This is a genomic window from Polynucleobacter sp. MWH-Aus1W21 (genome assembly GCF_018687275.1).
GTDB lineage: Bacteria > Pseudomonadota > Gammaproteobacteria > Burkholderiales > Burkholderiaceae > Polynucleobacter.
This window is the reverse complement of record NZ_CP061287.1, coordinates 1,990,796-2,217,287: the sequence shown is the minus strand read 5'-3', so window position 1 is coordinate 2,217,287 and position 226,492 is coordinate 1,990,796. Positions and strand designations below refer to the sequence as shown.

General features: G+C 45.3%; 240 protein-coding genes, 2 tRNA genes, 1 other RNA gene and 2 riboswitches (2 of these 245 cut by a window edge). Of the genes, 146 read left to right on the top strand and 97 right to left on the bottom strand.

Annotated features, from left to right (window positions below; genetic code table 11):
* From rsmB to ICW03_RS11415, 25 genes are all read left to right on the top strand, one after another.
* On the top strand, positions 1–104 hold the final stretch of the coding sequence (rsmB, locus tag ICW03_RS11535; protein WP_215348142.1) for a 16S rRNA (cytosine(967)-C(5))-methyltransferase RsmB. 1,213 nt of this gene lie to the left of the window's left edge; 104 of the gene's 1,317 nt are visible here — the last part of the coding sequence; the start codon falls outside the window, past its left edge; the stop codon is at positions 102–104.
* Positions 101–682, top strand: a complete 582-nt coding sequence (locus ICW03_RS11530; RefSeq protein WP_251374411.1) for a DUF4390 domain-containing protein — start codon at positions 101–103, stop codon at positions 680–682. Before rsmB ends, ICW03_RS11530 begins: the two co-directional genes overlap by 4 nt.
* The gene (locus ICW03_RS11525; protein ID WP_215348141.1) at positions 679–2,988 is read left to right on the top strand and encodes an ATP-binding protein; all 2,310 of its coding nucleotides are present in this window, start codon (positions 679–681) and stop codon (positions 2,986–2,988) included. The genes ICW03_RS11530 and ICW03_RS11525 overlap by 4 nt, the downstream gene beginning before the upstream one ends.
* Before the next feature lie 2 nt (positions 2,989–2,990).
* A complete protein-coding gene (locus tag ICW03_RS11520; protein WP_215348140.1) occupies positions 2,991–3,674 on the top strand; it encodes a response regulator in 684 nt (227 codons plus the stop codon).
* 119 nt (positions 3,675–3,793) lie between these two features.
* Entirely contained in the window at positions 3,794–4,720 is a 927-nt protein-coding gene (locus ICW03_RS11515) for a tripartite tricarboxylate transporter substrate binding protein (RefSeq protein WP_215348139.1), read from the top strand.
* 162 nt (positions 4,721–4,882) lie between these two features.
* A complete protein-coding gene (locus ICW03_RS11510) occupies positions 4,883–5,497 on the top strand; it encodes a hypothetical protein (protein WP_215348138.1) in 615 nt (204 codons plus the stop codon).
* 150 nt (positions 5,498–5,647) lie between these two features.
* Positions 5,648–5,723, top strand: a tRNA-Phe gene (locus ICW03_RS11505).
* A gap of 101 nt (positions 5,724–5,824) precedes the next feature.
* Complete coding sequence (locus tag ICW03_RS11500) at positions 5,825–6,178, top strand: hypothetical protein (RefSeq protein WP_215348137.1); 354 nt, start codon at positions 5,825–5,827, stop codon at positions 6,176–6,178.
* 83 nt (positions 6,179–6,261) lie between these two features.
* A complete protein-coding gene (gene pal / locus ICW03_RS11495) occupies positions 6,262–6,753 on the top strand; it encodes a peptidoglycan-associated lipoprotein Pal (RefSeq protein ID WP_215348136.1) in 492 nt (163 codons plus the stop codon).
* 15 nt (positions 6,754–6,768) lie between these two features.
* Positions 6,769–7,290, top strand: a complete 522-nt coding sequence (locus tag ICW03_RS11490) for a hypothetical protein (protein ID WP_215348135.1) — start codon at positions 6,769–6,771, stop codon at positions 7,288–7,290.
* Between the two features lie 12 nt (positions 7,291–7,302).
* Positions 7,303–7,608 carry a hypothetical protein gene (locus tag ICW03_RS11485; RefSeq protein WP_215348134.1) on the top strand — a complete coding sequence of 102 codons (306 nt, stop codon included), beginning with the start codon at positions 7,303–7,305 and terminating at the stop codon, positions 7,606–7,608.
* A 192-nt stretch (positions 7,609–7,800) separates the two neighbouring features.
* On the top strand, positions 7,801–8,232 hold the full coding sequence (locus ICW03_RS11480; RefSeq protein WP_215348133.1) for a DUF3106 domain-containing protein: 432 nt from the start codon (positions 7,801–7,803) through the stop codon (positions 8,230–8,232).
* 122 nt (positions 8,233–8,354) lie between these two features.
* Positions 8,355–8,753 (top strand): DUF1398 domain-containing protein, encoded by a 399-nt coding sequence (locus ICW03_RS11475; protein ID WP_215348132.1) that lies wholly within the window; start codon positions 8,355–8,357, stop codon positions 8,751–8,753.
* Between the two features lie 98 nt (positions 8,754–8,851).
* Positions 8,852–10,309 (top strand): alkaline phosphatase, encoded by a 1,458-nt coding sequence (locus tag ICW03_RS11470; protein ID WP_215348131.1) that lies wholly within the window; start codon positions 8,852–8,854, stop codon positions 10,307–10,309.
* Between the two features lie 170 nt (positions 10,310–10,479).
* A complete protein-coding gene (locus ICW03_RS11465; RefSeq protein ID WP_215348130.1) occupies positions 10,480–11,046 on the top strand; it encodes an SRPBCC family protein in 567 nt (188 codons plus the stop codon).
* Positions 11,047–11,199: 153 nt separating this feature from the next.
* The gene (locus ICW03_RS11460) at positions 11,200–12,705 is read left to right on the top strand and encodes an MmgE/PrpD family protein (protein WP_215348129.1); all 1,506 of its coding nucleotides are present in this window, start codon (positions 11,200–11,202) and stop codon (positions 12,703–12,705) included.
* Positions 12,706–12,903: 198 nt separating this feature from the next.
* Positions 12,904–14,583, top strand: a complete 1,680-nt coding sequence (locus ICW03_RS11455; protein WP_215350344.1) for an alkaline phosphatase family protein — start codon at positions 12,904–12,906, stop codon at positions 14,581–14,583.
* Between the two features lie 157 nt (positions 14,584–14,740).
* Positions 14,741–15,130 carry a tautomerase family protein gene (locus ICW03_RS11450; protein ID WP_215348128.1) on the top strand — a complete coding sequence of 130 codons (390 nt, stop codon included), beginning with the start codon at positions 14,741–14,743 and terminating at the stop codon, positions 15,128–15,130.
* Entirely contained in the window at positions 15,099–15,806 is a 708-nt protein-coding gene (locus ICW03_RS11445; protein WP_371819881.1) for a DUF2461 domain-containing protein, read from the top strand. The genes ICW03_RS11450 and ICW03_RS11445 overlap by 32 nt, the downstream gene beginning before the upstream one ends.
* Positions 15,807–15,834: 28 nt before the next feature.
* On the top strand, positions 15,835–16,344 hold the full coding sequence (locus ICW03_RS11440) for a hypothetical protein (RefSeq protein ID WP_251374410.1): 510 nt from the start codon (positions 15,835–15,837) through the stop codon (positions 16,342–16,344).
* 123 nt (positions 16,345–16,467) lie between these two features.
* Positions 16,468–17,022, top strand: a complete 555-nt coding sequence (locus ICW03_RS11435; protein ID WP_215348126.1) for a peroxiredoxin — start codon at positions 16,468–16,470, stop codon at positions 17,020–17,022.
* Positions 17,023–17,168: 146 nt separating this feature from the next.
* Positions 17,169–17,852 (top strand): haloacid dehalogenase type II, encoded by a 684-nt coding sequence (locus tag ICW03_RS11430; protein ID WP_215348125.1) that lies wholly within the window; start codon positions 17,169–17,171, stop codon positions 17,850–17,852.
* A gap of 10 nt (positions 17,853–17,862) precedes the next feature.
* Positions 17,863–18,261, top strand: a complete 399-nt coding sequence (locus tag ICW03_RS11425; protein WP_215348124.1) for an MAPEG family protein — start codon at positions 17,863–17,865, stop codon at positions 18,259–18,261.
* 41 nt (positions 18,262–18,302) lie between these two features.
* Positions 18,303–19,037 (top strand): sulfite exporter TauE/SafE family protein, encoded by a 735-nt coding sequence (locus ICW03_RS11420; RefSeq protein WP_215348123.1) that lies wholly within the window; start codon positions 18,303–18,305, stop codon positions 19,035–19,037.
* 144 nt (positions 19,038–19,181) lie between these two features.
* Positions 19,182–19,285, top strand: a riboswitch (glycine riboswitch).
* Positions 19,286–19,458: 173 nt separating this feature from the next.
* Positions 19,459–19,650, top strand: a complete 192-nt coding sequence (locus ICW03_RS11415) for a hypothetical protein (RefSeq protein ID WP_215348122.1) — start codon at positions 19,459–19,461, stop codon at positions 19,648–19,650.
* A 62-nt stretch (positions 19,651–19,712) separates the two neighbouring features.
* On the opposite strand, the gene ICW03_RS11410 is transcribed toward ICW03_RS11415, so the two are convergent.
* Genes ICW03_RS11410 through ICW03_RS11400 form a run of 3 tightly spaced genes read right to left on the bottom strand, consistent with a single transcriptional unit; the run spans position 19,713 to position 21,272 of the window.
* Positions 19,713–20,357, bottom strand: a complete 645-nt coding sequence (locus ICW03_RS11410; RefSeq protein ID WP_215348121.1) for a histidine phosphatase family protein — start codon at positions 20,355–20,357, stop codon at positions 19,713–19,715.
* A 17-nt stretch (positions 20,358–20,374) separates the two neighbouring features.
* The gene (locus ICW03_RS11405; protein WP_215348120.1) at positions 20,375–20,773 is read right to left on the bottom strand and encodes a GNAT family N-acetyltransferase; all 399 of its coding nucleotides are present in this window, start codon (positions 20,771–20,773) and stop codon (positions 20,375–20,377) included.
* The gene (locus ICW03_RS11400) at positions 20,766–21,272 is read right to left on the bottom strand and encodes an MOSC domain-containing protein (RefSeq protein WP_251374409.1); all 507 of its coding nucleotides are present in this window, start codon (positions 21,270–21,272) and stop codon (positions 20,766–20,768) included. Before ICW03_RS11400 ends, ICW03_RS11405 begins: the two co-directional genes overlap by 8 nt.
* A 74-nt stretch (positions 21,273–21,346) precedes the next feature.
* On the opposite strand from ICW03_RS11400, the gene ICW03_RS11395 reads away from it, so the two are divergent.
* The 3 genes from ICW03_RS11395 (at position 21,347) to ICW03_RS11385 (ending at position 23,097) form a co-directional block, all read left to right on the top strand.
* On the top strand, positions 21,347–22,225 hold the full coding sequence (locus ICW03_RS11395; protein ID WP_251374408.1) for a DMT family transporter: 879 nt from the start codon (positions 21,347–21,349) through the stop codon (positions 22,223–22,225).
* Between the two features lie 368 nt (positions 22,226–22,593).
* Positions 22,594–22,830 carry a DUF2798 domain-containing protein gene (locus ICW03_RS11390; protein ID WP_215348119.1) on the top strand — a complete coding sequence of 79 codons (237 nt, stop codon included), beginning with the start codon at positions 22,594–22,596 and terminating at the stop codon, positions 22,828–22,830.
* A gap of 21 nt (positions 22,831–22,851) precedes the next feature.
* On the top strand, positions 22,852–23,097 hold the full coding sequence (locus tag ICW03_RS11385; protein WP_215348118.1) for a hypothetical protein: 246 nt from the start codon (positions 22,852–22,854) through the stop codon (positions 23,095–23,097).
* A gap of 22 nt (positions 23,098–23,119) precedes the next feature.
* Here ICW03_RS11385 and ICW03_RS11380 read toward each other — a convergent pair whose 3' ends face one another.
* The 6 genes from ICW03_RS11380 to can are packed head-to-tail and all read right to left on the bottom strand — an operon-like array spanning position 23,120 to position 29,369.
* Positions 23,120–24,748 (bottom strand): peptide chain release factor 3, encoded by a 1,629-nt coding sequence (locus tag ICW03_RS11380; protein WP_215350331.1) that lies wholly within the window; start codon positions 24,746–24,748, stop codon positions 23,120–23,122.
* A 58-nt stretch (positions 24,749–24,806) separates the two neighbouring features.
* On the bottom strand, positions 24,807–25,544 hold the full coding sequence (locus ICW03_RS11375; RefSeq protein WP_215348117.1) for a pseudouridine synthase: 738 nt from the start codon (positions 25,542–25,544) through the stop codon (positions 24,807–24,809).
* Positions 25,545–25,594: 50 nt separating this feature from the next.
* A complete protein-coding gene (locus ICW03_RS11370; protein WP_215348116.1) occupies positions 25,595–27,013 on the bottom strand; it encodes a protein kinase in 1,419 nt (472 codons plus the stop codon).
* A gap of 5 nt (positions 27,014–27,018) precedes the next feature.
* Complete coding sequence (locus tag ICW03_RS11365; protein WP_215348115.1) at positions 27,019–27,771, bottom strand: metallophosphoesterase; 753 nt, start codon at positions 27,769–27,771, stop codon at positions 27,019–27,021.
* A gap of 25 nt (positions 27,772–27,796) precedes the next feature.
* Entirely contained in the window at positions 27,797–28,696 is a 900-nt protein-coding gene (locus tag ICW03_RS11360; protein WP_215348114.1) for a lipid A biosynthesis acyltransferase, read from the bottom strand.
* Between the two features lies 1 nt (position 28,697).
* Positions 28,698–29,369: a carbonate dehydratase gene (gene can, locus ICW03_RS11355; RefSeq protein WP_215348113.1), complete on the bottom strand. Its 672-nt coding sequence runs from the start codon at positions 29,367–29,369 to the stop codon at positions 28,698–28,700.
* A gap of 22 nt (positions 29,370–29,391) precedes the next feature.
* Here can and ICW03_RS11350 point away from each other — a divergent pair, with 22 nt between their 5' ends.
* The 3 genes from ICW03_RS11350 to ICW03_RS11340 all read left to right on the top strand — a co-directional run bounded on the left by ICW03_RS11350 (position 29,392) and on the right by ICW03_RS11340 (position 30,845).
* Positions 29,392–29,688 (top strand): DUF167 domain-containing protein, encoded by a 297-nt coding sequence (locus ICW03_RS11350; protein ID WP_215348112.1) that lies wholly within the window; start codon positions 29,392–29,394, stop codon positions 29,686–29,688.
* 392 nt (positions 29,689–30,080) lie between these two features.
* A complete protein-coding gene (locus ICW03_RS11345; RefSeq protein WP_215348111.1) occupies positions 30,081–30,446 on the top strand; it encodes a hypothetical protein in 366 nt (121 codons plus the stop codon).
* A gap of 78 nt (positions 30,447–30,524) precedes the next feature.
* Positions 30,525–30,845, top strand: a complete 321-nt coding sequence (locus tag ICW03_RS11340; RefSeq protein WP_150114176.1) for an HU family DNA-binding protein — start codon at positions 30,525–30,527, stop codon at positions 30,843–30,845.
* An 83-nt stretch (positions 30,846–30,928) separates the two neighbouring features.
* Here the strand turns inward: ICW03_RS11340 and rodA are convergent, their stop codons facing one another.
* From rodA to ICW03_RS11315, 5 genes are read right to left on the bottom strand one after another with little or no spacing between them, the layout of a single operon-like run.
* Complete coding sequence (rodA, locus tag ICW03_RS11335; protein WP_215348110.1) at positions 30,929–32,080, bottom strand: rod shape-determining protein RodA; 1,152 nt, start codon at positions 32,078–32,080, stop codon at positions 30,929–30,931.
* Positions 32,062–33,969: a penicillin-binding protein 2 gene (gene mrdA, locus ICW03_RS11330; protein ID WP_215348109.1), complete on the bottom strand. Its 1,908-nt coding sequence runs from the start codon at positions 33,967–33,969 to the stop codon at positions 32,062–32,064. The genes rodA and mrdA overlap by 19 nt, the downstream gene beginning before the upstream one ends.
* An 8-nt stretch (positions 33,970–33,977) precedes the next feature.
* Positions 33,978–34,502, bottom strand: a complete 525-nt coding sequence (mreD, locus tag ICW03_RS11325) for a rod shape-determining protein MreD (RefSeq protein WP_215348108.1) — start codon at positions 34,500–34,502, stop codon at positions 33,978–33,980.
* Positions 34,499–35,431: a rod shape-determining protein MreC gene (gene mreC, locus ICW03_RS11320; protein ID WP_215348107.1), complete on the bottom strand. Its 933-nt coding sequence runs from the start codon at positions 35,429–35,431 to the stop codon at positions 34,499–34,501. The genes mreD and mreC overlap by 4 nt, the downstream gene beginning before the upstream one ends.
* Before the next feature lie 24 nt (positions 35,432–35,455).
* Complete coding sequence (locus tag ICW03_RS11315) at positions 35,456–36,499, bottom strand: rod shape-determining protein (protein ID WP_215348106.1); 1,044 nt, start codon at positions 36,497–36,499, stop codon at positions 35,456–35,458.
* Positions 36,500–36,560: 61 nt separating this feature from the next.
* Between ICW03_RS11315 and gatC the strand changes: the two genes are divergently transcribed.
* From gatC to ICW03_RS11255, 12 genes are all read left to right on the top strand, one after another.
* Positions 36,561–36,854, top strand: coding sequence for an Asp-tRNA(Asn)/Glu-tRNA(Gln) amidotransferase subunit GatC (gatC, locus tag ICW03_RS11310; protein WP_215348105.1), 294 nt, complete (start codon positions 36,561–36,563; stop codon positions 36,852–36,854).
* Positions 36,851–38,368: an Asp-tRNA(Asn)/Glu-tRNA(Gln) amidotransferase subunit GatA gene (gene gatA / locus ICW03_RS11305; RefSeq protein ID WP_215348104.1), complete on the top strand. Its 1,518-nt coding sequence runs from the start codon at positions 36,851–36,853 to the stop codon at positions 38,366–38,368. Before gatC ends, gatA begins: the two co-directional genes overlap by 4 nt.
* Positions 38,365–39,837, top strand: coding sequence for an Asp-tRNA(Asn)/Glu-tRNA(Gln) amidotransferase subunit GatB (gene gatB / locus ICW03_RS11300; protein WP_215348103.1), 1,473 nt, complete (start codon positions 38,365–38,367; stop codon positions 39,835–39,837). Before gatA ends, gatB begins: the two co-directional genes overlap by 4 nt.
* Positions 39,838–39,885: 48 nt before the next feature.
* On the top strand, positions 39,886–40,560 hold the full coding sequence (locus ICW03_RS11295; RefSeq protein WP_215348102.1) for a DUF484 family protein: 675 nt from the start codon (positions 39,886–39,888) through the stop codon (positions 40,558–40,560).
* Complete coding sequence (locus ICW03_RS11290; protein ID WP_215348101.1) at positions 40,541–41,542, top strand: tyrosine recombinase XerC; 1,002 nt, start codon at positions 40,541–40,543, stop codon at positions 41,540–41,542. The genes ICW03_RS11295 and ICW03_RS11290 overlap by 20 nt, the downstream gene beginning before the upstream one ends.
* A gap of 69 nt (positions 41,543–41,611) precedes the next feature.
* Positions 41,612–42,661, top strand: a complete 1,050-nt coding sequence (locus ICW03_RS11285; RefSeq protein ID WP_215348100.1) for a GTP-binding protein — start codon at positions 41,612–41,614, stop codon at positions 42,659–42,661.
* 120 nt (positions 42,662–42,781) lie between these two features.
* Complete coding sequence (gene dksA / locus ICW03_RS11280) at positions 42,782–43,270, top strand: RNA polymerase-binding protein DksA (RefSeq protein WP_215348099.1); 489 nt, start codon at positions 42,782–42,784, stop codon at positions 43,268–43,270.
* A 13-nt stretch (positions 43,271–43,283) separates the two neighbouring features.
* Positions 43,284–44,186 (top strand): acetylglutamate kinase, encoded by a 903-nt coding sequence (gene argB / locus ICW03_RS11275; protein ID WP_215348098.1) that lies wholly within the window; start codon positions 43,284–43,286, stop codon positions 44,184–44,186.
* 10 nt (positions 44,187–44,196) lie between these two features.
* Positions 44,197–44,847, top strand: a complete 651-nt coding sequence (slmA, locus tag ICW03_RS11270; RefSeq protein ID WP_215348097.1) for a nucleoid occlusion factor SlmA — start codon at positions 44,197–44,199, stop codon at positions 44,845–44,847.
* Positions 44,844–45,983 (top strand): homoserine O-acetyltransferase, encoded by a 1,140-nt coding sequence (locus ICW03_RS11265; RefSeq protein WP_215348096.1) that lies wholly within the window; start codon positions 44,844–44,846, stop codon positions 45,981–45,983. Before slmA ends, ICW03_RS11265 begins: the two co-directional genes overlap by 4 nt.
* Complete coding sequence (gene metW / locus ICW03_RS11260; protein WP_215348095.1) at positions 45,980–46,573, top strand: methionine biosynthesis protein MetW; 594 nt, start codon at positions 45,980–45,982, stop codon at positions 46,571–46,573. The genes ICW03_RS11265 and metW overlap by 4 nt, the downstream gene beginning before the upstream one ends.
* Before the next feature lie 14 nt (positions 46,574–46,587).
* The gene (locus ICW03_RS11255) at positions 46,588–47,907 is read left to right on the top strand and encodes an MFS transporter (RefSeq protein ID WP_215348094.1); all 1,320 of its coding nucleotides are present in this window, start codon (positions 46,588–46,590) and stop codon (positions 47,905–47,907) included.
* A gap of 25 nt (positions 47,908–47,932) precedes the next feature.
* Here ICW03_RS11255 and ICW03_RS11250 read toward each other — a convergent pair whose 3' ends face one another.
* Positions 47,933–48,715 (bottom strand): exodeoxyribonuclease III, encoded by a 783-nt coding sequence (locus ICW03_RS11250; RefSeq protein WP_215348093.1) that lies wholly within the window; start codon positions 48,713–48,715, stop codon positions 47,933–47,935.
* Between the two features lie 8 nt (positions 48,716–48,723).
* On the opposite strand from ICW03_RS11250, the gene pyrE reads away from it, so the two are divergent.
* Positions 48,724–49,392: an orotate phosphoribosyltransferase gene (gene pyrE / locus ICW03_RS11245; RefSeq protein WP_215348092.1), complete on the top strand. Its 669-nt coding sequence runs from the start codon at positions 48,724–48,726 to the stop codon at positions 49,390–49,392.
* A 12-nt stretch (positions 49,393–49,404) separates the two neighbouring features.
* On the opposite strand, the gene dapF is transcribed toward pyrE, so the two are convergent.
* From dapF to ICW03_RS11230, 3 genes are read right to left on the bottom strand one after another with little or no spacing between them, the layout of a single operon-like run.
* Positions 49,405–50,259 (bottom strand): diaminopimelate epimerase, encoded by an 855-nt coding sequence (gene dapF / locus ICW03_RS11240; protein ID WP_215350329.1) that lies wholly within the window; start codon positions 50,257–50,259, stop codon positions 49,405–49,407.
* A 59-nt stretch (positions 50,260–50,318) separates the two neighbouring features.
* Positions 50,319–51,218 (bottom strand): lipid A biosynthesis acyltransferase, encoded by a 900-nt coding sequence (locus tag ICW03_RS11235; RefSeq protein WP_215348091.1) that lies wholly within the window; start codon positions 51,216–51,218, stop codon positions 50,319–50,321.
* Positions 51,219–51,241: 23 nt separating this feature from the next.
* Positions 51,242–52,102 (bottom strand): lysophospholipid acyltransferase family protein, encoded by an 861-nt coding sequence (locus tag ICW03_RS11230; RefSeq protein WP_215348090.1) that lies wholly within the window; start codon positions 52,100–52,102, stop codon positions 51,242–51,244.
* A 203-nt stretch (positions 52,103–52,305) separates the two neighbouring features.
* On the opposite strand from ICW03_RS11230, the gene metK reads away from it, so the two are divergent.
* The 3 genes from metK (at position 52,306) to metF (ending at position 56,021) form a co-directional block, all read left to right on the top strand.
* Positions 52,306–53,472, top strand: a complete 1,167-nt coding sequence (metK, locus tag ICW03_RS11225) for a methionine adenosyltransferase (RefSeq protein WP_215348089.1) — start codon at positions 52,306–52,308, stop codon at positions 53,470–53,472.
* Between the two features lie 67 nt (positions 53,473–53,539).
* Positions 53,540–53,652: riboswitch (S-adenosyl-L-homocysteine riboswitch) on the top strand.
* A 61-nt stretch (positions 53,653–53,713) separates the two neighbouring features.
* Positions 53,714–55,159 carry an adenosylhomocysteinase gene (ahcY, locus tag ICW03_RS11220; protein WP_215348088.1) on the top strand — a complete coding sequence of 482 codons (1,446 nt, stop codon included), beginning with the start codon at positions 53,714–53,716 and terminating at the stop codon, positions 55,157–55,159.
* Positions 55,160–55,190: 31 nt separating this feature from the next.
* Positions 55,191–56,021: a methylenetetrahydrofolate reductase [NAD(P)H] gene (metF, locus tag ICW03_RS11215; RefSeq protein ID WP_215348087.1), complete on the top strand. Its 831-nt coding sequence runs from the start codon at positions 55,191–55,193 to the stop codon at positions 56,019–56,021.
* A 12-nt stretch (positions 56,022–56,033) separates the two neighbouring features.
* On the opposite strand, the gene ICW03_RS11210 is transcribed toward metF, so the two are convergent.
* Positions 56,034–56,651 carry a 5-formyltetrahydrofolate cyclo-ligase gene (locus ICW03_RS11210; protein WP_251374406.1) on the bottom strand — a complete coding sequence of 206 codons (618 nt, stop codon included), beginning with the start codon at positions 56,649–56,651 and terminating at the stop codon, positions 56,034–56,036.
* Positions 56,652–56,743: 92 nt separating this feature from the next.
* Here ICW03_RS11210 and ICW03_RS11205 point away from each other — a divergent pair, with 92 nt between their 5' ends.
* From ICW03_RS11205 to ICW03_RS11195, 3 genes are read left to right on the top strand one after another with little or no spacing between them, the layout of a single operon-like run.
* Entirely contained in the window at positions 56,744–58,702 is a 1,959-nt protein-coding gene (locus tag ICW03_RS11205; RefSeq protein ID WP_215348085.1) for a lytic transglycosylase domain-containing protein, read from the top strand.
* Between the two features lie 36 nt (positions 58,703–58,738).
* Entirely contained in the window at positions 58,739–59,647 is a 909-nt protein-coding gene (locus tag ICW03_RS11200; protein ID WP_215348084.1) for a complex I NDUFA9 subunit family protein, read from the top strand.
* Positions 59,647–60,777, top strand: a complete 1,131-nt coding sequence (locus ICW03_RS11195) for a polynucleotide adenylyltransferase (protein WP_215348083.1) — start codon at positions 59,647–59,649, stop codon at positions 60,775–60,777. The genes ICW03_RS11200 and ICW03_RS11195 overlap by 1 nt, the downstream gene beginning before the upstream one ends.
* 9 nt (positions 60,778–60,786) lie before the next feature.
* Here the strand turns inward: ICW03_RS11195 and ICW03_RS11190 are convergent, their stop codons facing one another.
* Positions 60,787–61,974 carry a class I SAM-dependent methyltransferase gene (locus ICW03_RS11190; RefSeq protein WP_215348082.1) on the bottom strand — a complete coding sequence of 396 codons (1,188 nt, stop codon included), beginning with the start codon at positions 61,972–61,974 and terminating at the stop codon, positions 60,787–60,789.
* A 25-nt stretch (positions 61,975–61,999) separates the two neighbouring features.
* Here ICW03_RS11190 and ICW03_RS11185 point away from each other — a divergent pair, with 25 nt between their 5' ends.
* The 8 genes from ICW03_RS11185 to ICW03_RS11150 all read left to right on the top strand — a co-directional run bounded on the left by ICW03_RS11185 (position 62,000) and on the right by ICW03_RS11150 (position 73,515).
* Entirely contained in the window at positions 62,000–62,809 is an 810-nt protein-coding gene (locus ICW03_RS11185) for an SDR family oxidoreductase (protein ID WP_215348081.1), read from the top strand.
* A gap of 23 nt (positions 62,810–62,832) precedes the next feature.
* Positions 62,833–63,228, top strand: coding sequence for a dihydroneopterin aldolase (locus ICW03_RS11180; protein WP_215348080.1), 396 nt, complete (start codon positions 62,833–62,835; stop codon positions 63,226–63,228).
* A gap of 19 nt (positions 63,229–63,247) precedes the next feature.
* Entirely contained in the window at positions 63,248–64,156 is a 909-nt protein-coding gene (gene ttcA / locus ICW03_RS11175) for a tRNA 2-thiocytidine(32) synthetase TtcA (RefSeq protein ID WP_215348079.1), read from the top strand.
* Entirely contained in the window at positions 64,153–65,661 is a 1,509-nt protein-coding gene (glmU, locus tag ICW03_RS11170) for a bifunctional UDP-N-acetylglucosamine diphosphorylase/glucosamine-1-phosphate N-acetyltransferase GlmU (protein WP_215348078.1), read from the top strand. The genes ttcA and glmU overlap by 4 nt, the downstream gene beginning before the upstream one ends.
* Positions 65,661–67,493, top strand: coding sequence for a glutamine--fructose-6-phosphate transaminase (isomerizing) (gene glmS / locus ICW03_RS11165; RefSeq protein WP_215348077.1), 1,833 nt, complete (start codon positions 65,661–65,663; stop codon positions 67,491–67,493). The genes glmU and glmS overlap by 1 nt, the downstream gene beginning before the upstream one ends.
* A 131-nt stretch (positions 67,494–67,624) precedes the next feature.
* The gene (locus tag ICW03_RS11160) at positions 67,625–69,163 is read left to right on the top strand and encodes an efflux transporter outer membrane subunit (protein ID WP_215350327.1); all 1,539 of its coding nucleotides are present in this window, start codon (positions 67,625–67,627) and stop codon (positions 69,161–69,163) included.
* Between the two features lie 169 nt (positions 69,164–69,332).
* Entirely contained in the window at positions 69,333–70,472 is a 1,140-nt protein-coding gene (locus ICW03_RS11155; protein ID WP_215350325.1) for an efflux RND transporter periplasmic adaptor subunit, read from the top strand.
* Between the two features lie 7 nt (positions 70,473–70,479).
* Entirely contained in the window at positions 70,480–73,515 is a 3,036-nt protein-coding gene (locus tag ICW03_RS11150; RefSeq protein ID WP_215348076.1) for an efflux RND transporter permease subunit, read from the top strand.
* Positions 73,516–73,532: 17 nt separating this feature from the next.
* Here ICW03_RS11150 and ICW03_RS11145 read toward each other — a convergent pair whose 3' ends face one another.
* The 3 genes from ICW03_RS11145 to ICW03_RS11135 are packed head-to-tail and all read right to left on the bottom strand — an operon-like array spanning position 73,533 to position 75,029.
* Entirely contained in the window at positions 73,533–74,195 is a 663-nt protein-coding gene (locus ICW03_RS11145; RefSeq protein ID WP_215348075.1) for a glutathione S-transferase family protein, read from the bottom strand.
* Between the two features lie 27 nt (positions 74,196–74,222).
* A complete protein-coding gene (locus ICW03_RS11140; RefSeq protein ID WP_215348074.1) occupies positions 74,223–74,723 on the bottom strand; it encodes a flavin reductase family protein in 501 nt (166 codons plus the stop codon).
* A 9-nt stretch (positions 74,724–74,732) separates the two neighbouring features.
* Positions 74,733–75,029 (bottom strand): hypothetical protein, encoded by a 297-nt coding sequence (locus ICW03_RS11135; protein WP_215348073.1) that lies wholly within the window; start codon positions 75,027–75,029, stop codon positions 74,733–74,735.
* Between the two features lie 87 nt (positions 75,030–75,116).
* Between ICW03_RS11135 and ICW03_RS11130 the strand changes: the two genes are divergently transcribed.
* Entirely contained in the window at positions 75,117–76,100 is a 984-nt protein-coding gene (locus tag ICW03_RS11130) for an MDR family oxidoreductase (protein ID WP_215348072.1), read from the top strand.
* Positions 76,101–76,117: 17 nt separating this feature from the next.
* Here ICW03_RS11130 and ICW03_RS11125 read toward each other — a convergent pair whose 3' ends face one another.
* Positions 76,118–76,294 carry a DUF1289 domain-containing protein gene (locus tag ICW03_RS11125; protein WP_215348071.1) on the bottom strand — a complete coding sequence of 59 codons (177 nt, stop codon included), beginning with the start codon at positions 76,292–76,294 and terminating at the stop codon, positions 76,118–76,120.
* Between the two features lie 42 nt (positions 76,295–76,336).
* Between ICW03_RS11125 and ICW03_RS11120 the strand changes: the two genes are divergently transcribed.
* Positions 76,337–77,422 (top strand): MBL fold metallo-hydrolase, encoded by a 1,086-nt coding sequence (locus ICW03_RS11120; protein ID WP_215348070.1) that lies wholly within the window; start codon positions 76,337–76,339, stop codon positions 77,420–77,422.
* On the opposite strand, the gene ICW03_RS11115 is transcribed toward ICW03_RS11120, so the two are convergent.
* Positions 77,334–77,783, bottom strand: a complete 450-nt coding sequence (locus ICW03_RS11115; RefSeq protein WP_215348069.1) for a PhaM family polyhydroxyalkanoate granule multifunctional regulatory protein — start codon at positions 77,781–77,783, stop codon at positions 77,334–77,336. The two genes, ICW03_RS11120 and ICW03_RS11115, sit on opposite strands and share 89 nt — an antisense overlap.
* Before the next feature lie 75 nt (positions 77,784–77,858).
* Here ICW03_RS11115 and ICW03_RS11110 point away from each other — a divergent pair, with 75 nt between their 5' ends.
* Both ICW03_RS11110 and metH read left to right on the top strand, forming a co-directional pair.
* Positions 77,859–78,923, top strand: a complete 1,065-nt coding sequence (locus ICW03_RS11110) for a homocysteine S-methyltransferase family protein (protein WP_215348068.1) — start codon at positions 77,859–77,861, stop codon at positions 78,921–78,923.
* The gene (metH, locus tag ICW03_RS11105; RefSeq protein ID WP_215348067.1) at positions 78,920–81,670 is read left to right on the top strand and encodes a methionine synthase; all 2,751 of its coding nucleotides are present in this window, start codon (positions 78,920–78,922) and stop codon (positions 81,668–81,670) included. The genes ICW03_RS11110 and metH overlap by 4 nt, the downstream gene beginning before the upstream one ends.
* On the opposite strand, the gene ICW03_RS11100 is transcribed toward metH, so the two are convergent.
* On the bottom strand, positions 81,667–81,984 hold the full coding sequence (locus ICW03_RS11100; RefSeq protein WP_215348066.1) for a DUF1840 domain-containing protein: 318 nt from the start codon (positions 81,982–81,984) through the stop codon (positions 81,667–81,669). The genes metH and ICW03_RS11100 overlap by 4 nt on opposite strands.
* Before the next feature lie 35 nt (positions 81,985–82,019).
* Between ICW03_RS11100 and argS the strand changes: the two genes are divergently transcribed.
* Genes argS through ICW03_RS11085 form a run of 3 tightly spaced genes read left to right on the top strand, consistent with a single transcriptional unit; the run spans position 82,020 to position 85,047 of the window.
* The gene (gene argS / locus ICW03_RS11095; protein ID WP_215348065.1) at positions 82,020–83,747 is read left to right on the top strand and encodes an arginine--tRNA ligase; all 1,728 of its coding nucleotides are present in this window, start codon (positions 82,020–82,022) and stop codon (positions 83,745–83,747) included.
* A 35-nt stretch (positions 83,748–83,782) separates the two neighbouring features.
* The gene (locus ICW03_RS11090; RefSeq protein ID WP_215348064.1) at positions 83,783–84,403 is read left to right on the top strand and encodes an SPOR domain-containing protein; all 621 of its coding nucleotides are present in this window, start codon (positions 83,783–83,785) and stop codon (positions 84,401–84,403) included.
* Positions 84,400–85,047 carry a thiol:disulfide interchange protein DsbA/DsbL gene (locus tag ICW03_RS11085; protein ID WP_215348063.1) on the top strand — a complete coding sequence of 216 codons (648 nt, stop codon included), beginning with the start codon at positions 84,400–84,402 and terminating at the stop codon, positions 85,045–85,047. Before ICW03_RS11090 ends, ICW03_RS11085 begins: the two co-directional genes overlap by 4 nt.
* A 28-nt stretch (positions 85,048–85,075) precedes the next feature.
* Here ICW03_RS11085 and ICW03_RS11080 read toward each other — a convergent pair whose 3' ends face one another.
* The 5 genes from ICW03_RS11080 to ICW03_RS11060 are packed head-to-tail and all read right to left on the bottom strand — an operon-like array spanning position 85,076 to position 89,853.
* Positions 85,076–85,852, bottom strand: coding sequence for an SDR family oxidoreductase (locus tag ICW03_RS11080; RefSeq protein ID WP_215348062.1), 777 nt, complete (start codon positions 85,850–85,852; stop codon positions 85,076–85,078).
* Positions 85,849–87,144 (bottom strand): cyclopropane-fatty-acyl-phospholipid synthase family protein, encoded by a 1,296-nt coding sequence (locus tag ICW03_RS11075; protein WP_215348061.1) that lies wholly within the window; start codon positions 87,142–87,144, stop codon positions 85,849–85,851. Before ICW03_RS11075 ends, ICW03_RS11080 begins: the two co-directional genes overlap by 4 nt.
* A complete protein-coding gene (locus tag ICW03_RS11070) occupies positions 87,141–87,926 on the bottom strand; it encodes a DUF1365 domain-containing protein (protein WP_215348060.1) in 786 nt (261 codons plus the stop codon). Before ICW03_RS11070 ends, ICW03_RS11075 begins: the two co-directional genes overlap by 4 nt.
* Entirely contained in the window at positions 87,926–89,302 is a 1,377-nt protein-coding gene (locus tag ICW03_RS11065) for an NAD(P)/FAD-dependent oxidoreductase (RefSeq protein ID WP_215348059.1), read from the bottom strand. Before ICW03_RS11065 ends, ICW03_RS11070 begins: the two co-directional genes overlap by 1 nt.
* Positions 89,299–89,853 (bottom strand): glutathione peroxidase, encoded by a 555-nt coding sequence (locus tag ICW03_RS11060; RefSeq protein ID WP_251374512.1) that lies wholly within the window; start codon positions 89,851–89,853, stop codon positions 89,299–89,301. Before ICW03_RS11060 ends, ICW03_RS11065 begins: the two co-directional genes overlap by 4 nt.
* 107 nt (positions 89,854–89,960) lie before the next feature.
* Between ICW03_RS11060 and rfaE2 the strand changes: the two genes are divergently transcribed.
* A complete protein-coding gene (gene rfaE2, locus ICW03_RS11055) occupies positions 89,961–90,449 on the top strand; it encodes a D-glycero-beta-D-manno-heptose 1-phosphate adenylyltransferase (protein WP_215348057.1) in 489 nt (162 codons plus the stop codon).
* Here rfaE2 and ICW03_RS11050 read toward each other — a convergent pair.
* Together ICW03_RS11050 and ICW03_RS11045 are read right to left on the bottom strand one after the other, a co-directional pair.
* Positions 90,446–91,255 (bottom strand): type III pantothenate kinase, encoded by an 810-nt coding sequence (locus ICW03_RS11050; protein ID WP_215348056.1) that lies wholly within the window; start codon positions 91,253–91,255, stop codon positions 90,446–90,448. The two genes, rfaE2 and ICW03_RS11050, sit on opposite strands and share 4 nt — an antisense overlap.
* Positions 91,252–92,037: a biotin--[acetyl-CoA-carboxylase] ligase gene (locus ICW03_RS11045; RefSeq protein WP_215348055.1), complete on the bottom strand. Its 786-nt coding sequence runs from the start codon at positions 92,035–92,037 to the stop codon at positions 91,252–91,254. Before ICW03_RS11045 ends, ICW03_RS11050 begins: the two co-directional genes overlap by 4 nt.
* Before the next feature lie 37 nt (positions 92,038–92,074).
* Here ICW03_RS11045 and ICW03_RS11040 point away from each other — a divergent pair, with 37 nt between their 5' ends.
* Genes ICW03_RS11040 through ICW03_RS11010 form a run of 7 tightly spaced genes read left to right on the top strand, consistent with a single transcriptional unit; the run spans position 92,075 to position 96,769 of the window.
* On the top strand, positions 92,075–93,169 hold the full coding sequence (locus ICW03_RS11040) for a VanZ family protein (protein WP_215348054.1): 1,095 nt from the start codon (positions 92,075–92,077) through the stop codon (positions 93,167–93,169).
* Between the two features lie 16 nt (positions 93,170–93,185).
* A complete protein-coding gene (locus ICW03_RS11035; protein WP_215348053.1) occupies positions 93,186–93,494 on the top strand; it encodes a ferredoxin in 309 nt (102 codons plus the stop codon).
* A 25-nt stretch (positions 93,495–93,519) separates the two neighbouring features.
* Positions 93,520–94,233, top strand: a complete 714-nt coding sequence (locus tag ICW03_RS11030; protein ID WP_215348052.1) for an alpha/beta hydrolase — start codon at positions 93,520–93,522, stop codon at positions 94,231–94,233.
* A gap of 33 nt (positions 94,234–94,266) precedes the next feature.
* Positions 94,267–94,533 carry a YbeD family protein gene (locus ICW03_RS11025; RefSeq protein ID WP_215348051.1) on the top strand — a complete coding sequence of 89 codons (267 nt, stop codon included), beginning with the start codon at positions 94,267–94,269 and terminating at the stop codon, positions 94,531–94,533.
* Positions 94,534–94,540: 7 nt separating this feature from the next.
* Positions 94,541–95,185, top strand: coding sequence for a lipoyl(octanoyl) transferase LipB (gene lipB, locus ICW03_RS11020; protein WP_215348050.1), 645 nt, complete (start codon positions 94,541–94,543; stop codon positions 95,183–95,185).
* Entirely contained in the window at positions 95,182–96,192 is a 1,011-nt protein-coding gene (lipA, locus tag ICW03_RS11015) for a lipoyl synthase (RefSeq protein ID WP_215348049.1), read from the top strand. Before lipB ends, lipA begins: the two co-directional genes overlap by 4 nt.
* Complete coding sequence (locus ICW03_RS11010; protein WP_215348048.1) at positions 96,185–96,769, top strand: hypothetical protein; 585 nt, start codon at positions 96,185–96,187, stop codon at positions 96,767–96,769. Before lipA ends, ICW03_RS11010 begins: the two co-directional genes overlap by 8 nt.
* Positions 96,770–96,810: 41 nt before the next feature.
* Here the strand turns inward: ICW03_RS11010 and ICW03_RS11005 are convergent, their stop codons facing one another.
* Positions 96,811–97,065 carry an accessory factor UbiK family protein gene (locus ICW03_RS11005; RefSeq protein ID WP_215348047.1) on the bottom strand — a complete coding sequence of 85 codons (255 nt, stop codon included), beginning with the start codon at positions 97,063–97,065 and terminating at the stop codon, positions 96,811–96,813.
* Between the two features lie 263 nt (positions 97,066–97,328).
* On the opposite strand from ICW03_RS11005, the gene ICW03_RS11000 reads away from it, so the two are divergent.
* The 8 genes from ICW03_RS11000 to ptsP all read left to right on the top strand — a co-directional run bounded on the left by ICW03_RS11000 (position 97,329) and on the right by ptsP (position 104,867).
* Positions 97,329–98,165, top strand: coding sequence for a TorF family putative porin (locus ICW03_RS11000; protein ID WP_215348046.1), 837 nt, complete (start codon positions 97,329–97,331; stop codon positions 98,163–98,165).
* Between the two features lie 24 nt (positions 98,166–98,189).
* On the top strand, positions 98,190–98,528 hold the full coding sequence (locus tag ICW03_RS10995; RefSeq protein ID WP_011903792.1) for a P-II family nitrogen regulator: 339 nt from the start codon (positions 98,190–98,192) through the stop codon (positions 98,526–98,528).
* Between the two features lie 13 nt (positions 98,529–98,541).
* Entirely contained in the window at positions 98,542–100,026 is a 1,485-nt protein-coding gene (locus tag ICW03_RS10990; protein ID WP_215348045.1) for an ammonium transporter, read from the top strand.
* Positions 100,027–100,130: 104 nt separating this feature from the next.
* Positions 100,131–101,429 carry a glutamate--cysteine ligase gene (gshA, locus tag ICW03_RS10985; RefSeq protein ID WP_215348044.1) on the top strand — a complete coding sequence of 433 codons (1,299 nt, stop codon included), beginning with the start codon at positions 100,131–100,133 and terminating at the stop codon, positions 101,427–101,429.
* A 27-nt stretch (positions 101,430–101,456) separates the two neighbouring features.
* Positions 101,457–102,398 carry a glutathione synthase gene (gene gshB, locus ICW03_RS10980; protein ID WP_215348043.1) on the top strand — a complete coding sequence of 314 codons (942 nt, stop codon included), beginning with the start codon at positions 101,457–101,459 and terminating at the stop codon, positions 102,396–102,398.
* 2 nt (positions 102,399–102,400) lie between these two features.
* Positions 102,401–102,823 carry a PTS sugar transporter subunit IIA gene (locus ICW03_RS10975; protein WP_215348042.1) on the top strand — a complete coding sequence of 141 codons (423 nt, stop codon included), beginning with the start codon at positions 102,401–102,403 and terminating at the stop codon, positions 102,821–102,823.
* A gap of 17 nt (positions 102,824–102,840) precedes the next feature.
* Positions 102,841–103,110 (top strand): HPr family phosphocarrier protein, encoded by a 270-nt coding sequence (locus tag ICW03_RS10970; RefSeq protein WP_215348041.1) that lies wholly within the window; start codon positions 102,841–102,843, stop codon positions 103,108–103,110.
* A gap of 5 nt (positions 103,111–103,115) precedes the next feature.
* On the top strand, positions 103,116–104,867 hold the full coding sequence (ptsP, locus tag ICW03_RS10965) for a phosphoenolpyruvate--protein phosphotransferase (RefSeq protein ID WP_215348040.1): 1,752 nt from the start codon (positions 103,116–103,118) through the stop codon (positions 104,865–104,867).
* 4 nt (positions 104,868–104,871) lie between these two features.
* Here ptsP and ICW03_RS10960 read toward each other — a convergent pair whose 3' ends face one another.
* Genes ICW03_RS10960 through gpmA form a run of 3 tightly spaced genes read right to left on the bottom strand, consistent with a single transcriptional unit; the run spans position 104,872 to position 107,781 of the window.
* A complete protein-coding gene (locus tag ICW03_RS10960; RefSeq protein ID WP_215348039.1) occupies positions 104,872–105,624 on the bottom strand; it encodes a HesA/MoeB/ThiF family protein in 753 nt (250 codons plus the stop codon).
* Between the two features lie 18 nt (positions 105,625–105,642).
* Entirely contained in the window at positions 105,643–107,079 is a 1,437-nt protein-coding gene (locus ICW03_RS10955) for a S41 family peptidase (RefSeq protein ID WP_215348038.1), read from the bottom strand.
* A gap of 12 nt (positions 107,080–107,091) precedes the next feature.
* A complete protein-coding gene (gpmA, locus tag ICW03_RS10950; RefSeq protein WP_215348037.1) occupies positions 107,092–107,781 on the bottom strand; it encodes a 2,3-diphosphoglycerate-dependent phosphoglycerate mutase in 690 nt (229 codons plus the stop codon).
* 22 nt (positions 107,782–107,803) lie between these two features.
* Here gpmA and ICW03_RS10945 point away from each other — a divergent pair, with 22 nt between their 5' ends.
* Genes ICW03_RS10945 through ICW03_RS10930 form a run of 4 tightly spaced genes read left to right on the top strand, consistent with a single transcriptional unit; the run spans position 107,804 to position 110,070 of the window.
* Positions 107,804–108,217, top strand: coding sequence for a rhodanese-like domain-containing protein (locus ICW03_RS10945; protein WP_215348036.1), 414 nt, complete (start codon positions 107,804–107,806; stop codon positions 108,215–108,217).
* A gap of 10 nt (positions 108,218–108,227) precedes the next feature.
* Positions 108,228–108,482, top strand: a complete 255-nt coding sequence (gene grxC / locus ICW03_RS10940) for a glutaredoxin 3 (protein ID WP_215348035.1) — start codon at positions 108,228–108,230, stop codon at positions 108,480–108,482.
* 29 nt (positions 108,483–108,511) lie between these two features.
* On the top strand, positions 108,512–109,024 hold the full coding sequence (gene secB / locus ICW03_RS10935) for a protein-export chaperone SecB (protein ID WP_215348034.1): 513 nt from the start codon (positions 108,512–108,514) through the stop codon (positions 109,022–109,024).
* Positions 109,025–109,047: 23 nt separating this feature from the next.
* Entirely contained in the window at positions 109,048–110,070 is a 1,023-nt protein-coding gene (locus ICW03_RS10930; RefSeq protein ID WP_215348033.1) for an NAD(P)H-dependent glycerol-3-phosphate dehydrogenase, read from the top strand.
* 21 nt (positions 110,071–110,091) lie between these two features.
* Here the strand turns inward: ICW03_RS10930 and trmL are convergent, their stop codons facing one another.
* Together trmL and ICW03_RS10920 are read right to left on the bottom strand one after the other, a co-directional pair.
* Positions 110,092–110,562: a tRNA (uridine(34)/cytosine(34)/5-carboxymethylaminomethyluridine(34)-2'-O)-methyltransferase TrmL gene (gene trmL, locus ICW03_RS10925; RefSeq protein WP_215348032.1), complete on the bottom strand. Its 471-nt coding sequence runs from the start codon at positions 110,560–110,562 to the stop codon at positions 110,092–110,094.
* Positions 110,555–111,340 (bottom strand): ComF family protein, encoded by a 786-nt coding sequence (locus ICW03_RS10920; protein WP_251374405.1) that lies wholly within the window; start codon positions 111,338–111,340, stop codon positions 110,555–110,557. The genes trmL and ICW03_RS10920 overlap by 8 nt, the downstream gene beginning before the upstream one ends.
* Here ICW03_RS10920 and ICW03_RS10915 point away from each other — a divergent pair.
* The 7 genes from ICW03_RS10915 (at position 111,340) to ICW03_RS10885 (ending at position 116,922) form a co-directional block, all read left to right on the top strand.
* On the top strand, positions 111,340–112,125 hold the full coding sequence (locus tag ICW03_RS10915; RefSeq protein ID WP_251374404.1) for a methyltransferase domain-containing protein: 786 nt from the start codon (positions 111,340–111,342) through the stop codon (positions 112,123–112,125). The genes ICW03_RS10920 and ICW03_RS10915 overlap by 1 nt on opposite strands.
* A gap of 191 nt (positions 112,126–112,316) precedes the next feature.
* The gene (coxB, locus tag ICW03_RS10910) at positions 112,317–113,471 is read left to right on the top strand and encodes a cytochrome c oxidase subunit II (RefSeq protein ID WP_215348029.1); all 1,155 of its coding nucleotides are present in this window, start codon (positions 112,317–112,319) and stop codon (positions 113,469–113,471) included.
* Positions 113,472–113,514: 43 nt separating this feature from the next.
* A complete protein-coding gene (ctaD, locus tag ICW03_RS10905) occupies positions 113,515–115,134 on the top strand; it encodes a cytochrome c oxidase subunit I (RefSeq protein ID WP_215348028.1) in 1,620 nt (539 codons plus the stop codon).
* A gap of 40 nt (positions 115,135–115,174) precedes the next feature.
* The gene (locus ICW03_RS11685; protein ID WP_215350323.1) at positions 115,175–115,249 is read left to right on the top strand and encodes a cytochrome oxidase small assembly protein; all 75 of its coding nucleotides are present in this window, start codon (positions 115,175–115,177) and stop codon (positions 115,247–115,249) included.
* A gap of 13 nt (positions 115,250–115,262) precedes the next feature.
* The gene (locus tag ICW03_RS10895; protein WP_215348027.1) at positions 115,263–115,847 is read left to right on the top strand and encodes a cytochrome c oxidase assembly protein; all 585 of its coding nucleotides are present in this window, start codon (positions 115,263–115,265) and stop codon (positions 115,845–115,847) included.
* Positions 115,844–116,038 (top strand): DUF2970 domain-containing protein, encoded by a 195-nt coding sequence (locus ICW03_RS10890; RefSeq protein ID WP_068319664.1) that lies wholly within the window; start codon positions 115,844–115,846, stop codon positions 116,036–116,038. The genes ICW03_RS10895 and ICW03_RS10890 overlap by 4 nt, the downstream gene beginning before the upstream one ends.
* Before the next feature lie 29 nt (positions 116,039–116,067).
* Positions 116,068–116,922 carry a cytochrome c oxidase subunit 3 gene (locus ICW03_RS10885; protein WP_215348026.1) on the top strand — a complete coding sequence of 285 codons (855 nt, stop codon included), beginning with the start codon at positions 116,068–116,070 and terminating at the stop codon, positions 116,920–116,922.
* 61 nt (positions 116,923–116,983) lie between these two features.
* Here the strand turns inward: ICW03_RS10885 and ICW03_RS10880 are convergent, their stop codons facing one another.
* Positions 116,984–117,196: a twin transmembrane helix small protein gene (locus tag ICW03_RS10880; RefSeq protein WP_215348025.1), complete on the bottom strand. Its 213-nt coding sequence runs from the start codon at positions 117,194–117,196 to the stop codon at positions 116,984–116,986.
* Positions 117,197–117,220: 24 nt separating this feature from the next.
* On the opposite strand from ICW03_RS10880, the gene ICW03_RS10875 reads away from it, so the two are divergent.
* Genes ICW03_RS10875 through ICW03_RS10855 form a run of 5 tightly spaced genes read left to right on the top strand, consistent with a single transcriptional unit; the run spans position 117,221 to position 121,273 of the window.
* Positions 117,221–118,009: an SURF1 family protein gene (locus tag ICW03_RS10875; protein WP_251374403.1), complete on the top strand. Its 789-nt coding sequence runs from the start codon at positions 117,221–117,223 to the stop codon at positions 118,007–118,009.
* Positions 118,006–118,662, top strand: a complete 657-nt coding sequence (locus ICW03_RS10870) for a hypothetical protein (protein WP_215348024.1) — start codon at positions 118,006–118,008, stop codon at positions 118,660–118,662. Before ICW03_RS10875 ends, ICW03_RS10870 begins: the two co-directional genes overlap by 4 nt.
* Positions 118,662–119,783 carry a heme A synthase gene (locus ICW03_RS10865; RefSeq protein WP_215348023.1) on the top strand — a complete coding sequence of 374 codons (1,122 nt, stop codon included), beginning with the start codon at positions 118,662–118,664 and terminating at the stop codon, positions 119,781–119,783. The genes ICW03_RS10870 and ICW03_RS10865 overlap by 1 nt, the downstream gene beginning before the upstream one ends.
* Before the next feature lie 4 nt (positions 119,784–119,787).
* The gene (cyoE, locus tag ICW03_RS10860) at positions 119,788–120,681 is read left to right on the top strand and encodes a heme o synthase (RefSeq protein WP_215348022.1); all 894 of its coding nucleotides are present in this window, start codon (positions 119,788–119,790) and stop codon (positions 120,679–120,681) included.
* Positions 120,682–120,688: 7 nt separating this feature from the next.
* Complete coding sequence (locus ICW03_RS10855) at positions 120,689–121,273, top strand: SCO family protein (RefSeq protein WP_215348021.1); 585 nt, start codon at positions 120,689–120,691, stop codon at positions 121,271–121,273.
* A gap of 33 nt (positions 121,274–121,306) precedes the next feature.
* Here ICW03_RS10855 and rpoH read toward each other — a convergent pair whose 3' ends face one another.
* Both rpoH and ftsY read right to left on the bottom strand, forming a co-directional pair.
* Complete coding sequence (gene rpoH, locus ICW03_RS10850; RefSeq protein ID WP_215348020.1) at positions 121,307–122,230, bottom strand: RNA polymerase sigma factor RpoH; 924 nt, start codon at positions 122,228–122,230, stop codon at positions 121,307–121,309.
* Between the two features lie 93 nt (positions 122,231–122,323).
* Positions 122,324–123,214: a signal recognition particle-docking protein FtsY gene (ftsY, locus tag ICW03_RS10845; RefSeq protein WP_215348019.1), complete on the bottom strand. Its 891-nt coding sequence runs from the start codon at positions 123,212–123,214 to the stop codon at positions 122,324–122,326.
* A 63-nt stretch (positions 123,215–123,277) separates the two neighbouring features.
* Between ftsY and ICW03_RS10840 the strand changes: the two genes are divergently transcribed.
* From ICW03_RS10840 to ICW03_RS10820, 5 genes are read left to right on the top strand one after another with little or no spacing between them, the layout of a single operon-like run.
* Positions 123,278–124,642: a pitrilysin family protein gene (locus ICW03_RS10840; protein WP_215348018.1), complete on the top strand. Its 1,365-nt coding sequence runs from the start codon at positions 123,278–123,280 to the stop codon at positions 124,640–124,642.
* Positions 124,642–125,979 (top strand): pitrilysin family protein, encoded by a 1,338-nt coding sequence (locus ICW03_RS10835; protein WP_215348017.1) that lies wholly within the window; start codon positions 124,642–124,644, stop codon positions 125,977–125,979. The genes ICW03_RS10840 and ICW03_RS10835 overlap by 1 nt, the downstream gene beginning before the upstream one ends.
* Positions 125,954–126,598 carry a 16S rRNA (guanine(966)-N(2))-methyltransferase RsmD gene (gene rsmD, locus ICW03_RS10830; RefSeq protein ID WP_256441444.1) on the top strand — a complete coding sequence of 215 codons (645 nt, stop codon included), beginning with the start codon at positions 125,954–125,956 and terminating at the stop codon, positions 126,596–126,598. The genes ICW03_RS10835 and rsmD overlap by 26 nt, the downstream gene beginning before the upstream one ends.
* Positions 126,599–126,634: 36 nt before the next feature.
* Positions 126,635–127,132 (top strand): pantetheine-phosphate adenylyltransferase, encoded by a 498-nt coding sequence (coaD, locus tag ICW03_RS10825; RefSeq protein ID WP_215348016.1) that lies wholly within the window; start codon positions 126,635–126,637, stop codon positions 127,130–127,132.
* A gap of 17 nt (positions 127,133–127,149) precedes the next feature.
* Complete coding sequence (locus ICW03_RS10820) at positions 127,150–127,416, top strand: YfhL family 4Fe-4S dicluster ferredoxin (RefSeq protein WP_215348015.1); 267 nt, start codon at positions 127,150–127,152, stop codon at positions 127,414–127,416.
* 17 nt (positions 127,417–127,433) lie between these two features.
* Here ICW03_RS10820 and pth read toward each other — a convergent pair whose 3' ends face one another.
* The 6 genes from pth to ICW03_RS10790 form a co-directional block, all read right to left on the bottom strand.
* Positions 127,434–128,024, bottom strand: coding sequence for an aminoacyl-tRNA hydrolase (gene pth / locus ICW03_RS10815; protein WP_215348014.1), 591 nt, complete (start codon positions 128,022–128,024; stop codon positions 127,434–127,436).
* 112 nt (positions 128,025–128,136) lie between these two features.
* A complete protein-coding gene (locus ICW03_RS10810; protein ID WP_215348013.1) occupies positions 128,137–128,781 on the bottom strand; it encodes a 50S ribosomal protein L25/general stress protein Ctc in 645 nt (214 codons plus the stop codon).
* Positions 128,782–128,917: 136 nt separating this feature from the next.
* Positions 128,918–129,883, bottom strand: a complete 966-nt coding sequence (locus ICW03_RS10805; RefSeq protein WP_068319641.1) for a ribose-phosphate pyrophosphokinase — start codon at positions 129,881–129,883, stop codon at positions 128,918–128,920.
* Positions 129,884–129,937: 54 nt separating this feature from the next.
* Positions 129,938–130,014: transfer RNA gene (locus ICW03_RS10800), tRNA-Gln, on the bottom strand.
* A 5-nt stretch (positions 130,015–130,019) separates the two neighbouring features.
* Positions 130,020–130,898 (bottom strand): 4-(cytidine 5'-diphospho)-2-C-methyl-D-erythritol kinase, encoded by an 879-nt coding sequence (gene ispE / locus ICW03_RS10795; protein WP_371819879.1) that lies wholly within the window; start codon positions 130,896–130,898, stop codon positions 130,020–130,022.
* An 11-nt stretch (positions 130,899–130,909) separates the two neighbouring features.
* The gene (locus ICW03_RS10790) at positions 130,910–132,397 is read right to left on the bottom strand and encodes a lipoprotein insertase outer membrane protein LolB (protein ID WP_215348012.1); all 1,488 of its coding nucleotides are present in this window, start codon (positions 132,395–132,397) and stop codon (positions 130,910–130,912) included.
* Positions 132,398–132,432: 35 nt separating this feature from the next.
* On the opposite strand from ICW03_RS10790, the gene mutM reads away from it, so the two are divergent.
* Both mutM and mutY read left to right on the top strand, forming a co-directional pair.
* Positions 132,433–133,269 (top strand): bifunctional DNA-formamidopyrimidine glycosylase/DNA-(apurinic or apyrimidinic site) lyase, encoded by an 837-nt coding sequence (gene mutM, locus ICW03_RS10785; RefSeq protein ID WP_215348011.1) that lies wholly within the window; start codon positions 132,433–132,435, stop codon positions 133,267–133,269.
* Complete coding sequence (gene mutY, locus ICW03_RS10780; RefSeq protein WP_215348010.1) at positions 133,254–134,399, top strand: A/G-specific adenine glycosylase; 1,146 nt, start codon at positions 133,254–133,256, stop codon at positions 134,397–134,399. Before mutM ends, mutY begins: the two co-directional genes overlap by 16 nt.
* Here mutY and rapZ read toward each other — a convergent pair.
* The 9 genes from rapZ to ICW03_RS10735 all read right to left on the bottom strand — a co-directional run bounded on the left by rapZ (position 134,344) and on the right by ICW03_RS10735 (position 140,802).
* Positions 134,344–135,234, bottom strand: coding sequence for an RNase adapter RapZ (gene rapZ / locus ICW03_RS10775; RefSeq protein WP_215348009.1), 891 nt, complete (start codon positions 135,232–135,234; stop codon positions 134,344–134,346). The genes mutY and rapZ overlap by 56 nt on opposite strands.
* 3 nt (positions 135,235–135,237) lie before the next feature.
* Positions 135,238–136,224: an HPr(Ser) kinase/phosphatase gene (gene hprK, locus ICW03_RS10770; RefSeq protein WP_215348008.1), complete on the bottom strand. Its 987-nt coding sequence runs from the start codon at positions 136,222–136,224 to the stop codon at positions 135,238–135,240.
* A complete protein-coding gene (locus ICW03_RS10765) occupies positions 136,221–136,682 on the bottom strand; it encodes a PTS sugar transporter subunit IIA (protein WP_215348007.1) in 462 nt (153 codons plus the stop codon). Before ICW03_RS10765 ends, hprK begins: the two co-directional genes overlap by 4 nt.
* A 33-nt stretch (positions 136,683–136,715) precedes the next feature.
* Positions 136,716–137,039 carry a ribosome hibernation-promoting factor, HPF/YfiA family gene (gene hpf / locus ICW03_RS10760; RefSeq protein WP_068319625.1) on the bottom strand — a complete coding sequence of 108 codons (324 nt, stop codon included), beginning with the start codon at positions 137,037–137,039 and terminating at the stop codon, positions 136,716–136,718.
* 193 nt (positions 137,040–137,232) lie between these two features.
* Positions 137,233–138,000 (bottom strand): LPS export ABC transporter ATP-binding protein, encoded by a 768-nt coding sequence (lptB, locus tag ICW03_RS10755; RefSeq protein WP_215348006.1) that lies wholly within the window; start codon positions 137,998–138,000, stop codon positions 137,233–137,235.
* Positions 137,997–138,572, bottom strand: a complete 576-nt coding sequence (locus tag ICW03_RS10750) for an LptA/OstA family protein (RefSeq protein ID WP_215348005.1) — start codon at positions 138,570–138,572, stop codon at positions 137,997–137,999. The genes lptB and ICW03_RS10750 overlap by 4 nt, the downstream gene beginning before the upstream one ends.
* Entirely contained in the window at positions 138,569–139,210 is a 642-nt protein-coding gene (gene lptC / locus ICW03_RS10745; protein ID WP_215348004.1) for an LPS export ABC transporter periplasmic protein LptC, read from the bottom strand. Before lptC ends, ICW03_RS10750 begins: the two co-directional genes overlap by 4 nt.
* 3 nt (positions 139,211–139,213) lie before the next feature.
* Complete coding sequence (locus ICW03_RS10740) at positions 139,214–139,786, bottom strand: HAD family hydrolase (RefSeq protein WP_215348003.1); 573 nt, start codon at positions 139,784–139,786, stop codon at positions 139,214–139,216.
* 23 nt (positions 139,787–139,809) lie between these two features.
* A complete protein-coding gene (locus ICW03_RS10735) occupies positions 139,810–140,802 on the bottom strand; it encodes an SIS domain-containing protein (protein WP_215348002.1) in 993 nt (330 codons plus the stop codon).
* Between the two features lie 11 nt (positions 140,803–140,813).
* On the opposite strand from ICW03_RS10735, the gene ICW03_RS10730 reads away from it, so the two are divergent.
* Positions 140,814–142,796: a monovalent cation:proton antiporter family protein gene (locus ICW03_RS10730; protein ID WP_215348001.1), complete on the top strand. Its 1,983-nt coding sequence runs from the start codon at positions 140,814–140,816 to the stop codon at positions 142,794–142,796.
* A gap of 14 nt (positions 142,797–142,810) precedes the next feature.
* Here the strand turns inward: ICW03_RS10730 and uvrA are convergent, their stop codons facing one another.
* Positions 142,811–145,708 (bottom strand): excinuclease ABC subunit UvrA, encoded by a 2,898-nt coding sequence (uvrA, locus tag ICW03_RS10725; protein ID WP_215348000.1) that lies wholly within the window; start codon positions 145,706–145,708, stop codon positions 142,811–142,813.
* A gap of 37 nt (positions 145,709–145,745) precedes the next feature.
* On the opposite strand from uvrA, the gene ICW03_RS10720 reads away from it, so the two are divergent.
* Together ICW03_RS10720 and ssb are read left to right on the top strand one after the other, a co-directional pair.
* A complete protein-coding gene (locus tag ICW03_RS10720; protein ID WP_215347999.1) occupies positions 145,746–146,930 on the top strand; it encodes an MFS transporter in 1,185 nt (394 codons plus the stop codon).
* Positions 146,931–147,010: 80 nt separating this feature from the next.
* Complete coding sequence (gene ssb, locus ICW03_RS10715) at positions 147,011–147,466, top strand: single-stranded DNA-binding protein (RefSeq protein WP_215347998.1); 456 nt, start codon at positions 147,011–147,013, stop codon at positions 147,464–147,466.
* 113 nt (positions 147,467–147,579) lie between these two features.
* On the opposite strand, the gene queF is transcribed toward ssb, so the two are convergent.
* The 3 genes from queF to ilvA are packed head-to-tail and all read right to left on the bottom strand — an operon-like array spanning position 147,580 to position 150,858.
* Positions 147,580–148,407 (bottom strand): NADPH-dependent 7-cyano-7-deazaguanine reductase QueF, encoded by an 828-nt coding sequence (gene queF / locus ICW03_RS10710; protein WP_215347997.1) that lies wholly within the window; start codon positions 148,405–148,407, stop codon positions 147,580–147,582.
* A gap of 8 nt (positions 148,408–148,415) precedes the next feature.
* Complete coding sequence (locus ICW03_RS10705) at positions 148,416–149,324, bottom strand: 5'-nucleotidase (protein ID WP_215347996.1); 909 nt, start codon at positions 149,322–149,324, stop codon at positions 148,416–148,418.
* A gap of 13 nt (positions 149,325–149,337) precedes the next feature.
* Entirely contained in the window at positions 149,338–150,858 is a 1,521-nt protein-coding gene (ilvA, locus tag ICW03_RS10700) for a threonine ammonia-lyase, biosynthetic (protein ID WP_215347995.1), read from the bottom strand.
* Between the two features lie 134 nt (positions 150,859–150,992).
* Between ilvA and ICW03_RS10695 the strand changes: the two genes are divergently transcribed.
* The 13 genes from ICW03_RS10695 to rnpB all read left to right on the top strand — a co-directional run bounded on the left by ICW03_RS10695 (position 150,993) and on the right by rnpB (position 166,856).
* A complete protein-coding gene (locus ICW03_RS10695; RefSeq protein ID WP_215347994.1) occupies positions 150,993–154,832 on the top strand; it encodes an FAD/FMN-binding oxidoreductase in 3,840 nt (1,279 codons plus the stop codon).
* Positions 154,832–155,230: a gamma-butyrobetaine hydroxylase-like domain-containing protein gene (locus ICW03_RS10690; RefSeq protein WP_215347993.1), complete on the top strand. Its 399-nt coding sequence runs from the start codon at positions 154,832–154,834 to the stop codon at positions 155,228–155,230. Before ICW03_RS10695 ends, ICW03_RS10690 begins: the two co-directional genes overlap by 1 nt.
* Positions 155,230–155,973, top strand: a complete 744-nt coding sequence (gene ubiE, locus ICW03_RS10685) for a bifunctional demethylmenaquinone methyltransferase/2-methoxy-6-polyprenyl-1,4-benzoquinol methylase UbiE (protein WP_215347992.1) — start codon at positions 155,230–155,232, stop codon at positions 155,971–155,973. Before ICW03_RS10690 ends, ubiE begins: the two co-directional genes overlap by 1 nt.
* 68 nt (positions 155,974–156,041) lie before the next feature.
* Entirely contained in the window at positions 156,042–156,953 is a 912-nt protein-coding gene (locus tag ICW03_RS10680; protein WP_215347991.1) for a Tim44 domain-containing protein, read from the top strand.
* Positions 156,954–157,006: 53 nt separating this feature from the next.
* Positions 157,007–157,627, top strand: coding sequence for an SCP2 domain-containing protein (locus tag ICW03_RS10675; RefSeq protein WP_215347990.1), 621 nt, complete (start codon positions 157,007–157,009; stop codon positions 157,625–157,627).
* Positions 157,628–157,629: 2 nt separating this feature from the next.
* A complete protein-coding gene (gene ubiB / locus ICW03_RS10670; RefSeq protein ID WP_215347989.1) occupies positions 157,630–159,216 on the top strand; it encodes a ubiquinone biosynthesis regulatory protein kinase UbiB in 1,587 nt (528 codons plus the stop codon).
* Positions 159,217–159,268: 52 nt separating this feature from the next.
* Positions 159,269–159,922, top strand: coding sequence for a DUF502 domain-containing protein (locus ICW03_RS10665; RefSeq protein WP_215347988.1), 654 nt, complete (start codon positions 159,269–159,271; stop codon positions 159,920–159,922).
* A 16-nt stretch (positions 159,923–159,938) separates the two neighbouring features.
* Positions 159,939–161,738: an aspartate--tRNA ligase gene (gene aspS / locus ICW03_RS10660; RefSeq protein ID WP_215347987.1), complete on the top strand. Its 1,800-nt coding sequence runs from the start codon at positions 159,939–159,941 to the stop codon at positions 161,736–161,738.
* Between the two features lie 30 nt (positions 161,739–161,768).
* Positions 161,769–162,218, top strand: coding sequence for a dihydroneopterin triphosphate diphosphatase (gene nudB, locus ICW03_RS10655; protein ID WP_215347986.1), 450 nt, complete (start codon positions 161,769–161,771; stop codon positions 162,216–162,218).
* A gap of 25 nt (positions 162,219–162,243) precedes the next feature.
* Positions 162,244–164,067 carry an ABC transporter ATP-binding protein/permease gene (locus ICW03_RS10650; RefSeq protein ID WP_215347985.1) on the top strand — a complete coding sequence of 608 codons (1,824 nt, stop codon included), beginning with the start codon at positions 162,244–162,246 and terminating at the stop codon, positions 164,065–164,067.
* 9 nt (positions 164,068–164,076) lie between these two features.
* Positions 164,077–165,429, top strand: coding sequence for a glycerate kinase (locus tag ICW03_RS10645; protein ID WP_215347984.1), 1,353 nt, complete (start codon positions 164,077–164,079; stop codon positions 165,427–165,429).
* A gap of 2 nt (positions 165,430–165,431) precedes the next feature.
* Positions 165,432–166,490, top strand: a complete 1,059-nt coding sequence (pyrC, locus tag ICW03_RS10640) for a dihydroorotase (RefSeq protein WP_215347983.1) — start codon at positions 165,432–165,434, stop codon at positions 166,488–166,490.
* A gap of 59 nt (positions 166,491–166,549) precedes the next feature.
* Positions 166,550–166,856: RNase P RNA component class A (gene rnpB / locus ICW03_RS10635), an RNA gene on the top strand.
* On the opposite strand, the gene ICW03_RS10630 is transcribed toward rnpB, so the two are convergent.
* A complete protein-coding gene (locus tag ICW03_RS10630; protein ID WP_215347982.1) occupies positions 166,857–167,279 on the bottom strand; it encodes an OsmC family protein in 423 nt (140 codons plus the stop codon).
* Positions 167,280–167,689: 410 nt separating this feature from the next.
* Between ICW03_RS10630 and rplM the strand changes: the two genes are divergently transcribed.
* The 4 genes from rplM (at position 167,690) to erpA (ending at position 170,155) form a co-directional block, all read left to right on the top strand.
* On the top strand, positions 167,690–168,118 hold the full coding sequence (gene rplM / locus ICW03_RS10625; protein WP_011903721.1) for a 50S ribosomal protein L13: 429 nt from the start codon (positions 167,690–167,692) through the stop codon (positions 168,116–168,118).
* Between the two features lie 9 nt (positions 168,119–168,127).
* Complete coding sequence (rpsI, locus tag ICW03_RS10620; protein WP_011903720.1) at positions 168,128–168,529, top strand: 30S ribosomal protein S9; 402 nt, start codon at positions 168,128–168,130, stop codon at positions 168,527–168,529.
* Between the two features lie 112 nt (positions 168,530–168,641).
* The gene (gene argC / locus ICW03_RS10615) at positions 168,642–169,700 is read left to right on the top strand and encodes an N-acetyl-gamma-glutamyl-phosphate reductase (protein ID WP_215347981.1); all 1,059 of its coding nucleotides are present in this window, start codon (positions 168,642–168,644) and stop codon (positions 169,698–169,700) included.
* A gap of 80 nt (positions 169,701–169,780) precedes the next feature.
* Entirely contained in the window at positions 169,781–170,155 is a 375-nt protein-coding gene (gene erpA / locus ICW03_RS10610) for an iron-sulfur cluster insertion protein ErpA (RefSeq protein ID WP_068319574.1), read from the top strand.
* A 27-nt stretch (positions 170,156–170,182) separates the two neighbouring features.
* Here the strand turns inward: erpA and ICW03_RS10605 are convergent, their stop codons facing one another.
* Entirely contained in the window at positions 170,183–171,310 is a 1,128-nt protein-coding gene (locus tag ICW03_RS10605) for an anhydro-N-acetylmuramic acid kinase (RefSeq protein WP_215347980.1), read from the bottom strand.
* A gap of 76 nt (positions 171,311–171,386) precedes the next feature.
* Here ICW03_RS10605 and tyrS point away from each other — a divergent pair, with 76 nt between their 5' ends.
* Positions 171,387–172,619, top strand: coding sequence for a tyrosine--tRNA ligase (gene tyrS, locus ICW03_RS10600; RefSeq protein ID WP_215347979.1), 1,233 nt, complete (start codon positions 171,387–171,389; stop codon positions 172,617–172,619).
* On the opposite strand, the gene ruvB is transcribed toward tyrS, so the two are convergent.
* From ruvB to ICW03_RS10550, 10 genes are all read right to left on the bottom strand, one after another.
* Entirely contained in the window at positions 172,616–173,686 is a 1,071-nt protein-coding gene (gene ruvB, locus ICW03_RS10595; RefSeq protein WP_215347978.1) for a Holliday junction branch migration DNA helicase RuvB, read from the bottom strand. The two genes, tyrS and ruvB, sit on opposite strands and share 4 nt — an antisense overlap.
* Positions 173,687–173,728: 42 nt before the next feature.
* Positions 173,729–174,310, bottom strand: coding sequence for a Holliday junction branch migration protein RuvA (gene ruvA, locus ICW03_RS10590; protein WP_215347977.1), 582 nt, complete (start codon positions 174,308–174,310; stop codon positions 173,729–173,731).
* Between the two features lie 29 nt (positions 174,311–174,339).
* The gene (gene ruvC, locus ICW03_RS10585; protein WP_215347976.1) at positions 174,340–174,858 is read right to left on the bottom strand and encodes a crossover junction endodeoxyribonuclease RuvC; all 519 of its coding nucleotides are present in this window, start codon (positions 174,856–174,858) and stop codon (positions 174,340–174,342) included.
* 26 nt (positions 174,859–174,884) lie between these two features.
* Positions 174,885–176,465 (bottom strand): bifunctional phosphoribosylaminoimidazolecarboxamide formyltransferase/IMP cyclohydrolase, encoded by a 1,581-nt coding sequence (gene purH, locus ICW03_RS10580; RefSeq protein WP_215347975.1) that lies wholly within the window; start codon positions 176,463–176,465, stop codon positions 174,885–174,887.
* Positions 176,466–176,511: 46 nt separating this feature from the next.
* Entirely contained in the window at positions 176,512–176,751 is a 240-nt protein-coding gene (locus ICW03_RS10575) for a helix-turn-helix domain-containing protein (RefSeq protein ID WP_068319558.1), read from the bottom strand.
* Positions 176,752–176,827: 76 nt separating this feature from the next.
* Entirely contained in the window at positions 176,828–177,844 is a 1,017-nt protein-coding gene (gene dusB, locus ICW03_RS10570) for a tRNA dihydrouridine synthase DusB (RefSeq protein ID WP_215347974.1), read from the bottom strand.
* A 129-nt stretch (positions 177,845–177,973) separates the two neighbouring features.
* Positions 177,974–179,131: an FAD-dependent monooxygenase gene (locus ICW03_RS10565; protein ID WP_215347973.1), complete on the bottom strand. Its 1,158-nt coding sequence runs from the start codon at positions 179,129–179,131 to the stop codon at positions 177,974–177,976.
* 16 nt (positions 179,132–179,147) lie between these two features.
* Positions 179,148–180,515 carry an aminopeptidase P N-terminal domain-containing protein gene (locus ICW03_RS10560; RefSeq protein WP_251374401.1) on the bottom strand — a complete coding sequence of 456 codons (1,368 nt, stop codon included), beginning with the start codon at positions 180,513–180,515 and terminating at the stop codon, positions 179,148–179,150.
* A complete protein-coding gene (murU, locus tag ICW03_RS10555; RefSeq protein ID WP_215350315.1) occupies positions 180,508–181,224 on the bottom strand; it encodes an N-acetylmuramate alpha-1-phosphate uridylyltransferase MurU in 717 nt (238 codons plus the stop codon). Before murU ends, ICW03_RS10560 begins: the two co-directional genes overlap by 8 nt.
* Before the next feature lie 13 nt (positions 181,225–181,237).
* A complete protein-coding gene (locus tag ICW03_RS10550; protein WP_215347971.1) occupies positions 181,238–182,239 on the bottom strand; it encodes an aminoglycoside phosphotransferase family protein in 1,002 nt (333 codons plus the stop codon).
* Positions 182,240–182,272: 33 nt separating this feature from the next.
* Between ICW03_RS10550 and ICW03_RS10545 the strand changes: the two genes are divergently transcribed.
* From ICW03_RS10545 to rsmA, 4 genes are read left to right on the top strand one after another with little or no spacing between them, the layout of a single operon-like run.
* Entirely contained in the window at positions 182,273–184,795 is a 2,523-nt protein-coding gene (locus tag ICW03_RS10545) for an LPS-assembly protein LptD (protein WP_215347970.1), read from the top strand.
* A gap of 8 nt (positions 184,796–184,803) precedes the next feature.
* Positions 184,804–186,249, top strand: coding sequence for a peptidylprolyl isomerase (locus ICW03_RS10540; protein ID WP_251374400.1), 1,446 nt, complete (start codon positions 184,804–184,806; stop codon positions 186,247–186,249).
* Positions 186,224–187,231: a 4-hydroxythreonine-4-phosphate dehydrogenase PdxA gene (gene pdxA, locus ICW03_RS10535; RefSeq protein ID WP_215350313.1), complete on the top strand. Its 1,008-nt coding sequence runs from the start codon at positions 186,224–186,226 to the stop codon at positions 187,229–187,231. Before ICW03_RS10540 ends, pdxA begins: the two co-directional genes overlap by 26 nt.
* A gap of 3 nt (positions 187,232–187,234) precedes the next feature.
* Complete coding sequence (gene rsmA, locus ICW03_RS10530) at positions 187,235–188,011, top strand: 16S rRNA (adenine(1518)-N(6)/adenine(1519)-N(6))-dimethyltransferase RsmA (RefSeq protein ID WP_215347968.1); 777 nt, start codon at positions 187,235–187,237, stop codon at positions 188,009–188,011.
* A gap of 45 nt (positions 188,012–188,056) precedes the next feature.
* Here rsmA and ICW03_RS10525 read toward each other — a convergent pair whose 3' ends face one another.
* The 9 genes from ICW03_RS10525 to ICW03_RS10485 form a co-directional block, all read right to left on the bottom strand.
* Entirely contained in the window at positions 188,057–188,791 is a 735-nt protein-coding gene (locus ICW03_RS10525) for a 1-acyl-sn-glycerol-3-phosphate acyltransferase (RefSeq protein WP_215347967.1), read from the bottom strand.
* Between the two features lie 7 nt (positions 188,792–188,798).
* Positions 188,799–189,371: a D-glycero-beta-D-manno-heptose 1,7-bisphosphate 7-phosphatase gene (gmhB, locus tag ICW03_RS10520; protein WP_215347966.1), complete on the bottom strand. Its 573-nt coding sequence runs from the start codon at positions 189,369–189,371 to the stop codon at positions 188,799–188,801.
* Positions 189,368–191,506: a glycine--tRNA ligase subunit beta gene (glyS, locus tag ICW03_RS10515; RefSeq protein WP_215347965.1), complete on the bottom strand. Its 2,139-nt coding sequence runs from the start codon at positions 191,504–191,506 to the stop codon at positions 189,368–189,370. The genes gmhB and glyS overlap by 4 nt, the downstream gene beginning before the upstream one ends.
* A 27-nt stretch (positions 191,507–191,533) precedes the next feature.
* The gene (gene glyQ, locus ICW03_RS10510) at positions 191,534–192,424 is read right to left on the bottom strand and encodes a glycine--tRNA ligase subunit alpha (RefSeq protein WP_068319536.1); all 891 of its coding nucleotides are present in this window, start codon (positions 192,422–192,424) and stop codon (positions 191,534–191,536) included.
* 60 nt (positions 192,425–192,484) lie between these two features.
* Positions 192,485–194,017 carry an apolipoprotein N-acyltransferase gene (gene lnt, locus ICW03_RS10505; RefSeq protein ID WP_251374399.1) on the bottom strand — a complete coding sequence of 511 codons (1,533 nt, stop codon included), beginning with the start codon at positions 194,015–194,017 and terminating at the stop codon, positions 192,485–192,487.
* A gap of 8 nt (positions 194,018–194,025) precedes the next feature.
* Positions 194,026–194,865, bottom strand: a complete 840-nt coding sequence (locus ICW03_RS10500) for an HlyC/CorC family transporter (protein ID WP_215347964.1) — start codon at positions 194,863–194,865, stop codon at positions 194,026–194,028.
* Between the two features lie 30 nt (positions 194,866–194,895).
* On the bottom strand, positions 194,896–195,369 hold the full coding sequence (ybeY, locus tag ICW03_RS10495; RefSeq protein ID WP_215347963.1) for an rRNA maturation RNase YbeY: 474 nt from the start codon (positions 195,367–195,369) through the stop codon (positions 194,896–194,898).
* Positions 195,359–196,705: a tRNA (N6-isopentenyl adenosine(37)-C2)-methylthiotransferase MiaB gene (gene miaB / locus ICW03_RS10490; protein WP_215347962.1), complete on the bottom strand. Its 1,347-nt coding sequence runs from the start codon at positions 196,703–196,705 to the stop codon at positions 195,359–195,361. Before miaB ends, ybeY begins: the two co-directional genes overlap by 11 nt.
* A gap of 66 nt (positions 196,706–196,771) precedes the next feature.
* Positions 196,772–198,034 (bottom strand): putative Na+/H+ antiporter, encoded by a 1,263-nt coding sequence (locus tag ICW03_RS10485; protein WP_215347961.1) that lies wholly within the window; start codon positions 198,032–198,034, stop codon positions 196,772–196,774.
* 58 nt (positions 198,035–198,092) lie between these two features.
* On the opposite strand from ICW03_RS10485, the gene ICW03_RS10480 reads away from it, so the two are divergent.
* Both ICW03_RS10480 and ICW03_RS10475 read left to right on the top strand, forming a co-directional pair.
* Positions 198,093–198,503 carry a rhodanese-like domain-containing protein gene (locus ICW03_RS10480; RefSeq protein ID WP_215347960.1) on the top strand — a complete coding sequence of 137 codons (411 nt, stop codon included), beginning with the start codon at positions 198,093–198,095 and terminating at the stop codon, positions 198,501–198,503.
* Positions 198,504–198,551: 48 nt separating this feature from the next.
* Positions 198,552–198,941: an OsmC family protein gene (locus ICW03_RS10475; RefSeq protein WP_215347959.1), complete on the top strand. Its 390-nt coding sequence runs from the start codon at positions 198,552–198,554 to the stop codon at positions 198,939–198,941.
* Positions 198,942–199,006: 65 nt separating this feature from the next.
* Here the strand turns inward: ICW03_RS10475 and ICW03_RS10470 are convergent, their stop codons facing one another.
* Positions 199,007–199,294 (bottom strand): glycine zipper domain-containing protein, encoded by a 288-nt coding sequence (locus tag ICW03_RS10470; RefSeq protein WP_215347958.1) that lies wholly within the window; start codon positions 199,292–199,294, stop codon positions 199,007–199,009.
* A gap of 47 nt (positions 199,295–199,341) precedes the next feature.
* Positions 199,342–199,704, bottom strand: coding sequence for a Rap1a/Tai family immunity protein (locus tag ICW03_RS10465; protein ID WP_215347957.1), 363 nt, complete (start codon positions 199,702–199,704; stop codon positions 199,342–199,344).
* A 136-nt stretch (positions 199,705–199,840) separates the two neighbouring features.
* Between ICW03_RS10465 and ICW03_RS10460 the strand changes: the two genes are divergently transcribed.
* Genes ICW03_RS10460 through ICW03_RS10450 form a run of 3 tightly spaced genes read left to right on the top strand, consistent with a single transcriptional unit; the run spans position 199,841 to position 202,569 of the window.
* Positions 199,841–201,043, top strand: a complete 1,203-nt coding sequence (locus ICW03_RS10460; protein WP_215347956.1) for an ammonium transporter — start codon at positions 199,841–199,843, stop codon at positions 201,041–201,043.
* 56 nt (positions 201,044–201,099) lie between these two features.
* The gene (locus ICW03_RS10455) at positions 201,100–201,624 is read left to right on the top strand and encodes a gamma carbonic anhydrase family protein (RefSeq protein ID WP_215347955.1); all 525 of its coding nucleotides are present in this window, start codon (positions 201,100–201,102) and stop codon (positions 201,622–201,624) included.
* A 15-nt stretch (positions 201,625–201,639) separates the two neighbouring features.
* A complete protein-coding gene (locus ICW03_RS10450; protein WP_215347954.1) occupies positions 201,640–202,569 on the top strand; it encodes an AEC family transporter in 930 nt (309 codons plus the stop codon).
* Here the strand turns inward: ICW03_RS10450 and maiA are convergent.
* Entirely contained in the window at positions 202,540–203,220 is a 681-nt protein-coding gene (gene maiA / locus ICW03_RS10445) for a maleylacetoacetate isomerase (RefSeq protein ID WP_215347953.1), read from the bottom strand. The two genes, ICW03_RS10450 and maiA, sit on opposite strands and share 30 nt — an antisense overlap.
* A 90-nt stretch (positions 203,221–203,310) precedes the next feature.
* Here maiA and ICW03_RS10440 point away from each other — a divergent pair, with 90 nt between their 5' ends.
* A complete protein-coding gene (locus ICW03_RS10440) occupies positions 203,311–203,940 on the top strand; it encodes a trimeric intracellular cation channel family protein (protein WP_215347952.1) in 630 nt (209 codons plus the stop codon).
* Here ICW03_RS10440 and ICW03_RS10435 read toward each other — a convergent pair.
* The 4 genes from ICW03_RS10435 to ICW03_RS10420 are packed head-to-tail and all read right to left on the bottom strand — an operon-like array spanning position 203,927 to position 208,656.
* Positions 203,927–205,525 (bottom strand): gamma-glutamyltransferase family protein, encoded by a 1,599-nt coding sequence (locus ICW03_RS10435; RefSeq protein WP_215347951.1) that lies wholly within the window; start codon positions 205,523–205,525, stop codon positions 203,927–203,929. The genes ICW03_RS10440 and ICW03_RS10435 overlap by 14 nt on opposite strands.
* Positions 205,526–205,565: 40 nt before the next feature.
* Complete coding sequence (locus ICW03_RS10430; protein WP_371819926.1) at positions 205,566–207,008, bottom strand: TRAP transporter large permease subunit; 1,443 nt, start codon at positions 207,006–207,008, stop codon at positions 205,566–205,568.
* Positions 207,008–207,550: a TRAP transporter small permease subunit gene (locus tag ICW03_RS10425; protein WP_215347949.1), complete on the bottom strand. Its 543-nt coding sequence runs from the start codon at positions 207,548–207,550 to the stop codon at positions 207,008–207,010. Before ICW03_RS10425 ends, ICW03_RS10430 begins: the two co-directional genes overlap by 1 nt.
* Before the next feature lie 20 nt (positions 207,551–207,570).
* Positions 207,571–208,656: a TRAP transporter substrate-binding protein gene (locus tag ICW03_RS10420; protein WP_215347948.1), complete on the bottom strand. Its 1,086-nt coding sequence runs from the start codon at positions 208,654–208,656 to the stop codon at positions 207,571–207,573.
* Between the two features lie 338 nt (positions 208,657–208,994).
* On the opposite strand from ICW03_RS10420, the gene ICW03_RS10415 reads away from it, so the two are divergent.
* The gene (locus ICW03_RS10415; RefSeq protein WP_215347947.1) at positions 208,995–210,665 is read left to right on the top strand and encodes an MFS transporter; all 1,671 of its coding nucleotides are present in this window, start codon (positions 208,995–208,997) and stop codon (positions 210,663–210,665) included.
* 53 nt (positions 210,666–210,718) lie between these two features.
* Here the strand turns inward: ICW03_RS10415 and ICW03_RS10410 are convergent, their stop codons facing one another.
* Complete coding sequence (locus ICW03_RS10410) at positions 210,719–211,330, bottom strand: MOSC domain-containing protein (protein ID WP_215347946.1); 612 nt, start codon at positions 211,328–211,330, stop codon at positions 210,719–210,721.
* Positions 211,331–211,348: 18 nt separating this feature from the next.
* Positions 211,349–211,672 (bottom strand): DUF6150 family protein, encoded by a 324-nt coding sequence (locus ICW03_RS10405; protein WP_215347945.1) that lies wholly within the window; start codon positions 211,670–211,672, stop codon positions 211,349–211,351.
* Positions 211,673–211,745: 73 nt separating this feature from the next.
* On the opposite strand from ICW03_RS10405, the gene ICW03_RS10400 reads away from it, so the two are divergent.
* The 6 genes from ICW03_RS10400 (at position 211,746) to ICW03_RS10375 (ending at position 219,314) form a co-directional block, all read left to right on the top strand.
* A complete protein-coding gene (locus tag ICW03_RS10400) occupies positions 211,746–212,162 on the top strand; it encodes a hypothetical protein (RefSeq protein ID WP_251374398.1) in 417 nt (138 codons plus the stop codon).
* Between the two features lie 82 nt (positions 212,163–212,244).
* Positions 212,245–213,057, top strand: coding sequence for a fumarylacetoacetate hydrolase family protein (locus ICW03_RS10395; protein ID WP_215347943.1), 813 nt, complete (start codon positions 212,245–212,247; stop codon positions 213,055–213,057).
* Positions 213,058–213,384: 327 nt separating this feature from the next.
* The gene (locus ICW03_RS10390; RefSeq protein ID WP_215347942.1) at positions 213,385–214,254 is read left to right on the top strand and encodes a hypothetical protein; all 870 of its coding nucleotides are present in this window, start codon (positions 213,385–213,387) and stop codon (positions 214,252–214,254) included.
* 3 nt (positions 214,255–214,257) lie between these two features.
* Positions 214,258–214,752, top strand: a complete 495-nt coding sequence (locus tag ICW03_RS10385; RefSeq protein ID WP_215347941.1) for a hypothetical protein — start codon at positions 214,258–214,260, stop codon at positions 214,750–214,752.
* 624 nt (positions 214,753–215,376) lie between these two features.
* Positions 215,377–216,231, top strand: coding sequence for an efflux RND transporter periplasmic adaptor subunit (locus ICW03_RS10380; RefSeq protein ID WP_215347940.1), 855 nt, complete (start codon positions 215,377–215,379; stop codon positions 216,229–216,231).
* Positions 216,228–219,314, top strand: a complete 3,087-nt coding sequence (locus tag ICW03_RS10375; protein ID WP_215347939.1) for an efflux RND transporter permease subunit — start codon at positions 216,228–216,230, stop codon at positions 219,312–219,314. The genes ICW03_RS10380 and ICW03_RS10375 overlap by 4 nt, the downstream gene beginning before the upstream one ends.
* A gap of 204 nt (positions 219,315–219,518) precedes the next feature.
* Here ICW03_RS10375 and ICW03_RS10370 read toward each other — a convergent pair whose 3' ends face one another.
* The 4 genes from ICW03_RS10370 to ICW03_RS10355 form a co-directional block, all read right to left on the bottom strand.
* The gene (locus ICW03_RS10370; protein WP_215347938.1) at positions 219,519–220,199 is read right to left on the bottom strand and encodes a hypothetical protein; all 681 of its coding nucleotides are present in this window, start codon (positions 220,197–220,199) and stop codon (positions 219,519–219,521) included.
* A gap of 811 nt (positions 220,200–221,010) precedes the next feature.
* The gene (locus tag ICW03_RS10365) at positions 221,011–221,307 is read right to left on the bottom strand and encodes a hypothetical protein (RefSeq protein ID WP_215347937.1); all 297 of its coding nucleotides are present in this window, start codon (positions 221,305–221,307) and stop codon (positions 221,011–221,013) included.
* Between the two features lie 10 nt (positions 221,308–221,317).
* On the bottom strand, positions 221,318–221,989 hold the full coding sequence (locus ICW03_RS10360; protein ID WP_215347936.1) for an AAA family ATPase: 672 nt from the start codon (positions 221,987–221,989) through the stop codon (positions 221,318–221,320).
* Positions 221,990–222,043: 54 nt separating this feature from the next.
* Positions 222,044–222,847, bottom strand: a complete 804-nt coding sequence (locus tag ICW03_RS10355; RefSeq protein ID WP_215347935.1) for a hypothetical protein — start codon at positions 222,845–222,847, stop codon at positions 222,044–222,046.
* A 145-nt stretch (positions 222,848–222,992) separates the two neighbouring features.
* Here ICW03_RS10355 and ICW03_RS10350 point away from each other — a divergent pair, with 145 nt between their 5' ends.
* Complete coding sequence (locus tag ICW03_RS10350) at positions 222,993–223,778, top strand: hypothetical protein (protein WP_215347934.1); 786 nt, start codon at positions 222,993–222,995, stop codon at positions 223,776–223,778.
* Here ICW03_RS10350 and ICW03_RS10345 read toward each other — a convergent pair.
* Both ICW03_RS10345 and ICW03_RS10340 read right to left on the bottom strand, forming a co-directional pair.
* Complete coding sequence (locus tag ICW03_RS10345) at positions 223,770–224,336, bottom strand: site-specific integrase (RefSeq protein WP_215347933.1); 567 nt, start codon at positions 224,334–224,336, stop codon at positions 223,770–223,772. The two genes, ICW03_RS10350 and ICW03_RS10345, sit on opposite strands and share 9 nt — an antisense overlap.
* Positions 224,337–225,041: 705 nt before the next feature.
* Positions 225,042–225,404 carry a hypothetical protein gene (locus ICW03_RS10340; RefSeq protein WP_215347932.1) on the bottom strand — a complete coding sequence of 121 codons (363 nt, stop codon included), beginning with the start codon at positions 225,402–225,404 and terminating at the stop codon, positions 225,042–225,044.
* 145 nt (positions 225,405–225,549) lie between these two features.
* Between ICW03_RS10340 and ICW03_RS10335 the strand changes: the two genes are divergently transcribed.
* The 3 genes in view from ICW03_RS10335 to ICW03_RS10325 are tightly spaced (at most 56 nt apart) and all read left to right on the top strand, a layout consistent with a single transcriptional unit that may run on beyond the window.
* The gene (locus tag ICW03_RS10335) at positions 225,550–225,987 is read left to right on the top strand and encodes a DUF6641 family protein (RefSeq protein ID WP_215347931.1); all 438 of its coding nucleotides are present in this window, start codon (positions 225,550–225,552) and stop codon (positions 225,985–225,987) included.
* A gap of 56 nt (positions 225,988–226,043) precedes the next feature.
* Positions 226,044–226,193, top strand: coding sequence for a hypothetical protein (locus tag ICW03_RS10330; RefSeq protein WP_215347929.1), 150 nt, complete (start codon positions 226,044–226,046; stop codon positions 226,191–226,193).
* 55 nt (positions 226,194–226,248) lie between these two features.
* On the top strand, positions 226,249–226,492 hold the 5' portion of the coding sequence (locus ICW03_RS10325; protein ID WP_215347927.1) for a hypothetical protein. The gene runs 152 nt beyond the window's last position; 244 of the gene's 396 nt are visible here — the first part of the coding sequence; it begins with the start codon at positions 226,249–226,251; the stop codon falls past the right edge of the window.

The following is a 226,492-nucleotide window of genomic DNA, read 5'->3' as shown; positions in this document are numbered from 1 at the left end:
ATCAGCACCCCGATGCGGTACGATTAGACGCTCCGGGCCAGCTTTTGCCTGGCGAACTAAACGACGGTTTTTACTATGCTTTGTTTAAGAAAAATGGGCCATGAGCCGAAGAATTAAACAATTCCTCTTTTTGTTCTTGATGGTTTTGGGAATGCTCTCAACTACTGTTAGTGCAGAAGGCATCAAGATCAAATCCTTTGAGTTGGAGAGGTCTGATAACGACTGGCTTTTGAGTGCTACGTTTCAGATTGAGTTATCCCCAGGTCTAGAGGATGCAGTTCAAAAAGGTGTGGTGCTGTATTTTCAAACTGAGTTTGATTTAACAAGGTCACGCTGGTATTGGTTTGATGAGAAGCCAGCTCTTGTGCAAAGACAGACTCGATTGTCTTACCAGCTTTTAACGCAACAGTACCGCATTGCTTCTGAAGGCTTTACGTTTTCAGCCAAGTCAATGCCAGAGGCGTTACAGGCAGTGGGCAGTATTGGTGGATGGCGTGTGTTGGATAGTTCACAGCTTGATCCAGGCAAGTCCTATACAGCCAGCATGCGCATGACTCTAGACCTTAGTAAGCTACCAAAACCATTTCAGGTCAACGCACTGAATAACCGTGATTGGAACGTTTCAAGTGATTGGTATCGCTTTCCATTCTCCCCAAATGGCCCCAATCTGATCAAGCGATGAGATCAATAGCATCCCTGCTGGACTCAGGCTTTTTTACATCGCAAGTCTTAGGTAAAAAAGTCGTACCATTTACGATTGGGTTAATTGGTGTGTTCGCTTTAATGCTTTTGGTTTTGCTGGCAATAGCCTCATCAAACACCGAGTTCTTTGATAACTATTTCATTTGGCTATACGCCGCAAATGTGGTCATTGGAATTTGTCTGACCTTGGTTATTTTGATCCTAGTTGGCGTAATTGCAGTGCGCTGGTATCGGGGTCATTTTGGTACACGTTTAATTGCCAAGCTGGCAATGATTTTTGCTTTGGTGGGGATTGTCCCCGGATTAATTTTGTACGGCGTTTCTTTGCAGTTCGTATCCCGCAGTATTGAAACTTGGTTTGATGTGAAGGTTGAATCAGCGCTGAACTCTGGGCTTGAGTTAGGGCGAGTAACCCTGCGTGTTGCTCAAGAAGAAATATTGGGCGAGGGTAATTTTATTGCCGAACAGATTGTGCAGACCCCTTCAGGCGCTACCACTGATCAGGTTGGCGCCATGATTGCAAAGATTCGCAATCAATTTGGCATTCAAGAGGTCAGCCTTTTTAATATGCAGAGCAAGTTGATTGTTACGAGTGAGTTAAAGCCAAATAAATATTTCCCTGCGCCTAGCGCGGAAGTGGTTGCTGAGGCTTTTAAAAAGAAGGGGATTACTTTTTTAGATCAAATTGAAATGGATGGTGGGCAGCGCGGCTATCGCATTAGAGCAATTGTTCCAGTTGTTCGTAAAAAAGCTATTCAAGGCAAATTAGACCCAAGCAAAGATGCGGATGATAAATATTTTTTGCAACTCGTGCGATATATTCCAGCCCCATTAGCCAAGAATATTGTTGCGGTTGAGTCTGCCTATAGTGAGTATCAAGAAAAATCATTGGGACGCACGGGTTTGCGGAAGATGTTCGTGGGTACCTTAACCCTTACCCTCTTCTTCGCGGTATTTGTTGCAATTACCTTGGCGCTAATGTTGGGTAGGCAGTTGGCCCGCCCACTCCTAATGCTATTGAGGGGTACGCAAGCGGTTGCCCAGGGCGACTTATCGCCAAAGCCCGAGTTGGACACGGGAGATGAGCTGGGAATGCTTACGCGTCAATTCAATGTCATGACAAGGCAGTTGGCAGATACTCGGACTTCTTTGCAAGAGTCCAAAGCATTTTTGGAGCGTGTGCTTGGAAGCTTGACTGCAGGCGTCTGCATTTTTGATAAAAATTACAACATCGTTTCTAGCAATGCAGGGGCAGATCGAATTTTTGGCCAAGACCTAACTCAACTTGATGGAAAGCCTTTGAGTAGCAGCCCTGCTTTGCAAGAGTTTGAGGGCGCCATTAAAGAAGGCTTTGCCACTATGAAGCTTGCCGTAGTTAGCGAGGGTGAGGCGGAGCAAAACACTAATCAGACTAGCTCACCAGTTTGGCAAAAACAAATTCAATTGCATAACACTAATGAGTTTGAAAATGAATTGGGTGTCACCTTATTTGTGCGGGGCACAGAGCTGACAGGTGATTTGCGCATGGTAGTTTTTGATGACATTACAGACGTGGTGAGCGCACAAAGATCGATTGCATGGAGTGAAGTAGCAAGACGACTTGCCCACGAAATTAAAAACCCTCTCACACCTATTCAGCTATCCGCCGAGAGGTTGCAACATAAGCTTGCCGGTAAGTTGAGTCCAGAGCAAGAGGAAATGATCAATCGCAGCACTGAAACCATTATTGGCCAGGTGCAGGCTATGAAAGAAATGGTGAATGACTTTAGGGATTTTGCCAAGACGCCAACCCCACAATTAAGACCGGTTTCAATGAATACGCTTACTTCAGAAATTTTAGGACTGTATGAAGGCAGCCCATTAAAAACGAAGTTGGATCCTAATTGTTCAAATATTATGGGTGACCCAACCCAATTAAGACAGGTAATTCACAACTTACTACAAAACGCTCAAGACGCCACTCTTGAAGGCCCAAATCCAACTGGCCCAGTAGAGGTGAAAACAGAGTCGGTTCCTTATGGTGAGCACAATGGCGTAGTCCAAAATGCAGTCCGACTAACAATAAGTGATTGCGGAGTTGGATTTCCAGCTAAGATATTGGCAAGAGCCTTTGAGCCGTATGTGACAACAAAGAGTAAGGGCACAGGACTGGGATTGGCAGTAGTGAAAAAAATTGTTGATGATCACGCCGCGAAAATTGAAATTAGAAATCGTATGCAGGGCGATGAAGTGATTGGTGCGCAGGTATCAATATTGTTTATGAATCTAGCAAAAGAGGCAGCCTAAGCATGGCTAGTATTTTGGTTGTTGATGACGAGATGGGAATTCGTGAGCTCCTCAATGAGATCCTCACAGATGAAGGCCATACTGTATACGCTGCAGAAAGCGCGATACAGGCGCGCACTATTCGAGAACAAATGCGACCCGACCTAGTTTTGTTGGATATTTGGATGCCCGATACCGACGGCATTACTTTATTAAAAGAATGGTCTAACACGGGACAGCTCACCATGCCGGTGGTCATGATGTCTGGTCACGCTACGATTGATACTGCCGTTGAAGCAACTCGTATTGGCGCTCTAAACTTTTTAGAAAAGCCGATTGCTTTACAAAAGCTTTTGAAGACTGTTAGCAAGGCTTTAGAGAGCGCACCTAAATATATTGAGCCCGAACAAGATCGTGCACCTCAGGCCAATACAAATGCAGTGGCAATACCAAAGCAAGCAGTTGTTGAATCCGCTCCCGCACTTGCTGAAGGCGAATTTATTAGCGGAATAGCAAAAACATATTATGACCTCCCATTAAGAGAGGCTAGAGATCTTTTTGAAAAAGCATATTTTGAGCATCAAATGCAAATCATGGGCGGTAGCATGACAAAGATTTCTGAGTACACCGGTCTTGAGCGTACGCACTTATATCGCAAGCTTAAGGCGTTAGGAATAGACACCTCACGAAATAAAGGCGAAAGCTAGGAGCACATTCTTTACAATGTGCCATTCCCAAATTTAAACCCAAATAATCGAATTAGCCTGATTAGCAAAAACTGGAAAGGTTTAATGTGTTGAAATATCTTGTAACTTTATTGGCCATAATGGCCTCGCAAATTTCATTAGCGGCCTACCCAGACCGTTCTATTCGTTTGGTGGTCCCATTTGCTACAGGCGGAACTTCGGAAATAGTTGCTAGATCAGTTGCTAATAGCCTTAGTACCAGCCTTGGGCAGTCTGTTTATGTCGATAACAAACCGGGTGGCGCTGGCAATATCGCCATGGAAGAGATGAAGCGCGCCAAGCCAGACGGCTATACCTTAATGCTGGGCCATGTAGGAACGTTGGCGGTGAACCCAGCTTTATTTGGTAAAAAATTACCATATGATCCAAACGCAGACTTTGCGCCAGTTACTTTGGTGGCAAAGGTGCCCAATGTGATTGCTGTTAGCGAAAAGAGCAGCTATAAGACGTTGGCAGATTTGGTTGCGGATGCCAAAAAGAATCCTGGAAAAATTAACTATGGTTCAGCTGGCAATGGAAGCGCTGGTCATTTGGCAATGGAATACTTTTCTGCTGAAGCTGGCATTGATTTAGTTCATGTGCCATATAAGGGATCTGGACCAATGTTGACTGATCTCATCGGTGGCCAGATTCAAGCAACCTTCAATGGCTTGCCTTCGCTGATTGGACAAATTAAAGGGGGCGCATTACGCCCACTGGCGGTGGGCTCTGCAGAAAGATCAAAGGTATTGCCTAATGTTCCCACCATATCGGAGTCGGGTTACAAAGGCTTTGAAACCTCTCAGTGGTATGGAATTATTGTCCCAGCAGGAACGCCGCAACCAATTATTGATAAGCTTCAGAAAGAAATTGCCAAAGGCTTGAAGTCAAAAGAAGATTCAAAGAGAATGCTTGAGGATGGCGCTGTATTAGTCGGAGATACTCCGGCTCAATTTGGAGCCTTTATTAAAGCCGAGCAAAATCGTTGGGCTAAGGTTGTAGAAAAAGCAAAGATTACTGTTGACTGATTTCAGTATTCAAGCAAGGCGATATTAAAACCGCCTTCGGGCGGTTTTGTTTTGCTCGTATTATTCATCGCTAAACTGGATGGAAATCCCGGCCCACACGGCGCTAAAGGAAGCTGTCCACATAAAATATAAATCTCTCTTGCCGCTTATCGGAGCGTTTTGATGTTTAGACAAAAGCGTATTCACCTGTTGCCAATTATTCTTCTGGTCACTATTGGGGTAACGGGCTGCTCTATAGATAAACCCAATTTCTATATGAGGTCACTGATTCATTTGGAGTCTCAGAGCGCTATAGTTAGTCCAGAAAATCAAGTAACAGGAATTACATTTACGATGTCGCCCGCAGTTCAGGCTGAGTGGCCAACTCTTAGTGAGCGTGAGTTTTCAACCGAGGACTTCTCAGATAGCATAAAAAAAGAATTTAGAAGGGTAAATCTCTATAACGATGCCCCAAAGATACCCAATCTCACATTGCATATTGAGTTAACGGAAGTAAGGCTCAGGTCAACACTTCAGGCGCGTGACCTTGGAATGGCTACTGGCGTTGATTACATTAGAGCGAATGTTTCTCTTAAAGATGCCAGCGGCAACACTGTGCTTAAGTCTTATGTAAAAAGCCCAGACTTATATTACTGCCCCTCCAAAACATCGGTTCTAGGTATTCCAGTGGCAGGGTGTGGTTCGAAAGAGAGAGCCGAGTGGCTTTATCGAGATATGGCAGAAGAAATTTATGCCGAAATAACTGGAAAAATTAAGGTGGAAAATATCAGCCAGTAGCTTGTAAAAGTAATCCTCTATCCCACCCTTCAATGCCCCGCAGGATTAAACATCCGCACAAGCCAGGATTTACAAGGTTTTTCCAAGGGTTAGCTACAGTAGGCGCTTTTACTAAGCCCACCTCCAGTTTCATTTATAATTCCAGCTCTTGGCCTGGTAGCTCAGTCGGTAGAGCAGAGGATTGAAAATCCTTGTGTCGGTGGTTCGATTCCGCCCCGGGCCACCAAGAAATACCAAAACCACCTTCGGGTGGTTTTTTATTTGTATAGGCTGGGTGGAGTGTCGTTTAAAACGACAAAAATACTAATCGGGTATAGAATTTCATCCATGTTGCTTCGTAGTAAAACACTCGTTCTATTGATATGCCTCTTCTTGATTGGATTTAAGGCGGCGGCCGGAAATATTTTTATCCAGTCTGCGATTGAGCGGGCAGAGCTCGCTGGTGGTTATAGCAATACCTCAGTCTCACAGCAAGCGCATAGTAGTTCTGAATCGGCTGACGATAAAGAGCAGGTTCATACCATGTACCTCATGAGTCATGTGACTGCAAATATTAGCGACGTTGGAATTGTGATTTTTCTTCCGCCAATGACCAAGCATAAATTTGCTACAGCAAATGAAGTGCTATTTTCTCAAAACTTTCCCGACTCAGCATTTAAGCCACCCAAAGCTACAGCCTAATTTTCTTAGGTGGGGCATACCTTATGGGCATGTCTCTTTGCTATTTGGCTACTAGTGTGTAGCCGCGTTTGGGAAATCTCATCATGTTTAAATTTGTAAAAATATTACCTTTGGCACTATTGGTTTTATTCGTCTCTGCCTGTAGTAGCGTCAAGTTAGATGACGCCAATTGGGTGGCTGAAGTTAATGCGAAGGGCTCTATGACTTACGACCCCATTAGTGATCCAAAGTCTAGTGTGTATGGTAAGCGCTCAATCTATTTTGAGTTTGATAGCTTTACCGTAGATCCAAAATATGTTTCAACAATCTCAGCACATGCCTCGTACTTAAAAGCATTTCAAAAGCAAAAAGCATCGATCATTATTCAAGGCAATACCGATGATCGTGGAACGGCTGAATACAACCTAGCACTGGGCCAAAAGCGATCTGAAGCCGTTAAGAAGGCCCTGCTCGCTCAAGGTGTCAGCGAATCTCAGTTAGAGGCAGTGAGCTTTGGAAAAGAAAAGCCGGCTAACCCAGCCCAGACAGAGGCGGCATTTAAAGAAAATCGCCGCGCTGATTTTGTCTATCAATAATCCATAGGCTACTCAATGAAAAATATATTTAAATTAAGTTTGATAGGTATTGTTTTCCTAGGTGGATGTGCGACAAATGTTGCGCCTAATAATCCAGTACAGCTTGCTAAAACCCCATCACCAATGACAGCTCCAGCTCCCGATCATTCAGGCCCTGTAGCAAAGCGACTAAATGATTGCATCATTCGCGGAAATCAAAGTGCTGATGCTTTATTGGTCGATAGTCAGGTTATTGCTGTAACAAGAAATAATGCTCATGCAAAGGCCTTGTTTAGCTCCGCGGATAAATTGACAGACGAGCAAGCTAAGGCACTAACGAATTATCTGGCTGAAGCAAACTCATGTCGACCCATTGCTTTGGAGGGCTTAAGCCCCGCAAAGAAAGCGGTCTACGAAGATTTCTTTAAAAAGATTGATGGCGTGTATGCGGATCTTATAGCCAGAAAGATCACTATTGGAGTAGCCAATCAAGAAAGGCAATTGCTAATTCAGGATGCTCATATGAAGAAGCTAGCACTTCAACCTAAAAAGAATTAATGGGGTTGATTTATGGCTAGATATAAATTTGTATGTCGTTCCTGCAAGTTTGAATGTATTAGCGGCATCGGCAAAGAAGTGGGGCTTCACTCTTCTAAAGTGGCAATGGTTTGCAAATCTTGCTCAACAATTGATTCTTATGCGGTTGCTCATCCTGGAAGTATTAATACTGAAATTAGTATGCCGCCTGTTTGCACCAGTTGCCACTCTAGTGCTCATCTGTCGGAGTGGGATGGCCTTACATGTCCCCACTGCAATATGAATATGAGGGCCCTAGGCGGAGATGTGGATGCCGAGAGGCCTTTTAAATACTGGTAATCAAGGGTAAGCGCCAATACAGAAGCGCTTAATAGATGTTAGATTAGGGGCTTGTTTTTAATTCTATGTCGAGATTGTTATTGGCTGGAGGAGACTCTAAAACCACCTTCGGGTGGTTTTTTCATTTTGGCCGACGGATGAGGATCCATTGGTCGGGACTAGAATGACGAATAACCAACAAGAGGGGGCGTTATGAGTTCTAAGAAATTTGTAGTGGGACTGCTATTTGGCATATCTGTATTTTCCTTGGCTGGTGCAGCGATACCTGAACCACCTAATCCCTTGGCAAACAGCAACCTGACATTTGATCAACGCCTTGAGCAAATGAAACAAACTGATGCCGCATTACTTAAGGCAACTCCAGAAGAGCGTAAAGAATACTGGCATAAGATGCGCGATCAAATGAAGGCTTTAAGCCCTGAAGATCGCAAGTTGGTTCACGAGAAAATGAAGGCTCAATGGCAATCAATTACTCCTGAGCAAAAAGAAAGAATGAAAGCCGAGAGAAAGGCTTTCTTTGATGGATTAACGCCTGAAGAGCAGGCTGAGATGAAGGCCCGTAAAGCCAAATGGGAAAATATGAGTCCGGAGGAAAAGCAGAAGTGGCACAAGCTAGCTAGCTAGGATAAGAGCTCCTCGGTCCTGGTCGATTCCGCCCCGGGCCACCAAGAAACATTAAAACCATCTTCGGGTGGTTTTTTCATTTGTGAGGCGAGATAATTCAAGCTATCAATTTGAGGTTGCTTATGAATCCGAATACAAAAGAAGTTATTGAAAAATGCGCCCATCAATCTCATGCTGGTCTTCTAACCTTTCCAGAAGCATTGGGTCGCTTAATTGAGGTTGGCGTTGAGTCTTACTTCGCTGACTATCGCAATCAATCAACCACATACTATTTATCAAGCAATGACGCCCTAAGTATTCCCATGGCGATGCCCCCAATTGAAATTCCAAACTCATTTAATAAGGATGGAGTTGTTTCAGCTATTCGTGCTGCTCAAAGTGATGCGGTTAGATATCCTGAGTTCCTCAAGTTGACGATGTCTGCCGGCTGTATCGGATACATTGTTTGGATAACTGGAAGGCATGTGAGTTATTTCGGACGGCAGGGCGAAGTTCATATTGAGCATTTTCCGCAAGGATGAAAGCTCCTAAGCCCCGGTCGTTTTCGCCCTGGCCACCAAGATTTTATAAACCACCTTCGGGTGGTTTTTTCATTTGGGGCTAGGGGTATAGTTGCGCTATGAATAAATTAAAAACGCTCACTTACGCCTGTCTTGTTATTTGTGGAATTGCTATTTCCAATTTCGCACTTGCCCAAAATAACCATGGGCATAAAGCATTAGCTAGCGATATAGCCCCGAAAAATATTATTATTTTGTTTGCGGATGGGACAACCAGCAGTCAATACGAATTCGGTCGTTATTCCAGTGCGCTGCTTCGACAACAATCATTTGCTGTAACTGATGTCGTAATGGCAAAGGGACACTATCAGCTGATGAAAACAGAATCGGCAAATTATTTTGTAACAGATTCGGCTGCCGCTGCATCTGCCATGTCTACTGGCTATAAAGTAAATAATGGTGCCATATCAATTACACCAGATGGCAATACGCCACCCACAATAATGAGGGTGGCTAAAGACAAAGGCAAGAGAATTGGACTGCTCAGCACTGCGCCTATCTATGATGCCAGTCCAGCAGCTTTTAGTGTTCATGCCAAATCTAGGCGAGACAATGAATTAATCGTGAATCAGTATCTAGAGCTAGCCCCAGATGTCTTGATGGGCGGCGGCTCAAATTATTTCCTGCCAAACACAGTTGCTGGCGGAAAACGTCAAGATGGTAAGAACGTGATTGAAGCCTTTCAAGCAAAAGGTTACCAATACATCAATACACCAGAACAGCTTAATCAAATCAAGTCTCCTAAGCTTTTGGGCCTATTTGCCGAGGAAGATTTAGATTATGAAATTGATCGTAACCCACAAGAGACGCCGACTTTATCGCAGATGTTGACGGGGGCACTTCAAGTCCTTAATCAAGACTCTAAAAAGAGTAACAACAAAGGGTTTGTATTGTTTGTCGAGAATGAAAATACAGACTCTGCTGGCCATCAAAATGATGTTGCTGCTTTAATGCGAGATCTTTGGGCTTTTGATGATGCTGTAAAAGTTGCACTAGAGTTTCAAAAGCGTAATCCAGATACCCTGGTGATCGTTACTGGAGATCATGAGACGGGTGGCTTTTCCCCCACTTATGGTCGTAAAAATTCAGGGCCCGCAGGAAGCGCAAACTATCTGAATGTGAAGATCGAGCAGCTCAAGCTCATTGAGCGTTACACGATGTCGCTTAATGAGTTTTCACAAAAGTTTAATGCCAAGGCAAAGCAAACAACCAGCAGCTCTGACTTGAATGCCTATTTGAATGTTTTGTTGCAAGATAATTTTCCTGGCCTTGTTTTAGATGATGACTTGCGGGAAAGAATTCTGAGCCGAGGGCAACTGAATCCTAATTCAAATTATTTGCCATCCAATATCCTTGCTTTAGCAATTGCAAGGCAAACGGGCTTTTATTGGGGAAGCTCTGGCCACACCCCAACACCCATTACCGTTGCAGCCATTGGTCCAGGGGCACAATTCTTCAAGGGGTTTGATGACAACACCGCTTTTGCAGTAAAGCTGAGGCGATTAATGGGGCAATAACGGCCCCCTACCCCACTCTTGGTGCTTGTGGTCACCAAGAGGCACCAAAACCACCTTCGGGTGGTTTTTTCATTGAATGTTTGGCAGGGTCAGTAGCCGTTAATCTCGCATGACCCCATGAAGACATAGCGTTTAAAACGACAAATCTAATAAGCACCTAAAATTTGTATATGAAATGGCTTTTATTCTTAACGCTTGCTACCCCAGCTTTTGGGGGCTACGCACAAGAGAATCTAAATCCTTACGATGTTCAGGTGAACACTAGAGTAATTGATAGCCGTATTCAAATTGATGCCTCGTACACTGTTCCAATAAACATTTGCAGTGCCTTTGCCTTCCTTACTGCCTATGAAAGCGCAAAAACTATCCCTGGAATACTCGAGTCAAAAGTGATTTCTAGGGTTGGTAATAAGGTCCGGGTTTATAGGGTCATCGAAGAGCAAATTCTATTTTTCCCAATCGAGCTCAAATCTACTATTGAATATACTGAAGCTTCAAATCGCTTGGTAACTTTTGAGCAAATTAGTGGCGATACAAAGTTATACAGGGGCAGCTGGAGGCTCACTCCAGATAAGAATTCCACAACATTTAAGTACGACGCCCTGGTGGAGCCTCATTCGCTAATCCCTTCTACCGTCACTGAGTACTTTATGAAAAACGGCCTTAGAGATCGTTTCGAATTGATGGCTCAAAAGGCCAGAGAAACTAGAGCATCTGCAGCAATAGGCTGTAAATAATCAAGATCTTTAGGGTCAGCAGCAGAGGTGGTAAAACATTATTGCTTTAGATTCAGACTTGGCAATTGGCTGAGCGAGTAAAACAGATTAGGATTAAGTATTACCGGGATGTAAGCAGGCAGTCATTAAAAAATATTTTTTTTGGGGCAAGAAATGAAAGTGAATCGACGCAAAGTATTGGGGGCCGGTCTTTTGTTGGGCGCCGGCTATATGGCAAGCCATACAACATTGGCTCACTCAGCTAAATCATTGGAGCAATCTGGCGATTCTGCTGAGCCACAAAAATCTGATAAAGCTGAATCATATGGTGCCGGCAATACGGGGCTAGGAATCACACGTCAAATCTCAAGTTTTATTTCAGACATTCAATATCAACAGCTTCCCCCAGAGACTATTCACGAGGCAAAGCGTGCAGCGTTAGATTGGCTAGGATGCGCGATTGCAGGCAGCCAACACTCAACACCAAAAATTCTAATCCGTTCATTCAAGGAAATGGGCTCACTACCAGCAATAACGGTTCTTGGCCATAAAGACCTTAAATTAAGCATGCTGGATGCCCCCATTGCTAATGGCCAGATGGGCCATGTTTTAGATTTTGATGACACGCATTTGGGAGGCGTGATTTTGCACACTAGTACTGCAACGATACCCGCTTTATTGGCAATTGGCGAGCATGCTAAATCTTCTGGCAAGGAGATCATTACTGCGCTGGTGGCCGCTTTTGAGGCGGGCATTCGGGTAGGGCAGGGCATGCCTGGACATCATCGCGGAGGGTGGCATTTAACAGGCACCTTAGGAACTGTTGCAGCAACAGGGGGCGCTTCTCGACTTCGTAAACTAAATGCAGTCCAAACCCTAAATGCACTAGGAATTGGCTGTACTCAAGCTGCTGGTATGCAGCAAAACCGAGGAAGTGATTGCAAGTCTTTGCACGCTGGTAAGTCTGCCTATCATGGTGTTTTAGCATCGATGTTGGCAAAAAATGGCTTTACTAGTTCGCCAGAAATTTTAGAAGGAAATTTAGGATTTACTCGCATCTATAGCAAAACTCAAGACCTTCCATTAATCACAGCAAATTTCGGGTCTCCATGGATGATCAACGGTAATGGCTATAAACCATATGCATGTGGTGTAGTTTTGCACCCTTTAATTGATGCCTCAATAAAAGTTTCCCAAGAATATAAAGTGCCCGAAGAACAAATTGAAGTGTTAGAAATTTTTGTGCATCCTGATGTGATCCGCATAACTGGAGTTGATGCTCCCGGATCAGGTTTAATGTCTAAATTTAGTGCAAACCACGCTGTGGCTGTTTCTTATATTGATCGGGCTGGTGGTGTGGCGCAATTTTCAAATGAGAAAGCCCAGCAACCCAGGGTGCAGGCGCTGCGCAAAATTGTTAAAGTAACCCCAGTTTCTTCTTACCGCCTTGATCAAGCGACCGCGGTTATTCGAACTAAGGACGGTAAATTCTATGAAGCTAAGATTGAACATGCTACTGGCACTGTAGCAAACCCAATGTCAGACCAAAGTTTAGAAGCTAAATTTTTAGGCAATACCACTGCAGTCATGGGCAAAGACAATGCAAATAAGGCCATAAAAATGCTCTGGAATTTAGAGAATGTAGACAATATAAATTCAGTGATACGTTTATTTGCATAAAAAACACCCAAAGGTGTAATTGTTAAATATGTATTACAGAGTTTAGTTAGAAGAAGCCGATTACAGAACAGGGGATTGAAGAGCTTTGTGTCGGCGGCTCGATTTCGTCTAGGGCTACCAAGAGATACCAAAACCACCTTCGGGTGGTTCTTTGTTTGTAGTTCTGCTATAAGTTGACTACCTATCAATGGAGCACATATGACTCAACAATCACGCCGTAATTTTTTAAAAACTTCTGCAATTGGGGGTGCCTCAGCGGCGCTGGGTGACTCTGCTTTGGCCGCACCACAGTCCACTAAAAAGAACGCGATGGATCATGTGGTTTTGGTGATCTTTGAGAACCGCTCTTTTGATAATATTCTCGGACATCTTTATACGCCAGGTGAAGTTCCAAAGTTTGAGGGCGTGATTGGCAAGAACTTAAGCAATCCAGTTCCATCATGGGCTCAGTATCCTGCACCAAATGGTAGGGTGCCATATGGTCCGGCTACCTACATGGATGGCCCTAATCCCGATTCTGGTGAAGAGCACCCACACACTAATACACAGCTTTACAACATCTTGGATGATCGTAATCGCTTCAAAATGGCCAGCCAGATGTCTGCCCCATACAATGCGCCTGAATCATCTCTCGTTAGGCCCACAATGGATGGGTTTGTGACTGACTACATCAGCTTTTACACGGCAGAGATGGGGCGACAGCCAACATATCAAGAGTATTCACAAATCATGACTGGCTACACGCCAGAACAAATCCCAGTGATTAGCGGCTTGGCTAAAGGCTTCTCTTGTTTTGATCATTGGTACTCAGAAGTTCCATCACAAACATTTACTAATCGCTCATTCTGGACGGCAGCCACTTCATCAGGCTTTGTAGTCAATGACTCGTCAACCAACTTCTTATTTAAGAATACTGCTGAGACGATCTTCAATCGCCTAGAAGCCCACGGAAAAACTTGGAAGATCTATGTATGTGAGCCTGACCCGATTTCATTTACTGGCCTTGTTAATATGCCGAGTTTGAAGAAGTATTTCAAAACGCATATCGTTCCGTTCTCTGAATATGAAAAAGATTGCGCTAACGGAACATTGCCAGATTTTTGTTTGATTGAGCCCAACTTGCTTGCCGCTCACAATGATTACCATCCAGCATTTGGTAGGGCCTTGATTCAGGGCATGGATCTTCCAATTGATCCACCCTCATCCATATTGGGTGGCGAGGCATTCTTAACTCGTATCTACAACGCATACAAAGGAATGGGCACAACACAAGCCGGATCGAATGTACTCAATACGACTTTGTTTATTGGTTGGGATGAGCCAGGCGGGACCTATGATCATGTTGCACCACCATTGGTGCCAGCTCCAGACCCATCAGTACCAAAAGGTCAGCAAGGGTTTGATTTCCGTAGATCGGGCTATCGCGTTCCTGCAGTGATGATTTCTCCATGGATTCCTGAGAAGACAGTATTTACTAAAGAGTTTCGCCATACCTCCATGATTGCGAGTTTACGTAAGGCGTGGAATTTAGGAAAACCATTTACTGCTCGTGATGCGAACGCGAGAACGTTAGAGTCTTGCTTCACACTTACAACGCCTCGCGATCCAAGTACATGGCCTACTCCAGTCGCACGACCAGTGCCAGAATACAAAGCGCCAGAGTTAAATAATCTACCACCGGCATATTCTGGATTGGCTAAAGCAATGATTCCAGGTGTCGTGAAGTTCTCTCACGCAGAAGGCTATCCAACTCCTTCTATGCCAAAAGATCCCAATGGGCCAATTACGCCAAAACAAGGCATTAAGATTGCTTTAGAGTTGGCAGCGGAGATGTTCCCGCAATTAGCGCAAAAGGGAAGTATCAAGAGTCAGTATTAATCTCTTAAGCGAATAGACATCTTTGGCCTTGGCCTATTCGACGCAAAGAACCAAGCAACACCCAAACCACCTCCGGGTGGTTTTTCATTTGTATGCAGCGAAGTTAAGCCTAAATTACTAGACCCCTTTAAGATGACTAGATCTAAGGAGAATAGTGATGCCATTAGTGAGAATTGATTTAAGCAAAAAATACTCTGAGAGCTTTGCCCAGCAAGTTGGGGACATTGTCTATAACGTGATGCGAGAGCAAATTAATGTTCCTGAAGACGATAAGTTTCAGATTATCACCAGACACGACACCTCAGAATTCAATATTCCAAAAAGCTACTTAGGAATCGACTATTCTGAGGGGATCATTTTTATTCAGGCAACCATAAGCTTTGGTAGATCCGCGGATCTTAAAAAGAATTTATACAAAGCTATTTGTAATGCTTTGGTACAAAATCTTAAAGTCAGACCTCAAGATGTCTTTATCAATTTACTTGAAGTAAATAAAGAAAATTGGTCGTTTGGTAATGGTGAGATGCAATATGCCGAAAAGGATTAACCGTCCCCAGTTCAGCCCAAAAGCTTTTAAATTTCTTGAGGAGCTAACTAATAATCAAAACAGAGCGTGGTTTGCAGAACATCGGCCCGAGTATGAAGAGTTTGTGCGCGAGCCCATGAAATCCTTTACAGAGGTCTTGTCTGAAGAGCTTGCTAATAATGAGGTGCCATTGTGGGGCGACCCCAAGAAATCCCTTTTTAGAATCAATCGAGATGCTCGATTTTCAAAAGCCAAGCATCCCTACAATATGCATGCCAGCGGTTTGTTTACAAGAACTGGTGACAAACATTCTCCTGGTGTTTTGTACTTCCGCTTAGATCCTTTAGGTAGCAGGTGCGCCGCAGGTTATTTGCAGCCTGAGGCCCACATTCTGAAAAGGCTAAGACAAGGAATTTTAGATAACCCTCAGGCTTGGTTATCTATAGAGAAATCCCTTATAAGAAAGGGCTATGAGCTTGATTATTCACACTCATTGGCCCGTATTCCACGGGGCTTTGATAGTGTTCCTAAAGAAGTGGAGCAGGCGCTCAAGCTTAAAGGGTGGATTATTAGGAGGCAGTTGCCTAGACCAATGATTTGTTCGAAAAGTTTACCGAATGAGATCGTGAGTTTTGCAAAAGATATGCTTCCATTGCTTAGCTTTGGTTGGCATGCCTTAGAAAAGTTTTCTGATTAAGATCTTGCAAATACTTTAGGGTCGGTAAATGCGCAAGCAAAAGTTTAATAAACGGTATATAAAAGATAGACTCTTGACCAAAGGCCTTCAAATGAAAAAAATAATCTCAGTAGTTTTGTTGTCTCTATTTATATTTGACCCGTCGTTCGCAGCAGATCTTCCTCCGGCTAAGCAAGACCCTGTTTGGCTAACGGAAGCAAGGGCAAGCATTAAGGCTGAAAAATATGATCAGGCAATACGGCAATTACAGTCTGCCAATGAAACAAGATCGGCTGATTGGAATAATTTGCTTGCTTATAGCCTACGAAAAAAACAGCCACCTGATTTAGTCGGGGCAGAGAAGTACTATCAAGCTGCGCTGAAAATAGACCCAGACCATCGCGGTGCACTTGAGTATTACGGAGAGCTCAAGTTGATGAATAAGGACTTACCAGGCGCGGAGGCTTTGTTGGTGAGATTAGACAAAGCCTGTTTTTTTGGCTGTGAGGAATATACTGATTTAAAAGAAGCCATACAAAAATATAAGTCTAAAAAGTAGAGTCAGGCATTTCTTGTCCTGGTTCGTTTTTGCTCCGAACCTCGGATAAACACTAAAACCATATTCCAGCAATTTTTCTTTTATTGTCTGGTTACGCGGATCCTTTACGTATAGAATCTTTTTATGACAAATCTCAATCAGCTCCCTACAGACCTTCCCATTCCTCAAGACGATGGCTCAACCAATCATTTGAAGGGCATGGCGCTGCCCAATGTTTCTTTAAATGCCACCAACGGCAAGACTGTTAATTTTGGTGACATCAAGGGTAAATTGGTTATTTACTGCTATCCAATGACGGGGCAGCCCAATGTTGCGCTGCCAGATGGCTGGGATCAAATACCTGGAGCGCGAGGCTGTACGCCTCAGAGCTGTTCATTTAGAGACCACTATCAAGAGCTTCAAGCTTTGGGCGCAGAAGTTGTTGGCTTAAGTGTCCAAACTACGGAATATCAAAAAGAGATGGCAGATAGACTTCATCTCCCATTTCCGGTAGTTAGTGACGCGGGCTATAAGTTTCAAAAGGCATTGAATATGCCAACCTTTGTGGCTGCCGGAATGACTTTATTAAAGCGAGTCACGCTCATTGCAAACAATGGCGTGATTGAGGCGGTTCATTACCCCATCTTCCCAAGCGATAGTGATCCGGCTTGGGTTATTGATTATTTAAATAGTCATTAGGGTTAGCATCATTGGGCTTAGTTGGTTTTGTTCGGGGTCGCTATGAAACACTCAAACCACCTTCGGGTGGTTTTTCTATTTCTTAAGATCTTTAAGAATAACTTTTAAGCGACAATGGAAACTCATAAAAAAGAGCGGGAGATATCATGTACAAGCTCATAGCCTTTGATGCCTATGGAACATTATTTGATGTGTATTCGATGGGGCAGCTAGCGGAAGAATTATTTCCAGGTCATGGCCAGGCTTTTGCGTTAATGTGGCGCGATCGTCAGATTGAATATACCCGCCTAGTCACAATGAGTGACCCCAATCCTGGTGGAAGCAAGCACTATCTCCCATTTTGGGAATTAACAATTCGCTCACTTCGCTATGTTTGTAAGCGCATGGAATTAATTCTCACGGCAGAATATGAGAAGCGACTCATGGATCAGTATGCGAAGCTTGATGGCTTTAATGACAGCTTAAGTGTTCTTAAAGCAATTAAGGCCATGGGAATTTCCACTGCTATTTTGTCTAACGGCAGTAGAGAAATGTTGGCAACGGTAGTTGAAAGCAATGGCCTAGCACCATATTTGGATAAGGTTGTCACCATTGAAGATGTGCGTTTATTTAAAACTGCACCGCAAGCCTATGAACTTTTATTAAAAGCATTTTCAGTAAAGAAAGAAGAGATCTTGTTTGTCTCCAGTAATGCTTGGGATGCGCTAGCAGCCAAATGGTATGGGTTTGATGTATTTTGGGTCAATCGTCTTGGCCATCCTTTTGAAGAGATTGGTGAAAAACCAAACTACGAAGGAAATTCATTAAGTAAAGTTTTAGAAGCAATCTAAGGAGAAATACATGTTGCTAATGACTTCAATTATTGCTGCAATCCTGACTACTATTTTCGTAAAGCTTTCTTTTGCAGTAATTGGGCTTAGAAGAAAAAATAAAGTTGGTCTAGGAAGCGGAGGTTACGACGATCTAGAAAGAGCTATTCGTGCTCAAGGTAACTTTGCTGAGTATGTGCCAATCGGACTCATTTTGATCGCTTGTCTTGAGTTAAATGGCGCCCCTTGGTGGCTTGTTATGCTCCCCGGAGTCACTTTAGTTGTTGGGCGCTTAATTCATGCCAAAGGTATTAATGAGCCGCCGCCCAATTTTAGTAGTCGTGTGTTGGGAATGAAATTTACTTTTGGAACCCTTATTACGTTGGTAATTCTCAATTTAGGCTGGTCTTTGTGCGGCCTGCTTATATAGAGACCGCTTAAGTCGTCCTTAATCAATAGAGGTAAGTAAGCTTGTCTGATCTAATTCTTCAAGCCCTAGTCCTGGGCTCTCTGGGTGTAAGTGCCGGGGTCCTGGGTGGCGTCATTGGTTTTGGCACTACCATCATCCTAATGCCTGCCCTTGTCTATTTTTATGGGCCTATTCAGGCAATTCCTGTTATTGCTTTAGTTGCTACCGTAGCTAATCTCTCTCGCATTTTTTTGTGGTGGAGCGTTATTCAGTGGCGCGTTTGTCTTGTCTATAGTCTTACAGCGATTCCGTTCACGGTGTTGGGCGTAAATACTTTGGTGCAACTTGATGAGCGCTTAATCGAAATAACTTTGGGCGGTTTTCTAATTTTGCTAGTCCCGATACGCCGCTGGATGCGCAGGAAGAATTTTTATTTAAAGCTTTGGCAGATGGGCTTAGTTGGCGCTGTTATTGGTTACTTGACAGGCATTGTTGCGACTACTGGGGCAATAAATACTCCTTTCTTTTTAGCTTATGGCTTAAGTAAGGGTGCCTTCTTGGGTACGGAGGCAGCAAGTACCCTATCGATTTTATTTACCAAGGGCATAGTATTTCATCAGCTAGGATTTTTGAATATGATGGCCATCATGCAGGGACTTTTAATTGGAGTTTGTGTTTTGGCAGGCTCAATTTTTTCTAAAAGAGTTGTATTGTCTTTGTCAGAAGATAAATTTTTATTGCTGATGGAATTGGTAATGCTGATCTCAGGAGTTTCAATTTTGGCAATGTCTTTTTAGTGCGCATTGGTATAAATCATTAGTTTGATAAAAATAGCATTCAGCTATAATTTTCATTAGCAGGAGAGTGAGGGGTTTCCCTCCACCGAAGGCGCAAACTCCCATGAACGCTCAGGTATCCACCAGGAAGGTACTGCTTATCCTAAATAGCCGTCTGGAGAGCCACCATTTTTATGGTGCACCGAAGGAGCAAGCCCTAAGCAACGCTTAGGGTGAATCTCTCAGGTATCAAGGACAGGGGGAGCGGCATCCGTCAGAGCGACCTAGTTCGCTAGCGATGGGCTGCGTTGGGAGAGTCTCTATGTACATACCGATCGAATAGTTCGCCAATCTTTATCGCGCCGCTAATGCGGTTTTTTAATTCATCGATATTCCCCAAAATGAAGATTCGTTTTGGGCGTTAACTTATTAAGGTAAATATATGACAAACAAATTTGTTGAAGAGGCCCCATATCATCCCGGTTATGAAGATGCTGGCTTTAAGGGGGCTGCTTCACCTCTTGCTGCAGAAATTGACCGCTTTAGAAAAAGCAATTCTCGGTACTTAAACTTTGCTGATGTAATCGTTGATTTTTGTGTTTCAGATCAAAATAAATTGCATCCCGCTAAGTAATTGCAAAACTAATAAGCCACCCTAGGGTGGCTTATTGATATAAGGGATCAGACTTTTAGTTTTTAGAGGTCTAAATTATCTAGCGCTAAATTTTCTAGGTGACTAGTATCAGCCCAGCCATCAACTTTCCAGGTATGCCCATCATGGCTAATCCAGTTAAGGGAGGCATTGGGAACTGCAACAGCTTTTTCAGCATCTAAGGGTTGATTGCTCGCAATTCTGTACATCATGTCTAATGCGCCACCATGACTTACCAATAAAACTGTTTTTCCAAGATATTGTTCGCGAAGTTTTTCTAGCGCAATTTTGATGCGATTCGCAAATTGTTGAATGCTTTCTCCGCCACGCAATTCCTCGTAAACATTTCTGCTGAGGTGAGATCTCCAAAGGTCTGGCTCCAGCCGAGGCGCTTCATCAGTAGTGAGGCCTTGTAGAGCACCAAGATGACGCTCTCTAAGTTCTGCATTTGTAATGGCAGATGTACCAAATAATTGTTCAATTGCTTTTGCAGTTTTGGCGGCCCGCTGGAGATCGCTTGTATATAAAACATCAAACGTAAGGTTAATTTTTTTAATGGCGCGTGCCATTTGTTCTGCCTGCGCCAGGCCTCGAGCATTTAGGCCTATATCAGTGTGGCCTTGAAGGCGACGCTCGGCATTCCAGTCGGTCTCACCGTGGCGAACTAAACAAAATCGTGTAATGGTCATGGCGCAATGATAAAGACTTAATTGTTTTTTATAGTCCACGCACGTGGATTATGTTCAAAGCCAATATGCTCGTAGTATTCGTTTGCTTTAGGCGCTGCCAATAAAACAATCATGCATTCGTGACCAAGTCGAGATTTGGTTTCTTCAATCAGTTGCTTGCCAATTCCAGAGCGTTGGTATTGTTGATCCACCGCTAAATCCGCAAGGTATGCCACGTAAGCAAAGTCAGTTAATGATCTAGAAATGCCTACTAAAGTTTCGCCATCCCATGCGGTGATTGTAAGGTTGGCATTTTTGAGCATAGCTTCAAAGGTTTGTACATTGTGAATGGGGCGACGCTCCCCAAGAGTTGAGCGTTTGTAAAGGTCTATCGCTTGCTCGGCAGTAATGGTGGCGTTGTCGCGGTATTCAATCATTTGTTTTCTCTGTAGATAGCTGATCACCAACGGTCAGAACTCCGGAATTTAATATCTCCGCACGAATCCCGCCGCGCCCTTCAAATGCTTCCATGAAGCTTGGTCTACTGAGAAGTTGAGCAGGCCTTTCGCACGGAGCACAAAGTTCAGTGCCTATCAGTTGAATGCTGCCCAGCTGAAATTGTTTGCCCACCAGATTATTGAGCTCGGTTGCCGAGATGCCCTCAAGTGCGATATTTCGACGTGTCTCTGCAGCGTCAAAAGTGGGCTCATCGCCAGCTTTTAGCCAGTCGTTTGCCGTTTCAATGCCTGATAGGCTAATTAAGCTGATGTGACGAACTTTATCGGGCTCTGTTGCAGAATATGCTCCAGTGCCCATGGCATAGCGGTCTCCTTCAATACCTATGCCGGTATTGAGTTTAGCGGAGTGAGTAGATTGCATTTTTGCCCCAGCAGAGGGTGCGATATAAATGGCTTGTATATAGGCGTTGAATTTCATAGGCAGTAGTTGAATATTACAGCCCACCCGTGAACGATTGTTAATACAATTAATTCAATACAAGAAAAAGGGTAATGGTGAATAAAGAAACCAAAGGAATGTTGATTGGCTTTATTGGCATTCTGATTTTTAGCTTAACGCTGCCGGTTAGCAAAATTGCCGTTTTAAGCTTCAACCCTTATTTCATTGCCTTTGGTAGAGCAAGCTTGGCGGGACTTGTCGCGCTTGCTTACCTTGTCTATAAAAAAGAAGGCACGCCTTCCAAAGTCGATTTTGTAAAGTTTGTGGTGATAGCTTTGGGCGTTGTATTTGGATTTCCTATTTTGACTACTGTAGCGATGACCCAGGGCTCCTCATCTCATGGCGCGGTTATTTTAGGAATGATGCCCCTTGCCACAACGGTGATTGGGGTCTTGCGTTTCAAGGAACGACCCTCATTGGGTTTTTGGCTGGTATCTCTCTTGGGCGCTGGGTTGGTTGTTTTGTATGCCTTGCTCAAAAGTTCAGGAAGCTTTACCTATATTGACGGATTGCTCGTCTTAGGCGGTATCAGCGCCTGTATTGGCTATGTAGAGGGCGGTGAGTTATCAAGAAAGATGAATCCGCGCGCTGTAATTTCATGGGCATTGGTAATTTCATTGCCGGTAAATCTCATGATGACTTGGCTAATGTATAGCCCAGAATATATGTCCGCGGGTACAGTCGCATGGACTAGCTTTGTCTATCTCAGTCTATTTCCTATGTTTCTTGGCTTTTTCTTTTGGTATGAGGGCCTTGCAATTGGGGGTATTGCAAGGGTCAGCCAAGTGCAGCTAATTCAACCTTTTTGTACTTTAGTGGCAGCTAGTGTATTGCTTGGCGATCCACTCACGCTAATGAACTTAATCTTCGCAGTTTTGGTGGTGTCGACAGTCATACTTGGAAAAAGAATGCTAGTGAGAAGAGCGCAATGATTTTTGTGTTTAATTTTTACACGATGATGTAATTAAAAGCCCCGATTAACGGGGCTTTAATTATGAGGCAACAACTTTGTGTTTGCTAAGAGCTCGCAAAATTTTGCTTTTCTCTTTTGGTTTTGTGCTTGCTTCTAATAATTTAGTAAGTTGAGCTGAGTTAAGGGGCCCTAAGCGCGCTTTTCCAGTTTTGGTAAGCATAGAGTCGTTTTTTCTGGTTCTTTGATTTTGGCCTACAGCCATAAATTTCCTAGAGTAATGGAATGATGAATCTCAAGGCTTGCTTCAGAGACTCCCCTATCTAGGGCGCACAATAGTGATCACAGTCCAGAATAACAGCTAACACCTTCAGAAGCTATGATGTAACCATGATGAATTTACCCAGTTTAGTTTTTGCCCTTGTAATGGGTCTCTTAATGTCACTCAGCATCACGCTGGCCACCACTTTTGTACGAGTTGGTCCGATAGAAAATTTCTTTTGGATATGGCTTGAGGTTTGGTTAGTAGCCTATCCAGTGGCGATTGTCTGCATTTTGATTTACAGGCCAGCTGCCAGCAAAATTACTGCAAAGCTTTTGCAAATGCTGGCCCTTAATAAATCCTAATTACATCTGAGCGGGCTCTTAATGAACGCATTGCAAAAAAACGGCATGCTTAGCGCATGCTGCATATTAATATTGAGCGCCTGTGCTGCGGTATATACCGACGCCTCTGACTCTAATCACGTTACTTTTTTAAATAGCAGTGGAGAATCGATTGAGCAGTTAACAAATAAAGCCAATGCCTATTGTGCGCAATACGGTAAAGCAGCCTCATTTAGAAGCAGCGATACTCAGTTAGTTGCTGTATTTGATTGCAAAGCGCCTCGTTAAGTTATTGAGGCGATTGATTGGATTAGCCCGCTAAATCCGATTGATATATAAGGCCGGCATGCTCTCTCAGTGCGTGGAATTGAATCGATTCCCAGCGTTGTTGAGCAACATCTAATTCTGACTTATGTGATGCCAAGAAGACTGATGCGCCTACAACATCTTCAGCCATGCGATGGATATTTTCTTGGGTAAATTTCTTTAATGCAACGGGATCGTCTGAGCTAACCCAGCGCGCCAGGCTATAGCGGGCCGGTAGTAGACGTACCTCTGCGCCATATTCGGTTTGGAGTCGGTGACTTACTACTTCAAATTGGAGCTGGCCAAATGCACCTAGCAACATTGTGCCGCCAGCCATTGGTCTGAAGACTTGAATAGCGCCCTCTTCACCCAATTGCATTAGTCCAGTACGCAACTGTTTTGAGCGCAGTGGATCTGCAGACTCCACCATGCGGAAAATTTCAGGTGCAAAAAAAGGCAAACCGGTGAACTGAAGTTGTTCGCCTTCAGTTAAGGTGTCACCAAGACGAAGTAAGCCATGATTGGGCAGGCCAATAATGTCGCCAGGAAAAGCTTCATCCAAAATATCGCGTCTTTGTGACAAGAAGGAAAGCGCATTATTGGTACGCACCTCTTTACCGTTACGACATATCTTTAGCTTCATGCCACGCTGAAAATGACCAGAGCAGATTCTTAAAAATGCCACGCGATCTCGGTGCGCTGGGTCCATGTTGGCCTGAATCTTGAATACGACTGCCGAGAATTTATTTTCTGCGGGGCTCACTTCGCGTTGCAATGCTTTGCGTGAGCCAGGCGAAGGGGCTAACTCAACTAGTGTATTGAGAATCTCACGTACACCGAAGTTATTGATTGCAGATCCAAAGAAAACTGGAGACTGACGCCCTGCTAAAAATGCTTCTAGATTAAATGCAGGCATTGCTTCTTTAATAAGCGCCACTTCAGCCAAAGCGTTTTCTAGGTCTGGGCCTAAGCGCTCCCTGAGGGCGGGATCATTTACATCAACTACTGCATGGGAGTCTTCGGTAACGCGATCCTCACCAGCTTTAAACATGCGCATCCGCATATTGGCAATGTCGATCACACCAGCAAAAGATTTGCCCATCCCAACCGGCCAAGTAAATGGCACTACTTCAATGCCAAGAGCGGTTTCGATTTCATCCATTAGCTCCATTGGAGGCTTTACCTCACGGTCCATCTTATTGATGAAGGTGACAATAGGTGTATTGCGTGCGCGGCACACTTCAAGCAAGCGTAATGTTTGAGATTCAACACCATTAGCAGCATCGATCACCATAAGAGCGGAGTCAACTGCAGTCAATACGCGGTAGGTATCCTCCGAGAAGTCTTGGTGTCCCGGAGTATCTAGCAAATTGATAATGCAATCACGATATTCCATCTGCATCACAGAACTTGCTACAGAAATACCCCGTTGCTTTTCAATCTCCATCCAGTCGGAGGTTGCATGACGACTTGCTTTACGGGCTTTAACGCTGCCAGCAATTTGAATGGCACCTGCATAGAGCAGTAATTTTTCAGTAAGCGTAGTTTTACCCGCATCTGGGTGAGAGATGATGGCAAAGCTGCGGCGTCTAAGTACTTCTGCGCCTGGCGTGCTGGGGGTGGAAGTTTCGATGGTAATTTTTGCGCCAGTTAATCTAAGTTTGGTCGCAATTATAAGCGGGTGTGAGGCTTCAGAATTGCTCTTCAGGCCTTACGTAGCGCCATTGGCCTGGAGGTAAGGGCCCCAACGAGATACGACCCATTCTGACGCGCTTAAGGCCTAGCACCTTAAGACCTACCATTTCACACATCCTGCGAATTTGGCGCTTACGACCTTCACGCAAAACAAAGCGAAGCTGATCTTCGTTCTGCCAACTGACTTGTGCCGGCTTAAGTTCTACGCCGTCTAGCGAGAGGCCATGTCTTAGGCGGTCTAAATCTTCGAAAGAAAGAAGGCCCTCAACACGCACTAAATATTCTTTTTCGATGGGGCTATTTTCACCAATCAATAATTTGGCAATACGCCCATCTTGAGTCAAAACTAGCATGCCAGTAGAGTCAATATCCAATCTTCCGGCGGGCGCTAGCCCCTTTGTATTGAAGCGCGGACTTCTACCCTTGTCTAGCGGACTAGCAAAGTAATTTTCGGGAGTGATTAAAGAGGCTGCGGGTTGATATTCCTGTTCATCGTCGTAATGAGAGATATATCCAACAGGCTTATTCAAAATCACGGTGATGCGAGAAGCTTGTTGTGCCTTCGCGCCAGATTGCAACTCAATTTTTTGATGACGGAAAGCACGAACTCCTAACTCGTTGACCACTTCACCATCTACCGTTACAAGTCCTTGCTCAATATAAGAGTCTGCTTCACGACGTGAGCATAGACCTAACTCAGAGAGTAACTTTGAGACGCGTACTTTTTCTTCCATGCTTGCATTATCCGTCAATTGCTGCCTGTGGGGAGGCAGTAGACATCATCTTAAGTTCTGACAATATGCACGCTGCACGGAGCCTCTTCGACAATCTTGGTCATCGACGTTCTCCAGGGGGCTACCTTATTGGGTAGCTTATGTGATGCGCCAATGAGAATGAGGGATGCGTCATTGTCTTTAGCAAATTCAACGATGCGCGCGGCAGGATCAAGAGCTTCCAGCACGTGATAAGAGATTCTTTCTGGCGGCAGTTTTAGTGGTTTGGCCCAATCCATGAGTTGCACCAAATGCCCGCGCACAATTCCACTGGCGGTTTCATTTTCTTGATTGCCCTCGAACGTTGGAGTGCTGCTGATAGTGCTTAAGCAAACTAATCGACTTTCAGGATAGGCATGTAATAAGTTCTTTGCAGTAATTTGCATGCGCTCTCGTAAGTCTTCATCCGATTGGCGGGTGTCAATTGCGGCAATCATGAGGGGCGCATCAAAGTTGCCCATGCTTGGTCGTGGACTTGGGGATGGTTCATAGCCAGCAGCTTTGAACATGCCTTTGAGGTTTTGCCAAAAACTAGGTGGCTCAACACGATCGGCCCGTTCGGTTAGAGTGACGCCCTCGGGATCACGCAATACTTGTCGCAAGCGTGCGGCACTTTGATAGCGATCTACTGCTCGAGGCTCCAGGCATCTCAACACCACCTCTTGAAGCCAGCGTGGAATTTCTCTACGAATTGCGCGCGGTGGAAATGGCTCAGCCCACATTCGTCTTCGTAGACCACTCATTGTTTGTGGATTGCCAAACGGCAGTTCGCCAGTAAGCAACTCATACATGATTGCGCCGATAGAAAAAATATCGCTGCGCGAATCCGAGCGAATTCCAGCCACTTGCTCGGGAGAGATGTAAGGCGCAGATCCAACGCCTTTACGCATTTCTTCTGCAAGTAAATCAGGATAGCGAGCATGATGTGATAAACCAAAATCAATCAGCGTTAATTTGCCTTTGTCATCAATCAAAATATTTTCAGGCTTGATGTCCAGATGAATTGCATCTTGAGAGTGGAGCGACTGCACTGCTTGTGCAAGATCTACTCCGATGCGAACAACCTCATCAATCGTAAAAACTTTACCTTCTTTGATGAAGTCTTCTAGGGGGCGCCCTTCAACTCTTTCCATTGCGATATAAGGGCGTGTGGCCATATTGCCAGAGCCTAAATATTTAGGAACATAGTGACTCTTAAGAGAGCGTAGGATAGTCAGCTCAGTTTCAAAGCCGATCAAACTTTCTACTGGCTGGTCTCTACCAACTCGCGGAATCTTCAGCAGAATCGGTACATCAATACCTTCTTTCGTTGCTGAAAATAGGCTGGCCATTCCGCCGCGATGAACTTCTTTTCCCAGGGTAAACCCATCAACTACTTTGCCTTCTTGAAATATATCGTCTACTGCTTCAATGTCGGTATTAATGGCCATTAGATTTACTTGCCTGTAAGGAGGCGGTTTGCTAAGTCCTCTGGCAGGCCGGCACGGCGCACTTTATCTGCGGCGGTAAAGTGATCGTAGGGCGTGCGATGAAACGTCAGCATTTCAGCTTGGGGTTCAAAAATAGCAAAACAGGCTTCTGGGTTGCCATCTCTAGGTTGACCAAGCGAGCCTACAACGCCTACCCACTGGCGATGGTGTAGCACTGGAATTTCATCACCTGGATGCGGCGCAAAGCGAATGAGTTTACCAACCGCGCTTTGATAAAACAGAGCTTGCTCGTGCGCATGACCAACAAAGGTGTAATTTTTTCCAGAGTTTTGTACGCAGCGCCATGCACTCATGCTGTCAGTAATGTAATTCCAGTCGGCCGGATTATGTGCAGAGGCGTGGACAAAGCAAATCAGATCCTCTTGAATGATCAGCGGTAGTTTTTTAAGGAACTCTACATGGCCAGAATTAAGCTGAGACTTAGTCCACTCAATAGCAGCATTTGCGCTTGCGTTCATTTGGGTACGACTGTCTTTGAAAATAGCTTCATCATGATTGCCCAGAATGGCAATGGCCTTTTTGCTATCGATAAGATGAGCAATTCGATCAATCAGCGCTACTGGGTCAGCGTTATAACCAACCAGGTCGCCTAAGAAAACCATCCTAGTTACACCAAGCTCTTCCGCGCGAGCCATACAAGCTTCAAAAGCTTCTAAATTGCTGTGGAGATCGGCGAATAGCCCAATACGTTCAGTCATCCCTTAATGATAGGACAAAAGACCTTTAGATAGAAGGGTTATAGGGGCTTGGGCTGTTATCGGGACGGTTTTTGAAGCGCTTGTGAACCCAGTAGTATTCGGCTGGACGCAGTCGAATTTCATCTTCAAAATATTGGTTAAGACGGGCAGTGTCTGATTTTGGATCTTCCCCAGGAAAATTCTCTAATGGTTTTCTAATTTCACACAGATATCCAGATTCATCTGCTTTTAAAGTGGTCGTCATTAGACACACGTCTGCACCTGTAATTTTGGCTAAGCGAGAAATCGTGGTGATCGTATTGGTTTGAATTCCAAAAAATGGTACGAACTCAGAATCTTTGAGGCCCAAATCAATATCTGGCGCAATGATGATGAAGTCGCCATTGCGAATTTCTCGAATGATGGTTTTGACATTGCCTTGTCGATCAATTGAGTTTCCGCCAAAGCGATTTCGCCATTCCACAATCTTTTTATTAAAAAATGGATTTTTCATTCTTTGAAAAAACCCGGAAGTACGTGGCCAATGATTTTCTTTACACAGCGCACTCAAAATAATGCTGCCTTCAATTCCGGTGAAGTGCATGTTCACCAAAATACGAGGTTTTTTGCTAGAAAGATCTACTGCAGATTTCACCTCGATCATGTTGCGCAACTGATTTGAGCTGCCACACCAAATAATGCTTTTCTCCACTAGACTGCGACCGAGTGAGCGCCAATGTTGTTTGCTTAAGACGTCAATTTCGTCTGAGCTTAATTGCGGAAAGCATAGTCGGAGATTAGTTTTGACGACTCGATTTCGATCGCTTGGAATGCGAGCCGCTATAAAGCCCAGTCCATAGCCGATGGCAACCAATAATCTATAAGGTAGTAGCGCAAGAAGCTTGAGTAGCGCAACGACTACTTGATTAGAAAAGGATTTGAGCAAATTAGTTTTGCTCTAGTTCGTAACGCTTTACTGATTTCGCATAGCGTTCAGTCATTTCTTCAATTGAGCTGCTGGACATCCCTAAATCATTCACTAGACCAGTTTCAAGTCGATAAGCCCAGCCATGCACTGTTAGATCTTGTCCACGTGCCCACGCATCTTGCACGATGGTGGTTTCACAAACGTTCACTACTTGCTCAATAACGTTGAGCTCACATAGACGATCTTGGCGTTTTGGGGTTGGGATCATATCGCCTAGATAGCGCTCATATTTTTGATGTACATCTTTAACGTGGCGCAACCAGTTATCAGCAAGCCCAACCCGCTTATCAGTGAGTGCCGCATGCACACCTGAGCATCCATAATGGCCTACGACTAATATGTGCTTCACTTTCAGTAAATCGATCGCAAACTGAATAACAGATAAGCAATTCAAATCAGTATGGACAACTACGTTTGCAACATTTCGATGTACAAATAATTCACCTGGCAATAAGTTGACAATGTCATTTGCCGGCACTCGACTATCAGAGCAGCCTATCCAAAGATATTCCGGAGCTTGTTGAGAAACTAGCCGCTTAAAGAAGTTGGCATCATTAGCCACCATGCTTTCGGCCCAGGTGCGATTGTTTGCAAATAGTTGTTCTAATGCTTGGGAATTCTTCATCGTCATGGTTTCAGTTTAAAGTACTTTGATGACGCCTATTTGGTTAAAACAAACCCCCTCCGGAATCACCCTCAATTTGCACTGTCAGCCAGGGGCAAAGCAAACAAAAGTAGTTGGCTTACATGATGGCTGTTTGAAAATTTCTTTGCAGGCGCCGGCCCTTGAAAATAAGGCAAATGAACTTTTATTGGCATGGCTTTCTAAGCAGCTAAAAGTGCCTCAGAAGCAAATTCAATTTGTTTCCGGCCAAAACAGTCGTAAAAAGAGAGTGGAAATATGGGGCCCCATTAGTCCAGAGCAAATTGTTCAGCTGTTAAGCCCCTGAGGCCAAGAATTGGCTCAATAAAAATAACCCACAAAATTCTCAGAATATGCACTCTCTGAACCATGTAATAAACGGAGTGATCTTTGAACATTAGGTTTAGGCGGCTGGCGCCTTTATTGTTGAAAAGAGCTGCGGCAGGGTATTTACTGATGCCAGAGGTGCATGCTGGTGCGTAAAGAGCGCTTCCCCTGAATTAAGCGAAACTTGCTCAGGCTGCAAAAATAAAATTGATGCTGCTGCAGATGACCGGCTGTTTGAGTTAGTGATGGATGTTTTAATTTGGATACCGATCCCAAATAGAGGGTTTCTCGAAACTGGATGCTCATATACTTCCCATAGAAGATAAAAGTTCCCGCTTAGGGTTTATGTCGTGATTTACCAAGGAAATTCTGATGAATGGCTTTATGAAGTGGCTCTTAAGCCTTGTTTTAATTGGGTTAGTGGGTATTTCAGTCTATACATGGGCTATGCTCAATTGGAGCTACGGAAGTGGCGAACGCGCTGGATATGTGCAGAAATTCTCTAATCGCGGCTATGTATGCAAAACCTGGGAAGGTGAATTAGCCATGGTTTCCATGCCTGGCACGATGTCAGAAAAATTCCTCTTTACGGTGCGTGAAGATGCTGTGGCACAAAAAATAAATGCTAATTTAGGGAAAAAGGTTGCCCTAAAGTATGAGCAACACATCGGCCTGCCGACAACCTGTTTTGGCGATACGGAGTATTTTGTTTCTGATATCGTAGTTTTAGATGAGTAGTTTGTAGTCGTATTAAAAAATTGCTGTAACGCAACTTTATTTTTATAATTTTTTTGTGGTTAAAATCATGTAAGCGTAATGTGCGCTGACATCAACATCTATAAGGAGCTTCACTTGAACAAAGCCGAACTAATCGCAGCAATTGCTGACGACGCGGAGATTTCTAAGGCCAAAGCTGAATTCGCATTGAATTCTGCTATCGAGACAATCATCAAAGCTGTTACTAAAGGTGACTCAGTACAACTGATCGGCTTTGGTACTTTTGCTTCTGGCAAACGTGCTGCACGTATGGGTCGCAACCCAAAAACTGGCGAGCCACTCAAAATCGCTGCTGCAAAAACTGTTAAGTTTTCTGCTGGTAAAGCATTTAAAGATTCTGTTAACAAGCGTAAGAAGTAATTCTTCCTTTGTTGATAAAAAAGCCCGGCATGTCGGGCTTTTTTATTTCCTAAAGATTTGCGGACTTATAAAGTCATTTACATTTAGCTTGGCACTAAACGGCGGTGACGATGAATGCTCATCAATATGCCCGCACCAAATCCTAAGGTCACTAGTGCAGTGCCACCATAGCTAATAAATGGTAGCGGCACCCCAACGACTGGCAATAGGCCGCTCACCATGCCGATATTCACAAAAGCATAGGTAAAGAAAATCAAAGTTACGGCAGCACCTAAAAGTCTTGTAAATAAATTTGGTGCGCTTGCAGAGATGGCGAGCCCTCTTTTAATGAGGGCGAAGAAAAGCGCAAGCAATACTAAGTTGCCCAATAGGCCAAACTCTTCAGAGAAAACAGCAAACACGAAGTCAGTATGTTTTTCTGGAATGAATTCCAAATGCGCCTGAGTTCCTTGAAACCAACCTTTACCAAAGAAACCTCCGGAACCAATCGCAATCATCGATTGAATGGTATGAAAACCTTTTCCAAGTGGATCACTGGTTGGGTCTAGCAAAGTGCAAACGCGATGTTTTTGATAATTGTGTACAAGTGGCCAAACTACATCATGTGCACAGATGGTGCTGCCAAAAATAATAATTAACAAAATGCCAATAACGCCTAGCCCTACAAACGGGAGGATCCACTTCCAGGGAAGCCCTGCAAGAATAATGACGTACATCCCCGCGGCAAAAACAAGCAGCGCAGTACCTAAGTCTGGTTGGCGAGCAATTAAGAAAACAGGAATCGCTAAGATGATTGCAGCAACTCCGTAGTCCCAAGATTTCTGAATGCCTTCACGTTTTTGAAAGTACCAAGCAAGCATCAGCGGCATTGCAATCTTCATGATTTCAGATGGTTGAATCACAATACCAATGTTGAGCCAACGACGCGCGCCCTTTTTAATTAATCCAAATACAGCTACTGCAATTAAAAGTGCAACGCCCAGCCCATAGATCCAAACCGCACCCATTTCCAACCACTTTGGCGGAATGCGAGAGACAAGCCACATCACTACAAATGACAGTGCGAGATTGCGAAATTCATCCGCAATTTGCACAGGTGTATTTTGACTAGCAGATAAAAAAGTAAAAAAGCCAACGGCCGCCAAGCCAAGCAGAATAAGACCTAGCTGGCGGTCTAAGCCAGCAAAGATACCAAAGAAAAATCCTTTAACTTTTATTAAGGGGCTCTTTTCCATTCAGGAATCTCCTTAGGCCACTTGCCCTCTATGTAAAAGTCCAATGCTTTACGTGCAATTGGGGCGGCATATTGCGCACCGAAGCCTGCATTCTCTACGACCATTGCGATCACAATCGTTGGCTTCTCCGCTGGTGCAAAAGCAATGTACAAAGCATGGTCGCGCAAAAATTCTGCAGTGGCACTGTGTTTATATTCTTTGGAATTCAAACTAAAGACTTGAGCAGTTCCAGTCTTTCCGCCAACCTGATAACTGGTTCCTTTAAATGCCGCGGCTGAAGTTCCTGAGATGTTTACTTCTAGCATGGCTTTTTTAATCACTTCAATGTTCTCAGTATTGAGATCAATGCGATAACTTTCTTTTGGTGTTGTCAGAACTCTATTGCGAGTGAACGGATCTTCAATTGCTTTCACTAAGTGCGGCTTCATGACAATGCCGTTATTAGCAACGTTGGCCATAGCGTGAGCCAGTTGCAAAATCGTGAAGGCGTTATAGCCTTGGCCAATGCCCAATGAAATCGTTTCGCCCTCGTACCATTTTTGCTGATCAGGTTTTTTAAAAGTATTTTTCTTCCACTCGGTGGATGGCAGAACACCTCTTGCCTCGCCTTCTAAATCAATGCCGGTAATTTGACCAAAACCTAATGGCTTCATAAAGTCATGCATCATGTTTACGCCCATGTCGCGCGCAAGCATGTAGTAGTAAGTATCGCAGGACTCAACAATAGACTTTTGCATATCAACAATGCCGTGACCACCTTTTTTATCATCGCGGAAGGTGTGATTACCAAAATCAAAGTAACCTGGATCAGAAATGGTTTGTGATGGCGTGCGCTTTTTATTTTCTAAAGCTGCTAAGGCCATAAAAGGTTTGTAAGTGGAGCCTGGTGGGTAGATGCCTTTGAGTGGACGGTTGTAAAGCGGCTTCTGTGGAGAGTCATTAAGCTCTTTCCAGGTAACCGAATCAATGCCTTCAACAAAGTCATTTGGATTGAAGTTCGGCTTAGACACAAATGCTAATACATCGCCCGTCTCTGGTTCGATTGCTACAAATGCACCGCGGAAATTTCCATAAAGCTGCTCAACTAAATATTGCAACTTGATATCAACGGAGAGCACTACGTTTTTGCCGGGAACGGAAGGCGCGCTAGAAAGTGAGCGCACTGGTTTGCCGCCCGCAGTAATTTCTACTTGATCGTATCCAGGTACACCGCGCAAAACAGTTTCATAACTTTGCTCTAAGCCAATCTTGCCGACATATTGAATGCCTGGCAAAAATGAAGTCTGTAAAGCATCGGGATCATCTGCTTTGGCGCCCTCAATTTCTGCCTGCATGCGTTCCTTATCTTTCTGAGAAACGCGGCCAATATAGCCAATTAAGTGGGAGGCCAATTCGTTATATGGGTACTCCCGAAAGCTCCTGGCGCGGATCTCTACCCCTGGGAAACGGTAGCGATTGGCCATAAATCGGGCTGTTTCGGTCTCATTGAGCATGGACCGCAGGGGAAAAGTGCCCATATTTCGGGAATCTTCCAGAGATCGCTTGAAATTGCGACGATCTCGAGGGGAGATAGCAATGATTTCGGAAAGATCATTAATTAACTCGTCAACATTGCCTTTGACTTCTTCAGCATTTACATCCAGAGTGAGGGCGGAATAATTTCGGCCAATGACGATCCCATTGCGATCAATTAAAAGACCTCGATTCGCAGGAGCGGGAACTAGCGCAATACGATTGCTCTCCGCTAACAGGGCATATTTGCCATGACTAACAAGTTGCAACCATACTAGTCGAGTAATGAGCAGTAAAAAGCAAAGGGTGACAAATAGAATCGCAATATGTATGCGCTCTTGGAATGAGTCGAGGTCCGGCTTTTTAAAAGAAACCATCTTGCTTCTTAGAGAGGTCGATTATGATCAACATCTATAGGACGACGCTGTGGTGCAAGCAATATCCGTGTAGCTAAAGGCCAGAGCATCGCTTCAATCAAGGCCTGAATGGCGCTCGTAAGAGCCCACCAATAGAGTTCGCCACTGAGTAGCCAATGGGCCAGCACGGGGAATAGCGATACCAATAGGAAAATGGGAAGCAGATGTATTGCCTGTGAGAGCACCATGAGAGCCACAATCCGTCTATGCCAGGAGATGGCAACGTAAGCAACTAGCGAGTAGCTAAATGCGTGTAAGCCCATTAAATCTGAATTGTGTACATCCATCATCAAGCCAAGAATGAACGCGGTAATCACGCTCACATAGCGATGTTGATGAATGTTCCAAAACACGATGCACAGAATTAACCAGTCGGGTACCCAGCCGTAATTACCAATTGGCAGTAGGTTTAATAGCAGCGCACAAAACAAGCTGAAATAAATGAAGACCGGATTTACCGGGCGCAGGATATAGCCGCTCTGGAAATCGATCATTGCATTCCTCGCGCACGAGTTTGACGTCTGCCAGGCGTATTGGTTAGTGGCGCATCTGTAGCGGATTTAGTATTTATTGGCGCCTTGGCATCGAACTGTGGATCGTATAAAAGAGCAAGTGCTTGGCGATAGCGATTCACTGCTGCTACAGGCACGCAAAATACGTTTGAAGAATTTTTATCGAGATTGCGCTCAATTTTGCTAATGACGGCAACTGCAAATCCTGGTGGGTAAACACCATCAATACCCGAGGTCAGCAAAATATCACCCACCTCAAGGTCGCTAGCAACTGGCAGATAGCGCAGTTCTAAGGGGTTACCACGGCCAGTGCCAAAGACGGCGGCGCGAAGTCCGTTGCGGGCCACCTGAACAGGCACTGCAAAATCACGATCTTCTAGCAGCGAAACTTCTGCTGAGCGCTCATAAAGGCGAACTACTTGGCCTAGGATGCCTGAGTCATTGGTAATAGGATTGCCAAGTTTGAGTCCGTCATTACTGCCGCGATTAATCACAATTCGCTGTGAAATGGGATTGGGAGGGTTAAATAGAATTTCAACTGGCAATGTTTTAAATGGCACTTGCTTTTGCAAAGTCATGAGCTCACGCAAGTTTTGGTTTTCTACCATCAAAAATTCAGATTGATTCGCCAGTAATGAAAGTTCTGCTTGGCGCACTTTCATGACTTGGTTTTCTTGGTCAAGCGTAGATCTTGTTGTGAAATAGTCTGATGTTGCTTCGAGTAGATTGCGCGGCGCCATCATGACATATTCAAGCGGACGCAAAATCCAGTTGACGTTGTTTCGGATTGGATCGAGTACTTTGAAACGAAAATCGATCAGCATCAGAGCGATGCTGATCGACAGACAGACAATCAGTTTAAGTAAGGCCGGAATGCCCTGTCTGAAAAGTGGTGGAGCGCTATGTTGCAATTCCCTGATCGACGTGTATGTCGCTTACTCGTGCGAGAACACTCCGCCTAACTTATCCATGCGCTCAAGTGCGATACCGCAACCACGAGCCACGCAAGTTAAAGGATCTTCTGCAACATGAATTGGCAAGCCAGTTTCTTCCAACAAGAGGCGATCGAGGTCGCGCAATAAGGCGCCGCCGCCCGTGAGCATCATGCCGCGCTCAGCGATGTCGGATGCCAACTCAGGTGGAATCTGCTCGAGAGCTGCTTTGACTGCAGTCACGATTTGATTCAATGGATCAGTCAATGCTTCGAGGATTTCATTGCTGGTAACTGTGAAGCTACGTGGAATGCCTTCAGAAAGATTGCGACCTTTTACTTCCATCTCGCGCACTTCGGCACCAGGGAATGCAGAACCAATTGTTTTCTTAATGAACTCAGCGGTTTGTTCACCAATCAACATGCCGTAGTTGCGGCGAATGTAATTGGTGATGGCTTCATCAAACTTGTCGCCACCAACGCGAACAGAGCCTTTGTAAACCATGCCACCCAATGACATCACGCCAACTTCAGTTGTGCCGCCGCCGATGTCGACAACCATCGAACCAGCAGCTTCAGAAACTGGCAAGCCAGAACCAATTGCAGCCGCCATTGGTTCTTCAATCAAAAATACTTGTGATGCGCCAGCACCTAACGCAGATTCGCGAATCGCACGACGCTCAACTTGAGTAGATCCACAAGGAACGCAAATGATGATGCGAGGGCTAGGCTTTAATAATTTGCTTTCGTGCACAAGCTTGATAAATTGCTTGAGCATTTGTTCGGTAATCGTGAAGTCGGCAATAACGCCGTCTTTCATTGGGCGAATTGCCTCAATATTCCCTGGAACGCGGCCCAACATCGCTTTTGCCTCCTTGCCGACGGCCAAAATGGTCTTTTTGCCGTTTGGACCACCCTCTTGGCGAATTGCCACAACAGAGGGCTCATCGAGGACAATACCCCGCTCACGCATATAAATTAAGGTGTTAGCGGTGCCTAGGTCGATGGCTAGGTCATTGGAAAAGTAGCTGCGGAAAATACCAAACATGATGTAGTGGGAAAATAGAAAGTGTTAATGAAAATAAATAGGAATGATACTCTAGCGCCCCATGAAACTTGATGATGTCCAGCGCATTGCGCACCTTTCTAGGCTTGAGTTAAATCAGGCAGAAGCCGAAGCAGTTTTGCCTCAATTGCAGGCCATTTTTTCCATGGTTGAGGAAATGCAGGCTGTCGATACAACGGGACTTGAGCCTCTGGCTCACCCAATCCTCTTTTTGCGTGATTTGGCCCAACCCATGCGCGTTGACCAAGTGACCGAGACGGACCATCGCGCCGAAAACATGCAATCAGCACCTGCCCAGCATGAAGGCTATTTCTTGGTGCCCAGGGTGATCGAATGAGTTGGCATAACACCCCCATCGCCTTAATGGCAAAAGCACTGGCTGCAAAAGAGGTCTCTAGTACTGAGCTAACGAAGTACTTTTTAGACCGTATTGAGACTGGAAAACAGTGGAATGCCTATCTTGATGTGAATGCTCACTTAAGTTTAGAGCAAGCGTCTAAAGCAGACCAATTAATTTCATCTGGTAAAGCTCGCAAGTTAACCGGTATCCCCGTTGCCCACAAGGATGTCTTCGTTACTCGGGGCTGGAAGTCGACCGCGGCCTCCAAAATCTTGGCTGGATATCAGAGTACTTTTGATGCCACCGTGGTTGCCAATCTGGGAATTCCAGATGAAAACAATCCCCATGGTGCTGGCATGGTTTGTTTGGGTAAAACCAATATGGACGAATTTGCGATGGGCTCTTCCAATGAAAACTCTGCCTATGGCCCTGTACTAAACCCATGGAATTCTGCTCACGTTGCTGGTGGTTCGTCAGGCGGCTCCGCTGCTGCAGTTGCCGCTGGCTTAGCCCCTATTGCTACCGGCACCGATACTGGCGGGTCAATACGTCAGCCAGCTGCATTTTGTGGTTTAACTGGAATTAAGCCTAGTTATGGGCGCGTGTCACGCTACGGCATGATTGCCTATGCCTCTTCACTGGATCAAGCGGGCCCCATGGGCAAGACGGCTGAAGATTGCGCGCTTCTCTTGTCGGCGATGTCCTCACATGATCCACGTGACTCCACTTCTTTGGCTGATTCTGGTGAAGACTATGGTCGTTACCTGAATCAGTCTTGGCAAGAGGGCAACACAAATTCTGCAAAACCATTAGAAGGTTTGCGCGTTGGTTTGCCTAAAGAATTCTTTGCCGAAGGTTTAGCGGCTGATGTTGCTAAATCCGTTAATGAAGCTGCAACGCTTTTAGAAAATTTGGGCGCCACATTGGTTGAGGTAAGTTTGCCAAAAACCAAATTATCTATCCCGGTGTATTACGTTTTAGCCCCAGCAGAAGCATCGAGTAACTTGAGTCGCTTTGATGGCGTACGTTACGGATATCGCGCCAATGAATATCGTGATCTCAATGATATGTATGCCAAATCACGCACCGAAGGTTTTGGTGCAGAAGTGAAGCGCCGCATCATGATTGGAACGTATGTTCTTTGTCATGGTTACTACGACGCTTACTATTTGCAGGCACAAAAAATTCGTCGCATTATTGCGGCTGATTTTCAAGCGGCATTCAATCAGTGTGATGTCATCCTAGGGCCTGTAGCCCCTGATGTGGCCTGGCGCTTAGGCGAAAAGTCAAAAGATCCGGTACAAATGTATTTGGAAGATATTTATACGCTTTCCACTAACTTAGCAGGCTTGCCAGCGATGAGCGTTCCTTGTGGATTTAATACAAACAATCTACCCATTGGCATGCAACTCATAGGCAATTACTTTTCAGAAGCACGCTTGTTGCAGGTGGCCCATCAATATCAGCAGGCCAGTGATTGGCATTTGCGTCCAGCAAGTGAGGTGGCATGATGCAATGGGAAGTCGTTATTGGTCTTGAGACCCACGCGCAGTTAAAAACGCAATCTAAGATTTTTAGTGGTGCAAGTACGCGATTTGGTGCGGAACCAAATACTCAAGCATGTGCAGTGGATTTAGCGCTGCCTGGCGTATTGCCAGTATTGAATCGTCAGGCAGTAGAGCACGCTATTCGTTTTGGTTTGGCAGTAAATGCAAAGATTTCTCCAGCGAGCATCTTTGCTCGCAAGAACTATTTTTACCCCGATCTACCTAAGGGCTATCAAATTAGCCAGATGGATATACCGGTTGTTGTCGGAGGTCATCTTGAAATCCTCGTAGGCGATGAAGTAAAGGTGGTTGAACTCACTCGTGCCCACATGGAAGAGGATGCTGGTAAATCAGTCCATGAAGAAGGGTTTATCGGGCCTCATGGTGAACCTTCTAGCGGCATCGACTTGAACCGTGCCGGCACACCGCTTCTCGAGATTGTGACTGAGCCAGTGATGCGCAGTGCCGCAGAAGCGGTTGCCTATGCCAAGGCACTGCATGGCCTGGTTGTGTGGCTTGGTGTTTGTGACGGCAATATGCAAGAAGGCTCTTTCCGCTGCGATGCCAACGTTTCAGTGCGCCCTAAAGGACAGGCTGAATTTGGTACCCGTTGTGAGATCAAAAACTTGAACTCTTTCCGCTTTTTGGAAGAAGCCATTCAATACGAAGTGCGTCGTCAAATTGAGCTCATTGAAGATGGCGGCACTGTCGTTCAAGAAACCCGCTTGTACGATCCTGATCGTGGTGAAACACGCAGCATGCGTAGCAAGGAAGACGCTAACGACTATCGCTACTTCCCAGATCCCGATTTATTGCCGGTAGTTATTGATGACGCATGGATTGCGGATGTACGTAGCAAGATGCCTGCGCTACCTGCGCAATTGCGTGAGCAGTGGCAAAGCGAGTTTGGATTGAGCGCATACGATGCGCAGTTGCTCACTCAAGATCGTGACACTGCAAAAGTATTTGAAGAGCTGCTAGTAATTGTTGGTAAGCCTTTAGCTAAAGCGGCAGCGAATTTAATTGCGGGCGAGTTCGCCTCGTCCTTAAATCGTGCGGGCATTGCAACAGCAGATGCACCATTAAAGGCGGAGCATTTAGCGCCATTGTTGACCCGTGTAGCTGACGGCACAATTTCTAACAAGATTGCTAAAGACATCTTTGCTATTCTTTGGGAAGAGGCTATAGCAGGTAAAGCCATTGGCACGGTTGATCAGGTGATTGACGCCAAAGGATTGAAGCAGATTAGTGATAGCGGCGCCATTGAAGCCATCATCGATCAAGTATTAGCCGCTAACCAGAAGTCTGTTGAAGAGTTCCGTGCCGGCAAGGAAAAGGCGTTCAATGCACTCGTGGGTCAGATTATGAAAGCCTCCCAAGGCAAGGCTAATCCAGGTCAGGTAAACGAGCTATTACGTAAGAAGCTTGGCTAACTAAGTCTAAAAACAAGTAATTAAAGAAGCAATTAAAGAAAGAAATTCATGAGCGCAATCGATCCAAAGCAAGCCGAGCAAGAAGAATTGGTTGCTGAATGGTTACGAGTAACACCAGGCTTTTTTGAGCGCTACGCTGATCTCTTCAATGAGATTCGGATTAAGCATCCACATGAAGATCGTGCGATCTCATTGCAAGAGCGTCAGATGACGGTATTGCGTACACAGAATCAAGAACTCAATCGTCGCTTAAGTGAGATGTTGCACTTTGGTAGTCGTAACGATAAAACGCAACAAAGTTTGGTAGCTTGGTTGCTGCGCTTAATGAAAGCAAACAATAAAGACGATGTAGAAGCTGCCATTACTTCCGGTCTTGCCGAGGTGTTTGAGGTGGAGTCTGCGCAATTACTTTCGCCGAATTCTGCTTTTGGTCCCTGGGTTGACACTCCTTTGTGCGGTTCTGCAAAAGAGTTGGCTGCTGCCAGCGTAGACCTATTAGCAAGCCAAACAATTATTGATCCTGAATGGCAAAGTATGGTGGCTATTGGTTTGCCGCTGGGCAAGAGCATAGGCGCAAATCAATCGCCAGCAGTGTTATTGCTGGCAAGTAAAGACGAATCACGTTTTACTGCCGATATGGGCGCATTCTATTTGCGCCAGATCGCTGAATTAACCGCTTCAGCTTTGGATCGCATCCAGGCTTATGAAATTAAAGGCGACTGATCTTCATCCCCTCATGCAAGAGTATTTGCATGAGTTGCATGTGTTGCGCCAACTCTCGCCACATACGCTCAAAGCGTATGGCATGGATTTAAGCGATCTACAAAATTTCGCTCAAGAAGATGCTATCGAATTATTAAAGGTTAGCAACGGCCATGTGCGTCGTTGGGCTGGGCGCTTGCATTCCAAAGGAAAATCTTCAAGAAGTATTGCGAGGGCGCTTTCTGCATGGCGCGGTTGGTACGACTGGCTCAGCGAAAAAGATGCCAGGCGTGATGTGCGTGCTGGAAAAGTAACTAGCACTTTGGCTGCTAACCCTGTTGATGATGTGAAGGCGCCAAAGCGCCTGAAGTCGCTGCCCAAGGCGCTATCTGTTGAGCAGGCTCTTGCCCTGGTTAATCAAGCTGTCAAAGAGGCTGAAGAGAAAAAAGATTTGGAATCGATTCGTGACGCAGCGATTATTGATTTGCTCTATTCATCTGGCTTGCGTCTCTCGGAGCTGCTGGGAATTGATGTGATGCAAAGTAAGGATCGTCAGCATGAGTCTGCGGGTTGGTTGGATTGGGATGCTGCCGAAGTGACTGTTTTAGGCAAGGGCGGTAAACGACGCTCAGTCCCTGTTGGCGAGCCGGCCATGAAATCTCTTGCTGCATGGCGTGAGTTGCGCAATGCCGGCAACTACGCCGAAGAATCTATTGGATTGTTTCTGTCGGCGACTGGCAAGCGTCTTTCACCTCGCACTGTGCAGGCGCGCTTACGCACCTTGGCTATGCGCGCCGGCTTACCAACGCATGTGCATCCCCATATGATGCGACATAGCTTTGCAAGCCATGTGCTGCAGTCTTCTCAAGATTTGCGGGCCGTTCAGGAGATGTTGGGGCATGCCAGCATTGCTAGTACCCAGATTTATACCTCGCTGGATTTTCAACACCTTGCTCAGGCATACGATAAAGCGCATCCACGCGCAAAGGCTGGCAAAGGCTGAGGAACTCGGTAAGATAGAAGGTTTCCCGCCTTGGGAAACGATAGTTTTTAGATTTTGATTGGATCATCCATGGCATTAATTCCGGTAACCATTTTGACCGGCTTCTTAGGAAGCGGCAAAACTACTTTGCTCAAACATATTCTGACTGAAGAGCATGGCAAGAAAATTGCCGTGATCGAGAATGAGTTCGGCGAAGAAAATATTGATAACGACATCTTGGTTCAAGACAACCAAGAGAATATTGTGCAGATGAGCAATGGCTGTATTTGCTGCACCATTCGTGGTGATCTCGTTGAAGCACTAAATGAGCTCTGGGAGCAACGCAAGGATAAAAAAATTAGTTTTGATCGTGTTGTGATTGAAACCACGGGCGTTGCTAATCCTGGGCCCGTAGCCCAGACTTTCTTTATGGACGATGACGTTGCCGATCACTATGTTTTAGACGCTGTAGTTACTCTGGTGGATGCAAAGCACGGTCAGCAGCAGCTCAATGAGCATGAAGAAGCTCAGCGCCAAGTGGGCTTTGCAGATCAAATCTTTATTACTAAGACAGATTTAGTTACCCCTGGCGAAGTAGATGCTTTACGTAACCGCCTGATGCATATGAACCCGAGAGCGCCTATTGCGGGCATATCTAAGGGCATAGTGCCACTCAATGCTGTTCTGGATCTTAAGGGCTTCAATCTGAATGCCAAGCTGGATATTGATCCACACTTTCTAGAGCAGGATGACCACGTTCATGAGCATTGCGGTCACGACCACGATCACAGCACCTGTGGTCATGATCATAGTCACGACCATCACCATGGTCATGCAGGCCATACGGACCGCATTCAATCCTTTGTTTTTCGTAGTGATAAACCCTTTGATCATAAAAAGCTGGAAGACTTCCTTGGCGGCATTTTGGAGGTCTTTGGCGAGAAGATGCTGCGCTATAAAGGCGTCCTCTATGTGAAGGGAAGTGCCCGAAAAGTGGTGTTCCAGGGGGTTCATCAGATGATGGGCAGCGATTTAGCAGGTCCTTGGGGTGCGGAACCCAAGCAAACCCGTATGGTGTTTATTGGCATCGACCTGCCTAAAGACACCCTACTGGCTGGGCTTGAAGGATGTTTGGCCTAGGAAGATTCGGGTACAATCCGCCGCCACGGTCAATATTATGGATATTCAAAAATATTGATTCGAGGGCTATAAAAGTTTGGCAGAATGGGGCAATAATGCTTCAAACCAAGGAAGAATGAGATGACGGTAAAAACAGCAACAAAAACAGCAACTGCTGCAAAAGCTAGCAGTAAAGCTGCGAGCACAAAAGCTCCAAAAGGTGCGCCCTTAACGGAAGCTGAATTGCTCAAGATGTCCGAAAAAGACTACATGAGTGCTGCCCAGTTGGATTTTTTCCGTCAAAAATTACTGACTCTTAAGGATGACATTTTGAAAAATGCATCCGAGACAACAGAACATCTGCGTGAAAATATTTTGGTTCCAGATCCAGCTGATCGCGCCACGATTGAAGAAGAGCATGCTTTGGAATTACGTACACGCGATCGTGAGCGTAAGTTGCTCAAAAAAGTAGAGCAAGCATTGGCGCGTATTGAATCTGGTGACTACGGTTGGTGCGAAGAAACTGGTGAGCCAATTGGCTTGAACCGTTTAATTGCAAGGCCTACAGCCAATTTATCTCTTGAGGCTCAAGAGCGTCGCGAACTCCGTCAAAAATTATTTGGCGAATAAATTTTAAGTAGCAATGACTAAGCATTTACCAACTATTAGCGATATCTCTCCTCTATTGAAGGCGGAGATTCTGGCTGAGGCTTTGCCTTACATCCGTTCATATCACGGTAAAACGATCGTGATTAAGTACGGCGGAAATGCCATGGTTGAAGAGCGCCTCAAAGAAAGTTTTGCGCGTGATGTTATTTTGCTAAAACTTGTTGGCATGAATCCAGTAGTGGTGCATGGTGGCGGACCGCAAATTGATGAAGCCCTTAAGAAGATTGGCAAGACCGGCACGTTTATTCAAGGTATGCGGGTAACCGACGAAGAAACCATGGAAGTGGTGGAGTGGGTTTTGGGTGGTGAAGTGCAGCAAGACATCGTGATGTTGATTAACCACTTTGGTGGCCAGGCAGTGGGCTTGACCGGCAAGGACGGGGGGCTGATTCGCGCCAAGAAAATGCTGGTTGCTGATGAAAAGATTGCTGGCGGCACAATTGATTTGGGATTTGTTGGTGAAATTGAAGCCATTAACCCCGCAGTTGTCAAAGCCTTGCAAGACGATGCATTTATTCCGGTGATCTCTCCAATTGGATTTAGTGAAGAAGGACAGGCCTACAACATCAATGCCGATTTAGTGGCAGGCAAGATGGCTGAAATTTTGCATGCAGAGAAATTAGTCATGATGACTAATATCCCTGGCGTGATGGATAAAAACGGCACTCTCTTGACTGATCTGACTGCGCGTGAGATTGATGGTTTATTCGCTGATGGCACTATTTCTGGGGGCATGTTGCCAAAAATTTCTTCTGCATTAGATGCGGCAAAGAGTGGCGTTAACTCAGTACACATTATTGATGGCCGCATTGAGCATTCTTTATTGTTAGAAATTCTGACCGAGCAAGCGTTCGGTACGATGATTCGCTCCAGATAAGTAGATAAGCATGCGTGAACCTCTAGAGCCGGCAGATATTAACGACAGCAGCGCTGATGCGGGTAAGACGCGCAAGCGCCCCAAGCCGGGCGAGCGTCGTCTGCAGATCTTGCAGGTTCTTGCGGAAATGTTGCAAAACCCAAAAGGTGAACGGGTTACTACTGCAGCCTTAGCGGCCAAAATTCAAGTGTCTGAAGCAGCGCTATATCGTCATTTCGCCAGCAAGGCGCAGATGTTCGAGGGATTGATTTCATTTATTGAGCAAACAGTTTTTGGTTTGATCAATCAAATCAATCAAAAAGAAGAATCTGGTCTCGCTCAAGCGCGTGGCATTTTGCAAATGCTTTTATTCTTCGCTGAAAAGAATCCCGGCATGACTCGCGTTTTATTGGGCGATGCTTTGTTACAAGAAGATGATCGATTGCAAGAGCGCATCACTCAGGTGCTGGATCGTGTCGAAGCATCTCTTAAGCAAGCCTTGCGTATTGCTCAAACCCAAGGCGGTAACTGGGCGCAGCTAGGCCAAGAAGAAGTCAGCATCCGTGCTGCCATGTTGATGAGTTTTGTTTTAGGCCGTTGGTATCGCTTTGCCCGTAGCGGATTTAAGAAGCTGCCGACTGAAGCCTCTGATGTTAGTTTGCGCCTTCTCCTGTCAGAATGAGCGAGCTACACCTCTCTAGAAATACTATTCACTTTGCCGAGCCCCTGCCTTTGCAGAGTGGCGCAGTGTTATCGGGCTACGATTTAGTCATTGAAACCTACGGCAAGCTCAACGCAGACAAAAGTAATGCTGTTCTAGTTTGTCATGCACTCAATGCGTCACATCATGTAGCCGGTCCAAGTCCAGAAGATCCTGCCGATATTGGTTGGTGGGATAACATGATTGGTCCAGGCAAGCCTGTTGATACCAATCACTTCTTCGTAATCGGTGTAAATAATTTAGGTTCATGCTTTGGTTCTACTGGGCCTATGAGCATTAATCCTGCAACTGGCAAGCCTTATGGTGCTGATTTTCCAGTGGTTACTGTTGAAGACTGGGTGAACACTCAGGCGCGCTTGGCAGATAAGCTGGGTATTCGTAAATTTGCAGCTGTGATGGGCGGTAGTTTGGGCGGTATGCAGGCAATGGCTTGGGCCATTCAGTTCCCTAGGCGAATAGAGCATTGCGTTGTAGTCGCATCCACCCCAAAGCTCAGCGCACAAAATATTGCATTTAACGAAGTGGCACGTAATGCTATTTTGTCGGATCCTGATTTTCATGGGGGCAACTATTACGAGCATGGCGTGGTGCCTAAGCGTGGGTTGCGTTTAGCTCGCATGGTTGGCCACATCACCTATTTATCTGATGACGATATGGCGGAAAAATTTGGACGCGAATTGCAGCGTCCTAATGGTGAATCCAATGACTATCGCTTTAGCTTTGATGTCGAATTTGAAGTTGAGAGCTACTTACGTCATCAGGGTGATAAGTTTTCAACTTACTTTGATGCCAACACTTACTTGTTGATTACCCGTGCACTCGATTATTTTGATCCTGCACGCCGTTACGATGGCAGCCTTAATCGTGCCTTGGCAGAAGTGCGGGCTAAGTTTTTGGTGGTTAGTTTCTCTACTGATTGGCGCTTCCCGCCCAATCGTAGCCGCGAGATTGTGGAGTCTTTGCTGAGTAATAAAAGCGAAGTGACTTATGCAGAGATTGATGCACCTCATGGGCATGATGCTTTCTTGCTGGATGACGCTCGTTATCATAATTTGGTACGCGCATACTTCAAGAAAATGCGCGAGGCTCAGGCATGAATAATTTCAATCAGCGCGCTGACTTTGCTGCAATAGCCAACTGGATTGCATCCAATACCCAAGTATTGGATCTTGGGTGTGGCGACGGTAGCTTCTTAGAGTTTTTGCAAAAACAAAAGCCAGTTCATACTTATGGCGTCGAGATAGATGATTCACGCGTACTCTCTTGCGTGCAAAAAGGTTTAAACGTTATTCAGCAGGACTTAGAGGGCGGCTTAGCGCTATTTGAAGACAATAGCTTTGATACGGTTGTGTTGTCTCAAACTTTGCAGACCATTCATCAAACCGAGAAAATATTGCGCGAAGTAGTTCGTGTAGGAAAAGAGTCAGTCATTTCTTTTCCAAATTTTGGTCACTGGTCCCATCGTTTGGCCGTAGGCTTAGGCCGTATGCCGGTGTCTAAGAGCTTGCCTTACCAGTGGTACAACACACCAAATGTGCGTGTATTGACTGTTGCTGATTTTGAGAAGTTAGCTTCTAGTCTTGGTCTTAAAGTGTTAGATCAATGCATCTTGCACGAAGGTCGCCAAGTGACTTTGATGCCAAATCTATTTGGCAGTCTTGCATTATTCCGAATTCGTCGCGCCTAGGATAAAAAACAAAGGTGTTAACCGCGGTCCAATCTTGGATAAAAGACTTTCGGGTTTATCTCGAGTGGCCTTGTTTGCGCATGTTGTTCTTGGGTTTTTCTGCAGGCCTTCCTTTGTTGCTTATTCTGGGAACGCTCAGTTTTTGGTTGCGTGAAGCTGGTATTGATCGCAGTACTATTGGCTACTTAACCTGGGTTGGCTTGATTTATGCCTTTAAGTGGGTTTGGGCGCCGCTGGTAGATCGCCTGCAGATTCCGCTACTAACAACATTGTTTGGGCGCCGTCGCAGTTGGCTTCTCTTTGCGCAGGCACTCATCATCTTGGGTCTTGTCGGCATGTCAACTTTGGACCCCAAGCTCGCACTGAACTCCATTGTTTGGTGCGCGCTCTTGGTTGCTTTTGGCTCTGCTACCCAAGATATCGCATTAGATGCTTTTCGTATTGAGTCAGCCAATAGCGACCATCAGGCAGCCTTAGCGGCAACTTATCAAACCGGTTATAGGCTTGCCTTGATTTGGGCTGGCGCTGGAGTTCTCTGGCTGGCTGCTCGTGCCGAAACCGGCAGTGGCTATGATGCGAGTGCATGGCAATTTGCATATCTCTGTATGGCAGCCTCTATAGGTGTCGGTGTGATTACAACCCTCATAAGTAAAGAGCCTGTGAAGTATGAGCTGGCAAAGGTACGAACTGCCAAAGCATGGCTGTATCAAACCTTGGTTGAGCCTTTTGCAGAATTTATTACGCGCTATCGCTGGCATGCAGTTCTGATTTTGTCTTTGATTGCCGTCTACCGTATTAGCGATGTGGTGATGGGCATTATGGCGAATCCATTTTATGTAGACATGGGTTACACCAAAGATGAGGTTGCTACAGTAAGCAAAGTGTTTGGTGTAGTGATGACTTTAGTCGGCGCCTTTGTTGGTGGTGTGCTTACACTGCGCTTTGGTGTCTTGAGAATTTTATTTGTGGGTGCGGTTTTATCTGCAGTAAGTAATTTATTGTTTGCATGGTTGGCTACACAGGGCCATGATTTGCATGGCCTGATTTGGGTAATTTCTGCAGATAACTTAAGCTCAGGCATTGCCAGCGCAGCCTTTATTGCCTTCTTGTCATCGCTCACCAATATTCGTTACTCAGCAACCCAGTACGCATTGTTTAGCTCGATGATGTTGCTTTTACCCAAATGGTTGGCGGGCTTCTCAGGTGTATTTGTTGATAACTTTGGCTATCAAGCATTCTTCTACGGCACCGCTATTATTGGCGCTCCAGTCCTACTCTTAATTTGGGCAACCATTCATTTCAAGATTGTTCAGATCAAAAAAGAAGGGGAGTAATTCCCCTGGCGACCTTTATTGACGCTTAAAGTTTCCAGTCGTAATCCACTGTGAGTGGTGCGTGATCTGAAAACTTTTCATCTTTGTATACGGCGGTTTTCTTTGCCGTTTGCGCAATGCCAGGAGTGGTGATGTGATAGTCAATGCGCCACCCAACATTCTTTGCGTAGGCTTGACCACGATTGCTCCACCAGGTGTAGCAAGTCTCAGTTGCTTCAGGTTCAAGCTGACGATAGACATCCACGTAACCCACTTTATTGAACAGATTGGTTAGCCATGCACGCTCTTCCGGCAGGAATCCAGAATTTTTGAGATTACCTTTCCAGTTCTTCAGGTCGATTTCTTGATGGGCAATATTGACGTCGCCGCAGAGAACGATTTCACGACCTGATTTCTTTAATGAAACGAGATGCGGCAGGAAACTATCGAGATAGCGGTATTTGGCCTCTTGTCGCTCCTCAGAGCTAGAGCCTGAGGGCATGTACACAGAGATGACTGATAAGTCTTTAAAGCGGGCCTCTACATAGCGACCCTCTGCATCGAACTCTTCATTGCCATAGCCATATAGGACTTCATCTGGTGTATGAGGGGTATAAATACCGCAGCCGCTGTAGCCTTTTTTCTCGGCATGGTGGAAGTACGCATGCATTCCATCAGGATTGAGAATGGCATCCTCCAAATCATCGCGCTGGGCCTTGAGCTCTTGCATGCAAATGAAGTCGGCTTTTTGCTTCACAGCCCATGGCAGAAAGCCTTTTTTGACTGCAGAACGGATACCGTTGAGGTTCGCGGAAATGATGCGTAACATGTAGGCCTATGAGCTCAAATAATTCAAATCAAGATAACTTTATACGTTTTGCCTTAGAGGCAAAGGTTTTGTCCTTCGGGGAGTTTAAAACTAAAGCAGGAAGACTCTCACCTTATTTCTTTAATGCCGGTGAATTTAATGATGGTGCCCGTTTAAGTGCGTTGGGGCGCTACTATTCCAAGGCCTTGCAAGAATCTAATCTTCAATTTGACATGCTGTATGGACCTGCATACAAAGGAATTACTTTGGCGGCTGCTACAGCGATTGCTTTGGCGGATGATGGTATCAATGTTCCCTATGCGCACAACCGCAAAGAAGCTAAGGATCATGGCGAAGGCGGTGTCTTAGTTGGCGCACCAGTTAAAGGTCGCGTAGTCATCATTGATGACGTTATTTCAGCCGGAACTTCTGTCAGAGAGTCAGTAGATTTGATTCGTAAAGCAGGAGCAGAGCCAGCGGCGGTATTGATTGCCTTAGATCGTATGGAGCGTTCGGGTAATGCTGTTGAGATTGGCGATAAATCTGCCGTGCAAGCTGTGGAGCAAGAGTTTGGCTTGCCGGTGATTTCGATTGCTAACTTAGCCGGCTTGATGTCATTCTTAACCGCATCAAGCAATGCTCAGTTAACCAATTATTTGCCTGCAGTAAAGGCCTACCGCGATAAATATGGAATTTAATGGCGACTTCTTTTAGATTGTTGTTTCGCCTTCAAAGACTGTGACTGCTGGGCCAGTCATGATGACTGGCTGAGCAACATTGTCAATCATTCCAGCCCAAGCAATTTGCAGGTCCCCGCCACGCGTATGAACTTTGACTGGCGAGTCCAATAGGCCCCGGCGGATGCCAGATACAACTGCTGCACATGCGCCAGTGCCGCAGGCTAAAGTTTCACCAGCACCACGTTCATATACGCGCAATTTGATTTCATTGCGATTAATAACCTGCATGTAGCCTGCATTCACTCTTTTTGGAAAAGCGGCAAACTTTTCAATCTCTGGACCCTCTTCTAAAACGGGTGCGCTATCGATATCGCCAACGACTTGTACAGCATGTGGATTACCCATAGAGAGAACGCCAACTAAGCTGTCATGTAATGCAGGGCTATTCATTGGAAGTGCGTAGAGCGTTTCTTGAAACTCTTGAACGCTAGCCAAACCGTTTGCATTAAATGGAATATGGCTATGTTCAAAAATGGGCGCACCCATATCCACCTCTACTTGACCATCGGGGTGGGATTTCAGGGTGAGGATGGTATGTGCAACTTCTACGCGCAATGGATTTTTGTTTGATAGGCCTTGATCTAAAACAAAGCGCACAAAGCAACGAGAGCCGTTGCCGCATTGCTCCACTTCGCCGCCATCAGAATTAAAAATGCGATACCGAAAATCGGCATCTGGGCGCGTCGCCTTTTCAACCAACAGAATTTGATCGGCGCCAATGCCAAATTGACGATGCGCCAATGCTTGCCACTGCTCACGCGTAATCCCGCTGAGATCTTGAGTGATGCCATTAAGCACAATGAAATCATTGCCAGCACCATGCATTTTGGTGAAGCGTAACTTGCGCACTGGATTGTTTATGTTGGTGCTCAAAATATTCCCGTTTATTCGTAAAGACTCGGCTCGCCAGGCGGCCGATGTTTAAAGCGTTTATGTACCCAATAGTACTCCGCCGGTCTTTCACGAACAAGTTCTTCAATATATTGATTAAGGCGCGCAGTATCTTTCTCAACATCATCACTTGGAAAGTTTGGTAAAGGCGCGCTGATGTGGCAGGTATAGGCTTTACGATCTTTGTTTAAAGTGGTTGTCATAAGACAAACTTCTGCCCCGCTAAGCTTTGCTAGACGGGATACGGAGGTAATAGTGTTCGTTTGGACCCCAAAGAAGGGAACAAAGATCGAATCACGCGGTCCCAAATCAATATCTGGCGCAATAAAAATAAAGTTGCCCGTTTGAATTTCGCGAATGAGATCGCGTAAGCGACTTTGTCTTTCAATAGACTTTCCACCAAAACGATTTCGCCACTCAATCATTTTTTGATTGAAGAAAGGATTTTTCATGTTTTGGTAAAGACCGGCGCCTCGAGGCCAATCGTGTTGATTGGCTAGTACAGAAAGTGCCATGAAGCCACCTTCAAGACCAACAAAGTGTGGATTAATGAGAAGGCGTGGTTTGCGATCCCCTAAGGTGATCGCTGATTCAATGGTGACGATATCGGTAATTTGTTTGCCACTACCAAGCCAGATGCGGCTTCTCTCCAGTACGCTGCGACCAAATAATTTCCAATTCTCAAGAGCGAGATCGCCAATTTCTTTTTCAGTGAGATTGGGAAAACACAACCGCAAGTTGGTTTTAACAATATGGGTACGGCCATTTGGAATATGAGCGGCTAGCCAGCCCAAGCCATAGCCCACATGGACAGTAATCGAATAAGGCAGAAAAGCAAAGAGACGCAGTAGGCTAAGTGCCAAGAAATTAAAAAGGTTTTGTAACCAGGTCATTTCAAAAATGGTGACGAATTAATTTAATTGCTTGGTGGCAATTCTGCACCAGCGGGATGCTTGTAGCGGTTGTAGGACCAAATGAATTGTTCTGGCGCAACAAGGACTGCATTTTCAATGGCAGTGTTCAGTTCTGCAGCGGCAGTATTGGCATCTTCAGATAAGGATGAAAGACGAGTAGCTTGCATTAACCACCCTTGACCCAAACCTTTACGCTTTGCAGTAAACATGACTACTGGCGTGTTATTGCGGTTAGCAAGGCGAGCCGGTAATGGTGTTGTATAGGCGGGCCGCCCAAAGAAAGGAACCCATACACCCTCGCCGCCGCTGGGTACTTGATCTGGAAGAATGCCAATCGCCTCACCTCTGGTGAGCGCCCGAGTCATTTGGCGTACGCCATTAAGGTTGGTCGGCACAAAATGCATGTTGGGATAGGCGCGACCCTCTTCAACGACTTCATTGAGCCATTCTTGGCGCGATGGGCGATAGAGAATAGTCGCGGGGAAGTGTTGCGCCAATACTCTGGGAATAATTTCAAAACCGCCCAAATGGGGGGTAAGCATAACTAGACCATTCCCCTCACCAATCGCCGTCTCAACCACATCCCAGTTTTGCACTTCAACTAATTTCAGTGCTTTTTGCGGGTTGCGCCAAATCCAAAGGCTATCCGAAAACAACATTCCTGAGGCTCTGATTGCCTCCCAAAGTTTCACTGGCAATTTACGCGCTTTGGTTACAGCTTCATATTGAGGGCGAAAGAGTGATCGATACTGTTTAGAGCCTAAATAGGCCAGCATGCCTAAAGAAGCCCCAATTACTTGCACTAGGGCAAGTGGAAGCACGGCAATCGTATTCAGGCAGAGCTTTAATAGAAGTTTTCGCACCCCCTAATGATATTCAATGCCGCTCTGGGTGTGTGGATTTCAGTCTGTCTTGCCCAATGAGTCGCTTTTCGGATAGAATTCCACTATCGCTGAGTTAAGGCAACTTGCAGGGCGATTCATAAATTCTGCTAAAGCGTCGCCGTTGTAGTTCCTGGCACGTCGAGTTGTCCCAATGATCGTGTTAATAACTTAAGGAATGTGCAATGGCAAACGATTACTTCTTTACCTCAGAATCCGTTTCTGAAGGTCACCCCGATAAAGTAGCAGACCAAATTTCTGATTCGATTCTCGATGCCATCTTGGCTCAAGATCCAACTGCACGTGTTGCAGCAGAAACATTGTGTAACACCGGCTTAGTTGTTTTGGCTGGTGAGATCACGACTAACGCTAACGTTGATTACATTCAAGTTGCTCGTAATACATTGCGTGAAATCGGATACGACAACACTGCATACGGCATCGACTACAAAGGTTGTGCAGTATTGGTTGCATATGACAAACAGAGCCCCGATATTGCTCAAGGCGTTGATAAGGCTCATGATGATGGCTTGGATCAAGGTGCTGGCGACCAAGGTTTGATGTTCGGTTACGCTTGTGATGAGACTGCAGAGCTAATGCCCTTGCCAATTCATTTGTCACACCGCTTAGTTGAGCGTCAATCCCAATTGCGCCGCGATGGTCGTTTGAATTGGTTGCGCCCTGATGCAAAGTCACAAGTGACATTGCGTTATGTAGATGGCAAGCCTGACTCTATCGATACTGTTGTGCTCTCTACTCAGCACGATGAAGATATCTCCCTCGAGAAATTGCGCGAAGCAGTGATCGAAGAAATTATTAAACCAGTATTGCCTAAGCATTTGATCAAAGGCGCAATTAACTTTTTGGTGAACCCAACAGGTCGTTTCGTTATCGGCGGCCCACAAGGCGATTGCGGCTTAACTGGTCGCAAAATTATTGTGGATACCTACGGCGGTGCAGCTCCTCATGGTGGCGGCGCTTTCTCTGGTAAAGACCCATCTAAGGTTGACCGATCTGCTGCTTATGCTGGTCGCTATGTTGCAAAGAACGTTGTTGCTGGTGGTTTGGCAAGCAAGTGCTTGATTCAGATCTCTTACGCGATTGGCGTTGCAAAGCCAACTTCAGTGATGGTGAGCACATTTGGCACAGGCAAGATCTCCGATGAGAAGATTGCTCAATTGGTTTCTGAGCATTTTGACTTGCGTCCAAAAGGTATCGTGAAGATGTTGAATCTCTTGCGCCCAATTTATAAGAAGACTGCTGCTTATGGCCACTTTGGTCGTGAAGAGCCAGAATTTACTTGGGAGCAAACAGACAAAGCGGCTGCATTACGTGCCGCAGCAGGTCTGTAAGTAGGAAATACGCAGTTTGTAGGTGTATTGAGGCGAAATATGCCGTAATTGTTTACAATTACGGCATACCTTCAAGGAGCGTTGCAAGGAATGCTGTGACCCAGCACTTCCCCAGGCTTGAAGGGAGTGGACTCTAAGGTAATCCCGGGAGTTTGCTAATTGCAACCGCGCTCGCTAACCCATGATTCGATGGCTAGCGAGTTTCTACTCCAGCATTGGATCGTATTTAGCTGGAGCATTAATGAATACCGTTTCTGATTTAAATAACTTTGTAGCAACTCGTTGCGCGATTGCTGATATCACTTTGGCTGACTTTGGTCGTAAAGAAATCGCGATTGCTGAAACTGAGATGCCTGGTCTGATCGCCATTCGCGATGAATTTGCTGCACAACAGCCATTGCGTGGCGCACGTATTACGGGCTCTTTGCACATGACCATTCAAACTGCAGTATTAATCGAGACGCTTGAAGCGCTCGGCGCTGAAGTTCAGTGGGCATCTTGCAATATTTTCTCCACGCAAGACCATGCTGCTGCTGCAATCGCTGCTAACGGCACACCAGTGTTTGCGATTAAAGGCGAAACCCTCGAGCAGTATTGGGACTTTACGCACCGCATTTTTGAGTGGGCTGACGGTGGTTACACCAATATGATTTTGGATGACGGTGGCGACGCTACTTTGTTGTTGCACCTTGGCGCACGCGCTGAGAAAGATCAAGCTTGTTTGAATCATCCAACCAGCGAAGAAGAAACCATTTTGTTTGCAGCTATCAAGAAAAAATTAGCGCAAGACCCAACTTGGTATTCAACACGCTTGGAGAAAGTTAAGGGCGTTACCGAAGAAACCACTACAGGCGTACATCGCTTGTATCAAATGTTTGCTAAGGGTGATTTGAAGTTCCCGGCAATTAACGTAAATGACTCCGTTACTAAGAGCAAGTTTGACAACTTATATGGTTGCCGCGAGTCTTTAGTGGACGCGATCAAGCGTGCTACTGACGTCATGGTGGCTGGTAAGGTTGCAGTAGTTTGTGGTTATGGCGATGTGGGTAAAGGTTCAGCTCAAGCATTGCGTGCCTTGTCTGCTCAAGTTTGGGTAACTGAAGTAGATCCAATTTGCGCATTGCAAGCTGCAATGGAAGGCTATCGTGTTGTGACTATGGATTACGCTGCTGATAAAGCAGACATCTTTGTTTCTGCAACCGGCAACTACCACGTGATTACACATGACCACATGGCTAAGATGAAGAATCAAGCTATCGTTTGTAACATCGGCCACTTTGACAACGAAATCGACGTTGCTGGTATTGAGAAATATAAGTGGGAAGAAATCAAGCCCCAAGTGGACCATGTGATTTTCCCAGCTGCTAATGGCAAGCCTGAAAAGCGCATCATCATTTTGGCTAAAGGCCGCTTGGTTAACCTCGGCTGCGGTACAGGACATCCTTCATACGTAATGAGCTCTTCATTTGCAAACCAAGTGATTGCTCAAATCGAATTATGGAATGCAGTTGGTACAGATAAATACCCAATCGGTGTTTACACATTGCCTAAGCATTTAGATGAGAAAGTTGCTCGCTTACAGCTCAAGACTCTGAATGCAGAGTTAACGGTGTTGTCTGACCAGCAAGCTTCTTACATTGGCGTAACGAAGGAAGGCCCATACAAGGCTGACCACTATCGTTATTAATCCAGTCATATAGAAACCTAGGCCCAAAATCATGGAATTAAGCGTCGAATTCTTTCCTCCAAAAACACCTGAAGGTGAGAGTAAGTTGCATCTTGTGCGAGAGCGTTTTTCTGAAACGCTTAAGCCTTCGTTTTATTCCGTGACCTTTGGTGCCGGTGGTTCTACTCAGTCTGGGACCTTAAAAGTGGTGAGCGATATTCATGCTGCTGGTGCGTCGGTTGCTCCTCACTTGTCTTGTGTTGGTGGCTCACGTGAAAGCGTGCGTGAGATGCTCAAGCAATATCAAGCTTTAGGCGTGAAGCGCATCGTGGCTTTGCGCGGTGACTTGCCATCTGGCATGGGCCAGTATGGTGAGTTTCATCATGCCAATGAATTGGTGGAATTTATTCGTGCAGAAACAGGTGATTGGTTTCATATCGATGTAGCTGCATATCCAGAGACGCATCCTCAGGCAAAGTCGCCTGCTAGCGATGTCGATTTCTTTGTACAAAAAATGAAGGCAGGTGCTAACTCTGCCGTGACGCAGTATTTTTATAACAGCGATGCTTACTTCCGCTTTGTAGATGAGGCTTATGACTTGGGCGTTACACAGCCAATCATTGCTGGCATTATGCCGATTACAAACAGTAGTCAGTTATTGCGATTCTCGGACGCGTGTGGTGCAGAGATTCCACGCTGGATTCGTTTGCGCCTTCAGTCTTATGGAGATGACATCGCCTCTATCCGCGCATTTGGTGAAGAGGTGGTGACGGACTTGTGTGATCAACTATTAACAGCTGGCGCGCCTGGAATTCATTTCTATTCATTAAATCAGGCTGATGCAGTTTTAGCGATCGCCGATAACTTAGACTTAACCAAGTAAAAAAGTAAATTGCTAACTGAACAAACCTGATTCAGTTAGCAATAAATCTAAGGGCTCATCATGAGTTTGAGCCTCCCACTGGGCATCATCTAATTTTTGCCAATCAAAACCAATCCCAACGCAAACCAGCTTGGGATTTTTCTTTCTGAGATCGGCTAGGGTGCGATCAAAATATCCGCCACCATAGCCCAGTCGCCAGTAATGGGATTTACCATTCACAACCGAGCTGGACCAGCCAACGCAGGGAATTAGAATACAGTCCGGATTGATGGGCGGTCTTGAGGCATTGTTGGGATCGGGCTCTGGTACGCCATGCGCGCTTGGCACTAAAGCATCCCCTTCTTGCCATTCAAAAAAATCTAGGTGTTTATCAGGGCGCGCATAAGGCAGCGCCAATCGACGATAGGCACCTTTCTTTACCCAGCTTGATAGGGTTGGGCGTAAATCTATTTCATTCTGAATTGGCCAATAAAGCGCAATTGAGCGAATAGATTTGCCTTCATGAGCCAAAAAATGATTAAGGCCTGTAATCAAGCCCATCTCTGCGGCAGTATAGTGATTCCCAGTAGCAAATTCTTTGCGTTGTTTTAATAAATCTTGGCGAAGAGTTTTTGGTGAATTACCGTGCATATCGACCATTATCAGGCGAAAATTAAAGGATATAGTAATCAAGTATTACAGGACCTTGGCCCTGTAAATAAAGATAGGGTTAGATCGTAATAATGAAGTCTGCAACAGTAAACAGTAAATACCTTCAATTGGCCAAAATCCTAGTTTTGGGCCTCGCTCTAGGCATGTCCAATAGCTTTGCAGAAAAGCTGAAAAAGCCATCCATTCCCAAGTCATATGAAAGCAAGGCTGCCCCAGCCGAAATTACCGACACCGATCGGATGTTTATCGATTTGCGCGAAGCTGCCAAAAAGAATGATGTCTTTCGTACTCAGCAGCTTTCATCTAATTTAGCTAATTACCCATTTGATGACTATGTAGCTTATTTCCGTATCAAGCCGCAATTATTTGATAGTGCTGGTGGTGCGCGTAACGACTACAGTACAGATACTCAGGTTGTTGCATTTCTAAATCAATATCAAGGTACGGCCTTGGCTGACCGTATGCGTAATGACTGGTTGTTAGTTTTAGGTAAACGTAAAGACTGGGCGCGCTTTGATGCTGAGTATGCCAAGTTTGTGCTCGATGACGATACACAAGTGAAATGCTATTCCTTGTTATCGAAGTTATCTCAAGGCGAGAATCCAACTAAGCTAGCAATCGATTCACGCTCTGTATTGTTAGATCCAAGTTATTTTGGACAGGCATGCCAAGAATTAGTACCCTCATTAGTCGCTGCTGGCGGCATGTCTCCAAGCGAGGCTAAGGCAATTGGCCGTGCTGCTAGCGAAAAAGGTTATGACACCATGGCCCGTCGCCTTGGCGGAGAAGATCCGATGGCAGATATTGTTAGAGCAGCCAAGACTGACCCAGCTAAAGCCTATCGGGACTTTTCTCAAACTGCATCACGCTATAGCAAAGAGAATCAAGCGGTTGCATGGGGTGTGATCGGACAATTCTTGGCTAAGAAATTAGATCCCAATGCAGATGATGCTTATCGTCTGCAACAAGAGCGGGGCTATAACGAGCTGTTATCAGTTGAATCCCAAGAATGGAAGGTGCGCGCAGGCTTGCGTGCTAAAGATTGGATCCTGGTTAAGAATGCAATCGATGGTATGAATCCCGCCGTACGCAGTAAAGATCCTGCCTGGACATATTGGTATGGCCGCGCATTAAAGGCTGAAGGCCAAGATACAAAAGCTAGAGACAGCTTTGAAATGATTGCGGATCAATATAACTTTTATGGCCAGCTAGCACGCGAAGAATTGGGTAAGTCTAATAATGCGCCCACTAAAACTAAAGTGACCGAGCAAGAGATTGATGCGATGGCGAGCCGTAAAGGATTTATTCGTGGTGAGCGTTTATATGCCATGAATCTTCGCTTCGAAGGTAATCGCGAATGGAATTGGGAGCTACGCAATATGACCGACAAGCAATTGTTGGCAGCTGCAGAGTATGCAAAGCGAATTAACTTATATGACCGCGTTGTCAATACGGCTGATCGTACAAAACAAGAACACGACTTCAGTTTGCGTTACCCAACTCCGTACAAAGAGGAGCTGTCTCCCATTGCGCGCCAAATTGATTTAAATCTCGCTTGGGCTTATGGCTTGATTCGTCAGGAGTCACGCTTCATTGTGAATGCCGACTCTTCTGTAGGCGCCTCAGGATTAATGCAAGTGATGCCGAATACGGCAAAGTACGTGGCTAAGAAAATTGGAATGACAAATTACACCAATGACAAATTAAGCGATACCAATACCAATTTAACTTTGGGTAGTAATTATTTAAATATGGTTCTCGTTGACCTCGAAGGCTCTTGGGTTTTGGCTTCCGCAGCGTATAACGCAGGACCTTCTAGATCAAAGGCTTGGCGTGAGAAGTTGTCTGGTCCAACTGAGGGTGCAATTTTTGCTGAAACCATCCCGTTTACAGAGACGCGTGTTTACGTGAAGAATGTGCTCTCTAATGCCAATTATTATTCATCCGTAATGAATGGTCAGACACAGTCTTTGAAACAACGCTTGGGGGTTATTACTCCAAAGGCTGCAACTCAATCCGAGCTTCCATAAAATATCAATTGGTGCGCTAAGCAAAGAAAGCTCCTTATGAAATATGACATTCTTTTGATCGGTGGTAACGGATTTGTGGGCCGAGTCATTGCTGCTCAGCTTCAGTTAGCTGGTTATTCAGTATTAGTTCCAACAGGCCACTTGGCTGCTGCACGGGAATTGCGGATGTTGCCCAAGGTTCACGTAGAAGAGGCTGATATTCATGAGTTTGATGAGCTTCAGAGTCTATGCGGACGCGTTAAACCAAATGGGGCTGTGATCAATTTGGTTGGTGTGCTGCACGATAAACCAGCACAGCCTTATGGAAAAGTGTTTAAAGCTGCGCACGTAGAGTTACCCAAAAACATTGTCACGGCGATGCAGTTGCATGGCTTAAAGCGCTATTTACATATGAGTGCATTAGGAGCCGACTCTCAAGGCCCATCAATGTATCAGCGCAGCAAAGGTTATGGCGAGGCAGCGGTAAAAGCAAGCAATTTAGATTGGACTATCTTTAGGCCATCAGTCATCTTTGGGGCTCAAGATCAGTTTATTAACTTGTTTTCTAAATTGACGAAGTTGTTTCCAGCGATGCCTTTAGCAAATTATCAGACACAGTTTCAGCCGGTGAGTGTTGATGATGTTGCATCTGCTTTTGTGAAATCCTTATCAATGCCACAGACAATTCATCAATCTTATGACTTGGTGGGCCCAACGGTTTATACGATGAAAGAAATCGTTGAGTTTGCCGCTCGTAGAGTAAAAACAAGTTGCGCCATAATTCCAGTCCCAGCTTTTGTAGGCTATTTGCAGGCACTCGCATTTGAGTTTTTGCCTGGACCCACTTTAATGTCTCGCGACAATATTGCTTCTATGCAATTACCTAATACTTTGCCTGCAAACGGTGTCGATGCACTGACATCAGTATTCAAAATGAGTCGTCGGAGCCTAGAGGGCATGCAGTAATGAAAGTCTACGCAGTAGGCGGAGCTATACGGGACAACCTGATGGGTTTGCCTGTGCACGATATTGATTATGTTGTTGTTGGCTCAAGTGTAGAAGAGATGATTGCTAAGGGCTACCGCCCTGTGGGTAAAGATTTCCCGGTCTTTTTGCACCCAGAGACTCAAGCTGAATATGCGCTTGCTCGCACTGAGCGTAAGACTGGCCAAGGCTATAAAGGATTTCATTTTTATGCTGACCCATCTGTTACCTTGGAACAAGATCTAGAGCGTCGTGATTTAACAATTAATGCAATGGCGCAAGAAGTTGGCGCAGACGGAAAACAGTTTGGGCCAATTATTGATCCTTATAACGGTCAAGAAGACTTGGCTGCCAAAATATTTCGACATGTGTCCGACGCATTTGCAGAAGACCCGCTGCGTCTGTTACGTATCGCACGATTCTCTGCACGCTTCCCGGAATTTAGCGTAGCAGATGAAACGCTGGCAGCATTAAAGGCAATTGTTCAGTCAGGCGAGTTAAAAGCCTTATCGGCAGAACGTATTTGGCAGGAACTGGCTAGAGGTCTGGTTGCTGCGAAGCCCATGCATTTGTTTCAGGTTCTTTTGAATGCAGGTGCTGCCAGCGCGATATTGCCGCCAGCATTGACTACCAAGTTGGCAGATGACTCTTTTCGCGAGGCGTTGATTGCGCACTTCTCATTAGCCGGCAATGGCCTGGATGAGCGTTGCGCAACTACCTTAATGGATTTAAGTGCCAGTGCAATTCGTTCTTGGGCTGATTGTGTTCGTATGCCAATCGAAGTGCGTGATTTCAGTGAGATATTTAGTGACCTAAGAGTTTTGGTAAATAAACATCCCCATCATCCATATCAGGCAGCAGATGTTTTGGCTTGGTTTAATCGTGCAGACCTTTGGCGCAAGCCAGATCGCACCCAAGCGATTTTGAATCTTGCAGACAAGCTGGGTATGAACACATTGCCTCTCGCGAATGCAATGCGTAATACCCAAGCAATCAATACGGCAGAAATTATTGCAAGCATTGCGACAGAGGATCGATCGAATGGTGAGCGCATCGGTAGCGCTTTTGAGTCCGCAAGATTGGCTGCAATTTCTGCGGCGCTAAATTCTTAAAGCGAATAACTAGAGTCTATTTCTGCCGCGTAGACCAGGCAAATCTTCAAGGGTAAAGCCCGGAAGAAAACTTTCTAAGTTCTTAGAAAATGCAAAGGCTTTAAAGAGTTCACCCATCTCTGCCTCAGACAATAATTTTTGTAATGAGTTTGAAATTGGTAGAAACGTTTCTGGATTGCTGGGATCGCCAATCTCTAGTGCGATATCGCCAATGCCGGCATCTAGCAGGTATGCAGCCTGATTGGTGAGATACACATCATCCACATTTTCAGTCAATGCGCTGCGAGCAATTTGCGACCACTCAACGTGCGTTGTTAGGTCACATAGACCTGGGAGATAAAAGGGGTCTTGAATCGCATGATGACGATGATGAGCCATCAGCGTACCCCCCAGTCTTTGAGGGTGATAGTACTCACTCTCCGGAAATCCATAATCAAAAGTGAGAAACAGGCCAAGCTCCAAATGCTTTGCTACTTGCTGCATCCAAGCATTTGCCGGCATATGTAGTTCGGTGACATAGCCCTCAGAGAAGTTGCCGCTTATTAAACTTTCAGGAAGTAATTTTTGTTCTACGGGTGCGCCTGCTTTCCAAGTTAGGGTCTCACTCTCGAGGGCTACCCCATACCAGTACCAAAAGCCATCTTTAAAAATGATGGCATCACAAGGAATGGCATCGATCACTTCATTGGCAAGAATGATGCCTTTGAAATTTTTAGGTAATTCGCTAAGCCAATGGAATTGGGTTTTGAGGTTGAGTTTCTGAATAGTGCTGCTAATTCTTTCTTGTTGACGTTGCGCCAAGTCTGGTGAGATTTCAATGATGTCGTAACGATCCAAATGAAATCCAAGGTCATTGAGGCGAGTCAGTATGGATGCGGCCAACTTTCCAGTGCCCGCGCCAAACTCTAAAATTTGTGTGGGCAGCCCTTTTTGTTTGAGCCCCTCAAGTACGGGTAGGAGGGTCGAGCAAATTGCGGCGCCAAAGAGAGGACTCAGTTCAGGGGCGGTGGTGAAATCGCCGCCTGCACCCAATTTGTGGGCTCCAGCACTGTAATAGCCCATGCCTGGCTCATATAAGGCCATCTCCATGTAGCGAGAAAAGGGCAGCCAGCCGCCCTGGGAGGCGATTTGAGAGACTATTTTGGCCTTTAGAAGCGCACTATGCTCCGTTTCAAGGCTGGTCAAGGTAATATCCATAGCTCGCTAGTCTAAGAGAATTTAATTGAACCCGAGTTCAACATCCCCATCCCAGCAACTAAAGGCAGTTTTAGTGACTGGCGCTGCAAAGCGCCTCGGTCGAGAAATTGCCTTGCAGTTTGCCCGTCAGGGCTGGGATGTTGCTGTTCATTATGGGCGATCAGACCAAGAGGCTGCCCAAACAGTTGAAGAAATTAGGGGAATTGGAGTCAGGGCTCAGGCATTTCAGGCTGATTTGTCTGATGAGGCTGCAACCAGACATCTTTTTAAGGCCGTTAGTAATACTTTCCCGCATTTGAGCTGTCTAGTAAATAGCGCCTCTATTTTTGAATATGATCGCGCCAATTCAAATACCCCTTTAAGCGGAAAAAGCCTTCAAGAACATATGCAGGTCAATTTGACGGCGCCAATTTTGCTATCTCAACTGATGTTTGAATTTCAAAAAAACAAGTCAAGTTCATCGGCATTCATTCCATCGGCAATTCAATTACTTGATCAAAAACTGATTAATCCTAATCCGGATTATTTGTCTTACACATTATCAAAGGCTGCGCTACTTTCTTCCGTTGAATTATTGGCGATGGATTTTGCACCACATCTACGAGTTATTGGGTTGGCGCCTGGAATCTCGCTCCCATCTGGCGATCAAACGAAGGATGGTTTTTCAAAGGCGCATCAAATGACGCCACTAGGAAAATCTTCTACGCCTGCAGACATTGCAAGGGCAGCAGTATTTTTGGCGGAGTCTGGAGCTATTACAGGAACCACTTTATATGTTGATGGCGGACAGCATTTATTGCCCTCCACTCGTGACGTGATGTTCAAAACCAATTAAGTCTTTTTAAAAAGTAAATATTCATGCACGCTATTCTTTCTCACCCTGCTCTTGTTGACTGCCGTCGTTTATTTTTGCGGGACTATGAAATCTATATCAACATCGGTGTTCATGACTTTGAGAAAAAAGCAGAGCAGCGCGTTATCTTGAATGTAGACCTCTATATTCCTTTGGCGATGAATACGCCAACTCAGGATCAATTAGATGAGGTGGTGGATTACGACTTTATGCGTGAAACCATTAAGGCTAGGGCCTCTAAGGGCCATATCCATTTGCAGGAAACCTTCTGTGATGACATTGTTGCGGCGATGTTGTTGCACCCAAAGGTATTAGCTGCGCGAGTGAGCACAGCTAAGCCTGATGTTTATCCAGACTGCCAGTCAGTGGGCGTTGAAGTGTTTCGCATTAAGACATCTTAAAAAATAATTAAAAACTCTTATGGGCGATATTCGCAAAGTTGTCTTCGAAGAAAATAAGCTAGAGAAAAAACTCTGCCGCTTAGTTGGTCAGGCCATTGGTGACTTTGGCATGATCGAAGACGGCGACAAGGTCATGGTATGCGTATCTGGTGGCAAGGATAGTTATGCCATGCTCGATATCCTGATGAAGCTACGTGAACGTGCGCCGATTAACTTTGACATCATCGCGGTGAACTTAGATCAGAAGCAACCTAACTTTCCTGCAGAGATATTGCCCAATTATTTAAAGGGTTTAGGCGTTCAATATCACATTGAAGAGCAAGATACTTACAGCATTGTGAAGCGCGTGATTCCCGAAGGGAAAACTACTTGTGGATTATGCTCACGTTTGCGTCGTGGAATTTTGTATCGCGTAGCAGATGAATTAGGTGCAACAAAGATTGCTTTGGGCCATCATCGTGATGACATTTTAGAAACCTTGATGCTCAATATGTTTTATGCGGGCAAGCTCAAAGGTATGCCACCAAAATTGAGATCTGATGATGGCAAGCACATTGTGATTCGCCCATTAGCTTATGTTCCCGAGAAGTTGCTAGAACGCTATGCGGCAGATATGAACTTCCCCATCATTCCATGTGATTTATGTGGCAGCCAGCCCAATCTTCAGCGTCAAGTAATGAAAGAAATGCTGCGCGACTGGGAGAAAAAGCACCCAGGTCGAGTGGAGAACTTATTTCGCTCCATGCACCATATTGTCCCGTCCCATTTAATGGATGGGGAGGCTTTTGATTTCCAAAATCTAGAGATTTCCACCGAGCTCTCTGGGATTGCCGCTAGATCTGCTGGCGACAAGGCGATTGACGAGGCAGAATTAGACGAATTAGCCTGTGGAACCCTGATTCAGGGGACTTATAATCCCCCTTTATGAATATCGTCATATTGGCTGCTGGGCAAGGAAAGCGGATGAAATCCGCTCTGCCCAAGGTCCTGCAAAATCTAGCAGGCAAACCCCTCCTTCAGCATGTTCTCAACACCGCACTTTCGCTACAAGATAAAAAGGCAAAAACAGGTCCCGTTGTCGTAGTTGGGCATGGGGCAGCAGACGTTAAATCATTCTTATTGAATGCCAGCAAAGAAAATCCAAGTTTTAGCAAAGTTGTGACTGCGCTTCAGGCAGAGCAAAAGGGTACAGGCCACGCTTTATTGCAAGCATTACCAAAATTAGATGTTCAAGAGTCCACATTAGTTTTGTATGGCGATGTTCCGCTGACAACAAAAAAGACGCTCACTAAATTGGCAAAGTTAGCGGATGGTGTGCGAGGTCAAGATAGTGCACTTGCGCTTCTGACACAACACTTAAGCAATCCTACTGGTTATGGCCGTATCGTGCGTGATGCTGATGGCTCAGTAAAAGAGATTGTTGAAGAGAAAGACGCAACTCCAGCGCAAAAACAGATTCAAGAAATCAACACCGGCATCATGGTGCTGCCAACAAACTCATTAAAAAAATGGTTAAAGGCTTTGCGTGCTAGTAATGCGCAGGGCGAGTATTACTTAACCGATGTGATCGCCATGGCAGTCAAAGATGGCGTGCCAATTCGGACGACACAGGCCGATGATGAGTTTGAGACTATTGGCGTTAATAGTCGCGATCAACTAGCTGCGCTTGAGCGTGTTCACCAGTTAAATATTGCGAATCAATTAATGGATGCGGGTGTATCCCTTGCTGATCCTGCGCGTATTGACGTGCGCGGCACTTTAGAGTGCGGCACAGATGTAGCAATTGACGTTGGTTGCGTTTTTGAAGGCTGCGTGACTTTAGATGCTGGTACGAAGATTGGCCCTTACTGCGTAATTCGCAATAGCGTTATTGGTAAGGGCGTAGTTATTCATGCATACAGTCATATAGATGGTGCAAAAGTAGGTAGTCAATCTCTCATTGGGCCATATGCTCGCTTGCGCCCAGGCGCAGATTTATCAAACGACGTTCACATTGGTAACTTTGTTGAGGTGAAGAACAGCAAAATTGCTGCCAATAGTAAGGCGAACCATTTGGCTTATGTTGGCGACTCTATCGTTGGGTCCAGAGTCAATATTGGTGCGGGCACCATTACTTGTAACTACGATGGCGTTAACAAGCATCAAACTATCATTGAAGATGATGTTTTTATTGGATCTGACACACAACTTGTTGCGCCAGTACGCGTCGGCCGTGGGGCAACATTAGGCGCAGGTACAACGCTTACCAAAGATGCGCCAGCAAATCAGTTGACTGTATCTAGGGCAAAGCAAATATCATTGCAGTGGCAGCGTCCTGTAAAACAAGAAAATAAGAGCGCCATCAAAAAGCCGGTTCCAAAAAAATCAGCAAAGAAGACTGCGAAGACACCAGCTAAAAAGATGGTTAAGAAAACTGTAAAAGGTAAAAAATAATGTGCGGTATTGTTGGCGCAGCCTCCCATAAAAATATCGTTGATGTTTTGGTTGAAGGCTTACGCCGTTTAGAGTACCGTGGTTATGACTCTTGTGGTTTTGCGGTCATCAATGGCGATGATCCTAAGCATCCAATTGAAAGAGCTCGTACTACTGCACGTGTTTCTGAGTTAGCCGAGCAAGGCAAGGATTTTGTTGGCACTCTCGGTATTGCGCATACACGTTGGGCAACCCACGGGAAGCCAGATACACAAAATGCACATCCACATATTTCAAATGACTTAATTGCAGTTGTTCATAACGGCATTATTGAGAACTACGAATCACTTCGTGCCGAATTAAAGGCTGCTGGGTATGTGTTTTCTTCTGAAACTGATACAGAAGTTATTGCTCATTTAGTTCATCAGCAATATGTCGCTAACGGACAAAAAGACATTGCACAGTCAGTGAGAGCTGTTCTCCCAAAATTACATGGTGCATATGCTATCGGAGTCATTGCGCAAGATAATCCAAGTACTCTGGTAGGCGCACGTGTTGGCTCACCTCTGGTAGTAGCAATTGGAGATCATGAACACTTTTTAGCATCTGATGCGCTAGCTTTGGCCGGGCGCGCTCATTCCATGCTGTATTTGGAGGAGGGTGATGTTGCGGTTCTCCAAGCGGATAGTGTTGAGGTGATTGATCAGGCGGGTAAGCCTGCCCAAAGAGAATTAAAGCCTATGCCAGCACAAGCTGACTCGGTTGATTTGGGCCCATATCAACACTACATGCAAAAAGAAATTTTTGAGCAGCCTCGAGCAATTGGCGATACGCTGGCTAATATTGCTGAATTTGGCCCAGGATTATTCAATGCAAATCCTGAAGATTGGAAAGCTTTTGATCAAATCTTGATTTTGGGTTGCGGCACCAGTTATTACTCTGCCTGCGTTGCTAAATATTGGTTGGAAGATATTGCTGGCATTCCGACACAAGTTGAAATTGCAAGTGAATATCGCTATCGCACTACCGTCCCTAATCCCAAAACTTTGATTGTGGTTGTTTCGCAATCTGGCGAAACGGCTGATACCTTGGCTGCTTTAAGGCACGCCAAGAGCTTGGGACATAAATACACTTTAGCAATTTGCAATGTGGCTAGTAGCGCCATGGTTCGTGAAACTGAGTGGAATTTCTTGACCAAAGCTGGTGCCGAAATTGGCGTTGCATCAACGAAAGCATTTACTACTCAACTTTTGGCTTTATATCTCCTCGCAGTCTCATTGGCAAAGCGTGCCGGCAGAATTTCTGCTGAAAAAGAGAAGGAGTTGTTGCGTGAGTTACGTCACTTACCAAAAGCATTGCATGCAGTTTTGGCGCTTGAGCCACAAATTATTGCGTGGAGCGATGCTTTTTCTAAGTGTGAAAATGCACTCTTCCTAGGTCGTGGCTTGCATTACCCAATTGCATTAGAGGGCGCTTTAAAGCTCAAAGAAATCTCCTATATTCATGCAGAGGCATATCCTGCAGGTGAGTTGAAACATGGACCACTCGCTTTAGTCACGGAAAAGATGCCAGTAGTGACAGTGGCGCCAAATGATGTTTTATTGGAAAAGCTTAAATCCAATATGCAAGAAGTAAAAGCGCGTGGCGGAAAGCTTTATGTATTTGCCGATCAAGATACCCATATCTCCAGTGGTGATGGCATCAATGTAATCAAACTACCAGAGCACTACGGCAACCTTTCGCCTATCCTTCACGTAGTTCCACTGCAATTATTGGCCTATCACACAGCTTGTGCACGCGGCACCGATGTAGATAAGCCCAGAAATCTCGCTAAGAGTGTCACGGTTGAATAATTTTTTCTGTCCGTTTGACATTAACCTAAAGTTGTGAACAAAATTCGGTAGATAAATCAGGACTTTACGGAGTCCTGATTGCATTTTTGTGTTCAAATAACTCTTGTAAAAGAGGATATTTGTTGCAACTCATGTTTTCGTTAATACCCCCAAGCTCAAGTTTGAAGTTCATTCCATTAATTTGTGTGGCGGCCCTCTCTGCGTGCGCGGTTGGGCCAGACTTTAAGCAACCCGAGGCACCTAAGACTTCTTCATATACTGAAACCACGCTACCAAAAAAACTCACACCTGCCCCTGGCGTGCCTGGCGGCAGCGATCAAGAGTTTGTTGAAGGCGCGGATATTGAAGCGCAATGGTGGGAGCTTTATAAGTCTCCGGAACTTGATGCTTTGATTAAAAAAGCGCTTGAACAAAATCCAAATTTAGGCGCAGCAGATGCAGCACTCCGAGCAGCGCAAGAAAATGTTAATGCACAAATTGGAGGGCAGTACTTTCCGGCAATTGGTGTTGGTGCAAATGCTTTGAGACAGAAGCAGCCATCAGCCGTCTATGGGTTGAACTACGGCTCTGATACTTATAACTTGTATAACGCCACAGTCAATGTGACCTATAAGTTAGATGTTTTTGGGGGTGCCCGTAGGGCGGTTGAAGGTGCGCGCGCTCAAGCAGAAGTTGCGCAGTTTCAGTTGGAGGGCGCCTATCTTTCTTTGACTGCCAATGTGGTGACAAGCGCAGTTAAGGAAGCGGCATTGCGTGCGCAGATGCAGGCTACAGAAGAAATTCTGAAAGCACAAACTAATCTTGCCGAAGTAACAGAGAAGCAATTAGTAATTGGCACGGTTTCAAAAGTAGATGTCACATCACAACGTACGTTAGTTTCAAGCTCTCAAGTAGATCTATTTAATTACGAAAGAAATCTAGCTTTTGCACGCAACCAGCTAGCAGTATTGGTGGGTGAGATTCCGAGCAATGCCAACATTGCCAAATTTGATTTATCAAACTTACATTTGCCAGAAAAGTTGCCTCTCTCAGTGCCATCCAGCCTGGTGCGTCAACGCCCCGACGTGCGCGCTGCAGAAGCTCAGTTAAAAGCCCAGAATGCATTTGTAGGAGTTGCAACAGCCAACTTATTGCCGCAATTTAATATCACCGGATCCATTGGTGCTGCCGCATTGACTTCAAACGGATTGTTTGGGCCAAACTCAGCTTTATGGACTCTAGGTGGCGGTATTTTGCAGCCGCTTTTTCAAGGCGGTCAATTATTAGCTCTTCGTCGTGGCGCGATTGCCAACTACGAGCAAGCTGCTTTTCAATACCAGGCAACTGTCTTAAATGCATTTCAAGAGGTGGCTAACGCATTGCGCGCATTAGAAACCGGTGCTCAAGCACTCAAGGCGGCATCAGACGCAGAGCGCTACGCCTATGAAACTCTAGATTTAGTACAGCAACAATATAAGTTAGGCACAGCAAGTTATTTGGCCGTGCTCTATTACCAAAATCAGTATCAACAAGCAAAAGTGAAATCCGTTTCTGCACAAGCAACTCGTTTCTCGGATACGGCAGCATTATTTGCGGCACTGGGTGGTGGCTGGTGGAATCGTGAAGGCCCTGCTTTTAAACCAAAAGACATAGCGAACAAAGATCAAAATGAAACTTCTGGAAATAATTAAGAACAAGCTCATTGTTTTAGTTCTTGCCTTATGGGCATGGACGAAACGTAAAGCAATTGAATGGAAATTGCGAGAGAGGGCCATTACTCTTTGGGAAAAAGCAAAGGCTTTTTGGGCTCGCATGGGGCAAAAATGGCGCGGCACTAAAGCGCATGAAAAATTAATGGCTATGGAGCCGCTACCACGCCGTATGACCATCATGCTTTGTGGCGTGTTTCTGTTGCTGGGCTTGATTTTTGCTTTTAATCAGCTAAAGACTTTTTTGATAAAGAATTTTATTGCTGGTATGGGTTTACCGCCTGCAACGGTATCCACTATGGTGATTGCTTCTTCAGAATGGCAGCCGAAGTTAACTAGTGTTGGTAATGTTCGCGCATTTAGGGGTGTTGAGCTCAGCACTGAATTGGGTGGCTTAGTGCAAACGGTTCCCATTAAGTCTGGTCAGGATGTCAAAGAAGGTGAATTGTTAATTAAATTAAATGACACTTCTGATGTCGCGCAGTTAAATTCATTAAAGGCCATGGCTGATTTAGCTAAAGTGATAAATGAGCGTGATAGACAGCAATTGGCGATTCAGGCAATTAGTAAAAACGTGTTTGATACTAGTGCGGCAGATGCCAAATCAAAGCAAGCTCAGGTAGAGCAACAAACTGCATTAGTAGCTAAGAAAAATCTTAAGGCGCCATTTAGTGGGCGTATCGGCATTGTGGCTATCAATCCAGGTCAGTATGTGAATCCTGGAGATAAGTTGTTAACACTACAAACTTTAGATCCTATTTTTGTAGATTTCAACTTGCCACAAAATAATGCTGAGCAAATTCAGGTCGGTCAAGAGGTGGTGGTGACAACCGATGCATTTAAAGATGCAAGTTTTACTGGGAAAATTACAGCGGTTAGTCCAAAAGTGGATACCAATACCCGCAATATTCAGGTTGAGGCGCAACTGGCTAATCCAGATAAGAAAATTCTGCCGGGCATGTTTGCGAACGTCAATATTAAGCTGGGAGATCAAGTGAAGTACTTAACCCTTCCTCAAACTGCCGTTACTTATAACCCTTATGGATCGACTGTCTTTATCGCTAAGCCGACCGGCAAGAAGGATAAGAAAGGCAATCCTAGTCTTGAGGCGCAACAAGTATTTGTCACTACTGGATTAACTCGCGGTGATCAGGTTGCAATTCTCAAGGGTGTTGATGAGGGGGCAACCGTTATTACTAGTGGCCAGCTGAAGTTAAAAAATGGCACACCACTAATTATTAATAACAAGGTGCAGCCAGCAAACTCACCAGATCCAAAGCCTCAGGAATAAAAAGCAGATGAATTGGACTGACATATTCATCCGCAGGCCAGTGCTTTCCATGGTTGTGAGCGCTCTCGTGTTGATCTTTGGTTTAAAGGCAATCGGCTCTTTGCCAGTAAATCAATATCCGCAAACACAAAACGCGATTGTGACCATAACAACCGCATACTATGGTGCAGATCCAGAGACTATCGCAGGCTTCATTACGCAGCCACTTGAGGCTTCAATAGCTCAGGCACAAGGCATTGATTACCTCTCATCAACGAGTGTAAGTGGCGTTTCCACCATTATTGCTACCTTGAAGTTAAATTACGATTCAAATGCAGCATTAACGCAGATACAAACTCAAATTAGCGCTGTCAAGAATCAGTTGCCGCCCCAAGCACAGCAGCCGATTTTGACGGTGCAGGTTGGTCAATCCACTGCTGCGATGTACATGGGTTTCTATAGCGATGAAATTCCCAACAACGCAATTACCGATTATTTATTACGTGTTGTAAAGCCAAAGTTAGACTCTGTTGAGGGTGTTCAAAACGCAGAAATTACTGGTGGCCGTAAGTTTGCCTTACGCGCTTGGCTTGATCGTGAAAAGATGGCTGGCTTAGGTGTTGGCGCAGATGATGTCTACAGTGCCTTATCAGCAAATAACTACTTATCGGCCGTTGGCAGCACAAAAGGCGATATGGTGGCAGTCGACTTGGTCGCCGGTACTGATTTACATACGCTCGAAGAGTTTCGTAAATTGGTTATCAAAAAGGATGGCGTCAATATTGTTTACTTGGATCAGGTGGCAAATGTAACGCTTGGATCTGAGGACTACAACACTAATGTTGCTTTTAGTGGCAAGCGTTCCGTCTTTATTGCAATTAAGGTGGCACCACAAGCCAACCTGCTAGATGTCGCTCAACGTGTCCGAGATGTAGTTCCTGATATTCAAAAGCAATTGCCAATTGGCATGACCGGCAAGATTGTTTATGACTCAACCAAATTTATCACTAGCTCTATTGATGAAGTGGTATCCACTTTGTTAGAGGCTTTAGTTATTGTGACCGTGGTGATTTACCTCTTCTTAGGCAGTGCTCGTGCCGTAGCGGTTCCAGTCATTGCAATGCCTTTATCGCTTATTGGCACTTTCTTCTTGATGCAGGTTCTAGGTTATTCCATTAATTTACTTACCCTCTTGGCTTTGGTGCTGGCAATTGGTCTGGTGGTCGATGACGCCATCATCGTGGTTGAAAACGTTGATCGTCATATGAAGGAAGGCAAATCTCCTTTAGAGGCCTCATTAATTGCTGCGCGCGAATTAGGTGGCCCTATTTTGGCAATGACAGTCGTGTTGATTGCCGTGTATATCCCTATTGGCTTCCAGGGCGGTTTAACCGGCGCCTTGTTTACTGAATTTGCGTTTACTTTAGCTAGTGCAGTGGCAGTTTCTGGATTGATTGCATTAACACTCTCGCCGATGATGTGTTCGCGCATCTTTACTGAAGAGCAAGAGGCTTCACCATTTGTGCAAAAGATTGATCGCATCTTTGATAAGGTTCACCACAGTTATCAAAGTACATTGCGCGAATTATTAAGTACTTGGCAGGTCATCATTGTGATGGGCGTAATCTTGTTAGGCGGCGTAGCCTATCTTTATGCAACTGCACGTGCTGAATTGGCGCCAACAGAAGACCAAGGCATTGTTCTCATGCAAGCTTCAGGGCCGCCCAATAGCACGGTTAATCAAATGCAGACCTATGCGGATCAAATTTACGCAATCGCTGCTGCAGAACCAGAATATGAGCAGGCGTTTCAGATTACAAGTCCTACTTCTAGCTTTGGTGGTATTTTGCTCAAAGATTGGGGTGAGCGTAATCGTAATGCCACTAAGTTCCAAGAAGATATGCAGCAGAAATGGAACACGATTGCAGGTGCACGTGTAGCAGCCTTCCAGTTCCCAGCATTGCCAGGGGCACAGGGATTGCCAGTTCAGGTGGTGATCAACACAACGGAATCGTATGCACAGCTCAATGAGGTGTCACAAGCAGTGCTAGACAAGGCACGTCGAAGCGGCAACTTCTTCTTCGTTGATTCAGATTTGAAGATTGATAAACCGCAGGATGTCTTGGAGATCGATCGTGAAAAAGTGGCGGCCCTTGGGATGACGCAGCAACAAGTAGGCGCGTCACTATCTGCTGCTTTAGGTGGTGGCTTTGTGAATTATTTCTCGGTAGCTGGACGCTCTTATCGAGTAATTCCACAAGTGAAACAAGTTGATCGTTTAAATCCAGATCAAATCCTGGATTACTATATACGTACTCCAAGTGGCGCTATGGTTCAGGCGCGCACTATTGCAACAATTAAACAAAGAGTAGTGCCTCAATCAATTAATCACTTCCAGCAGTTGAACTCTGCGACGATCTCAGGTGTAAGTACACCATTTATTTCGCAGGCAGATTTGCTAGAGTTCATGCGTCAGACCTTGAAAGAAGTTGCGCCTAACGGTTACAGCATGGACTACGCTGGTCCATCGCGTCAATTTATGGCTGAGTCTGGCGGCTTCTTGGTCACCATGTTCTTTGCGATCTTGATTGTGTTCTTGGTGCTTGCAGCGCAGTTTGAGAGCTTCCGTGATCCAATTGTGATTTTGGTTTCTGTGCCATTGGCTTTATTTGGTGCCTTGATCTTTATTAATCTTGGATTCACCACCTTAAACGTGTATACACAGGTGGGATTAGTCACGCTGATGGGTTTAATTAGTAAGCATGGAATTTTGATCGTGGAATTTGCTAATGAATTACAAGAGGCTGGACGCAGCAAGCTTGATGCCATCGTAGAGGCCAGTAGCGTTCGCTTACGTCCCATTTTAATGACTACTGCTGCGATGGTTTTAGGTGTGCTGCCTTTGGTTATTGCCTCTGGTGCAGGTGCTGCAGGACGTAAATCAATGGGTATTGTGATTTTCACTGGCCTATCAATTGGTACGCTGTTCACACTCTTTGTAGTGCCGGCAATGTACTTATTTATTGGCGCTGATCATCATGCGAAGAAATTTAAGCAGCAGTAAAAAATGGAAGCAGAAAACTATTTAACGATATTGAGCTCTTTGTCAGAAAATTCGCCAAAATAGGTTTCTGCTCTTAATTGCTTTAACCAGCGGTCAACATTTTTTAGATCACTGCGCGGCCCAGTTTTTTCTGGGAATGTGTCGTTCAGTAAAATCCAGCGATGCACCCCCAAAGCCACCACAATATCGCCAATATTAAATTGATTACCTGAGCAGTAGTCTTGCTTAGATAGGATCTGATCGAGCAAGCTGAGCGTTTGGTTGGTTGTTTGATAGCCTTGATAGATAGCTTCGTAATTACGATCTTTTTCAGGTGTTCTAGTAAGACCTAAAAAAGCAGTACGTAATGGCGGCCATAGAGTTGCCAATTGCCAGTCCATCATTTTTTCAGAGCTGTATTGAGCTGTCACGTCTTTTGGAAAGCGCCCATTTTTGTCGTACTGTGAAACCAAATAACGCAAGATAGTGTTGGATTCCCATAGCACTAGGCCACCATCTTCGATGGTGGGTACCAGACCATTGGGATTCATTTTGAGAAACTCTGGTGTGTTATTTAGGCCAAAGTGCAGTCCAGCATCAGTGCGCTCAAAATCTTTCCCTTCTTTGAGACCTAACTCTGTCAGGCACCACAATACTTTTTGAACGTTGATAGAACTTTTGCGACCCCATAAACGCATCATGGCATTTCCTTGCAAAGGTAGTTGGTATTAGCTAGATTTGATTTCTGCGAAATCGAGGCCAACAAATTTACTGCGCGCAAAAATGAGGGGCTCTCGTTCCGGATGATTTTTTAAGTTAATGACTTTGGCAACGATAATGTTGTGATCGCCACCAATGTGAACGCAAACAGTTTCACATTCGTAATAGGCTACGCAATGATCAATTTGAGTAAGTCCGCTAGCCGCAAGCTTATGGTCAATGCCATTAAATTGATCCACTTTCACTGTAGCAAAATGCATTGCCAGATTTTCTTGGGAGCGTTCTAGAACGTGAATAAGATGCCTTTTCCCGAGCTCAACCCAAGGCATAAGGCGTGAATGTTTCTTCAGGCTCCAGAGAATAAGTGGTGGCTCGAGTGAGACTGTGTTGAAGGAGCTGATCGTAATCCCGTGAGCATTAGCCTCTTCATCCAGACAGGTGATGACAGTGACCCCGGTTGCAAATGATGAAAAACCTTTGCGCAGTTCTTGTGAAGTGAATGGGGTCATTAGTCTTGTTTACTTAGATTCAGCTTTTGCAGCGGCAGCAATCGTTGTGCCAGGAATAGGAATTAATATTTCGTTTTCTTCGGCCTTTACGCACTTAAAGCGATATTCTTTGCCTGCCTTTGATAAAAAGCTTGCACCTTCGTAAAAATCATCTTTACAGGTCTTAGTCGCGAAATCCATCACATCCTGTGGTGCTGCGCTTGAGCTAATGAGGCGCATATTGCCCATCGACATGTTTACCTGGGTGGAGTAGCACCCAGATAGCAACATGCCAGAAATCGTAGTTAATAGTAGAATTTTTTTCATGGAAACCTCCATAATTAGCAATGCTCGTTAGGATAAACCTATTAAGCAATTGCTGCGGGAAAAAACCGCGATCTAAAAGGATGAGACATGTTTAAAGCAATATTGGTGAATAAGGACGATCAAGGATATCGCGCAGAATTAGTCCAAGTTGATGAGGCTAGCCTCCCAGAAGGCGATGTACGCGTAAAGATCCTGTACTCGACCCTCAACTACAAGGATGGCTTAGCTATCACCGGTAAAGGTCCGGTAGTGCGTAGTTTTCCAATGGTACCTGGCATTGATTTTGCTGGTGAGGTGATAGAAAGCACCAGCCCTGACTTTAAGGCTGGCGATATGGTGCTTCTCAATGGTTGGGGTGTGGGCGAGGGGCATTGGGGTGGCTTGGGGCAGCAGGCTCGGGTTAAAGCTGATTGGTTGATTCCGTTACCAAAGGGGTTTACTGCAAAACAAGCATTGGCTATTGGAACTGCGGGCTATACCGCCATGCTCTGCGTGATGGCGCTACAAAAGCATGGTCTTAAGCCGAGCGATGGTGAGGTTTTGGTGACTGGTGCCGCAGGGGGCGTTGGCAGTTTTGCCATTACGCTCCTCAGTAAATTAGGTTTCACTGTTGTAGCTAGTACTGGTCGTATGGCTGAGGCGGACTACCTTAAAAAATTAGGTACGACGGAGGTTATCGATCGTGCTGTTCTATCTGCGCCCGGTAAGCCGTTGGCGAAAGAGCGCTGGGCTGCTGTAGTCGATAGCGTCGGCAGCCATACTTTGGCAAATGCATGCGCACAAACCAAGAGTGATGGTGCAGTAGCAGCTTGTGGATTAGCGCAAGGAATGGACTTTCCTTCCACTGTTGCACCATTTATTTTGCGAGGCATTACTTTGTATGGAATTAATAGTGTGACTGTGCCACGTGCAAAAAGAATTGCTGCCTATGAGCAACTGAGCAAGCTAGTAGATTTAAAAACGTTGGATGAAATCTCTCATGAAATTTCACTCGAAGAATCTATTAAGTACGCACAAGAATTAATGGCAGGCAATGTACGTGGACGCTTGATTGTCGACGTCAACAAATAAAGAACTAAAGAATAGTTTTACAGCGGTGCTTGGGGTTTGCGAATAGATAGTTGTGTCCAAACCTCAAGCTTCTCGGGATTGGTCATATCCGACCATTCAGCAATCTCAGTCAAGGTACGATAGCAGCCACGACAGTAACCATTTTCAGGATTAATGTCACACCAATTAATGCAAGGTGATGGAACTGTTGTCAAAGAAAACCTAGAAATAAAAGATAAAAGAAATTACGTTAAATCATGACTACTAAAAACAAAGCAAGTAATGAAGCTGAGATCTATTATCCATTAGGAGATGCACTTCCGGAAGTGGGCAGCAGTATTGAGGTTGCTCCAGGTGTTCGTTGGATTCGTATGCGTCTACCGTTTGCTTTAGACCACATCAATCTATGGTTGCTGCGTGATGAAATCGAAGGTGTTTCAGGCTGGACGATTGTGGATTGTGGTATTGCTAATGACGAGACAAAAGCTTCTTGGGAGCGAGTCTTTGCTTCTCAGCTTGAAGGCTTGCCAGTTTTGCGCGTCATTGTGACGCATATGCATCCTGATCATGTGGGCTTATCACAGTGGTTGTGCGAAAAATGGAATGTGCCTTTGTGGATTTCCATGACTGATTACTTAACTGCTCAATGGTTAAGTTGCAAAGAGGGTGGTGCTGCAGTGGGCGCCCGTGCCGGAAGCGGAGGTTCGGCAGATCATTTCCAAAGACATGGATTAACGGCACCAGAAGATTTAGAAAAAATCAGAGCGCGCTCAAATTACTACAGCAATATGGTTCCCGGGGTGCCACGTCAATATCGTCGCATTATTGATGGTGAGAGTATTTTAATTGGCGGACATTCTTGGCAGGTCATGATGGGGTATGGGCACGCGCCTGAACATGCTTCTCTTTTTTGCAAAGAGCTTGGTGTGCTCATCTCAGGAGATATGCTCTTACCACGAATCTCTACTAACGTCAGTGTCTACGATGCTGATCCAGATGCAGATCCTCTAGGCTTGTATTTAGACTCTATTGAAAAATATTTAGCATTGCCAGAAGATACTTTGGTATTGCCTTCTCATGGCAAACCATTTACTGGTATCGGACCGCGAATTGCGCAACTAAAGGCGCATCATGATGATCGCTTGGCTGATGCCTTAGGCGCATGTAAAAAACCGGCACATGCTCGAGAGATTGTGCCGGTTTTGTTTAAGCGTGAATTAGATATTCATCAACTTACTTTTGCGATGGGTGAGGCTATTGCTCATCTGAATTACCTACTTCGTCGAGGTAAGTTGCGTCGCCAGCTTTGCGACGACGGCGTGTTGCGGTTTTCCGCGGTTTAGCGCTAGTTGTTTTTGTCTCAGATTCTTCCTTCGGTGCAGTAGCTGCCGCTCCTGCTGCAGAGACTGCATCACCAAAGGATTTGAGCGCCATCATGGTGGCATGTTGCACTTCCAATCCCTGAATTGTGGACTTGAGGATGTTGAGGTTCAAATTGAGCCAGTTTTCAACGCTTTTGAGGTCTTTAATACGCTTTTCTAGCTCATCCACATCCAAGCCAGGGAAAGCAGCCCCAAAGCCGCCAGCAGCCTTAGATGCGTCTGCTGTGAAGGGAAATTGCCCGGCTTGTGCTGCTGTACCTTGTCCCCACATGGTTTTAAGCATATCAAGGCTTTGATTGAATTCTGGAATGGTTCCAAACATAAGGGGCTCCGGGGTAAATGAAAAGTGGCTTTTCCAATAGAATAAGGGATTCTAGAGATTAATCCCGGTTTAACAATGCAATCTAATGGTTTGTCCCAGCCTTACACCCGCGGTCAAAAGCTACCCGAGCTTTTAAAGCAGCGCATCCTTATTTTGGATGGCGCTATGGGCACCATGATTCAGCAATACAAACTCACCGAGTCTGATTACCGTGGCTTGCCAGGAAATAACCGATTTGCCGACCATCCTGGGGACATTAAAGGCAATAACGAGTTGCTCGTACTAACTCAACCCCAAATTATTAGCAAAATTCATGAGCAGTATTTAGATGCTGGCGCTGACATCATTGAGACCAATACTTTTGGTGCAACTTCAGTTGCTCAGGAAGATTACAAGATGGCTGACTTAGCGCGTGAGATGAATGAAGTCTCTGCCAGATTAGCGCGCGCTGCTTGCGAAAAATATAGCACTCCAGATAGGCCGCGTTTTGCTGCAGGCGCGATTGGACCTACACCAAAGACAGCTAGCATTTCACCTGATGTAAACGATCCAGGGGCACGCAATGTAACGTTTGATGCGTTGCGCGCTTCGTACCGTGAACAGATTGAAGGTTTGTTTGTTGGTGGCGTGGATTTATTTTTAGTTGAAACAATTTTCGATACGCTTAATGCTAAAGCCGCACTCTTTGCGCTCGATGAATTTTTTGAGGAGACTGGCGAACGTTTGCCAGTCATGATTTCAGGAACCGTAACCGATGCATCTGGGCGTATTTTGTCTGGCCAGACTGTTGAAGCCTTCTGGAATAGTTTGCGTCACATTAAGCCGCTCACCTTTGGTTTGAACTGTGCACTAGGTGCAGCTTTAATGCGTCCTTATATTGCCGAGCTGGCTAGGATTTGTGATGCTGCGGTGTCTTGCTACCCAAATGCAGGCCTACCTAATCCAATGAGCGATACGGGCTTTGATGAGACGCCAGAAATTACTTCCAGCTTAGTCGATGGTTTTGCTAAAGATGGTTTAGTGAACTTGGTTGGTGGTTGCTGCGGCACTACACCTGATCACATACGCGCAATCGCAAATGCGGTTGCGAAGCGTAAGCCTCGTGCTTTCTATCGCGAGAATGCTGAGGTGCTGGCATGAGCAAGGTAGACAAAACAACAATGCCACCGATGAAGCTCTCAGGGCTTGAGCCTTTTAACGTTACCGCCGATGTTGGTTTTGTGAACATTGGTGAGCGCACCAATGTAACTGGTTCAAAAGCATTTGCGCGCATGATTCTAAATAATCAATTTGATGAGGCGCTCGCAGTAGCACGTCAGCAAGTTGAAAATGGCGCCCAAGTTATCGACATCAATATGGATGAGGCGATGTTAGATTCTGAAGCGGCAATGACACGCTTCTTAAACTTGATTGCATCTGAGCCTGATATTGCTCGCGTTCCAATCATGATCGACTCCTCGAAGTGGAGTGTGATTGAGGCAGGTTTGAAATGTATTCAGGGTAAGCCAATCGTTAATTCGATTTCCTTAAAAGAGGGCGAAGAGCCTTTCAGAAAGCAAGCGCGTTTAATTCGTCGTTATGGCGCCGCTTCTGTAGTGATGGCTTTCGATGAGGTTGGTCAAGCCGATACCTTTAAGCGCAAGACTGAAATCTGTCAGCGTTGCTATCAGATCTTAGTAAACGAAATCGGTTTTCCGGCTGAAGACATTATTTTTGATCCGAATATATTTGCAATCGCTACTGGTATTGAAGAGCACGATAACTATGCGGTAGATTTCATTAATGCCACTCGCTGGATTAAAGAAAATCTTCCTGGCGCCAAGGTAAGTGGCGGCGTATCTAATGTCAGCTTCTCCTTCCGTGGTAATGACCGTGTGCGCGAGGCGATCCATACGGTGTTCCTATATCACGCTATTCAGGCTGGTATGGATATGGGCATTGTGAATGCGGGTCAATTAGGCGTCTATGCTGATCTGGATCCTGAGTTGCGTGAACGCGTTGAAGACGTGGTCCTCAATCGCTTTAAAGAGAAGGATGGCAAAACGCCAACAGAGCGTCTACTCGACATTGCCGATCAATTTAAAGGCGGCGGTGCAAAGCAGGTCGAAAATTTATTGTGGCGCGAAGCCCCAGTTCGCGAACGCCTAACTCATGCTTTAGTTCATGGCATCACTACTTTTATTGAAGAAGATACTGAAGAGTTACGCGCAGAAATTATGGGTGCAGGCGGGAGGCCTATTGAAGTTATTGAGGGCCCGCTCATGGATGGCATGAATGTCGTCGGCGACTTATTCGGTGCAGGTAAGATGTTCTTGCCTCAAGTAGTCAAGAGTGCGCGCGTGATGAAGCAAGCCGTTGCCATTTTGATTCCGTATATCGAAGAAGAAAAGCGTCAACATATTGCTGCTGGTGGCGAGGCTAAAGCCAAGGGCAAGATTGTGATGGCAACTGTAAAGGGTGACGTGCACGATATTGGTAAAAATATTGTGACCGTTGTTCTGCAATGTAATAACTTCGAAGTAGCCAATATGGGCGTGATGGTTCCTTGCGCTGAGATTCTGAAGCGCGCCAAGGAAGAAAATGCGGATATCGTTGGCTTATCTGGTTTGATTACTCCTTCGCTTGAAGAGATGACATATGTTGCACAAGAAATGCAGCGTGATGATTATTTCCGCGAGCGTCAGATACCTCTAATGATTGGTGGCGCCACTACATCCCGCGTACATACTGCGGTGAAAATTGCTCCACACTATGATGGTCCAGTAGTTTACGTACCTGATGCTTCCCGTTCAGTATCTGTGGCTTCTAGCTTGCTGTCTGATGAAAGTGCCAAGAAATTCATCCAAGATTTGCGCGATGATTATGTTCGTATTCGTGAACAACATGCAAATAAGAAAGCAGCACCTACCATTTCTTTAGAGGCGGCACGCAAGAATCGCGAGATGATTGATTGGTCTTCGTACACTCCTGAAAAGCCAAAATTTATCGGTCGCCGCGTATTTAAAAATTTCGCACTGAGTGACATCGCTAAATATATCGATTGGACACCGTTCTTTCAGACTTGGGACTTGGCGGGTAAGTTTCCAGCAATTCTGGATGATGAAGTTGTTGGAGTTGAGGCTCGTAAGGTGTTTGCCGATGCTCAGGCGTTACTCGATAAACTCATTAAAGGGCAATGGTTACAGGCCGATGCCGTGGTTGCTTTCTATCCTGCCAATACCGTTGGCGACGATATTGTTCTTTATAGCGATGAAGCACGCGAGCATCCTTTGTTTGTCTGGCATAACTTGCGTCAACAATCCGAGCGTCCGGTTGTAGAGGGCGTGCGCAGACCCAATCGTTGTTTGGCTGATTACGTTGCACCAAAAGATTCTGGTGTTGCGGACTACCTCGGATGTTTTGCGGTTACAACTGGTCATGGTGTTGAAAAGAAAGTTGCTGAGTTTCAGGCAAAGCATGATGACTACAGTGCCATTATGTTGAAGGCCTTGGCAGATCGATTGGCGGAAGCATTTGCTGAGTTGATGCACCATCGTGTACGTACCGATTTATGGGGCTATGCAAGCGATGAGATTTTGACGAATGATCAAATGATTAATGAAGAGTACCGCGGTATTCGTCCGGCGCCTGGTTATCCAGCTTGCCCTGCGCATGAAGTCAAAGAAGATCTGTTGCGAGTCATTGGGTCGGAAGATATCGGCATGACTTTGACCGAGTCTATGGCGATGAATCCTGCTTCCAGTGTGAGTGGTTTTTATCTGGCTCACCCCGATGCACGTTACTTTAATGTGGGCAAACTTTCAGATGATCAAGTTGAGGATCTGGCAAAACGCCGTGACCAAACTATTGAAGATACCCGTCGCCAGCTAGCAAGCTTGTTGGATTAAACACCCCACAAGACGGGTTCATCTTTGGCCCTTGCTTGCTTCATGAGTTCCAGAAATGGGTAGGCTCGCTGCCCAAGGCGATCGGCCAACTTAGGCTTCTCGGCGCCATTTTCAGATTCTTCATGTACTTTTGCCCGCTCCTCAAGATCTTTGAGAATGGCAGTTTCGAGTGCGGTGATCAGATCGGGAAGCTGTTCAACAGTCAGGATTCCACGGGGATCTAAGGGGCGCCCCAAAATATCAAATATTCGTTTGGTCAGATCTGCCAGCATGATGACATCTGGACCAGCTTTTGAGCGAAATTGATAGATCATTTCGATAGCTTACCACCTGATAAACTCACTTATCTATGTTGTCTACTAATAAAAATCGCTTAATTGAAATGCTGAGTGCTGCCCTGGCGGCCTTGGCTCAGGAACGCGGCCTAGAGACTCCTCTTGCGCCCCGTTTAGAACGCCCTAAGGCCGTTGATCACGGCGACGTCGCATGCAATATTGCCCTTCAGCTTTCCAAGGCTTGGAAGCTCAATCCGCGAGAGCTCGCTCAAGCTTTGGTTGAGCGATTACAGCAACAGAATGGCTTTAGCGAGCTTATTGCTTCCTGCGAAATTGCTGGCCCTGGTTTTATTAATTTCCGTCTGAGTAATGCCGCCAAAACAGCTGTAGTGAAAGAGATACTTTCCTCTGGCGCAAATTTTGGTGAATCCCCTTTGAGTGACGACTCTGCTTCAAGCGCCATGATTGAGTTTGTTTCAGCCAATCCAACGGGCCCATTGCATGTTGGACATGGACGACAGGCAGCACTTGGGGATGCCTTGGCCAATTTATTGGCAACCCAGGGCATTAAAGTTCATCGCGAGTTTTATTACAACGATGCTGGCGTACAGATTGCGAATTTAGCGTTATCAGTTCAGGCTCGTTTACAAGGTTTAAAGCCAGGTGATGCGAAGTGGCCTGAGCAAGCTTATAACGGTGAATATATTGCAGAGATTGCAACAGCTTTTAAAGCTTCACCAGAATATAAGGATGACATTGAGGCGATCCGTCAATTTGCTGTTGCTTATCTACGCAACGAACAAGATATTGACTTGAAAACCTTTGGCGTTAAATTTGATTGCTATTACCTTGAGTCCTCTCTGTATACCGATGGAAGCGTTGCTCAAATCGTTGGTGATTTGCAAAATATAGGCAAGACCTATGAGTCTGAAGGGGCGCTATGGTTGAAGACTACTGATGATGGCGATGATAAAGATCGCGTGATGCGTAAGTCAGATGGCAGCTTTACTTATTTTGTACCAGATGTTGCATATCACACCAGCAAGTGGAACCGTGGCTTTCAGAAGGTGATTAATGTGCAAGGTAGCGATCATCATGGGACGATTGCCCGTGTTCGCTCAGGCTTACAGGGTGTAGCGCAAAAGCGAGGCTGGGATATTCCTAAAACCTATCCTGATTATGTCTTGCATAAGATGGTGACTGTGATGCGTCATGGCGAAGAGGTGAAAATTTCTAAGCGTGCTGGCTCATACGTGACGGTCCGAGATTTAGTTGAGTGGTCCGGTGGCGTTACTTTAGAGATGACCCCAGAAGAGAGAGAGTTGGCATTGCAGCGTGGTCGTGATGCTGTGCGCTTTTTCTTGATCTCGCGTAAAGCAGATACCGAATTTGTTTTTGATATTGATTTAGCCTTGCAGCAAAATGATGAGAATCCAGTGTTCTATGTTCAGTATGCACATGCGCGTATCAGTTCAATCTTGCAGCAATGGGGCGGACAAACAGCGGATTTAGCTGGAGCAGATCTATCGCTATTGCAAAGCAAGGCATCGGATCATTTACTGCGTCGTTTAGCGGAGTATCCAGAAATGCTCACATCTGCTGCGGAAGAGTTAGCTCCTCATACATTAGCTTTTTATCTACGTGATTTGGCAGGCGATTTCCATACTTTCTACAATGCTGATCGCGTATTGGTGGATGATCAGAATTTAAAGTCGGCACGTCTTGCGCTGTTATCTGCAACACGTCAGGTGTTGCAAAATGGCTTAAAAGTACTCGGGGTATCCGCGCCAGCAAAGATGTAATGACGAGGTACGGAGTGTGGATGTAAGATGAGGAAATGATGAAAAGACCAAATCAGCAAACTGGCTTTGTAAACTACCACGTGGATAGCAAAAACACCCAATATGGCGGCACTATCCTTGGCTTTATTTTGGGTTTAGGCGCCGGCCTTGGAATTGCGTTTGTCATTGCCTTTTATCTATCTAAAAATACTCCACAAGAAAGACCGGGCATGCGTGCCCCCAGCCTTCCATTGAGTATTAAGCCCTCTCCCGCCCCCGCTGAAGGTGAGGTTGCTACTCCTGTCGAGCCTGTAGATTTAAATAAGCCGCTTCAAGGTAAATCACCCGCACCTGCATCAGCTGACCCGATTGGTGATTTGGTGAATGGCAAGAAATCTGCCGATAAGCCTGCTGATGTGGCTCCGGCCGCAAAATCAGACTCAATTTATTTTTTGCAAGTGGGCGCATTTAATAAGCGCGCAGATGCGGATGCGCAAAAAGCAAATTTAGCTATTCAGGGAATTCAGGCGCAGCTAAGTGAGGTTACGGCCGATGGTAATACCCTTTGGCGTGTTCGTGTAGGTCCATATAACAGCGTTGAAGACAGCAATCCTGTTCGCGATAAATTGAATGGTATGGGCATTAAACCAACTTTAATTAAATCCAGTAAATCATGATTTCAATTAGCAAAAGAGTAATTACAGTTTTCGCACTTCTTTCTTTGGGCGGCTTTGTTGCTGCTCAAGGGCAAAAAATTGAAGAAGGTTTTGATTACCGCATCTTGCCTATTGCTCAGCCGGTAGATACCAAAGGAAAGGTAGAGGTTATCGAATTCTTTTGGTACGGTTGCCCACATTGTTATGACTTTGAGCCTGAGCTTAGCAGCTGGGTAAAGCGTCAGCCTAAAGATGTTGTTTTCAAAAGAGTGCCCGTAGCTTTCCGCGATGACTTTCTGCCACATAGCCAGTTGTTTTATGCCCTTGAGGCAATGGGCAAAGGTGATGCTCTGAATGAAAAAGTTATGTATGCAATGCACAAAGAAAATAAGCGGCTATTAACTGAGCCTGAGATTGCTGATTGGGTCGCTTCGCAGGGAATAGATCGCAATACATTCTTGGCAACTTATCGCTCTTTTGCGGTGATTTCAAAAGCGCGTGCCGCAAAGCAAATGGCTGAAGCCTATCGAATTGATGGCGTGCCTACTATTGTGATGCAGGGTAAGTATGTGACTTCACCATCTATTGCCGGCACTAAAGCCAAGGCAATCTTAGTCATGGATTATTTAGAAGAAAAAATTCGTAAAAATAAGTACAAGCAATAACTTTGGAAAAGTAGCGCTCTAGCGTTACTTAGATTTTTACGAAGCGGCGCACAACCCAAAAGTAGATTGGGTATGGCAAGATTCTGAGAAACTTTAAAAATCTCGAGAATCGTTTTGGGAAATGAATATCAAACTCCCCTTTTTGAATGCCGGCTAAAATTTCTTTAGCTGCTTCCTCTGCGCTAATTAAGGCTGGCATTTCAAAGTCATTTTGTGCTGTGGCTTCAGTTGCAACGAAGCCTGGCGAGATCATATGCACGCTGACACCGGTTGGTAGTAAGTCGTAATACAAATTCTCGCAAAAATTGATAATTGCTGCTTTGCTGGGGCCATAGGCCAAGGCTTTTGGTAAGCCGCTGTAGCCTGCCACACTACCAACGATAGCAATATGTCCTGAGTGGGCTTTAAGCATCCCAGGAGTCACTAATGCAACAGCCCTCATTGGACCTAAAAGGTTAGCATCAATCGTTTTCTCAGCAATCTTGATATCGAAATTGTCTGCTCTGAGTGGCGTGTATACGCCAGAAACAAAAAGTAAAAGATCAATGCCGCCCCAGGCCGCCAAAATACTTTGATAGCCTTCATAGACTTGTTGATCATTCGTAACATCTAGAGGAATAACGAGGCTTTGATTGGCGTCTCCGCTGAGAGCGATTTGATTTAAACGATCCGCTCTGCGACTAGAGAGTGCTACCTTTGCGCCTTGAGCAAGTAAAGTCTTTGCACAAGCCTCGCCGATGCCGCTAGACGCGCCAATGACCCAGACTCTTTTTCCTGAGAAATGATCTATTCCTGATTGTTTCATGCGCTTAGCGCATCAGAGGATGCTGTTGATGGTTGGTGGCTAAGGGTAAATTGCACTACATCAATATTGCGCTCTGTAAAGCCCGCCGCACAGTACATTAAGTAGAAGTTCCAGAGACGAATAAAGGCCTCGTCAAATCCTAGTTGACGGACTTCCTGGAGTTTTTGATTAAAACTATCCCTCCATAGGCAAAGCGTTTTTGCATAGTCAGAGCCAAAAGCAAATTCTTGCTCGATTCGTAAGCCGGCCTTTGCGGCGCTCGCCTTAAAGCTCTCCCGAGATGGCAACATACCACCTGGAAAGACGTACTGCTGAATAAAGTCAGTATTACGTCGATAGCGCTCAAAAAGATCTTCGGCAATAACAATGGTTTGAATGCAAGCTTTGCCACCAGCTTTTAAGCATTCGGCAATAGTTTCAAAATATTCCGGCCAATGCTTTTCACCGACTGCTTCAAACATTTCTACTGAGGCGATACCATCAAATTTTTCTTGGCAGTCCCGATAGTCTTGCAGTCGCACCTCAAATGAAGGTGAACTTGCAATTTCATTTTGTACTGCTAGAAGACGTTTTTCGGCAAAAGCTTTCTGTTCTGTAGATAAAGTGAGGCCTGTGATTGCTCTATTAGTGCGCAGTGATTCTTCCATTACTCCACCCCAACCACATCCAATTTCTAAGACATGATCTCCAGGTTTTGTTTTAAGGGAGTCTAAAATTCGCCTAATTTTTGCGCGTTGGGCATCAACTAACCCTTGCTTATCACCCTCGGAGAACCAGGCGCTGGAGTAGCTCATAGTGGGGTCGAGCCACAAGGTATAGAAAGCATTACCTAGATCGTAATGAGCATGAATGTTTTTGCGACTACCTGTTTTGCTGTTATCTCTTAACCAGTGTTTCAGGCGGTAAAAAATAGATCCATACCAATTACCGTAGATGGCTTTTTCTAAGATAGTTCGATTGCGAATGGCTAGCTCAAGTAATGCCTTGAGATCGGGCGTGTTCCACTTGCCTTGAATATAGCTCTCTGCAAAACCAATATCTCCATGAGACATGATTTCTTTAAATACCGACCATTCCAGAATATGAATTTCAGCATGTAATTGATCGCTGCGATTACCAAATTCTTTCTTATCTCCATCCGGCAGGATCAATTTCAAGTAGCCGCTGCTAAGCTGGGTCAAGAGCGTTAAAAGTGCCTTGGCGCTAATTTGATGCTTATGTGAAGAGCTAGCTCGCTCTTGGGGGCGAGAAAAATTCAGTCTCGAGAGAAGGGATTGTCCTGGGCGATTCATCTGCTAACTTCAAGTTCTGGTGGTTTGGGCTTTGAATGAAAGGGTACACCTTTTATCCATAATTTCAATGCTTGCCAATGAATACGGAAAATTACACCCAAACTCATCAAAGGGTAGCGGAGCATTGCCGAAATGATATTAGCTCGACTTAGTGGGCGGCTAGTGCCGCTAATGCTCGTGTTGATGAGGGGCAGGCCATCCTCATGGAGTTCAATGCGATAAACACTGTTTTTGCCGCTACTACTGTCTTGTGGAAACAAGAAGCGGAAATGGTATTCGCCTCTTACTTCACAAAATGGAGAGACATGAAACACTTTTTTGCTAGTAAGTGTTTCGCCTGAGTGCAGCTCTTCGCCCGAATCTTTGTGCAGTAAGTAGCAATGACGTTCACCAAAAGTATTATTTACCTCAGCAAGCACTGCCTGTACTTTGCCATTGGCTCGGGTGCAGATCCAGAAGCTGACTGGGTTAAAGACGTATCCCAATACCCTTGGAAAGGTTTGTAACCAGATTTCTCCATCAATATTGAAGACTTGGTTGTCTGCAAGAATTTTTTCAATCCAAGCAAGGCTATTCGTTTCCCCTAGGCCATGGTCCTTATCAAAAAAAGCGCATAACCCCCAGCGGTTATCGCTAAGGCCGTTATCTTCGAGCAAATTTGTATTGGCCTTACGGGCGCGCATGGGGATTAAGACGGTGAACACTCCATAGCCAAACGCATTTCTAGCTGGCCGAATGCGCTGGTGCTTAACTACCCCAAAGTTGATCTTTGCTTGCGCCATTAACTATCTTGTTTGACCTTAATAGGTTGACGAATGCTTTCAATGAGTGCTTCTGCAACTAGTTCACCCGAGCGCAAGCCATCCTCATGAAAACCAAAGCCCGTCCAAGCGCCGCAATACCAAATGGATGATGAACCCTGAATCAAGGGTAGTTCTTTCTGTGCCTGTATTGCGCTCATATCAAAAACAGGGTGCGAATAGTGAATTTCTTGATGCACTAGTTTTGGATCTGGCTCTTCAGAAGGGTTTAGGCTAACAATAATTTGCACGTCTTTAAGTTGCCCTGGAAGCGGTTGCAGGCGATTGATTAAATAGTTCACGCTGACGTGTTGCCTTACATTTGGTTGGTCACCAGATTTAGCAGTGTAGTTCCATGCAGCCCAACAACGTTTTGCCTCGGGCAAGAAGTGGGGATCTGTATGCAAGATAGCGCGATTCTTTTGATAAGGGATGGCCGCCAAAATATTTCTAGCTTGCTGATCAATGCCGTGAACTAGATCTAGTGTTTGATCGCTGTGACAAGCCATAATGACTTCGTCAAAATAGGCCGATCCGGCCTGACTAATAACCTCGACTTGACCGTTATCGTGACCTGCATTAACTCTGAGAACACACTCACGCTTAATGGTTACACCATGTTTTTCTATTGCAGCAACAATTCGCTTTACGTACTCGCGCGAACCGCCTTTGATAGTCAACCATTGTGGGCGATTTTGGATCTGTAAAAGACCATGGTTATGACAAAAGCGCACCATGGTTTGAATTGGGAACTCAAGCATTTGCTCGACTGAGCATGACCAGATTGCGCCAATCATCGGCAAGAAATAATTTTCTTTAAAACTTTGGCTGAAACGGTGACGTTTTAAAAAATCAGCAATTTTTTCATCTGGTTCTTTATATTGATGGCCCGCATCAATTTGCTCTTGTGCTAACTGGGTGGCTAAACGGTTAAAGCGTAGGATGTCATAAGCCATACGCCAAAAAGAGAGGGACAGAAGGTTGGAGCGCTGACCGAAAAAAGAGTTGATGTCGTTGCCTGCCCATTCAATCTTTTTATTCGATCCTGACTTCATAGAGGCATCAATAGAGACAGAAAAAGACATCTCTGAAGGGGCTACGGGAGCTTGAATTTCCTCAAATAGTCTAACTAGGCGAGGATATGTTTTGCGATTGAAAACTAGAAAGCCAGTATCAACACCATGGGTTACTTTGTCCCCGTTGATGTTGTAAGTGAAATCTACTGTATTGCTATGACCGCCTATATGATCACCAGCTTCATATAAGGTAATTTCAAATTCAGAGTGTTGTCTTAGGGCGTATGCGCAACCTAATCCAGAAATACCTGCGCCAATGATGGCAATTCGTTTTTGACTCACTGGGCCTTTTCTCCTAAAAGCTTTTCAATTTGACTGGTGATACTACTACTGGTTGGTTTGGTCATGCTTCCGAAAGAGTCAATCACATTACCATTGCGATCTATCAAGTACTTATAAAAGTTCCATTTAGGTGTTGTGCCAGTTTTAGCAATCAACGTCTTAAATAAAGGGTTAGGGTTGCTGCCCGAGACTACGCTTTTAGCAAACATTGGGAATTTCACGTCATAGGTATTCTTGCAGAAATCGGCAATATCTTTATTGCTACCCGGCTCTTGTTGCCCAAAATCATTAGAAGGAAAACCAAGCACTACAAAACCTTGGTCTTTATATTTGGCGTAAATCTTTTCAAGACCCTCATATTGACTGGTAAAACCGCAGAAGCTAGCTGTATTCACTACCAAAACAACTTTGCCTTGATATTGGCAAAGGTTCTGTGGCGCCTCATCCTGTAAACGGGGGAAGGTATGAGAGAGGAGTGGGCTGCAGCTGCTTGCGGCATTGGCAATTTGCAGTCCGGATAGGAGGGCGCATAAGCCAAAGAGCCAATTCATTAGATTGCGGTACATATTGCGCCTTTAAATTTCACTAGGTAGAGACCAAGTCTAAGACATTCTGGTTAATATCGCTGGCATTACAAAATTGCCATTAATATTGAGTTATGAGCAAGTTACTACCACCCTCTTTTGAAGCCAAAGTTTGTCCACCGGATGAGCTTGCGGTTCGCTTAGCAGGCCTACCAAGGCCACTAGTATTTACTAATGGGGTCTTTGATATCCTGCATCGCGGACATGCCAGTTATTTGGCTCAGGCACGTGCTTTAGGCGCTAGTTTGGTAGTGGGTGTAAATTCTGATGCTTCGGTCAAGATGCTGGGCAAAGGCGATGACAGGCCTATTAATACAGAGGCTGATCGTCAGGCTTTGTTGGCTGCGCTGGAAAGTGTTGATATGGCTGTGTTGTTTACCGAACAAACCCCAGTCAACTTAATTGAAAAAATTCGTCCTGATATTTATGTCAAGGGCGGAGATTATGAAATCGACACCTTAGCAGAGACGCATCTTGTAAAGAGTTGGGGCGGTAGGGCAGTTGCCATACCGTTTTTGTATGAGCGCTCCACCACCAGTCTATTGGGCAAGATTCGCTCTTAAAGATTTTGTAGTAGCCACGCCCAAACGCCGCGAAGTACTAAGCCCTCAGTTTGTTCAATCGGCCAATTCTGCAAATCAGATTTTTTTATTTGAGCAAGAAGAACTTTTGCATTGCCACCATCAAGCCAAATTCTTTCAACAGGATGATTTAATTTTTTTGCCTGCAGTAATGCGTAGTGAATAGCGCCAATCTGTGCTGCATCACATCCGCCAATAATGGCTTCATTAGTTGTAGTTCCAAATTCTTGTTGAGAGTCTTCGCGAACTGCTAAAGGGAGTTGTGCAGTTTTGCTCTGCAGACTTTCTTGCATCAGCCCAAGGCCAGGCAAGATCCACCCGCCGTAATGCACGCCATTAGATCCGAGCAAGTCAATCGTAGTGGCGGTGCCGGCATTCACAACTAGGGTGTTATTGGTGGATAAGGCACGTGCACCAATGAGGGCGGCCCAGCGATCAGCACCGAGCTTGCTAGCATCTTGATAAAGGCTGCGCATCCCCGAGAATGTGCTGTCACCTTTTAATTGCTGCCAATTCAAATCACTCCATTGTGGAAATAATGACTTGAGATTAGAGATGGCCTCTTCCCCGGCTACACAGCTAAAGCCAATAGCATCGGGCTTTGGAAGTGTCTTTGCAATATAGTCGGCTAATTCCTTGCGATGCTCTGCTGACTGCAAAGACTTACTACTAATAGAGCCCGAGTAAGACCACAACTTCTTTTGTTGAGCGCTTGGATTTTGATTCGATTCCACAGCCGCCCATTTGAGGCGTGTATTGCCAACATCAAAGAATAAATAAAGGCTCATGATTGAATCCGTAATGAAACATCACCCGCATGAATGGCGATCGTTTTGTTTTCTTGTTGCAATAGTAATGCTCCGGATTCATCAACACCTTTTGTAATGCCGTATATGGCATCTTTACCGGCGCCTGAAATGCAAACAGCTTGCTCTCGATATGCATCCCACTTAATCCATGACTCCATGCATGGTTTAAATCCATGTAGATCGAATTCTGTGAGATGTTGCTCAAGCGAGGCAATTAATTTCAACCAAAGGTATTCGATATCCGGTAGCGAGTCTGTAATCTGGCTAAGAGAGCTTGCTCTGAATCCATTGTCTAAACTAGCCTCAATTTTTTCTGCATTACGTAAGTTGATACCAATCCCAATAATCATCCAGGTTGAAGCACCGGCTTTTGCTTGACCACCTTCAATCAGAATGCCAGCAAGTTTGGCGTTATTAAGTAACAAATCGTTTGGCCACTTTAAGCGAAGACCTAATTCGTGAAGTTTTGATTCGCTGAGGTCGCATGCTTGTGCAATCCCGGATATGACAGCTAGTCCAACTAGCAAACTTAAACCACTCAGTTCTGCAGGGGTTCTTTGAAACGGAAAGGCTAAGGAGAAGCAAAGAGAATCTTCCGGATTGGCTAGCCATGAACGACCCGCCCTTCCTTTGCCTGCAGTTTGTTTGTGAGCAATACGCGCTACAGGATCGATTAATTCTCCGGCACGCCAGCGCTCCAAAAGATCATCATTGGTTGATCTGGTCTCGTTAACACGCTCAAGTATGCAATTTGCAGTCATTCTGCCATTGTAGAAAGGTCTGACCTAGAATTGTGGGATGGATCAAAAAGATCAACGACCTCGGAAATTGGTATGGCCTTTGCAGGCTATGCCATTGGCTAGGGCTATGAGCCTAAGTTACGCGCTCCTGATTGTCTATGTGACTCTTAATCCCTTTGATTTTGATTTCCACAATGGAATATCTCCCTGGGCCTGGTTGGATGCCCCCTTACCTTGTTTTATTACTTTGTTTGATGTGGCAGTCAATATTCTTGCCTATATCCCTTTTGGGTTCTTAGTGATGTTTGCTACTTACCCTCGTTGGCGTAATTTTGTAGCCCTTGCTATCGCCATAGCTTTAAGTGCTGCGCTTGCCTTGGGCGTAGAAACTTTGCAGTCCTGGCTACCTACGCGTATTCCCAGCCAGATGGATTGGTGGGCCAATGTATTAGGGGGTTTATTGGGCGGGTTATTAGCCATTCCACTAGGCCCGCAGTGGCTCTCTGGTAGCGCTATTCGCCGTCGTTTTGACCAATGGTTTGGCTTAAATTGGGCTGCATGCGCATTGTTTTTATTGTTTCCGTGGTCGCAGATTTATCCACAAAGCTCTTGGTTGGGGACGGGTGTTTGGGGGCACGCCATATTTGGCTCGGTAGATTGGGGCACTTTGGTGATTAATCATGTTGCTCAGGAGATGGTAATTACATCGCTATGTTGGCTCGGCATTGCCTTATTGCTGTCGCTAGGGTTGCGGGCTAAGGCGCCTCAGTGGCGCATCCTCAACGGACTGCTTGGTTTGACAGTGCTCATCAAGATTTTGTTTACTGCACTTCAGTTTGGCGCTGAGTTTAGTTTAAATTGGCTCACTGCAGGAGCCCTCTGGGGCATGGTTCTGGGTAGCATCCTATTGCGATGGGCACTAAAGTTGGAGCCAGAGCTTAAATTTTGGCTAGCGCTGACCTGTTTAGTGGGCACCACAATAGCGGTCAATGTATTGCCTGACAATCCCTATTTCATTCTGACGCTGCGACATTGGCATCAGGGGCGCTTATTGCACTTTAATGAGCTCATGCAGTGGGTTTCAGTAGTATGGTTACCTCTAGCGCTAATTTGGATGCTTCGCGGTGCTAGGGAATTTAAATCGAAACATTGATGAATATAATTTTTCTATGAGTTTTTCACACCACCTATTTTTTTGCTTAAATCAACGCAGTAATGGCGAAGACTGCTGTGATCAGCACAATGCTTTTGCGCTATTTGATTACGCCAAAAAAAGAGTTAAAGAACTTGGACTTGCAGGCCCAGGAAAGATTCGTGTTAACAAGGCAGGATGCTTAGATCGCTGCGCTGATGGTCCTGTCATGGTCGTTTATCCACAAGGTGTTTGGTACACCATGGTTGATGTAGATGATGTTGAAGAAATTATCCAATCACATTTAGTTGCAGGTCGCCCAGTTGAGCGCTTGCAGTTGGCTTAGTGATTTAAATGATTGAAAGTGTTTTATGAATAGCCGTACAAAAGTAATTCATATTGAAGGTATTGTTGGATCAATGGAGATGTCGATTGACCTTCCGGATGAATTAAAAAACGATCCTAATTTTGCAGTCCGCGGCCTAGCGCTCGTTGCTCATCCACATCCTCTAATGGGTGGAACAATGGATAACAAAGTTGCGCAAACTATGGCGCGTGCATTTAACCAATTGGGTTATGTCAGTGTGCGCCCAAACTTTCGTGGCGTGGGCGGAACTGAAGGTGTACATGATGATGGCGTTGGTGAACTAGAAGATTTACTGCATGTAACTGACTGGATGCGTGCCCCATCGAGCTGGGGTGATTTTGAAGCGACTGCAAATCAAGCTTGGGTGGCGAACGCAAATACTTTGCCATTAGTTGTTTCTGGCTTCTCTTTTGGGAGCTTTGTTGGCAGTCATTTAGTGCAAAGGCTTTCGGAGCTAGGGCGCCCGGCCGAACGCCTTGTGATGGTAGGTAGCGCTGCTGGTAAGTGGACGCTGGCTCAGGTTCCTGCGGATACGATATTAATTCACGGCGAATTGGATGAAACGATCCCGTTAATTGATGTTTTGGATTGGGCGCGTCCACAAGAATTAACGGTGCAGGTAGTTCCTGGCGCCGATCATTTTTTCCACCGTCGCTTACATTGCATTCGTAACATCATTACAGGTGCTTGGCTGGGCATGCCAGATCACCGCAAATAATTACAAATCAAATTAGATATAGAGAGTCAAAGTATGACTGAAGAAAAGTCTTTAATTGAGTACCCCTCATTATTTCCAATCAAGGTGATGGGTAAAACAAACCCTGAATATCTCCCGGCGATTATTCACATTGCCAAGCAATTTGATCCTACGTTTGATGGGAGCAAAGTAGAGCAACGCCCATCTAAGGATGGAAATTATCTTGGCATTACTTTGCCAATTACTGCGACTAGTCGTGAGCAGCTGGATGAGCTCTATAGAACCTTATCTACACACCCATTAGTTAGCGTCGTTCTCTAATTTATTGATGGTGGCTTTGGTAAAACAACTTGGATTAGCGGATTACGCATCGACGTATGAGGCAATGCAAGCATTTACAAAGGCGCGTACTGGCGACACGCCTGATGAGATTTGGGTGTTAGAGCATCCCCCTGTATTTACTTTAGGCTTAGCTGGTGATGCGGGAAATTTGCATTCGCCGAGCAATCAAATTCCTCTAGTGCAGGTTGATCGCGGTGGCGAGATTACTTATCACGGTCCAGGCCAAATTGTTGTTTATCTTCTGTTGGATCTCAGGCGTCTTGGAATTTTCGTCAAGGAGCTGGTCTCTCGAATAGAGCAAGCGGTGATTGATACCCTAGCCGATTTCGGTATTCAGGCTGAGAGACATCCAGGCGCCCCAGGAATATACGTCTCCCAGCAGTCAGGGGTGTCTCCAGGATGGATTGGCGCGAAGATTGCAGCCCTAGGCCTTAAAGTGTCTAAAGGCTGCTCCTATCATGGTCTTGCCTTGAATGTAGCAACGGATTTGGAAGCTTTTAAGCGTATCCACCCTTGTGGTTATGAGGGTTTAAGGACAGTTGATATGCAAAGCCTTGGGATCAAGGACAATATAGAAACTATTAGCCAAAGGCTTTTGCAGCACTTACAAAAGCAACTGATGCAATCATGACAACGAATAAGCCCGATACCAACACACCTATTGAGAGTCGCCAAGATCTCAATTACGACGCATCACGTAAGCAAAAATCAAACGAGAAGACTGCGCGCATTCCAATCAAGATTGTTCCGCTTGAGCAGGTTCTCAAAAAGCCAGATTGGATCAGAGTTAAGGCTGCTTCTAATAACTCACGCTTTTCTGAAATCAAAAAGATTTTGCGTGAAAACGAGTTGGTGACTGTTTGTGAAGAAGCAAGCTGCCCTAATATTGGCGAGTGTTTTGGCAAGGGCACTGCAACTTTCATGATCATGGGTGACAAGTGCACACGTCGTTGCCCATTCTGCGATGTAGGTCATGGCAGACCAGATCCTTTGGATGCAAAAGAGCCTGCCAATCTAGCTCGTACAATTGCCGCGCTTAAATTGAACTATGTCGTCATTACTAGCGTGGATCGCGATGATCTGCGTGATGGCGGTGCGATGCATTATGTAGATTGCATTTCTCAGTCGCGCGTCCTTTCGCCAAATACACGTATTGAGGTGTTGGTGCCGGATTTTCGTGGTCGACTTGATAAAGCTTTGGATATTTTTGCCGAGCATGCACCAAGTGGTTTGCCGGATGTGATGAATCACAACCTAGAAACTGTACCCCGTTTGTATAAACAGGCTAGACCTGGCGCTGACTACTTACATTCTTTAAAGCTCTTGAAGGACTTTAAAGAACGCTTTCCACATGTCCCTACTAAAAGCGGTTTGATGGTTGGCCTAGGTGAGACTGACGAAGAAATTTTAGAAGTAATGCGTGATATGCGTGAGCACAATATCGACATGCTCACTATCGGTCAATACCTCGCTCCTTCAGGGCATCATTTACCTGTTACTCGTTACGTTCATCCCGACGTCTTTAAGATGTTTGAGGAAAAGGCTTATGAAATGGGCTTCTCTCATGCGGCTGTCGGCGCTATGGTGCGTTCAAGCTATCACGCAGATCAACAAGCGCATGGAGCGGGGGTTGTTTAGAGCGATTTCAAGAGTCGCCACTTTATTGGCGGCTTTAGTTTTTCTAATTGCATGTAGCCCAAAGTTGGATTGGCGAACAGTGCAGTCGCCACAAGAACGATATACCGCTTTATTCCCTGGCAAGCCGGATAAATTAGACCGACGCATTCCTTATCTTGATCAAGAGTTTTTGCAGGTTCTTGAAGCAGTAAAAATTGATGATGATATTTATTCCGTCAGCACTATTCAGTTGCCGGCGAATCAAAGTGCATCACTAAGTAAGCTTCTTTCTCAATTGCAGGCGAATTTAATTGATAGGGCAAAGGCATCGGGTGGAGATGTTGCTGTTGAAGATACGTTTTATAAAACAGCAGATAAACAGCGTTTACCTACCAAAGATTATTTTATTGATTTGAAATCTAATGGAAAATCACAACAACTCATGCGTGTTCGTTGGATTAATCGAGTTGCACCAAATGGAGATAGTTGGATTTATCAGGTCTCAGTACTGCATACCAGTGCAGCTACAGTAAATGCAAAAACATTATTTTCTAAGGAAGAGTATGAAAACTTCTTTAGTGACTTCGCACCAGAATAATTCGAAGACTTAATTGTTAAATCTATGGCAGTAACTTGCTGTTACTGTTTTTCTAGTGCCACAACTTTAGCTTCAAGCATTTCTAATTTTTCACGTGTCTTAGCCAGCACTTTAGTTTGAAGTTCAAACTCTTCACGTGTTACCAAGTCCATTTTCTGAAATCCTTGGTTCATCATGGCGCGAATATTCTTCTCAATTTCTTGAGCTGGCGAATTGCGGATCGCATCACCAACTTTATTCTGCATATCGTTAGCGATACGTTGGATTTGTTCGAGGATTTCGCCGGGTTTTTGCATGATGGAGATTCGCAGTTCTATTGAGAGTTGCAGAAAAGATACACATTTGTATTTTAAGTTGTATAGGTAAAAATGCCCAAAAAGGGGTTAAAACCCGAAAAAAGCCCTAAATTCACCCAGCAGGTGCAATTTTATGCACTAATAAAGTGCATTTGCCTTATTAGGGGGATTTATGACAAAGCCATGAACGCTGAGCAATTCAATATCACTCCATGCATTAAGCATTCACCCCATTTTTTATTACAACCAGTAAGGAGTAACACATGAAAACTTTTCACAAATCAGCTTTAGCCTTAGCGGCTTCTGGCCTATTTGCTACCGCAGCATTTGCTCAGACAGCACCAGCGGCGGCTTCAGAGGCGCCTGAAGTTAGCCCAATCACCGCTAACGTTACTGTAGTGAGTGATTATCGCTATCGTGGTATCTCACAATCGAACTTCAAGCCAGCGATTCAAGGCGGCTTTGACTATGCACATGAGAGTGGTTTCTACATTGGTAACTGGAACAGCTCAATTAGCTGGATCTCTGATAGTTATTCAAATGGCGGCTCTAAAAATGTTTCAGCGCCAATCGAAATGGACTTCTATGCTGGTATTAAGAAAGAATTGATCGGCGAAGGTTTTGCTTCTGACCTCGGTGTACTGCAGTACTACTACCCAACTTCAGGATTGCCAAGTAGCGCTACCAATCCAAATACAACTGAAATTTATGCAGCACAAAATTTCACATTTGGCCCTGTAACAGGCTTTGCTAAATTTTCATATGCTGTTTCTAATACCTTCGGATTTTCAAACAGTAACGGTTCTTACTATCCAGATCTAACAATGAACTATGACACTGGTATTTGGGGTTTAGCAGTTAATGCACACGTTGGCTACCAATACATTGCCGGTCAAGCTGTTGTTAAAGGTGTTCCAACCGCGAATTACACAGACTGGAAGCTTGGCTTAACTAAAGACTTTGGTGGCGGCTTGTCTTTGGCTGCTGCATACATTGGTACGAACGCAGCTAAGACTGGTAGCACCTATGCTTACCAAAGCCCATCAGGCAAAAACTTAGGCGGATCCACTGGTATCGTTTCACTTACCAAAACTTTCTAATTTCCACTCTGAACGGAGAAACGTATGAAATTAATTACCGCAATCATCAAGCCATTTAAGCTTGACGAAGTGCGCGAAGCTCTCTCGGAAGTGGGAGTTTCGGGCATTACCGTCACTGAAGTGAAAGGCTTTGGTCGTCAAAAAGGTCACACCGAGTTGTATCGTGGTGCTGAGTATGTTGTCGACTTTTTACCTAAAGTAAAAATTGAAGCTGCTGTTGAAGATGGCATCTTGGAGCGTGCGATTGAAGCAATTGAAAAATCTGCACGTACTGGCAAGATTGGCGATGGCAAGATTTTTGTCTCTCCAGTTGAGCACGTCATTCGTATCCGTACCGGTGAAACCGGCGCGTCAGCACTTTAAAGAGAGGTTCAAAATGTTAACTTGGATGAAACGACTCGTTGCTGGTGGTGCAATGGCCTTGGCCATTGGTGCTGCTGGTGTAATAGTTACTTCCCCAGCACATGCTGATGAAGTTAAAAAGCCAGCTGTAACAGCTCCTGCAGCAACCCCTGCTGCGACTGAGCCTGCTCCAGTTCTTTGCTCTGAAAAGTGCAATAAAGCAGATATCGCTTGGATGATGGTTTGTACAGCATTAGTGCTGTTGATGACTCTTCCTGGCTTGGCATTGTTCTACGGCGGCTTAACCCGCAGTAAGAACATCTTGTCTATCTGCATGCAATGTTTCATGGTCTTCTCTTTGATTACAGTGCTATGGGCTGTTTACGGCTATAGCTTTGCATTCACAGAAGGCGGAGCATTTATCGGTGGATTAGATCGTCTGTTCTTGGGTGGCATCAATCCAGACTCAGTAGCGGCAACCTTTAGTAAGGGTGTTGTGATTCCTGAGTATGTATTTATGGCTTTCCAAGCAGTGTTCGCAACTATCACTTGCTGCTTGATCATTGGCTCTTTTGCTGAGCGCGCTAAGTTCTCTGCAATCTTGGTATTCATGGTGATTTGGTTCACTTTGAGCTACTTGCCAATCGCTCACATGGTTTGGTTCTGGCCTGGTCCAGATGACATCAAAGATGCTGCATCACTCGAGGCAATTACTGCTCGTGCTGGTTGGTTGTGGCAAAAAGGTGTTCTCGACTTTGCTGGCGGTACCGTTGTGCATATCAATGCTGCGATCGCTGGTTTGGTTGGATCCTTTGTTGTCGGCAAGCGTTTGGGCTACGGCAAAGAAGCAATGAAGCCACATAACTTAGTTTATGTAATGACTGGTGCTGCTCTCTTGTGGTTCGGCTGGTTTGGTTTCAATGCTGGTTCAGCGCTTGAAGCAAACGGCACTGCTGGCTTGGCATTCGTGAATACTTATTTAGCTACCGCTGCTGCTGTATTGGGCTGGTCAGTTGCTGAGTGGGTTCTCAAAGGTAAGCCATCCATGTTGGGCGCTGCATCTGGTTGCGTAGCAGGTTTAGTTGCTATTACTCCTGCGGCTGGATTTGCTGGCCCAATGGGCGCAATCATTATTGGCTTAATCGCTGGTGTAGTTTGCCTCTGGGGTGTTACTGGTCTCAAGAAGATTTTGGGTTCAGACGACAGCTTGGACGTATTTGGTGTTCACGGCGTAGGCGGTATTACTGGTGCATTGTTGACAGGTGTATTTGCTGATCCAGCATTGGGCGGCTCTGGTATTTGGGATTATGTAGCTAATGCAGTTGCTCCTGACTACTCTATTGCTAGCCAATTGTGGATTCAGGCTCAAGGCGTGATTACTACTGTAATTTGGTCTGGCGTAGTTTCTTTCGTAGCCTTCAAATTGATCGATATCGTGATTGGTTTGCGCGTTAAGGAAGAAGAAGAGCGCGAAGGCTTGGATATCAGCTCACACGGTGAGACTGCTTACGAGTCTTAATCAGTAGATTTATCCCTCACTGGGCGGCTCTGGTTGGCTGCCTAGTTTTAAGCGCGGGATCCTCGGATCCCGCGTCTTTCTTTTAATAATCTTACAATGGTGGAATGGTTCCACATCTCATTACAGCCCTAAGCGGTCCTTTGCTCGAATTAGAGTCAAAGGTTCTAGAAGCGACCCCAACCATTGAGCGTTGGTTCAGATTGGAGTGGCAAGAGCACACCCCACCTTTTTACTGTTCGGTCGATTTACGTAACTCTGGCTTTAAGTTGGCCCCGGTTGATACCAACCTGTTTCCTGGAGGGTTTAATAACCTTTCACCTCAGATGTTGCCGCTTGCTGTTCAAGCAGCGATGGCTGCTATTGAGAAGATTTGCCCCGAAGCTAAAAACTTATTATTAATTCCGGAGCGCCACACCCGCAATACTTTCTATTTGCAAAATATTGCTCGCTTATCTTCCATTTTGCGTCAGGCTGGATTGAATGTTCGCCTCGGAACTTTCTCTGAAGAAATTAAGAAGCCAACCTGGATTGAGTTGCCCGATGGCAATCGTCTGTTGATGGAGCCGCTCTCTCGACTGGGCCTCAAGAAACAACGCTTAGGCTTAAAAGATTTTGATCCTTGCTCGATCTTGTTGAATAACGACTTGTCTGCAGGTATCCCGCCGATTCTAGAAAATATCTATGAGCAGTACTTGTTGCCTGGCTTACACGCTGGTTGGCATGTGCGCCGTAAATCAAATCACTTTGCTGCTTATGAAGAAGTTGCCAAGAAGTTTGCCAAAGTGGTCGATATCGATCCATGGATGATCAATCCTTACTTTACAAGTTGCTCGAATATTAATTTCCATGAGCGTAAAGGTGAGGATGAGCTGCAAACCGCAGTAGAGCAAGTCTTAAAGAAGACTGCGAAAAAATATCGCGAGTACGGCATTAAAGAAAAACCTTATGTTGTTGTAAAGGCCGATGCGGGCACTTACGGCATGGGTGTGATGGTCGTAAATGATCCCGCACAGCTTAAGGGTTTGAATCGTAAAGACCGCAACAAGATGAGTGTGGTCAAGGAGGGCCTTGAGGTCAGTGATGTGCTGATTCAGGAGGGCGTCTATACCTTTGAAAAAGTTAATGAGGCTGTTGCTGAGCCCGTGGTGTACATGATTGATCGTTACGTCATTGGCGGCTTCTATCGCGTTCATACTGATCGCGGTCCAGATGAAAATCTCAATGCACCAGGCATGCACTTTGTGCCTTTGGCTTTTGAGCAGAACTCTATGCCAGATCTGGGTGCCAAGCCAGGCAGTGCAGCACCTAATCGCTTCTATTTATATGGCGTGGTTGCCCGTTTAGCTCTTCTTGCTGCATCGTTGGAGCTTGAGCGCACCGATCCCAATGCTGAAGCTGCATAAATGAACTTCTAATCGCTCAATAGAAAAATGGACTTCCTTTTTATTGCAGACCCCCTTGAATCTTTCAAGATTCAAAAAGATTCTTCGCTTGCGATGATGCGTGCTGCGCAAGAGGCTGGACATCGTTTGTGGTTTTGCCAAAGTAAAAATGTTTTATGGAGAGATGATTTTGTAGTGGCTGATTGTCAGGCCCTATTAATTAAATCTAGCTCTACTAATTGGTATGAGTTGGGTGATATAGAGTCGCGATCACTCAAATCTTTTTCTGCTGTTCTCATGCGTACAGACCCACCATTTGATATTGAGTATCTCAATACAACTTGGTTGTTATCGGCTGCAGTTCGTCAGGGTGCAAAAGTATTTAATGAGCCGAGCGCGGTGCGTGATCACTCAGAAAAGCTGTCTATTACTGAGTTTCCCGAACTTATACCCCCTACCTTGGTCACACGTGAATTGGAGGCTGTGGAGCGTTTTCATCAAACCCACCGAGATATCGTGATTAAGCCTTTAGATGGCATGGGTGGTATGGGCGTATTCAGGGTTGGCGCCGATGGCCTTAATCTCGCTAGTATTGTTGAAACACTTGGCGAAAATGGCGCAAGAACGCTCATGGTGCAGCGCTTTCTTCCAGAGATTGCCCAGGGCGATAAGCGCGTACTCTTAATTGGCGGCGAGGTAGTGCCATTTGCATTAGCGCGCATTCCACAAGGTAATGAAATCCGCGGCAATCTAGCAGCTGGCGGCAAAGGGGTTGCAATGCCTTTAACTGAAGCTGAAAAAAAGATTGCCGAAAAACTGGCGCCAATCTTAAATCAGCGTGGATTATTCTTAGTTGGACTAGATTTAATTGGTGGTTACCTCACTGAAATTAATGTAACTAGCCCTACTTGTTTTGTTGAAATTACCAATCAAACTGACTTTAATGTCGCACAATTTTGGTTGGTAGCACTAGAGAAAGCATTGGCATAAATATGGCTGGAATTGTCATCGTTGCTCATACACCTGTTGCTAGCGCAATGTTGGGATTTGCTGAGCATACCTTCGGTGTTGTGCCTGAGCGTGTGCGTGCGGTTGATATCCCGCCTCATGAAGATACCAAGGCAAGCTTTGATCGTGTCATGAAAGCGGCTTATGGAGTCAATACAGGCAATGGCGTGCTGATTTTGACAGATGTGATGGGTGCAACCCCCGCCAATGTAGCCTCTAAGCTGGAGGCTCTGGGTCCTTTATCGGGATTAAATGCGCCTGTAATTGTTTTGGCGGGATTAAATCTCCCCATGTTGATGCGCTGCATTTCTCATCGAGGTGAGAGTCTTGAGGAGTTGGCGCAGAAAGCGCTTGCCGGCGGACAAAATGGGATCTTACGCTTGGGCAGTAAAGTCAATCAAGAATAAATAAGGGTCCGCAGACAATGCCTATCGCAGAAATTGAAATCATTAATAAGTTAGGTTTGCACGCTCGCGCATCTGCAAAACTTTCTCAATTGGCCGCACAGTTTCCTTGTGAAATACTGTTGTCACGTAACGGGCGTCAAATTAATGCCAAGAGCATTATGGGCGTCATGATGTTGGCAGCTGGAATTGGCAGCACTGTCACCCTTGAGACTGTAGGCGAGAAAGAGGATGAAGCCATGCAGGCTCTGACAGCTTTAATTAATGATCGCTTTGGCGAAGGTGAGTAATTAGCATGACATTTGCGTTGCACGGAATTCCAGTATCGAAAGGCATTGCCATTGGCAAGGCGGTACTGATTTCTCGCGCAGCATTAGAAGTCAGTCACTATTTAATTGAGGCTGGAAAAGAAGAGGCGGAAGCCCAAAAGTTATTAGATGCTTTTGGTCAGGTTCGCTTAGAGCTTGAGCAATTGAGACAAGGACTGCCTAAAGATGCGCCACAAGAAATGGCTGCATTTTTAGATGTTCACGGCATGATATTGGCAGATCCTGCTTTGGCAGAAAAGCCGATTAAATTAATTCGTACGCAGAGATTGAATGCTGCTTGGGCTTTAACAACAGAGCTCAATGATCTTTTGGAGCAATTTGCAGATATTGAAGATGCGTATTTAAAAGAGCGCGCCAATGATATTCGGCAGGTTGCTGAGCGTGTCATTAAGGCTTTAAATGCACAGAAAAAAGATCCCTTAAACGATTCTGATTTTTTACCTACGAGTGATATCGGCGTTGAGTCCATCATCGTTGCTCACGATATTGCACCGCACGACATGTTGCGCTTTAAAGAGCATGCATTTACTGGTTTCGTAACGGATCTGGGTGGTAAGACCTCACATACCGCTATTGTGGCGCGCAGTATGGAGATCCCTGCGGTAGTTGGTGTACGTCATGCCAGCGAAATGATTCGTCATGGTGATTGGTTAGTATTGGATGGTGAGCGAGGGGTTGTAGTGGTAGCCCCTGATGAGCAGCTGCTGGCAGAGTACCGAAAACTACAAACACAGGTTTTAAAAGAAGCCCGCAAGCTCCAGCAATTAAAACACGCTAAAACTGAAACAGCCGATCGGGTTGAGATTGAGTTGTTCGCTAATATTGAGTTGCCAGAAGATGCCATTCAAGCAGTGAAGTTGGGTGCAGTAGGCGTTGGTTTATTCCGCTCCGAATTTTTATTCATGGATCGTAAACAGGCATTACCAGACGAAGAGCAGCAATATCAAGAATATCGTCGCGTAGTTGATTTAATGCATGGCTTGCCTGTCAATATCAGAACAATCGACGTTGGTGCTGATAAGGCTTTAGGAGGTGGTGGTGATATTTCTCAAACGGGTATATCACCTCTGGGCTTGCGCGCAATTCGCTGGTCATTAACGGAGCCTGAAATTTTCTTAACGCAGTTAAGAGCAATCTTGCGTGCATCGGCACATGGTCAAGCTCGCATCATGATTCCAATGTTGGCGCACGCCAAAGAGATTGATGAAACATTTAGATTGATTGAAAAAGCGAAACAGCAGTTGCATCAACGTGGAAAAGCATTTAATCCAAACATACAAGTCGGCGCCATGATTGAGATTCCGGCTGCTGCCTTGGTATTACCTTTATTTATTAATCGCTTTGATTTTCTATCCATTGGCACTAACGATTTAATTCAGTACACCTTGGCGATCGATCGGGCAGATCATGCGGTTGCGCATTTATATGACCCCTTGCATCCAGCCATATTAAATTTGTTGGCAAACATTATTGAGCAAGCTAAGCGCGCAAATGTGCCGGTGGCTGTTTGTGGTGAGATGGCCGGTGATCCTGCGTTAACAAGGTTATTGCTGGCGCTCGGCTTAACCGACTTTTCAATGCACTTTAGTCAACTGTTATTGGTAAAGCGAGAGATTCTGCAAGCTAATGTAGGTTTATTAAAGGCTCGAATTGGTAGAGTCTTAAGGGCGTATGAGCCCGAAGAGCAAGCGAAAGCTTTAGAGCGCTTACTCTCTTAGGCTCTTAGTGCACTGAGCCGCACACTGAGCACTCAGCATTGCGGCTAATACGGATTTCATCGATTTGGGTAGTGCGCCCATTCCAAAGCAACATACGGCCCACTAACGGTTCACCAAAACCAATCAATACTTGCAGTGCTTGAGCTGCTTGCATCGCCCCAATAATCCCCACTAAGGGCGAGAAGACGCCCATAGTGGAGCAGCTGACTTCTTCGAATTTTTCATCTGGAGAAAAGATGCACGCATAGCAAGGAGATCTGGAGTTGCGCGGATCAAAGACGCTAACTTGACCATCAAATTTAAGGGCGGACCCCGAAACTAGTGGAGTTTGGTTATTAACGCAGGCAGCATTAATGAGGTGCCTGGTTGAAAAGTTATCCGTACAATCTAAAACTACATCCACGCTTGGTAATAACTCATCCAGCAGTGAACTAGTTGCTTTAGCTTGAATGGTTTCGATTTGAATCGTGGAATTAAGTCGTTCTAGAAATTCTTTTCCGGAGGCAACTTTGCTTTTGCCAATACTGCTTTCGGCATGCAGGATTTGGCGCTGTAAATTCGTGAGCTCTACTGCATCATGATCCATGAGGGTGATGTGACCTACTCCTGCTGCAGCCAAGTAAGGCGCGGCCGCACTGCCGAGGCCGCCAGCACCAATTACTAATACGTGTGCGTTAAGCAGTTTTTCTTGGCCAGCAACATCAATTTCTTCCAGCAATAAATGCCTGGAGTAGCGAAGTAACTGCTCGTCATTCATCTGTTGGCCAGCTAAAAATTATTCAAGCTTGGAGGATGAGCGCTTTACGGGCTGGCCATTAATAAAGGCCACAGCTTGAGAAAGCATGAAGTCATCTGCACTACCTAGCTCAGGAGGCTTCTTATTCTTCTCTTTCTCTTTTTCTTCAGGAGTCTTTTTAGCATTTTTTTCTTCAATGCGTTGTAACTCCTCGAGACGGCGTTGTTCACGATCTTTAATGAGCTTGTCTTCAGCGGATTGTTTGTTGCGCAGATGCTTCTCGCTATCAATCTCGCGAGTGATCAAAACATCATCTGGATCGCCATCCTTATTTTGGTCGACTGGAATATCTGGTTTAACGCCAAAAGCTTGAATCGATTTACCGCTAGGGGTGTAGTAGTAAGCGGTAGTAATTTTGAGCGCTGAGTCATTAGTCAGGAGGCGAACAGTTTGTACTGAACCCTTACCAAAAGTTGTTTTCCCAATAATGGTTGCACGTTTGTAGTCTTGCAGTGCGCCAGCCACAATTTCAGAAGCGGAAGCAGAATAGGCGTTCACCAACACTACCATTGGTAGTTTCTTAAATATTGCTGGAACCCCTGCCAAAGGATCGCCTGGCTCATTGAGGCGGTACATGGCTGGAGTGGCATTAAATACCTGTTTGGAATCAGGGGATTGACCTTTGGTGGAGACAATAATGGCGTCTGCAGGTAAGAATGCGGCTGCAACCCCTACTGCGCCTTGCAATAAACCACCGCCATTGTTGCGGAGGTCAAGAATGATGCCTTTGAGTTTTGGATCTTGATTGGCGATATCGGTTAACTTTTTAGCAAGATCGGGAACAGTTCGTTCTTGAAAGCTAGTGATGCGTACCCACGCAATATCGTTATCGAGAATTTTAGTTTTGACTGATTGAACTTTAATTTCTGCGCGAGTTATGGTTACAGGAAAGCTACGCTCTTCACTCTTACGAAATACTGTCAAAGTAATTTTGGTTCCCGGTGTACCGCGCATAGTGCGGACTGCTTTATCGAGAGACATGCCGCGCACTGGTTTGTCATCCAAGCGAGTAATTAAATCTCCTGCTTGCAAGCCTGCACGAGCTGCAGGGCTATCTTCAATTGGATTTAATACCTTCACTACGCCATCTTCAGAAGTAATTTCAATACCAAGACCGGCAAATTTGCCGGACGTTTGTTCCTGCATTTCTGAAAAGTCTTTTTTGTCCAAGAAGGTGGAATGTGGATCAAGGCTACTCACCATACCCTTCACAGCATCCGTCAATAATTGCTTATCTTCAATTGGCTCCACATACTCACGCTTAATCTGCGCAAAGACATTCGATAGCGTTCGCAGCTCATCCAGCGGGAGCTGCGCGGCGCCTTGCTGGGCGGTCGCGGAGAGCTGGATCGTAGCCGCTACTCCAGCAATAAGACCAACAGCGATTAGTGCAAAATTCTTTAGAAATTGGCGCATATTTCTTTTGTTTTAATCCAAATAAAAGTGTTGAATGGGTTTGAGGTCATCATCTAATTCGTAAACTAGTGGAACTCCATTTGGAACATTAACTTCCATAATGGCTTCGTCAGACATTTGATCTAAATATTTAATTAAAGAGCGAATACTATTGCCATGCGCCACTAACAAAACACGTTTGCCAGCTTTGAGTGCTGGAGCAATTGATTCATTCCATAATGGCAATACACGTTCAACGTTATCTTTCAGACATTCACCCAATGGGATGTCTGAAGTATTGAGTTTGGAGTAGCGCGGATCATTTTTGGGATTGCGCTCATCTTCGTTTTCTAGCAATGGCGGGCGCACGTCATATGAGCGTCGCCAAATATGCACTTGTTCGTCCCCATATTTTTGAGCAGTTTCTGCTTTATTGAGTCCGGTGAGGGCGCCATAGTGGCGTTCATTAAGTCGCCAGCTATGCACAACGGGTAACCACATAAGGTCCATGGTGTCTTGCACATTCCAGAGGGTGCGTATGGCACGCCTTAAAACAGAGGTATAGGCAATATCAAATTCATAGCCTGCTTTTTTGAGATTTGCACCTGCTGCTAAGGCTTGTTCAGCGCCTTTTGGGGTTAAGTCAACGTCCGCCCAGCCAGTGAAGCGGTTTTCAAGGTTCCAGGCGGATTCGCCATGACGAATAAGGACAAGTTGTTTCATAGAGCCATTCTATAATCCGGTGATGAACTTTCTCACGCAAATTGATAATTTAGCGCTTATCGCCCTCCTTCTGGTTTCGGGCGCAGCGCTTTTCCTACCCACATTATCTACGCTTATTGGCGGAAAAGGCTTGTCGCCTACAGAGGCAACGATTTGGATTAATCGTCGTAAAGCATATGTGCTTGATCTGCGTTCCGAGGAGGATTACAAAGCTGGGCACCTACCTGGCGCCAAATTTGCCAATTCTGCTGCCTTGACTGCCGCCATTGAGAAGCTCAAGTTAGATCGCAAGCTTCCTGTCATCTTAGTTTGCGACACTGGCGTCCAATCCCGCAAGCTCCTTGCTGAAGCCCAAAAATTGGGTTTTGCTGAGGCGGGGGTATTGGAAGGCGGTGTGCAGGCCTGGAAAGCGGCAGCCCTTCCTTTGGTTAAGTAAGGAGAAGTCAATGTCTCCAGTAACGATGTACAGCACTCAAGTTTGCCCATATTGCGTTATGGCGGAAAAGCTATTGATCAAAAAAGGCGTGGCCAACCTAGAAAAGATTTTGATTGATCGCGACCCATCACAGCGCGAAATCATGATGACGCGTACTGGTCGCCGTACTGTCCCGCAGATTTATATTGGTGATACCCACGTTGGTGGCTATGACGACTTAGTGGCATTGGATCGCGCTGGCAAGCTTGATCCTTTGTTGGCTTAATAGATTAAACATACAAAAGAAAGTTAGCAATGGCTGAACAATCCTCCGCACCCCAAGTAAGTAATGAACAATCTAAAGAGCCTGGATTTCAAATTCAGCGTATCTATTTAAAAGATTTGTCGCTTGAGCAGCCTAATGCACCGCAGATTTTGTTGGTTGCTTCTGAGCCGCAAGTGCAAGTAGAGATTGATATCTCTGTCGCTCCTTTGAGTGAGGGTATCTTCGAGGTAGCCTTGAGTTCCACTGTAACTGCCAAGGTAGATGCAAAAGTGTTGTTCTTAGTCGAAGCTAAACAAGCGGGTATTTTTGAGTTCAGCAATATTCCTGTTGAGCAAATTGACCCAATGCTTGGCATTGCTTGCCCAACTATTTTGTACCCATACTTACGTTCAAATATCGCCGATATTATTAGTCGTGCAGGGTTCCAGCCAATTCATTTAAATGAAATTAATTTCCATGGCATGTACGAGCATCGTTTGATGCAGGCGCAACAAGAAGCCGCCGCAAAAGAAGGCGTAGCAACTGAGAGTAAGCCTCACTAAGTTTTTAAGTGAGCCCACAGATCATGAAAGTGACACTGCTTGGTGCTGGCGCTTGGGGAACGGCGATGGCCGCACAGGCCACTCGTCACCTTCGTGAAGGTGATGTTTGTTTGTGGTCACGTAACAAACAACAACTAGATAATATTCAAGAGAGTGGTGAAAACCGCACCTATCTTTTGGGCGTTAAATTACCCAAGGGTATAAAGTTTGAAAGTGACTTTGCTGCAGCGATTAAAAGACTCTCGAGTGATGATCTTTTAGTCATTGCTACGCCAATGTCTGGGCTTTCTGAAACGATTTCTCAAGTACTGAAGGTTGCTGAACATCCTCTCAATATTATTTGGCTATGCAAAGGCCTGGAGCCGGATACTGCTTTGTTGCCGCATCAAGTGGTAGAGCGTGAAAGCAAAATTCACTCACATGGCATTGCACATTCGTATGGCGCCTTATCTGGCCCAAGCTTTGCGCGTGAGGTTGGCGCAGGGATGCCATGTGCCTTAACTGTTGCAAGTAAATCTCCAAAACTTTGCGAAGCTGTTCAAGCCGCTTTCCATCACGGCAATATGCGCGTTTACTCAAGTGATGATTTGATTGGCGTTGAATTGGGTGGCGCCATTAAGAATGTATTAGCTATTGCTGCCGGTATTGGTGATGGATTGGATTTGGGGCTAAATGCACGTGCTGCAGTTTTGACGCGCGGTTTGGCTGAAATGATGCGCTTAGTAAAGGCGGCAGGCGGTAAGTCAGAAACTTGTATGGGTTTAACTGGGGTCGGCGATCTAATTTTGACCGCAACAGGTGATCTTTCTCGCAATCGTCGTGTTGGTCTTGAACTTGCGGCTGGAAAATCATTGCCAGAAATACTTGCTAGTCTTGGTCACGTTGCTGAGGGCGTACTATGCGCCCAAGCTGTTGGAGACTTGGCTAAACGTCTTGGTGTGGAGATGCCTATTACCGCCATGATGGGCGAAGTGTTGTCCGGAAAATTAAATCCACATGACGCTGTTAAAAAGCTCATGGGGCGCGATCCCAAAATCGAATCCTAAGCGCGCTTCCCAGTCTGCTTGTTATTGACCGCCAGCAAGGCCGTTTTGGCGCCACGCTTCATACACCACGATAGCTACAGTGTTTGATAGGTTCAGGCTGCGACTACTATCTTGCATTGCAAGTCGCATACGATTATTTACTGGGATGGAATCTCTTACCTCGTCAGTAATGCCTTTGGTTTCGGAGCCAAATACAAAGTAATCATTGGGTGAATATTTGCCCTCATGAAACTTTCCTGATCCTTTGGTGGTCAATGCATAAAGATGTTCGGGGGCGGGATTTTCATCTTTTAAAAACTGCGCCCAATTTTGATGAACTTTTACTCTTGCAAATTCGTGATAATCCAACCCAGCTCTGCGAAGCTTTGCATCCTCCATGGGAAAACCAAGAGGCTCAATTAAATGTAATTTCGCACCAGTGTTTGCACAGAGACGAATGATGTTCCCAGTGTTGGGAGGAATTTCTGGTTCGAATAAAACGATATTAAACATGTTGTGCTCTTTCGATTGGTCGCGCAGCCCTGAGAAGCACCCAATTGATTACGCGAGATACGCCATTGTCCTTCAGAACGCGGGCAATTTCATTTAGAGTTGCCCCGCTTGTCATGACATCATCAAACACAATGACTGTTTTATGTTGAATTTTTTCGATGTACTTTTCTTGAATATAAAACATTCCTCTAATGGATTGGTGTCGATTTTCAATAGAGCTTCCAGCTTGGTGTTCTGGGTAATGATGGCGCTGAAGAATGTATGGTGATTTTTGAATGTATTTCCTACAGTCAATTCGTTTAGCAATTTCCCAGCTTTGGTTAAAGCCTCGTTGCGATAGTTTTTGAATGCTCAGTGGAACGGGTAATAAATAACTTGCGTCAATGTTTTCTAGTTGCATTGAAAAGAGTGCGTTCCATGTGCTGCTAAGTGCATGTCCAAAAGCAATGCGCTTCTGATATTTAAACTCATGCAATGGTTCTTGAAGAATGCCTGTGTAGCGATCTAAGCAATAGGTTTCATCAAAGTAGGGTTCAGATATTTGACAGGGCGCGCAATGTTGTTGGGAAATTTCTTCTGGCTGAAGTGTGATGCCACATTGATAGCAGCACTGATAATTAAATAACCCATCATCTCGCAACGCGCCTAAACAGTTATTGCAAATGGAGTAATCCTGAAATTGCTGACAAACAATGCAAGCGGTTGGTAAAAACCGCTCACAAATCGCTTGAAGAATGTTCTCTGGAAATCGCATGGGGCGCTGAGTATACTGAGCCAATGACCCAGCCTATCAAATGGTTACAAGATGAAATTGCAGATCGCATGCTGCAAAAGTTAGACATCGTTAAGCTCGATGTAAAGGATGTTTTGATAGTGCCGGATTTTCCCGGGAAGCATTTGAATACATTTGCTAAGCGCTACCCAAGGGCACGCCTTACGAGTCTCGCAGATGAGAGCGTTTCAGGTTTTGCAATGTGGCGTGCTAAAGCAATAAGTCATTGGCGCTCACTGTTTGGAAGCCGCACTAGCTCATTGGCTAACTACCTAACATCTGGCAGATTTGATGTTCCTGACAACTCTGTTGATTTGGTTTTTAGTGATCTTCTATTGCAGGATCTGGCAGACCCAAAGCAATTTTTACAAGAGTGCTGGCGCGTCCTGCGTGAGGGCGGTTTAATCGCATTTAGCTATCTGGGCCCAGATACCGGAAAAGAGTTGCGTCCACTAGCGATCCCAGAGTTAAAGCTGAGGAATTTATCAAGCCCCTGGGATATGCACGATATGGGTGACGCATTGCTTTCTGAGCGATTCTCGGATCCAGTGATGGACATGGAGTACTTAACCCTGGACTATGAAAACAGTTCCCTGTTGCTTGCAGATATTAGTGCTCTCAACCTGAGAGATTCCACCCCCATAAAAGCTTCGGAAATGAATGTTTTGCCGCAAAAACTCACTTTAGAGGTGGTTTATGGTCATGCTTGGGTTATTGGAAAACATCTTGCAAAGGCCAAAGACAGTGTGGCCTATATTGATCTAAATCAAATTGGACGCAAGACTAGGTAATACACTGCTTAAGTGTAAGTGCTTACTATCATTTAAACCTTCGCCAAGATTGGATCAGGCTGGGTTATCCCTGTTTGTTGTTGCGCCTAATTCACCCTATAATCACGGCAGGATGTATTGGCTTGAGACCGTTTTTTGGGCATTCTGTGGCATTTTTGCTGCTTTGCTCACGACAATAAACAGAGAATAAGATGAATTTATTTGGAAAAGTCACTAGGGCTTCGCTCTATTTCGCAGTTGCTTTTGGCACTGCATTTGCACATGCAGCAGAGAATATGCCTGGTGGCCCAGCTGTCAATCAGCTAAATTTCACAGCCCCTGCTACCAAAATCATGCAAGAGATCCATTGGCTGCATTGGATGATGTTGGTAATTTGCGCTTTAATTTTTATTGGTGTTTTTGGAGTGATGTTCTATTCCATTTTGAAGCACCGTAAATCATTGGGCCACAAATCAGCGTCATTCCACGAGAGCACCACTGTTGAAATTATTTGGACAGTCATTCCATTGCTCATCGTGATTGGTATGGCATTGCCTGCAACAAAAACAGTTGTAGCAATGAAAGACACTACTAACTCAGACATCACTATTAAAACTACTGGTTATCAGTGGAAGTGGGGTTACGACTACATCAAAGGTGAGGGTGAAGGCATTAGCTTCCTATCCACTTTGTCTACTTCACGTGAAGCAATCAATAACTTGGCACCGAAATCAAATACATATTTGATGGAAGTGGACAATGAAATGGTTGTGCCAGTTGGCAAAAAGATTCGTTTGATTACTACGGCTAATGACGTGATTCACGCTTGGACTATTCCAGCATTTGGCGTTAAGCAAGATGCGATTCCAGGTTTTGTGCGTGACACCTGGTTCCGAGCTGAAACTATCGGCACTTTCCGTGGTCAGTGTTCTGAGCTTTGTGGTGCAGAACATGCCTTCATGCCTATCGTTGTAAAAGTAGTTTCACAAGATGATTACACCGCTTGGGTTGCTCAGAAGAAAAAAGAAATGGGTGCTGCTGGTGATGATCCATCTAAGGTTTACACCTTGGACGAGCAAAAAGAGCGTGGCGCAAAAGTATATGCAGCAAATTGCGCTGCCTGTCATCAACCAAATGGTAAAGGTGCGGGTGCGTTCCCAGCATTGGACGGCAGCAAAGTTGTTACCGGCCCTAAAGCAGGTCAGTACAACATCCTCATCAATGGTAAGGGCGCAATGCCGAAATGGGCTGGTGTGATTTCTGATGGCGATATCGCTGCAGTGATGACTTATACACGTAACGCATGGGGTAATAAGACGGGTGAAGTAATTCAAACCCAAGACATTATTACTGCGCGCGGCAATTAATTCAGATTAACAAATACAGATAAAAACGAAACCGGAGTAATTCATGAGCACAGTCTCTACTACCCACGATCACGCACACGACCACGCGCACGACGATCACACGCCACATGGTTGGCGTCGTTGGTTGTTCGCAACCAACCACAAAGACATCGGTACGATGTATTTGATCTTCTCATTTGTTAGCTTGCTAGCTGGCGGTGTGATGGCTTTGGGAATTCGTTTGGAGTTGTTCCAACCTGGTTTGCAATTCTTGCGCCCAGAGTTCTTCAACCAATTAACAACTATGCATGGCTTGGTAATGGTGTTCGGCGCGATCATGCCGGCCTTCGTTGGTTTTGCTAACTGGATGGTGCCTTTGCAAATCGGCGCATCAGATATGGCATTTGCTCGTATGAACAACTTTAGCTTCTGGATTCTGCCAGTTGCTGCAACATTGTTGTTGAGTTCATTCTTAGTTCCTGGCGGTGCTCCATCAGGTGGTTGGACTATCTATGCTCCATTGACTTCACAAATGGGCCCTGGCATGGACATGGCGATTTTTGCGCTTCACTTGTTGGGTGCTTCATCCATCATGGGTTCGATCAACATCATCGTGACCATCTTGAATATGCGCGCTCCTGGCATGACATTGATGAAGATGCCAATGTTTTGCTGGACTTGGTTGATTACTGCCTACTTGTTGATTGCCGTGATGCCTGTGTTGGCTGGCGCGATCACGATGGTTCTGACTGATCGTCATTTCGGCACTTCATTCTTCTCCGCAGTTGGCGGTGGCGACCCAATCATGTTCCAGCATATTTTCTGGTTCTTCGGTCACCCAGAGGTTTACATCATGATTCTTCCAGCATTCGGAATCGTGAGTGAAATCGTTCCAGCTTTCTCCAGAAAGACATTGTTTGGTTACAGCTCAATGGTTTATGCAACTGCATCGATCGCGATCTTGTCATTCATCGTTTGGGCACACCACATGTTTGCAACTGGTATGCCAGTAACAGGCCAGTTGTTCTTTATGTACGCAACCATGTTGATCGCTGTTCCAACTGGCGTGAAGATTTTTAACTGGGTTGCAACAATGTGGAAAGGTTCAATGACCTTTGAAACTCCAATGTTGTGGGCTATCGGCTTTATCTTCGTGTTCACCATGGGTGGCTTTACTGGCTTGATCTTGGCGATGGCTCCAATTGATATCGGCGTACAAGATACTTATTACGTTGTTGCTCACTTCCACTATGTATTGGTAGCAGGTTCATTGTTCGCAATGTTCGCTGGCTTCTACTACTGGTGTCCAAAGTGGACTGGCTACATGGCTAGCGAAACTCGCGGCAAGATCCATTTCTGGGCTTCCATGATTTTCTTCAACATCACCTTCTTCCCAATGCACTTCTTGGGCTTAGCAGGTATGCCACGTCGCTATGCTGACTACCCAACACAGTTTGCGGATTTCAACGCGATTGCTTCGATCGGTGCCTTGGGCTTCGGTTTAGCGCAGGTTTATTTCTTGCTCTTTGTTGTAATGCCAGCGTATCGTGGTCAGGGTGAAAAAGCGCCTATGAAGCCATGGGACGGAGCTAAAGGTCTTGAGTGGACGGTGCCTTCACCAGCGCCACATCACACTTTTGAAACTCCGCCTAGCGCAGAGCAAATGCGTGAAGCAGGAATTTAAGTCTTCAGAGAAGCAGGCCCTTGCTGCGAATAATCGCAGGATGGGCTTCATTCTCTTGAGCGTTGTAGTAACTTTTTTTATTGGAATTGTGATTAAGCGGAGTATGTTGGGTTAATCCCTTGATAGACATGGTTACGACTCAGTCACTCAATCGCCAAATTTTATTAAAGCTCTTAATTGCGGCAGTAATGATGTTTGGCTTTGGATATGCGTTGGTTCCAATGTACAAGGCCTTGTGTGAGGTCACTGGAATTAACGTCGTAACGAGTAAAAATGATTATGGTGTCAGAGCCTTCAGCCCTAATAAGGTCGGCAATACACAAGTTAACTATGCTCGTACGGTGACTATTGAGTTTGACTCGAATAGCCGTGGCCCGTTTACTTTTAAACCAGTAAAGAATTTTTTAGAAGTGCACCCTGGTGAAATGACTGAGATTGTTTATGAAGTAACCAACAATCAGAATCGCCCTGTACGTGCACAAGCAATACCGAGTTACGCACCTAAAAGTGCAACAGAGTTTTTTACGAAATTAGAGTGCTTTTGCTTCCAGGAGCAAACGCTAGCAGCAAAAGAAACAAAAAAGATGCCGGTAGTCTTTGTGATCGATGCAGGTTTACCGGATGATGTAAAAACAATTACTTTGTCATATACCTTCTTTGAGTTGGGTTTAGGTGGTACGCCGCCAGCCCCTAAATCAAGGTTGGCTTCATGAAAAAGAAAAGTAGTTTTATGCAGTCCATGAAAGCAGTGATGTGGGGCTTTCTAGGAGTGCGTAAGAAGTCAGGTTTGCAGGAAGATGTTGCTTCATTGAGTTTTGTGCACATTATCATTGCAGGTGTTATTGGCGCCTTGATTTTTATGGGCGTCCTTCTGTTGATAGTGAAAGTAGTTGTGTCCCATTGATTATTTTTTGATTGAATAGAGAGAATAAGATGTCATCCAATTCAACCCCATACTATTACGTCCCTGGACTATCTAGGCATCCAGCAATGGCCGCTCTCGGCTTAGTTGCTTTTGGCTTTGGTATTTCTGGATGGGTAAATCATGCCTCTTGGGGCGGCCCACTTTGCCTTACAGGTGTAGCTTTTGTTCTCTATGTGCTCTATCACTGGTTTGGTGACACGATTGCAGAATCAAATGCTGGCAAGAATGGCGTTAACGTTGACATCTCTTATCGCTGGTCAATGGCTTGGTTCATCTTCTCAGAAATCATGTTCTTCGGCGCATTCTTTGCAGCTTTGTTCTACGCACGCAATATTGCGATGCCTTGGATGGGCGATGTAGAAAGCAAATTGCTTTGGCCTAATTTCCAAGCTGTTTGGCCAAATGATGGCCCTGCTGGTTTAGTTGAGAAATTCACCACCATGGGTCCTTGGCCAATTCCAACAATCAACACATTATTGCTCTTGAGCTCTGGTGTAACGATTACTATCGCTCATCATGCATTAGTAGAAAACCACATGAAGAAAGCCATCATTGGCTTGGCTGCAACGGTTGGTTTGGGTATCGTCTTCTTGGGCTTCCAAGTGTATGAGTACTACCATGCATACCATGAGTTGAACTTGAAGCTGACCTCAGGCATCTATGGTTCTACATTCTTCATGTTGACCGGTTTCCATGGCTTCCACGTTTTCCTTGGCGGCACGATGTTAGCGATTGTCTTGCGTCGTATGATTCGTGGCGACTTTACTTCTCAGCATCATTTCGCATTTGAAGGCGCTGCTTGGTATTGGCACTTCGTTGACGTAGTCTGGCTCGGCCTGTACATCGCTGTTTACTGGATGTAATCCAATAAAAATCGGGGCCTAAAGCCCCGATTTGTTTTTAAGCCCTCAAAGAAAGCACCGTTTAATTGGTGCCTACTTTAATTCCAGTGGCCTCAATGAGTCCAAAGTAGTGGGCCAGTAGAATTCCGGCAAACAGTGCGATAGATAGTCCGATACGCAGCATGAGTGAGTGGACCATGCGTGAGCTATTGCCCCTATCTTTCATCATGTAATACAAAGCCGATCCTAAGCTAAAAACAATCATTAGTAGGACAATTGGAATAATCCACTTCATCTCAAATCCTTGTTATTAATTCTCTTGAATAGTCTTTTTACCGCTCTCGTTATAAAGCGCATAGTTGCTACTGTATCAGCCTTAATCGTTATTGCGATTGGCTGTGGAGCAGGTATTTGGCAGCTGAGTAGAGCAGACACCAAAGTTGCCCTGGCAGCAAATTTGCTAGCGCGCCAACAAATGCCTATCTTAAATGCGAACGCTGAATCCTGGGCTTTAGAGGAGGCTCGTGAGCGACGCATGATTGCAAGGGGGCAATACCTCCCAGAAGCAGCAATTTGGCTGGATAACCGGCCTAGACCCATTCCTCCCGCCGGCAGTACGACTTCGCAATCGGGTTTCTATCTGATGATGCCTTTAAGGCTAGAGGGCAAGGATGAGGTGCTATGGGTTAACCGTGGTTGGGCGCCGCGTAACAACGAGAATCGCGAAACCTTACCGCCAGTGCAGACCCCCAATCGGATAGTGAATGTAGAAGGCATCGTTTTTGCACAGCCTGGTAAGGTCTATGAGTTAGGTGGCGGTAAGAACGCTATTGATCCTAATAAACCTAGGATTGAACAAAACTTTGACTTAGTGTCTGAAGGTAAGTTGCATGGTTGGACGCAAGCTCCATTTATTTTGCGTGAGGTTGAGGTCGGATCGGGCGATGGTTTGCTGCGTGATTGGCCGCCTCTGACAAGTGGAGTCGATCGCCATTATGCTTATGCATTCCAGTGGTTTGCTTTGGCTTTTGCTGGTTTCATATTTTGGTTGGTTACAGGTTTGCGTCAATACAAACGTCAGGGTTTTGCGAATGGGGATCAAGGGTGAGTGATAAAGAGTTATTAATTCCGGCATCACAGGTAGATTCAGCTGCTATTAATGCGCGCACCCGTCGTGGTCGCATTCAGATGCTATTGCTATTGTTAGCTTGCGCCTCTCCAGTAATTGCATCGTATTTTACGTATTACGTGATTAAGCCTACAGGCGGAAAAACGAATTTGGGGACTCTTGTTTACCCTGCTCAAGAATTTAATACAGCATGGCTTGATGTGCCCACAAAAGGTAAATGGAGTCTTTTAATTGCTCGCCCTGCTGGTGAATGCAAGGTTAAGGATGAGAAATGTATTGAAGCCTTATTTTTGATGCGTCAAGTAAAGGTAGCAATGGGGAGAGAGGGCGGTCGCCTACAACTCTTATGGGTTAACACAGATGGTCAGCCTGTTGACCCAGAAGTCGTTAAAGCGTATGACGAAAAAGCTGCAGGCTTCAAAATTGTTTCCCTTCCGTCGGATCCTAAGTTTCGTTCTGACTTTGAGGCATGGCTAAATAAAGAGGGTGCAGGCCAGCAGATTCAGTTGGTAGATCCAAGTCCTGCCAAGATGATGTATTTCCCAGTGACAAACTCTCCTAAAGAGTTTGCTGGTATGAAGAAAGATCTAGAAAAGCTCCTGAAGTTAAATCATAAGGGCGAGAATTTGTAATGCCGAGTTTGATTTTATTTTTAGAGTTAGCAGCCATCGCCATTATTTTTGCTGGCTTGCCACTGCTCTATCTTTGGAGAAAGCCGGGCTATAGTTTTTTCCAAAAACTTAATTGGATATTGGTCTTTATGACTTTTGATCTGATTGTGTTTGGTGCATTTACACGGCTCACTGACTCAGGCTTGGGCTGTCCTGACTGGCCTGGATGCTACGGCACATCCAATCCTTTTCATGCGCTTAGCGATATTCAGCAGGCTGAGAGCGCTATGCCCACCGGGCCTGTGACGGTTATCAAAGCTTGGATCGAAATGATTCATCGCTATTTAGCGATGACTGTAGGCGCACTCATTTTGATACAAGTAGGAATCGCCTTTAGTAAGCTCAAGTCTTTGGGAAAAAATCCTTTACTGGGCAGCCTTGGTTTACTTGTATTGGTTTGCGTGCAAGGCGCCTTTGGTGCTTGGACTGTGACTCTCAAGTTACAACCCATTATTGTCACCATTCATTTGATGTTGGCTTTAGTTTTATTGTCCTGCTTAACTTTGTATGCACAACAATCTTGGGAAGAAAAACTTACTGCAGTTCGCATTCTTCGTATTCGACCGATTTCAGCACAGCTTCTGACTCTTTCTTTTGCGGTTCTCTTAATCCAGGTTTTCTTGGGTGCTTGGGTGAGCACCAATTACGCCGTCTTAGCATGTCCAGATTTTCCAACCTGCATGGGCAGCGCTTGGCCCGAGACAAATTGGAGTGAAGGCTTTACCCTTTGGCGTCAATTGGGTTTAAATGCCCAAGGTGAATTTATCTCCCCTGTAGCCTTGCAAACCATTCATTGGGCGCATCGACTCTTTGCGCTATTGGTATTGGTGGTCCTAGGTGCTTTGGGTCTGAAAGCGTTAAAGCTGGCAACCCCTGTTCTTTCTGATCTAGGTTTGGTGGCCAAGCTGTTGTTGGCGGTGCTGCTCTTGCAGATTGTTACTGGTATTTCAAATGTGATATTTCAGTGGCCTTTATTAGCCGCTCTATTGCATACCGCTGGCTCTGCTGCTTTAGTATTCTGTTTAGTCAGAATGAGTTATTGGGCCTCTTGGAAGCCTTTCATTCAAAAGAAGATGGCATAAATATATGAGTGACTCTAAAACAAGCGCGCCAGTGGCTATGCCGCGTTGGCGTCAATATTGGGTTTTAACTAAGCCTAGAGTGACTCAGCTCGCCGTATTTTGTGCAGTGATTGGGATGTTCTTGGCGACACCTGGCATGGTGCCTTACCCAGTTCTATTTGGTGGCATTGTGGGTATCTGGCTTTTGGCCGGCGCAGCATTTGCGGTGAATTGTTTAATTGAGCAAGCTGTTGATGCCAAAATGAAGCGCACTTCTTGGCGACCATCTGCTACTGGCGAAGTAACGCCATTTCACATCATTATTTTTTCCATCATTTTGGGTTCGCTCGGAATGGTTATTTTGTGGAACTTCTGCAACCCCTTAACAATGTGGCTAACGCTTGCCACCTTTGTAGGCTATGCAGTGATCTATACCTGGCTACTAAAGCCTGCCACACCACAAAACATTGTGATCGGCGGGTTATCTGGCGCCATGCCGCCAGCATTGGGCTGGGCGGCGGTAACCAATACGCTCTCTGCAGAAGCTTGGCTTTTAGTTCTCATCATCTTTGTATGGACGCCCCCACATTTCTGGGCGCTCGCTTTATATCGCCGTGATGATTATGTACAGTCGGGCTTGCCAATGTTGCCGGTGACTCATGGTGAGCGTTTTACGCTATTAAATATCGTCCTCTATACCTTGATTTTGATTGCTGCCACGATGTTGCCTTACATCTATGGAATGAGCGGTATGGTGTATTTAATATCCGCCATTATTCTGGGTTTAATGTTCTTGGCTTATGTAGTTGCACTGTTTGTTTCTTATAGCGATGCTTTAGCTAAGAAAACATTCCGCTTTTCTATTACCTACCTATCGCTACTCTTTGCAGCGCTTTTAATAGATCACTATTTCCTCTGAGAGCCATATGAATTTTTTGCGCATTTGCTTTTTAGCAATCCTTTTTTTTGTACTGACAGCGTGTAGCCCAAAGCCAGAGTTTAAAAATATTGATATCACTGGCAGCACGGCATTTGGTAAAGACTTTAGTTTGTTGGATCCAGATGGGAAGGTGAGAACCTTGTCAGACTTTAAGGGCAAAGTGGTAGTGATGTTCTTTGGCTACACCCAGTGTCCTGATGTATGTCCAACCACTTTAACTGAAATGCAGCAAGCCATGACTCTCTTGGGGGCCCAGTCAGATAAGGTTCAGGTGCTTTTTGTGACGGTGGATCCTGAGCGTGATACTGCGGAAATTTTGAAGCAGTATGTTCCCGCATTTGATCCGCGTTTCTTAGGCTTGCGTCCAGCAGATGAAGCTGGTTTAGAAAAAGTCACCAAAGACTTCAAGATTTATTACAAGAAGGTGCCAGGCGCCAAGACAGGCTCATACACCATGGATCACGCAGCAGGTAGCTATGCATTTGATCCAGAGGGTCGCTTACGTTTGTATATCAAACACGCACAAGGTCCTGAGACCTTGGCGCATGATTTGAAAGAACTACTGAAGTAAAAAATAAAAGGGTTCTTAATCGAACCCTATTATTTAGGCTGCTTGGAGTAATCCACGCATCTTTTTGAGTGCTGCAGTTTCAATTTGACGAACACGTTCTGCTGAGATGCCGTACTCATCAGCAAGATCATGTAATGTCTTTGTGCCATTACCTTCAGCATCCATCGCCAGCCAACGAGATTGCACAATATTGCGACTACGCTCGTCTAAAGCCATCAGTGCTTGATCTAATTTAGGGCCTTGCAAGGCATCAGCTTCAGCGCTGGCAATGCGAGCGGTAGGCTCTTGTGAGTTGTCTGCTAGCCATTGAATAGGCGCATAAGCAGACTCATCATCACTGTCATCGCCTTCAAGCGCAACATCTCCGCCAGCAAGACGCATTTCCATTTCTTTAACGTCAGAGCCTTTGACATCAAGCGCTTTAGCTAAAGCATCTACTTCGCTAGGAGTCAGTGCGCTTAAGGTAGGTTTATTGCTTCGCAAGTTAAAGAACAATTTACGTTGTGCTTTAGTGGTTGCAGTTTTAACCAGGCGCCAGTTCTTGAGAATGTACTCATGAATTTCTGCTTTGATCCAATGAATCGCGTAAGACACTAAGCGAGCACCATTGTTTGGGTCGTAGCGTTTAACGGCCTTCATCAAGCCGATATTGCCTTCTTGAATTAAGTCTGCGTGTGGAATGCCATAGCCAAGATATTGGCGAGCAACAGAAACCACTAAACGCAAATGCGACAGTACTAAACTTTTAGCAGCATCAACATTTTCCGTGCGACGAAATTCCTGCGCAAGATGCAATTCTTCCGCAGCACTGAGCATTGGTACGCGATTAACGTACGCAATGTATGAATCGAGAGTGCCAACCCCAAGAGTTGGCAGCATTGGAAATGCAGACGCCGCCGCAGTCTGCGCGACTGGCAGCGTTTGCAAATTCGGTGTGTCAGATTTCTTTTGAACCATTTTTTCTTATAAATATGAGGTGTTAATAGGGTTCTATTTTAGCACTCTTGTCAAGAGAGTGCTAATCGTTTTTAACCTCTATAAGTTACTGATTTAATTGAATAATTCGGAAGAATATTGCCCTGCTGTGAAGGGGGCTAAATCATCAATTCCCTCACCTTTGCCTAGGGCTAGAACAGCGGGTTTTGGGCCTTCTTGTAGGGTGTGGGCAAGAGCGCAGATCACGCCGCCTTTAGCGGTGCCGTCAAGCTTGGTCACGATGATTCCAGTCAGTCCCAAGGCGGCATGAAATGCCTTTACCTGGCTTAAGCCGTTCTGCCCGGTATTACCGTCTAAAACAAGTAGTGTGTGGTGCGGCGCTCCAGGGAGTGCTTTGCCAATGACACGTTTCACCTTCTTGAGTTCTTCCATCAGATTGTCTTGGGTTGCCAGACGACCTGCGGTATCAATAATGAGAATGTCATTCTTGCGTGAGATAGCAGCATGAATTGCGTCATGCGCAACGGCAGCAGCGTCACCACCTTCCTGGGTGATGACATCCACTTGATTGCGTCCACCCCACTCTTGAAGCTGGTTACGTGCAGCGGCTCTGAAGGTGTCTCCAGCAGCCAGGAGAACGGATTTACCTTGAGACTGAAAGAGTCGGCAGAGTTTGCCAATAGTTGTAGTCTTGCCGGCACCGTTTACCCCTACAACTAACCATACCTCTGGAGTGTTAGGCTTATCACTAGTAAAGAGTGGATTTGGTGAAGGCTCAATAGCAGTGAGTAATGAGCTGACTTCTTGAATAAGTAGCGCTTGTAACTCTTCGGGGCTGGAGGCTTTCTCTGATTTTGCTGCTTTACGTAGTTTGCTGATGAGTTGTTCGGTCGTAGGAAGGCCCACATCACTTTGTATTAGTGATTCTTCCAAAGTATCAAACCAAGATTCATCAATCTTGCTTGATTTGAAAAGAGATCCGAGGGTTTTACGTAAGCCGAACATAATCGATACAATTTAAAACATGCATCTTATCAATTTAATTCTTAAGGTATGGTGATTTAGCAGATGCTTTCCAATTTACTTCGAATTTCCTTTGTATTCATCCTATTTACTCAAATTAGTTGGGCTGCTGGTGCTCAACCTGCTGATACGCATGAATATCAGCTAAGCAATGGCCTGAAATTGATTGTCAGAGAAGATCATCGCGCGCCAACAGTCGCGCATATGGTCTGGTATCGAGCTGGCTCTATGGATGAAGTCAATGGCAAGACTGGTGTTGCCCACGTGCTTGAACACATGATGTTTAAAGGCACTCATAAGGTGAAGTCTGGAGAGTTTTCACGCATGGTAGCGGCTGTAGGCGGGCGCGAAAATGCATTTACATCTCGGGACTACACCGCATACTTTCAGCAAGTTGAAAAATCAAAGCTAGAAAACGTGATCAAGCTTGAAGCCGATCGCATGTCTAATCTCAACTTTGACGATGCGGAGTTTTTAAAAGAAATTCAAGTCGTCATGGAAGAGCGCCGCTTGCGCACAGAAGATAACCCCAGCAGCTTGCTCAATGAATCGCTGATGGCAACTGCTTACATGAGTTCTCCGTATCGTCATCCTGTGATTGGCTGGATGAATGATTTGCAAAATATGAAGCCAACGGATGCACGAGACTGGTATCGCAGTTGGTACGCTCCAAACAATGCAACAGTAGTAGTGGCTGGTGATGTAGATGCTAAACAAGTGTTGGCCTTGGTAGAGAAATATTACGGAGCAGCAGTTGCTCATGAATTGCCGGTTCGCAAGCCTCAAATTGAGCCGCCCCAAAAAGGAATTAAGCAGGTTCAAGTAAAGGCGCCAGCTGATAATGCTCAGCTGGCTATGGCCTGGAAGGCGCCCCGCCTTGAGCCTGGGAAGCTTGATGATGTTGAGCCATATGCATTGGAGCTGCTGACAGCTGTTTTAGATGGCTATGACAATGCCCGTCTAAATCGCACTCTTGTTAAGCAAGAAAAGGTGGTGAATGATGTTGGCGTGGGTTACGACATGATCTCTCGCGGACCAGAGTTATTTTTAATTGGCGCAACGATGGCCAAAGGCAAGACGGTTGAGCAGGCTCAAGCAAGTATTCGGAAAGCACTTGATGAGTTGAAGCAAAAAGGAATCTTGGAGTCTGAGCTTAAAAGAATTAAGGTGCGCATTTTGTCTGATCAAATTTATAAGCGCGACTCTATCTTTGGTCAGGCAATGGAAATTGGTAGCACTGAAATGGCAGGCTTCTCTTGGAAAGACATTAACTATATGTTGGAGAAAATGCAGACTATTACTCCAGAACAAGTCCAAGCAGTGGCAAAAAAATATTTGGTTGACGAGGGTTTGACGATTGCTGTTCTGGATCCACAGACTCGTAAATCTGCTGACAAGGAGGTTAAATAATGAATGCCTTTTTCAGAATATTTTCAGCTTGTCTAATGAGCTTTGGTTTGCTGAGTCATGCTTACGCGATATTGCCAATTGAGAAATTGGATTCCTATAAGGGTGCCCAAGCCTATTTGGTCCAGACCAAAGCATTGCCTATGGTCGATATTGAGGTCAGCATTGATGCAGGTGACCGCTATGACCCTGCTGGTAAAGGTGGCGTAGCTGATATGGTTGCAGGCCTTATGAATTATGGCGCTAGAGGCGATAAGGGCTTATTAACAGAGGCTCAAATAGCCGATGAAATTGCTGATTTAGGTGCCAATATTGGTTTATCGGTCGGTGGTGAAAGAGCAATTTTGCGCATTCGCAGCCTCAGTAGAAAAGACTTGCGCGATAGAGCGGTGCAGTTGGCTGCGGCTATGTTGAGCGCCCCAATCTATGATCCGAAAATAGTTGAGCGTGAAAAGCAAAGAACAATTACGAGTTTGCGTGAAGCTGAAACAAAGCCAGAATTTGTTTTAGAGCGACGTTTTAAAAAATCAGTTTATGGAAATTATCCCTTGGCTGATTCGCCAACGGTGCAATCGGTTGGTGCTGTAAACGTGAACGACCTCAAACAATTTCATAAGCAGTTTTATCGCGGCGATCGTATGATTGTGAGTATTGTGGGAGATGTGGATCGTGCCCAGGCTTCTGAAATCGTACAGATTTTGTTAAAGCAGATTCCTCAGTCAGGTCAACCGATTGCGAAGTTGCCCGATCTGCAGCGTTCCCCAATAGAAGCCTTGACTCAACGGGAAATTCAGATTCCGTTTGACTCTCAGCAAGCCCATATAGCAATGGGTATGACAGCAGTCGCGCGAAACAACCCTGATTACTTCCCATTACTCGTTGGTAATTACATCCTGGGCGGTGGTGGTTTTGTCTCACGTCTGATGTCTGAAGTGCGCGAGAAGCGTGGCTTGGCGTATAGCGTATTTAGTTACTTTGCGCCCGGAAAAGAAAATGGTATTTTTCAGGCTGGCCTACAAACCAAGAATGATCAAGCTACTCTAGCCTTAGATGTGATGAGCACAACGATCGCTCAATTTATTGCGGATGGTCCTACTCCATCAGAACTCGAGGCCGCTAAATCAAATTTAATCAATGGCTATCCACTTCGTATTGATAACAATCGTAAGTTGTTGGATAACGTCTCTTCAATTGCTTGGAATGATTTACCCCTCGATACTATGGATATTTGGACCAAGCAAGTTGAGGCAGTGACATTGGAGCAAGTGAAAGCATCGTTCCAAAAATATTTGGCAATGGATCGCATGAAGATGGTTGTATTGGGAGCAAAAAATAAATAAGCCCAATAGAGCGAACAAATCTCTGAAGACTGAACCACCCAAGAAGGTTCGGATTATTGGAGGCAACTGGAGAAGTCGCTTGCTGACGGTTTTGGATTTGCCGGGTTTGCGTCCCACAACTGACCGAATCCGTGAGACTCTATTTAATTGGTTGGGGCAAGATTTGACAGGCTTGCGTTGTCTGGATCTTTTTGCAGGTACTGGTGCCTTAGGTTTTGAGGCTGCCTCAAGAGGCGCCCAATTAGTGATCTTGCTGGAGAAGGATAAGAAGGCTCACGCAAACTTAAATACAAATTTCGCTTTATTGCAGTCATCTCCTGCTGTTGGGGTGGTTGAAATTTTGCAAAGGGATAGTCTGGAGTTTTTAAAGCAACAAGCAGACCGTTCCTACAATCTCATTTTTATTGATCCCCCATTTCAGGATTCGAGCTTATTGGATCGAGCTGTGATTGAGGCGGGAAGAGTCTGTGACGATGCTTCTGGAGGCGGTATTTATGTCGAATTTCCATCTAATCGTCCACGCGAAGAGATAGAGTCCCTACTGCCGGACTGGCATTGTGGAAAATACTTAGAGGCGGGACAGGCAAAAGCCTGTCTATTTCGGGGTGGAAGAGGCTAAACTCTTGCCTGTAGCCGATAAAGCCTTAGGAACATTATGACTGTTGCTGTTTACCCTGGAACATTTGATCCATTTACTCGTGGTCACGAGGACTTGGTGCGCCGCGCATCTAGCATTTTTACTGAATTGATTGTGGGCGTTGCTGATAGTCGTAGCAAACGGCCATTTTTTACATTGCAAGAGCGGATTGATATTGCCAAGGAAGTGCTTGGCCACTATCCCAATGTCAAAGTGGTTGGCTTTAAAGGTTTGTTGAAAGATTTTGCTCGGGAGCACAATGCGCGCGTGATTGTGCGTGGTTTGCGCGCTGTATCTGATTTTGAGTACGAGTTCCAAATGGCAGGGATGAATCGCTACCTATTGCCAGATGTTGAAACTTTGTTTTTAACTCCATCTGATCAATATCAATTTATTTCCGGTACCTTCGTGCGTGAAATTGCATCGATGGGCGGTGATGTGAGTAAGTTTGTTTTTCCATCAGTAGAAAAATGGCTCGTCCAAAAAATTGCTTCTGGCACTCAGGATAAAGAGTGAGGATTGACGAGTAAGCCATGGCTCTAATGATCACGGACGAATGCATCAACTGCGATGTGTGTGAGCCAGAATGTCCAAATGACGCTATTTATATGGGCCTGGAAATTTATGAAATCGACCCTAATAAATGTACGGAATGCGTGGGGCACTACGATGCACCTCAATGCCGTCAAGTATGCCCGGTAGATTGCATTCCATTTAATCCTGAAGTTGTTGAATCTCAAGAGCAGCTAATGGTCAAGTTCAAGCTATTAACTGCCAATAAGAAAGCCAACCCGACCTAGCTGAGTGGCTTATAGAATCAGCCCTTCGAGTGCAGCTCCATCATGGCGGTTTGCGTATCCCCCTTCAAAAAGAGCGACAAAATTTGTAAGCTGTTTTCGATGCTGGCATCGATGAGTTTTTGCTCGGCTAGTTGCGGCCTACGCAATACATAATCAGCAACATCCATGGGGCGGCCATCGCCTACTACATCTCTGGGGTGACCTATGCCTAAGCGCAAGCGCCAATACTCTGGGGTACTTAAATGCGCCTGAATATCTTTCAGGCCATTGTGGCCGCCAGTACCCCCACCAAGTTTTAAGCGTGCAGTACCAGGCTTGAGATCAAGCTCATCTTGAACTACCAAAATATCTGCAGGGGTAATTTTATGAAAACGACATAGCGCGCCAACAGACTGACCACTCAGATTCATGTAAGTGCTCGGCTTTAGTAGAAAGAGGTCCTCACCTTCCCACTTTGCTTTTGCTACTTTCCCATGAAAGCGTTTCTCTGATTCAAAGCGAGCACCCAATTGTTTCGCTAAGGCGTCGACAAACCAGAAGCCGGCGTTATGCCGATCTTCTTCATGCTCATCTCCAGGATTGCCTAAGCCAACAATTAATTTAGTCATGAGCAGAGTTTAAAGATATAACAGTATTTCGCCAAAAAAAGAATTCAAAACGGGGGCAATAAAAAAGCCCGCTTGCGCAGGCCTTCTTATTACAAGCGATTGATCTAATAAATTAAGCTTTATCCTTTGGTGCTTCAGCTGCAGGAGCAGCAGCTGCTGGCGCAGCCGGTGCATCTGTAGGCTCAGCAGCTTTCACTGCTGGGATACGTGCATTAGCAAGTACTGGATTTTCTTGCTCAACATGCAATACCAAGGTAACGCCCTTTGGCAGCGCGATGTCTTTAGCATGAACGCCATGACCAACTTCAATCTTCGCCAAATCCACTTCAATAAACTCTGGCAGATCTGCTGGTAAGCAAGATACTTCGAGTTCAGTCATGATGTGGCTGATTACAGCGCCTTGCAATTTCACAGCAGCTGAAGTGTCAGCGTTTGTGAAGTGCAATGGAACGCGCATGTGAACTTTCTCAGTTGCGGATACGCGCTGGAAGTCAATGTGCAATACCAATGGCTTAAATGGATGCATTTGGTAATCGCGCAACAACACTTTTTGTGTCTTGCCGCCAATTTCCAAATCCAAAATGGATGAGTGGAATGCTTCCTTGCGGAGAGCATGGAACAACGCGTTATGGTCTAACTCGATGACCAAGGCTGGATCTTTACTACCGTAAACGATTCCCGGAGTTTTTCCGGAATTGCGCAGACGGCGGCTCGCACCCGTTCCCTGTACGCTTCTTTCAAAAGCAACTACTTTCATGATTAATTCCCTAGTTAAGGTTAATTTCCGTTCGCGACCAAACAGAAAAGCCTTCGATTATATCGTGGGAAAGGATGTTTTTGCCTACAAAAGGCTCAAAACTGCCAAAAAGCGGGGTAAACCGGTGATTTTTGGCTTATTCGGCAAACATCGACATCACTGAATCACCTTTGCTAATGCGGGAAAGGGTTTCAGCGAGGATCGGGGCAACGCTTAATTGGCGAATTTTTGCTACTTTCATCGCCTCTGGAGTCAGTGGGATGGTGTCAGTAACAACCAATTCATCTAGTTCGGATGCGGCAATACGAGCCACAGCACCGCCTGAGAGCACGGCGTGAGTACAGTAGGCGGTAACACCCTTAGCGCCACGTTCTTTAAGCGCCTCAGCGGCTTTACAGAGGGTTCCACCAGTATCAATAATGTCGTCCATGATGACGCAGTGACGGCCTTCTACTTCGCCAATAAGGTGCATCACTTCGGATACGTTGGCTTTAGGGCGTCGTTTATCAATAATCGCTAAATCTGTGCCCAGCTGTTTTGCCATTGCGCGGGCGCGAACTACGCCGCCAATATCTGGGGAAACAATGATGAGATCTTTTTTGGTCTTCTGGGCTTCCAGGTCTGCCAATAGGACGGGAGATGCGTAGATGTTATCTACCGGAATATCGAAGAAGCCCTGAATCTGGTCGGCATGGAGGTCCATGGTCAATACACGTTCAATCCCAGCAACAGACTGAAGCATGTTGGCGACGATACGTGCGGAGATCGCAACACGTGCAGAGCGAGGGCGACGGTCTTGACGGGCATAACCGAAGTAAGGAATCACTGCGGTTATGCGGCTTGCGGATGCTCGTTTTAGGGCATCAATCATGATCATGAGTTCCATCAAGCTGTCGTTTGTAGGCGCACAGGTTGATTGGATTACTACGACATTTTTGCCGCGAACGTTTTCTTGAATTTCTACTTGGATCTCGCCATCTGAGAAGCGGCCAACAAAGGCTTTTCCCATTGGAAGATTGAGTTCTTTGGCTACAGCCTCAGCCAAAACGGGATTTGCGTTGCCTGTGAAAAGAGTCAATAAATCTGCGTTTATGGAGGACATAGTTTTAAGGGTTTTGTGGGGTCAAAAGGTTTTCTTTGTCGTTTCTACAGTCTTTGGCAGGGGAAGAAGGATTCGAACCTTCGCATGCTGGAATCAAAATCCAGTGCCTTAACCAGCTTGGCGATTCCCCTACAGGTCAATCTGAAGAAATCAAATTGTAAGCGGGATTTTTATTTAGCCCCCGAACAACCCGACCTACCCACCCTTTAGGAAGATTTTGAAGAAGATTTTCTAGTTTTGCGATGTCAGTCTTAGGGTCTAAGGCTGCAAAAACGCTACTTCCAGATCCAGACATACGGGGCTGAGAGCCCGATACTACCTGGGTAATCCAATCCAAAGCTTGCTTCACTTCTGGGCAAATCCGCATCGCTACAGCCTGACAATCATTTGATTGGTACAACAATGGCGATGCAAGAAAGCCATCAATTGTAATCTGAGCGTGATCTCGGGTCAATTCCGGGTCTTGAAAAATGCTAGCGGTTGCAATTCCCCGATTGGGGAAGATGACCAAAAAATGCGGGGTTTCAAGGGAAATTTCTTGAATTTTCTCCCCAATGCCTTCAACAAAGGCATTTTTACCAAAAATAAAGAATGGAACATCGGCTCCCAACTTTAAGCCTAAGTTACAAAGTGTTTCACTGGAAAGATTGAGATCCCAGAGTGCATTAAGGCCAATTAATGTCGTTGCCGCATCAGATGATCCGCCGCCCATACCGGCGCCCATCGGAATTTCTTTTTGCAGATTAATTTCAACCCCAGCTTCAATCTTGCAAAAATCTTTCAGCAAGTTTGCAGCACGCACTACTAAATCTTGTTCAGGCAAAACTCCAGGAATCGGATTGATGCGACGCACTTCATTTTCTGGAATACGTTTTAAGTTTAGGGTGTCACACCAGTCAATGAGCTGAAAGACGGATTGCAATAGGTGATAACCATCTTTTCTGCGTCCAACAATATGCAAAAAAAGATTGAGTTTAGCTGGTGAGCGCAGAGATAAAGAATTGAGTGTCACCATACTTGTCTTGTTTAATCGTTTGGCCGGTCAAACACAAGGCGAATATCAATTGAACCAATATTCGAGCTACGTGTCATGGCGAGTCTCTCTAGACGACCGGTATTGCTCCACGTATAGAGGAGGTCCCAGCCATCCTGACTAATTTTGTTCACCTGACCCTTAGCATTTCTATCAACGCTCGCTTCACTGCCAGCTCGCACCTCGCCTCTTAACCAGTTAGATAGACCTCTTGCTGGCAGAGGTAGTCCTAAAGTATTTTGTACCAAGGTGTCTGCGTCTACTGCTGTCACTATCTTGCCATCACTCTCTAGAATTGCCTCACCTGGTGTGATGGTAATTTTTGCAACTGATCCACCCATAGGATTGCGTATCTCAAGTACATCTTTTAATGATTCTTGGGTTAAGGTAAATCCGCCTGAGCCACCTTGGTTTTGTGACTCAGTTAAACCAATGACTTTGACTGCAAAGCGACCATCCCAAGAGCCCTTTGCTGTTTGATCATCTCTAGTCCAATCAGGCTTAAAGCGCTTGAGTGTTTCCTTAAGCGTTGGGTTATTGGCATCCAACTTCTGGCCTTGTCGCCAGATATTTTCTGCTTCGCTCTGGCGATTCATGACCCATAAAACTTCTCCAACATGGGCAGCGATATCTGCTTCTGGTTTCATAGCAAATGCTTGTTGCAGTTGTTCTAATGCAAGTGCGTTTTTTCCAAGTCGAAAATTCACCCAGCCCAAGCTATCCAAAATAAAGCTGTCTTTTGGTGAGAGTTGATGTGCCTTGCTGATTAATGCAAACGCCTCAGGCAGCTGCAGATTACGATCAGCTAGAGAGTAGCCGAGAGCATTTAAAGAATTCACATCATTTGGGTTTTTACGCAAAATATCGCGTAAAGTTTTTTCCATGACATCGATGCGGCCGACTTTCTCAGCAGACATTGCATAGGTGTAGAGCAAGCTAGGATCTTTGGGTGCAATTTTGACGGTTGATGCAATTTCGTAAAACGCTCGCAGTGCATCTGACTCATCTTTTGCTTTGGCAAGTAGCGCTTGTAATTGCAAAAGAGTATTTTCTTGTTGTGCGGGTGTTTGTTGTCGTAGTAAGGCAATTGCTGGCTTAATTGCATCAGACCAGCGATTGCTAAGGATCAACAATGTCACTAAGACTTCTTTCGGCTTTGAATCTGAGGCCGGAGACAGCTCATCCCAAGTCTTGGCGGCTTGCATGGCTAAGTCCGGAGATCCCCCTGAAATGGCTATTTCCATCGCTCTTTGGGCTAGCCTAGGATCTTTGTATTGGCGCGCCATTTCTAGATAGGTGTTGTAGGCTAAACCAGCCTCGCCACGTTGGAGGGCGATTTCGGAGGCAAGCACCTCAAAGATTGCTTCACCTGTTTGCAATCCATTTGCTTGTGGCTGCGCTTGAGCGCATGAAATGGCTCCACCAGCCAAGGCTGCCAGGAATAAACCCTGCATCAGAGGTTTTAGTACGAATTTGCTCATAAGCACATTCTAATCCGCGAATCTACAATCCATTTATGCCAGAACTTCCAGAAGTAGAAGTCACACGATTAGGAATTGCGCCCCACCTTGAGGGACGCAAAGTCACCGCCGTCAAAGTCATTGATGGGCGCTTGCGTTGGCCTGTCCCCGTGAGTCTGAGTAAATCCTTGCCCGGGCAAAAGGTCAGCGCGATAGAGCGTCGCGGCAAGTACCTCTTATTGGAGATGGATACGGGTTATTTGCTCATTCATTTGGGGATGACGGGAACCTTGCGGGTATTGCCAAGCTCAGATCCGCTAAAGACGCATGATCGAGTAACGCTTGAATTTGGTAAGTTGAGTTTGCGTTTGCATGACCCCAGAAAATTTGGAGCCGTTTTATGGCATCCCAAATCAAAAGGACCAATTGAAAAATTTACACTATTACAAAAACTAGGGGTAGAGCCGTTTTCTCCAGAATTTTCTGGCGAGTTAGGTGCTGAAGTGTTGTATCAATCTTCGCGCAAGCGTAGTGTTGCAGTGAAACAATTTCTTTTGGCAGGCCAAGCAGTTGTTGGTGTCGGCAATATTTATTGTTCTGAAAGCTTATTTGAGGCAGGCATTCATCCAGCAAAAGCTGCAGGCAAACTAACGCGGCCACAATGTTCTCGTCTTGCAAAGGCTGTCAGGTTAATACTGAAAAAAGCTATTGATGCTGGCGGTAGCTCACTAAAAGATTTTGTGAATAGCAATGGCGACCCAGGGCATTTCATGGTTCAAACCAAGGTCTATGATCGCAAGGGACTGCCATGCAAAATATGCAAAACACCCATTAGCCAAATAGTGCAGGGCCAGCGCTCTACTTACTTTTGTTCTCAATGTCAAAAACGTTAACCAACACCTTTGCATCAAAGTTAATCGCTTGGCATGGGATTAGTGGGCGCTCTGGCTTGCCCTGGCAAGGCAATCGAGATCCATATGCAGTTTGGGTATCTGAAATCATGCTGCAGCAAACGCAGGTTGCCACAGTACTTGAGCGCTACCCACGTTTTATGAAGCGCTTTCCAACGGTTAAAAAATTAGCTGCTGCAGATATTGATGAAGTGTTGGCAGAGTGGGCTGGTTTGGGCTACTACTCGCGCGCTAGAAATTTGCATTCGTGTGCAAAGCAAGTAGTGACAGAATTTTCGGGGAAGTTTCCAAGTGATCCCATTGTTCTAGAGCAGTTAAAAGGTATTGGACGGTCTACTGCGGGTGCTATTGCTGCCTTTGCATTTCATGAGCGCGCACCCATTTTGGATGCTAACGTGAAGCGCATCTTGGCACGTTTATTTGCAGTTGAGGGCAGTATTCAAGACAAGGCAGTGAATAATCAACTTTGGAATCTGGCAACTGAGTTGCTGCCAAAAAAATCGGTTGATATGCCGGTATATACACAAGCATTGATGGACTTTGGTGCAACCTGGTGCACCTCACGCAAACCGGTTTGTTTGGGCTCTGAAAATAAGTGCCCCTTTACAAAATACTGCCAGGCTAATTTGAGTGGTCAAGTACTTTTGCTTCCGCAAAAAACTAAGAAAACGAAATCTCCTGAATTTGACTGCAATATGTTGTTGATTCGTTCGGGCAATTCTGTTCTGCTGCAAAAGCGCCCCAGCAAAGCGATTTGGGGTGGCCTCTGGTCTTTGCCTGAATCGGCCTGGAAGCCTAAGGTGCTGGGCGCTAAAGAGACTGATTTAAGCTCACAGGAATTATTTCAAGCTGCAATTCCTCAAGAAAAGAATATGACCCTGGCAAAGTCGTGTAAATCCTTCCAAAAGGTAAATGAAATTAAGCATGTCTTTACCCATAGGCGCCTATGGATGCATATTTGGCAAGCAAGCTGCCCAAAGGAGTTGCCGCTTGTAAACCCAGATCTAAAGTGGGTTGCCTTAAATCAACTGGGGCGCTACGGACTGCCGCAGCCAATTAAGATTTTGCTGCAGGGATTGAGTCTAGTTCGCGGTGACGATCTAAAAAATTAAGCTGTAAGTTACTGAAATCCTTTTGGCCACGAAAGTGCTCACTTAAGCGATTAACCAAATAAACCGAGCGATGTTGACCACCAGTGCAGCCAATTGCCACCGTTAGATAGCTACGTCCATCGGCAATGTAATGCGGCAGCCAGCGATGAATGAATTGAGTGATGTCTGCTTCCATATTCACTACCTCTGGAATTTTTTCTAAAAACTCTTTGACGGGTTTGTCATTGCCGGTAAGTGGTCTTAAGACTTTGTCGTAGTGAGGGTTGGGCAGACAGCGCACATCAAAAACGAGATCTGCCTCGCTAGGTACGCCTTTCTTAAAGCCAAACGATTCAAAGACCACAGTTAAGCCAACGGGCTTGTCTTTGAGGAGGTCCTGGATCCAGGAGCGCAGTGCATGAGCAGGAATGCTGCTGGTATCAATGCTGTGGGCTTGGGTGCGCAAGGGCTCTAGTAGGTTACGTTCTTTATCAATTGCTTCAATAAGAGTTGCCGATTGAGATTGCTTGGCATTGGTTGACAAGGGGTGACGACGACGTGTTTCAGAAAAGCGTTGCACCAAAGTATTGGTATCAGCGTTTAAGAACACAACTCGGACCTGATGATTTTTGCGTAAGTTTTCAAGAATAGACGGCAGGTCAGCAATAGATTGTCCGCGACGAGCGTCTATGGCAACCGCAACTCGTTCGCACTGCTCTTTTTCTAGAGTAGAGATGAGATTTTCTAAAAGAGAAACGGGAAGGTTATCAACGCAGTCATAGCCCGCGTCTTCAAAAGCCCTTAGGGCTACTGATTTACCTGAGCCTGAGATTCCGGTAATCAGATTAATTTGCATAACTTAAAGTAAGCGACCCTGCGACTTAATGGAGTCTGCCTCTGCATTCATCTGAACGCGTTGACGTTCAATGAATTCCTTAAGCGTATCAATACCGCGCAATTGCAAAATCGTATTGCGCACAGCAGCTTCAACGAGTACAGCCAAGTTACGACCTGCAGCAACCTGAATTTTGACTGTGCGGATCGGAATACCCAATACATCGATATGCTGAGCTTCAAGCGGTAAGCGCTCAAATTCACCATCAGTTCTGCGTACAAGCTGAACAATCAGGCGCAGTTTTAATTTGCGACGAACAGCTGTTTCGCCGAAGATCGTACGAATATCCAATAAACCCAATCCACGAACTTCGAGTAAGTTACGCAAGATAACGGGGCAGCGACCCTCAATGTAATCAGGCCCAAGCCGCGCAAAGTCAACTGCATCATCCGCAACCAGGCCGTGGCCACGTGAGATCAACTCAAGACCCAACTCACTCTTGCCAAGACCGGATTCACCGGTGAGGAGGACGCCCAGACCCAAGATGTCCATAAAGACACCATGCATCGTAATTTGAGGCGCGCCAATTTTGGTTAGGTAGGTGCGTAGATGATCAATTACTTCTGCGGCAGAAATTGCAGTAGTGAATAAAGGTGTTGAAGAGCGCTGACAGAAAAGTTGTAGGTCAGGGTCCGCGCTCTTGCCGTCGGCTACGATGACGCAAGGAGGCGTTTTAGAAATCAAGCTCGCAATTTGTTCTTGCCTTTGTTTTGGCTCTAGAACAGAGTGATAGTCTACTTCCTGTTCGCCGAAGATTTGTATACGGCTTGGGTGAATCAGATTTAAGTGCCCCACCAGGTCTGAGCTGGCAGCAGCTGCTTTTACAGCTTCAGGCGGAAAAGTGCGATCAGCACCTTCGAGCCCGCCAATCCAAGAAAGTTTCAATTCGGAAACATTGTCATCAAAAATCTGCTGAGCAGTTACTCCTTCCAGGAGTAATGGCTGAGTCATTTTGCCGTACCCCATCGTTGCAGGAGGTCACAAACTATTGAAGAGTCTGAAGATGAAAGTAATGTTTGGCGTGCATCTGCATCTGATAGCAGTTGAGCGATTGAGGATAAGATTTCTAAATGCTGTTGTGTAGCTTTTTCAGGCACCAATAAGAATATGAGGAGTGATACTGGCTCACCATCAGGGGCTGCAAACTCAATTGGGTTCTGTAGTCGCATGAAGGCAGCGCTTGGTTGTTTTAATCCTTTAACTCGACCGTGAGGAATAGCAACCCCAGCACCAAGGGCGGTGGAGCCTAAATCTTCACGTGCATTGAGGAACTCAACTACAGAATTTTTGTCTATTCCAGTTTGTTTGGAGAATAGCTCTCCAGCGGCTGCAAATGCATCGGCTCTACTTTTGGCAGGTACGTCCAATGCAATGCAGTCGGGAGTAAAAAGGTGGGTCAGGGCATTCATGTGAATTGATTATAGGTGTCCTGACGCAATAGATCACTCAAAATGCTTTTCGTGGTGATGATCTTGGATTTTTTCTTTGTGTTTGACAACTTGACGCTCCAGTTTATCTACCACCGCATCCATCGCATGATAGAGGTCGGCATTGTGTGCTTCAGCGAACAAGTCCTTCCCCTTGAGGTGAATAGTGATCTCAGCACTTTGGCGAAGATCCTTCTCTTTAGCCTTATCCACTATGAGGAAAGCGGACGCATCAATCACGTGATCAAAGTGCTTACGAATTTTGGCTAGCCCCGCTTCAAGGTGTGAGCGCATGGCGGGTGTAACTTCTACATGACGGCTATTAATTTTTAAATTCATTAGCAACTCCTTGTATAGATACTATTGATGCGTGCGCATAATGATGCCCGGGGTGCGCAGCAGGCCCCTGAAATTTTTTGAGCTGTTTTTTTTGGAAAAATAAACCATGAGCCTCCAGCGTATCAGCGAATTTGCTGAAAACCAAGAGGGTGGAGCATTTTTATTACTAAAAAGGTGAGAAGCCTTACTGGGCTTACATCCGGAAGTTTTCGCCCAGATAGACTCTTTTGACAGCGTCGTTTTGAATAATCTGTTCCGGCTTCCCTTCAGCCAACACGCTACCTTCGCTAATGATGTACGCGTGGTCGCAGATGCCTAGGGTTTCACGGACATTGTGGTCGGTAATCAGAACCCCAATTTGTCGGTCTCGCAAGAAGCGTACGATCCGCTGAATTTCCCCAACAGCAATAGGGTCAACGCCTGCAAAGGGTTCATCTAAAAGGATAAATTTAGGTTGGGATGCAAGGGCTCTAGCAATCTCCACGCGCCTACGCTCGCCCCCCGAAAGGGAGAGGGCTGGATTGTTACGTAGATGGCTGATCTGGAGTTCACCCAAGAGCTCATCTAGGCGATTGGCAATCTCGGCTTTGCTGAGTGGTTTGCCACCTTGAACTTGGAGCTCAAGCACAGCTTGGATGTTTTGAGCTACATTGAGTTTTCTGAATACAGAGGCTTCTTGCGGCAAATAAGAAAGACCCATTCTGGCTCTCTCGTGAATTGGCAAGTGCGTGATGTCCGCACCGTCTAAAACAATATTTCCGCCATCGAGAGGGACGAGGCCAACAATCATATAGAAGGATGTTGTTTTACCTGCCCCGTTAGGGCCTAGCAGCCCCACAACCTCTCCGCAGCGCACTTGAACAGATACATCTCGAACCACAGTTCTTGAGCCATAACGTTTTTGTAAGTTATGAGCGCTGAGCGTGGGTGCATTACTGGCTTGAGTTAAATCCGCTGTCATTTCTCTAGTGTTGCTTTTCGTCTTGGTGAAAGTATGGCTCTTGCTAAGGGTAGATCTTCTGGCTTCGCATCATTGGGTGGGATGACTCGATAATACTGCTTTACATCATCGTACTCAATTTTCCAGCCCTTTAATTGATCGAGCATTTGCATATTGAGCAAGCGTTTCAGGGTTGCATCACCTGTGATTGTTAGAAACTCTGTTTTGGAGTCGTAAGTTACCTGGGCACCACGCCCTTGCATAAATTCATCTGCGAGTCCCTCGCGACGCTGCCTGAAGCTCGCTACCTCATTGGGATTACCAATGACATCGACAAATTCATAGCCTTCAGGATCCACTGCAATATGTCCATCTTCACCAGTAACAATCATGCTACCTTTGATAAGAAGAACTTGACCATTGAGGTCGTAAAATTGTTTAACGTCGTTTGCGGAAACTTTCTCCGCCTCCAAGATAAGGGGCTTATCTTGGTCTGCTTTTTCGGCACACACAATATTGGTAAGCAAGAGTCCCAATATAAAAGGGGCTAGTAGATTAAATCGTGTGAGTCGGCAATTAAGGATTGGCCTCATGGATTTCTCCGTGGAGCACGCTCAATGCGGCCCTTTACTTGACCACTTAGCACCATACTTTGTTCGATATTATTAAACACCCCACCTTCAGTAGAGTTCATGATCGACATTCCTTGTTCAAGAGTAATGGGTCGATTCGTTTCAATAATGTCGTCATTAATTAATACTTTGAAATAACTTGAACTAGCCAGCATCCTTAAGGTTGCAGCTTGTGTTGCGGTGGCGTCTTGGGCGGGCCGATAGATAGAGGCGTTATCGTATAAATCCAAGACGGTTAGATCGCCATCCAGATGCCCTGTATCAGCCTTGACCGTTACCGGAGCCTTGTCAGCTTGAAATAAACGCATACGGGGTGTAAGAATATCGATAGATGCATCATCATCGTAGTGGGTTACCTTAACGCCCAGAATTCGGTATTTAGTATTACCAAGTTCATTTAAGGCAGATAGCGCGCCGTCTTTAATGATGTAGTCGGGCTCGTGAAGACGCACTCGTTCTAAGGGGGATTTCTCGGGCGGAGTATTTTTTTGTACCAACCAAAAAGTAGCAAGCGTGAGCGCTCCCATCAAAATTAATGGCATGAGGCGCAGCAGCGTGCGACCAATGCCAAGCTTAATTTGTTGCGGATTGAGCTGCATTGCTTAGTTATGGGCCTTAGCTAGCAATTCCTCATAGCGATTCTGCGCTTTGAGAATGAGGTCACACACTTCACGAACGGCGCCATTACCCCCGTTGCGGATGGTAACCAGGTGACTAAATTCCTTAACGGCCTCATGACCTTGAGCCGGACAAATTCTTAAACCGGCTTGTTTCATCATTTGTAGGTCTGGCCAGTCATCTCCCATAACTGCACAATCTGCTGAAGTTAGCCCCAGTGATTTAACTACCTCTGCTAATGCGATCGCTTTATTTTCAACACCCATGTGAACATGCTTGATTCCAAGCTCTTCGCAACGCGCCAAAACCATCTTGGAATTTCTGCCAGTAATGATGGCGGTAGGAATACCGCATTGCTCTAATAATTTGATACCCAATCCATCTTGAATATCAAAAGCTTTTAAAGACTCTTTGCCATCAGCACCGATCCAAACCTGCCCGTTAGTGAGAACGCCATCAACATCCAAAACTAGGAGCTTTACTTGACCTGCACGCTCCCAGGCTTGCGGGTATTGAGATAAAGGGTTGGTGTTATGAGTGCTAAAGGCGCTGGGCATGAATTGATCGATTGCTAAAAAAATTAAATAACTTTGGCTGCAAATAAATCATGCAGATTTAGGGCACCTAATAAATGGCCTTTATCGTCAGTTACGACTAGGTGGTTGATGCGATGTTTTTCCATCATCTCAATCGCTTCTTCAGCTAGCAGTTCAGCCGGGATGGTACGAGGATCAGCAGTAGTTGCGCTCTCAAGTTTGATGCCATCTAGGTTGGTGGTTTTTTCTAGAAGGCGACGTAAATCACCGTCGGTCAATATGCCAAACACTTTTTTGTTGGTATCTAAAATGACCACCATACCCATACGTTTTGATGTCATCTCTAATAAGGCATCTTGAAGTGATGCATCGATAGAGATCTTTGGGGTATCTGCAAAGCTGCGCATGACTTCGCTGACGTGCATCAATTGTTTGCGACCTAGTCTACCGCCTGGATGAGAGCGAATGAAGTCTTCCGCCTCAAAACCGCGCGCGTCTAGCAATGCAACTGCCAATGCATCACCCATAGCTAATGCTGCAGTGGTACTAGTGGTGGGCGCGAGATTTAATGGGCAGGCTTCTTTTTCAACGCTGGTATCTAAGTGAGCATCTGCCAATTTAGCAAGAGATGAATTTGGTGCACCGGTGAGGGCAATCAGTTTTGCGCCAGTGCGTTTCACAATAGGGACAATAGTCAAAAGCTCATCTGTCTCGCCAGAGTTAGACAGTGCTACAAAAACATCGTCTCTGGTGACCATTCCTAGATCGCCATGGCTAGCTTCGGCTGGATGAACAAAAAAGGCTGGGGACCCGGTAGAGGCGAAGGTGGCGGCAATTTTGCGGGCAATATGCCCCGATTTGCCGATTCCAGAAACCACGATTCTGCCTTTGCAGCCATGCAAAAGTTCAACCGCCAGTACAAGGGCGTCGGCATTGACGCCTTCTAGGCGATCACGCATTGTTTGCAGTGCAGCAGCCTCAATGGAGAGGGTGTCGCGCGCAAGCTTTAGGGTACGTTCACGAGTCTTAGCTATCATCAAGTAAGTATATGCCGTCAGTCCTTCAATTAACCCTCATTCTCCTGGCCTCGGGTGTGGCCGGAGTAGTTATTTTCCGCTATTTTGGCTTGCCACCTATTTTGGGCTATTTGGCCATTGGCGTTCTGATTGGCCCCCATGCCTTCGGTCTGGCAAATGATTCGGCCACGGTCAAGTATTTGGCTGAATTCGGGGTGGTTTTCTTGATGTTCTCGATTGGTCTGGAATTTAACCTGCATAAATTGCGGGCAATGCGATCTATCGTATTTGGCCTTGGTGGCAGCCAAGTCATTCTGACCATGCTGCTGGCAATTCCGGCTAGCTTGTTAATGAATTGGATATACCCCATCTCTTGGCACGCTGCGATAGCATTAGGTGGTGCGCTGGCGATGTCATCAACCGCAATTGTGACCAAGCTCATTTCTGATCGTGCTGAATTGGAGACAGAACATGGTCGCAATGTAGTGGGTATTTTGTTATTCCAAGATTTGGCCGTAGTCTTCTTATTGATCTTATTGCCGTCACTTGGAAAAAATCCTTCGGACTTATTTGTTGCACTGACTGCGGCCTCAATCAAAATCACGGTTGCCTTGGTATTGATTTTCTTCATTGGCCAAAGTTTGATGAGTCATTGGTTTAGATTGGTTGCCAAACTGCGCTCACAAGAGTTATTCATGCTGAACCTCTTGTTGATTGTGCTCGGCATGGCGGGGCTAACAGAGCATTTTGGTTTGTCGCTAGCGCTTGGCGCTTTCTTGGCTGGTATGTTGATTTCTGAAACCCCTTATCGCCATCAGGTGGAAGAAGATGTAAAACCATTCCGCGATGTCTTGCTGGGCCTCTTCTTTATTACGATTGGCATGTTGCTCGATTTCAATGTCATTCGCGAGCAGTGGGTGCTTGTTTTAGCTTTGCTAATCGGCCCGTTAATTTTTAAGTTTGGCTTAATCGCTTTACTCTCTAGAGTCTTTGGCTCCAGCCCTGGCATCTCCATTAGAACTGGCTTGTGTCTGGCTCAGGCAGGTGAATTTGGTTTTGTGTTGCTCAATCAAATTGATGGTTTAGATTTGATTGACCCAATATTGAGTCAAGCAGTATTGGCAGCTATGTTGATCTCCATGTTCTGCGCACCTTTCTTTATTGAATACAGCGATCGTATTGCGATGCGTTTCTCTAGCAATGAGTGGTTGTTGCAATCACTTGCTCTTACTCGTGTCGCCGCCAAGAGTGTGCGCAATGAAAACCATGTTGTTATTTGTGGCTTCGGTCGTTCAGGTCAAAGCTTGGCACGCATGCTTGACCAAGAAAAGATTCCCTACATTGCATTGGATTTGGATCCAGATCGTGTCAAAGAAGCTGCGGCTGCTGGTGATAACGTGGTCTACGGCGATGCAAGCCGTGAAAACTATTTAGTGGCCGCAGGTCTCTCTAGAGCAAAGGCGGTAGTCATTACCTATGCTGATACTGCAGCAAGCATGCGCGTTCTCCGTCAAGTTGAGCATTTGCGTCCGGGCATGACTGTATTGGTGCGCACTAGAGATGATGCGGACATTGCGAAGTTACAGGCCGCTGGAGCTACAGAAGTCGTGCCTGAATTAATCGAAGGCAGTTTGATGATTGCCTCACATGTTCTACTTATCATGGGTGTGCCCATGCGTAAAGTGGTGCGACGCATAACAACAGCAAGGGAAGAGCGCTATAGCTTGTTGAGGGGTTACTTCCGCGGATCTGCGGATGATGACTTTGGTTCGAATGAGTCTTGGCGCTTGCATGCCATTACTCTGTTGCCCCATTCACAGGCAATTGGTAAAACCTTGGGTGAGCTTGACTTGGATGAAGAAGGCGTCAACGTTCAGGCAGTGCGTCGTAAAGGTCGAAATGCGGATTACGTGAAGCTTGACCCCACTCCAGACCTACAGCTAGAAGCTAACGATATTTTGGTGATCTCAGGTAATTCAGAGGCAACGGATTTAGCTGAAGCTAAATTACTCTGAGATCAGATAGAGTCTCACTTTTTCTTTTTGCCCACTGCAGGAGTAATAGTTTTACGAGTGAGCAATGGCGCTAAGTAGTGACCCGTAAAGCTCACTTCATTTTTCGCGACATCTTCTGGCGTGCCAGTAGCAATAATCTGTCCACCGCCAGCGCCACCCTTAGGCCCTAAGTCAATAATCCAATCTGCCGTCTTAATGACGTCGAGATTGTGCTCAATAATGACAATCGTATTGCCCTGTTTCTTGAGTGTCTGAATCACTGTTAGTAGCAACTGGATATCATGGAAATGCAAGCCAGTAGTTGGTTCATCAAGGATGTACAAGGTTCTGCCAGTGTCCCGCTTAGAAAGCTCTAGAGAGAGTTTTACGCGTTGTGCCTCGCCACCAGATAGGGTGGTTGCGCTTTGTCCAAGCTTCACATAGCCGAGACCTACATCTAGTAATGTTTTGAGTTTGCGCTTCACTACCGGAACTGCTTCAAAGAATTCATGGGCTTGCTCGATAGTCATCGATAGCACTTCATGAATATTCTTACCTTTGTAGCGAATATCTAAAGTTTCGCGGTTGTAGCGCTTCCCGTGACAAACGTCGCAAGGTACATAGACGTCTGGCAAAAAGTGCATTTCTACTTTGAGGACGCCATCACCCTCACAAGAATCGCAGCGACCACCTTTAACGTTAAAGGAGAAACGACCTGCCTCATAGCCACGTTCACGTGATGCGGGAACTCCAGCAAAGAGTTCTCTAATAGGGGTAAATAGTCCTGTGTAGGTTGCAGGATTAGAGCGTGGAGTTCTACCGATCGGAGATTGGTCAACGCTAATCACCTTATCGAAATGCTCTAGACCCTTGATTGCATCGTGTGCTGCAGGCTCTGCATTCGAGCCATATAGATGTTGTGCAACTGCATGATGCAAGGTGTCATTAATTAAGGTGGATTTACCCGAACCTGATACGCCGGTAACGCAAGTCAGCAAGCCAACTGGAATCTTCGCATGTACAGATTGCAAGTTATTGCCACGTGCACCAATAATCTCCAAGAAGCGATCATTTACTGGAATACGTTTTTCTGGAACCGCAATCGCTTCACGGCCAGCGAGGTATGCACCAGTTAAAGAGTTCGGATTTGCTTCCACTTCTGCAGGCGTACCTTGTGCAACTACTTCGCCACCATGAACGCCAGCACCAGGGCCGATATCAATGACCCAGTCAGAGGCACGAATCATATCTTCATCATGCTCAACGACTAAGACGCTATTACCTAAATCACGTAAGTGTTTTAAGGTGCCAATCAGTCGATCGTTATCGCGTTGATGCAGGCCAATTGATGGTTCATCCAATACGTACATGACGCCTGTTAAGCCAGAGCCTATCTGGCTTGCCAGACGGATACGTTGAGCTTCGCCACCCGACAGTGTGTCAGCGCTTCGCTCTAGAGAAAGATAGTCTAGACCGACGTCATTTAAGAAGCGTAGGCGTGCACCGATCTCTTTAACGATCTTGTCGGCAATTTCTCGTTTAGCGCCTTTGAGCTCAAGGGCTTCAAAATATTCTTTAGCTTCCTTGAGTGGCAGGGCGCTAATTTCATAAATAGCGCGAGATTGTTTTTTCTCACCCACTTTGACAAAGCGCGCTTCTTTGCGTAAACGACTACCGTTACATTCTGGGCAAGTTTGTACGTTTTGATAGCGCGATAGTTCCTCACGTACTGTCATCGAATCCGTTTCGCGATATCGCCTTTCAAAGTTGGCAACAATGCCTTCGAAAGCATGTTCGCGAATACTATTCTTGCCACGCTCATTGATGTACTCAAATGGGATGGTGACATCACCGGAGCCCAGGAGAATGAGATCTTGCTGTTTTTTGTTTAGAGTCTCAAATGGCTTCTCGACATCAAAGCCACCATGTTTAGCAAGGGTCTGGAGTAGTTTGAAGTAGAACTGGTTGCGACGATCCCAGCCTTTAATGGCTCCGGATGCTAGCGATAAATCAGGGTGAGCAACGATACGCTTTGGATCAAAGAAAGATTGGTGGCCTAAGCCGTCACAGGATGGGCAGGCACCCATTGGATTATTGAACGAGAAGAGACGCGGCTCTAATTCTTGTAAGGAGTATGAGCAAACTGGGCAAGCAAACTTACTTGAGAAGATCATCTCTTTGCCAGTATCCATATCGACGATCATGGCTTTACCATCGGCAAGGCGTAATGCAGTTTCAAAGGATTCTGCTAAACGTTGCTGAATGTCGGGTCTAACTTTAATGCGGTCAACAACTACTTCAATCGAGTGTTTATCGTTTTTCTTCAATGTTGGCAGTTGATCGACTTCAAAGATCTCCGCCTTAGCAGCGTTAGCTGTGCCGCCACCAGAGCGCACCCGAAAGCGTACAAAGCCTTGTGCCTGCAAGTCTTGGAAGAGGTCAACGAATTCACCTTTACGCTCGCTTACAACGGGAGCCAGAATCATTAACTTCGTTTCTTCTGGCATCGACAGTACGGTGTCTACCATTTGTGAAACGCTTTGTGCTTCCAATGGGAGATCGTGATCGGGGCAGTGTGGCGTTCCAGCACGTGCAAATAACAAACGCAAGTAGTCATGAATCTCAGTAACAGTACCAACAGTCGATCGAGGGTTATGGCTGGTTGCTTTTTGCTCAATCGAAATCGCTGGCGATAGTCCTTCAATCGTGTCAACGTCTGGCTTTTCCATCAGTTGCAAAAACTGACGTGCATAAGCTGAGAGAGACTCAACATAGCGGCGCTGGCCTTCTGCATACAGAGTGTCGAAAGCTAATGAGCTTTTGCCTGAGCCGGATAAGCCGGTGAGGACGACTAATTTCTCTCTAGGGATGTCTAGATTGATGTTTTTGAGGTTGTGGGTGCGGGCACCGCGGATCTTGATTTCGTTATTCATGATTTTTTAGCGTAACTTGTTAATATAGCTCTTTCCCATGAATCCTTCTGAACTCCGCTCCACTCTGGCCTTAGCAGGCATCTTTGGCCTCCGTATGTTGGGCTTATTTCTGCTATTGCCCATCTTCAGCATTCATGCGCGAGGCTTGCCGGGCGGTGAGCATGCCCTTTGGGTGGGCTTGACCCTCGGAATCTTCAATATTGTTCAGGCCTGTTTTTATATCCCTTTAGGCCGTTTATCTGACCGAATTGGGCGTAAACCAGTTGTTTTATGGGGTCTGTCCTTATTTGTAGCTGGCGCTCTGATTTGTGCCGCCAAAGATGATTTGTTGTGGATTGCGATTGGCCGCGGAATTATGGGTGCCGGAGCGGTTTCAGCTGCTATCTCAGCCTGGGTGGCTGATTTAACCCGAGAGCAAGTCCGCACCCGAGCCATGGCCTTAGTTGGCGGCAGTATTGCCCTGTCATTTGCATTGTCATTAGTTATTGCAGCACCAATTTATCGCGCCATTAGTCTTAGTGGAATTTTTATTGTTCTGGCGGTATTGGGCGTAGTTGCAATGTTCGTCACTTACTACGTGCTACCCACAAATAAGCCTGAAGTAAAAGTTCAGCAAGCTTCTTTGAAGGAAGTCTTTTTCCGCCCTGAGTTGATGCGTTTAAATATTGGTGTATTTGTATTGCATGCAACCCAGGTGGCTATGTTCTTAGTAGTACCAAGACTTTTAGTGCAAGCTGGTTTACCGCTCTCATCACATTGGGAAATCTATTTACCAGTAGTGCTGCTATCGTTTTTCTTCATGGCCCCTGCAATTATTTATGGCGAGAAGAAGCAGAAATTAAGAACCGTTCTTTTGATCGCAATTGTTTCATTGCTAGTTGCAGAATTGATCTTTACGCAAGCAAATTCAGTAATGATGATTGCGGGTGCATTACTAGTTTATTTTGTAGGCTTTAATTTACTCGAAGCCTTACAACCCTCTTTGGTGTCACGTTTTGCTAAAGAATCCAAGGGTACAGCATTAGGTGTTTACAACACCACCCAATCCATTGGACTCTTTACAGGGGCTGCATTTGGAGGTTATTTGATGGATAGCCATGGTGATTTATCGGTCTTTGCAATGGGCGCGGCGCTCCTAGTTTGCTGGCTTATAATTGCTTGGTCGATGGGTGAAATGCCAACGAGAGCAACAGATTCAAAGGATGTAGCCACAAAGACATAACCGCAGCTTCATAGATTAAATAAAAGCGAGCAGTTTATTTTTAGTAGTAATAACGGTAGTATTTTTCTTCGGGAGACAACATGGCTTCGGTAAATAAAGTCATCATCGTAGGTAACGTAGGACGCGATCCAGAAACACGTTACATGCCAAGCGGCGACGCTGTTACAAACATTTCAGTAGCAACATCAGATCGCTACAAAGATAAGCAAACTGGCGAAATGAAAGAAACCACAGAATGGCACCGCGTTGCATTCTTTGGCAAGCTTGCAGAAATCGCTGGTCAGTACCTCAAAAAAGGTTCACAGGTTTACGTTGAAGGTCGTTTGCGTACTCGTAAATGGACTGACGCTAGTGGCCAAGAAAAGTATTCCACAGAGATCGTTGCAGAAACTATGCAAATGCTTGGTGGCAAGCCAGTTGGTGGCGGTGGTGATGGTGGTGAAAGCTATAGCCGCTCAAAGCCGGCTGAGCAGTCTGCTCCAGCGGCATCAAGCGCTGCATCATTGGGCGCAATGGACGACGATATTCCGTTTTAAGCATTACTAAATAACTCGCTAGTTGTTACTTGGTGAGTTGAATAGCAAAAACCCCTTTTAGGATTACCTACAAGGGGTTTTTATTTGTCTACTTTTAAAACTGAGTAATTTATTTACTGTCTTGAGTGACGAATATTTTCAGGCCACGGCGAGTTGTGATCAGTGCGAAATGGGTTGATATCTAATCCACCACGTCTTGTATAGCGCGCATACACAGAAAGCTTCTCTGGTTTGCACTGACGCTTGATATCCGTAAAAATAGTTTCTACGCAATGCTCATGGAACTCACCAAGCTGTCTAAAGCCAATCAGGTAGCGCAATAAACCTTCTTCCAGAATTGGCCTACCTTGGTAACGAATTTGTACACTTGCCCAATCTGGTTGGCCCGTGACTGGGCAATTAGATTTGAGTAAGTGAGAAACAAGACATTGCTCTATCGGGCCAAAGGATTCATTCACGCCCAATAGGCTTGGGTCAGCAGGCAGGTTTGGATCAATCTCAATATCCAGGCGATCCATTAAGATGCCACCCATTTCTTGCATACCTTTTTTTGAGATTACTTCCGTAGGGTTGATACGTGTTGTGATCTTGCTACCAGCAACCGCAGATAAGTCTGTAATGAGCCGCTCTTTCACTTCATTCTCGTCTTCAAAGCGTGCGCTGTTGAGGCTATTGAGATAGAGCTTGAACGATTTAGACTCAATCATATTAGGCGAGTCTGCAGGAATCTGAAACTCAGCCAAGGCAATTTGAGGCTTCCCTTTTTTATTGAGCCAGCTCAGTTCAAAAGCGTTCCAAATATCCACTCCAACAAACGGCAACGCTTGATTTTCTTTGATAGCTAGCTTCTTCCGGTTCTCAGATCTTGGAATGGGAAATAACAAACTCGGATCATATTGATCTGGATATTGTGTAGATTGTCCGAGCGGTAGTGTTGCCATGAATTATTTTATTTCTTAGGCTTATTAGATACACCCGATACTACGTGACCTGTTGGCGCAACAGATGCGGCAGATTGGCAATGACCAGTTTGATCGTCAAAGAAGAAGTCTGGCTCAAATTCTCGTAGGAACTCACTCTTGGAAAGTCCACCCAAGAACATCGCCTCATCCACATCAATACCCCATGCCATCAGAGTGCGAATAGCACGTTCGTGTGCGGGAGCGGAGCGTGCCGTCACTAGTGCCGTACGAATGCGCATGCCATTTTCACTGGTGGAGCGTTGCAGTCTGTGGAGAGCTTCGAGCAATGGCTTGAATGGGCCTGGAGGCAATGGAATATCAACCTTCTTGCTCTCATGGTCTACAAAAGCTTCGAGACCTTTTTTCTGAAACACTTGCTCAGCTTCGTCGGAAAACAGTACCGCGTCTCCGTCAAATGCGATACGAATTTCATTGGGATGAGATTCAGCAGTTTTGCTGGACTCTGGAAATACACGCGCCGCAGGAAATCCAGCATCAATCGTTGCACGTACATCATCTTCATTTGCAGATAAGAAAAGGTTGGCGTGAAGTGAGCGTAGGTAATGGTACGGAGGGCGACCTCTAGTGAATACGCCGCGTTCAAGATGCAATCCGTGATGCTCTGCAGAACGGAAGACTCGTAGACCACTCACAGGATCGTTACGAGAGAGAATCACTACCTCAACACGCTGCTCACCTTCTTCATTAAAAGCGAGCAGTTTCTTAACCAGTGGAAAGGCTACCCCTTTTTGGGCTGCCGCACCCAGACGCTCAAGCTGTAATTTCATATAAGCACTGTCATCGGTAGATTCGAAGATACGGTTCTCTTCTTCGAAATCAAACAGGGCGCGCGAAGAGATCGCGACGACAAGTTTTCCGGTGAGTGTGTATGACATCTTTAAATTGGACTTATTTCAGGAATAGACGATATGCAGGATTGTTACTCTCATCCCAGTGTGGATAGCCCAGGCCAGCCAAGAAGCTTTGGAACTTCTTTTGTTCATTTTTGGGTACCTGTAGGCCAACTAGAATGCGTCCATAGTCAGCACCATGGTTGCGGTAGTGGAACAAACTGATATTCCAGTTAGGTGCCATGCTGGTTAAAAACTTCATCAAAGCGCCTGGACGCTCTGGGAACTCAAAACGATAAAGCAGCTCATCTTTGGCAAGCGCAGAGTGTCCGCCCACCATATGACGTAAATGTGACTTTGCTAATTCGTCGTGAGTCAGGTCAATCGTTGCAAACTTCGCTTTACGAAAATGCTTTGAAATTGTTTCGCTATCGCCAGCTTTTTGTGTGCTGATACCAACAAAAATATGCGCTTCACTTTGGTCGCCAATGCGATAGTTAAATTCAGTTACATTGCGTTTGCCAAGCAATTCGCAGAAGCGTTTGAAGGAGCCGCGCTCCTCAGGAATTGTCACTGCAAATACGGCTTCGCGGAACTCGCCAACGTCTGCGCGTTCAGCTACAAAGCGCAGGCGGCTAAAGTTCATATTAGCCCCGCAAGCCACAGCCACTAGGGTTTTCTTCTTGATCCGTTTTTTCTCAACGTACTTCTTCATTCCAGCAATGGCAAGTGCGCCAGCGGGCTCCAGAATGCTGCGAGTATCGGTGAAGACATCATTAATCGCTGCACAGATTTCATCTGTATCGACGGTGATAATTTCATCGACTACTTTTTTGCAAATGCGGAATGTTTCTTTGCCGACGAGTTTCACAGCAGTGCCGTCTGAGAATAAGCCAACATCTTTCATCTCAATGCGCTTATTCGCCTTGAGTGATTGATTCATGGCATCTGAGTCTGAGGCTTGAACGCCAATTACTTTTGTCTTTGGACTAACTGCTTTGATGTATTCGCCAATACCTGCAATTAGGCCACCGCCACCAATAGCTACAAATACCGCATCGATTGGTTTTTCATATTGGGTAAAAATTTCATGGGCAATGGTTCCCTGTCCTGCAATGACATCCGGATCGTCGAATGGATGAACGAAAGTGAGACCCCGTTTTTTGCCTAAAACTTCAGAATGCTTGAAAGCATCACTATAGGATTCGCCATGAAGGATGATTTCGACCCAAGATCCGCCTCGAGCCTTAACCGCATCAATTTTGACGCTAGGAGTGGTCACCGGCATCACGATTACGGCTTTGCACTTCATTTTGGCTGCCGATAGGGCAACACCTTGGGCATGATTACCTGCGGAAGCTGCGATAACCCCGCGTTTTAAGGCTTCCGGGGGTAAATGGGCCATTTTGTTGTAGGCGCCACGCAGTTTGAAGGAGAAAACCGGTTGGTTATCTTCCCTTTTAAGGAGAACCTGGTTGCCCAAACGTTTTGTCAGCTCGGGGGCGGGCTGAAGTTCGGTTTCTCTGGCTACATCATAGACGCGAGCCGATAAAATTTTCTTTAAATAGTTCGTTGCCATCCAATGAGCGTACCACGGATGGCTCCTAAGCCCTTAGATTTGCAAGGGTTTATCTAATTTAGGAGCAGCTTTCTTGGAATACTGCCAGTATCAGGATTGCTCTATTAAAATGCTTATTTATCAAATATGTCGCTATGAACGCCCCACTAGCTTTGAACCAGTTGCTGGACGCTGAGGCGGGTTCCCCCCGTCTGCGTGAAATTCCCTACAACTACACCTCCTTTTCCGATCGAGAGATTGTTATTCGTCTATTGGGCGAGGAGTCATGGCGCGTTCTAAATAACTTACGAGGCGTTCGCCGTACTGGCCGTTCTGCGCGGATGTTATTTGAAATTCTGGGTGATATCTGGGTTGTTCAACGTAACCCATTCTTGCAAGATGATTTGCTCGATAGTCCAAATCGTCGCAAGCAATTAATCGATGCTCTCTGGCATCGCTTGGGCGAAGTCAAGAAGCGCAATAGCGGCGACTCTGCAGATCAAGTGGAAATTTTATTAAGCGCTGCCTATCGCGCAATAGAAAATTTTGAAAATGGATTTAAAGAAGTTGAAGTAACTCGTAAGCGTGCCCGCAAAGAGTTGGGCCGTCACACTGCTGCCGACAATATTTGTTTTGATGGTGTATCTCGTGCTGCTCATGTTACTGATGCAACAGACTGGCGTGTTGAGTTTCCGCTCGTCGTTCTCAAGCCTGACTACGAATCCGAAATTCCGGGTTTAGTGAAAGCTTGTGTTGAATTAGGTTTGACCATTATTCCTCGTGGAGGCGGCACTGGTTATACCGGTGGTGCAATTCCGCTCTATGCAATGTCTGCAGTCATTAACACTGAGAAGTTGCAAGATATTGGCGGTGTCAAAGCTAAAAAACTTCCTGGCCTTGACCGCGAAGTGTCAACCATCTTCACGGGCGCGGGTGTTGTTACTCGCCGCGTATCAGATGCTGCGGAGCATGCTGGACTTGTGTTTGCGGTCGATCCTACCTCCGCAGATGCTAGCTGTATTGGTGGCAATATTGCGATGAATGCTGGTGGTAAAAAAGCAGTTCTTTGGGGAACGGCTTTAGATAATCTCGCTAGCTGGCGCATGGTTGATCCAGAAGGCAATTGGTTAGATGTGGAACGTCTTGATCACAACATGGGCAAGATTCATGATGTGGCAATGGTGCGCTTTCAATTGACTTGGTCTGATGGAAATAATGAGCCTGGTCAACGCATTCTTAAAACAGAATTGCTAGAAGTTGAAGGTAAACGTTTCCGTAAAGAAGGTTTAGGCAAAGACGTTACTGATAAATTTTTATCTGGTTTGCCTGGCGTGCAAAAAGAAGGTTGCGATGGTTTGATTACCAGTGCAACTTGGGTTTTGCATCGCATGCCTAAATTTATGCGGACGGTTTGTTTGGAGTTTTTTGGACAAGCACGCGAAGCTATTCCGAGCATTGTAGAAATCAAGGCTTACTTAGACGGTCTCAGCAAACAAGGCGGGCCAATTTTGGCTGGTCTTGAGCATTTAGATGATCGTTATTTAAGAGCGGTTGGTTACTCAACGAAATCTAAGCGCAATAGTTTGCCGAAGATGGTATTGATTGGCGATATTGCTGGTGATGATGAAGAGGCTGTAGCCGCAGCTACTAGTGAAGTAGTACGCATGGCTAACTTAAGGGTTGGCGAAGGCTTTATTGCCGTTAGCGCAGAAGCGCGTAAGAAGTTTTGGTTGGATCGCGCTCGTACAGCTGCGATTGCCCGTCATACAAACGCCTTTAAGATCAATGAAGACGTCGTAATTCCTTTGCCCCGTATGGGCGAGTACACCGATGGTATTGATCGCATCAATATTGAGCTCTCTCTCAAAAATAAGCTGCAAGTACTCGATGGTCTAGAGGCTTTCTTGAAAAAGAGCGCTCTACCACTTGGTAAGAGTGATGCTGAGTATGAGATTCCAACAGCAGAAATCTTGGGCGATCGTGTTCAGCAAGCGCTAGATTTAATTGCTAAGGTTCGTGGAAAGTGGGCTGATTGGCTCACTCAGATGGATACGTATTTCCCGCAACTACAAAATTACAGCTTGCGCGCTTCTTGGAAAGAAGAAGTGCGTTCAGAATTGCGCATCATCTTTGGTGGTCTGGCATTTGAGCCCATCCTCACTGAGTTGGAGGCTATTCACAAAAATATTCTGCGCAAGCGCGTATTCGTAGCGTTGCACATGCATGCTGGTGATGGAAACGTACACACCAATATTCCAGTGAACTCCGATGACTACGATATGCTTCAGGATGCGCATCGTGCAGTAGATCGCATTATGAAATTAGCCCGCTCTTTGGATGGCGTTATTTCTGGCGAGCACGGAATTGGCATTACAAAATTAGAGTATTTAACTGAAGCCGAGCTTAAAGACTTCCGTAGCTATAAGAATCGCGTAGATCCAGAAGGTAGATTCAATAAAGGCAAGTTGATGCCACATGCTGATCTCAGTATGGCCTACACACCAAGCTTTGGCTTGATGGGTCACGAGTCGATCATCATGCAGCAAAGTGACATTGGTGCAATTGCTGACAGTGTGAAAGATTGTTTGCGCTGCGGCAAATGTAAGCCTGTTTGCTCAACTCATGTACCACGTGCAAACCTGCTTTACAGCCCGCGTGACAAAATCCTAGCAACATCACTATTGATTGAAGCCTTCTTGTATGAAGAGCAAACTCGCCGTGGCGTTTCAATTCGTCATTGGGAAATGTTTGATGACGTAGCTGCGCATTGCACGGTATGTCACAAGTGTTTGACGCCTTGTCCAGTCAAAATCGACTTTGGTGACGTCACCATGAATATGCGTAATTTATTACGCAAGATGGGTCAGCAACGTTTCAATCCTGGCACGGCTGCTTCCATGTTCTTCCTTAATGCCACCAGCCCGGAAAGCATCCATCTTGCCCGCAAGACGATGATTGGTTGGGGTTATAAGTTACAGCGCTTGGGTAATGATGTGTTGCGTAAGTTTGCAAAAAAGCAAACTGCTCATCCACCTGCAACTGTAGGGAAGCCAAGCGTTAAAGAGCAGGTGATTTTCTTTGTAAATAAGAAGATGCCTGGTAATTTGCCGAAGAAGACGGCGCGCGCATTGTTGGATATTGAAGATGCGAACTATGTGCCGATTATTCGAGATCCTAAAACGACTACTGCGGATACCGAGGCTGTGTTTTATTTCCCGGGTTGTGGCTCCGAGCGTTTGTTCTCACAAGTTGGGCTAGCTACTCAAGCGATGTTGTGGAATGTTGGCGTACAAACTGTTCTTCCTCCGGGTTACCTGTGCTGCGGCTATCCACAGCGCGGTAATGGTGACTTTGATAAGGCTGAGAAGATGATCACGGATAACCGTGTGTTATTCCATCGGGTTGCTAATACTTTGAATTATTTGGACATCAAGACCGTTGTAGTTTCTTGCGGCACTTGTTATGACCAGTTGGCTGGTTATCAGTTTGAGCAGATTTTTCCTGGCTGCCGCATTATTGATATTCATGAGTTCTTGGCTGAGAAGGGCGTCAAGCTCTCTGGCGTCACGGGTGTGAAGTACATGTACCACGATCCTTGTCACTCACCAATGAAGTTGCAGGATCCCTTGAAGACAGTCAATGAGCTAATTCAACTCGAGGATGGCAAAGCAATTGCTAAAAATGATCGTTGCTGCGGCGAGTCGGGTACGTTGGCTGTGACTCGTCCCGATATTTCTACTCAAGTGCGTTTCCGCAAGCAGATTGAAATGGAAAAAGCTGCCAATGAATTGCGTAAAGGTGATTTCACAGGCGACGTTAAAGTGCTGACTAGCTGCCCATCCTGCTTACAAGGTTTGACACGATTTGACGCGGATAGTGATACTACAGCGGATTACATTGTGGTGGAGATGGCGCAGAAGTTGTTAGGCAAAGACTGGATGCAGGACTACGTTGCTAAAGCAAACCAAGGCGGTATTGAGAGGGTTCTCGTTTAATGATTCCAAGCAATATCGTTGTGCATCAACAGTCCAAGGTGTTAGAGCTCTCATACGAGAATGGTCGGACTTATAAATTACCCTTTGAGTTTCTAAGAGTTCTATCTCCCTCTGCTGAGGTTCAAGGTCACGGACCCGGACAGGAAACATTGCAAACTGGTAAGCGCGATGTCTTGATTGCGAACATTGAGCCTGTTGGGCACTATGCTCTGAAGCCAAGTTTTTCCGATGGACATGATTCAGGGTTGTATTCGTGGGATTTTTTGTATTTTTTATGCGAAAACCAAGAGCAGTTATGGAAAGAGCATTTAGATAAATTGGCTGCTGCTGGTCTTGATCGTGATGCGCCTATGGTGCAGGCAGGACAGTCGGGCGGTCATTCTTGTGGAAGTCACTAATGAGTAAAACGCATTTTGGTTATCAAAGCGTTGATGAGACTGAGAAGGCCGGTAAGGTTGCTGAAGTATTTCACTCAGTAGCTAGTAAATACGATGTGATGAATGACTTGATGTCATTTGGTTTGCATCGTGTTTGGAAAAAAATTACGATTGCACGTGCAAATGTTCGTCCCGGTCAAAAGGTTCTAGATATTGCTGGTGGTACTGGTGACTTAGCTGCTGCATTTGCAAAAGCAGCGGACTGGGGTCGTAATCCCGATGCTCAAGTTTGGTTGAGCGACATCAATGCCTCAATGCTGGGGGTTGGTCGTGATCGACTTTTAGATCGCGGAATGGCTTTACCTTGCGTGCAGTTTGATGCGGAAAAAATTCCTTTCCCTAACAATCATTTTGATGTGGTGACGGTTGCTTTTGGTCTGCGTAATATGACCCACAAAGATGTGGCTTTAGGTGAAATGCGTCGCGTAATAAAGCCAGGTGGACGTGTTTTGGTGTTGGAGTTTTCTAAGCCTGATGCCTTTTTGCAGCCCGTATATGACACTTATTCTTTTAAGGTTTTGCCATGGTTGGGCGAAAAGATTGCGCAAGATTCAGAGAGCTATCGCTATTTGGCAGAATCCATTCGCATGCATCCTGATGCCCAAACCCTCAAAGAAATGATGTTAGGAGTGGGTTTTGATGAAGTGGAAACCCATAGGATGACTGGGGGTATCGTTGCCCTACATATTGGTATTAAATACTGATAGTTGTATAGTTTTTAAAGTCTTAAAAACTAAAGAAATTCAGCAGTTATACGAGGGAGTACAGATTCATGAATAAACATTTTTTTAAAGCAATACTTTTAAGTCTTACTTTAATTTTTGCAACAGTGGGTCATGCTGATGCTGCTCGATTGGGTGGCGGTAAGAGCGTGGGTAGAGCACCGAGCGCTCCAATCCAAAAGCAAGCTGCGCCAGCACAAAAGCCTGCACAGCAAGCTCAGCCTGCTGCTCCAGCTCCAGCCCCTCAAGCACCTGCACCTAGTCGTTTTGGCGGTATGGGCGGTATTTTGGGTGGCTTAGCTGCTGGCTTGGGTATTGGTTACCTTTTATCCCATTTTGGTTTGGGTGAAGCGGCCTCATCTTTGATTACTGGTTTATTGATTGCTGTTTTGGCGGGCTTTGCGATCATGTTTGTAATGCGCAAACTCATGCCAAAAATGTCCAGTGCAGGCCAGAGCCCTAATCTTTCCCCTAATGGAATGCAGCGTACTGGTTTAGATCAGACGCCAAGACAAGAGCCCGCTTTTACTCCTGCCGCAAATGCATTTGGTGGTGTTGGCGTTGAACCTGAGTCATTTCAATCAACCTTGCCTCCTGGGTTTGATCAACAAACATTCTTAGAGAATGCCAAACAATATTTTGCGACCTTGCAAAAAGCTTGGGATCAAGGTGATCTTGCTTCCTTGCGAGAATTTACAACTCCAGAAATGTTTGCCACAATCCAGCAGGATTTAGCGGGTCGTACTGATGCAAGCAATCAGACCGATGTTGTGACTATTAATGCTCAGCTCTTAGGAATTGAGACGGCCGACGGACACTATTTCTGTAGCGTTCAGTTCAGCGGCATGATTCGTGAGCAGCAGGGCGCACCAGCGAGTGACTTCTCCGAAATTTGGAATCTAAGCAAGCCGGTAGAGGGGCCTGGCGGCTGGGTACTAGCGGGTATCTCCCAGTTGGTTTAAGCTTTAGGTACTTGCCGTCGGAAAACCCGCACTTGTGCGGGTTTTTTACACTTATGAACACACATTTCTCAACTACCCATACGATTGCCTCCAGCGCTGCCTGTCGGGGGATAAACCATGTTTTGGGTAGTGAGCCATGGGCGAGTGCTGAGTTGGCTCGCCATGCTAATAAAACTATTTTGTTGCAGCTTCCGCTGGGTAATTTATGTTTTGAGATCAAGCCTGATGGTTTATTGGCAAGCCTAAAAGAGATTGAGATCCCTGCACTTGCTTTAGAGGTTTCCTCAAAAGCACTGAGTGATTTGGCTGGCAGCACTGGTTCATTGCGCGAGCAAGCCTTCAAGGCGGTAAAAATTACTGGTGATGCAGACTTGGCTCAACTTTTGGGGCGCCTTGCTGGGCAGTTGCGCTGGGAATACGAGGAAGATTTAGCACGTTTAGTGGGTGATGCACCAGCAAACTTTGCGGTAAGACAGGGGAAAAAGTTTGTCTCCGCCACTCACTCTGCTGTTGCTGATTTACTGGACAATGTAGTGGAGTATGTCAGCGAAGAGAGAAAAGTGCTTTTAAATAAACGAGATTTTATGGTCCGTAAATCTGAATTAAGCCAATTACGCGAATCAGTGGATCGCATGGAAAAGCGCATTCAACTTTTAGAGCAAAAGGCTAAATAATCGTGCGTCGCATTGCTCGTCTTTACTTCATCTTTTTTACTGCTTGGCGTTATGGTTTACTGCCACTGCTTCGCGATCTCTTAAGACCAGGCATTCGCCGTGGCTTCTTAACCATGCTTTGTTGGATTTCTCCTGGCACACATTTGCCTAGAGGTGAGCGTATTCGATTAACGCTTGAAGCGCTGGGTCCTATATTTGTAAAGTTTGGCCAAGTTCTTTCCACGCGTCGTGACTTATTGCCAGAAGATATCGCCAATGAGTTGGCCAAGCTTCAGGATCAAGTTCCGCCATTCTCAAATGAAGAATCTCGCCGCTTAATTGAGAAAGATCTAGGGCAGCCGATTGAGGAAGTATTTATTAGTTTTGATGCAACTCCTGTTGCTAGTGCATCGGTGGCTCAAGTTCATTTTGGAGTATTGCGCGGTACAGAAAAACACCCCGAATGGGAAGGTCGTGCAGTAGCCATCAAAGTTCTTCGTCCGGGGATACTGCCTGTAATCAACGGTGATTTGGCATTGATGTATGACCTTGCTAAGGTTATTGAAAAAAGTTCCGAGGATGGCCGCCGTTTAAAGCCGCGTGAAAATGTTGCAGAGTTTGATACATATTTGCATGATGAATTAGACCTCATGCGCGAAGCTGCTAATGCAAGTCAACTTCGCAGGCAATTTACAGATTCTAAAAAGTTAATGATCCCAGAAATGTATTGGGATCTATGCCATACCAATGTGATTGTGATGGAGAGAATGTATGGCATCTCGATTGGAAAAACTGCGGCCCTACGAGAGGCTGGCGTTGACTTTAAAAAGCTGGCTGCAGATGGCGTAGAGATATTCTTTACTCAGGTATTTGAGTATGGATTCTTCCATGCAGATATGCATCCAGGCAATATCATGATTAGCTTGGAGCCAGAAACATTTGGTCGCTTCATTTCGCTTGATTTTGGAATCGTTGGTGCATTAAGCGAGACTGATAAAAACTATTTAGCACTTAATTTTTTAGCATTCTTTAATCGTGATTACCGACGTGTTGCTGAGTTGCATATTGAGTCAGGTTGGGTTCCCGCTAATACCCGCGTTGAAGAATTAGAGGGTGCGGTGCGTTCTGTTTGTGAGCCCTATTTTGATCGCCCACTAAAAGAAATTTCTCTGGGTATTGTGTTGATGCGATTATTTCAAACTTCGCGCCGCTTTAAAGTAGAAATTCAGCCGCAACTGACTTTGTTGCAAAAAACGCTCTTGAATGTAGAGGGGTTGGCTCGTCAACTTGACCCTGATCTGGATCTTTGGAAAACAGCTAAGCCAATTTTGGAGAGATGGGTAAGTAAGCAATTGGGATGGCGTGGTTTGTTGGATGGTTTAAAGGAAGAGGCTCCTACTTGGGCCAAGATTCTGCCAACATTGCCTCGTTTGATAGCGGATAGTCTGTCTCAAGGCCGAAGTCCCATAAAAGACCAAAACGGCGAAATTGAGCTCCTAAAGGCCCTTTTACTCCAAGAAAAACGTACTCACCGCCTGCTGGCCGGGGCTTTGCTCTTTGCTGGGGGGTTTTTGGCAGGAATTTTGATCATCAGCCTGGGCTTTTATTAGTCTCCCCCTGATTGGCTGCTAACCCGCTAAAATAGCGGGTTAGGCAGAACACATGAAAAAATACTTTATCGCTGGCATCCTCGTATGGGCACCACTGTCGATCACCATCTGGGTGATTGCATGGGGCTTGGGTCTGCTCGATGGCGTATTCGGTTCTGTAATGCACGCCATTATTGCTGTCTTCCCGCGTCAATTTGCTGGAGATTTGCAGCATTTCCGTGAATTACCTGGCGTAGGAATTTTGATTGTGATCGCCGTGATTATGGCTACTGGTTTGTTGGCAATTAATTTTGCAGGCCAGTGGTGGATCAGGATGTGGAACAAACAGATCAATCGCATTCCAATCGTTCGTTCTATTTATTCAAGCGTTCAGCAGGTCTCCTCCACTTTATTTTCTGGAAGTGGCCAAGCATTTAGTAAGGCGTTATTAATTCGTTACCCACATGCTGACTCATGGGTGATTGCTTTTCAAACAGGCACTCCTGCAAAAGAAGTGACTTCTAAATTGGGTGAAGATTACGTCAACGTATTTTTACCAACAACCCCAAACCCTACATCTGGTTTTTTCATGATTGTGCCCCGCGCGCAAACGATTGAGCTTGATATGAGTGTGGAAGAGGCTCTGAAACATATTGTTTCAATGGGCTCTGTTCCTCCTAATAGTTCTAGTGGTTTAACTGCAACTCAGTTACCACACCATTTTTGATTTATAGGAAATTGTTATGTCGATGCGAAGCCATACCTGCGGCCAGGTAACTGATTCACTGATTGGTCAAGAAGTCACACTATCTGGTTGGGTGAATCGCCGCCGTGACCACGGGGGCGTTATCTTTATTGACTTGCGTGACCGCGAAGGTTTTGTACAAGTAGTTTGCGATCCAGATCGCCCAGAGATGTTTGCTCTTGCTGAGCAGGTACGTAGCGAATTCTGTATTCAGATTAAAGGCCTCGTGCGTGCACGTCCTGCTGGTACTGAAAATGTGGATTTGGTTAGTGGAAAGGTAGAAATTCTCTGTCACAGCTTAGTGATTTTGAATGCTTCTGTAACCCCACCATTCCAAATTGACGATGAGAATTTATCTGAGACCACTCGTTTGACTCATCGTGTATTAGATTTACGTCGCCCACAAATGCAAAAGAATTTGCGCTTGCGTTACAACGTTGCAATGGAGTGCCGTCGTTATTTAGATGACGCAGGATTTATCGATATCGAAACACCAATGCTTACTAAGAGCACACCAGAAGGCGCGCGTGATTATTTAGTTCCATCACGTGTACATGACGGTCAGTTTTTTGCATTGCCACAATCGCCACAATTGTTTAAGCAATTGTTAATGGTGGCTGGCTTTGATCGCTACTATCAAATTACAAAATGTTTCCGTGACGAAGACTTGCGCGCAGATCGTCAGCCGGAATTTACTCAGATCGACTGTGAAACTGCTTTCTTAAGTGAACTAGAAATTCGTGATTTATTTGAAAACATGATTCGTCATATTTTTAAGAAGACGATGAATGTTGAGTTGCCAAATCCATTCCCAACCATGCCTTATTCCGAAGGTATGGCACGTTTTGGCTCCGATAAACCAGATTTACGTGTGAACTTTGAGTTCACTGAGTTGACCGATTTAATGAAAGACGTTGATTTCAAGGTCTTCTCCGGTGCGGCTAATCAAGCTGGTGGCCGTGTTGTTGGTTTATGCGTGCCTGGCGGCGCAGAAATCAGCCGTAGCGAAATTGATGACTACACCCAGTTCGTTAGCATCTATGGTGCCAAGGGTTTGGCTTGGATCAAAGTCAACTCTGTGGCTGAAGGTCGCAATGGTTTGCAGTCCCCAATCGTTAAGAATTTGCATGATGCTGCAATTGAAGGGATCTTGAAACGCACTGGCGCAAAAGATGGCGACATTATTTTCTTTGGCGCGGATAAAGAAAAGGTAGTAAACGATGCAATCGGTAATTTACGTCTTCGTATTGGCCAATCTGCTTGGGGTAAAGAGCATGGGCTATTTACCGAAGGTTGGAAGCCATTGTGGGTAGTTGACTTCCCAATGTTTGACTACGATGAAGGCGAGGCACGTTGGGTCGCATGCCATCATCCGTTCACTAGCCCTAAAGATGAGCATATGCAGTATTTGGAAACTGATCCAGGTAAGTGTTTAGCCAAGGCGTATGACATGGTGTTGAACGGTAGCGAAATTGGTGGTGGCTCTGTACGTATTCACCAAGAAGCAGTTCAAAGCCAGGTATTCCGTGCATTGAAGATTGATGCGGAAGAAGCTCAAGCTAAGTTTGGCTTCTTGTTAGATGCACTCCAATATGGTGCGCCTCCACACGGTGGTATCGCATTTGGTTTGGATCGTATTGTCACCATGATGACTGGAGCCGAGTCTATTCGAGACGTAATCGCCTTCCCTAAAACACAGCGTGCGCAATGTTTATTAACTCAGGCTCCTAGCCCAGTGGATGAGCGTCAGTTGCGTGAGTTACACATTCGTTTACGTCAAGCTGCACCAGCTGCTTAAAACAACTTAAGCAGCGTATTTAGATCCGCCTTGAAAATCCCTATTTCGGTTTTAGTAGTTATCTATAAATCGAATAGGGATGTTTTATTAATAGAGCGTGCAGATCGTGCGAGCTTTTGGCAGTCAGTTACTGGTAGCCTAGATGCTACTGATGAAGATCTGGCTCTGGCGGCGGCCCGTGAAGTATTTGAAGAGACGGGTATTGCGGTAGAGGGGTTGCCAAAAGATGCATTGAAAAATATGCACCACCAGATCGAATATGAAATTTATCCTGCCTGGCGTTCTCGTTATGCGCCTGGCGTCATTCGCAATACTGAGCACTGGTTCTCACTAGAAGTTCCCAATAACACCGCTATTACGTTAGCGCCCAGGGAGCACGTGGCCTATGAATGGCTCCCATATCAAGAGGCTGCTAAAAAATGTTTTTCTCCTAGCAATGGAGAGGCCATTCTCAAATTATTTTCAGCAGACCAAAGCTAGTCTGAATAAGGAATAAGATAGAGCGATGAGACATTCATCGGGACATCATCACGGTAGCGCAGATTCAAAAACAGCGGGGCGCGGTGACTGGCGCGTTATTCGCGACCTGCTCCCTTATCTTTTGGAATATCGCTTTAGGGTCTTGATTGCCCTTAGCTGTTTGATTGCCGCCAAGGTTACCAATCTTGGTATACCAATTGTGTTGAAAGACTTAATTGACTCTTTAAATATCAATGTCAATTCGCCGCAAGCGCTTTTAGTCGTTCCCTTGGGAATTATTGTTGCCTATGGCCTTTTAAGAATTTTTGCATCCGTATTTACCGAGCTTCGCGAAGCATTATTTGCTAAGGTCACCCAGAACGCAGTTCGTAAAGTCGCACTTCAAGTTTTTGAGCACTTGCACTCCTTAGCGCTGAGCTTTCATCTTGCGCGTCAGACTGGCGGTGTCAGTCGAGATATTGAGCGCGGCACGCGCGGCATACAGTCACTGATTTCTTATTCTCTCTATAGCATTCTGCCAACGCTCATTGAGTTTTGTTTGGTCTTAGGCTACCTTGCCTATTCCTACGATATTTGGTTTGCTGCGATCACTTTAGTTGCCTTAGTTCTTTACATTGTTTTCACGGTCGTAGTTACTGAGTGGCGCACGCATTTCCGTCGCACGATGAATGATATGGATTCGAAAGCCAATCAAAAGGCGATAGATTCCTTATTAAATTTCGAGACAGTGAAGTACTTTGGTAACGAGGCATTTGAAGCTAGTCGTTACGATGAAAATCTTCTGCGTTATCAATCGGCTGCGGTGAAGTCACAAAAGACTTTGGCGGTATTGAATCTTGGCCAGCAAATCATTATTGCAGTTGGCTTAATGCTGATTCTATGGCGCGCTACGGTTGGCGTAGTCAATGGCACCATGACTTTGGGCGATTTGGTCTTGGTCAATACCTTAATGATTCAGCTCTATATCCCCCTGAACTTCTTGGGTGTGATTTATCGAGAGATTAAGCAATCATTGACTGACATGGATCGCATGTTTTCATTACTCAATACTGATAAAGAGATAGCGGATTCACCAGATGCTAAGACACTGCAAATTCAGGAACATGATCATGGTCCAGATGTTCGATTTGAGCACGTATCATTTCACTACGATGCCAAGCGTGAAATTCTCCGAGATGTGAGCTTTAATATTCCTGCTGGGACGATCACAGCAGTGGTTGGTCAAAGTGGCGCTGGTAAAAGTACTCTCGCAAGATTGCTTTTCCGCTTTTACGATGTTCAATCAGGAGGGATTTTGATTGATGGTCAAAATATTCAGGATGTCACACAGGCTAGTTTGCGTAAAGCCATTGGTATCGTGCCGCAAGATACGGTCTTATTTAATGACACGATTGGATACAACATAGCTTATGGCAATCCTTCTGCCAGCATAGAAGAAGTGCATGAGGCGGCCCGAGCAGCTCAAATCGACAGCTTTATTAAGCGCTTACCGGATGGCTATGACACTCAAGTGGGTGAGCGGGGTCTCAAATTGTCAGGCGGCGAAAAGCAAAGGGTTGCCATTGCTAGAACGCTACTTAAAAAGCCTGCCATGCTCATCTTTGATGAGGCCACTTCAGCGCTGGACTCCAAGACAGAGCGTGCCTTTCAGGAGGAGTTGTTAAGTCTAGCGAAGAATCACACAACTTTGATCATTGCGCATCGTCTTTCAACCATTATTCATGCAGATCAAATTTTGGTAATGGATCATGGACAAATTGTGGAGCATGGAACCCATGAGGAGTTACTTTCAGTCAAAGGAAAATATGCTGAGATGTGGCAGATGCAAGAGCGTGCCACTCTTGATTAGAATAGCCTTATGACTCTGAATAAATCTTCGACCCCAGTCGCTTATGGCACAGAGGCTATTTTGAAAAATGCTTTTGCTGCCGCTGTGGCAGTTGCTGATCCGCAGGTAATTGTTCCCCAGTATTTAGCTAAGATATTTCCAAAAGGGCAAGAGCCGCGGGGAAGATGTCTAGTTGTGGGCGCTGGTAAAGCCAGTGCATCTATGGCAAGTGCACTAGAGATTTATGCAAAAGCAAATTGGCCGCAAGCTAAATTAAAGGGCGTTGTACTTACGCGTTACGGTCACAACTCACCAACTACCTTCATAAAGATTGTTGAAGCTGGACATCCGGTACCAGATCAAGCTGGTATGGATGGAGCAAAAGAAGTATTGGCATTAACAAAGCAGTTGGAGCAAGGTGATGTATTGATCGCTTTGGTATCTGGTGGAGGCTCAAGCCTTTTGACTTTGCCTCAAGAAGGTATATCTATTGATGACATGCGCAAGACTACTGAAGCATTATTGCGTAGTGGCGCCCCCATTGAAGAGATGAATGTAGTGCGTAAACACCTATCTGCAATTTTGGGTGGTAACTTGGCCAGAGTTGCAATTGCACGTGGCGCAAGAGTGGAAGCTTTATTGATTTCTGATGTCACAGGTGATTCGCCTGCAGATATTGCAAGCGGCCCTTGTGCTGCAGACTACTCCACCTATTTGGATGCTCTCAATATCTTGCAGAAATATGATTTGGAGGCGCCAGCCATTCCAGCATCTGTTCTGCATCATCTCAAGCAAGGTTTAACAGGAGAAATGCCTGAGACCTTAAAAGATTCTGATTTAGTTGATAGTCAAGTATCGAATCATGTGATTGCAACTGCTTATAAAAGTCTAGAAGCGGCTGCTGAGTACGTTCGCCATCAAGGTTATGAGTCAATTATTCTCGGTGACACGATTACAGGTGAGGCGCAGGAGGTAGGTGCTGAACAGGCCGCCTTAGTTCGCGAATATCGGGCTAAAAAAACCGATAAGCCGCTAGCCCTAATTTCTGGGGGAGAGTGTACTGTGACTATCCCAGCTGGCATAAAAGGGCGTGGTGGCCGTTGCAGTGAATATCTACTGTCACTTTTTGCGGCTTCTCAAGAGTTTCCGAAGTTGGCTGCTTTGGCGGCTGATACTGATGGTATCGATGGTAGCGAAAAGAATGCTGGGGCTTGGTTTGATATCAACATTCGTGAAGCTAGTCTGAAATCTAGTCTTGTCCCAGAAAAATTCTTATCGGATCATGATTGCTATGGCTTCTTTGCAGAATTAGGCGCTTTAGTGGAAACTGGCCCTACACTTACAAATGTGAATGATTTCCGCATCATCTTGCTTGAAAAATAAATATGTCTAATACACCTTCTCAAATTCAGTTGATTCAGCCAGATGATTGGCACTTGCATATTCGCGATGGTGAAGTGATGAAGGATGTGCTAGCAGATACCGCGCGACAATTTGCACGCGCCATCATCATGCCGAACCTAAAGCCGCCAGTAACCACTGTAGATTTGGCTAAAGCTTATCAATCTCGTATTGAATCCAATTTAAAGTCGTTGGGGGTGAGTGGTTTCACACCTTTAATGACCTTGTATCTCACTGACAATACTTCTGCCGATGAGGTGCGTAAGGCCAAGGCTGCAGGCATTGTCGGGTTTAAGTTATACCCTGCTGGCGCAACAACTAATAGTGATGCTGGTGTAAGCGATCTTAAGCATTGCCATGCTGCATTAGAGGCGATGCAAGCTGTTGGTATGCCGCTGCTAGTGCATGGCGAAGTAACAAGTGCTGATATTGATATCTTTGACCGCGAAGCAGTATTTATTGATACGGTATTAGAGCCTTTACGCAAAAAATTTCCTGAGCTCAAGATTGTGTTTGAGCACATTACTACCAAGCAAGCAGCGCACTATGTGCGTGATGCAGTGACTGGTGGAAAAAATACGATTGCGGCAACGATTACTCCTCAGCACTTGCTGATGAATCGCAATGCGATATTTGCAGGCGGTATTCGTCCGCACAATTATTGTTTGCCTGTGCTTAAGCGCGAAGAACATCGCGTTGCACTTTTAGAGGCTGCAACTAGTGGTAACTCGCGTTTCTTCTTGGGAACCGATAGTGCGCCACATGCCAAGGGTGCTAAAGAGGCTGCCTGTGGCTGTGCAGGTTGCTATAGCGCATTTAATGCGTTGGGTTTATATGCCGAAGCTTTTGAGAGTGTCGGGAAGTTGGATAAGTTAGAGGGCTTTGCCAGTTTCTTTGGTCCTGACTTTTATTCTTTGCCGCGTAATAGCAAAAAAATTATCTTGGCAAAACAAGCGCAAAGTATTCCCATGGAATTGCCTTTGGGCGATGCCACCATCGTGCCACTGCGCGCGGGCGAAACGATTGCCTGGTCACTCGTTTAAATAACTCAATTCATCAGTTTCTTAGCCAAATTGCTCTGACTGCGTTAGACTGCAGGCGCAGAGTCAATTGGGCAATCGCCGCCTCTTTGTTGAGGGGGAGGAAAGTCCGGACTCCATAGGGAAGGGTGATGGCTAACGGCCATCCACGGTGACGTGAGGAATAGGGCCACAGAGACGAGCGTATTTAGTTACGGTGAAACGCGGTAACCTCCACCTGGAGCAATCCCAAGTAAGCAGGCGATGAGGCGTCCCGCTGAGTCTGCGGGTAGGGAGCTTGAGCCGTCAGGTAACTGCCGGCCTAGAGGAATGATTGCCCCTAGATGCAAATCTAGGCGACAGAATCCGGCTTATCGATTGACTCTGCACTTATTCCGAAACAATTTCCACGCTGTAAGTGAGCTCTGCGGTTTTGGCCAGCATAGTGGTGGCAGAGCAGTATTTCTCATGCGAAAGTTTTACGGCGCGATCTACTTTGGCCTGATCTAGATCTTTTCCTTTGACCGTAAAGTGCAAATTAATCTTGGTGAAAACCTTAGGGTCTTCTGTGGCGCGTTCTGCTTGGAGCTTTACTTCGCAGCCGCTAATGGCCTGACGGGCTCTTTGTAGGATTAAAACTACATCGAATGCAGAGCAGCCGCCTGCACCTGCCAAAAGCAACTCCATTGGCCTTGGAGCCAGGTTTCTGCCACCCGCTTCTGGGGCGCCGTCCATGTTGACGAGGTGGCCACTGCCAGTTTCGGCCGAAAAAGCCATACCGCCATTACCCAACCAACTTACTCGACATTCCATAGTAGTGACCCCAAACTTACAAATTTAATCAATATTATCAATAGTTTACCAATATTTACTGCAATTCGTTCAGCAGTAAAAACGGCAAAAAATTGACTTTGGTCAATTTTCTTGCATTGCACCATATTATTTGTGTAGAATAACCCTATTGGTAGTCAGTCTTGTATAAGACTGCGACTTACCTCCCAGTGTCTCCTCCACCCAAACATAGGTGGATTCCAACCCAGGACTCGTTCCTGGGTTTTTTTTAGGTTACAATTCAAGGCTTTACTGAATTACCGAGCCGGTCAGCGGTAATTTGTTGTACCAGTTAAATTGCAGAATCTGCGAGCTTGCAAACATAAGCAGGGCCAAGGTGGACGTAGTTTGGTTGGGGTAATTTTTTTTTGACCATAACAATTTGAGAAATCATGAAAACTTTTTCTGCAAAATCCCATGAGGTAGTGCATGAATGGTTCGTGATTGACGCTACGGACAAAGTCCTCGGTCGTGTCGCCAGTGAAGTGGCACTCCGTCTACGCGGCAAGCACAAGCCTGAATACACCCCACACGTTGATACTGGCGACTTTATTGTCGTTATCAATTCTTCTAAGCTCCGTGTCACAGGCACAAAAGGCTTGAACAAAATTTATTACCGTCACAGCGGATACCCAGGTGGTATTAGCTCGACTAACTTCGACAAGATGCAAGATCGTTTCCCAGGTCGCGCTTTGGAGAAGGCTGTGAAGGGTATGTTGCCAAAAGGCCCACTAGGCTATGCCATGATTAAGAAATTAAAAGTCTACGGCGACGCCAATCATCCGCATGCGGCTCAACAGCCAAAAGCGTTAGAGATTTAAGGAAACCAAATGGCTATTAATTACGGAAATTGGAATTACGGTACTGGTCGCCGCAAGAGTTCTGTTGCGCGCGTATTCATTAAATCTGGCAAAGGCGACATCATTGTTAATGGTAAGCCTATCGATGCATATTTTGCTCGTGAAACATCACGCATGATCGCTCGTCAGCCTTTGGCTCTCACAGCCCACTTAACGACCTTTGATATCAAAGTTAACGTTTCTGGTGGCGGTGAAACTGGCCAAGCTGGTGCAGTTCGTCACGGTGTTACTCGTGCATTGATTGACTACGACAACGCTTTGAAGCCAACCCTGTCTAAAGCAGGCTTGGTAACTCGCGATGCTCGTGAAGTTGAGCGTAAAAAAGTTGGTCTGCACGGCGCGCGTCGTCGTAAGCAGTTCAGCAAGCGCTAATTCTTTCAGTCGCTCAAGTTTTATCGAAAGGGTCGCGCAAGCGGCCCTTTTTGTTTCTACAATCTAGGTATTAAAGAAATAAAATTCATCTGTCGGTATTTTGGAGAATGGCATGATTAAAGTTGGCATCGTAGGTGGCACCGGGTATACCGGAGTGGAGCTCTTGCGTCTATTGGCGCAGCATCCTGGGGTTGAGCTCGCTGCAATTACTTCTCGCACAGAAGCTGGTATGCCAGTTGCTGAGATGTTCCCTTCTTTGCGTGGCCGTGTTGCTTTGAAATTTACAACGCCTGACGAAGCAAAGCTTAATGAGTGTGATGTTGTTTTCTTTGCAACCCCACATGGCGTTGCCATGGCGCAAGCGAAAGAATTGCTAGCCAACAATGTCAAGATTTTGGATCTTGCTGCTGACTTTCGTTTGAAAGACACTAAAGAGTTTTCCAAGTGGTACGGCATGGAGCATAGCTGCCCAGAAATTTTGACTGAAGCAGTTTATGGATTACCAGAAATTAATCGTGATGCCATTAAGAAGGCGCGTGTAGTTGGTTTGGCGGGTTGTTATCCAACCTCTGTGCAGCTTGGCCTCGCACCTTTGTTGTCACCTAAATCAACTGGCGGCAAGTATTTGATCGATGGTACGCATATTATTTCTGATTCCAAGTCAGGCACCTCTGGTGCAGGACGTAAAGCAGAGATCGGCACCTTGTTGTCCGAAGCGAGCGATAACTTCAAGGCGTATAGCGTTAAAGGTCACCGCCATCTTCCAGAGATCGAGCAGGGTTTGAAAGCGATTGCCGGGCATGACCAGATTGGCTTGACCTTTGTACCGCATTTAACGCCAATGATTAGAGGCATTCATTCAACGCTCTATGTGCGCTTGACTGATGCAGGTAAGGACGTTGACTACCAAAAGCTTTATGAGAATTTCTATAAAGATGAGCAGTTTGTTGATGTGATGCCTGCTGGTAGTCATCCAGAAACACGCTCTGTGCGGGGCAGTAATGGCATTCGGATCGCGATCCATCGTCCAGGCGGCGGTGATACTTTAGTCATTTTGGTGGTGGAAGACAATTTGGTAAAGGGTGCTTCAGGCCAGGGTGTGCAATGCATGAACCTCATGTTTGGACTGCCTGAGACTACAGGCCTTACCCAGATCGCTGTATCACCCTAATTAAGGGCGTAATGACCCTTCAGCAAACTGGCCATTAAAAGCCTAAAATAAGACATTGCCTTTTGAATTAGGAGTAAATCATGACTGAATTAGCTACTCAACCCGCACAAGATTTAGCTGAGCCACCAACCCCATTGGTGTTCACGGATAGCGCTGCTGCAAAAGTGGCTGATTTGATTGCAGAAGAAGGCAATCCAGAGTTGAAGCTCCGTGTATTCGTACAGGGTGGCGGTTGCTCAGGTTTTCAGTATGGCTTCACATTTGATGATGCTGTAAATGAAGACGACACACTCTTTGAAAAGAATGGCGTTACTTTGTTGGTAGATTCAATGAGCTTCCAATATTTAGTTGGTGCTGAGATTGATTACAAAGAAGATATCAACGGATCACAGTTTGTGATCAAGAATCCAAATGCCCAAACTACTTGTGGCTGCGGATCTTCTTTCTCTGCTTAAATAAAAACGAACTTAATTAATATTTAATTACGCAGGGTAGTAAGCGCCTAGAACTCTAGGACCTTTCGCTCCCGTAACGGCTGGCAGATTTGCTGGCCGTTTTTCTTTGTGGGCCCATGCAAGCCATGCAAAAGCAAGACCTTCAACTAACTGTGGATCAATGCCAGCAGAGTCACTAGTCGTAATTTCTAAGGGGCTTTTGAAAAAGTGCTGCGACTTCACTTTAAATAAATTTATGAGCGCATTATTTCTAGCGCCGCCCCCACAGACAATCAAATTCTGGGTTTGCGGGGCATAACGCGCTAAAGCTTCAAGCGCTGAGTGCGCAGTCAGGTGTAGCAATGTCGCCTGTACATCTTCACAAAGATAATTCTCACCATTCAATTTTTCTTGTAACCAAGCGAGATGAAAGTCATCTCTGCCGGTACTCTTAGGTGGCGCTTTTGCAAAGAAAGGATCAGATAACATTTTTGTTAGCAGAGCTTCATTAACCTTTCCTTGCAATGCCCAGTTGCCATTCTCATCAAATGCATTGCCTTGATGTTCATGTATCCAGGTATCCATTAACATATTGCCGGGACCACAATCAAAGCCAGTGACCCCTCCATTTTTAGGGAGTAACGTGAGGTTGGCAATGCCGCCAATATTAAGAATGGCTAAATTTTTATTTTCTGCAAATTGCTGGGCATGAAACGCCGGGACTAAGGGGGCGCCATGACCACCAGCAGCTAAATCACGACTTCTAAAATCAGCGATGACATCAATGCCAGTCTTTTCTGCCAAGAGTGCCGGATTCAGAGTTTGGTGGGTATAGGCCATATCACCAAGATGTGGTTGGTGGCGAATAGTCTGACCATGCGCGCCGATCGCAGTAACATCAGAAGCTTGAAAATTTGTCTTTTGAAGCAATTGATTCACTGCTTCTGCGTAAGCTAAGGCTAAGGCATTTCCAGCCTGTTTCTCCCGGTGCAGCTCGTTTGGGCCAGGGCTTTGGAGCTCAAAAAGGGCCTTGCGGAGGTCCGGCGAGAAAGGGGTGCTAATTGCCTCTAGAGCACTAGCTTCCCCATCGGTCCCGATCTTGGCTAGAACGGCATCTATCCCATCTAGGCTGGTGCCAGACATTAGTCCGATATAGAGGGAATGGGGTTTGTTCATGTGGCTCTCAGGAATGCGACAATTATGCTTTAGCAATTTAACTACTAATTTAACTGAATCAGCAATCCGAATCAGCATGACGGCCAAAACAGAACAAAAATATCCTTTGACCCCTGAAGTCTTTGCAGCGCTCGAAGTCACTAAACGTGGTTGCGATGAGTTGTTGGTTGAGGCTGATTGGGTTCAGAAATTGGCTCGTAGCCAGGCTACCAAGACCCCGCTCAGAATTAAATTGGGTTTGGATCCAACGGCGCCTGATATTCATTTGGGTCATACGGTTGTTTTGAACAAATTGCGTCAGTTACAAGATTTAGGGCATACCGTTATTTTCTTGATAGGCGATTTCACCAGCATGATTGGTGATCCATCTGGACGTAACGCAACCCGCCCACCATTAACTGCAGAGGAAATTGCGGTCAATGCCGAGACTTACTATCGTCAAGCAAGCATGGTGCTTGACCCTGCAAAAACTGAAGTGCGTTACAACAGTGAGTGGTGCGATCCTTTGGGTGCGCGCGGCATGATTCAATTAGCAGCGCGATATACCGTTGCGCAAATGTTAGAGCGCGATGACTTTACAAAGCGCTACCGTAGTGGCGTACCCATCTCTGTACATGAGTTCTTGTATCCATTGATGCAAGGCTACGACTCAGTTGCTTTAAAGAGTGACTTAGAGCTCGGTGGTACTGATCAGAAATTTAATCTCTTAGTTGGGCGCGAGCTCCAGCGTGAATATGGCCAAGAGCCGCAATGTATTTTGACAATGCCACTACTAGTTGGTTTGGATGGCGTAGACAAGATGAGTAAGTCCAAGGGGAATTACATTGGTATCAGCGAGCCAGCGGGAGAAATGTTTGGCAAGCTTTTGAGCATCTCTGATGATTTGATGTGGGATTACTTTACATTGCTTTCTTTCCGCCCAATGGCTGAGATCGATCTCATGAAGCAAGAAGTTGCCGCTGGTCGTAATCCAAAAGATTGCAAAGTACTGCTCGCACAAGAAATCGTTGCGCGCTTTCATTCACAAGCTGCTGCAGAAAAAGCGTTAGAAGACTTTAATCATCGCGCTAAAGGTGGTGTGCCCGATGACATTCCAGAAGTCAGCCTTTCTGGAGCGCCAATGCAAATCGCCAATCTTTTGAAAGCTGCTGGTTTAGCCCCATCCACATCAGAGGCTAATCGTAATATCGAGCAAAACGGTGTGAAGATTGATGGCGCAACGATTGCCGATAAACAGCTCAAGATTGAAGCGGGAACTTATGTTGTGCAAGTAGGCAAACGTAAGTTCGCGAAAGTAACGCTAGCTTAAATATCCAAGCTAGCACTGCCGCTAGGCGGCGTTAATCCAAAATGCTCATAAGCCTGGCGCGTTGCTACTCGGCCACGTGAGGTTCTCTGTAAGTAACCTTGCTGAATCAGGTAGGGTTCAAGAACATCTTCAATTGTGTCGCGCTCTTCGCCAATAGCTGCTGCCAAGTTATCAATGCCTACGGGGCCACCATCAAATTTGTGCAAGATAGCTTCAAGTAATTTTCTATCCATCACATCAAAACCACTTGGGTCGACATCGAGCATCTTGAGAGCGGCATCCGCCATGGCTTTAGTAATCGTGCCAGTACCTTTCACTTCTGCATAGTCACGAACACGACGCAGTAGGCGATTCGCAATACGCGGAGTTCCGCGTGCGCGCTTCGCAATCTCTATTGAGCCATCTGGATCGATATCAGCCTTGAGCAAACTAGCTGAGCGATTAATAATTTTGGTGAGCTCTTCTGTGGTGTAGAACTCAAGTCTGGCCACAATACCAAAGCGATCGCGTAATGGGTTGGTGAGCATACCGGCACGGGTAGTTGCGCCAATGAGTGTGAAAGGTTTGAGATCAATCTTCACACTGCGTGCTGCAGGACCTTCGCCAATCATGATGTCTAGACTGTAGTCCTCAAGTGCGGGGTACAGAATTTCTTCTACAACTGGAGAGAGGCGATGAATCTCATCAATGAAGAGAACATCATTCTCTTCTAAATTAGTTAATAGGGCAGCAAGATCGCCGGGCCTATCCAGAACAGGGCCACTGGTTTGCCGCAAGTTGACACCAAGCTCTCTCGCAATGATGTGAGCTAAGGTGGTTTTACCAAGGCCGGGAGGTCCAAACAAGAGAACGTGATCTAGTGCTTCTTGACGTGCTCTTGTAGCGCTGATGAAAATCTCTAATTGGGCGCGCGCTTTAGTTTGTCCAACATACTCATCGAGTTGCTTAGGACGTAGCGCTCTTTCAAAGACGGCCTCAGCATTACCGGCTGAACCACTCACAATGCGGTCATTGTCATCCGGTAAATCTTCAGGAATGGAGCTCAGGTCGTCTGTATGAATTGCCATTCTACAAGTGTAGTGCTTATTGGGGATTGCTTCTATTTATGATCAAGCTTTGGATAGGTACTTTAGACCCATTCGAATGCCATCCGAAACAGATGTGTCGGCCGGAATTTGCTTGAGCGCTAAAAGTGCTTCTTTTTCTGAATAGCCCAGAGCAAGAAGTGCTTGCAATACTTCACTGCTAGCTTCAATTGCCTGAGGTTTACCGCCTGTAATTCCTAGGTCTGGGGCCAACTTTCCTTTGAGTTCTAGGCAGAGACGTTCAGCGGTTTTCTTGCCAATGCCTGGTACTTGAGTGAGGCGTCCAGCTTCTTGTAGGGCAATCGCTTGGGCCAACTCATTAACACTCATGCCGGAGAGAACTGCCAGTGCGGTACGGGAACCAACACCGCTAATTTTGATGAGCTGTCTAAATGCTTCACGCTCAGTCTCGGTAGCAAAGCCAAAAAGTTGCTGCGCATCTTCACGAACTTGAAAGTGCGTAAGAAGCGTAATTTTTTGACCTGCTTGAGGAAGTTGGTACAGGGTACTCATGGGTACATCAACCTCATAACCAATGCCTTGGCAATCTACCAAGAGACGGGGTGGATGAACTGAAACGAGAGTACCTTGAATGCGACCAATCATGTAGAGATCTTAACCTGTGATGTGTATTTTTACTTGCTACGTTTCTTTGGTGCTAATGCAGTAGTAATCGCTTTTGGTATTTGCGCATGATGCGCAGCGCAGATAGCAACACCCAATGCATCAGATGCGTCAGTACCTGGGGCGCGATTTAGTCTTAAAAGGCGCTTAACCATCTCCTGCACTTGCGGCTTGGCTGCGCGACCTGTGCCAACAATGGCTTGCTTCACGCGCAGAGCGCTGTACTCAGCTACAGGAAGCTTTTCAGATACGAGGGCGGCAATTACGGCACCCCTTGCTTGACCTAGCATTAGTGTTGAACGAGGATTCACATTTAAGAAAACCTCTTCAATCGCAGCAGACTCAGGTCGGTATGTCTCTAAAACCTCTTTAAGACCTGCATAGAGAGCGCCCAAACGTTCAGGCAAGCCCTTGGCTGGATCACCGCTTTCAATCGTCCCAGAGGCTACGTAGGTCAGTTTTTGGCCATCGACATCGATGACGCCAAAACCGGTAGTCCGTAAGCCTGGGTCGATTCCTATCCAGCGCATAAGTTTGTTTATTGCTTCCCGTTTGCTTAGTGACGGAAGTGACGTGTGCCAGTAAAGATCATGGCAATACCATGTTCATTTGCGGCTGCAATGATTTCATCGTCACGCATACTGCCGCCCGGCTGAATGGCGCAACTTGCACCGCCATTGACGACTACATCCAAGCCATCACGGAACGGGAAAAAGGCATCGCTTGCAACGGCAGAACCTTTAAGGCTCAAGCCAGCGTTCTCAGCTTTAATGCTAGCCATACGTGCAGAGTCAACGCGACTCATTTGGCCTGCACCAATACCGAGAGTCATGCCATTTGCGCAATAGACGATGGCATTGGACTTCACAAATTTAGCGACGCGCCATGCAAACATCATGTCGTGCATTTCGCTTGGAGTTGGCAGACGTTTGCTAACAACACGCATTTCATTTTCGAGAACGTTTTTGGCATCGGGCGATTGCACGAGCAAGCCGCCACCAACGCGTTTGAAATCAAACGTATTAAATGCAGTGCCCAATGGAATCTCTAAAAGACGCACATTTTGTTTTGCAGCAAAGATTGCCTTTGCTTCATCGCTAAAGCTAGGGGCAATTAATACTTCTACGAATTGCTTGGAGATCGCTTCTGCTGCTGCACCATCGCAAGGAACGTTAAAGGCAATGATGCCGCCAAAGGCTGAGCTTGGATCGGTCTTAAATGCTTTTTGATAGGCTTCAAGAGCGCTGGCTCCAACAGCTACGCCACAAGGATTGGCGTGTTTGATGATGACGCAAGCAGAAGCGCCACCAGCGTTACCGGTAAAGCTCTTCACGCATTCCCAGGCAGAGTCAGCATCTGCAATGTTGTTGTACGAAAGTTCTTTGCCTTGAAGTTGCTTGTAATTGGCTAGCGCGCCGTCAACAGGGTAAATATCTTTATAGAATGCTGCGGATTGGTGTGGGTTCTCGCCGTAGCGCATCTCTTGTACTTTTTCAAAAGCAAGATGCAAAGTTTCTGGGTAAGCAGAACGTGCTTTGTGATCCAAATCATCACCCAATGCAGAGAGGTAATTGGCAATAGCGCCGTCATACTGAGCAGTGTGTGCAAATACTTTTTTGGCTAAAGCTAAATTTGTCTTATAAGAAACAGTATTCTTGTTAGCCTTCATCTCTGCCAATACTGGGGCGTAATCTTCCGGTGAGATTAAAACGGTAACGTCTTGGTGGTTCTTTGCAGCGGCTCGCAACATAGCAGGACCACCAATATCAATATTCTCTACAGCATCCTCAAATGAACAGTTGTCTTTAGCGACTGTCTCATTAAATGGGTATAGGTTGATAACGAGCATATCGATGGTGTCGATTCCATGCTCTTTTAAGGCGGCCATGTGCTCTGGGAAGTCTCTACGAGCTAACAAGCCACCGTGCACCATAGGGTGAAGGGTTTTTACGCGACCATCAAGCATTTCTGGGAATTTTGTTAGCGAAGAAACTTCAACCACTGGCAGATTATTTTCAGCTAGAAGTTTTGCGGTGCCGCCAGTAGAAATAAGCTTAATACCTTGCTCATGGAGGGCTTTAGCAAAAGGCACGATGCCATTTTTATCGGATACGGAGAGAAGGGCTGTACGGATCATAGTTTTCGGAGGGTTTAATTAAAAGAAATAACTTTGTGATGAATGTTTACTTCAACAGCTGATGCTCAACGAGCTTCTTATGAAGTGTGTTGCGGTTAATACCAAGATATTGCGCTGCCAGTGATTGATTCTGTTTAGCGTGCTGCATAACTAATTCCAGCATAGGCTTTTCTACAACAGCCAAGACCATTTGATAGATATCGGTTGGTGCCGTTCCTTTGAGGTCATTTAGGTAACCCTGTAATTGGGTTTCAATACATTCGGTAATTGGGTGCTTATTGGTCATAACAGTCTATCAATACAAAAACAAGAAAATAAAAAACAAAAAATACAGCAGGGATCTAGCGGGGATTCAGCAGGAATTAAGCTGCCTCTAAAAATAGTAAGCGTTCAGAATGCAATTTCATCTCATCAAAATAATCATTCACCATTTGCAATTCGGTTTTGCAATCATCAGCAGTATTCATGCGCTGACGGAATGCATGTGAGTCTCGTAAACCTTTGCAATACCAACCGATATGCTTGCGAGCTGTGCGAAGGCCGATATGTTCACCATAGAACTCATAGTGATCTAAGAGGTGGGCATTCATAATCGCCTGAATCTCATTGATCTCAGGGGTTGGTAACTTACCACCAGTTTCAAGGTAATGATTGATCTCGCGGAAGATCCAAGGGCGACCTTGTGCCGCACGTCCGATCATGATGGCATCAGCCCCAGTGATCTTTAAAACTTGCTCTGCTTTCTCGGGGCTAGTAATGTCACCATTTGCAACCACCGGAATGCCTACGTTATTTTTGACTGCAGTAATGGTTTCGTACTCTGCTTCACCGTGATATAGGTCAGCTCTAGTGCGACCATGAACCGTCAACATAGAAATGCCAGACTTTTCTGCGAGACGTGCAATCTCGATTGCGTTCTTATGTTCGCGATCCCAACCAGTGCGAATCTTTAAGGTAACTGGCACTGCATCTGGTCCAACACCGACAGCATTCACAACAGCTTCTAAAATTTGCTGCACTAAAGGCTCATCGCGCAATAGTGCAGAGCCAGCAGCAACGTTGCAAACCTTCTTCGCAGGGCAGCCCATATTGATATCAATAATTTGTGCACCATGATCTACGTTAATTTTTGCCGCAGCTGCCATCATTGCTGGGTCAGCCCCGGCAATTTGTACCGCGATCGGTTTGAATTCACCGACATGATTGGCGCGACGTTGTGTTTTCTCGCTTTTCCAAAGTAGGGCATTAGATGCCACCATTTCAGAAACCGCATACCCTGCACCCAATTTCTTGCAAAGCTGCCTAAAAGGGCGATCTGTTACCCCAGCCATAGGGGCTACAAATAGCTTATTTGCGAGGGTGTGAGGGCCAATGTTCATCTAAAAGGGGGCTTGGGCGGAAAGCATGACACTTTAGCACATTCGACCTCAAATCTGCCTATTTTTTAGGCAGATTGCTTGTTACAGATCAAATCAGGAATGCTTATATTTAGGGGCGATTTAAGCCCTTTAGCGCCTACCAAACATCATCTGGCGGGCTAAGGCTGTCTTTACTGGTGGAAGCCACTGAAGGGCGCTTAAAGCCAGTCCTCTGGCTACCACTACTGGAGCAAGATTAGAGGTAAACACCCTGGCCATAAAGTCCGTTAGGCCAATCGTAGTTGTTCTGTCAATTTTGCGGCTTTGAGCATAGCCTTGGAGCGCATTTTGGATGTCTATTGGAGATTGAGGTTCTGCCGATCCAGAAAATACGCCAACTAATTTTTCCGCCAGCAAGAAGGCATCTCGTAAGCCTAGATTTAAACCTTGACCCGCTACCGGGTGCAAAGTTTGAGCAGCGTTACCAATCCACACTTCATTGTCTTTGGTAATTTCTTTGCGATAGTTCAAACCAAGCTCATATAAACGACGATCCTGAATTTTGAGAAAGCGACCAATTCGAGAGCCAAATTCTTTTTCTAATTCGTTTAAGAAATCGGCATCACTGAGTTGCAGGCGATGTCCTGACGACTCTGGTGAACCACACCAAACCAGATTCAAAATATTGGGACCGTAATGACTTGGCAAAACAGCTAATGGACCTTCAGCAGTAAAACGTTCCCAAGCATGATGGGGCGCCGCATTTTCTACTTCAACCAATCCGACTAAGGCTGACTGACCATAGTCGCGACCAGATTCAACCCAATCTTGTGTTTTAAATAAGCCGCCTTCAGCATGCACGATACATTTGGCGTGGATATTATTTTCTTCAGCATCTTTATCGATATGTCGCCAAACAAAGTTGGGGCACTTTGCTTGAAGAGTCCTCAATGCCTGGCGAAGTGTGATGTGGATATCGCGATAGCGAATGATGTGCCCTAGCGCATCTTGATTGAGTTCTTCGCGGGTCATCAGGGCTCTGCCAAAGCGTCCAGCTTGTGAAACATGTACGCGATGAATTTGGGCGGATTCTTTTGGCCAAGCGTTGATCGTATCCAGTAATAACTTGCTGCCATGCGATAGCGCAATGCCACGACTATCGGCATTCGCTAAATCGCCATCATTAATTGGATTGCGATCTAGTAGCGTGATTTTTGCATCTGGAAATTTCTGCAGGGTCCACGCGGCACAAGCAAGCCCAACCGGGCCACCACCTTGAATCAAAATATCGCAATTAGATGAGCTCATTGGCGATGAAATATGTTCAAGAGTTTTTCATGAGAGCTTCAATCTCATCTGCTTTGACGGGTACGCCACGAGAAATCAATTCACATCCAGAGTTGTTAAGGACGGCATCATCTTCAATGCGAATGCCAATATTCCAAAAGTTCTCATCCACATCATCAGCTGGTCTGACATAGAGGCCAGGCTCAATCGTCATTACCATGCCGCTCTTGAGGACTCGCCATGGCTTATCTTCACTAGATGCATCATGACTGGCTTCGCGATAGGAGCCTACGTCATGCACATCCATGCCTAACCAATGTGATGTGCGGTGCATGTAGAAGCGGCGATAAGCGCCTGTTTCTATGGCATTTTCAAGTGAGCCTAGATCGGCAAGCTTGAGCAACTTCTCATCAAGTAAGCCCTGGGTTAGTACTTTCAGTGCTGCTTCATGCGGCTGCATAAAAGTATTGCCCGGTTTGGTCATGGCAATTGCTGCCTCTTGCGCTGCTAATGTAATGTCGTATAGAGCACGTTGCGGGCCGGTAAATTTTCCATTTACTGGAAATGTCCGGGTGATATCAGATGCATAACCATCTAGCTCGCAACCGGCATCAATCAAACAAAGTTCGCCGCTTCGCAATTCGGTGGAGCCTGCACGGTAGTGCAAGATGCAAGAGTTAGCGCCACCAGCAACAATACTGTTGTAGGCAACACTTTGTGCGCCACTATTACGGAACTCATGAAGCAATTCCGCTTCTAGTTGATACTCGCGCATACCGGGCTTGCAGATTTGCATAGCACGAATGTGCGCGCGAGCAGAGATAGCAGCAGCACGTCGCATGATGTCAATTTCATGCTCATCTTTAAATAGACGCATTTCATGAATAAGCGCCTCGACATCATGAAATTCAGATGGTGGATTTACACCTGAGCGCGCTTGTCCTCGGACCCGTTTCATCCAATGACGCAAGCGTCTATCAGCCTCAGCGCTTTCTGCAAGGCGAATATAAACTGCATCTTGATCGGCCAACAGGTCGCCTAGTTTTTGGTCCAACTCTTGGTTACTGTGTGCAAATTCAATGCCTAATATTTCAGGCGCTGCTTCAGGGCCAAGACGAATGCCATCCCAAATTTCTCGCTCGGGATCTTTGGGTCTACAAAATAAGTGAGATTGAAGTTGAAAGCGCTTTCCGTCACCATGCACTTTCATTAGGAGTGTAGCGCCCGGCTCTTCAAAACCTGTCAGGTAGTAAAAGTCGCTATCGTGACGATATGGAAATTCACTGTCGCGGTTACGAGCAATTTCAGGTGCAGTAGAAATAACTGCAATTCCTCCGCCAGTCTTAGCAAATATTTGTTTTGCTAATTCACTTCGACGAAGTTGATAAATATCCGATTTATTCATATGCTGCATTGAGCTCTTGTAAGCGTTGTGGCGTACCTACATCGTGCCATGGACCGGTATATTTTTCACCATTCACTTTATTTTGCTCCATCGCGGTTCTCAGCAAGGGGGCTAGCTTGGCAGGAGTTCCAAATTCCAGGTCTTTAAAGAGGTCTTTGTGATAAATCCCAATCCCTGAGAAGGTTAGCTTTTCGCTCTCTACGGATTCAGTGTCTCCCACGGCGGAGTCTTGCAGGTAAAAATCCCCTTCAGGGTGCTGCACTGGGTTGGGAACCATGATTAAGTGGGCCAATGGCTTACTAGGGTCAGCACGCATTCTAGAAGCTGTTTCTAATAGCATGCTTACAGGCAAATTCGGGCTAAATACATCGCCATTGATGACTAGGAAATAGTCTTCGGGGGCAATCATAGGGAGTGCTTTGCAAATGCCGCCAGCAGTCTCTAGGGCGCTACCTTCAGGTGAATACTGGATATGAAGACCAAATTGCTGGCCATTCCCGAGGGCCTCCTCAATTTTTTCACCCAACCAAGCATGGTTAATGACGACATTCTGAATTCCTGCCTTAGCTAAAGCTTCTAAATGCCAAGTCAACAAAGATTTTTTCTGAATGGTTAACAAGGGTTTGGGTAAGGTATCCGTGAGAGGGCGCATACGCTCACCTCTGCCGGCGGCAAGCAAAAAACAAGGAATGAGATTGCTCTTATTCATCATGTATATCTAACTAGTCTTTATGAATGCGGGTCGATTCTAGAATACGAGCTAAAGGCTTTAGTTCAATATAACGGTTGGCTGTTGCAATTGCATATTCAAGCACGAGTGGGATGTCTTTGAGATACCCATCCTTGCCATCGCGATGATATAGACGCGCAAAGATGCCGAGAACCTTGAGGTGGCGCTGCAAACCCATCCATTCAAAATCACGATAGAACTGACCAAAATCATTTGGCATTGGTAATCCTGCTTTACGACCTGCTTCCCAGAATTTGATGACCCAATCAATCACTCTCTCTTCTGGCCATGAGATGTATGCATCTCGCCATAAAGAAGCAGCGTCGTAAGTAATGGGGCCATACACTGCATCCTGAAAGTCAATTACTCCAGGAGTATGTTCTTCTGTCACCATTAAATTGCGCGAGTGATAATCGCGATGAACATAGACTTTTGCTTGTGCTAAATTATTTTCAATAATGAGCTCAAACGATTTTTTTAATTGCTCTATTTGCTGTGCATTAAGCTCAATACCGAGATGTTTCTTTAAATACCATTCAGGAAGTAAATCGAGCTCACGTTGTAACAATGCTTCGTCATAGTTTGGTAAAACATCAGGCTTGCTTGCTAACTGCATTAAAACTAGCGCATCGGTTGCATCTTTATAGAGAATATCTGCAGTCTCATTATTCAGTTCGGCAAGATAAGTTTTTGTCCCCAAATCATTTAATAGTAAGAAACCTTCAGCAATATTTTGCTCGAGTATTTTTGGCACATTTAAGCCTGCCTCCGAGAGCAATAAATCGACCTTGATAAAGGCATCTAAGGGCTCATGTTGGGGTGGCGCATCCATTACGATCAAAGTCCCAAAATTGGGGTTTTTAGTGGTAATTCGGAAATAGCGTCGAAAGCTGGCATCAGCCGAGGCCGGCACCAAAGAGTCAAGATCTAATTGCCAGCTAGGTTCTAGGGCTTTTAGCCAGTTACGGAGGGGGTTTAGGCGTGAGTCAGTCATGGTCGATTCGTATAATAAGGCGGGTCTGGATCTATGAGTCATTATCGCCGTCGCGCCGGCCTTTGCGCCCCTCTTTTTTTGCATGCAACCCTACGCGTAATAACGGGGGTGGTATTGCTGCAATTTTCTCTTCATGGACACGCTCAGGCCCCCGCTCCTTTGCCCCAAAATTCGCAGGCTGGTGCTAATACAGTTTTGTTGCCCGATCGTGGAAATGTCACCGTTTTGAAGTTAGATGATCAGTTACGAACTGGAGTTCCGATAGACGACAGTAAGGCGCTAACATTTACATCAAGCGATGTCATTGAGGGTGTAGTTGATCGCAAAATGAAACTCAAGGGTCGAGCGCAAATACGTCGTAACGGCGGAGTCATTAAAGCGGATGAAATTATTTATGACCCCGATACCGATATTGCAGATTTGGTAGGGAATGCAGAGTTAACAAAAGGGAATACTACTTTTAAAGGTCCAACTGCCCAATTTAAAGTGGATGCACGTGAAGGTCAGATGGAGGCTCCTAAATATGAACTTCGCGACACTCGTGGTAATGGCTCCGCCAAAAAACTGACTATTGAAAATACCGATATTTTTGTTTTTGACAAAGCAACTTACACGACATGTACGCCGCAAAACATGGACTGGTATTTTACGGCCAGCACTTTAGAGATTGATAACGAACAAAAAGAAATGGTTGGCACGCATGGTGTGATGCGTTTCTTCGATGTGCCCATTGCATACGTACCGTATTTCACTGCACCCACATCCAATCAGAGACGTACTGGCATCTTAGCTCCCGTTGCTGGTTATAACTCCAATAATGGTTTTGACATGACCCAACCGTACTATGTCAATATTGCGCCAAATAAAGATTTATTGATTCTCCCGCGCTATATGACTGAGCGTGGTCTGCAGGTAGGCGCAAATTACCGTTTTCTTGAGTCTAAGTACAGTGGAACTTTGGCGGGTGACTATCTAGCTCATGATAAAAAAACTGGTACTGATCGTTGGCGTTACGATTGGCAGCAGCGACAGTTATTTAGTGGCGGTGTTGGCCCTGGGGGAATTCCTATGCCGGGATCTTGGTCAGGTTACGCCAATATGTCACGTGTTTCAGATAATTTATATCCGACAGATTTTTCTCAAAGTATTGCTGGCGCAGTCACCAGCCAACTTCGTCAAGAGGTTGGGACTGTTAAGGGGTTGACAGGAAGTTTAAGTAACTGGACTGTGTCAGCTAAAGCCGTAACATTTCAGACTTTGCAACCCGATCCCACTGTAACGGTGCAAGCCCCCTATAACGTGCTGCCTAACATTAACGCTAGATATAACAGCTTAATGACACCTGCCGTTTCGGATATGAGTGGCAAGTACATTGCCTTGCCTACTGGCCCAGTAACAACATTTTCAACTGATTACACTAGATTTGCCTATAACATTGGTGGAAATCTTTCAGCCTCTGCGCCTGGTGTCTACAGTCAAGCCGATAGAACTGTCATAAAGGGTGCGATGGCTTTGCCGCAAGTTACTCCAGGCTATTACATAACTCCTAAAGTAAGTTTTCAATCTAATACTTATAACGCCACGCCCTTTGTTGCAAGTGGGGCGCCTGTAGCTCAGGGTTTTACTATCCCAACATTTAGTTTGGATTCTGGTTTGGCTTTCGAAAGAGAGGCTGCTGAATTAAAAGGTTTTTATGGTCGCGATATGCTATTGACTATGGAGCCTCGTGCTTTTTATGTGTATACGCCTTTTCAGAGCCAAGCACAAACCCCATTATTTGATACCGCGGATGCTGGTTTTGGGGTTTCCCAAATTTTTAGTGAAAATACTTTTATCGGTAATGATCGTATTGCAGACAGTAATGCTGCTACGCTCGGGCTAACTAGTCGAATGATTGAGGCCAACACTGGTGCGGAGCGTGCGACTGTCACTATTGCGCAGAAGCAGCAGTTTACAGGGCAACGCGTTGGATTGAATGGCACCATAGTTAATCCAACCACCTACTCTGATACGCTTGGTGCTGGCTCTGTGCGTTTGCTTGGAAATTTTAGTGCGGACATATTTGGGCAGTACAACACTCAATTAAATCGAATTGTGCAAACTACGATCGGTGGAAGTTGGCGCCCAACTCAAGGTAGGAGTTTAAATTTCGGATACCGTAACGTTTGGTCTCCCCCAGTGCAGGCATCAATTCAAAATAACCAACCTTTTGTGCCATCATCAACCACAACTGATCAGTACAACATTTCAGGTCAATGGCCCATCACTAGAGAAATTTCAGTTTTAGGGCGTTGGGGATACGATGCCCTAACAACAAAGACTTTAAATAGCCTGTTGGCTTTGGAATGGAGTAGAGATTGCTGGACGTTTCGTGGCGCCTACTCTCAGGTCTTAAATACCTCTCAAATCACCACTACCCAAGTACTCTTTCAGGTTGAATTTAGGGGCTTTGGTAGCGCTGGAGGCAATCCAGTTGATATCATGAAGCTTAATGTTCCTGGATACATGCCTACTTCTAAGCCTGTGCCACCTTCAACATACGAGAACTATCAATAATGCTATGTATGAATCGTTTTAATAAAATTAGCGTTCACGCCATCGTCATCGGCTTGGGATTATTTTTTAATGTTGCTTTTGCTCAGGATGCAGTAAAAGCAAATGCTAATGCTGACAGTAAGATTCGTAATATTGATGGCGTGGCTGCAGTTGTTAATACCGGTTTTGTAACGCGCAAAGAGATTGATGATCGGATTGCCGGGCTTAAAAAGCAAGGTGTGAAATTGTCTGATGATGGTTCATTGCGAAAAACTATTTTGGACCGTCTTATTCTTGAAAAAATTCAACTACAAAATGCTGAGCAAGAGGGCATAGCTGTAAGTAATAAAGAGTTGGATAAGATCATCGGCGACATAGCTGAAAAAAATAAACTAACATTCGCTGAATTTAAAGCAAAAGTAATTGCCTCAGGCAACACATTTGAGAAGTACAAGAAATTATTACGTGATGACGTAATGTTGACTCGCTATCGCGAAAGAGAAGTTGAAGCCAAGATAAAAATTTCTGAAGCTGAAGTTGACAACTTTATTACAGAGCGAACCAGGGCGATGACTTCGGGCGGGGCTCAGCGATCATCACCAGCCGCCAAGGGGGAGCTAGAAGAAATTGACGTTGCCCAAATCTTTGTTCCCTTAGAGGCTGGGGCCGGGGCTGGGGCGCAGGCTGAGGCTAAAAAGAAAGCGGATGCTCTATTGCGGGACGCACGCGGCGATGTTGATTTCATGCAATTAGGCGCCATGGCTGCAAAAGACAATCCCAAGATTAAGTTTCAGGAGTTGGGCTATCGCACTCCTGACCGTTTGCCGCAATTATTTTATGAGGCCGTTCGAAATACTGGCGGTGGACAAGTGGCAAATGCAGTTGTAAAAAGTCCTGCCGGCTACCATGTCCTTAAAGTTTTGGATCGTCGGGCAGTCGGAGCTGGCGCCCCTCTTCAGCAAGTAGTTGCCCAGGATTCTGGTTCAAACACTCCGCAAAATATTCCCATTACACAAACCTTATCTCGTCATATTTTGTTGCGTAATCGTCCTGGTTTAAGTGACCAAGATGCTGAGAGGCGTTTGCAGGGTTATCGTGACCAGGTGCGCGCTAAGACGGCAGATTTTGCTGAGCTTGCCAAAAAATATTCTGAAGATGGTTCAGCGCCAAATGGGGGAGATCTGGGGTGGATGAGTCCTGGAGACTTGGTGCCAGAGTTTGAGCAGGCAATGAATCGATTGCAAATTGGTGAAGTCAGTAACCCAGTTAAAACCGAATTCGGCTGGCACTTGATTCAAGTGATGGAGCGTCGTGAAGGTCAGCTGACTGTAGAGAAACAGCGTCAATTTGCACGCGCAGCTATCCGTGAAAGAAAATTTGATCAAGCCTACCAAGAGTGGATGCGCGAATTACGTGATAACGCCACAGTCAAAATTCTGAACGTGGATGATGAAGCAAGCAGCGCCCCTCGTTAATCTCGTAGTAAGTACCGGTGAGCCAGCTGGTATTGGGCCTGAGGTTTCTCTTGCTGCTGCTCTCAATTTTCTACGAGAACAGAATGGCGTCGCTATCACCTTGCTGGGCGATGATCGGCTGTTGAACCTGTCAAAAAATATTGATCCAGCATTGATTAATCGATTACAGATTCAATCTATTAAGCTTGAAGCGCCTGTTGTCTCAGGGATTTTGAATTCTCAAAATGCTCAGTATGTCGTTACCCTATTAGATCAGGCGATTAATGGTTGTGAGCAGGGGCGTTTTGATGCCATGGTGACTGCACCGCTTCAAAAGAGTGTCATTAACGATGCCGGCACTCCTTTTACAGGGCATACCGAATATCTTGCGCAGCAATGTGATACTTCTCATGTAGTCATGATGTTGTGCGCGACCTTGCCTTCCGGATTTTTAGGGCTTAAATCTCCTAGGGATTTACGAGTAGCGTTAGTGACTACCCATTTGCCATTGAGGGATGTGTCAAAGGCTCTCAGTTATGACTTGATATTGGAAACAATTCAAATTGTTAATCGAGATTTGCAGAAAAAATTTAGCATTGCAAATCCGGTGATTCGTATGGCTGGCTTAAATCCTCATGCTGGTGAATCTGGCTATTTAGGGCGTGAGGAAATTGAAGTCATCTCACCTGCAATTGAAGCTGCAAAGGGAATGGGTATTCAGGTATCAGGCCCTTATCCAGGTGACACGATGTTTGATCCCGAGTCTATTGCTCAAGTTGACGCATTTATTGCGATGTATCACGATCAAGGTTTGGCTCCTTTCAAGTTTGTCACTTTTGGCAATGGTGTGAATGTAACCTTGGGATTGCCAATTATCCGCACCTCAGTAGATCACGGAACTGCTTTGGATATTGCCGGCAAGGGTATTGCTGATTCCAGCAGCATGCTTGAAGCTTTGCGCTTGGCTTATCAATTAGCTTTAAATCAAAGAAAGCAACCCTAATACATGCATCGTGCACGTAAACGATTTGGCCAGAACTTTTTACAGGACAACGGAATTATTTATTCCATTGTTGCCCTAATTAATCCCAGCGCTGATGCGCATGTGATTGAGATTGGTCCCGGTCTCGGTGCACTAACACTGCCTTTATTAGAGAATCTTGACCACTTGGATCTATTAGAGATTGATCGTGATTTAGTGGCCTTCTGGAATGAGAAAAATCTCGAAGGCCTAAGGGTGATCGAAGGGGATGCTCTTAAGTTTGATTTTTTGGCATGGGCGCAGAATCGCTCTGGTAAGAAAGGTTTATGTAAGGTAGTTGGTAATTTGCCTTACAACATCTCTTCACCGCTGCTATTTCATTTGGTTTCTGCTGCAAATTCAATCGATGAACAAGTGTTTATGTTGCAAGCAGAGGTTGTCGAGCGAATGGTTGCCAAGGAAGGAGGCTCTGACTTTAGTCGTCTTTCAGTCATGCTACAAGCTCGCTACGATATGGAGTTGGTTTTGGAGGTGCCGCCTGAAGCCTTTGATCCGCAGCCTAAGGTGAACTCGGCTGTAGTGCGAATGATTCCTAGAAGAGATTTCACTTTGAATGATATTCAGTGGAATGCCTTAGAAAAAGTAGTTGCTGCAGCTTTTTCTCAAAGAAGGAAAATGCTTCGAACTAATTTACAGGATTTTGCTGATAGGCTCGAATTGACTGAAATTGAACTCAAAGCAAGAGCGCAAGATATTTCTGTGGATCGTTATATTGAGTGGGCGAAGGTTTTAGCCTCTTAAGTCAGCGTTAAGATTGACTTACGCGTCAATCGTTTAATGGTAATTCTATTTGTACGCGCTAGGGTCGATGATGCGCATTTCAGATTCAATCCAACCCTCAACCTCTTGTTGTAGCTGTTCTGCCGACTTATTGGCTGAGCTGATCGCAGGCCCTATTGAAAAAATGACTGTGCCTGGATTTTTAATAAAACTATTTTTGGGCCAGTAACGCCCTGCATTGTGTGCGATAGGAATGACCAATGCATCAGTGGCGCTGGCTAGGCGTGCACCACCTTTGCGGTAAGGCTTGGTTGAGCCGGTGGCTGTTCTGGTGCCCTCCGGAAAGAGCATGATCCATTTGCCTTCACTCAAGCGCTTGCGACCTTGAGTGGCTACAGAATGCGCCGCAGTCTGCTTATTGGAGCGATTGATATGGATCATTTTTAGAAGTGCTAATGCCCAACCAAAGAAGGGGATCCAGAGAAGCTCACGCTTAAACACAAAGCAAAGTTGTTTTGGAAGCAAGGCGATATAAGCAATCGTTTCATAAGCAGACTGGTGTTTGCTAAGAATGATGACGCGCTCATTAAGCACTGCTTCCATATTTTTCATGCCCCGGATTTCATAATGAATTCCGCAAAGGGGCTTCAGTAGCGCAATGACAATTTTGTTCCAAAGTCCAATAAAGGTATAGCGGTTTTCAGGGCTTAAAAAAGGAAATGCCAGCATGCATAGCACTGACCAAATGGGCGTGAACACCACTAAAAATAAGGCAAAGAGAATCGAGCGAATCAATTGCATGATGAATTTAAGCCTTGTCTTCTAAAAGCGCATTAGCAAATGCCAAGAGATCGGTATGTATTTGAGTGCCATCTGGTAGATTGCCTTTGGCAAGCGTCTTCTCTCCCTTGCCGGTGAGAACTAGGTGAGGTGATGCCCCCAAAGCAATTCCAGCCTCAAGATCACGCAAAGAGTCACCCACAATGGGGGTGCCAGAAAGCGGCTTAACGCTATCAGTTTTTTTATAGCGCAAAGCAATTTCTTTCATCAGGCCTGGTGCAGGCTTGCGGCAATCACATTGATGTGCGTCTTGATGAGGGCAAAAGAAGATGCTATCGACATGACCGCCTAGTGGCTTTAGTAGGCCCTCCATTTTGCTATGCATAGCGTGCAAATCATTAATGCTGAAGTAGCCTCTGGAGAGGCCAGACTGATTTGTTGCTATTGCAATTTGGTAGCCCGCTTGATTTAGGAGAGCAATTGCTTCAAGACTTCCTGGGAGTGGTATCCACTCGTCAACTGACTTTACATAATCATCGCGGTCTTCGTTGATCACGCCATCGCGATCGAGAATAATCAGTTTAGAAGAGCTGGTGCTCATGCTAATTTGCCGAGATCGGCAACGAGATTCATTTTCTGGTGAAGTTGTTGCAGAAGAGCCAGGCGGTTATCACGCAACTCTGGATTGGGATCCATGACCATGACATCGGCAAAGAATTGGTCAATTGGCCCACTTAAAGCTACTAGAGATCTTAAGAGTTCCACAAATTGACGTTTTTCGTAAGCTGCATTGATTGCGGGTGTAACCGCTTCCAATGCTTGATGTAATGAAGCTTCTGCTGGAATTTGCAGTAATTTTACGGAACAAGTCGCAGGGATGGCGGTAGTCGTTTTCTTCAGAATATTGCTAATACGCTTATTGGCAGCTGCCAGTTGAGCTGCTTCTGTTAGTGCATTAAATTCACGCAACGCAGTTAAGCGTTCTAACAGATCATTAATTTGGGCTGGATCTTGGCTTAAAACAGCATCAATTTCTGCGCTAGTAAATGCTTTGCCGGCAACAGATTGGTCGCGTAAATAAGCACGCAAGCGATCGATGATGAAGGCGTAGATATCGGTAGCTTTTGCCTTCTCTTGCACATCAGTCTGTGGAAACTGCGCGCGGGCTAATTCGATAAGTTCTGGCAGATTGAGGGAGAGATTTTTTTCTAAGAGTAAACGGCAAATACCTAGAGCATGTCGACGCAGTGCATAAGGGTCTTTATCGCCCGTTGGTGCGAGACCAACACCCCAAATACCAACTAGAGTTTCTAGTTTGTCGGCAATAGCCAAGATGGTTCCGGTTTGAGTTTGCGGCAATCCATCACCAGCAAATCTTGGCATGTAATGTTCGCTGCAGGCGCTAGCAACATCAGCATTCTCGCCATCATGATTGGCGTAGTAGCGGCCCATAATTCCTTGAAGCTCTGGGAACTCGCCAACCATATCGGTGAGTAAATCTGTTTTGGCGATTTCGGCAGCGCGCGCTACCAGCTTTTCATCGGCGCCCAGTTTTTTCGCGATGCCTACAGCAAGGCCTTGAACGCGCTTGGCGCGGTCTAACTGGTTGCCTAATTGATTGTGATAAACCACCTTGCCAAGATCAGCTACACGTGAGGCTAAAGAACGTTTTTGATCTTGCTGGAAGAAGAAGCGAGCATCTGATAAGCGGGGGCGTACAACACGTTCGTTACCAGAAATAATCGCATTAGGCTTATTAGTTTCAATATTAGAAACAATCAAGAAACGATTGCGTAATTTGCCTTGCTTGTCAGTTAATGCAAAGTATTTTTGATTAGTTTGCATTGTCAAAATCAAGCATTCTTGTGGAACTTCTAAAAATTCTTGATCGAAGTGGCACTCATAGATAGCAGGCCATTCGACGAGGGCAGTTACTTCATCCAAAAGGCTATCAGGCATCAAAACCAAATCATCGCCAGCCGCCTTTAAAAGAGCCGTCTCAATTTGTGCGCGACGTTGGTTAAAGCCGGGAATAATTTTTGCTTTAGATTGCAAATCTGCTTCGTATTGATCTGCACTAGAAACCGTTACGTTGCCTGGCGCCAAGAAGCGATGTCCTTCAGTTTGGTTGCTAGCGTCAATACCTAAGGCACTGATATTTAGGGTGGTGCCGCCGTGGAGTGCAATAATGCGGTGAACAGGACGGGCAAATTGCACATCAGCCAATTGACCATTTTTCTGTAACACTTGGTAGTGCATCATTTTGGCAATGGGTAGCTTGTTTAGGGTTTGCTCAAGCGCAGTTTGAGCGGTTTGTTCAAGAGCAGCACCTTTGGCAATGACATTAAGGTAGAGAGCTTCATTTTTACCTTCACCAGCTTTTTCTAAAGTGGCAAGATCAATGTCTGCATACCCAAGCGTACCTAATTTTTTAAGTAAAGGCGGGGTTGCTTTGCCTTCTGCATCAAATGCAATGCTCGTTGGTAGTAATTTTTCACGGACCGGAAAATCTGGTGCTTGGTCTAGCACATCAGTTACTTGAACTGCTAAGCGGCGTGGTGTGGCAAAGCCGGTGACTTTGGAAGTTTCTGTTGATAGGCCGGCAGACTTTAGTGCAGCAAAGATGCCTTCACTGAAGGCATCACCTAGGCGACGCAATGACTTTGGTGGTAATTCTTCGGTGAATACCTCAATCAATAAAGTAGCTGATTGAGGTTTTGAATTAGATGTGCTCATAGATGGAATGCAGAAATCTCGATGCGCTTAAGCCTGCGCTTTAGCTTGACGTTGACACATTGGGAAACCCAGCTTTTCTCTGGACTCAAAGTAAGCCTGAGCAACAGCACGAGAAAGATTGCGAATGCGTCCAATATAGGCCGCGCGCTCCGTAACGGAGATAGCGCCACGCGCATCCAACAAGTTAAATGTATGTGCTGCTTTTAAAACCATTTCGTAAGCAGGTAGTGCAAGTGGAACTTCCATCAAACGCTTCGCTTCGCTCTCGTAGTTTGTGAAGTTAGCAAAGAGTAGATCGGTATTGGAGTGTTCAAAGTTATAGCAAGACTGTTCAACTTCATTTTGGTGATACACATCACCATAAGAGATGCCGTCTGCCCAAACTAAGTCATACACGTTAGAGCAGTTTTGGATATACATTGCCAAACGTTCGATACCGTAAGTAATTTCACCAAGTACAGGCTTGCAATCTAAGCCACCAACTTGTTGGAAGTAGGTGAACTGTGTCACTTCCATCCCGTTGAGCCAAACTTCCCAGCCAAGACCCCAAGCGCCAAGCGTTGGGTTTTCCCAGTCGTCTTCCACAAAGCGAACATCATTTTCTTTAAGGTCTAAGCCGAGTGCGGCAAGAGATCCTAGATAAAGATCAAGAATATTTTCTGGGGCTGGTTTAAGCACTACCTGGTATTGGTAGTAGTGCTGCAAGCGATTTGGATTTTCACCATAGCGACCATCTTTTGGTCTACGCGATGGCTGCACGTAGGCAGCTTTCCAAGGCTCTGGACCAATGGCGCGTAAGAAGGTGGCGGTATGAGATGTACCAGCGCCTACCTCGAGGTCGATAGGTTGCAATAGGGCACAACCTTGTTGGTCCCAATAATCTTGAAGTTTGAGAATGATTTGCTGAAAAGTAAGCATGATTAACCTGGCTAAGCCATTGATTTTACATGGCTAGGACACTCCGGAGTTAAAAAATGCCTAAAAACGTCTATGGCGAATGAGACCCCAGAGCAAGAGGAGGCAAGAAAGACCCAAAATCGGAAAATTGCCCCAAATGACATAAGGCGTTTTTCCAGAATAGGCCTGGACTTGAGTGCTTAGAGTGCCTTGGGTAAATTCAGGAAGGGATTGCAATACTTTGCCATCAGGTCCTAAGACGGCTGTAATGCCTGTGTTGGTGGCGCGCAAAGCAGGCAGCCCAGTTTCTAAAGATCGTAGCTGAGATAGCCTGAGTTGCTGTGTAGAGGCCTGCGATTCACCAAACCATGCAAGATTAGTCATGTTGATAAGTAAATTTACTGGCTGGGTGCTGTGCTGAATCCGCGAGGCTAGCTCACTACCAAAGACATCCTCATAGCAAATCGTAATAGCAGCATGAATATCTGCTTGACCCTTGCGCACAATCGCAAACGGAGATTGATCTATTTTCCCTCTAGCAAAGTCGCTCATTGGTACGTGAAATGCTTTGACAAACCATTGAAATCCGGGAGGAATAAATTCTCCGAAGGGAACGAGGTGCGCCTTGTCGTATTGATAGGCTGGCGTGTTTGGCGAGAGTCCAGTAGCGCGATTGGAGTATTGCATGCCACCCTCTCCAGGTACTTCGCCAATCAAGCCAAGAAGAACATTACTATGGCTATCGTTAGAGTAATCTTGCAGGTAATTTAGCAGGCCGATTGGTAAATTCGAAATAGGCCATGGGAATGCAGTCTCGGGGATGATGATGAGATTGGCTGCTTGCTTAGTAATTTCACCGGCATAAAAATCAATCTGTTTACCAATAGCTTGAGGATTAAATTTCAGACTTTGTTCAAAGTTGCCCTGAATGAGTCGAATGGTAATTGGCTCTCCAATGGGCTTAGTAAAAGTAAATAGCCCAGCAAATTGAGTCAGGCTAATGGCTGCCACAATCAGGAGCGCGCTGGAAGTGGGGTGTTTGCGAGCTTGATAAAGTTCCCAGGAGGCCCAGACCACTAGGAAGGTGCAAGTCAAGCCGCCAAAGAAGGGTGCGATATGGGTGAATGGTCCAGTAAATTGGGTTTCAGCAAGTCCCATCCAAGGAAATCCCGTAAAGATATAGCCGCGCAAAAATTCTGCAACAACCCAGCTTGCCGCCAGAAATAAACCAGTTAACTGATTCTTTTTGAATGCAGGAATTGCCAGTGTGGCTAACGAAAAGTAGATGGCAACATAAGCTGAAAGTAAAAATACTCCCATACAAGCAAGTGGCGCATTCATACCGCCAATGTCATGCAAGCTAATGTAAAGCCACCATAGACCTACGACAAAGTAACCAATACCAAATGTAAGACCCAATACAAATTGTTTTTTGATTGAGAGTGATGAGTAAGAATCAATACGCCACCAGAGAATACTTAAAAGTGGAAGCTGAATCCAGCCGCCGTAAGGAAGCTCAGCAGCTAGCGCAAGTGCTGCCCCCAATAGCATCAAAATAAACACTGAAAATATTTTGACGCTCTTGTGCTGCTGATGGGGGTGCTGATCAAACAAGGTAAATCTCAGTCAGATTTTTTATTGGTTTGTCGCGCAAGCAGAATATGAATTTGTCTTGGGTCGGCGCGCTGCACCTCAAATTCAATACTATCGATTTCAATGAGCTCACCCATCTTAGGTACGCGGCCAAGATGTTGAATAACTAACCCGGCTACTGTCTCGATATCTTCAAGCTCGAAGTGGGTGCCTAGTGCTTTATTAAATTGCTCAAGCTCCGTAATGCCTTTGACGCGGATGTCGCCGTTATCTAGGGCAATGAGATTATCCGCCTCTTCATCAACGTCATGCTCATCTTCAATATCGCCAACGATTTGCTCAAGGACATCCTCAATCGTAATAATTCCTGCTACGCCACTATATTCATCAACCACAATCGCTAAGTGATTGCGATTATCTTTAAAGTCTCTCAATAAAACACTAAGACGTTTTGATTCTGGAATAAAGACAGCGGGACGCAACCAGTCTCGCACTTGAAAATCTTTTTCTGTGGCGTGACGCAATAAATCTTTGGCTAGCAAAATGCCGATGACATTATCTCGACTACCTTCAAATACTGGAAAGCGGGAGTGTGCCGCTTCGATCACATTCTTAATAATCTCAGGAAGCGCCTGACCAATGTCGATCCAATCAATCTGGGCGCGAGGCACAAGAATGTCACGTGCGGATAATTGGCCAACTTGAAAGACACCTTCAATCATTGAGAGGGCATCTGCATCTATTAAGCCCTCGGCTTGTGCCTCGCGCAGGGTTTCAATCAGCTCTTGACGGCGTTCGCCAGGCTCCGTTGGCTGAGGGGTTAAAAAATCAGCTAAACGGTCTAAAAGGGATTTATTGGGGTCAGGCATATAGCAAGAATAGCGTAGAAATAAGTCAAATCACTGATAAGGGTTAGCAAAGCCCATTTTTTGGAGAGTCTGGATTTCCAGGGCTTCCATTTTTTTGGCATCTTTGGCGGCCTCGTGATCATAGCCTTGAGCGTGAAGGCAGCCGTGCACAATTAAATGGGCTAAATGGGCCTTCAGTAATTTATTTTGTTCTTTTGCTTCTTTCTGTAATACAGGGAGACAGAAAATGATATCTGCTGCCAATTCATTTTTTGAAAGCTCGTATGGAAAAGTGAGCACATTGGTTGCGTAATCTTTTTGGCGAAAAGCTAGGTTCAACTTTTTGCCTTCAGTGGCATTTACAAAGCGAAGTGTCATCAGGCCGCCAAGAGGTGTTGTACTCCTAACCCATTTCTTTATTAAAGCGGGCGAAGCGATTTTGCTAAGAGTAGATTCAATTGCAGTACTAGCGTATTGCAAGTCAATTTTTAGTTTAGGTGGATTGACTTTGTTCTTAGCTGACATTTACTTCTACCAATTCACCTCTGAGAGTGTAGTTAAGGACCTCGGTGATGCGTATATCTACGATCTGGCCAATGAGGCTCTCAATATCTTGATCTGGTGCCGTGAAATGAATGACGCGATTATTTTCAGCACGTCCTTGCAAGTTAATGCCGTCCTTAGCAAGACCTTCGATCAGTACCCGTTCAGTATTGCCCAACATTTTTTGGCTAATTTGATTTGCCTGACCCTCAACAAGAGCTAGTAATGTTTGAAGGCGCTTTAGTTTGACTTCGTAAGGCGTGTCATCGTGTAAGTTCGCAGCTGGTGTGCCTGGACGTGGGCTGAATATAAAGCAAAAACTATTGTCAAAATTTAATTCTTCGACCATCTTGAGGAGTTTCTCAAAGTCTGCCTCTGTTTCACCTGGAAAGCCCACAATGAAGTCGCTTGATAGCGTAAGGTCAGGACGAACTGCGCGCATTTTGCGAATGATGCTTTTGAACTCTAGTGCCGTATAGCCACGCTTCATTGCTGACAACATGGCATCTGATCCATGTTGAACGGGTAGGTGTAAGTGACTAACTAACTTAGGTACTTTTGCATAGACATCTATAAGGCGTTGGGTAAATTCTTTAGGGTGACTAGTGGTAAATCGAATTCGTTCAACACCTGGAATTTCAGCAATGTATTCGATGAGAAGAGCAAAGTCAGCGATCTCTTCGGTATTGCCCATCTTGCCTAAATATGCATTCACGTTTTGGCCTAGCAGAACAATTTCTTTGACGCCTTTACCGGCAAGACCGGCCACTTCAGTGAGTACATCGTCAAAAGGCCTAGAAACTTCTTCGCCGCGTGTGTAAGGTACAACGCAGTAACTGCAGTATTTAGAGCAGCCCTCCATGATCGATACATAGGCTGAGCCACGAGTTTGTCGTGATGCCGGAAGATGATCAAACTTTTCAATTTCTGGAAATGAAATGTCTACTTGAGAGACGCCTGTTTTACGTCTTTCTGCAATAAGGTCGGATAAGCGATGCAATGTTTGCGGGCCAAAGACCACGTCAACATATGGTGCGCGACTGACAATTTGCTGACCTTCTTGACTTGCTACGCAGCCTCCAACACCAATCAATAGATTGGGTTTTGTTTTCTTAAGCTCGCGAAGTCGGCCTAAGTCCGAAAAGACTTTGTCTTCAGCTTTTTCTCGAATAGAGCAAGTATTCAGAAGGACAACATCGGCATCTTCCGGTCGATCTGTCATGACCATGCCTTCATCGGCATGTAATAGGTCGGCCATCTTGCCCGAGTCATACTCGTTCATTTGACAGCCGAAAGTTTTGATGTAGAGCTTTTTCATATGCCGTTCTCAGGTTTATAGCTGGGGGCGAAGCTCAGATTTTACTGCCTAAGTCTTGTCGAGGCCTCAGATGAGTCGATAAGCCAAGATAGCCACTATTGTTGGTGGAATGGCGGCAACTAGCAAATAGAGTGCTGAGACCGCGCCATTAGGGAAATGTTGTCGCAGGATAGCAATTCCAGCTGGGTTGGGTGCGTTGGCAATTACGGTTAGACCTCCTCCTGCTACCGCTCCTCCCACTAAGGCGAGCTTAAATTCCGGTGAGGTGCCGGTGACTAATGAGCCTAGGTAAGTGAGCGCTGCATTGTCTGTGAACGCAGTTAATACAAGGCTTCCATAAAAGACTGCAGTAGGGCTCATCATTTCGAGGATGGGTTGTAGCCACCAGCCTTGTAATGAGCCTAGTACGACTAAGCCGCCTAAGAAGAAGCCGACCAGCAAAGCTTCTTTCAGAATTAATGGGCTTTGATGTTTTGGATAAGCAGTGGTGTAGCCGATAAAGAACAACAGAATCCAAGTAAAAATTATCGGGTCATGTGCAAACATCACCACCCCACACAAGAAGAGTAGGTGAACCAAAATTACGGCCAATGGAATTTTGACTTCTTTCTTATCTGCATCTGGCTCAATCAGTTGGTGATGAAATAAAAGCGTGACTGCTAGAGCGTTAATAAAAATGGCTATGCAGGACTCAATGCCAAAGTTGGCAAACATAAATGCTGAGCTCCACCCCCAAGTTGAGGCCACCATCAGTACTGGTGGCGCAGCAAAGTTGGTGAGTGTCCCACCGATGGAGATATTGACGAAGAGAACTCCAAGCGTTCCAAACAGGAGGGCTGTTGAGCATTTATGGCGATAGACTAAATCACGCAGCAGAAAGGCTGCCAGGGTCATCGCAGCTGGCTCGGTGATGACTGAGCCTAGAAGAGGTGTGATCGCCAGAGTTAGAAAATATAAAGCGGGAGCACTTCTAATGCGCAATAGGTATTGCAATGCCGTAGCTAAAGCATGCAAAATTTTCGTCGCAAAATACAAAATAGGTTTTGTGCCAGCGACAATCATGATGGCAAAAACAAATAGCGGCTCAGTGAAGTTGCGTTTATTTAAAAACTCTTTAGCAGTAGCTAGACCATCATTCAAAGAGATAAAAATAACTAAAATAGCGGCCCAAAAGCCAAAAACAATTTCTACTTCGCCAAGAAGGTGCCAAAGCCCTGCGTGCCGCGGAGATTTTTTGGCGATAGATTCAAAATAACCAGTACAAAAAGTATGCAAAACTGCAATTGTAAAAATAATGCTTGCGCCAAGTTCTGTCGGGGTAAAGTTCATAGCAGAATGGTAGCAGGTACTTGATAAAAATGAGGCATTGTTAATTTGGGAGATATTGGTGAAATTAAAGATTGGATATCAAGAGCTCATTCAGAGCGCAATGACTGAAATCGAAACTCTGCCCTTGGAAAAAGCCCAGCAATTGTTGGCAGATCCCAATGTAGTGTTTGTTGATATTCGTGATGTTCGTGAATTGGAAAGAGAGGGCATGATTCCCAATGCTTTTCATGCCCCTAGAGGAATGTTGGAGTTCTGGGTTGATCCCGATAGCCCTTATTACAAGCCAATTTTCGGTGAAGGTAAGCAACTCATTTTGTATTGTGCCTCTGCCTGGCGCTCCGCCTTATCGACTCAAATGTTGCAGAGAATGGGCGTGCCAAATATTTGTCATTTAGAGGGTGGTTTCAGTGCTTGGAAGAAGGCGCAATTGCCTACTGCAGACAAAGCAAGTAAATCCCATTCCGGGTAAAGTCATCTTTAAAGTTGTTCCGATTGCAATTATTTATTTAGGATGTTTATGAGAAAAGTCGTGTCGCAGTTTGGAGAGGGTCCACTACAGCAGAAATTGACTGCTGGTGATTTGCATTTTTTATCTGATGCAGAAACCGCAAAGGGTGGCTCCGGAACCGGACCAAGTCCTCATGAGTATCTTGGTGCAGCCCTAGCTGCTTGTACATCCATGACTTTAAAGATGTACGCCGGTCGCAAGGAAATGAATTTAGAAAATGCCATTGTGACTGTTGATATCGAACGAGCAGATGATGTTGAAATCTTTTCTCGCGAGATTCAACTGCAGGGAAATTTAAGCCCAGAAGAAAAAGAGCGCTTATTGGAGATTGCTGATAAGTGTCCAATTCATAAAGCACTGGCTGGACAGATCCAAATAAAAACCCAGCTGGTAAATTAATACGAGCTGGGTTTGTTTTGCTACGCTCAGGCCTTGTAGGCCAGGGTTTCAAGCTAAGCTAGAGCTTAATTAGGGGCCTTAGCTGGCTGATTATTTTTTCCAGCTTTATAGCCAGAGTTGTATTCAGAAGCTTGTTCTTTCTTGTAGGCATCGTATACGTAACCAGAAGCTGCGCCAACTGCTGCACCACCTACTGCACCCCAGATAGGGTTGCCGTGGAAGATTGCGGTGCCAACAGCACCAGCTGCTGCGCCAATGCTAGCGCCTGAGAGCGTGCGTTGTTCAGTATTGCTCATATTTGAGCAACCGACGATTGCTAAAGTTGCTGCGGTAATTGCGATAATTTTTTTCATCTCAACTGATCCTTTAAAAGTGTATTAGTTTGGCTAAGCTGCTGGAATTATTTTCTGGCGCAAGGGAAGCGTGAAGCTAAGAAGCCCAAGAAAACACCTGCCGCTGGTTTATCGCCAACTTGTGGATTGCTTTGTGCGAACTTTACAAAATCACCAATCACTTCATCCCGTGCTGGAGCTGGTTGCTTTACGCAAATAAATGGCTTTGCACGTTGCGGGTGGCGAGTGGCTAAATAGGTTTCATAAACAGAGGTGGTAAAGCCAATACAAAAACTGCGTGATTCTGGGCTTGCAGGGAGCTTGCAAACATTAGCGAGTTCTTGTGTGCTTAATACTTTGATTGTTTCTTGTGCTTGTGCAAAGCCTGAAAAAGAGGCTAAAGCGGCCAAAGCAATGAGGAATTTCTTCATGGGTTCTCCCTTAGGTGTATGTAAAAACGATAATAAACCATAAATAAACCTATCTATGCACTAATTGGGTGCAACCCGCACTTCTTTGGGTTTTTATATTCCCCATAATGATGCAAAAAATAAGAGGGGAAATTTCATGGAAACTTTGAAAACAGGTAGCGATGCTTTATTCATTTTGCTCGGTGCAATCATGGTTCTTGCCATGCATGCGGGCTTTGCGTTCTTGGAGTTGGGCACTGTACGCAAGAAGAACCAGGTGAATGCTTTAGTAAAAATCTTAGTGGACTTTGCAGTCTCAACGATTGCATATTTTTTTATTGGTTACAGCATTGCTTATGGTGTGAACTTTTTCTCTGGTGCAGAGTTACTCGCTGAGAAGAATGGCTATGAGTTAGTGAAGTTTTTCTTCTTGCTGACTTTTGCTGCTGCAATCCCGGCAATTATTTCAGGTGGTATTGCAGAGCGCGCTAAATTTAATCCTCAGCTTATTGCTACTTTTATCTTGGTTGGTTTTGTATATCCCTTCTTTGAAGGTATTGCATGGAATCAACACTACGGTATTCAGGCTTGGATTAAAGGTCTAACAGGTGAAGAGTTCCATGACTTTGCTGGTTCAGTTGTAGTGCATGCCGTAGGTGGTTGGATTGCCTTGCCGGCCGTTATTCTTTTGGGTGCTCGCCGTGGCCGCTATACAAAAGAGGGGCAAATTTCTGCTCATCCACCATCAAGCATTCCTTTCTTGGCTTTGGGTGCTTGGATTTTGGCGGTAGGTTGGTTTGGCTTTAACGTGATGAGCGCGCAAACAATCGACAAGATCAGCGGCTTGGTTGCAATGAACTCATTGATGGCGATGGTTGGTGGCACATTGGCTGCTTGGGTAGTCGGTCGAAACGATCCAGGTTTTACCTATAACGGTCCTCTTGCTGGCTTGGTAGCAGTTTGTGCTGGCTCAGATTTAATGCATCCTCTTGGCGCTTTGTTTGTTGGTTTAGTTGCTGGCGGACTTTTTGTATATATGTTTACCTTGGTACAGAACCGCTGGAAGCTGGACGATGTTCTTGGTGTTTGGCCATTGCACGGTTTGTGCGGTTTATGGGGTGGTTTAGCCGCAGGTATTTTTGGCACCAAAGCTTTTGGTGGTCTCGGCGGTATCACTTTTACCGGGCAGCTGATTGGTAGCACCTTAGGTGTAGGTATTGCATTGATCGGTGGTTTTGTCGTATACGGCGCCCTGAAGGCGACCTTAGGTATTCGTATGTCTCAAGAAGAAGAGTTCGAAGGTGCCGATTTAAGTGTGCATCGCATTTCTTCATCACCAGATCGCGAACCTAACTGGTAATTGATTTTTAGTGCAAGGCTGTTCATCTATAGCCTGATTCATACCTATAATGAGTCATGGCTATATTTGAACTAGACGGAAATGCCCCTCATTTGGCTGAGGGTGCATGGGTTGCCGAAAGCGCAGAAGTGATCGGTAAAGTAGAGCTCCATCAAGATGTGAGCATTTGGCCCAAAGTCATTATCCGTGGTGATAACGATCTTATTCAAATTGGCGCTGGTAGCAATGTGCAAGACACATCTATTTTGCATACCGATCCCGGTTATCCACTCATTATTGGTAAGCATGTCACCGTTGGGCATCAGGTTATGCTGCACGGCTGTCAAATTGGCGACGGCAGTTTGATTGGCATTGGCGCAGTAATTTTGAATGGCGCCAAGATTGGAAAAAATTGTTTGGTTGGTGCAGGTGCGCTCGTTACAGAAGGAAAAGAATTTCCGGACGGCTCTATGATTTTAGGAACTCCAGCAAAAGCGGTGAAAGAGCTAACTGCGGAGCAAATAGCGGGGATTCACGATATCGCTGGGCGTTACGTGAAAAATGCACAGCGTTATGTCAAGACGCTGAAAAAGATTGCCTAACCTCCACAATAAATTTTGCTCTACGTATTTAATGTAGTTCTACCTGTTTTCTTACTCATACTGATTGGGTATGTTGGTGGGCGCGCTGGTAAGTTGGGCATCAATGCCTCTACTGAGTTAAACCGGTTTGTTGTTTGGCTGGCTTTGCCTGCTCAACTATTTAACTTTGCCGCCAATAGCGGATGGCAAACACTGTGGCAGCCTGGCTTTATCGCTGCATTTTTCCTGAGTTGCTTAATTGTTTTTGCCTTAGTGCTACTTGTGAGCTGGATGCGTCATCGAGACTTAGCCGCCGCAAGCTTTGATGGGCTCAGTGCTTCTTATTCAAATACTGGTTACATGGGCATTCCATTGTGCGCGCTTGCTCTTGGTCAAGATGGCCTAGCTCCAGCCATTATTTCAACCTTCATAGTATTTGTGATGTTTGCTTTAGCAACGGTATTTATAGAGATTGGTATCTTGTCGCACAAGAAGTCGCATGAGATTGTCTTAAGCGTTATTAAATCCTTATGTACTAATCCATTGCTCATAGCTCCAGTCGCCGGTTTGATATGGGCTTCTAGTGAATTAACTTTGTACGATCCGGTTGCTCAAGTGATTTCATTTTTAGCTGCCGCTTCTACGCCATGCGCTTTAGTTTCAATTGGTTTGTTTCTCATCCAAAAAAGTACTGCTGCTCCAGGAAGAGCGTGGGGTATTAGTTTGGCAAAGTTAATACTGCAACCCTTAATTGCCTGGATTATTGCGGGTCCGATTTTGGGTTTGCCTGATTTATGGGTAAGCGCTATTGTGATTTTGAGTGCACTCCCTACTGGCACCGGGCCTTTTATGTTGGCTCAGTATTACAAAGCTGATGGCAGCATTATTTCTAGAGTGGTATTGATTACTACGGTGAGCTCTTTGCTTACGCTCTCATTATTTCTGTGGTGGAGCAACGGGGTTTGAGCCTTCGGCATCTATTTGTTTTTCCCAAGATGCATCAATAAAAGCGGGCAACTTCATACACTCATGAAAAATGCTCATGAGTATGGGGTAGAGTTCCACATCTACTTTTGCGCTTAGCGCATTAAATAGCTGAGGCACTAAGCAGATATCAATTAAGCCCGGATGATCGCCGTAGGCAAACCTCCCAACCCTAGAGTCATTGCTCAATTGCTTTTCAATACTCTCTAGCCCAACTTTTACCCAGTGTTGGTACCACTCATCTTTAGCTTCGTTAGTAATGCCGAGTTTTTTGATGAGGTAGCGGAGTACGCGAACGTTATTAATTGGATGAATATCGCTGGTGATATCCATTGCAATAGATCGCACCCAAGCTCGATCTATTGTTGAATTTGGTAGGAGCGGAGGCTCTGGTTGAGCTTCTTCTAGATATTCAATGATCGCTAAGGATTGATGAATTTTGATCTCACCAGATTCAAATAAAGGCACTAAGCGATTGGGATTTTTGCTGCTAAATATCTCTCCCAACTGCTCGCCACCATTTTTACTGAGATGGATTGGAATAATTTCGTGGTTCATGCCCTTAAGGTTGAGGGCGATGCGTACCCGAAAGGCAGCAGAGCTGCGCCAAAAGCTATATAGCTTTGGGGTCATATCAATACCTTATCTGAGCTCATGGCTAACAGTATATTCAGAATAGCTATTCAAGTAAGAGTAAAGATAAAGTGCTTTAGACTTATTCTTATGGAAGATATTAATTTTTGGATTGGCATCATTGCAACCATGGCCTTTGCTGTGACAGGGGTTTTGGCGATTGCCGATCGCGGCGTTGATCTCTTTGGCGTCTTGGTGCTTGGGTTAATAACCGCGATTGGGGGCGGCACTATTCGAGACATCATTTTAGAATCCCCTGTTTTTTGGTCAGAGAATCAAATGTATGTATGGCTTGCTCTAGCTGCCAGCATCATTACATTCTTCGCAGAATCTTTTTTCACCCAACCGCAAATTTACCGCTGGATGCTTTATATCGATGGCTTTGGTGCAGCGCTATTTGCAATTCAAGGGGCGGATAAGGCCTGGAATATGGATTTTGGTTTGCCGGTAGCTCCGGTCATCTTAGGGGTGGTGACTGCAATCGGCGGCGGATTATTGCGTGATGTGCTTGCCGGTAGAAAAACACTCATCATGTCACATGAGCTTTATGCGATTCCGGTGACCTTGGGTTGTGTTGCTTATGTTTTAGTGCTGAACTTCTTGCCACAGTATGTGGTTGAAGGTTCTGTGATTTGTATGCTCGGAATTTTTGGGCTACGCGCAGCAGCTATTCACTGGGATCTGCGCGTGCCAAAAATGTTTATTACTAAAACGCGCTAACGGCTCCATCGCTGCGAGGATCCCATCCACCGCGCAATGTGCCTGATGGATCGCGAATGATGCATCCAGCATGGCCGACGGTTTCATCGAAGGCATCGAGCATTTCTATCTCATGACCTAAGGCATGTAGTTCTTTTGCTACCCAAGGACTAAAGCGAGACTCGAGTTTTAAGCTATCGCTCGTTTGACCCCAAGTGCGACCGAGCAGCCAGCGTGGACGACTAATAGCATCTTGCGGGTCTAAGTCGTAAGTGGCAGTGCGAGTAAAGACGGCGCATTGCGTTTGCGGTTGACCATCACCCCCCATCGTTCCATAAACCATCGAGCGACCATCTTTAAATAAAGCCATCGCCGGATTAAGTGTGTGGAACGGTTTTCTATATGGCTCGAGGTGGTTAAGTGTTTTAGGATCTAACGAGAAGCTGCATCCGCGGTTCTGCCAATTCACACCAGACTTTGGTAGAACAATACCTGCGCCGAACTCGTGATAAATACTTTGAATGAAGGAAACACAATTGCCATCACCATCAATGACACCCATCCAAATCGTATCGGCAGGACCTTTGCCTTGACCCCATGGCAGCGCTTTATTGGGATCAATATTTTTAGCAAGTTTTTTCAGGAATGCAGGTGCTAAAAAAGATTGCGCATTCTTCGTCATATACGCAGGGTCTGTCACAAATTGATCGCGAATCTTAAATGCTTGCTTGGTTGCCTCAACACAATGATGAACGTACTCTGGACTATCAACCTTGAAGCGTTTTAAGTTCAACTGATCCAATATGCCAATAATCATCAAAGAGACAACGCCTTGGGTAGGCGGAATCATGTTGTATACCTTGCCTAGACTATGTTTGAGTTCTAATGGATCAATGAGTTTGGCATGATGACGATGTAAGTCATCTAGGCGCAATGGACTACCAATGTCGGTTAATTCCTTTCCAAGTAATTGCGCAAGATCTCCACGGTAGTAGTCATCCGTTCCCTTTTCTGCAATTTGGCGCAAAGTTTTTGCAAGACGTTCTTGTTTAAAGATGCTGCCAACGGTAGGTGCTTTGCCATTCACCAAGAAAGTTTTAGCGAAGCCGGGAATCGGGCTGAGCTCCTCCCGTTTCTTTGCGGTCAAACTCGATTGACTATAAGTAACGGGTACTCCTGCTTCTGCGTAATGAATTGCATCAGCCAATAAACGAGATAAAGGAATCTTGCCGCCCAAGCCTTGTTTGGATAGTTTGTGAGCAGCACCCCAACCAGAGATGGTTCCTGCAACAGTATTGGCTGCAACAGGCCCCCGAAATGGAATGGCCTTGGTGATGCCACGCTCTGCATACCATTGCTTGGTTGCTAAACCGGCAGCAGCACCACAGGCATCAATCCCGCCCATAGCCTTGCCGGGTGAATGCACCACCCAGAAAGAGTCACCCCCAATAGAGTTCATATGTGGATACACCACTGCAATGGTTGCTGCCGCAGCCACCATGGCTTCCAGTGCGTTACCGCCTTCACGTAAAACTGCTAAAGCTGATTCAGAAGCGAGGGAGTGCGGTGCTACCGCCATCCCCCGAATACCCCACTTTGCTTGCATCGTAAATCCCCTCTATTTTTTATTTTGCTATTTGTAATAGCTATTTATTCTCTCGTAATTGTCGCTCGATATCAGCACTGGAGTCTATGGTGATCTCATTTTGCTCGACACCAGCGAGTGGATCGACTGAGACAGCATTCACGTCCATTGCAACCGCCGGCTTGTCAATGAAGTAAGTAACAGTCTCAGGAATGAAGATGATGATCGCAACCAAAATCAGCTGTAGACCAACCCATGGCAAAGCCCCGTAGTAAATATCGGAACTTTTCAGTGATTTTGGCGCTACCCCACGAAGATAGAACAAGGCGAATCCAAATGGTGGATGCATAAATGAAGTCTGCATATTGGCACCGAGAAGCACACCAAACCAAATGAGATCAATGCCAAGCTTGTCTGCAACAGGAGCCAATAGTGGAATGATGATGAAGGCGATTTCAAAATAGTCCAAGAAGAAGGCTAAGAAGAAAACAAACAAGTTCACCACAATTAAGAAGCCTATTTGGCCACCCGGCAATCCTGACAACAGATGCTCAATCCAAAGGTCGCCATCAACGCCGCGGAATGCCAAGCCAAAGACAGTGGATCCAATCAGAATGAAAATCACCATGGCATTAATGCGCATGGTTGAAGTCATTGCCTCCCAGACCAAAGGCTTTTGTAGACGCTTGTTCATTGCTGCGAGAACTAAAGCTCCAACAGAACCCATTGCACCACCTTCAGTTGGCGTTGCTAGACCCATCAAGATGGTTCCGAGCACCAAGAAGATCAAGGCGATTGAAGGAACAATGCCCCAAAGGATTTTTTTGAACAATTTCCAGTCAATTTTTGGGCGCGCTTCTGGAGGAAGTGCTGGTACATCTTGCGGTCTAAAAATGGACAAGAAGAAAATGAACAAGCAGAACAACACCACTTGGATGATCGAAGGTCCGATAGCTCCTGCATACATATCACCAACTGATTTACCCAGCTGGTCAGCTAATACAATTAAGACTAGTGATGGTGGGATGAGTTGAGTAATCGTTCCGGAGGCGGCAATCACACCCGTTGCTACGCGAGGGTTATATCCATAGCGCAACATGATTGGCAAGGAAATTAAACCCATGGCAATCACAGAGGCCGCAACGGTGCCGGTAATTGCACCCAGGATCGCGCCAACAATAATCACGGCATAAGCTAAGCCTCCACGGATCGGGCCGAATAACTGACCCAAGCCTTCGAGCATGTCTTCTGCCAAGCCACACTTCTCCAAAATGGCACCCATGAAAGTAAAGAATGGGATAGAGAGTAGAAGGTCGTTCGACAAGATGCCAAACACGCGATCTGGTAGCGCTTGTAAGAAGGTGGGCTGAAACATGCCCATCTCGATACCAATGAAAGAGAAGAATAAGCCAACAGCACCTAAAGAAAAGGCTGCCGGATATCCAATTAATAAAAATACAATCAGACCCCCAAACATGATGGGGGCCATCAAATCTTGGCTAATCATTGGAGAGGTCTTTCGTATTTAGGATCGATTTGAATCATGCCAGTCAAGGCTGCATAGCGCTTAATGATTTCTGAGAGACCTTGGAGCGTTAACAAGAAAAAGCCCAAAGTAATCACACCGCGAACTGGCCAACGAATAAGACCGCCTGGATTACTCGAGGTTTCATTTTGAATTACCGAAGTAATAAAAAATTCCCAAGAGTAGTAACCAATAATGATGGTCATTGGTAAAAAGAAAACAATGCCACCCCAGAAATCTAACCAAAGTCGAACTCTGTTGGGATATAGGGCATAGAGCACGTCAACCCGCACGTGCTCATTCATACGAAAAGTGGTGGCGGCACCAAACATCACCATGCCGGCAAACAAATACCATTGCGCTTCTAACCAACCGTTTGAGCTGATGTTAAAGCCGTACCTGATCAGTGCATTTGCTGTGCTGACCAGTACGGCAATAAGAACCATCCAACTTGCTAAAACACCAAAACGGTCATTTAGGCGATCAACGAAATTTGCAAAAACTAAAAATTGTTTTGGCATTTCAGTTACTCGCTTAAAGTTTATTTGACAGGATTAGTTAGCATGAAGCTCATGAGGGTTTGTTCGGCAACCTTGTTCCATAACATTTGGTCGTTGCGGAATTTTTTCCAAGGTTCGTAAATCTTCTTGAAGGATGGGTTTTTGGCAGCTTCCTCCTCATACATTTCGAAGGCTGCATTGGAAGCGGCTTTCATAATTTCTGTGGAGTAAGACTGCAACTTGACGCCATTCTTGATCAAACTCTGTAAGGCAATTGGGTTTTTGTAGTCGTACTCAGCCATCATATCGATGTTGCATTCAGCACAAGCTGAGGCCAAGGCTTCTTGATATTGCTTAGGTAGCTTTTCCCACTCCTTAATGTTGACGTACATGGAGTACATTGAGCAAGCCTCCCACCATCCCGGGTAGTAGTAGTAAGGAGCAATTTTGTAGAAGCCCAATTTTTCATCGTCGTATGGACCGACCCACTCAGCTGCATCAATCACACCTTTTTCAAGGGCTGGATAAATATCACCGCCAGCGATTTGTTGTGGGATTGCGCCTAAGCGGGACATAACTTCGCCTCCGAGGCCGGCGATACGCATTTTGAGACCTTTGAGGTCTGCAACGGTTTTCACTGGCTTTTTAAACCAGCCACCCATCTGTGTGCCTGTATTACCAGCCGGGAAAGAGATGATGTTGTAATCGCGTAAGAATTCACGCTGTAGCTTTAAGCCTCCACCCCAGTACATCCAAGCATTTTGCTGACGCTGGTTCATGCCAAATGGAACGGTAGTGTCAAAAGCAAAAGTTTTATTTTTGCCAACAAAATAGTAGCCAGCAGTGTGTGTGCATTCCACTGTGCCTTGCTGCACTGCATCAACTGTGCCGAATGCCGGAACGATTTCGCCTGCGCCAAAGATGCGGATCTGAAACTTGCCATCAGTTAAGGCTGCAACTCGTTTGGCAATAAATTCGCCACCACCATAAATCGTGTCTAAGCTTTTGGGAAAGCTAGATGCGCAGCGCCATTTCACTTCTGGCATGGATTGTGCAATTGCTGGTGCGGCCAATACGCCTGCAGCAGCCCCAAGTGCGGTCTTACCTAAAAAGTCACGTCTTTTCATTTGCCTTGCTCCTTGTTTATTGATTATTTGATGGCATTATTTTTGCGTATGCCTTTTTACTAACTACAAGATCGATTAAAGCGAAGTGCAACAAGTGTTATTCGAGAGGTTTGCACCCTGATTTTCAGAAATGCACCTCATTTGGGCGTATTGCTTTAAGTTAGTGCTAAACCCTTTTTGCATCATGGCCTAAATGCGTTGCATCAAATCCACATTTCTCGGGAAAACCCCGAGTCTATTTGATGAGGAATTACCCTAACTAGTGGATTTCTTTGAATTTTTTCAAAGCATAATCGACCCGTTGTTTTTTATTTAATAAAAATAGTTAGGAGCTACTGATGTCAACATCAACTAAAGCAGCCCCAATGACCGCTGAAGAACGCAAAGTTATTTTTGCATCATCTTTGGGTACGGTTTTTGAGTGGTACGACTTTTATCTTTACGGTTCTTTGGCTGCCGTTATCGCCAAGCAGTTCTTCTCAGGCTTAGATGCTGGCTCTGCCTTCATTTTCGCTTTGTTAGCGTTTGCTGCTGGTTTCATCGTGCGTCCATTCGGCGCGTTGGTGTTCGGTCGCTTAGGCGATTTGATCGGACGTAAATATACGTTCTTGGTCACCATCCTGTTAATGGGTGGCGCAACATTCATCGTAGGTATTCTGCCTAACTACGCAACTATCGGTGTTGCTGCTCCAGTTATCTTGATCGCATTGCGTATGCTTCAAGGTTTGGCTTTGGGCGGTGAGTACGGTGGTGCTGCTACGTATGTTGCAGAACATGCTCCTCACGGTCGTCGTGGCGCATACACAGCTTGGATTCAAACAACTGCTACTTTAGGTTTGTTCCTCTCCTTGCTCGTGATTTTGTTCACACGTGAATTCACTGGTCCAGACTTTGATGTTTGGGGCTGGCGTATTCCTTTCATCGCTTCTATCGCATTGTTGGCGATCTCTGTATGGATTCGTTTGTCCATGAATGAGTCACCAGCTTTCAAGAAGATGAAAGAAGAAGGCAAATTGTCAAAAGCTCCTTTGTCCGAGTCATTCGGTCAGTGGAAGAACTTGAAGATTGTTATCTTGGCATTGTTTGGTCTGGTTGCGGGTCAAGCGGTGGTTTGGTACACAGGTCAGTTCTACGCTTTGTTCTACCTCACACAAGTGTTGAAAGTAGATGCTAAGACTGCGAACTTGTTGATTGCTGCTTCATTGGTAATCGGCACACCGTTCTTCGTTGTATTCGGTGCATGGTCTGACAAGATCGGACGTAAAGTGATCATCATGGGCGGCTTGCTCTTGGCAATCATTACTTACATCCCAAATACACCAGTTTCAGTATTTAATGCTTTGACCCACTTTGCTAACCCAGCGTTGGAAAAGGCAATGGCAACTTCACCAGCAACTATTACTGCTGACGTGAACGAATGTACATTCCAGTTCAACCCAACAGGTACAGCGAAGTTCACAAGTTCTTGCGATATCGCAAAACAAGTGATGGCGTCTAACTCTGCAAGCTATACAACTATCCCTGGCCCAGCCGGTAGCACTGCTGTTGTGAAGATTGGTGATACAGAAATCACTGGTTACACAGCAAAAGGTATGGCTCCAGCAGATTTGAAAGCTAAAGATGCTGAGTTCAAGAAGCAAATTCGTGATGCGTTGAACGCTGCTGGCTATCCAGCTAAAGCTGATCCAGCTGGCATCAACTACGTAGCCGTATTGCTCTTGTTGGTGTATTTGGTGATCTTGGTAACCATGGTTTACGGTCCAATCGCTGCGATGTTGGTTGAGATGTTCCCAACCCGCATTCGTTACACCTCTATGTCCTTGCCATACCATATTGGTAACGGTTGGTTCGGTGGCTTGTTGCCAACGATCTCCTTCGCCTTGGTAGCGCAAAACGGTAACATTTACTACGGTCTCTGGTACCCAATCATCATCGCTACGATGACATTGGTAATCGGTACACTGTTTGTTAAAGAAACCAAAGACGTAGATATCTACGCACGTGACTAAGAAGCTTTAGTCTGCATCAAATAAGAAACCCGATCAGAAATGGTCGGGTTTTTTTATTCCCACAAATCTTTTTGATTGCGATTGTTTAAGAGTTTTTGATTTTGTTGAGCAATAGAGGTTTCTCTTGACCCTGGGATGAGTTCCATTTGAGCGCCAGCAGAAAGCACCCCAGTTTTGATGACGCGTAAATACCAGCCACTAAAGCCGGACTGCAACATTGCCTTGGCAGCCCCTTTATAGCGCATTGCGGCATTAAATTTAAAGCAAGGTTCACGTAGCTTAACGACTGCAAATTCCAATTCTCCAATCCGCATTCGATCGCCGACAAAAACCTCGGTTTCTAGTAAGCCTTCAATAGTGAAGTTTTCGCCGATAGCACCATGCTGTAATTGAACGGACTGCTTTGTTTCGCGAGTCAGTAGCCCATTCCAAAACGCGTAGTGTTCTGCGGGATAAACGTAGATTGCTTTTTCAATACCGCCATGGACTGATAAATCGGCCTGTTCATCCCCTTTAACGCCTAGTGGGGTAATGTCAACGGGGACGGGATTTTCTAAAACGCTTACTGCTTTTTTGTGTATGGCCGAAGCAACCGATTTGTAGTTAGGGTGATGGTTGCCAAATAAAGGCATGACTTTGCCGGCTGAGATAGTAAGAATTCTCATGAATACGGTATTTATCCTTTAGTACCGACAGCGTGCATCACTTTTGTACTTGGTGAAATACACAACAAGATCGGCCTCAGACTTATATTGAGTGTAGTAAATCACTGCCCGAGCATCGCTTTTGTATTTGGTATAGAACCAGACACCAGGCTCATTATCGCTTGAGTATTGGGTGTCATACACAATGCAGTTTGCCTCTGACTGGTACTTGGTGACATAGACCTTTGCGTTGGCTTCCGATGGGTAATTAGTAATAAAGATTTGTGCTGCGAAGGTGTCAATTGAAATCAAGGCGCTCAGCATTAACAGGCCAAAAAATAGGGATCGAAGACTTGTCATCATTCGTGAATATTACGCCTTCTGTTTTTTTGTAAGCAAGTTCAGATAATATGGCTATATGGTGAACCGAATTCAAATGAAAACTTTTTTGACAATTAGCCGGTTGGCTTTGATATGGTTTTGCGTGATGGCTAGTCAAGGCGTTAATGCAAAATGGGATGAAGAGCGCGATACAACTATTAATGGCAAGGAAGAATTGGTCTATTACTACAAGACTAATGAGCAGGGTCAAAAGCTCGTATTGGATAAGTATGTAAAACGCCTTATCTTTATACGGCCTGACAAACTTTATAAGCGATCCATTAAGCAAATCAAGATCGATGGAGTGGCGGTGGATGTCACTAGCGATCCTTTTTCTCGTTACCCAGAGCAAACGGCAATTGTTTTTGATAACAAAGACGAGGTATTGAAGAAGCTCTTTTTGGCTAAGAAAATTGAATTCAATGTTTTGTATGGTCGCGATCAGGCTGAAAGTGTGTTTCAGATCAAGTAGTTGACCCAGTTGTTGCTGGGTGTGGTGCCAATGTAATGGGTGTATAAATATGCTGAAGTACTTTTTTAAAGGGGACTAAACAATGTCGGATCAGGATCGTGATGTATTAGCGCGCCGCAATGCAATCAAGCTTGGCGTTGCTTCGCTTTCATTGGCGGGTGTTGCAGCAGGTGCTCAAGCGCATAAAGGGGCGGATGCAATATCAACCCCATTCTCTGTAACTCAAACATTTATACCGATTGCGGGCGGTAATTCAGAATTTCCGGTGCGTCGCATTTACTGTATTGGTAGAAATTATGCGGCGCATGCTCGTGAGATGGGGTCAGATCCAACGCGTGAACCGCCATTCTTTTTTCAAAAGCCTACAGATGCTATTCAGTTTGTAGCGCCAAATAAGATCGTTGATCATCCCTATCCATCGCTAACCAAAAATTATCACTATGAAGTTGAGTTAGTGGCAGCGCTGAACAAGGGCGGCAAAAATATCCCTGTTGAAAAGGCGCTTGAATATGTATACGGTTATGCCTTAGGTCTTGATATGACACGTCGAGATTTGCAGCGCTTCATGGGTGACCAGAAGAAGCCTTGGGAAATTGGTAAATCATTTGATTACTCTGCACCCATTGGCCCAATTTTTCCGGTGAATCTAGTGGGGCATTTCACTAAGGGAACAATTTCACTTTCGGTTAATGGTGTAACAAAACAAAAAGCCAATTTAGATCAAATGATTTGGTCCGTTGCTGAGCAGATTGCGAAGCTTTCGGAGGCAAACGAATTATTCCCTGGGGACATTATTTACTCGGGTACGCCTGAGAATGTCGGTCCGGTTGTGCGTGGAGACATTGTTCGTTGCACTATTGATAATTTGCCGGATTTGGTGATAAAGATCGTTTGATTTGCTGAAATATGGAGTCTGAAGGGGTTTCATTGAGCATTTTGGTCAAATAAGCTAAAATCTCACCTTCGGCGAATTAGCTCAGCTGGTTAGAGCGACGGAATCATAAAGCGCAAGGTTCTGAGGTTTCTGACCCTTTCCCCAATAAAATCAAGCACTTAGAAACCCAAGGTTTTCACCGTAGCACACACCGTGTGACACACCACCCGCAAAGTACCGAAGAATAAGGCTTTACTGGACAAAAGCGTTCTACTGCATGGCTTGGAGTGGAGGGTAGTGGCGAAAAATGTCGTTTAAAACGACTATAGCAATTACCCTGCTTTAAAAATGAACCCATACAATATTCAAATGACTGTAGCTATTTCAAAACCCCTCAAAAATAAGAATGCCATTGAGTCTGCAGCGTTTGCCATCGTGTGTAGGGAAACCTTTAGCGCAGTAGCTTTGGCATCTGCGCAGAAGGTTTTTGAAGGTTTTGCAGAAGAGTTGCCTGGATTAGAACCAATTCACGCAAAAGTCTTCAGCATTAATCAAGCATCGGGAGTTAATGCAGATCCAACTCAGTATGCAATTGGAGTGAGCAGATTCCACTCTCATGCCGATGGAACACATAGTTGGCGAGTAAATATACAGGCCAATGTAATTGTTGTTACTTGCTTTGATTATTCAGAGTGGGAAGAGGTGTGGCCACGAGCCAAGAAATATCTAGCAGCAATCTGTGGAATATCTGAGGCGCCAAATGAAATAATTGAAATTGGTTTTCAGGTAATTGATAAATTTGTTTATGAATCAGAGGTAAAAGAAGATTCTTATTCAATTCATGAGGTATTTAAGAAGGACTGTAAGTATCTAACTGCAAAGTCTTCCAGCTCTGGCTTGTTATGGCACGTATATCAAGGGTGGTTTCAGGCCACAGAAGATTTTCCCAGCTCAGAAGCCAAAACACTTCATCAGCTGAATTTATCCAGCGCAGATGAGACTCTTGTAGATAGTCAAAGACTGGCTACAATCATCGACCATAGGGCATCTATAAGGTTTATGCCAGAGACGATGTCCTTGCAGAAGCTAATGCGTAATGTTGATCAAGGCTCCGGCCTTGTAATGGATAGTGCATTTAACCAGCTTCGCAATCAAAATAAAGAAATCATTAGCGAATTGCTAACTAGTGAAAAATTAAAAAGTATAGGAATTGGCTAGTAGATGACTATTCAAGGAAGCCAGTGGGTAAATTCCAAAGGGGGAATGCCAGAAACTGCTAAGTGGTTGGCAGGCTCTGCTGTTGCTGCCGCTCTGATAAACCCCACCTTAATGTCAACAGTGGAAAAGAATTGGGATGCGGTCGACCCCATTTCTCAAACAGAAGTTCTTTGGCGAGAGGCTACTTCATTTCCTAAGCCATCATTGGACGTATCAGGATTTCCAGCTGTAAGAAATTTTTTAAATTGCTATAAGCAGATTTCTCCAGGATCTGTACAGCAGATCTACGATGTACTGTTAGGCGTATTTCCAGAGGCTTCAATTTCCTTTGAGAGTTTTAAAGAAGTCGGTGCTTTGACTGCGTTAAGGTTTGTTGTGGACCTGAAAGGTGTCAATTATCAAAATCTCTACGACAGGGAGTTGGCTCTATTTGGAAAAATAGAAAGCCTTCCCGCTGGGCATTTAGTATTGCGCAATAGCATTATTGATATCAACTAATGTCATTTGGCCCAGAAGATTATTACTCTTTAGCCTTAGCGCTTCACCAACAGGCAAGTAGTGATAGCCTTGAATCGAAGTGGCGAACCGTAGTCTCCAGATCTTATTACAGTGCCTTTTTAGCTGCCAGGGAGGCTTCGCCTGTGATGACAACCTCTTCAAATGTTCACCAAGAGGTAATTGACTATTACGCTTCCAGGAATGGTCAGTCTGTAATTGCAAATTGGTTGAAAAGTCTTCGAAGAATGAGAAACCAGGCTGATTACAACCTTAATAAGCCCTGCACTGAGGAAGCCTCTGAGAAGTCTCTTAGGGATTCATCATTTGTTTTAAAAAGCCTGGGAATAATTCCATAAATCTATAGGATTGGCCACTCGGAGCGGTAATAGATCGCACTAATAATTATTTTAATTAAATCAACTGGTTGAGACAGCATTTGATTTGTGTGCAATGAAATGTCGTTTAAAACGACATTTAGAGCGGATAAGCGTCATATTCCGTTGAAATAATTTATGGGCATCAATCCAGTCACCAAAATAGTGCACTAATTTGACGTCTAAACTCTCTTATTGCGCTTTGGATAGCCAACGAACAAATTTCTCACTGATAACTTAGAATTCTCCGATGTTTAAGAAATTAACCCTCTATTTCATAATTCCTTTAGCCGCCCTTGGGCTTGTTTCCTGCGGTAAGGGTGATCAAAATATTCCTCCGCGACTTGTTAAGATTTTTGTTGTCGGCCAGTCTAATGATGCAAAAGAATCAGGAACTAGCAAATCCAAGGGTGAATTAAGTTTTGATGCAAGTGGAAAAGTAATTGAAGTTCTTGCTAAGCAAGGCTCAAGAGTGGTTGCAGGCCAATCTTTGGCTCGTATCATACCTTCAAGTATGGCAATGTCAGAATCTTCCTCGCTCACTAGTTATCGTGCTGCGCGAGCAGAGCTTCAATCGGCAGAGCTCGACTACAAAAGTTATACCGACCTAAGAAATAAGAATTTCATTTCGGCATCAGAATACGAGAGACGTATTTCGGCGGTTGAAGGGGCTCGTGCAAAATATGAGCAAACTCTAGATCAATTAGGATTTGTTTCACTCAGGGCAAAGGTGTCCGGACGGTTGACTGAATTTAATGTTGTCCTTAATCAATTAGTTAGTTCTGGGGAGATAGTTGGGCTGATTAAGTCTGACGATGTGTCCGTTATTAATCTCTCGCCTATCCAAAAGCCTGCGACTATCAGAATACCGACAACTGCTATTAGAAGTGATGGTAGCTCGGTCTACAAGGTTAAATTAGATTCTGGTTCAAACGATATTGGAGTTCTCGAGATAAAGCAGGTGCAAATCCAAAATGCGAATGAGACTTGGTCGCAAGTTAGTAATGGTCTTGAACAAGGTGATCTCATTATTGCCACTGGATGGCATGTTTTAACTGCTGGTCAAAAGGTTCGTATTGCTCTCATTGATAAAGCAAATCAATGAGCGAAGGAAAATTTAATTTATCTCGTTGGGCTCTGAATAATGCCTCACTGACCCGCTATCTAATGGTGGTTCTAATGGTATTCGGGATTGCCGCATACTTTCAATTAGGCCAAGACGAGGATCCACCTTTTACATTCAGAGTAATGGTAGTCAAGGTATTTTGGCCTGGCGCCACAGCTACCCAAATGGCCGATCAAGTAGCCGATAAGGTAGAAAAAATACTACAAGAAGTGCCATATGCAGACAAAATTAAAAGTTTTTCACATCCAGGTGAAACAACTATTCTGTTCCAGGTAAAAGATTCTTCACCTCCGTCAGAGGTTGGCAATATTTTTTACACAGTTCGTAAGAAAGTTAATGACTTTAAGTCCGAGTTGCCGATTGGTATACAGGGTCCTTATTTTAATGATGACTTTGGTGATACTTATGGCGTGATTTATGCATTGTCGGCTAAAGGTTTTAGTCCGGCGGAAATAAGAGACTTCACTGTTTTGGTACGACAGCGTCTTTTGCGTGTGAAAAATGTTGGCAAAGTGAATGTTTACGGTTTACAGGATGAGCAGGTCTATGTCGAGTTATCGCGCAATCGCATGGCTCAGTATGGCTTAACACCAGCAACAGTGGCAAATCAATTAAACGCCCAAAATACGATTGAGTCTGCTGGCTCTGTTGAGTCAGCCAATTTTTCTATTCCCATCCAAGTTGGAGGGCCCTTTGAGAGTGTGGCTGATTTGAAGGCTATGCCATTACGCTCGTCTACTGGCGCTTCCGTTCGGCTTGGCGAAATTGCCGAGGTAAAACGTCGACCAATAGATCCAGCTGTTAGCAAGGTCAGATACCAGGGGGAAGAATTAGTTGCGCTGGGAATCTCAATGGCTAAAGGGGGCGATATTGTCCAGTTGGGTAAGAGTCTAAAAGAAGCTGCGTCGGAAATTGAAAGCGAACTTCCTGCAGGCGTAAATTTATCGCTAATACAAGATCAGCCAAAGGTTGTTGCCGAATCAATTAATGAGTTTGTCAGGACTTTAATTGAGGCGCTTGTGATTGTTTTGGCGGTAAGTATGCTTTCACTTGGACTTCATAAAAATCCATGGCGCATTGATCCGTGGCCAGGATTGGTTGTTGCCATCAGCATTCCCTTGGTAATGGCGGTGACTTTCCTCATTATGAAGATGTCAGGTGTGGGATTGCATAAGATTTCATTAGGCTCCTTGATCATTGCTCTTGGTTTATTAGTAGACGATGCGATCATCGTTGTTGAAATGATGGTTCGAAAACTTGAGGAAGGTGTAGATCGTGCTAAAGCGGTAACTGCCGCATATGAATTTACTGCAATGCCAATGCTGACCGGCACATTGATTACGGCAGTTGGTTTTCTGCCGATTGGTATTGCGAAATCAGTCGTTGGCGAATATACCTTTGCAATCTTTGCAGTTACTGCAGCTGCATTGATCATATCTTGGTTTGTTTCCGTTTTATTTGTTCCCTATTTGGGTTACCTGATGCTCAGAAAGCCTTCTTATCAACAAGAAGGCGCACACGAGCAATTTGATACCCCCTTCTATAAAAAGTTTAAAGAAATAGTTGCATGGTGCATTGATAATAAAAAGAAAACGATTGTCGCAACTATCGGAACTTTTTTTCTTGGCATAGCAGGAATGAGCTTAGTTCAACAGCAATTTTTCCCAGATTCTTCGCGTCCAGAAATATTAGTTGATATTTTTATGGCGGAGGGTGCAAGCTTTCAGGCAACGGAGGAGGTTGCCAAGAAGGTGGAATCCCGTCTTTTGCAAGAAAAAGGCATTCAATCCGTTACTTTGTGGGTAGGCAATGGAGCCCCACGTTTTTTCTTACCCTTGGATATTATCTTTCCAAGACAAAATGTTGCTCAAGCGATCATCATTGCTGATCCAAAGGAGCGTGATCTGTTATTTAAAAAGTTGCCATCTATGTTGGCTGAAGTTGCTCCTGAAGCTCGATTGAGAACAAAGCTACTACCTAATGGACCGCCAGTATCTTATCCAGTTCAGTTTCGCATTATTGGTCCTGATTCCAAGCGTCTTGCAAGTGTTGCCCAATCTTTTATGGACCTTATGCGCCAGTCACCTCTTGTTTTTGGGGTTAATGACAACTGGAACGAACGTCAGCCAATTGCCAGAATTGATGTAGATGCGGCAAAAGCTAGAGAACTCGGAGTGCCATCACAGGCAATTGCACAGACTTTATCAAGTCATTTTGGCGGAGTAACTATTGGACAATATCGCGAGACTGATCGATTGCTACCCATTATCTTGCGCTTGCCACGTAACGAAAGAGATCAAGTAAGTGACTTGAAAGATACGATCCTGGTGACTGCAAGTGGAACTCCGGTGCCTTTGGGCAGGATTGCTGATGTGAGTATTGCATGGGAACCTGCCACTATTTGGCGAGAAAATAAAGAATATGCGCTAACCATACAGGCAGATGTTAATCCAGGTGTTCAGGGACCAACTGCTACAGCAGCATTAATGAAGCAATTTGAGCCACTGATCAAATCATTACCACCAGGTTATCGATTAGAGATCGGTGGCTCAGTAGAGGAGAGCAGTAAGGGTCAGGGCTCAATCATGGCTGGCATGCCATTGATGTTATTAATTACTTTCACCTTACTCATGATTCAACTTAAAAGCGTGTCTCGCGCATTCTTAGTATTTCTTACTGGTCCACTCGGTATTGCTGGTGTAGCCATGTCCCTTTTAATTTTGAATCGCCCCTTTGGTTTTGTAGCATTGCTTGGGTTTATTGCGCTCTTGGGTATGATCATGCGTAACTCGGTAATCTTGATAGATCAAATTGAGAAAGGTCGATCTTCTGGTGTGCCGGCAAGAGAAGCTATTATCTCTGCTTGCGTGACTCGATATCGACCAATTATCTTAACGGCAGCTGCTGCAATATTGGCGATGATTCCTCTCTCTCGAAGTGTATTTTGGGGTCCTATGGCAGTCGCAATTATGGGGGGGTTAATTGTGGCTACAGGACTTACCCTTCTTGCATTGCCGGCTATGTATGCCGCATGGTTCAAGATTGATAAAAATACCCCTTAAGACTAATTTGTTGAATACCAGGAGTCAGCTTGAATGAGTTTGAGAGTTCGATATGAATATGCTCGCATTGATAGTAGGTCTTGTAATCGCTGTGATAGTTATTCTGAGATTTAAATCAAGAAGGCTTGAAAATACCAAAGGGGCATATCCAACCCTGCAATTGCTCTTTTTTGTTTAGTGTGCTTGTAGCTTGGATTTGAGGTGTTATCTGCTTATTACCAACATTTGATTGCCACCAACTTGAAATTCATAGTCAACATCTAAAATTTTTGCTCGGCATCCAATCCCAATAAAGTGCTTCATAACATCCTCAACATGCGGAGACTTCTTGCTGTCAAGTGTAAGCAACGGAAATATCCGTATTTCATTAGCCACTCTTAATGCCTCGCTAATTGACTGAATATGAAAATCTTTATCCAAGTGAAGGCTATATAAAAACAAAAAATGGGATACAAGTGCTAGTTCAAAACTATTATTGGCAAACGGCAGGTTTATAGCATCGCCAAAAATATATCTTTCTTTTTTGTTATCTGCTTCATAGTCCGCTAAAAAATCACTCATTGCGTTCATACGCACATTTCCCAAATCTTCAAGTGATTGAATATTTTTCCATATATATTTGTCTTTATTTGCACGCATCTGCTCCATAACATCTGCATATGTGATGTCAATGCGTGATTTGATTTGCTTGCCACTAAATTGATAGATTGGGTCAACTGAAATGACATTGCCACCAAGTTTAGTTAGTGTGCTATTAAATGAAGCTGGACCATCGCCTATACCAATAATATTTTTTTTCAAATCAGTTGCAGATAATGCAAACATTGAAAGATATTCTTCATAATTTCTACCCCACGGCACTACAGAGCTTAATGTGAATCCCATATGTTTCCTTGCAATGAATTCTAAGTAATTTGCTTGTGTCTTCGTTAAAGTTATAGCTTAGTATGCTAATGTCTGTTTGTTATAGACATAGTAATATAGCTACCCATTGCGTCCAATGCGTAGCCAATTAGCTTAAACACAACTTCAGTCAATGTTCAGTGCGTTGTATGGTATTTGTTATTTTCAAAATCCCAACATTCTGAGTTTCCAATTTGCGTTTCTTTAGTGCCGCAATGTAGTAAGTGTGATTGAGTGTTAGCAGTGGTCTTAATTGGGAGAAAGACCAAGATTCAGGCGAAATAAGATTGAACATCTTCTGGTCCTGGTCGATTCCGCCCCGGGCCACCAAGAATCCATAAACCACCTTCGGGTGGTTTTTTTGCTCTCGGATAGCAATTAGATCGCACTAATAATTTCTCCAGCCAATCCAAAAGGCTGGAGAAATATTTGTTTAGTGTGCAACGAAGTGTCGTTTAAAACGACGTAAAGTGATACAGCATCACTGGATATTCGGCGGTATCGTCACCCCAGTCATGAAAAATTCTTTCTATGAAGTCTGCCATGATGCACTCAAGAATCATTACATTAGTCAAATGATCTGATCCGCAGTTGCATTTATGCAGAGCTCGGACATAATTATTTGAGTAGATTTGTTCTATCGAATTTTTCGTGTCGACATGAGTCATTATAAAATTTTCAAGAGATAGTTTATAAAGTTGAGTAGCTTCATGTAGAGATTTTTCTGCTACTCCACAAAACTTCTCGTATTCATTCTCAAATTCAGGCATATTTGAGATCATTTTTTATCTCCTTAAGCAAATTTAGAAATAACTTCGCCTGTGTAATTAGGCAAAATTTGTACTTGTGCGTCACTCAAATTGATTGAGCAAAACCCTTTTTTAAATTCCATGTCAAACCATGCCAGCTTTGCTTTAGCACAAAGCTCCTGACCCAAAACATGAAAAGAGTTCTTGCCATTAGCAAGCTCGAGCACTCCATTAATATTTGCAGAGCGATACTTGGCGTTTGTAACGCGAATCGCATAAGCATTAGTTACTTGAGCGTGTTCTGCTGCAATGGCAGTTTTGCGTGTGTGTGGTGCTGGCATGGTTTTCTCCTTAGTTAGCAGCTTGATTAGATTTGGCTCGACGTGCTTGACGAGCCACGTTATTAATGACGTTACGTAGTGAGCCATTTGCCCCTTTGATAGTCGGAATCAACTCTTCGTCGTTTAAAACGACATCGTGAGCTGCGACAACTTTGTGAGCAATTGGCAAATAGGCTTCTGGATCAGCGGCATTCATCTCAACTAGTACGCAACGATCAAGTAGGCCTTTGTCTAGCTTGGATACGCTATTGGTGGTTAATACAAATACGCCACGTGTTGTATTGAGGGATGATTTAAGACTTTCTTGTGCCTGTTTAGTTAGAACATCCACCTCATCCAAAATGATGTAATGCTTGCCGCTTGCATTTAATGATTGCGTCGAAAGAATCTTGTCAATTGTTTGAGAAACCTGAACGCCATTTAAGCCTTGACGACAGCCGATGTATGACTCAGGCAATGCCTGTACATGCCCAGTTGTGCCTTTTTCAATTGCATTGGGAAGCATATTGGCAAGCGTGGTTTTACCTGTGCCATAAATGCCGTACAACAATACGCCGCTCTTGCCTGCATATGGCAAAGGTTGTGCCCCAGTCACAACATCCTTAATGCGCAGGCGTGATTCTTCATTGCTGTAAATGAAGTCATCGGGAGTTTTAGGGCTAATTTCATCTTGATTAAACATGTCTTTTCCTCAGTAATGGTTGGTGGCAACCTGTAGCAGTTGCCACCAGGTTCGTTAAGCCGCTACAGGCTGTCCATCCGCATCGTTAGCGGCCTCAATTTCTTTTTTTGCTTGAGCTTCGATTTCCTCAGCTTTTGCATACGCGGCTACATAAGCTGCGCTCATAACGCCTGAGGAGCGAAGAACCGTATAAACGCCGAATGTGCCATCTGGACGTTGATTACCTAGCATTACGCAGTCATCACCCATATGCTCGGCATCGGCCACATGAGATAAAAGATCTGATTTTGCAAAGCCAATAAAGAAACCGCGTGAGTTAAGACGTTCTTTCATGATTTGAGCCTTTTCGGCTGGCGAAATGAAAGTCTTGCTTTGACTCAAGCGGATCTCTTGAATGCCGCCTTGTTCTTCAATCCACTCAGGCAAAGCCATTACACCAATGTGCTGTTTTTTGGCTTCACGTAGCACTAGTGAATAGCTGCTAACACGACGACGGTTTTCCATGCCAAAGACAGCGCGAAGAACGCGAGTCTCAATAGGCGTTTCTTTGTTGTAGCGCCAGCCACGCTCTTTATAGAATTTCTCTAAAGATGCTGAACGTTGTTTTGCATCTGCTGGCAAGAGATCGCCACAAAACGCTTTAGCTTGTTGTAAAACTTCATACAGCTCATCATTGCTTTTACGCAAAGTTCCCTGCTCCCAGTGAATACGAGCCGCCTCCATTGCCTTTAGGGCTGCAACTGAGTAATGCAAAACAGTTGACTGTTTTTGCTCTGCCGCATTCCCAAATGCTTTGTCATCATTAGATGCTGATGATGAGATTTTTACTTCTACTGCTTCGTTTGCTAGAATTTCCATGTTGTTACCTTTCGTTGTCGCGATACTGGTTAAAAAGTTTGTAAAGTGGATGTATCGCTTGACGATAGTTTCGATTTTTTAGGAGGGGTAAGTCCACGAAGTTGACTTCAGAATTTGCCCGTAAAAGCTTTTTCTTAAGGAATGCATGGACGAGTTACATTTCTACAAAGGCTTTCCAGTAGAGGACGATATCTACGGCTTCACTCTTGAAGTGGCCGCCTCTAAAGCTAAGTACTCTATATATGAGTCATGGTTTGATGTGCTTAAGGCATCACCTTGGTACGCTGAAGCGCAGAAGACTAAAGTGTTTAAGAATCAGGCTATTGCCGACACCTACAAGCTATTTGGCGATCTAAGTAATGTGGCTTTTGAGAAGTGGTGGAAGAAGACTGGTTACAAGATTTTTAAAGAGAGAGTGCCCTTTACGAAAATTAAACCTTTGGATTTAACTTACAAAGTGCAGTCGCCAAAGAAAAAAGATGAGCCACCTACGTTATTGCTCGAGGTTCCTCTCCATTTGGATATAAAAATCTTAAGGCGTCAGTTTGAGCAAGTGATAAGGCTGCAAGAGGAGTATCAAGAAAAGAAAAAGTTTGACATTTACAGGCATACCACTGCTAATGCAAAGATTTTTCAATTGGGGCAAAAGTTTGGCTACGATGTGATTAAAAAAGATCTCGAGATTTATTTTGACTATCAAGTTGAATCAGTCAAAGAAGGATTTATTACTTATCAGTTTGCCCAGAAGCATGCGTTGTCTGATAGCAATGGTATTGTGACTAATAGGGTGACAGACGCTGATAGAGGTCGGTTAATTGAGGCTCTTAAGTACAGCCTGGAAAATACTAGAAAGTTGATCGCTAATGCTACTGTTGGTAGATTCCCGGACACTAGCGACTACCTGCCGACGGCAAGAGAGCTGTTAGACTAATTCCACGGCCGCTTTCATCTGATCTGGACTGGAGTACAGGTATCCAGCTGTCGTGCTGATGTTGCGGTGTCCCGCCAAGGATTTCAATATATGTATCGCTGTGCCTTTGTTCGCTAGGGATGTTAGAAATGACCTCCTTCCTGAATGTGAGCTACAACCTTCGAGTCCAGCACGTCTATATAGAAAGTGAAAGTACTGCGTAAGTGTATTGGCTGAAAACCCTGCTCGTTTTTGGGTATAAAACAACGGCTTATTGGTATCGGTAATATGTACTCGCTGTATGTACTGAGCAATCTCTTTTTGCATACGGGCATTGATATAGACAGTTCTGGCATATTTGCGCTTAGTTTGTTCTGGCTTTAAACGGATTTCATCTTTAATAGATCCGCTGTCGTTTAAAACGTCGCAAATGCGTAATGCTGCAACTTCCCCAACACGCATTCCCGCGTAATGGGTTAAAAGCAGGGCGCATCGATTACGGGCTGAATGCTTGCGTGTAGCGATGTGATCTAGCACTCTGCGTAGTTCTGTTGTGTTTAATGTTTTTGCTTGTGACATATGTAGCTCCCAAAATGTAATAAATAAGCAACTACAGTATGTTTTCTTATGTTTGGTTTGAGCAACCGAAAATGGCAAAACAAAGATCTCTTCGATTTCAATGACTTAGCTCTAAATGTAATAGTTTCGTGTTTCTATTACATTTCGTGGCTTAAATGCCACGGCTAAATCCTTCGTATAAGCACATATATTTAGCCCTCTGCTACCCATGTATGCGAATGAGCTAGATCGCCGCTTAAACGAATGATTTGATACCCGAATGGGTCCTGTGCCCTTTAAAAATAGAGCTACCAAAAATTTATAAGGAGTACTTATCAAATGCCCCTGGTGATTTTGCGTCTATACCCCATATTCCTAGGACACATATAAGGACGAACTGCATTCGTCCTGTGTTTCGCTCTCGCTCACACCTTTTTGTCTTTTGCTGATTGGGCAATAGATTCTTTTGTCATACGACGGCTATAGCACTAAGAAAGTACTATCGCCGCCGCAACGTGTAGATTGGTACTAAGTATTCCCCCGCCAACACGACTCTAAAAAGATTTATTGAAGACAGATGTATTAAAACTTCAAACCTATTTCTAGGAATCTTGCGGCCTACTTGCATTGCATAACCTTTAGAGCGGTTATGCCAAGTGCGGGCTCATTAGCCGACGTATTACAACCCGCGTTTGTACCTGTTTATGAAGGTTGGTTGTACCTGAGTTACTGAATTTTTAGCCTTGCTTGCTGTTCTTGTTTGTGCGCCTGTCTTTTGATTTTTGTTGCGAGATTAAGAATTGGATAAGCCAATGTAGGTTTGAGTTGGTTGCATTTCTTTTTATTGATGACTTTGCTGTTGAATTTATTAAGCGCCTTGATTTGTTCTTTGTTTAAGAAGCCTGAGTAATGTTTTAGAAGTTCTACGGCAACAATGCGAGCTTGGGTTAATTCAAGTGGCATTGTTGAAAAGGTCTGGGGATTGAGCCCGTGCTCTTTTAGTAGGTTGTCAGTTATCTTTGAGTCGTATTTTTGGCGACAGTTAATTTGAAACTGTGCGTCCGTTAGCCTTTTCTTTTTGTAGTTCATAAAGTTATTTAGCAAAACCTAATAAAAGAAGAGTGGATCTGGCTTAAATCCTTTGGTTCTGGCAGATATTGGCAAAAAGAGGTTGTCCAACCAAAAACTCTGACCATAAATTAAGTGTGCCCATTAACTACAAAGGAGAAATGAAATGAGCACATTAAACAGTTTGAAAATGGTGAGTTCCAAAAAGCCAACGTCTATTCCCCCAATCTTGCAGCGTCGCAATAAGCTCTCTACAAAAGTATGGGAGCAGATCCAGCTCGCTAAAGCCAATAAAGAAGGCGGCACTTTTACTGTGAAGAAATTTAAAACAGTCAAAGACTATGATGGCTCACGTAAAACAATTGAACATGAAAAGCGGGTGCGTCAGTGGTGGTTTGTAGCAAATGATGGCAAGGTTTGCTTGAATGTGAAATATGGAAGTCGCGTAATTGAATTTGCAAAAGGCAAGACGGCTGTAGAAGTAGCTAGTGCCGATGATCTCATCAAAGCCTTGGAGATTATTAAGGGCGCTGTTGAGGCAGGTGAGCTAGATACGCAAATTGAGCAAGCTAGCGGCGCTGTCCGTGCAGGGTTTGGCAAGTGAACAACCAAGTGCTAATGCTACTCATAGTGTTAGCACTTTTTCTATGGATTGATTAAATGAAAACCTATGTAGCTTACGTACGCATACAGCCACAAGGCTGGGTAGTACAAACACAAATACTTGCCAATAGCAGTCAGGACGCTTATTTCTTATTGCAAGGGCAGTATGGTGCAAACAATATCGTGCATTTGCCAACTGAGGTTTAGTAATGGATCGTCTAAATCCTAGACGATCCGCTAAATATAAGGAAAGGAGAAAGCCATGAGAATGTACGAAATTGCCAATGCAGAAGATCAATTGGGGTTGCTGCGAGTCATAATGAATAACACTTGGAGTGCCATTAGCCAACAAGCCAGTGCACAGGCAAAACAAAAGGTGGCACAAGCAAGTAAGCCAAAAGCCAAAGCGCCTAAAGCCCCAAAGATACCTAAACCTAAAGTAGCGCAGTTGTCTCAACGAACAATGCCTGCCCCTGTAGCTCAGCAGACTAAGCCGGTACGACAAG

Bases quoted from the DNA above. Each gene is read 5' to 3' on its own strand.
- ICW03_RS10665 (WP_215347988.1), top strand. From the start codon at position 159,269: ATGAAAAAATACTTTATCGCTGGCATCCTCGTATGGGCACCACTGTCG.
- ICW03_RS11060 (WP_251374512.1), bottom strand. From the start codon at position 89,853: ATGAATTGGCTCTTTGGCTTATGCGCCCTCCTATCCGGACTGCAAATT.
- ICW03_RS10995 (WP_011903792.1), top strand. From the start codon at position 98,190: ATGAAATTAATTACCGCAATCATCAAGCCATTTAAGCTTGACGAAGTG.
- ICW03_RS11295 (WP_215348102.1), top strand. From the start codon at position 39,886: ATGAGCGCAATCGATCCAAAGCAAGCCGAGCAAGAAGAATTGGTTGCT.
- can (WP_215348113.1), bottom strand. From the start codon at position 29,369: ATGACGATGAAGAATTCCCAAGCATTAGAACAACTATTTGCAAACAAT.
- ICW03_RS10990 (WP_215348045.1), top strand. From the start codon at position 98,542: ATGTTAACTTGGATGAAACGACTCGTTGCTGGTGGTGCAATGGCCTTG.
- ICW03_RS10385 (WP_215347941.1), top strand. From the start codon at position 214,258: ATGACTATTCAAGGAAGCCAGTGGGTAAATTCCAAAGGGGGAATGCCA.
- ruvA (WP_215347977.1), bottom strand. From the start codon at position 174,310: ATGATTGGTCGCATTCAAGGTACTCTCGTTTCAGTTCATCCACCCCGT.
- ICW03_RS10370 (WP_215347938.1), bottom strand. From the start codon at position 220,199: ATGGGATTCACATTAAGCTCTGTAGTGCCGTGGGGTAGAAATTATGAA.
- ICW03_RS11080 (WP_215348062.1), bottom strand. From the start codon at position 85,852: ATGAAACAATCAGGAATAGATCATTTCTCAGGAAAAAGAGTCTGGGTC.
- ICW03_RS10340 (WP_215347932.1), bottom strand. From the start codon at position 225,404: ATGAACTACAAAAAGAAAAGGCTAACGGACGCACAGTTTCAAATTAAC.
- rplM (WP_011903721.1), top strand. From the start codon at position 167,690: ATGAAAACTTTTTCTGCAAAATCCCATGAGGTAGTGCATGAATGGTTC.
- ICW03_RS11350 (WP_215348112.1), top strand. From the start codon at position 29,392: ATGACGCCTATTTGGTTAAAACAAACCCCCTCCGGAATCACCCTCAAT.
- ICW03_RS11340 (WP_150114176.1), top strand. From the start codon at position 30,525: ATGTGCGCTGACATCAACATCTATAAGGAGCTTCACTTGAACAAAGCC.
- ICW03_RS10500 (WP_215347964.1), bottom strand. From the start codon at position 194,865: ATGCCTGACCCCAATAAATCCCTTTTAGACCGTTTAGCTGATTTTTTA.
- ICW03_RS11190 (WP_215348082.1), bottom strand. From the start codon at position 61,974: ATGGATATTACCTTGACCAGCCTTGAAACGGAGCATAGTGCGCTTCTA.
- ICW03_RS11155 (WP_215350325.1), top strand. From the start codon at position 69,333: ATGGAGCCGCTACCACGCCGTATGACCATCATGCTTTGTGGCGTGTTT.
- pth (WP_215348014.1), bottom strand. From the start codon at position 128,024: ATGACTAAATTAATTGTTGGCTTAGGCAATCCTGGAGATGAGCATGAA.
- ICW03_RS11035 (WP_215348053.1), top strand. From the start codon at position 93,186: ATGAGTTTTTCACACCACCTATTTTTTTGCTTAAATCAACGCAGTAAT.
- ICW03_RS11390 (WP_215348119.1), top strand. From the start codon at position 22,594: ATGATGAATTTACCCAGTTTAGTTTTTGCCCTTGTAATGGGTCTCTTA.
- ICW03_RS11500 (WP_215348137.1), top strand. From the start codon at position 5,825: ATGTTGCTTCGTAGTAAAACACTCGTTCTATTGATATGCCTCTTCTTG.
- ICW03_RS10465 (WP_215347957.1), bottom strand. From the start codon at position 199,704: ATGAAGAAATTCCTCATTGCTTTGGCCGCTTTAGCCTCTTTTTCAGGC.
- ICW03_RS11405 (WP_215348120.1), bottom strand. From the start codon at position 20,773: ATGATTGAATACCGCGACAACGCCACCATTACTGCCGAGCAAGCGATA.
- ICW03_RS10380 (WP_215347940.1), top strand. From the start codon at position 215,377: ATGTTTAAGAAATTAACCCTCTATTTCATAATTCCTTTAGCCGCCCTT.
- ICW03_RS10810 (WP_215348013.1), bottom strand. From the start codon at position 128,781: ATGAAAGTAGTTGCTTTTGAAAGAAGCGTACAGGGAACGGGTGCGAGC.
- ICW03_RS10740 (WP_215348003.1), bottom strand. From the start codon at position 139,786: ATGCCCAGCGCCTTTAGCACTCATAACACCAACCCTTTATCTCAATAC.
- ICW03_RS10345 (WP_215347933.1), bottom strand. From the start codon at position 224,336: ATGTCACAAGCAAAAACATTAAACACAACAGAACTACGCAGAGTGCTA.
- ICW03_RS11150 (WP_215348076.1), top strand. From the start codon at position 70,480: ATGAATTGGACTGACATATTCATCCGCAGGCCAGTGCTTTCCATGGTT.
- ICW03_RS11180 (WP_215348080.1), top strand. From the start codon at position 62,833: ATGCACGCTATTCTTTCTCACCCTGCTCTTGTTGACTGCCGTCGTTTA.
- mutY (WP_215348010.1), top strand. From the start codon at position 133,254: ATGTCAAAAACGTTAACCAACACCTTTGCATCAAAGTTAATCGCTTGG.
- ICW03_RS11160 (WP_215350327.1), top strand. From the start codon at position 67,625: ATGTTTTCGTTAATACCCCCAAGCTCAAGTTTGAAGTTCATTCCATTA.
- ICW03_RS11030 (WP_215348052.1), top strand. From the start codon at position 93,520: ATGAATAGCCGTACAAAAGTAATTCATATTGAAGGTATTGTTGGATCA.
- ICW03_RS11070 (WP_215348060.1), bottom strand. From the start codon at position 87,926: ATGGCGCAAGCAAAGATCAACTTTGGGGTAGTTAAGCACCAGCGCATT.
- ICW03_RS11130 (WP_215348072.1), top strand. From the start codon at position 75,117: ATGTTTAAAGCAATATTGGTGAATAAGGACGATCAAGGATATCGCGCA.
- ftsY (WP_215348019.1), bottom strand. From the start codon at position 123,214: ATGTTCGGCTTACGTAAAACCCTCGGATCTCTTTTCAAATCAAGCAAG.
- ICW03_RS10675 (WP_215347990.1), top strand. From the start codon at position 157,007: ATGAACACACATTTCTCAACTACCCATACGATTGCCTCCAGCGCTGCC.
- ICW03_RS11415 (WP_215348122.1), top strand. From the start codon at position 19,459: ATGACAAACAAATTTGTTGAAGAGGCCCCATATCATCCCGGTTATGAA.
- coaD (WP_215348016.1), top strand. From the start codon at position 126,635: ATGACTGTTGCTGTTTACCCTGGAACATTTGATCCATTTACTCGTGGT.
- ICW03_RS10545 (WP_215347970.1), top strand. From the start codon at position 182,273: ATGAGTCATTATCGCCGTCGCGCCGGCCTTTGCGCCCCTCTTTTTTTG.
- ICW03_RS10575 (WP_068319558.1), bottom strand. From the start codon at position 176,751: ATGACCAATAAGCACCCAATTACCGAATGTATTGAAACCCAATTACAG.
- ICW03_RS10975 (WP_215348042.1), top strand. From the start codon at position 102,401: ATGGCTGGAATTGTCATCGTTGCTCATACACCTGTTGCTAGCGCAATG.
- ICW03_RS11400 (WP_251374409.1), bottom strand. From the start codon at position 21,272: ATGAAATTCAACGCCTATATACAAGCCATTTATATCGCACCCTCTGCT.
- metF (WP_215348087.1), top strand. From the start codon at position 55,191: ATGGAATTAAGCGTCGAATTCTTTCCTCCAAAAACACCTGAAGGTGAG.
- ICW03_RS10560 (WP_251374401.1), bottom strand. From the start codon at position 180,515: ATGAATAAATCGGATATTTATCAACTTCGTCGAAGTGAATTAGCAAAA.
- miaB (WP_215347962.1), bottom strand. From the start codon at position 196,705: ATGAAAAAGCTCTACATCAAAACTTTCGGCTGTCAAATGAACGAGTAT.
- ICW03_RS10890 (WP_068319664.1), top strand. From the start codon at position 115,844: ATGAAAAAGAAAAGTAGTTTTATGCAGTCCATGAAAGCAGTGATGTGG.
- ICW03_RS10550 (WP_215347971.1), bottom strand. From the start codon at position 182,239: ATGACTGACTCACGCCTAAACCCCCTCCGTAACTGGCTAAAAGCCCTA.
- lipB (WP_215348050.1), top strand. From the start codon at position 94,541: ATGGTGGCTTTGGTAAAACAACTTGGATTAGCGGATTACGCATCGACG.
- ICW03_RS10470 (WP_215347958.1), bottom strand. From the start codon at position 199,294: ATGAAAAAAATTATCGCAATTACCGCAGCAACTTTAGCAATCGTCGGT.
- gmhB (WP_215347966.1), bottom strand. From the start codon at position 189,371: ATGAGCACCAGCTCTTCTAAACTGATTATTCTCGATCGCGATGGCGTG.
- uvrA (WP_215348000.1), bottom strand. From the start codon at position 145,708: ATGAATAACGAAATCAAGATCCGCGGTGCCCGCACCCACAACCTCAAA.
- ICW03_RS11120 (WP_215348070.1), top strand. From the start codon at position 76,337: ATGACTACTAAAAACAAAGCAAGTAATGAAGCTGAGATCTATTATCCA.
- ICW03_RS10390 (WP_215347942.1), top strand. From the start codon at position 213,385: ATGAACCCATACAATATTCAAATGACTGTAGCTATTTCAAAACCCCTC.
- ICW03_RS10395 (WP_215347943.1), top strand. From the start codon at position 212,245: ATGTCGGATCAGGATCGTGATGTATTAGCGCGCCGCAATGCAATCAAG.
- dusB (WP_215347974.1), bottom strand. From the start codon at position 177,844: ATGAACATTGGCCCTCACACCCTCGCAAATAAGCTATTTGTAGCCCCT.
- ICW03_RS11000 (WP_215348046.1), top strand. From the start codon at position 97,329: ATGAAAACTTTTCACAAATCAGCTTTAGCCTTAGCGGCTTCTGGCCTA.
- hpf (WP_068319625.1), bottom strand. From the start codon at position 137,039: ATGAATTTAAAAATTAATAGCCGTCATGTAGAAGTTACACCCGCCATG.
- gpmA (WP_215348037.1), bottom strand. From the start codon at position 107,781: ATGAAACAACTTGTCCTTATTCGTCATGGCGAATCCGCCTGGAACCTT.
- ICW03_RS10970 (WP_215348041.1), top strand. From the start codon at position 102,841: ATGCCTATCGCAGAAATTGAAATCATTAATAAGTTAGGTTTGCACGCT.
- ICW03_RS10455 (WP_215347955.1), top strand. From the start codon at position 201,100: ATGGCTATATTTGAACTAGACGGAAATGCCCCTCATTTGGCTGAGGGT.
- ICW03_RS11090 (WP_215348064.1), top strand. From the start codon at position 83,783: ATGATGAAAAGACCAAATCAGCAAACTGGCTTTGTAAACTACCACGTG.
- argB (WP_215348098.1), top strand. From the start codon at position 43,284: ATGACTAAGCATTTACCAACTATTAGCGATATCTCTCCTCTATTGAAG.
- coxB (WP_215348029.1), top strand. From the start codon at position 112,317: ATGAATTTATTTGGAAAAGTCACTAGGGCTTCGCTCTATTTCGCAGTT.
- ICW03_RS10790 (WP_215348012.1), bottom strand. From the start codon at position 132,397: ATGAGCAAATTCGTACTAAAACCTCTGATGCAGGGTTTATTCCTGGCA.
- argS (WP_215348065.1), top strand. From the start codon at position 82,020: ATGTTGTCTACTAATAAAAATCGCTTAATTGAAATGCTGAGTGCTGCC.
- gshA (WP_215348044.1), top strand. From the start codon at position 100,131: ATGGTTCCACATCTCATTACAGCCCTAAGCGGTCCTTTGCTCGAATTA.
- ICW03_RS11465 (WP_215348130.1), top strand. From the start codon at position 10,480: ATGAAATGGCTTTTATTCTTAACGCTTGCTACCCCAGCTTTTGGGGGC.
- ICW03_RS10695 (WP_215347994.1), top strand. From the start codon at position 150,993: ATGAACGCCCCACTAGCTTTGAACCAGTTGCTGGACGCTGAGGCGGGT.
- ICW03_RS11365 (WP_215348115.1), bottom strand. From the start codon at position 27,771: ATGACTGAACGTATTGGGCTATTCGCCGATCTCCACAGCAATTTAGAA.
- ICW03_RS10400 (WP_251374398.1), top strand. From the start codon at position 211,746: ATGAAAACTTTTTTGACAATTAGCCGGTTGGCTTTGATATGGTTTTGC.
- ICW03_RS10435 (WP_215347951.1), bottom strand. From the start codon at position 205,525: ATGCAAGCAAAGTGGGGTATTCGGGGGATGGCGGTAGCACCGCACTCC.
- gatB (WP_215348103.1), top strand. From the start codon at position 38,365: ATGATGCAATGGGAAGTCGTTATTGGTCTTGAGACCCACGCGCAGTTA.
- cyoE (WP_215348022.1), top strand. From the start codon at position 119,788: ATGAGTGACTCTAAAACAAGCGCGCCAGTGGCTATGCCGCGTTGGCGT.
- pyrE (WP_215348092.1), top strand. From the start codon at position 48,724: ATGAGCTCAAATAATTCAAATCAAGATAACTTTATACGTTTTGCCTTA.
- ICW03_RS10680 (WP_215347991.1), top strand. From the start codon at position 156,042: ATGAATAAACATTTTTTTAAAGCAATACTTTTAAGTCTTACTTTAATT.
- ICW03_RS10605 (WP_215347980.1), bottom strand. From the start codon at position 171,310: ATGAACAAACCCCATTCCCTCTATATCGGACTAATGTCTGGCACCAGC.
- ICW03_RS11395 (WP_251374408.1), top strand. From the start codon at position 21,347: ATGGTGAATAAAGAAACCAAAGGAATGTTGATTGGCTTTATTGGCATT.
- hprK (WP_215348008.1), bottom strand. From the start codon at position 136,224: ATGACTCAGCCATTACTCCTGGAAGGAGTAACTGCTCAGCAGATTTTT.
- ICW03_RS10475 (WP_215347959.1), top strand. From the start codon at position 198,552: ATGAGAAAAGTCGTGTCGCAGTTTGGAGAGGGTCCACTACAGCAGAAA.
- ICW03_RS10565 (WP_215347973.1), bottom strand. From the start codon at position 179,131: ATGAGCTCATCTAATTGCGATATTTTGATTCAAGGTGGTGGCCCGGTT.
- ICW03_RS10645 (WP_215347984.1), top strand. From the start codon at position 164,077: ATGACTCTGAATAAATCTTCGACCCCAGTCGCTTATGGCACAGAGGCT.
- ubiE (WP_215347992.1), top strand. From the start codon at position 155,230: ATGAGTAAAACGCATTTTGGTTATCAAAGCGTTGATGAGACTGAGAAG.
- ICW03_RS11470 (WP_215348131.1), top strand. From the start codon at position 8,852: ATGAATAAATTAAAAACGCTCACTTACGCCTGTCTTGTTATTTGTGGA.
- ICW03_RS10335 (WP_215347931.1), top strand. From the start codon at position 225,550: ATGAGCACATTAAACAGTTTGAAAATGGTGAGTTCCAAAAAGCCAACG.
- ICW03_RS11430 (WP_215348125.1), top strand. From the start codon at position 17,169: ATGTACAAGCTCATAGCCTTTGATGCCTATGGAACATTATTTGATGTG.
- ICW03_RS11445 (WP_371819881.1), top strand. From the start codon at position 15,099: ATGGTGAGATGCAATATGCCGAAAAGGATTAACCGTCCCCAGTTCAGC.
- ICW03_RS10360 (WP_215347936.1), bottom strand. From the start codon at position 221,989: ATGTTTAATCAAGATGAAATTAGCCCTAAAACTCCCGATGACTTCATT.
- ICW03_RS10750 (WP_215348005.1), bottom strand. From the start codon at position 138,572: ATGAGGCCAATCCTTAATTGCCGACTCACACGATTTAATCTACTAGCC.
- ICW03_RS10915 (WP_251374404.1), top strand. From the start codon at position 111,340: ATGACCCAGCCTATCAAATGGTTACAAGATGAAATTGCAGATCGCATG.
- queF (WP_215347997.1), bottom strand. From the start codon at position 148,407: ATGGCAACACTACCGCTCGGACAATCTACACAATATCCAGATCAATAT.
- ICW03_RS10865 (WP_215348023.1), top strand. From the start codon at position 118,662: ATGCCGAGTTTGATTTTATTTTTAGAGTTAGCAGCCATCGCCATTATT.
- ICW03_RS10880 (WP_215348025.1), bottom strand. From the start codon at position 117,196: ATGAAGTGGATTATTCCAATTGTCCTACTAATGATTGTTTTTAGCTTA.
- ICW03_RS10410 (WP_215347946.1), bottom strand. From the start codon at position 211,330: ATGAGAATTCTTACTATCTCAGCCGGCAAAGTCATGCCTTTATTTGGC.
- ICW03_RS11345 (WP_215348111.1), top strand. From the start codon at position 30,081: ATGAATGGCTTTATGAAGTGGCTCTTAAGCCTTGTTTTAATTGGGTTA.
- ICW03_RS10375 (WP_215347939.1), top strand. From the start codon at position 216,228: ATGAGCGAAGGAAAATTTAATTTATCTCGTTGGGCTCTGAATAATGCC.
- ICW03_RS11085 (WP_215348063.1), top strand. From the start codon at position 84,400: ATGATTTCAATTAGCAAAAGAGTAATTACAGTTTTCGCACTTCTTTCT.
- glyQ (WP_068319536.1), bottom strand. From the start codon at position 192,424: ATGCTTACTTTTCAGCAAATCATTCTCAAACTTCAAGATTATTGGGAC.
- trmL (WP_215348032.1), bottom strand. From the start codon at position 110,562: ATGTTTAATATCGTTTTATTCGAACCAGAAATTCCTCCCAACACTGGG.
- secB (WP_215348034.1), top strand. From the start codon at position 108,512: ATGGCTGAACAATCCTCCGCACCCCAAGTAAGTAATGAACAATCTAAA.
- purH (WP_215347975.1), bottom strand. From the start codon at position 176,465: ATGATCCGTACAGCCCTTCTCTCCGTATCCGATAAAAATGGCATCGTG.
- ICW03_RS11425 (WP_215348124.1), top strand. From the start codon at position 17,863: ATGTTGCTAATGACTTCAATTATTGCTGCAATCCTGACTACTATTTTC.
- pyrC (WP_215347983.1), top strand. From the start codon at position 165,432: ATGTCTAATACACCTTCTCAAATTCAGTTGATTCAGCCAGATGATTGG.
- ICW03_RS11480 (WP_215348133.1), top strand. From the start codon at position 7,801: ATGAGTTCTAAGAAATTTGTAGTGGGACTGCTATTTGGCATATCTGTA.
- ICW03_RS10415 (WP_215347947.1), top strand. From the start codon at position 208,995: ATGTCAACATCAACTAAAGCAGCCCCAATGACCGCTGAAGAACGCAAA.
- ICW03_RS11290 (WP_215348101.1), top strand. From the start codon at position 40,541: ATGAAATTAAAGGCGACTGATCTTCATCCCCTCATGCAAGAGTATTTG.
- ICW03_RS11520 (WP_215348140.1), top strand. From the start codon at position 2,991: ATGGCTAGTATTTTGGTTGTTGATGACGAGATGGGAATTCGTGAGCTC.
- ICW03_RS10460 (WP_215347956.1), top strand. From the start codon at position 199,841: ATGGAAACTTTGAAAACAGGTAGCGATGCTTTATTCATTTTGCTCGGT.
- gatC (WP_215348105.1), top strand. From the start codon at position 36,561: ATGAAACTTGATGATGTCCAGCGCATTGCGCACCTTTCTAGGCTTGAG.
- ICW03_RS11140 (WP_215348074.1), bottom strand. From the start codon at position 74,723: ATGACCCCATTCACTTCACAAGAACTGCGCAAAGGTTTTTCATCATTT.
- ICW03_RS10355 (WP_215347935.1), bottom strand. From the start codon at position 222,847: ATGGAAATTCTAGCAAACGAAGCAGTAGAAGTAAAAATCTCATCATCA.
- ICW03_RS11485 (WP_215348134.1), top strand. From the start codon at position 7,303: ATGGCTAGATATAAATTTGTATGTCGTTCCTGCAAGTTTGAATGTATT.
- ICW03_RS11460 (WP_215348129.1), top strand. From the start codon at position 11,200: ATGAAAGTGAATCGACGCAAAGTATTGGGGGCCGGTCTTTTGTTGGGC.
- ICW03_RS10730 (WP_215348001.1), top strand. From the start codon at position 140,814: ATGCCGTCAGTCCTTCAATTAACCCTCATTCTCCTGGCCTCGGGTGTG.
- ICW03_RS11450 (WP_215348128.1), top strand. From the start codon at position 14,741: ATGCCATTAGTGAGAATTGATTTAAGCAAAAAATACTCTGAGAGCTTT.
- ybeY (WP_215347963.1), bottom strand. From the start codon at position 195,369: ATGTCAGCTAAGAACAAAGTCAATCCACCTAAACTAAAAATTGACTTG.
- ICW03_RS10955 (WP_215348038.1), bottom strand. From the start codon at position 107,079: ATGCGCCAATTTCTAAAGAATTTTGCACTAATCGCTGTTGGTCTTATT.
- mrdA (WP_215348109.1), bottom strand. From the start codon at position 33,969: ATGGTTTCTTTTAAAAAGCCGGACCTCGACTCATTCCAAGAGCGCATA.
- dapF (WP_215350329.1), bottom strand. From the start codon at position 50,259: ATGCATGGTGCTGGCAATGATTTCATTGTGCTTAATGGCATCACTCAA.
- metK (WP_215348089.1), top strand. From the start codon at position 52,306: ATGGCAAACGATTACTTCTTTACCTCAGAATCCGTTTCTGAAGGTCAC.
- ICW03_RS11005 (WP_215348047.1), bottom strand. From the start codon at position 97,065: ATGCAAAAACCCGGCGAAATCCTCGAACAAATCCAACGTATCGCTAAC.
- gatA (WP_215348104.1), top strand. From the start codon at position 36,851: ATGAGTTGGCATAACACCCCCATCGCCTTAATGGCAAAAGCACTGGCT.
- ICW03_RS10960 (WP_215348039.1), bottom strand. From the start codon at position 105,624: ATGAATGACGAGCAGTTACTTCGCTACTCCAGGCATTTATTGCTGGAA.
- erpA (WP_068319574.1), top strand. From the start codon at position 169,781: ATGACTGAATTAGCTACTCAACCCGCACAAGATTTAGCTGAGCCACCA.
- ICW03_RS10420 (WP_215347948.1), bottom strand. From the start codon at position 208,656: ATGAAAAGACGTGACTTTTTAGGTAAGACCGCACTTGGGGCTGCTGCA.
- ICW03_RS11510 (WP_215348138.1), top strand. From the start codon at position 4,883: ATGTTTAGACAAAAGCGTATTCACCTGTTGCCAATTATTCTTCTGGTC.
- ruvB (WP_215347978.1), bottom strand. From the start codon at position 173,686: ATGGCAATTCATACAGACGACCTGAGCTCCATTCCTGAAGATTTACCG.
- ICW03_RS10485 (WP_215347961.1), bottom strand. From the start codon at position 198,034: ATGAACTTTACCCCGACAGAACTTGGCGCAAGCATTATTTTTACAATT.
- slmA (WP_215348097.1), top strand. From the start codon at position 44,197: ATGCGTGAACCTCTAGAGCCGGCAGATATTAACGACAGCAGCGCTGAT.
- ICW03_RS11235 (WP_215348091.1), bottom strand. From the start codon at position 51,218: ATGACCTGGTTACAAAACCTTTTTAATTTCTTGGCACTTAGCCTACTG.
- lptB (WP_215348006.1), bottom strand. From the start codon at position 138,000: ATGACAGCGGATTTAACTCAAGCCAGTAATGCACCCACGCTCAGCGCT.
- ICW03_RS11475 (WP_215348132.1), top strand. From the start codon at position 8,355: ATGAATCCGAATACAAAAGAAGTTATTGAAAAATGCGCCCATCAATCT.
- ICW03_RS11440 (WP_251374410.1), top strand. From the start codon at position 15,835: ATGCGCAAGCAAAAGTTTAATAAACGGTATATAAAAGATAGACTCTTG.
- ICW03_RS10885 (WP_215348026.1), top strand. From the start codon at position 116,068: ATGTCATCCAATTCAACCCCATACTATTACGTCCCTGGACTATCTAGG.
- murU (WP_215350315.1), bottom strand. From the start codon at position 181,224: ATGAATAAGAGCAATCTCATTCCTTGTTTTTTGCTTGCCGCCGGCAGA.
- lipA (WP_215348049.1), top strand. From the start codon at position 95,182: ATGACAACGAATAAGCCCGATACCAACACACCTATTGAGAGTCGCCAA.
- ICW03_RS10405 (WP_215347945.1), bottom strand. From the start codon at position 211,672: ATGATGACAAGTCTTCGATCCCTATTTTTTGGCCTGTTAATGCTGAGC.
- ICW03_RS11515 (WP_215348139.1), top strand. From the start codon at position 3,794: ATGGCCTCGCAAATTTCATTAGCGGCCTACCCAGACCGTTCTATTCGT.
- rpoH (WP_215348020.1), bottom strand. From the start codon at position 122,230: ATGGTTCAAAAGAAATCTGACACACCGAATTTGCAAACGCTGCCAGTC.
- ICW03_RS11115 (WP_215348069.1), bottom strand. From the start codon at position 77,783: ATGTTTGGAACCATTCCAGAATTCAATCAAAGCCTTGATATGCTTAAA.
- ICW03_RS10630 (WP_215347982.1), bottom strand. From the start codon at position 167,279: ATGGAATGTCGAGTAAGTTGGTTGGGTAATGGCGGTATGGCTTTTTCG.
- ICW03_RS11370 (WP_215348116.1), bottom strand. From the start codon at position 27,013: ATGGCCATTAATACCGACATTGAAGCAGTAGACGATATATTTCAAGAA.
- ICW03_RS11075 (WP_215348061.1), bottom strand. From the start codon at position 87,144: ATGAATCGCCCAGGACAATCCCTTCTCTCGAGACTGAATTTTTCTCGC.
- rsmA (WP_215347968.1), top strand. From the start codon at position 187,235: ATGCATCGTGCACGTAAACGATTTGGCCAGAACTTTTTACAGGACAAC.
- mreD (WP_215348108.1), bottom strand. From the start codon at position 34,502: ATGATCGATTTCCAGAGCGGCTATATCCTGCGCCCGGTAAATCCGGTC.
- ilvA (WP_215347995.1), bottom strand. From the start codon at position 150,858: ATGGCAACGAACTATTTAAAGAAAATTTTATCGGCTCGCGTCTATGAT.
- ICW03_RS11525 (WP_215348141.1), top strand. From the start codon at position 679: ATGAGATCAATAGCATCCCTGCTGGACTCAGGCTTTTTTACATCGCAA.
- ruvC (WP_215347976.1), bottom strand. From the start codon at position 174,858: ATGCGCTGGATAGGAATCGACCCAGGCTTACGGACTACCGGTTTTGGC.
- ICW03_RS10835 (WP_215348017.1), top strand. From the start codon at position 124,642: ATGAATGCCTTTTTCAGAATATTTTCAGCTTGTCTAATGAGCTTTGGT.
- aspS (WP_215347987.1), top strand. From the start codon at position 159,939: ATGTCGATGCGAAGCCATACCTGCGGCCAGGTAACTGATTCACTGATT.
- ICW03_RS11050 (WP_215348056.1), bottom strand. From the start codon at position 91,255: ATGAGCCTTTATTTATTCTTTGATGTTGGCAATACACGCCTCAAATGG.
- glmU (WP_215348078.1), top strand. From the start codon at position 64,153: ATGAATATCGTCATATTGGCTGCTGGGCAAGGAAAGCGGATGAAATCC.
- lptC (WP_215348004.1), bottom strand. From the start codon at position 139,210: ATGCAGCTCAATCCGCAACAAATTAAGCTTGGCATTGGTCGCACGCTG.
- ICW03_RS10705 (WP_215347996.1), bottom strand. From the start codon at position 149,324: ATGTCATACACACTCACCGGAAAACTTGTCGTCGCGATCTCTTCGCGC.
- rodA (WP_215348110.1), bottom strand. From the start codon at position 32,080: ATGGAAAAGAGCCCCTTAATAAAAGTTAAAGGATTTTTCTTTGGTATC.
- ahcY (WP_215348088.1), top strand. From the start codon at position 53,714: ATGAATACCGTTTCTGATTTAAATAACTTTGTAGCAACTCGTTGCGCG.
- argC (WP_215347981.1), top strand. From the start codon at position 168,642: ATGATTAAAGTTGGCATCGTAGGTGGCACCGGGTATACCGGAGTGGAG.
- ICW03_RS10820 (WP_215348015.1), top strand. From the start codon at position 127,150: ATGGCTCTAATGATCACGGACGAATGCATCAACTGCGATGTGTGTGAG.
- ICW03_RS11045 (WP_215348055.1), bottom strand. From the start codon at position 92,037: ATGACTGCAAATTGCATACTTGAGCGTGTTAACGAGACCAGATCAACC.
- ICW03_RS11315 (WP_215348106.1), bottom strand. From the start codon at position 36,499: ATGTTTGGTATTTTCCGCAGCTACTTTTCCAATGACCTAGCCATCGAC.
- ICW03_RS10650 (WP_215347985.1), top strand. From the start codon at position 162,244: ATGAGACATTCATCGGGACATCATCACGGTAGCGCAGATTCAAAAACA.
- ttcA (WP_215348079.1), top strand. From the start codon at position 63,248: ATGGGCGATATTCGCAAAGTTGTCTTCGAAGAAAATAAGCTAGAGAAA.
- ICW03_RS11490 (WP_215348135.1), top strand. From the start codon at position 6,769: ATGAAAAATATATTTAAATTAAGTTTGATAGGTATTGTTTTCCTAGGT.
- ICW03_RS10895 (WP_215348027.1), top strand. From the start codon at position 115,263: ATGGTTACGACTCAGTCACTCAATCGCCAAATTTTATTAAAGCTCTTA.
- ICW03_RS10350 (WP_215347934.1), top strand. From the start codon at position 222,993: ATGGACGAGTTACATTTCTACAAAGGCTTTCCAGTAGAGGACGATATC.
- ICW03_RS10540 (WP_251374400.1), top strand. From the start codon at position 184,804: ATGAATCGTTTTAATAAAATTAGCGTTCACGCCATCGTCATCGGCTTG.
- ICW03_RS11250 (WP_215348093.1), bottom strand. From the start codon at position 48,715: ATGTTACGCATCATTTCCGCGAACCTCAACGGTATCCGTTCTGCAGTC.
- ICW03_RS11100 (WP_215348066.1), bottom strand. From the start codon at position 81,984: ATGATCTATCAATTTCGCTCAAAAGCTGGTCCAGATGTCATCATGCTG.
- ICW03_RS10855 (WP_215348021.1), top strand. From the start codon at position 120,689: ATGAATTTTTTGCGCATTTGCTTTTTAGCAATCCTTTTTTTTGTACTG.
- ssb (WP_215347998.1), top strand. From the start codon at position 147,011: ATGGCTTCGGTAAATAAAGTCATCATCGTAGGTAACGTAGGACGCGAT.
- ICW03_RS11385 (WP_215348118.1), top strand. From the start codon at position 22,852: ATGAACGCATTGCAAAAAAACGGCATGCTTAGCGCATGCTGCATATTA.
- ICW03_RS11410 (WP_215348121.1), bottom strand. From the start codon at position 20,357: ATGACCATTACACGATTTTGTTTAGTTCGCCACGGTGAGACCGACTGG.
- metW (WP_215348095.1), top strand. From the start codon at position 45,980: ATGAATAATTTCAATCAGCGCGCTGACTTTGCTGCAATAGCCAACTGG.
- ICW03_RS11195 (WP_215348083.1), top strand. From the start codon at position 59,647: ATGAAAGTCTACGCAGTAGGCGGAGCTATACGGGACAACCTGATGGGT.
- ICW03_RS11455 (WP_215350344.1), top strand. From the start codon at position 12,904: ATGACTCAACAATCACGCCGTAATTTTTTAAAAACTTCTGCAATTGGG.
- ICW03_RS10765 (WP_215348007.1), bottom strand. From the start codon at position 136,682: ATGAATGCCCTGACCCACCTTTTTACTCCCGACTGCATTGCATTGGAC.
- rfaE2 (WP_215348057.1), top strand. From the start codon at position 89,961: ATGAGCAAGTTACTACCACCCTCTTTTGAAGCCAAAGTTTGTCCACCG.
- gshB (WP_215348043.1), top strand. From the start codon at position 101,457: ATGGACTTCCTTTTTATTGCAGACCCCCTTGAATCTTTCAAGATTCAA.
- ptsP (WP_215348040.1), top strand. From the start codon at position 103,116: ATGACATTTGCGTTGCACGGAATTCCAGTATCGAAAGGCATTGCCATT.
- dksA (WP_215348099.1), top strand. From the start codon at position 42,782: ATGACGGTAAAAACAGCAACAAAAACAGCAACTGCTGCAAAAGCTAGC.
- ICW03_RS11135 (WP_215348073.1), bottom strand. From the start codon at position 75,029: ATGAAAAAAATTCTACTATTAACTACGATTTCTGGCATGTTGCTATCT.
- rpsI (WP_011903720.1), top strand. From the start codon at position 168,128: ATGGCTATTAATTACGGAAATTGGAATTACGGTACTGGTCGCCGCAAG.
- ICW03_RS11530 (WP_251374411.1), top strand. From the start codon at position 101: ATGAGCCGAAGAATTAAACAATTCCTCTTTTTGTTCTTGATGGTTTTG.
- ICW03_RS10425 (WP_215347949.1), bottom strand. From the start codon at position 207,550: ATGCCAAAACAATTTTTAGTTTTTGCAAATTTCGTTGATCGCCTAAAT.
- ICW03_RS11265 (WP_215348096.1), top strand. From the start codon at position 44,844: ATGAGCGAGCTACACCTCTCTAGAAATACTATTCACTTTGCCGAGCCC.
- ICW03_RS10690 (WP_215347993.1), top strand. From the start codon at position 154,832: ATGATTCCAAGCAATATCGTTGTGCATCAACAGTCCAAGGTGTTAGAG.
- ICW03_RS10930 (WP_215348033.1), top strand. From the start codon at position 109,048: ATGAAAGTGACACTGCTTGGTGCTGGCGCTTGGGGAACGGCGATGGCC.
- ICW03_RS10525 (WP_215347967.1), bottom strand. From the start codon at position 188,791: ATGCAATTGATTCGCTCGATTCTCTTTGCCTTATTTTTAGTGGTGTTC.
- ICW03_RS11210 (WP_251374406.1), bottom strand. From the start codon at position 56,651: ATGCACGGTAATTCACCAAAAACTCTTCGCCAAGATTTATTAAAACAA.
- ICW03_RS11110 (WP_215348068.1), top strand. From the start codon at position 77,859: ATGCAATCTAATGGTTTGTCCCAGCCTTACACCCGCGGTCAAAAGCTA.
- ICW03_RS11025 (WP_215348051.1), top strand. From the start codon at position 94,267: ATGACTGAAGAAAAGTCTTTAATTGAGTACCCCTCATTATTTCCAATC.
- ICW03_RS11375 (WP_215348117.1), bottom strand. From the start codon at position 25,544: ATGGAAGAAAAAGTACGCGTCTCAAAGTTACTCTCTGAGTTAGGTCTA.
- rapZ (WP_215348009.1), bottom strand. From the start codon at position 135,234: ATGCAAATTAATCTGATTACCGGAATCTCAGGCTCAGGTAAATCAGTA.
- ICW03_RS11435 (WP_215348126.1), top strand. From the start codon at position 16,468: ATGACAAATCTCAATCAGCTCCCTACAGACCTTCCCATTCCTCAAGAC.
- ctaD (WP_215348028.1), top strand. From the start codon at position 113,515: ATGAGCACAGTCTCTACTACCCACGATCACGCACACGACCACGCGCAC.
- tyrS (WP_215347979.1), top strand. From the start codon at position 171,387: ATGACGGCCAAAACAGAACAAAAATATCCTTTGACCCCTGAAGTCTTT.
- pal (WP_215348136.1), top strand. From the start codon at position 6,262: ATGTTTAAATTTGTAAAAATATTACCTTTGGCACTATTGGTTTTATTC.
- ICW03_RS10365 (WP_215347937.1), bottom strand. From the start codon at position 221,307: ATGCCAGCACCACACACACGCAAAACTGCCATTGCAGCAGAACACGCT.
- ICW03_RS11285 (WP_215348100.1), top strand. From the start codon at position 41,612: ATGGCATTAATTCCGGTAACCATTTTGACCGGCTTCTTAGGAAGCGGC.
- ICW03_RS11040 (WP_215348054.1), top strand. From the start codon at position 92,075: ATGGATCAAAAAGATCAACGACCTCGGAAATTGGTATGGCCTTTGCAG.
- ICW03_RS10330 (WP_215347929.1), top strand. From the start codon at position 226,044: ATGAAAACCTATGTAGCTTACGTACGCATACAGCCACAAGGCTGGGTA.
- ICW03_RS10945 (WP_215348036.1), top strand. From the start codon at position 107,804: ATGAACTTTCTCACGCAAATTGATAATTTAGCGCTTATCGCCCTCCTT.
- glyS (WP_215347965.1), bottom strand. From the start codon at position 191,506: ATGAGCACATCTAATTCAAAACCTCAATCAGCTACTTTATTGATTGAG.
- metH (WP_215348067.1), top strand. From the start codon at position 78,920: ATGAGCAAGGTAGACAAAACAACAATGCCACCGATGAAGCTCTCAGGG.
- pdxA (WP_215350313.1), top strand. From the start codon at position 186,224: ATGAAGCAAGCAGCGCCCCTCGTTAATCTCGTAGTAAGTACCGGTGAG.
- ICW03_RS11205 (WP_215348085.1), top strand. From the start codon at position 56,744: ATGAAGTCTGCAACAGTAAACAGTAAATACCTTCAATTGGCCAAAATC.
- ICW03_RS10805 (WP_068319641.1), bottom strand. From the start codon at position 129,883: ATGTCCTCCATAAACGCAGATTTATTGACTCTTTTCACAGGCAACGCA.
- grxC (WP_215348035.1), top strand. From the start codon at position 108,228: ATGTCTCCAGTAACGATGTACAGCACTCAAGTTTGCCCATATTGCGTT.
- mutM (WP_215348011.1), top strand. From the start codon at position 132,433: ATGCCAGAACTTCCAGAAGTAGAAGTCACACGATTAGGAATTGCGCCC.
- ICW03_RS10720 (WP_215347999.1), top strand. From the start codon at position 145,746: ATGAATCCTTCTGAACTCCGCTCCACTCTGGCCTTAGCAGGCATCTTT.
- ICW03_RS11145 (WP_215348075.1), bottom strand. From the start codon at position 74,195: ATGATGCGTTTATGGGGTCGCAAAAGTTCTATCAACGTTCAAAAAGTA.
- ICW03_RS11200 (WP_215348084.1), top strand. From the start codon at position 58,739: ATGAAATATGACATTCTTTTGATCGGTGGTAACGGATTTGTGGGCCGA.
- ICW03_RS10840 (WP_215348018.1), top strand. From the start codon at position 123,278: ATGCTTTCCAATTTACTTCGAATTTCCTTTGTATTCATCCTATTTACT.
- ispE (WP_371819879.1), bottom strand. From the start codon at position 130,898: ATGGTGACACTCAATTCTTTATCTCTGCGCTCACCAGCTAAACTCAAT.
- maiA (WP_215347953.1), bottom strand. From the start codon at position 203,220: ATGACCCCAAAGCTATATAGCTTTTGGCGCAGCTCTGCTGCCTTTCGG.
- ICW03_RS10735 (WP_215348002.1), bottom strand. From the start codon at position 140,802: ATGATAGCTAAGACTCGTGAACGTACCCTAAAGCTTGCGCGCGACACC.
- glmS (WP_215348077.1), top strand. From the start codon at position 65,661: ATGTGCGGTATTGTTGGCGCAGCCTCCCATAAAAATATCGTTGATGTT.
- ICW03_RS10440 (WP_215347952.1), top strand. From the start codon at position 203,311: ATGGAAGATATTAATTTTTGGATTGGCATCATTGCAACCATGGCCTTT.